Raw genomic sequence first — 230,686 nt, 5'->3', positions numbered from 1 at the left:
GGTTGATCCGAACCGCACGCTGGGCATTACGAAAGTTGCCGACCAGGAAACGGTAATTTCGGGCACAAGCACCACCTTTACGGTGACAGTAGTGAATAATGGTCCATCGCGCATATTGGCGGGTGAAGTCATCAGCCTCGGCGAACGTCCGAGCGCGGGCATCACGATTACCGGCTATGAAGTGACTTCAGGAAATGCCTCGGTGGTTGGAACCGGCAATACAGCGAGCTTGACGACGACAGCAGCGGTTGCGGTAGACGGTACGATTACCGTACGGGTAGCCGCTGACGTAACTGCAGCGGTAGGCGAAACCATTTCGAATGGAATTGCGGTGTGGGGTCCGGATAAAAACCCGGGTACCGACGAAGAAGATGACGAGACTGAGACGCCGGAGATTCCTGTCGTGGCTCCCTATACCTTAAGTATTGAGAAAGTGGGCGATCAGCCGATCGTTGAAGCAGGTAAATCGACCTCGTTTACGGTAACGATTACCAATAACGGTCCGTTGGAAATCCAGGCAGGTAAGGAGATCGCATTGGAGGAACGTCCCGGAATGGGTGTGACTATTACCGGCTATGAAGTTACCGCCGGTGCGGCAACCATAACAGGCAGTGGTAACGCCGCCACGGTTATGACCAATGGCGTAGTCGGTGTAGGCGCGACCATTGTGGTACGCATCACGGCGGATGTCAATGCGACAGCCATGGGCAACATTACCAATGGAATTGCGGTATGGGGGCCAGACAAAGATCCGGATACCGAAGATCCGGACGATGAAGATGATACGGATCCAATTCCGGTAGACGCTACGGTGGAAATTCCGAACCTCTTTACGCCGAATGGCGATGGACTGAACGACCTGTTTGTGATCAAGAACCTGTTGCAATACCAAGGCAGGGAAATGATTGTACTCAACAGGTGGGGCAATCAGGTCTATAAGAGTAACATCTATAACAACGATTGGGATGGAGGTACACTTGCCGAGGGGACGTACTATTATATCCTGCGTATCCGTAACAGCGGCAATGGTGAATGGCAAACCCATAAGGGGGCAATCGCCATCATCCGAGTGACTGGCCGTTAAAATTGAAAATCTGCCGGGGCAATTGTCCCGGCAGGTTAATTGAAAAACGCTGATTTGACCATATCCAATAACTGATAATGACATGAAGAAGTACTTTTTTCTATTACTGATAGCCTTTTCAACCGCTCCGGTGTTGGCCCAGCAGGTCGCACAGTATAGCCAATATATGTTCAACGGCTTGTATATCAATCCGGCATATGCAGGCTATCGCGGTTCGGTGAATTTCCATACCTATTACCGATCCCAATGGACGGGTATGCCCGATGGTCCACAAACATTTGCGCTGGCTGCCGATATGCGTACCGCCAGTGATAACGTAGGGCTTGGCTTGAATTTGATGAGTGATCGTGTGGGATTGGAAAAGCGTATCTACGCGTATGCTAATTACGCGTACCGTTTGCGTGTAGGATGGGATCCCGAAGATCGCCTGTCATTCGGCCTGGGACTTGGGTTTATCCATTCCGGATTCGACAATGCCGCGGCGCGGACATTGGATCCCGAATCTGTGAATATCGAAAATTCTTTTCTGCCAGATGCGCGGTTTGGTGTCTACTATTCCAATAACACATTTTTTGCCGGGGTAGGCGTTGATAACCTGATTTCCAGGTTGGTATTCAATGAAGACAATGGAAGTACACGGATTCCGCCCGTTACACAATATTACGTTACCGGCGGCGGGATTGTGCCGTTGACTACCGATATCCTACTGAAGCCATCAATCATGATAAAAAACGCGGATAATGCAGCAAGCCGTGGCTGGACCACAGATCTGAATGCGGCCGTGATATTTGCTGAGCAATTTACGTTCGGACTTTCTTACCGAACTGCGCTATCAAGCGGTTCGCGGCTTGCGGATGACTTGCGGCGACCCAATTCAATCATCGCGCTTGCTGAATTCGTGGCCGCGAGTCAGTTCCGTATCGGTTATTCATTCGATTATGCATTAAATAAAATCAATAATCAAGTGGGAGGAACCCACGAGATATCGTTGGGCTACTCGTTGAATAAAGGTACACAACGGGTGCGGACCCCTCGTTATTTCTGATCGATTTGAAGGCCATTTATTCAATGCGGATACGTTACAAAACCATATCATCCTATGAAATTTTTTGACAATAAGGGTTACTTAATCTTGGGACTTTGGCTGCTGGCTATATCTCCAGTGCACGCACAATACTCCCTGCTGAAGTCGGCTGATCGCGAGTTTAATGCGTTCAACTTTATTACGGCGATTGAACTATACCAACGGGCCTATGATGTTAAGGCCGATATCAATACTGCCGAACGGCTTGCCGAGTCGTATTACCATATCCGGAATTATCGGGAGGCAGAGGTGTGGTATGCCCGTTTGGCCAACCACGACGAAGCGAAGGTCGATCACATTCTGCAATATGGTCATGTACTTCGCAACAACTCTAAATTCAGGGAGGCGAAGGCGCAATACCAGCGCGTAGCACTGAAAGCCGAAGGCATCATCCCTCCGGAAGAATTGGCCGTGCTGTATGCATCGTGTGACTCTGCTGTGGTGTGGTTGGAAAATCCCATTAAGGCGGTTGAAATCAAAAACCAAAAGAAATGGAACAGCGCCCAAGCGGAATTTGGAGCCACGAAAGGGCCTAATGGGCTCTATTTTGCCTCTGATCGATTCGACGGTGCTTCCAATCCGGATGTAATTTACGGCTGGACCGGTAATCCGTATCTCGCAATGTATGTGGCTGGTGATGACGCGGTGACCAAGGTCGATGCCAAGTGGGGCGACGGTGCTAATCATTTTGGACCTGCAACATTCTCCCAACAGAAGAACGAGGTCTATTTTGCGGTGACCCGAAACCTCACCCGCGAAGAAAAACGTAAGGCAGGAAAGGATGTGACGGTCAACATTGAAATTTTTTCCAATTCGCTGGATGCAGCTAACTGGGGTGAACAGGCCGTTCCATTTCGCTACAATAACATCACGGAATGGTCTGTCGGCGACCCATTCCTAAGCCTATCGGGCGACACGCTTTATTTTACCTCGGATATGCCGGGCGGCCAGGGTGGCACAGACATCTATTATGTAGTCCGCAATGCAGACAGTGGTTGGGGAGATGCCGTCAACCTGGGAGAAGGTATCAATACCTCGGGTGACGAACGATTCCCCGGTATTGATGAGCGAGGTGATTTCTATTTTTCTTCCGATGGGCATTTGGGCATGGGTGGATTGGATGTTTACCGGTTGGATAAAACCCGCGTTACGCCTAGGGTGGCCAACCTTGGCTTCCCGTTCAATTCGCCTTATGACGACTTCTCCGTCCGGTTTGATAAAGAACTCGAAGGCTATGTCGCTTCAAACAGAAGTGGTGGTGCCGGTGCGGATGATATATACTGGTTCAATCTGAATAAGATTATCCAAATAGATTTGGAGGGGGGCGTGTACAATGCGAAGACCAAACTTCCCGTAGCCGGAGCCCAGGTGACGCTCACTCCGGTAGGGGACGAAGCCAACGCGGTGGTGGTAAATGCCGGTACGGACGGTAAATTCAAATTCAATTTGGCGGAAAATAGTGATTATACCCTGACGGCCGAACAGACAGGCTTCCGTCCATTCGTACCGATGACTTTTTCGACATCAGGTATCGATTCCAGTACCACGTTGACCAAAGACATTCATCTTTCGCCGGTAGAAGTAAAAGAAGTGGTGGTATTGAGAAATATTTATTTCGACTATGATAAGGCTGATATCCGGCCGGACGCAGCACTTGAATTGGATAAGATCGCAGCCTTTTTGCAAAGCGACCCCAATGTAAGGATTGAATTGAGCGCTCACGCCGATTCACGCGGATCTCATGACTATAATATGAAATTGACCCAGCGACGGGCGGATTCTTCGGTAGCGTACTTGGTAAGCAAGGGGATTGCTGCCGACCGTTTGGTTGCGAAGGGGTATGGATTTACCAAGCTGGCTAACCACTGCGCCAAAGGTGTTGAATGTACGGAAGAAGAACATCAGTGGAACAGACGAGTGGAGTTTTTCGTGATTGAGAACTGATTTTATTCGTATTTTCTTAACATCCATTTTCCATAATCAAAGAACTTAAGGAGCTGTAGCTCCTTTTTTTCGTTTCGGATACCTTCTAATTTACCAGTCATCTTTCTATGAGCGGTTGCTTTCCATGTGTTCCCCCGGCGTTTGGGGTCGGCTGCAATGGTATTGAAGATCAATTTCTCGGTTTTATAAGCTTTGCCGAATTTGCTGAAGGCCCGTTTGTATGAACGGATTTCGTATTCGAGGTACTCCATGTCATCCTGTTCGTAACAGAGAAGGATCTGGAGCAGCCTTCCAGCACGGTAGACCGGAAGTTGAGCGTTTTGTTTCGCGGCGGCAAAGAGCCGGTTTAGGCATTTATTCGCTTTATTCCATTGCCGCGAGAGAAAATACGTCAGCCCTTCAAAATAGAGATATTCCAACTGTTTCTCATGACTTTCGGTAATTGCCGTATGGTGCGGCTCCCTATTGCGTTTGTCCAGTACTAATAAGGCTTCGCGAAGGTCGCCCATACCAAGGTGCATGCTTAGCCGGTAAGCTAGGGATGTTAGCGTGGCGAGGCTTCCGAAATGATCAGGATAGGCCCGCTCAGACAGGGCGACGGTCTTGTTGATGAAGTGCGCCATCTCCCGGTAGAAGCCGATACTCCGCAGGCTATCCAATATGCCATCCAGTGCCGAGAGGTAGTCGTAAGGCGGGTAGTCCCACATCGGTTCATTGGCTTCAATCAGTTTGTTAAGCTGGTTAAATATCCGCAGTGCCGAACGGTATTCGCCCGTATGGATGAAAAAAAAGGATTGAAATAGCAGGTGAAGTTTTTGTGGCTCGAATTGGTGCTGGCTGCCCCTGGTCGTTAGGCTGAGCTCGCTAAGGATGAGGTCATTGATTTTTTTATCACTGCTCCCGCCGACGGTTAAGGCGCCTTTTGTGAGTCGGTGGCTAAGCAACTCATACAACGAGTAATGTTCGTGGAGCTGGCGAAGCGATTGTAAGGTATGCTTGGCTTTCATCTGCCTGTCTACTAATTGTTGTTCAGTGATGTTCGGAAAGCTGATGTCAGCCAGTGCGGTAAGCTCCATACGGGATGCTTGGTAAGCTACAAGATGGTTTTGGCTTCCCGAAGCAAGCTTGAATGCTTTTTGCAGCTCTTTGTGGGCCCGGTTGGGAATGGATCGTTCGAAACATAGCCTCGCCTTCATCAGGCTTTGGTGCTGCAGGTACCAGGTATCCTGCTCGATGCGTATTTGTACGAGTACATCGGTGAGGACTTTGTATAGGTAACCAGCTGTATTGTCAAAGGATTTGGACGGATGTTCTTCCTTGAACCGTTGTTCCCATGACTTGTCATCTCCGTTGTCTTTGTCGGTGGCGAGGTTGAATAACCGCACGTAATCGCTAGGGCCCTTTAGTTTGGCACAATGGAGCTGGAAATGTTTTTTCTCTGCAGCTGATAATGACTTGATCAGTTTTTCCAATTCGAAAGCGAGCATAATGGACAACGTTTTGAGAATAAGTGTGTAGTATTTGATGATTTGACGGCGAAGTGTATTTTTGAATTTTTTTGTATAACTATTTGTTATATAGTATTTTAGTTTATTTTTTACAATTTTAATGTGTATTATGATTCATAAAATTATTAAAAAATGGTTAATTTCTAAGGAAATTCCGAATTACTTTTGTTTTCGTTATAGGCCGATTGTTTAGTTATTGTGACCAGTTATATGGGTAATAAAATCATTGTAGTAGGTAGTATGAATATGGATATGGTCGTAAAAACCAGCCATATTCCCCAGCCGGGGGAGACCGTACTGGGTGGATCGTTTTTTATGAATCCGGGAGGCAAGGGGGCCAATCAAGCTGTTGCAGTGGCTCGGTTGGGGGGAGATGTAGCGTTCGTTGGCAAGATCGGAGATGATATTTTTGGAAAGCAGTCGTCCCAGTTGTTTGATGAAGAGGGGGTGGATATAAATGGGATATTATCTGATCACGACAGCCCATCCGGGATTGCGCTCATTACCGTGGATGACAACGGTGAAAATAGTATTGTGGTGGCTCCCGGGGCTAACGCACACTTGGAACCGGTGGATGTAGAGAAAGTGCTTGACAAATATCCCGATAGCAAGATATTATTGATGCAATTGGAAATCCCGATGCGCACGGTTGAATTTGCTGCGCGAATTGCAAGGGAGAAAGGGATGCAGGTGATTCTCAACCCAGCGCCAGCCAATGAGCTTGTGCCAAGTGTATTCCATTTAGTCGATGTCATTACACCGAATGTCAACGAGGCAGAAATGCTATCAGGTATTCGGATTGTGGATATTCCGAGTGCACGGCAAGCTGCGGAAAGTATCCATGCCCAAGGGGTGAACCACGTGATTGTTACGCTGGGAAAGCAAGGTGCGGCTTTGCTGGAGAACGGTGTGTTTCATCACATTCCCGCACCGAGCGTGGAAACGGTGGATACCACAGCGGCGGGCGACGTGTTTAATGGAGCACTTGCTGTGGCTATAGGCGAAGGCAAGGGGTTGACCGATGCGGTTTCTTTTGCTTGTCGGGCGGCATCGATCGCGGTAACACGCATGGGCGCGCAATCATCGATCCCGTTCCGCAATGAGGTATTATTGAGTAACATGACACCATAGTTAGTTATAAACCAATTTGTAAAAACCAGTAAATTATGTTTATCGTAGAAAATTATGGACTAGCGGTCCTTTTTTGCATCATCACGATGCTGTGCTGGGGTTCGTGGGCCAATACGCAGAAGCTGGTGCAACGCGAATGGCGTTTCGAGCTGTTCTATTGGGATTACGTTTGGGGGATATTGCTGTTGGCACTTATCGGCGCGTTTACCATGGGTAGCATGGGCGAATCCGGCCGGCCCTTTTTGGCTGACCTTTCGCAGGCCGAAGGTGGAAATATCCGAAGTGCGTTGATAGGAGGCGTCGTATTCAATCTCGCCAATATCCTGCTGACGGCCGCTATTGCCGGGGCTGGGATGGCCGTTGCTTTTCCGGTCGGAATCGGCTTAGCACTGGTGATTGGGGTACTTATCAATTACCTGATGCTGAGTAAGGGTGATCCGGTGTTGTTGTTTCTTGGCGTAGGGTTGGTGACCGTCGCCATCGTTCTCAATGCCGTGGCTTACGGAAAGCATTCCGGCAGCACGGGTAAGAAAAGCGTAGGGAAGTGGATTATCGTATCGGTTATCGCCGGCATATTAATGTCTACGTTCTATCCGTTTGTCGCGGCGGGGATGGACTTGGAGAATTTCGTATCACCAGCAGCTGGTAAGATGACACCCTACACCGCGTTTGTGGTATTTGCGGTAGGCATCGTGGTGAGTAATTTGTTGTTCAACACGATCTTGATGAGACGGCCGCTCGAAGGGAAGCCAATCCACTATGGTGAGTATGTGAAAGGGCGGTTTAGTATCCATTTAGTAGGTATCCTCGGCGGATGTATCTGGGGGCTAGGCAATCTCTTCAACCTGATTGCTGCTGGTAAAGCTGGGCCAGCCATCTCCTATGGGCTGGGTCAGGGTGCTACATTGGTGGCTGCTTTGTGGGGCGTGTTGATCTGGAAGGAATTTAAGGGTGGGTCTAAATCCGTGAATATGCTGGTGGCTGCCATGTTTGTGTTGTTTGTTGTGGGGCTGGGTTTGGTGATTGCCGCGGGAGGGTAATAAACTGATTATCTAAACAAATAAGATTGAAATGACGGTAAAGAACAATTATCTGTCGGTTATGTGTTGTGTTTTAGCCATAGCCGTACTCGGTGGCTTCAAAGCGACTCATCAAGATGATGGCCAATCAGCCGAAAAATTCGTGATGGGGAAAAATGAGCTCAAAGACAAAATCAAGGGCGGTTGGGCTGGCCAAACCATCGGTGTTTCATTTGGCAGTTATACCGAATTCAGGTACAACGGAACAATGATCCAGGATTACCAGACGATTCCCTGGGATGCGAATCACATGAAGAAATTGATGACCGAATGGCCGGACCTATATGACGACATCTATATGGACCTGACGTTTGTAGATGTGATTGAACGATTAGGCATTGACGCTCCCGTTGATTCATTTGCACATGCATTTGCTTATGCCGGCTATAATCTTTGGCATGCCAATCAGGCTGCGCGCTATAATATACTGAATGGCATAGCGGCACCAGCGTCAGGCCATTGGCACAACAACCCGCATGCAGACGACATCGATTATCAAATCGAGGCCGATTTTGCGGGATTGATGAGCCCGGGGATGCCCAATGCGGCATCGACAATCAGCGACAAAGTGGGCCATATCATGAACTACGGAGATGGATGGTATGGCGGGGTATACATGGGGGCGATGTATGCTTTGGCCTTCAAAAATGACGACATTGAACTGATTGTGCGCCAAGCCTTGGACGCAATCCCCCCGCAGAGCGATTTTCACCAATGTATTGCGGACGTCATCAAGTGGCATGACCAGTATCCCGATGACTGGAAACAGACCTGGTTTGAGGTGCAACGTAAATGGACGGATGAGGTGGGGTGTCCGGACGGCGTATTTAGCCCGTTTGATATCGATGCCAAGGTGAATGCAGCCTATGTGGTATTGGGGTTGCTATATGGTGAAGGGGACTTTGGAAAAACACTGGAAATCGCCACGCGCGGTGGTCAGGATTCAGACTGTAATCCATCGTCGGCAGCAGGTATACTCGGCACCATCATGGGATACGAAAATATTCCTGATTATTGGAAGCAAGGATTGGCCGACATCGAGGGTATGAAATTCAAATATACGGACATGTCCCTTAGTGATGTGTATGAGGTGAGCTACGGGCATGCCTTGAAGGCGATAGTGAGTAATGGTGGGAAGATCGAAGGTGATGAAGTGACTATCGCATTGCAGATGCCTGAGCCGGTGCGGTATGAAAAGAGTTTTGAAAACCTTTATCCTGTGGCGCGGCATGATCTAAATCGCAACCTGACCGATGAACTTGTTTTTGAGTTTGAAGGGACGGGGTTTGCGTTGCGTGGCGCTGCGGGTAAGAATGCCGGGCAATCTGCTGATTATGTATTTGAGGCGGATTGTTTCATCGATGGCGAAAAGAAAGAAACGGCGCAACTGCCAACGGCATTCCGTACGCGCCGACATGATCTTTTTTGGGAATATCAATTACCGAAAGGAAAACATACCGTGAAAGTAGTGGTGAAAAACCCAAGCAATGATCACCACGTGCGGGCATATGATGTTGTCGTGTACAGCGATGAGCCCGCGGATGGAATCGAAGCGCATCAAAATCACTGAGAATACTGATTGAGCAAGCGCTTAGAACTGGCAAATTGAAGCCGGCTATGCAAACGTTGGAATAATGCTGGGCGGAAGGGTGCCCGTTAAGGTACACTTTCATTCGTCGGGACTATATTGTTTATAGCTTCGTGGATATTTAAAATTATAAGATGCTTATAATGAGTTTTTTGAAATTTATTTGAATTGTTTTATGTTATTCTATAATTCATAAATATATAAAAATGTGGTTAATTTCTGAGGGAATTCCCGGTTAAATTTGTTTTCGTTATAGACCAATTGATTAGTAATCGGCCAGTTATGTGCGTAATACAATCATTGTTTTGAATGGTATGAACGTGGGTATGGTGGCTCCCAGATAACGGCTCCTAGGTAACAATGTGCACTTGGAGCCCTGGCAGAAGGCACGTGTCCGGATAGCAATATGTTGTTGATGCAGAATGTCGGATTAACACGTAAATGATAATAACCAATATTTAATAAATTATGCAACTACAATCATATAGTGGACAGCAGTATCCATTCGGTTTTGTTTTCGTTTTGCTAGCCATTGCTTGTTGTTTTTTTTACGCTTGTGGCTCGCCTTCAAAGACGGCGGATAGCAGACAGGACTCGGTTTCCGTATTGTTGAAACTTGTAAAGGACGAAGGCAAAGAAACCATCGCTGTCTTTAGAACCGATGGTGATGCACCCATTCTCGTGCAACACAGTAAACCTGATTTCAGGCCATATATTCATCCGATCGTGGCACCGGATGGTGAAGGGGTATTGACCGAATACAGTCCGGGCCACCACAAGCACCAGACGGGATTGTATTGGGGATTTACCCAGGTCAACGGTAGAGATTATTTCCACAATCCCCAAGGCGATTATTGGAAGAGAGTAGCCGCAAACATCGTGGAAGAGGAAGGAAATGTTGTCAAATGGCAGACGATCTATCAATTGTTAGATGATAAGGGTACGCCGGTAATGGAAGAAATCCAAAATTGGTCGATGCAGTTGGTCGGAGGTCAGTATTTATTGGATCTGGAGTGGAAAGGGGAAGCCTTACAGGACGTGCTGATTGGTAAATACGATTATGGCGGTCTTTTCTTACGGATGCCCTGGCAGGCCGGCATTGAAGGGGAAATCGTAAACGCTGCCCGGAGTAAAAATGAGCAGGCCGAAGGCCAAGCGGCCATGTGGGCAGATGTCGGGATGAAAATAGCGGGCCGCGACGATTGGGCACATGTGGCTATTTTCGATCACCCCGAAAACCGGGGGTATCCCAATAAGTGGCGTGTAGATGGCCAATTGGGTCTGGGCCCCTCATATACACGCGATGAGGACTGGAGCTTGAGCAAGGGACAGACTGATGTTGTGAGGCATCGCTTGGTCGTATATACGGGCGAACTGAATGAAATGGCGCTGAATGACGCGTGGAGCAAGTTTGCCGGAAGGGAGGGCGAGTACAGCATGGTTGAACTCTGGTCATTGGCGCAAGTGGAAGGGAGAAATGCTAAGTTTTTAACACCACAGGAGGCGGTTGACGAGATGACTGTGAAAGCGGGCTACGAGGTCAATGTATGGGCCGCAGAGCCAATGATGACGCAGCCGATGGCTTTCTGCTGGGATGACAAAGGGCGTCTTTGGGTAGCCGAAAACAAAGATTATGAGTCGCGCGGGCATGGCTTTTCCAATGCAGGGACTAGTCGTATTCTGATTTTGGAAGATACAGATGGCGACGGCGCAGCTGACAACAAGAAGGTATTTATGGAAGGCTTGGCTTTCCCGGCCGCCATTGCGGTCGGATTCGACGGGCTTTATGTAGGTGCCCCTCCAAATCTTCTGTTTGTGCCGGATAAGGATGGCGATGATAAGGCCGAGATGGAGGACGTGGAGATCCTGCTTACAGGATGGGGGATACGTGATCGGCATGAAACATTAAACAGTCTGCAATGGGGCCCGGACGGATGGCTCTATGGTCTGCAAGGCTTCGCCACGCCATCCAAAATCCGTAAACCCAATGGGGATGCCAAACTCTATTTCCATAACGATGAATTTCCGGAAGATTTGCTCGAAGCAGACGGTGTAGATATCAACGGTGGAGTTTGGCGTTATCACCCGGTTAAGCATCGCTTTGAAGTGGTTGCACATGGATTCAGTAACCCATGGGGTATAGATTACGATGCCAAAGGTCAGTTGTTTATGACCGCCTGCGTGATTCCCCATTTATGGCACGTGGTTCCCGGCGGTATTTACCACCGGCAGGGCGGACAGCATTTCAACCCCTACGTATATGAGGATATCAAAACAATCGCGGATCACAGGCACAGCTCAGCCCACGGCGGAGCAAGGATATATCAGTCGGACGCCTTTCCCAAGGAGGAACAGGGCCGGATTTTCATGGCCAATATTCACGAACACGCGATACTGTCAGATATCCTGGAGCCCAAAGGATCGGGTTTTGTTGGGGTGCACGGAGATGATTTTATGCGAGCCAACAATGCCCAATGGGTAGGATTCAGTATGGAAATCGGTCCCGACGGTGGGTTGTACGTCCTCGACTGGCACGATGCGGATATCTGTGGGCAGGAAGTGTTGAACTCGGAAACCGGTCGGATTTTCCGGGTTATGCCTTCTAAATCGTTGGCAACGGATTTTCCGGGGAGATATGCCGATTTGAATGACCTAACGGATGAGCAACTCGTAGCGCTTCAGACCAATGCCAGCGATTGGCATGCCCGCAGGGCCAGGGGTATCTTGCATAAGCGGGCTACTGCAGGGAAGCTCCAGGCCGCTACCCATTCACAGCTAAAAGCAATTTTTGAAAAAAATAAAAATCCCGATTGGCGATTACGGGCGATGTGGGCGTTGCACATCACTGGCGGCTTGGCACCGGAAGTGCTGGTGGAATCATTGGAAGACAAAGACCAGTACATCCGGGGTTGGGCTATCCAGCTATTGTGCGAAGACCGGTCGCCATCGCCATTAGCGCTGGCTAAATTCCGATCTATGGCCCAGCGTGACCACTCGGCCGTCGTCCGTCTGTATTTAGCCGCAGCGCTGCAGCGGATTGACAATGATGAAAAATGGGCCATAGCGATCAACCTTTTACAGAAAAAAGAAGACGGGAACGACCATAATCTCCCCAAGATGATTTGGTATGGCATCGAGTCCTTGATTGCAGAAAATCCCAGCAGGTTTTTGGCAATAGGCGGAGTCTCCCGTTTACCGATGGTGACGCAATACATCGCCCGCAGGGCTGTGGATGGGGATGAACTGCAAAGGCTGGTCGCATTGATCGGGATGCAGAGAGGCAATACCGAAGACCTGTTGGCGGGCATGCTAAGCGGGATGGAGGGACGGACTGACCTGAAGATACCCACTAACTGGAAAGCGGTGTCGGCGAAGCTGCAACGTGACAACGGGAACGTAAAAGAACTCGCGACGAAGATTTCCGGATTGTTTGGCGACCGGGAAGCCACTCAGCTAGCATTTGAGTTGCTCAAAGATAGGCAAATGGCGATCGACAAGCGGCAGAAAGCCCTCCAGACGTTGGCTGCCCAACAGCAACAGCAGCTCATCACCGAGCTGCCCGAGCTTCTGCAGGAGCCGGCAATAAGAAAGGATGCGATCCGCGCTATCGCTGCTTTTGACAGTGACTTATTGGGTAAACTTTTGATTGATAAGTACCAGAGCTTCTCCTCAGAGGAACGGGTTGAGACGGTGCAAACGCTGTCATCACGTACGCGGTATGGGAATATGCTGATGGCCGAAATCAAAGCGGGGCGGATTCCCAGAAAGGAAGTACCCGCTAATGTCGCCCGCCAACTGCTCCGGGTGGTAGGAAGTGGGTTTATTGAGGTGTGGGGACCGATCGAGACGGTGGCCAGCGATAAGGCCGCCTATGAAAAGTACCGAGGAATGCTTAACTCCGACGCATTGGCCACGGCTGACGTGAAGCGCGGGAAAACCCTGTTTCAACAGGTTTGTGGAAGTTGCCACAAGATGTATGGTGAAGGGGGAGTGATGGGGCCTGATCTCACCGGTTCCAATCGAAGAAACACGGATTATATTCTATTGAATGTACTTGAGCCAAGCGCCGAAATTCAGGACGACTATAAAATGGTGGTTATCAATACCCGTGATGGCCGGACATATTCGGGCAATGTGGTTGGGGAAGACCAACGGCAACTTTCGCTCCGGATCGTTGGGCAAGAGGATCCCGTATTGATTAATAAATCGACCATCCAATCCAAGGAGACGGCATCGGTATCCATGATGCCCCCCGGTCTTTTTGAGCACTTGAATGAGCGGGACGTTGTAGACATCATGGCTTATCTAAAAACTGATGAGCAGGTGAAATAAAGGAGGATCTAAGCGTGAATATTGACTAAAAAGTGATCGTTATGAAAAGAATGAAATTATTCATGATTTCCATTTTGGTGTGTCTTGGCGCGACTGCCAATACCCAGGATGGCAACGGCCGTGCGGCGCCACCTGTAAAGAAAATACCGCTTTCTGTATTGAAGGATAAAATCAAAGGTGGGTGGGCCGGCCAGACAATTGGTGTGGCATTCGGCGGTCCTACGGAGTTCCGGTACAATGGTACGTTTATACAAGATTATCAGACGATACCGTGGTATGACGGATACATCAAGAAATGGATGGATGAATTTCCAGGCTTGTTTGATGACATTTATATGGACCTCACGTTTGTTGAGGTATTCGAACGGGTGGGGTTAGACGCTCCGGTAGACTCCTTTGCGAATGCCTTTGCAAATGCTGGTTATGTGCTTTGGCATGCCAACCAAGCGGCACGATATAATATCCTCAATGGCGTCAATGCACCCGAATCCGGTCATTGGTTAAACAATCCGCATGCAGACGATATTGACTATCAAATCGAATCAGATTTTGCTGGATTGATGAATCCTGGAATGCCGAATGTTGCATCGGCTGTCAGTGATAAAATAGGGCATATCATGAACTATGGGGACGGCTGGTATGGTGGGGTGTATGTTGGAGCCATGTATTCTTTGGCTTTCGTGTCTGACGATATCCAGTATGTGGTCACTGAAGCACTGAAAACCATCCCGAAAGAAAGCGATTTCTTTAAATGCATCAATGATGTAATCGTATGGCATAAACAATATCCCAACGATTGGAAACAGACCTGGTTTGAGCTGCAGAAAAAATGGACAGAAGAAGTAGGATGTCCGGATGGTGTATTTGTACCCTTCGATATCGATGCAAAGATTAATGCCGCATATATCGTATTGGGTTTGCTCTATGGCGAGGGTGATTATACGAAAACCTTGGAAATATCGACACGTGCAGGTCAGGATTCCGACTGCAATCCCTCCAGTGCAGGGGGTATCTTAGGTACGATGGGGGGTTACGATAATATACCGGAATATTGGAAGATGGGTTTAGCCGAAGTGGAGGATATCAATTTCCAGTATACCGGCATGTCATTGAACAAGGTCTATGCGACAAGCTATAGCCAAGCATTGGAGATGATTAAAAGGAACGGAGGGAGGGTGGATGCGCATGAGGCGACCATTATTGTACAGACACCGAAAGCCGTACGTTTTGAGAAAAGCTTTGACGGGTCGTATCCAGTGCAAAGCGTGGCTGTTAATCAAAATCTGGGGTCTGCATATACATTCGAGTTCGAAGGCACGGGAGTGGTGTTGAGGGGCGGGGCGCATAAGGAAAGCGATGCGCTGCCGGATCATACTTTTAATTTGGAGCTGTTGATTGATGGGCAGAAAGTGGAACAGTTCCGGATGCCTACCAACTACACAACCAGAAGGAATGAAATTTTTTGGCGATACCAGTTGCCAAAAGGAAAACATACGGTAAAGGTAATCGTAACCAACCCCAAAGCGGGCTATCAAGTAAGGGCAAATGATTATATCGTTTATTCGGACGCACCAGTAGATGGTTCGGCTGTGCATACCGTTCGTCATTCCAAAAAATAAATAAACAAGACAACAAGGACAAATCAGCAATGTAACTAATGGATTTAACTTAATTCTGGCAAGAAATGATAACTTATTTTATGCGGCGATACGCCCACATCAGGCGGGTAAGCCACAGTTTGTTCAATATCTCCTTGGCAACGAGACACCTGACCGCGATCGTTGCGATAATGATAATCTATAGTGCTGCCACGGCTGCCAATTCCTCGGGTTTGGTATTGACATATGCCGCGGGTGGAGAATCCTTTGCGGACGGGGCCATCAACCAACAACGGGTGAGTGGAAAAGTCGTCGACGAAGAAGGCAATCCGCTCCAAGGGGTGACCGTGACGGTAACGGGAGAAACAACTTCGGTCAAAACAGATGTCGACGGATCATATTCGATAGCTGCCCAGCGGGGGGATGTATTGGTGTTTTCGTTTATCGGTATGAAGCAGCAGGAAATTCCGGTTGAAGACCAGGGAACAATAAATGTGACCCTGGAAGGAGATGCTGTTGGGATAGATGAAGTGGTGGTCATTGGATACGGCGTTCAAAAGAAGGTCAGCATCACGAATGCGGTAAGCAGTATTGGATCCGATGAAATCTCTGCGAGAAATTCGACCAATGTAACCCAGGCCTTACAGGGCAAGCTACCTGGCCTAACCGTTATCGATCGCGGCGGCGCACCCGGCGGTGAAAACCTCACTGCACGGATAAGGGGGGTTACTTCGCTGAATGATAACAATCCCCTGATATTGATAGATGGTGTACCCGGAAGCTTATCCCGTGTTAATCCGGCTGATATCGAGTCTGTTTCGGTTTTAAAAGATGCCGCTTCAACGGCAATTTACGGTTCGCGTGCATCAGCGGGTGTAATCCTGGTGACAACAAAAGCACCCAGCGATGGTAAATTAGCCGTCTCATACGACGGTTATTTTGGACTGGCGCGCTCGAACAACATCCCGAAACATATGGATGCGGTTACGTATATGAAGCAGCAAAATGAAGCGTATAGGAATACGTATGGCTATGAATTTTATACGGACGAGGAAATCCAGAGCTGGCCGCAGAACCATGCCGACGATCCCGAAAGCTATCCAAAGCCGAACGTTTGGTGGAATACCGTGTTCGAAACGGCTCCCCAACAGAGTCACACATTAACCCTGAGTGGGGGGGATCGGGAAAAGATTATGAACCGGATTTCATTCCGGTATCTCGACGAAGACGGTATCCTTCCGAACTACGGGTTCAAGATTTCTGAAATGCGTGCGAAGAATGACATCAAGCTGAGCAACCGTTTGACACTCGGTACGAATATCAATGTTCGGTTGACTGATCGCAACATGCCGTATAATGAATGGGAGTCTTATAATCGCATGTGGCAAAATAGCCAATGGGGTGTGCCATACTATAGCGATGGGTCTTACGGATTATCGGTTGATAGCTATAGTCCGCTTATCAATCTGCATGAAATGGGCACGTCAAACACTAAGGGGACCTATCTGGTAGGTATCTTTAAAGCGACTTACAAGCTCCTCGAGGGGTTGAATATCAGTGGCCAATATTCCACACAGTTCAATATGGAAGATCGCAAAACCTTCAACAACAAGTACGATTTTACGGACAAGTTGCATCCCGAACGAAGAACGTTTAATACCATAAACCGGATGAACGACAACCGGTATAAATCAAAGGAAGATATGTTGGATTTCCAATTGACTTACAACAATACCTTTGATCAGCATACGCTAAGTGGAATTCTCGGGTATTCCGAAATACACTTTATCGATAATTGGGGGCAGGGCTACCGGCAAAATTTCTACAATAACCAATTGCAGGCCATTTCCCAGGGTGCAAACGATGCCACACAATCCGCAACAGGAGGCAATTCCGAGTGGGGATTACGCTCTTACTTTGCCCGAGTTAACTACGATTACGATTCCAAGTACTTGTTTGAAGCTAACGCGAGATACGATGGTTCTTCCCGCTTTGCCGATGGGTATCGTTATGGGTTCTTCCCTTCTTTTTCAATGGGGTGGCGCTTGTCTAGCGAAGACTTTTGGGAGCCAATAAAACCCGTAATCAATGAGTTTAAACTACGAGGATCATGGGGAGAAGTTGGAAGTCAGCAGGTGGGGCTTTATTCGTTTATGCCCACCTACAATCAAATGAATTATGTTTTCAACGAAACACTTGCGCCGGGTTACAGGCAAGTGAATCTGGCTAACCAAAACATTTCATGGGAAACGACCGCCCAGTTGAACTTTGGCGTGGATGGGTATTTGTTTAACAACCTCTTGAACTTCTCTTTTGATTATTACAAAAAGACAACACGGGATATCCTGCTACTCGTTCCGATCCCATCGGTTGTGGGTCTTGAACCAACGAACCAGAATGCGGGGAGTGTTGAGAATAAAGGGGTTGAATTCCTGATCCAGGCGCATAGGACATTCGGTGACTTCGGGGTCGACCTAGGCTTCAATGTAAATTATAATCAGAATAAGGTACTGGACCTGGCTGGTACGGGACCGCACATCTCAGCTTTTGGAAACAGTGACTATCGGACCATAACCGTCGAAGGGCAGCCGATAAACTCCTTCTACGGTTTTACCACGGATGGTTTTTTCAAAAACCAAGCGGACGTTGACAACTACGCAAGGTGGGATGGTTCTGTGGGGCCGGGGGACATTAAGTATGTCGACCAGAACATGGATGGTGAACTCACGCCCGATGATTTCGTGATCTTCGGAAAGGAAATTCCGGATTGGACGTTTTCATCAAATATGGCAGTATCTTGGAAAAACTTCAGGCTGGATCTATTTTGGCAGGGCGTATCCGGCTCTGAAAAAATCATGACAGGTGCTATCATGGAGCATGGTATATGGGGTGGATTTACCCACGAGATCTATTCAGACTACTGGACACCGACTAATATGGGCGCAAGGTATCCCAGGCCCACCAAGTATACCATGAAGAATGCCCAGATTTCGGACTTCTGGATGGTTGATGGTAACTACCTGCGCTTAAAGAACATCAGGCTTTCCTATGATATTCCCCAGGGATTAACTGAACGCATTAACGTTGGCGGGGTTACCGTGTATGCATCGGCGACCAACTTACTGACCTTCTCGGAACTCAACAAATACAGTATTGATCCAGAAATGGAAGGACGGGGACAGGAATCGAGCTTCCCGCAGACATCGGTTACTACGTTTGGAATTAACATAAACTTTTAAATCGAGCAACAATGAAAACATATAAGCCATTTTTTATTTGTTGTCTGCTATTGACGACAATGTCATGTACCAAGGATTTATTAAACACTATTCCTAAAGATAGGCTTGCAAGTGAGCTGTTCTGGAAAACTCAAGAGGACGCCGTATTTGCTGCAAATGGTATATATTCCATATTAGGTAATCAATGGCGGTACGCTTCGATGGACGCATTTACCGATCTTGGCCATTTCATTTTGCAATGGCGGTCCGAATCCGAAGTAGAAAAACATACCTTTGATGCGAGCAATAATGTCATTGCTAGCGAGTGGAGTTATTATTATTCCATCGTCCGGGCAGCGAATAATTTTCTTGAAAATGTCGATTTAGTGACCGAAATGGACGAAGAGCTACGGAACCGTCTAAAAGCGGAGGCGAAAGTCCTGCGTTCGTTTTCGTACATCAACCTGGTCATGTTATATGGTCCCGTACCGCTGGTGACAACAAGTCTGAACGTTGAAGAAGCGAAATCCGTGACCCGTACGCCAGAAAATGAAATCTGGGATTTTGTTGCGTCGGAACTCACTTCAGCTGCCGCGGACCTGCCAGCGATTCAGGAAGAAAGAGGCCGGGTAACCAGCGGAGCGGCGTTGGGCCTGAAAGCCCGAGCGATGTTGTATGCAGGTAGGTACAGCGAAGCCCGTTCTGCGGCCAAAGCGGTCATGGAGCTCGGGGTGCATGCCATTGATGACTCCTACAAGGGTTTATTTGACTATGCTGGCGAAAACTCGTCTGAAGTCATATTTGCCAGACAACAGGCAAAGAATATCCAGCAACACGCTATGTTTGCCTTTTTTACCGCAAACAGTTTGTTTTCACAGCAATGCCAGGTCGTTCCCACAAAATCGTTGGTAGACGCTTACCTCATGAAGTCGACGGGGTTGCCGATTGATGATCCCACTAGTGGTTTCGATCAGGCAAATCCTTACTTAGACAGGGATCCCCGATTATATCACACGGTTTATTTGAACGGAGATATGCTTGCAAACGGAAAAACGTTGAATACGTTGCCGGGGAGCGGTACGGGTGATGACATTACGATATCTGCGGAAAACGTGACATCGACAGGCTGGTATTTCAAAAAGTACGTAAGCGAAGCGGATTTTGGAGACCCTTGGAATTGCGGAGTCAATCTCATTTACCTCCGGTACGCTGAAGTGTTGCTGACTTACGCAGAGGCAAGTATAGAGCTGGGGGAAATCGATCAATCCGTGTTGAATGCATTAAACGAAATCCGTGGAAGGAAGGATGTTGCGATGCCTGAGGTTACCATCACAGATCAAGGTGCACTGCGGCAGTTGGTTAGAAGGGAGCGAATGGTTGAATTGGCTATGGAAGGACATCGGCTTTTCGATATCCGACGATGGGATATCGGTGAAAACGCTATCCGGGGAACCGTGAAAGGGATGACTTATAAAAATTCCAACGGTAATTACACGACCGTTGAACTGACGGGGTATGTTAAAGAGTTTGATACTGAAAAGCACTATTTATGGCCTATCCCCTTTAGGGAATTGAATTTAAACAAGGGGCTGACGCAAAATCCTGGGTTCTAGTCAGGACTCGGGTTGTCTGACTAAATTGACATGAGGGTTACCTTGTCGTTGATTATTTGCTGATGAAGTTTCAAATGAATGTGTAAATTTACAATGATGAATTATTCACTCATTTTGTTTTTAAGTGTTTTGTTGCTTCAGGGGTGTGGCAGCGAAAAATCGGCCACGATAGCCGAGCATACCCCAGAGATTATCTTCGACACCGACATGGGCCCCGACTACGATGACGTGGGTGCTATTGCCGTGCTGCACGCCTTGGCTGACAGTGGCGAATGCGAGATCCTAGCTACGGTGGCCAGTGATGCGCACCCATCGATTGCGCCCACGATCGAAGTGTTCAACCGTTATTTCGGACGGGATAGCCTGCCTGTTGGGGTGGCAACTCCAGGCGCACCGGATTTTACTGCGGCAAATGGCTGGAACGATACGCTCATCAATGACTTCGCTCCCGACCTGCGAATGAAAAGTTATCCCAGTGCGGTCAGTGTATACCGGCGTATACTGGCCGGCCGACCGGATAACAGCTTGACGATCGTAACTGTGGGATTTCTGTCCAACATCAGTGCACTTTTGGATTCCCAACCAGATGAGTATTCAGAACTGAACGGCGTAGACCTTGTTAAGGCCAAGGTGAAACAGCTTGTTGCGATGGCCGGCGGCTTTCCTGAAGGAGGCGAGTTTAATGTAAATCAGCATGCAGCGGCTTCGATAAATACGTTTGACAAGTGGCCAAAACCGATACTGTTTAGTGGTTTCGAAATCGGATCCAAGATATTTACTGGAGGCAAGGTGGGGGCAAGGACGGGCAATGATCCGGTGACTAAGGGCTACGCCTATAACCTGAAGACCTATACAAAAGATGGAGAATCCAATCGGCAATCGTGGGACCAAACAGCCGTGTTGGTTGCGATACGCAATCCGTCCGACTATTTTTATGTAAACGGGCCCGGAAAATTTGAGGTTAGGGAGGATGGCTATAACACGTGGAATCCGGCGGTTGACGCAGGTCATTATTTCATCAGCCATAAATATCCGTATGATCATATCGCTGAAGCCATTGAGATGTTGATGCTGCATCAGCCAAGGTAGTAATTGGCCTTAGCCAATATGGTAATAAGCCAACAACTTGCTGAAGACCCAGCAAGTTGTTGGCTTATTACCTTCATTTCAATAAAGTTAAGGAGCAGAATAGATAAAATTAAACCGTCCGCCGGGGGCTGTATCCCCATTCACATAGAAATCCATAATGTTTCCATTTTCCTGCATGTTGTCGTTCCATTTGAATTCGATATCCGCCACCTTTCCTTCCAGTCCAAGCAATCGCTTATCCACGCCGAACGCGAGTTTATTCCGATCGATCGAAAAGGGCACCTGTGCCACTTGTTCCCATTCCCACCGGTTGCCTACATTTCGTTCCACCACCGCTTGGTTATCCCGCGGATTCACCCGGTTAACAATCACATCGTAACCGTTCCATCCGGTGGCTTTGTTACGGTCGGTATCGATGAACAGCATCATCCAGTTCCGGTCTTGCGGCGAGGTTAGCTTATCGACAGTTTCGACGTAAAAATACAACCGTTCATTATCCCGCGCTACCTTCGCGCCTAGGATATCGTTCCTTCCGGTCGTGTTTGTGTAATATTGATCGTACCGTCCCCGATGGTCGCGGTGCAGGGTATTGCCTTTATAGTGCTTGAAATAGGGGGTTACATTGTCCCAGTCCGTCCACTTATTGATCCGTATGGTTTTGGATTCCGATACTTTTTCCAAAGGCGACATCCCCTTGAATTTACGCACATTGTCTATTAATTGAAGATAGTATACGTCGCCTTTATCGCCCCATCCCTTATTCGGCTCGATATCACGACTGTGCGCCCAATCGAATTGGTCGACAAACGAAAACGGGTCGCCTGTCCAATTATGTTCGGGCAACCACTGTCCGGCAATATATTCGTTCCACCCCGTCACGAATATCAGCTCGGGATCAATTTCCCTAGCCCCATCCCATTGCTCCTGAAAATTCCAACCGTATAGGTAACCGTCAACCCGTGGATCGAACCCATTGCGTTGACTGAAGTTACGTCCGTAGGTACCCGGTAGATTAAAAGCACTGCAATGACCGTCGGTCTCCGGTCCTGCATTTTGTGCAACTCCTACGGTGGCTTGTTCGAATTTGCCATCGCTTCCTTTTACGTAGCCGTGCTGGGGATAATTTTCCAGCCATCCCCATTGATCATTTCGTTTAGGGCCGTCCACGTAATCCGGTTGCCCGGGACGAAAGGTGAAAAAAGATGCGATCTCACGATCCGTTTGCGAATCTTCGAGGTTGTCTGGATATCCCATAATACAAGGCTTTCCTTTCCAGACAAACCAAAGATTTTTATAACGCCCCGGCTTATAGAGATCCTTATAAAGCTGTCGCAAGGAAATCAGGGAGTGCGGTGCCGGACCAAAAGGCAACATGAATGCAATTTTGGGAACATTTACACCGTCTCGCTGCGCCTGGTCCCAGGTCCTCAGCAGCGCTTCATAGGAATCCTGCCAAGTAAGACTTCCGTTTGTACAATCAAAAAAAACCGCGTCTACTCCGGCATCCGCCAGCATCTCTGCATGTTTGCGCAATACCCATGGATCGGTCGTTTTGTAATAGCCAAATAAGGGTTGTTCCCAGTAAAAAAAGCCGGGTCTTTTGGTACCCCAGGCCGGATGGTTATAATCCTTCATGGCCTCAGGGTGTTCCCGGACAATGTCCGTGATGTTCTTAACCTGATAAGTCGTGTCATCGTTGCCTTGGTGCCATGTCCAATAGAACATCGCGACGAACTTTTCATCTTTTTTGTCGCCGGCAGTCTCGTATCCGCTCGCTTTTCGCCCCAGTGCATCGGTCATCGCCCACTGGTCGCTGTTGATGAATTGGGCATGAAGCATCGTGGGGAATGCCAGCCCGCTGAGGATGATTAAATTACGTGTTAATTTATTCATAGTTTTAGTATCTTTCTGTGAGTTATTCTGTTAGGTCTCTTCTTATTTTGCCTTTCCGAAATCAATTGGATGCCATTTGGTTTTCCAGTTTCCCCAATCAGGGCCATAGGCATAGGATAAAAACTGTGGTGTTTCGGGGTTGATGTGGCCTTGCGTATCGCCGCTCCACCCACAATTGTGCAAATAAGGCTCCAAGTGATCCCGTAACTCAGCCTTTTTCGAAAAATGGATTCCATCCACCGATTCCCACAGAATAATATAGCTGTTGGCAGTCAACCTTGAGGCTGTGTGGATTGCCTGATAACATTTTAAGTCTGTGCGATATTTCACATCACAATGGTCAGCGCCATCAATCGCGGTCTTATCTACTGCAGTTCCGAGAAAATTGAGATGCAATGGCCAGTGTTCATCAGTTGCATCTGCCATAGCCACGCGTGTTTCATTCTTATCCTTATCCGTCCATGTATAATAAAAAAACAACGTATCGTTATTTACCACAATAGACGGTTCTCCCGCACCCCAGGCATTGGCATCCCCATCAAATGTGACAATGGGTTGCGGATTGTCTTCCCAGCCGTTGCCATCCCATTTCTCCCACGGGCCGGTTGGCGACGTCGATCTTGCTACGTAGGCGTGATTGAATAAACCTCTGACGTCTTCGGTAGAAGTATACCCGATGTAATAATACGTTCCTACTTTAATCGCTCCGGGGTCACAGATCGATAATTGATCCCGTGAAAACTCGGTTGGCTTCAATACCATCTGTTCTTCTGTCCAGGTTTCGCCTCCGTCGGCAGTCCGCCGGTAAGCCGCCTGATCCCAATAAGCTCCGCCAGAGGATCGATCACGCAACAGATAAGCCTGAAAGCTAGTACCCTTCATTTCTCCTCCATTCAGGTAGTTGATTACCCCTTCAACATCACCCTCTTTTCGCCAAACGCCAGCTGTTCCGGATGGCTGGTCCAATACCCAAAGGTATTCACCTGCGGCGAACATCTCCTCGCGTTTTAGTTGCAAGTCCTGATTATCAACAAAATTTTCATACCGATGACGCGCAATGGCGGGAGCCGCTATGCTGGTAACATAGTCGCCCTTCCACAGAAAAAGTGATAAAGTAAGGCTACTGTTCGTGGTACCCCAGTTCGGACAAATCACACCCAGCCCAAAAAAAGCATGATCGCTTGAGAAACGCTGCGCGGCCACATCTTGACCATGAAGGCTTACGGGGCTTTGCATACCCGTTGGATGATGAGTCTGTCTTCGTTGCCCGAAAACATCCCCGGGTGCAGCAAACCACACATCGATAGTTCCATCGCCGTTTGTAAGCATAGAAGGGCCATAACGGTATCCGCCACCCCCATAAATATCCCAACCGGTCTTGATCGTAAAAACATCAGTATAGTCAGCTTCGTGCTTATCGGATCCTTCTTCCGGATGGCTCATATTGGAATTTGAACAACCGTAAGCCATTGTCAGCGTTAAGATCGTCCCACAAAAAATCTTGCTATTCATCTGCTAAAATAAGGCGATCCCTTTAATTTGATTGACTGCCAGTATTTCTTTTATAGTCAAAATCATGTTTTTTAATGAATTTTGTTTCAATACATACAAATTTCAGCACACATGATCATCCGGTAATTTTCGCGAAAGTTAACACGGAGCAAAGTCATAATCTGTCTATTATTGGTTTATAACTAGCGAATGTAACCAAAAATAATCCGGCGGCAACCCGTACCGTACTGATGCAACCCGCACCGTCCTGAACGTAAACTAACCAACCCCATGCCAATAGTTTTGCAGCTTATTCTGCTCCAGTAACAGCTTACTCCTTAATGTATTTAATACACCAACAGGATAGGGCAGGTCGCTACGGCATAGTACAGGTTGCCGCACAAATAACTCCTGTTTAGTTTTGTGCTAGTTATAAACCAAATTGTATGAATTAAATACGTTTACTAACGCAGCGTGCACATTGCGTACCTGCTCAGAACAATCAACAATTATCTTGCTAACAAGTGGCCGCGCATTGTGCTTTAACCCGCATTGCTTGGGGGCATTATTTCAGCTCCGTAAATTAGGATTAGCGTTCTTATAGAAAAGCATTGATTCAAATTTAAATGGAGATGCATTGCCAATATGAACACATATGGGACTAAATTATTCATCAAACTAACTTTAAATTATGTAACTATGGTTAAACTTAAACGCGTCCGAAATTTTAAAGATTCGTGGCCATTATCCGTTCTGGTTTTTGCCTTTATTTTAGCACCGGTAGCCCTATTGGCGCAGCAGGGGCTGAACATAGGTGGAAAAGTGAGCGATGAGCAAGGGCCGTTGGCTGGCGTAACCATCAGCGTCAAACACGGATCTGCTGCCGTATCTACTGATCAGGCAGGCACATTTTCGTTGACGGGTGTACGCGTTGGGGATACCCTGTTATTTCGCTTAGTTGGCTATATTGACAGGGAGCTGCCCGTGCGTAACACTACAGTCATGAATGTCCAGTTGATGCCAGATAACGTGGGGCTGGATGAAGTCGTGGTCGTTGCCTACGGTGTGCAGAAGAAGGTGACGGTCACCGGCGCCATTTCTTCGGTCAGTCCCGAAGAGTTACGCGTATCATCGTCGGCCAGCCTTGCCAACGCACTCGCCGGTCGTGTTGCCGGTCTTACATCCATGCAACGCGTGGGCGGGCAGCCGGGGGTCGACGATGCGACCATGTATCTTCGAGGGGCTGCCACGATCAACGGCACCAACCCGTTGATCCTGATCGATGGCGTACCAAGGGACAATATCCGTACCATCGATATCAACGAGGTGGAATCAATCTCAGTGTTGAAAGACGCCTCTGCAACTGCGATATTCGGCGTTCGCGGTGCAAACGGTGTACTGATCATCACCACGAAGCGTGGTAAAATTGGGAAACCAGAACTTTCCGTCAATGTTACCCAAAGTTACTCGCGACTCACCCGCGAACCGGAGATGCCGGGATCGGTTGAGTACATGAAACTGCGCAACACCGCTTTGGAAAATGACGGATTTACAGCACCTTTTACCCCCGAGATTATCGCCAAGTTCGAAAATCCGCTTGCCGGATTAGATCCGTCCGCACCCGATTATGAAGAAAAGGCTGCCCTAAGAAAGTGGATGTATCCGAATAATGACTGGTACAGGATGCTTGTAAAAAAATGGTCACCGCAGACAACCCTCAATACCAATATGAGCGGGGGGACCGATAAAGTCACCTATTTCCTGAATGTCGGTTACCTGAATCAGGGAGGCAATATGCATACCCTCCCGGAAGATATCCTGAAATATGACCCCTCGTTTAAGTTGGATCGCTATTCATTCCGGTCAAATGTGGATTATACGGTGAACAAATGGCTCAAAGCATTCCTGAACTTAGGTACCTACATTGAGAAAGTAAATATGCCAAATCCTGGGGTGACGTACGGTGGTGACCGAAACTGGTTGGTACGGGATATGATGTATCAGGCACAAACCATTTTACCAATGACGCCGGGACCTGTAACCATTCCAGGATACGGCGTCCCCCCGAATCGCCCGCTAGATCCAACTTATTTGACCAGCGGACACTATGCCGACCGTTCACCTTTCACGATCATGAACTGGTATGGCTATGATCTTCAAACCCGGTCCAACCTGAACTCCTCTTTCGGACTCGATTTCGATTTGGGAGGAATCACCAAGGGGCTTACCATGAAAGGGATGATTTCGTACGATGCCGTCGGAAACAACATGGTAAGAGGCAATAATAATCAAACCGAATACCAAGCATTTATTAACCCGGAGACAGATGAACTCACATTCGCTGTATTCCAGCTGAAACAAGACAACTTTTCGTTAAGTTATGACCAGGGGGCAAAATACAATGTCAATTTTCAGGGACAACTGCTGTATAACCGGTCTTTTGGAAAACATAACGTAACAGGCATGGTCCGCGCGGATCGCGATTACTGGGATTCGGGGGGAGCCGATATTCCTTTTAATGTGTTCGGCTTTGCGGGACGCGCCACTTACGACTTCGATACGCGCTACCTTGCTGAAATCAACTTCGGTTACAATGGATCAGAACAGTTCTCCCCTGAAGGACGATTCGGCTTCTTCCCCTCGGGATCGATAGGATGGGTAATCAGCCAAGAACCGTTCCTAAAAGACAATCCCTACGTCACACTCCTGAAAATCAGGACTTCTTACGGGAAAGTAGGAAACGATAAAATGGGATCACTTCGCTTTCTCTATTTAGACGATATTACGGTTGGCGGTGGAGGATTCTCCGGTAGCCTCGCTGCCGGGCAACGGGTCAACGAAGGATTGTTGGGCAATCGGATGCTTACCTGGGAAATCGCCAATAAATACAACGTAGGTGTAGACTTTTCTATTATCAAGGACATCACGGGGCAAATTGATATTTTCGGTGAAAAGCGCTCACAGATCCTTCTCCAGCGGAATAGTATCCCAATCTGGCAAGGTGTTCCAATAAACAATATACCGAAAGTAAATATGGGCGAAGTGTTGAATCGGGGATATGAAATTGAATTGGGGTACAACAAGCGAGTCAGCGACGACCTGTTTCTCCACTTTAGGGGACAGCTTTCGTATAACCGGAATAAACGCACAAACGTTGATGAGGTACCGCGCGATGATACCTATGCGTACAAATACCGTGGAACAGGTTATCCGATCGGGCAGGCTTGGGGATATCTCATCGATTGGGACCAAGATGGCGGGTACTGGAACGCCGAATCGGTAGCGGATCCGGAACGCGTTACATACGGATTCGGCACACCACGTCCTGGGGATTTCGTCTATAAAGACTTGAACGGGGACAATCTGATTGATGACAAGGACCAGGCTCCCATCGGGGTAGGAAACATTCCCCGGTACAGCTATGGCTTTTCATTCTCCGCTGAATGGAAAGCATTTGACGCCTATATCTTCTTCCAGGGACTGGGCAAGTTCAATTCCTCTTTTGCCTCGCAGGGGACTTATGAAACAACGCTTGACGGGACTTTTTTCCCTTATCATAAAAATGCATGGACCGAAGAGCGTTGGAAAAATGGTGAAGAGATTACTTACCCGGCACTTCACTCTGAGGAGGGAGTGAACCACCGAGCAAACTCGTTCTTTGTCTTTGATCGTGATTTGTTCCGACTTAAAAACTTTGAAGTCGGCTATACACTCCCGGCCAATTCACTAAGGGTAATAGGAATCTCCAATATGCGGGTTTTTATGAATGGGCAGAATGCTTTTACTTGGTCACCCAAATTCAGGCCGACCCACCTCGATCCTGAAAACGACGATTCGATCGGCTACCCACAGACCGCTATTTTTAGCTTTGGGACCAATATCAAATTCTGACACTGTAATAAAGAAATTGCTATGACTAATCATATATCTAAAATCACAAAAACACTGGCATTGGTTGCGTCTATATTACTTAGTGGATGCTCTGATGTTTTAGACCAGGCTCCCGATGGTAAAATTGCCCTCGAGGACGTTTTTCAAGATGATGAAAAAACCGCCGCCTATATGAATTCCTGTTACGCATACATCCCCGGAGAAGGGAAAGCCTATTTCTTTCATATGCGTGGACCAGTAGACTGGAGCGATGAATCTTGGGATACGGATGCGGAGGCCGAAGCATGGATCACTTCAGGAAAGTTGTATAGCGGGAATGTCTCGGCTGCCTCTCATTTTAATGAAGAATGGGACAATGCCGGCAATGGCAAGTATTGGGTACGCATGTGGGAAGGCATCCGTAAATGCTCGATATTCCTAGGCAATATCGACGGGGCAAAGGTAAAGAGTGAGACCAATCGTGCGCGATGGAAGGCCGAAGCACATTTGCTGCGGGCTTATTATTACATGGTACTGCTTAAGTTTTTCGGATGCCCGCTCCCTATTGTCAGGGAAGCACACAGTTACGAAGATGATTTTTCCCAAACGGTCAGAAGCTCCTATTACGATGTGGTGCAATTTATTATCGAAGATTGTGATGTCGCGCTGTCGACTGCGGAATTACCCTGGCGCATTACTTCCAACGCCGAGGCATTCCGACTCACCAAAGCAGTTGCAGAGGGGATTAAGTCAAGGATGTCGCTCTATGCTGCAAGTCCATTGTACAACGAAGGAAACGACTACTGGGAAGAAGCTTATCAAATTAATAGGCAAGCTCTTGCAAACCTGAAAGCAAATGGGTATGAATTATACAACAACGTTAATTTCGCGTCTTGGAACGACAACCCGGATGTGTTTTTACCAAACGATGCCGCCAAGCTTTTCAACGAATATTTCTGTAACAGCATGGCTTACGAAAGTAACCCGACCGATAAAGAGACGATTTATCAAACCAATGCGGGTCAAGATGGTTTCGGCACAGAAGGAGTGGGGGCTCAAGGAGGATACAAGGCCGGTACCTGTCCATCGCAGGAAATCGTTGATTGTTTTGAAACTATTGACGGCGAACCGATCCTTGACCTGTCCAAACCATACACGGATGAAGTTACCCACCTACAGCCCAACTTCAACCCCAGTAATACGCTATATGATGAGCAAAATCCCTACGAAAACCGCGATCCGCGATTTTACGCCTCTATCTACTACAACGGCTCAAAACGTAAATGCTACTGGCCTTTCGATGAAACTACGGAAAGTGCCGAAAATTATCCTGCAGGCAGGGGCTATCGAACACGCGTAATTGCGACTTGGGAGGGCGAACCCCAGACAGGCAGACACCCGACTACTCGGAAGGCTACGCGCACCGGCTATTTCCTGCGGAAATTTCTTCACCCGAATGCTGGACAGGAAGTCGTGAACGTTGGAATGGCCTATCCGAAAGTAATGAGATTAGCAGAGATTTATCTGAATCTTGCAGAAGCGGCTGCGGAAGCCGGTCACTTGAACGAAGCGTACGAGGCTATCAATGCCATTCGCCGACGCGTAAATATGCTTGAATTGCCGCAGGGGCTTTCTAAGGATCAACTCCTGCTTCGTATTCGTAATGAACGCCGGGTGGAACTTGCGTTTGAGGCACATCGTTACTTTGACGTCCGTCGCTGGCACAAGCCTGAAGAAGACCTTGAGAAAACCGATCGGTGGGTTACCGCAGCACATATTACGCGCAACGATGACGGAACCTACACGTATGCCAGAGGTCCGGTGTCACGCGAGCGGTTGAGCTATTCGCGTAAGTTTTTGTGGTTTCCCATACCGCTGGATGACGCGAATATCATGATCGGTCTGACCGGCGAGAACTGGCAAAATCCGGGGTGGTAATTTGATTGTTAATTCAAACGAAATTCATTTATGAATAATTTAACAAATAAAACCATACATCTATTAGTTTCGTTGCTTTTGTGGGCAGGGTTCCTCCAAGCGCAGGTCAACGGGACGGTCAAAGATGAATATGGCTCAATACTGCAGGGGGTAACCGTCACCTCAGCCAACGGTAAAAATGTTGCCGCGACCGACAAAAACGGTGATTATGAGGTGCGAATCAACGACGATAGCAAACACCTGGTCTTCTCGATGCGCGGGTACCTGTCGCAAACAAATGAGGTTACCGATGGGGCGTTGAATGTGACCATGAAACGTGCCGAAACATATGACCTGGATGAAAAACTATACTTCGGCAATTATACCCAACAAAAAAAGGACGTTACCGCTTCCACTGCCGAAGTGACCAGTGAAGAGTTACGTCGCTCTCCCGTTGGGAACCTCTCGATGTCACTTGCCGGACGTTTACCGGGATTGTTTACCCGAGAGACCTATTCGGAGCCGGCACGAACCAACACGGAACTTTGGCTGAGAGGCAGCTCCTCTCCCAACGGTGGCACGGCTATGATTGTCATCGATGGATTCCCGTATGATTACAATGGCAATGAGCTTTTTGAGTACATCACGGCCAACGAGGTCGAATCCATCAGCGTATTAAAAGATGCATCCGCCCAGGCGTTGTACGGGATCCACGGAGCTAATGGTGTGATTGTCATCACGACCAAGCGGGGCATAAAACAGCCGCTGAGAATAGACGCCGAAATTAATCGAACTTTTGAACAACGGACGACCACCCCGCCCCACATCGGTTCGGCCGATTTTGTGCGGCTGCGTAACCAGGCGGGTTACAACGATGGCAACGGAGCGTACTCCTATTTCAGCCAAGTTGCTGAAGATGGATTCGTCGCGGGCGAAGACAGGGATTATTTCCCCGACAATAACTGGCGGGCAATGAATGCCAAAGACCTTACTCAAATGAGTAGGATGAATCTTAATCTAACAGGTGGCGGGGACCATGCCGTTTTCTACACCAACGTGAATGTACTGCATCAGGATGGCATGTGGAAGGTAGATCCGACAACTACTGATTATAACCCCAACAACAGTTTTGTATGGGCAAACATCCGTTCAAACGTGGATGTCAACTTATCTAAATACTTTTCTATTGGGGTGAATCTCAGTGGGAACGTCAAGCGGGAAAGAACGCCGGGCGGTCATGCGGTGGAATTAACCTATGGGGGCAACTGGGACGGGTTCGCGAAGCGAATCTGGTATCGTTTTTTCACCTTACCACCCTATAATTATGGGCCGACCACTCCGCTGGTACAAGACCCCGAAACCGGTGAGGTCTCGGGCGGTGAAGTAGTCGTTACGGAAACTGAACCAATCACCTCCTGGGCCGTCATCAACCGTCTTGGTTACGACCAGTACACCGTCACCAATATTTACGCACAGTTTGCACCCAAACTCGACCTCAGCTTTCTGACACCGGGGTTGAGCCTGAGCGGCAACTACGGCTACCAAACCAACGCGGTCAAAGGACTGTTCGTAAACCGTACCTATGAAGAATGGGTACGTACCAAAGATTATTCCGAGTTGGAGTTCGAGAAGATACGGACACAGGTCAATACGCCCTTGCAGTACAGAAGCAGCACCCAATTTTATTACAACCTGAACTATAAAGGTGTCTTGAGTTATCATAGGAAGTTCAAAAATATACACGCTGTGAGCGCCATGGCTTACAGCTTTTATCAGCACCTCAATAAGGCCGGTGCCGGATTGCCTTACAAACGGGTAAACTCCGGCGTGAGTGCGACTTATGGATTTGACAGCCGGTACTTAGTTAAATTCGATCTGGGCTATTCCGGTTCGGAACAATACTCCCGCCAGAACCGCTTCACCGTCTTCCCCGCTATTTCTGCGGGCTGGGTGGCCACCAACGAGTCGTTTTTAAAAGCGAATCCCGTGCTAACGTACTTGAAATTCCGTGGTTCGTGGGGTAAAACCGGTAACGACCGAGGAATTGGCAGGTACGTCTACCTCGACAACGTGACGTTGACCGGTGGTGGATTTGGATTTCTGGGCGGCCATAACGTAAACGAAGGCCAGGTTGCCAATCCGCTCCTCGATCCGGAAATCATCACAAAGAAGAATCTGGGAGTCGACCTTTCGTTGTTTAATAATGTGACACTATCTGTCGATGCATATAATGAGCGAACGGAAAACGGTGTTACCAGTGCTATATCAAAAACACCCGACTACCAAGGGGTTCCTCTCGGAAATTACCCAAGGACGAACGTTGGTGTCTTCGAAAACAAAGGATACGAGGTGGCGCTCGATTTCACAAGAGATGTTACCCGTGACCTGACGGTGTCTTTTGGTGGATGGCTAGCTTACAACAAAAATAAAATCATTTTCTGGGACGAAAGCGAACGGGCAGAGGACTATGCCTATCGCCTCCGTCAGGAAGGATATCCGATTGGACAGGATTGGGGTTACATGGTCGATGACCATAACGGCAATGGATATTTCAACAGCCAGGATGAGATTGATAACAGTGGTTTGACCTATGAGATTGGTACACCCAGACCCGGTTATCTTAAATACTATGACCTGAATGCCGACGGTAAAATCAATGACAAGGATAAAGTACCCCTCGGAAATGGCACATTACCGAACTTCTTCTATGCTTTCCATGGTGGATTCAAGTACAAAAACTTTGACCTGAATTTTCTTTTCCAGGGAATTGCTGATTATTGGACAATCGATATGTCCAATAGCCGCGTAGAGTATAATTTTGAAGGCATGTATTCCGAATGGCACAAAACCGCCTGGACAGCCGATCGCTACGCCAATGGAGAGAAAATCACGTATCCTGCATTGTCTGCCAAGAAAAATTCCAATCATGAACCCAGCAATTTCTTTGTCGAAGATAAGTCCTATCTCCGGTTAAAAAACCTGGAAATGGGGTATACGTTCAAAGCCTACAACGGCATAAGGTTCTTTCTGAGTGGGCAAAACCTACTGACATGGGATAAGCTGGATCATGATATTTATGGGCCAGAAGGACACTATGATGGTGGTATCGAAGGCATTCCTGTATATCGTTTATACAACGTGGGGTTAAGTATTAAATTCTAAAAATTTGACGATAATGAAAAAATATATTATCTTCTCAATAATCGCATTGGTGGCCGGTTTTACGCCTTCCTGCAACAAACTGCTGGAGCTTGAGTATGACGGGCGCTCTTCGCTCGATGAACTGTTCCAAACCAAGAACGGAGTAAGGGGGTACCTGAATGCGTGCTACAATTCCCGCATCTTTCCGGATATCAACCGTTCGGCACTTACCGATGAAGCGCACAGTTCGGAACGGGTGTTCCAAGGATCACTCCCTTCCCTATGGTACGCCGATGCTTTTTCGGCGGCCAATTACACCAACGTGGACGGGCAGCCATGGAGCGACATTTATCAATCTATCCGCAAATGCAATATCTTTCTTGAAAGGATCGAAGGTGTTTCAGCCGAAGACCTAGCCTCGCTCGAAGATGAGATCTCCTCTTGGAAAGCACAGGCTCATACGCTCAGGGCGCTTTATTACCTACAGTTAATCAAACGCTACGGCGCAGTTCCATTGGTCACCGCCGCTTACGAGATCGACCACGACTTCAGCCAGGATGGTCGTTCACCGGTATCGGCCGTTGTCACGCAAATACTGGCTGATTGCGATGCCGCGATGCGCGCACCCGAATCATCATTAGGTTTCTCTTGGACTGTACGCGTGGGAGAAAACTGGATTATGAACCGGGCGGTGGTGCAAGCCATCCGTTCTGAAGCGACACTTTACGCTGCCAGTCCTTCATTCGCCGACGGCACCTATTCATGGAGCGGGGCCGCTGAAATTACGGGCAACGCGTTGTCCAATCTTTTGACTAATGGTTACGAACTTTGGACGGACGTTCCTAACGAGGATATTGCTCAGAACTCCTATGAACTCTATTTTATTACACAGCACGACGAGCAGCGTGCCCGCGATAAGGAGACCATTTACGGCGGACCGAAAGTAAATGTATGGGGAAGCCATGGAATGCCCTCCACCCCGGGGCAAAACTCAGCGGGGGCAAGCCCTACACAGGAGCTGGTGGATAGCTATGAGATGCAGGCTACCGGACTGCCTCCGATTACAGGCTATTCGGACCCCCAGCACCTGCAGCCCATCATCAACGCGGCATCGGGGTATGATCCAGAAAACCCCTATGCGGGAAGGGATCCCCGTTTCTACGCAACCGTTTACTTCAATGGTGCAAAACGGGATTTAGGCGCATCGACCGAACCGTCAAGGGATGACCATTATCCGCTTGAAATGACGACCTCCGGAAATAATATTTCAATCACGGAAGAAGATGGCGCATTTCGCATCGAAACCCTCGGTGGCGATCCTAATGCGCCAACCACAACCCTGGGCAGTGACATCAACGCTTCTTCCGGTTCGATATTGCTTAAATTCAAATACAAAAGTAACGTAGAGATTACCAATGCCCAGTTCTTTTTCCAGGCACCCGGTGCTGCCGGAGGACAATCAACCCCCGAAAATGTGGTCCTTCATAAATCGGACGAATGGATCGATTTCGAATTGGATTTGACTCCCTACAGGAGCGAAAGCTGGTGGACATGGGGTGCGGCGAACCACTCCTTGCGGTTCGACGTCGGTTCAGATGGAGGAAATATCGTTTACGTGAAAGATATGGAAATCAACGTGAGGGTCGAAGCGACTTCAGCGGACCCCGTTCAAAGCTATGTCGGTGGAAAAGATGCGATTTCCTCGACCGACCGGCGCGCCACCCATACCGGTTACTACCTGAGAAAGTACAACAACTGGAAGTCGGGACGTGACAATGACGCCGATGGTGAAATCCGCATGTTCCGCCTTGCCGAAATGTATCTTAACTTCGCAGAAGCTGCCTATCAATCGACCGGTAACCCGGATGCCGCCATCAACATTGGCAATGGGATGTCCATGAGCGCACGCGACGCGGTCAATGCCATCCGCCGGAGGGTAAATATGCCCGACCTCCCCGCCGGGTTATCGAAAGATGAATTCGAGAAACGCTACCGCAACGAACGCCGTGTTGAACTCGCCTACGAAGGCCATCGTTATTTTGATGTGCGCCGATGGAAAATTATGGCGGACGTCGAACGGTATGTCACCGGAATGAGAATTACCAATGTGGGTGGCGACTCCTTTACCTACGAACGGATCGGGTTCGAGCGGGAATCTTTCAAGGATAAATTCTATCTCTACCCCATCCCGCAGGGAGAAATCAATAAAATGCAAAGCCATACTGGTACGGACTGGCAAAATCCAGGCTGGAATTAATCACATCAAACGGAAATGAGTGTATGAAATATATTGTAAAATTAGCATTCAGCATACTGTGCGGGATTCTTATTCTTAATTCCTGTAGTGAACCTTACGCAGAATCAATCGAACTGGAACAGTTTATGTTCCTATCCCTGTCGGGAGCAGCTGACGGTCCGATAGAGCAGACCATCAGTCTTGACGATCCGTTTACCTATCCGCTGTCGGTGTCTTACGGCGGCACTACCAATTACAACCAGGGTGAAATCACCGTGAATCTTACAGTAGACAACACGTTGGTAGATCGATATAACACGGAGAACAATACCAGCTATTCGCCATTACCGGACGGATCTTGGTCGCTCGACAAAAGTTCAATCGCCATTCCGGACGGTAACAGGATATCCGATGTCGCAACGGTAATCATTGAACCCTCATTGGTCAATTTTGCACATGATTACCTCCTTCCGGTTACCATTCAATCCGCTACGGGAGATAAAATTCCCGTCAACGAAGTGTTAAAAACCACCTATATCGTAATTAAAGGGGATGTAGAGCTTCTGCCATTCGAAAATTTATGGGCGGTGCATGGTTCCTCATCCGTATGGCAGGAAGGATTCGAGGTTGAAAGCGTGTACGATGGAAACCGGAGCTCCTTCTGGCATAGTGCGTTGTCCGGAATGCCCCAGTGGTTCGCGATCAACATGAACGGATACAAACTCATTGAAGGATTCTCGTGGATCAACCGACAAGATCCCGATCAACACGCCCTTCCGAAGCACGTAAAATTCGAAACCAGTATGGACGGAACTAACTGGACGGAAGTGCTGGATGTGCCGGAATTACCAGCCTCACGCACCATGCAGGTATTGGAATTGCCACAAAAGGTCGTCGCCAAATACTTTAAGGTAAACGTACTGTCGAACTGGGCCGATGCGCCCTATACTTACGTGGCAGACGTATCTACGTGGGCCGGGACGAAACCAACCGGCGAGTATGACTGGGAAAAGAGTACCTGGGAAGTGATTGACTATAAATCGGAATGGAACGCGGATTGGGGGGTAAGTAAAATCTTTGACGGCGACAAAAGCACCACCTGGCACAGTGAACCTTTTGATGGCAGTAAGAACGGAATGCCGCAATGGTTTGTCGTTGATATGAAGAAGGTGAGGCCGGCCATCAAGGGGTTCCTGATATGGAACCGACAGGACGACCACGGGATGGAACCCAAGCAGGTGGTCTTTTCCGTCAGCGAAGACAATGTAAATTGGACGCCGGTCCTCGACCTTACGGAAATGTCGAATGATTACTCGAAAGAACTGGATTACAAGACGACTAATCCGCAAGCGGGCCGATACTTGAAAGTGGAAGTCGTATCTAACTGGGGAAATGGTGCTTGGACGTACTTCGGCGAAATCACAACTTATTAATCGTTGACAAGGAAGGGTTTCATTTCTCGAAACCCTTCCTTGTCAACTTTGTATGATCAATGATCGGAAACCGAAATACTTTGTCTCGGCATCAAGGGATCATGGCTATTCGTCCAAGAATCCTGACCCGGAAGACGATCTGCGAGAGGATCCATGGCACTACATCAAAAATTACATGGACGAGTTCGAGTCCGTACTTGCTTCCGAAACATTTGCTGACCCGCTAAACGGGTACTGGCGTCATCCAACTGTTGATATGATTTTCGGGAGGGCGACTACTATTCAGGGTAATTTTTGTAGTGTATTAGCAATCAATATATAAAACATGAATACCGACCGAAGGAAATTTTTTAAGACAGCTGGTTTTGCGACAGCAGGGTTGGCTACAGGGCTTCACGCCGACCTATGGGGTATGCGCCCGGAAATTGGCCAGGCACAAACGACCGATAAACTTCCGTTCGCTCCTGCAATTGATTCCCGTCCCATAGCGATTCATCGTGTGAAACCGATAGATAACGGGGAGGCATTAATCAATCCCGGGATGGGTTGGGTAACCTATTTCTATTCCAACCTATACCAAAATTATGGATCCAAGCTGGCTGCTTCCGACGCTGTCCGTTATTTTCCGGGAATGAACACGGTATTCCTCCGTCTCCCCTGGGCTTTCATTGAGCCGGAAGAGAACAATTTTGTCTGGGAAATACTCGATACGCCTGCCCAACGGTGGATCGACAATGGAGGGCAGGTAGCGCTTTGTATCACGGCTACCGAGAACTGGATGGAATCGGGGACGCCCCGCTGGGTTTTCGACGCGGGCGCTGAGCATTACGAAGTTGACGGCTTTCTTGAGCCGAATTACGACGACCCGATTTTCCTTGAAAAGGTGGAGAAGTTTGTCCGAATACTTGCGGAAAGGTACGACAACAATCCCCATATCGCGTATGTATTTGTCGGCCATTACGGCATGTGGGGAGAAGGGCATACCGTACTCACCACGCCGAAACACGGCCATTCATGGGGCTTTGAAACGCAGAAGCAGATGATTGATCTCTATCGACGTCACTTTAAAAACACGCTTCTTTGTATTTCTGACGACTACGTGGGGCACAATCTCAGCGGCGAGCGGTTTCCGATTACCGACTACGCTTTTTCTCGCGGCGTCTCTATCCATGATGACAGTATCCTCGTGCAGCCGGAACCCAACAATTGGTACCACAGCGAGATGGCCGAGCTATTCTGGCCTACACTTCCCGTAGTACTGGAACATGAACACTTCGGCGGTTCAGTCGATCGGGGAGCGTGGGACGATGAGCTCCTTCTACGTGCCGTGGAGGAATATCACGCGTCATTCCTTTCCATCCATTGGTGGCCGGATATATTCTACGAGAAAAACAAGGAGCTAATCGCCCGGATAAACCGGCGCATCGGGTACCGACTGCAGGCGCCGGAAATTACCTGGCCATCCGTAATCAGGAAGGGGGCCCCGTTTATCATCCAGAGTAAATGGGCGAACGCAGGGGTTGCCCCCTGCTATGGCGGCGGCTACCCCTGTTTCACGCTCAAGGATGAGCAAGGTGGGATTGTGTCCGTTCTGACCGATACCTCGTTTAACTTGAAAAGCCTTCCAGTCTCCTCGCCCGACAAAAAAGCGGAGCACGCGTTAGCGTCAACTTTCGTGATCGCGCCCGCGCATCACGACCGGAAAGGGGTTTTCTCCCGTGCTTGTTTGCCGGGTACATACGTTCTATACGTTTCTGTGGGGGAGCAGGATGGCACCCCGATCTATGAGCTTCCATACCCCGATAATGACGGGAAAAGACGCTATAAGATAGGCACTATTGTCTTACAGGATTATGAATTAACTTAATAAAAATGTTATCTTTAGTTAGCGGTAAACGGCAAAAACCGAATTATGAAAACATGTTGTCAATTTGCTAAATACCAGTAGTTTCCTAATTTTATAAACATGATAAGATACCTCATTTGTAGTTGTTTATTGCATGTCAGCCTATTTACGCTAGCAGTTGATATCACGCCGGTGAATCTGCGTGCAGAATATAAGAATAACCCTTTTCTCGATGAGAAGTCGCCGCGGTTAAGTTGGGAGCTTGTTTCCAAAAAATACAACCAATATCAATCCGCTTACCAGGTCATTGTTGCTTCGTCGTTGGAAGAACTGAATAGGGATGAAGGCGATATCTGGGATACCGGAAAAGTGATCTCTTCTCAGACGAATCAGATCGCTTATGTCGGTAAGGAACTTAAGTCACGCCAGCAGGTTTGGTGGAAAGTACGGGTGTGGGACGCTGATGACAAAGCAGGCAAGTGGAGTGAGGCCAATTTTTGGGAGATGGGGCTGTTGGCGGATACCGATTGGAAAGCGACTTGGATTGGTTACGATTTGAATGACCATGCGAAGTTGGGAAAATACCATTTGCCGCCATCGCCCTACCTCCGGAACGAGGCCGAAATAACCAAAAAGGTTCGAACAGCCAGACTATACATCAGTTCACTCGGATTACATGAATTTTACATTAACGGGAATAAAATAGGCCGGGATTACTTTGCATCGGGATGGACGGACTACGACAAGCGTGTTTATTATAATGCCTATGACGTGACTTCCTATCTGCAAAATGGTACAAACGTGTTTGGAGCCGTATTGTCTGACGGTTGGTATTCAGGGTATTTGGGATATGCCCTGTTGGTGGGCACTGAGAAGGTAAGGGGATATTATGGAGATATCCCGTTGCTGAAGGCCCAGGTCGAACTCACATTTGAGGACGGAAGTAGGCAAGTGATATCCACCGGCGCTGATTGGAAGGCGTCGACGGGCGCAATCACGGAATCCGATCTCTTGCAGGGCGAGCGCCATGATGCCACAAAAGAAAGGCTGGGCTGGAATAACGTGAATTTCAACGATGACGGTTGGCTTTCGGTACAAGTGTTTGGGGAAAAAGAAGGTCGTAAACTCCAGCTGTACCCCAGTCAGCCTGTACGGGTTGTCAACGAGCTGCCGATAAAAACCATCAAGCGATTGGATAATGGTAAATACATTATTGATTTCGGCCAAAACTTTGCAGGCATCATTCGGCTGAAGATCAAAGGAAAGCCAAACGATTCCTTGGTTTTCAGGTATGGTGAGATGTTGCATCCCAACGGAACGTTGGTTACCGAAAACCTGCGGACCGCACGGGCGACAGATACCTATGTGCTTAAGGGAGATCCCCGTGGTGAAGAATGGAGCCCAAGTTTCACGTTTCATGGATTTCAGTTTGTTGAGGTTTCCGGGTTAACGGAGATGCCAAAAGCGGATTTTTTGGTGGGATTGGCCATGAGCTCGGATCTCGAAACCGCAGGTCACCTCGAGACGGATAACAGCGTATTGAACCAGATATACAGTAATATTGTTTGGACGCAACGGGCTAATTACCTCGATGTTCCAACAGATTGCCCGCAACGCGACGAGCGATTGGGCTGGACTGCGGATGCGCAGGTTTATATCCGCTCGGCAACCTATAATAACGATATTGCCGCTTTCCATACGAAATGGATTCAGGATTTGAATGACTCGCAATGGCCTAATGGTGCTTTTCCCGTTTACGCCCCGATGCCCGTCGATGGCAATGGAAAAGCGGCGATAAGAGCCTCCGATACGTATTCGCCGGGGTGGTCGGAAGCAGGCATCATCTGTACCTATGAAATTTTCCGTGCCTACAATGATACCCGTATCGTGGAAAAGTCATTGCCTTATATGGTAAAATTCATGGATTTCCTTAAATCCAAGGCAGACAGCGACGGCGTGATACGAGAGGGAAGCTTTGAGGAAATAAGCCCGAAGGGGGGATTTGGTGATTGGCTATCCGTTGGAAAGAAAACAAGCCCAGATTTGCTAGCAGCGATGTATTACTTCCACTGTGCGCGATTGATGGAAGAAATGTGTGCCGCCATAGGAGAAGCGGACTTCGCGTTGACCTATAGCGAACTGTCCTCGTCAATCAAAGATGCAATCATGAACCATTACATGCAGGACGGAGCATTTAAGATAGACGCGGCCAGTTATGGCAACGGTGAAGGGTACGTAGAGGGGCAGAATGGATTTGCGGGCCACACCCAGACGTCTTATGCCAATGCCATCTATATGCATCTTCTCGATGAACCAGACTTTCGACTTGCAGGGCGTTTTCTCCGTGAGCTCGTTGAGCAACATGATGATAAGTTAACAACGGGCTTCTTGGGATTCAAACCTTTACTGCCTGCGTTATCCATGACCGGGTCTACCGACAAAGCTTATAAGCTCCTATTGAGTACGGAGTATCCTTCATTGGGTTATGAGGTTGTAAACGGTGCCACTTCAATTTGGGAAAGGTGGGATAGCTATATCAAAGGTGAAGGTTTCGTTCATAATGCTTCGATGAATTCGTTTAGCCACTACGCATTCGGAGCAGTCAATGAATGGATGTTCGAGAATATGGTCGGTATAAAGCCGATCGAAAGTGGCTTCCGTACCTTTTTCATCAGGCCTGAAATCCCATCTCCGGATATCCAGCTAAAGAAGGCGAGTGGCGCCTACCATTCCATCGCCGGGATGATCAAGTCTGCATGGGATTACTCGGGCGCGAGAAAAACCCATTCCCTTGGAATACCGGTCAATACGACGGCCTATTTTTATTTGGAATCGCCGTCGTTAGACCGTGTTTATCTTAATGGAAAGGTAATCACGGAAAGTAAACTGGTTAAAGATATTAAGCATGAGGGGAACGGTTTTAAAATAGCACTTGGATCGGGAACGTATGAAATCGTGATTCATGAGTAATGTTCGAGACAATGCATGGTTTAAACTCCTCATCCAATATAGCGAACAAAGAAACATGAAAATGGCTGAATATCGCATCTAAATAAAGACCCCCTCATTGACAGCAGTCCCTTAAGCCAATATTGTATCAGAATAAGCTAACAATTTGTTGGAAAACCACTAGATTGTTAGCTTATTTTGTTGTAACTTTTGAAAAAACCTATAGGGATACGCTAATGACGGATAAACCTTTGAAGGAGACAGCCCGTACCACAATGGAATGGGGCGAAGTCGAGAAATACATTAAGCAAGCAGCAAATGCGTTCGAGGCCTATCGACTGTGCCCCAAGTCTCGCCGTGCTAATTTCCTGCGACAAATCGCCCGTGAAATTGGTGCAATCCGAGCTGATCTCGTTGAGACCAGCCATCGGGAGACACATCTCCCCGAAGGGCGCCTCAACGGAGAGATTGATCGGACAATCAATCAGATTAACTTATTCGCGGCAGTGCTGGAAGAAGGATCGTGGGTGAATGCCATCATCGATACCGCAAATCCGCAACGCACGCCTGTGCCCAAACCGGATATCCGACAAATGCAATTGCCCATCGGTCCGGTCTGTGTTTTTGGAGCGAGCAATTTCCCGTTTGCGTTTTCAGTAGCCGGAGGTGATACGATATCGGCTTTGGCGGCGGGCTGTCCGGTGCTATATAAGGCACATTCCGCACATCCGGAAACATCTGTATTGGTGAGCGGTTGTATCGAACGGGCAGCTGGCCAAATGAACATGCCGAATGGGGTCTTCGCCGCGCTGGTGGTAACCCGGGAAGTGAGTATACAGGTAATCACCCACCCGTCGGTAACAGCGGTTGCCTTTACCGGTTCCTTTTCTGGTGGCAAAGCGCTATACGACGCGGCGGTGCGGAGGCCTGTTCCCATTCCGGTATACGCGGAAATGGGTAGTATAAATCCTGTTTTTCTGTTGCCCGACCGACTGAAACACCACGCGGATGCAACGGCCGCTGGCCTAGTGGCCTCCAATACGATGGGCGCAGGCCAGTTTTGTACAAACCCGGGGCTGATGGTCATGCTGCAGTCGCCGGAGACGGAGCAGTTCCTGGCAGCTTATGGTAAGCAACTGGCCGAACAAACGTGCCATACCATGTTGACACCGGGGATATACGATGCCTACTCGGCAGGTATAAAGCATTTGAAGTCCATCGGCGAGCTCAGCATATTAGCCGAAGGGAAAACGGATAAGCTATTGTCCGATACTGCCGTGCCGATTGCTTTCCGTGTAAGGGGCACGGATTTTCTTCGTAACAGTGCATTACGGGAAGAGTATTTTGGTCCGGCATCCATCCACGTTATCGCGGAAGATAATGCGGAGTTGCTCGAAATCGCGAACATGTTGGATGGGCAGCTTACTGCAGGAGTTTGGTGTACTGATGACGATATCGAGTCGTTCTCTCCGTTATTCCGGATATTGGAGCGCAAGGCGGGCAGATTAATGATAAACGGAGCTCCTACGGGCGTGGAAGTTTGCCATGCGATGGTCCACGGCGGGCCCTTTCCGGCTACTACGGATGCCCGCAGTACATCTGTGGGCACGCAAGCCATCTATCGCTTTACACGACCTGTGAGCTTCCAGAATTATCCGGAAAAATTACTGCCCGTGGAACTAAGGGGTGATAACGGATCTGATATATGGCGGAAAGTTGATGGGGAATTGACCAAAAAATCGCTTTAAGAAATAAAGATGGCTATAAGATCGTTACGGATACATCCACACGATAACGTGGAGGTCGCGTTGACAGATTTATCAGTTGGTGAATGGATAGGAACAGGGAGCACGCGCATCACCCTGATGGATGACGTACCGGCTAAGCATAAATATGCTATCCAGGATTTTGAAGTGGGTACGGATATCATCATGTATGGTGTACTTGTAGGTATGGCCGTTGTTCCGATCCGTAAAGGCGAATTGATCTCCACTTCAAACATCCGCCATGCTTCCGGGGAGTATCGTGTGAGCCAACGGAAGACCGACTGGACACGGCCAGACGTGTCAAAATGGAAGGATAGGACATTCCTAGGCTATCATCGAGCTGATGGATCGGTAGGGACCAAAAATTATTGGTTAGTCATCCCATTGGTTTTCTGTGAAAATAAGAACGTGAGTATCATCCACGAAACCCTTGTCAAGGAATTGGGTTATCAGCACGAAGTATCTCCGTATAGCGGCTTGGTCCGTGCGTTGAAACGGCAGCATCGCTCCGGTGAGCCGGGAGATGTCGTCTCATCTTCGGTAGATCCATCTGCGCCAACTGGTTTGCCGGACAAATTGTTCGAGCATGTTGACGGTATCAAATTGCTGACCCACACCCTTGGCTGTGGAGGGACAAAAGATGATGCCAAGACCCTCTGCGGCCTGCTCGCGGGCTACGTCACCCATCCGAATGTGGCGGGGGCAACCGTGTTGAGTCTCGGGTGCCAGAATGCGCAGATTCCATTGCTTGAAGCAGAAATCGCATGCCGTGATGCGAAATTCACCAAACCTTTGTATCTGCTGGAGCAGCAGCGTGTCGGCAACGAGGCGGACCTACTGCACGAAGCCATCACCAAGACCTTTGATGGGCTAGTTATGGCTAATCAATGTAAGCGGCAGCCGGCACCGATCGACCAGCTCTGCCTTGGCTTGGAGTGTGGGGGATCGGATGGATTTTCAGGTATTTCGGCCAATCCTGCACTGGGTTATGCTTCTGATATATTGGTAACCCTAGGTGCATCGGTCGTGCTTTCGGAATTCCCCGAGCTCTGCGGCGTGGAGCAGGAGCTTAGTGACCGGTGCGTGGATGAGGAAACGGCGGAAAGATTTGTTAACCTGATGAAGACGTACCAGCACAGGGCAGAGGCGGTGGGCTCGGGATTTGACTCCAACCCGTCTGCGGGTAACATCCGCGATGGCCTGATTACCGATGCCATTAAATCTGCGGGTGCCGCCAAAAAAGGCGGAACATCACCCGTAGCGGACGTATTAGATTATCCCGAAAAGGTAGCCAAACCGGGATTAACGTTGCTCTGTACACCCGGAAGCGATATCGAATCCACTACCGCTGAAGTGGGGTCCGGTGCAACAGTGGTGGTGTTCACCACTGGATTGGGCACGCCAACGGGGAACCCCATAACACCCGTTGTAAAGGTTTCGACGAATACGCTACTTTATGAAAAAATGGAAGATATCATCGATTTGGATGCCGGAACCATAATCCGAGGGGAAGAATCGATCGAAGAAGCTGGCGAACGGATATTGGAATATGTCATCCGAGTGGCCAGTGGCGAGGTGATTGCCAAGGCAGAAGCAGGGGGGCACGATGATTTCATCCCGTGGAAGCGGGGTATCTCGCTTTAACATCATGTATAACCACCTAGTAAATTTATAATCTATGAAATTATATAAAACAACGCAGGGTACCCTGCTCCATGTAGCCGACGGATATTATCGGATCGATCAGGATTGGGATCAACTCGTTAACCGCGATTCGCTATATGGCTATCTGAGCGCATCATTAAAATCGATGCTGGAGGTAGGAATGCAGGAAGCAGAACGCTGGATTGCCAATGAATTATTGCCGCCGATCGGTAACCAGGAGGTATGGGCAGCAGGCGTAACCTATTTTCGAAGCATGGAAGCACGGATGGAAGAAGCGAAGGAATCGGGCGGGGCAGACTTATACGACAAGGTGTATCATGCTGAGAGACCGGAATTATTTTTCAAGGCAACGCCGAACCGGGTCGTCGGGCACGGGGGGGCAGTAAGCATCCGCAAGGACTCGATGTGGGATGTGCCCGAACCCGAACTGACACTTTTTATTAATTCGCACGGGATCATCCAAGGATATACGATAGGAAACGATATGAGTTCGCGCAGCATAGAAGGTGAGAACGCGCTGTATCTCCCGCAGGCAAAGGTGTACGACCGTAGTGCCGCATTAGGCCCCTGCCTGTATGTGCCGGAATCGACTATTGATCCGGAAACAACCATTTCCATGCAGATTTCGAGAGCGGGAAACCTCATGTTTAGCGATTCCGTAAAAATTAGCCGTATTAAACGTTCTTTGGAGGAATTGGCAGGTTACCTGTACCGTGAATGCCGGTTTGTCTATGGAAGTTACCTGATGACAGGTACGTGCTTGGTTCCTGCCAACGATTTTACGTTGGCACCTGATGATGAGGTGAATATTACCATCGAGCCTATTGGTACGCTGAGTAATACCGTTGGCTATAACTGAGGGTTGGTGGTATATGCTTTTACATATTGTATTGGGGTCAATTGCATGACCGCTTTGAACTGTCGGTTGAAATTGGATAGATTACTGAATCCGGATGTAAAGGCGACCTCGGAGATGTTCCATTTATTTTCAATCAATAGTTTGCAGGCGTATCCTATGCGCACTTCCAATAGGAACTGCCAATAGGTTTTCAATGTACGGGTCTTGAAATACCTGCAGAATGAATGTGGACTTAGGTTCACAGCCCCGGCCACTTTTTCAATAGACATCGGTTCTCTAAAGTGAGTGAAGGTATAGTTGAAAATCTGGTCGATGCGATCGGTGTTGTTGGCGTTGTATGTTTGGACGAACCCTGTACTGGAAAGGGGTTCACATTCGCCCGGTAGCGCGATGAGATTCAGCATATGAAGTAGTTGTTCAATCCGCGCCACACCCTGCATATGGATAATCTCTTCCATCTTTGCTGCCACCAAGGCATGCGTACGGCCGGTAATCCGCATACCGCGTTGTGCCCCTTCAAGCAACTTCTTTATCGGTGTCATTTCAGGCAATGCTAAGAAGAAGTCGCCCCAAAAATCAACTTTGAAATGGATGGCAATGGCCTCGATGGTCAACTTCGAGGACTCTTTGAAGTAACTGGAATCACTGCGCCATAAATGGGGAACATTTGCTCCCAGCAGTACAAGGTCACCGTCTTCAAAAGGTTGCATGCTGTCGCCAACCAGGCGGATACCGTTGCCCTTGCGTATAAAAGTAAGTTCTACTTCGGGGTGGTAGTGCCAGCGATTATACAGATAAGGATGGATATCTTGACGTACACTGAAGGAGTAATCAGTACCGGGGTCTATTTTTCGGAGGATGGGTTTCATGGCATAAAGATAAGGGTGAATATTCCTTACCGCAGGCTACTTGATAAGAAAGTTTATACGATTGCTAATCTACTTTAGGCGGTGAATTTGGGAAAAATAATATATTTGTATAAAACTTTATTGTTTTTTGCCAATTGTACCACCTGTAATACGCTTAGTCATTAATGACCATGCCATGAAGCCGTTGTTAAAAATAGTCAACACGCAGAAAGACAAATCCTTCCAGATTATGTCAGTGGACGAACCGTATTTTTTTCCTTCCTGGCATTTCCATCCCGATTACGAAATCATGCTGGTGCAAGAAGGTACGGGTATGCGGTTTGTTGGTGATAGTATGCAGCGATTTCGGTCGGGAGATTTGGTTTTTTACGGTGCTAATATTCCGCATTTATACCGGAGTGATCCCGATTATTACCGCAAAGATTCGATATTGCGCTCGAAAGCGATCGTGGTTTATTTCAAAGAAGACTTCCTTGGTAAAGACTTTTGGAACATTCCCGATATGGCCCTGATCCGGAGACTGCTGCACCAATCCAAGAAAGGGATTAAATTCAAAGGCGCCACCAAGGAAAAATTGAAGCACCATATCCAACGGTTTGATGACCATAAAGACGGGGCTGACAAAATCATTGATTTGCTGACAATCCTGAAAATCATGGCGAGCACGGGTGAATATGAATGTTTGTCGAGTGATTCATTTGCGCGATACGTTGATGAGGATGATTGTGAGCGCATGAACAGGGTGTACCAGTATATTATGGACCATTATGTCGAAAATCCGACATTGGAAGAAGTATCTTCCGTGGCCAATATGAGTGTGACCGCCTTTTGCCGTTATTTCAAATCCCGGACCAATAAAACCTACACGCAATTTCTCAATGAAATAAAAATCGGTAATGCATGCAAACTACTCATCGACGATCAATTGAGTATTTCGCAGGTGTGCTTTGAAACCGGTTTCAACAATTTCCCGCATTTCAACAACCAATTCAAGAAAATCGTCGGGCTCACCCCCAGCCAGTACCAGTCGGTACATTTGAAACCTATGCGACTGCCCAATATTAGCTAAAATAATTTAAGCAGTTGCAAATCCCCTTTAGGGAGCACGCATACCTAGCTTCTACTTTTGTTTTGACAATGTAATTGATATTATAAACCTGATTTATGTCATTATCATTATTCAAGTTGCAGGGTAAGCGTGTATTGGTGACCGGGGGTACGCAAGGAATCGGATTTTCCATAGCGCGTGGTTTGGCGCAGGCGGGTGCAATGGTTGTCATCAATGCCAGAAAACGGGAAAAGCTGGATGAAGCATTGGTGTCCTTTGAACAGGCTGGATTGGCAGCTGTTGGTGTGCTTTTCGACATTACGGATGCCCGTCAGATCAAGGATGCGATTTCTGATATTGAGAAGCAGCATGGGCCTATTGATATTTTGGTAAACAATGCCGGAATCATCCGCCGGGGCCCGGCAGAATCCCTCGAAGAGCAGGATTGGCATGACGTCATCCTTACTGATCTAACTGCCCCATTTTTGATGTCAAAATACGTAGGGCAATATATGATTGGGCGGAGAAGTGGGAAAATTATCAATATCTGCTCGCTGATGAGTGAGTTGGGGCGGGATAGTGTGGTAGCCTACTCCGCTGCAAAGGGCGGGCTGAAAATGCTTACCCGGAATCTGGCTACCGAATGGGCCCCCTATAATATCCAGGTAAATGGTATAGGCCCCGGATATATTGCGACACCTATAAATACCGATTATCGTAAACCGGGCAACCCGCTGAATGACTACATCATTAGCAGAACACCAGCCGGCAGGTGGGGAACCCCCGAGGATTTAGTCGGGACGGCAATTTTCCTTGCCTCCGCTGCGTCGGATTTTATCAACGGACAGCTTATTTACGTGGACGGTGGATTAGTTACGTCCTTTGGAAAGCCTTTTGAAAGATAACCCATTAACATATTAATAGCATTGAAATCATGAAGACTAGCTGCTTGTCCGTTTCTTTATTTCCGAACATAATGAATGGTGAAATGACCATTCGTGAATATGCATATTTCTGTAAAAGCATTGGATTGGATGCTTTTGATATTGGCATTATCTTATTGAAAAACCATACCCCCAACTACATCCGTGAAATCAGGACGGCTATTTCCGAAGTGGGTATTCCGTTGGTGATGGTGACTACCTACCCGGATTTTACCCATCCTGATCCGCAACAGCGTGAACGCGAATTTGACTTTTTGGTGCATGATATTGCGTTGGCTTCAGCGGTTGGGGCTAAATACCTCCGTGTGACAGCTGGTCAAGCACATCCGAAAACCAGTGAGCAGGATGGGATTGCTTGGGCTGTAATGTATTTGAAAAAGGCCGCGCCAGTCAGTGATAAATATGGAATTACTTTGGTTTACGAAGATCATTCCAAACCGGGAGCCTGGGACTATATGGACTTTAGCAACCCGCCAGCAATTTTTTTGGAGATCGCACGGCAGCTACGAGGCACGTCGATTGGAATCAACTTCGATACGGCCAATATTTTGGTGGCAGGGGAAGACACAACACTGGAAGTACTGGATCAAGTGTTCGATCAGGTGAAGACCATACACGTTGCTGAAACGGCCACTAAGGGTAAAATGGATCCCGTAGCCATCGGAACAGGTATCGTGCCATTTGAGACCATATTCAGTTACTTGAAAACCAAGCACTTTGACGGATGGCTGTGTTTAGAGGAGTGGGGTAATCAAGGTACGGAAGGGGTGAAGAGAGCGGTTGAGTTTGTGAAGGAAACTTGGGAAAAAGCATGAAAATTAAGAACCTGCGGTGGTGGATTGTCGGTCTGATTGCACTGGCAACAGCCATTAATTACCTGGATAGGCAAACACTGCCGGTGGCTATTGGCGAACTCCGTAAGTCTTTTTCGGTCAGTGATTCAGAATATGGGATGATCAACAGCCTCTTTCTATTTGCCTACGGTACGATGTATGCCGTAGGTGGTCGATTGCTTGATGTGTTGGGCACCCGTATGGGATATGCAATCATGATTATTTGGTGGTCGATTGCCAATATGTTGCATGGTTTTGTCTCCGGTGTTTTGGGGCTGGGTATCGTCAGATTCCTATTGGGGCTCGGCGAAGGAGGCGGGTTTCCGGGATCGGCTAAGGCCGTATCAGAGTGGTTTCCGGCCAAAGAGCGGGCATTTGCATTCGGCATATTCAATACCGGATCCAGCTTGGGTGCGGTAATCGCGCCGCCGCTACTTGCCTTGGTCATCACGGTATTCGATTGGCGTTGGGCATTTATTTTGACCGGCTTGCTTGGATTGATCTGGGTAATTGCATGGCTTAAGATCTATGAACGCCCTGCTAAAAGCCGGTTCATTACCGAGACGGAAAAGTCAGTGATCATCCAAGCATTGGCAGAAGATACTGCGGAACAAAAAGTGGACCTTCCATGGATTAGCCTATTTAGGTACCGTAAGGTATGGGGATTGCTGGTAGTGAAGTTTCTGACAGATGCGGGATGGTTTTTCTTTATTTTTTGGTTGCCCAAATACCTTAATGACGTTCGGGGATTGGATATCATTGGCATCGGATCATACGCGTGGATTCCCTACGCATTTGCCGGTGCAGGCAGTTTTTTAGGGGGATGGTTTAGCAGCTACCTGCTAAAAAAAACAGGTTCGCTCAACATAGCCCGGAAAATACCCATGGCTATCGCAGCATCGATGTTGCCCCTTTCGTTGTTTATCGTCGGCGCTCCATTGATGGGCGCGATAATTTTCTTTGGATTAGCCATGTTTGGCCATCAATTGTGGTCTACTATTGTGCAAACGTTGGCTGCGGACATGTTTCCGTCCAGGATTATCGGATCGGTATCGGGACTGATGGGTTGTATCGGTACCTATGGTGCTATGCTTTTCAGCTTCTGTATCGGTTTTGTAATCGAAGAGTATGGATATGGGCCTGCATTTGTGATTTCAGGTACGCTTCATCCACTAAGTTTCTTGGTCATCCTAGGCCTAATCAAAAAAATTGAACACGTTAACATAGTAAAAAACATATGAAATTATCCGTTGCGATTGCGGGCGAACATGCCCTGCCAAGTGCTTTCGTCGTTTTCCGTGGATTTGAAAAGAGTATTCAAAAAGCTGCCGAACTTGGTTTTAACGGCGTGGAGCTGGCGTTGCGAAGGGCAGAAGAAATCAATCCATCTTATCTCCGCAGCATGTTGGATGTACATGGTATTGAGGTTTCCTGCATTTCGACGGGCCAGGTTTATGCAGATGGGGGATTGCGCCTGACGCATGAAAATATTGAAAAGAGAAACGATACGGTGCTCATTTTCAAAGAATTGATTGATTTAGCCGCTGAGTTTGGACAGATTGTCAATATCGGCCGGGTGAGAGGATCAATAGGAAACAAGCCGCGTGAAGAAGTCGAAGCATTATTTGTTGATGTAGCACAGGAATTATGTACGTATGCGCTTAAACGTGATGTCACATTGATTCTGGAACCTGTAAACCGATACGAGATTGATTTTATTGTATCCGTAAGGGAGGGAGTGGCGCTAATGAAGAAAATAGGGATGCCCAACATGATGTTGATGCCCGACGTATTTCACATGAATATCGAAGATGTCACCATTGGGCCGGAGCTTGCAAAGCACATCGATCATATCAAATATATTCATATTGCGGATTCCAATCGACTGGCCCCTGGGCAAGGACATCTGGATTTCAAGAATATTTTGGATAATCTCTTGCAAGTGGGCTACGATGGGTGGCTGTCCCTAGAGATTTTACCCAATCCCGATCCGGACACGGCCGCAAGGCAGGCAGCTGATTTTGTACTTCCACTAATCAGGGAATACAATAATGCATTGTTGGAAAGAAAATAGGATCATACTTGTTGAGTAAGGTGTATCTGCTTGAAAAACTGATGGTTGTTCGATCTTGCTAAGATACTTTAGCAGCCTGCAAATCCCATTTAAGCGGGAAGTGATAAAAGCTACTACCTTAGTATGATTATAAACTAGGTTAATTCCAACATTGGTGTTGCTAGTACCGTTATACTGCTGATTTTTTAAGATCGACACGTAAAAATGAAACCAATGAGAAAAAAGAACCGCATCTATTTGAGCGCGTTGACGTATACGACCGAAATACGTATAGTTATGTGCCTATTGGCGGTAATGTTCGGATCCTGTGAAAACCGAGATAAGGACTTCCGTTATAAGGCGGTCATCGATAGCAAATGGCAGGATATCACGAGTATGCCGGATTTGGGAGCTTACAACAAGGATCGGCAGGAGCCCGTCGATTTCGGTGTTTGGAAAGCAAAGGACGGTACGTGGCAACTTTGGTCATGTATCCGGAATACCAAGATCGGTGGCAACACCCGACTTTTTTATCGATGGGAGGGTAAAAGCCTTACCGATACGGCGTGGCAGCCAAAGGGTATCGCAATGGTTGCCGATACCACACTGGGCGAGACAGAAGGAGGATTGCAGGCTCCGTATGTTTTCGAAGAAGAAGGCATATATTACATGTTTTATGGGGATTGGAACAGGATTTGTCTGGCCACGAGCGAGGACGGCAAGGAATTTATCCGCGTGCTGAATGAAAGCGGAACTCCGGCTTTGTTTTCCGGTCCACTGTATAATACACGGGATGCTATGGTGCTGAAAATCTCGGACACCTATTATTGCTATTACAGTGCCCATAATGAACATGACGATAAGACGTTCGGACCACAGGGGGCCATTTACTGCAGAACTTCCAAGGACATGAAGGAATGGAGTGATGCCGTGGTTGTTTCAAGGGGTGGCACGCCGCTTGAACAGACCAATTGGTATGCCGGTGACATCGAATGCCCATTTGTTGTAAAGATAAACGATAGTTACGTGCTATTCAGAAATCAGTTATACGGCCGTTATTCGCTGAATACTCAATACAGCTCGCCGGATCCGCTTGATTTCGGAGACGACGACGACCGTTATTTGGTGGGGCAACTACATGTCGCTGCTCCCGAGATTATCAAGGAAGGCGACCAGTACTATATCGTTTCGCTGAAGCGAGGTTTGGATGGTATGCGGATAGCCAAGCTCCGATTTGATGAGGTGGAAACAGAATGATAGGATGCTTCGTTAAGATAGTTTAGTAACCTGCAAATCCCATTTAAGCTGCACTACTTGGTTGTTGCTACTTTAGCTAGATAGTTTAACAAAGCGGAGTGATCGGTAAAAAATTAGGTGTGTTATAAGTCCATTGAGTTTACTAAAGATATAAAGACAAAATTATGAAAAATAGATTCTTGTATTTGTTTGTTTTTTTGGGGTTGAACTGCCAGATCAGTCGACTAACCGCCCAGCAACCACCTACTATTCCGGTAGGTTTGGATGCTTACCGGATGTGGGATAAGCTACCGCTGCAACGAATCGGTGAACGGGCTTATATGATCAGTACCTATATGCGGGAAGGGGGGAATCGGGCAGCGGATTCGCGTAACTTCCTCTGGATGGGTAAAAGTGAGGATTTTAATGTGACAATGGATGTTGTCGGACCAGGGGTACTTTACTTCAAACGGACAAATCACTGGCACGGTAGCCCTTGGCATTATGTAGTCGACGACCATGACTATGTAATCAAGGAGACCGGCACCGATGATCCGGAAAATGCGAAAAAAGAAATAACCCACGCCACCTTTCTCCCCGAGAAGGCATTTCCGGAACCGCTTACGTTTACCTGGACCAAGACCAAAGGCGCGGATTTGATGTGGGTGCCTATTGGCTTCCAAAAATCTCTCCAGCTGGCCTATTCACGTACGTTTTACGGTACGGGGTACTATATCTATAAGCGATATGCCAATGAGAAACACCTTTCACAGCCGATTAAGGCATGGGATGTTAATGATGTGCCGGACCGCGATGTGGTCGATTTACTGAGCCGTTCGGGAAGTGATATTGCGCCCAAAGACATACCCGCAAAGCAGGGGACCATCGCACTTGACAATTCCCGCAAGGTGTTTGCAGAAATCCGGGATGCCGGCCCATCGGTTGTCAGGGCGCTCAAGTTTACCATTCCGCTCGAAAAGGCAATCGATTTGGAGGATTTGCAATTATTGGTCACATGGGATGACCGCATTAATCCATCCATTAATGCACCGCTGGCATTGTTTTATGGTACCGGAACACTTTACAATCGTGAGCAGCAGGAATTTCTTGTTAAAGGTTTTCCAATCAACATTCGTTTTGATTACGACAGCCAGCAAGTCGAATTGTCGTGTTATTATCCAATGCCGTTTTTCAAGTCCGCTCGTTTTGAAATTGCGGGCATAGACCCTGGCGATACCGAGATTCAGTATGAGATACGCTATGAACCGTATAAGGATGTGGCTCCCAATCAAAGTAGTTATTTCCATGCGACCTACAAGGATTTTGCCGATCCGGAACTGGGGCTGGATATGACTTTATTAGATACCCGTGGCGTGGAGGGAGAAGATGTCTGGTCGGGCAATTTCGTGGGGACGTCGTTTCTATTTACGAAGCGTAACTTCCTGCAAACATTGGAAGCCGATCCACGCTTTTTCTTCGATGGCGCCCGAACCCCCCAGGCCCATGGAACCGGAACCGAGGAATGGGGTGGTGGTGGAGACTATTGGGGCGGAGAAACCATGACTTTACCTTTTGCTGGACATCCAGTAGGTGCCAGACGTGGTGATGAAGCTAAAAATGAAAAGGATAGCTATCACTCCGCCTATCGATTTCTGATTGCCGATGCCATGCCGTTCGGTAACCGGGCGGTGATCAATTTGGAGCACGGAGGATGGAACTTGTCCAAAGAGCATTATCGAACGGTGACTTATTGGTATGGGTTGCCGTCGGCATCGCTAATCCAAACAGATGAGCTGAATGTCGGTAATGAACAAAGCGAAAAATATCATGCTTATCATTCGCCGCATGCTTCTGAAGTAGAAGAGATTACTTCTCGCTATGATGGGTTGTCTATTGACACTTTTCCACAGGAAGCTTGGGAATTGCCTAAGGACGAACGTGACCACTACGATCGGTATATCGGAAGTGAAGTTTTTGCGCCCCATACCGAAACAGGTAGGTATACACGGGGCGAGTCTGAGTTTTCCGTTCACTTGGATTCGAAGAACTATGGAGCGATGTTACGACGAGCCTTCGATTACAGTTTTCCTAACCAGAAGGCAGAAGTATACATCGCCGACGCCAGCGGTTCATTCGATCCAGAAAACCCAAAATGGGAGTATGCCGGGATTTGGTATACGGCTGGATCTAATAGCTACATGTATTCGCCACCCAAGGGAGAGTTGGGCGAGCGGGTATACGAGGTGATGACATCTAACCGGAAGTTCCGTGACGATGAGTTTTTAATCCCAGCACGGTTGACGCAGGGCCGCTCATCGATACGGGTACGTGTAAAGTTCGTGCCGGAAGACAGGGAACTGTATCCTGGTTACCCTTACCCCAAGAAAAGCGCATGGAGTGAACTTCGCTATGAGGTTTATAGCTACGTGATGCCGAATTTTGTCGTAAAATGATTCCAACCTCCTGGTGCGATGGGGCGGCAATGTCCCATCACACTTCAAAAAAGTGTTCAAACACGCTGTAGCGCAGACAATCGCTAACTGACCACAACCAATTAAATGATGAAAAGAATTAGACTATTACTATATGGTATGCTTGCGGCAATGTTGTTTATCCAAGCTGCCTATGCCCAAACCAAAACCATTACTGGCAAGGTTTTGTCGTCTACAGATAGTTTGGGGATTACCGGAGTAACGGTACGGGTCAAGGATAGAAACCAGCAAACCGTAACGGACAACGAGGGCGATTTTTCGATTACTGCCAATGTAGGGGAGACGCTTGTTTTTAGCTCCATCGGATTTGGTGCCAAGGAAATCGTAATCAATAATGAAACCACGCAATTAAACATTTTCCTCGATGCATCCAGCGACAGGCTTGATGAAGTGGTGGTCATTGGATACGGAGAACAGCGAAGGAGAGATTTAACGGGAGCCATCGCATCGGTGAGTGCCGAACAATTTGAAAATGAAAGGCCCCAGAATATAGCAGACATTCTGCGTAATAATACACCGGGTTTGGCGGTTGGGGTCTCTTCCTCGGCGCAAGGGGGCGGAAGCTTTGAGATACGCGGCAACAATAGTTTGAGAACATCCACTGATCCGCTGATCGTACTGGATGGAGTGATTTATGTCGGAAATCTCTCGGACATCAATCCAAACGATGTTGAATCAATAGATGTAATGAAAGATGCATCCTCGGCAGCGATTTATGGAGCACGGAGTGCGAATGGGGTCATCCAGATCACCACGAAGCGGGGGAAAGACAGTGGCAAGCCGATTATTAGCTTTAATTCCAGCATTGGTGTAGCACAGCCCACCCGGTATGGAAAAGTATATGGTGCCGACGAGTTTGTCAATTGGCGTTCTGATTTGATGAAGTCGCTAAACTACTACAATCCAACTACCAAAGACAAATTGTATCTATATGATGATCCCAATGACTTACCATCGGGGGTTACATTGGACGAGTGGCGAGGTGGTCTAGCAGGCGAACCATTGGATATCTGGCTTTCACGGCTAGGGTTGCGACCATTGGAAATCGAAAATTATAAAGCCGGGAAATCGATTGACTGGGCAGACATGATTTATCAGCAGGCACTAAGGCAGGATCACAATGTGTCCCTATCCGGAAGAGCCAATGCGCTAACCTATTTTGTTTCTCTGGGCTATAATAATAATGAAGGCGTAGTAGTAGGCGACCAGTTCAAGACCATCAGGAACCGTATCAACATCGATGCCGATGTGACCAGTTGGCTGAAAGTCGGGATTAATTCTCAGTTTGCGAGAAGAGACGAAAGCAATGTTAATGCTGGGACAAATATCCAAGTGATCTCGCCATGGGGGAGCATGTATGAAGACGATGGCACAACGTTGCGGTTGAGTCCGGTTGACGATTTGGTAGCTGCCCGTAATCCGCTTTACGATCGGGCTTTTACAGACCGTTTATTGGATATCACCACCATCACCAGTACGCTGTTCGCGCAGGTGCAATTGCCTTTCGGGATAAGTTATCAAGCAAATTATACGCCTCACTTCAATATGCGGCGGTATTTTAACCATCAGTCTTCGGAACATCAAGAGTGGGGCCTGTTTGGTGGCCAGGTGGATAGGGAGCATACTGAAAATTTTACATGGCAGTTGGATAACCTGATTAAATGGAGCCACAGATTCAATAACCACCAATTGGATGCGACGGTTCTGATCAATGCAGAAAAAGTACAGGGGTGGGGTGATAACCTCAGCGTTCAGGAATTTGCACCTTCTGACGTGTTGGGTTATCACAACGTCGGTGCGGGCGGAAGCGACACGCGGAATATGGGAAGTGATGACATCTATAGCACACGCGATGCATTGATGGGCCGCCTGAATTACGCTTTTAAAGATCGGTACATGGCTACGGTCGCACTGCGAAGGGATGGGTTTTCCGCCTTTGGCATGAGGAATCCCAGGGCCTATTTCCCTACGGTAGCATTGGGCTGGGTGATCAGCGATGAACGGTTCCTTCAAAGCAATATCCTCACCTATGGTAAACTCCGCTTGTCGTGGGGTGAGAATGGAAATTCCGCCATTGGTATTTATGATGCGTTGTCTCCAATAGGAATTAGCCAATATCCCTATTATTCATTGGAAACGGGAAATCCATACGAGGTGAATCGAATGTTTGTTGAACGAATGGCTAATCATGAATTGAAGTGGGAACGAACGCAGCAATTGAATCTTGGATTCGATTTTTCCATTAAAGAAGGGCTCTTGGATGGGTCTATCGATCTTTATAGGTCAACGACATTGGACTTGCTGGTTGACCGGAGTTTGCCGTTGATTAATAGTTATGCCAGTGTGACAGATAACTTGGGAAAAATCGAAAACCGGGGGATTGAGTTTACCTTAAATGCCGCTATCCTCAAACGGGAGAATTTCAGTTGGAACTCCGGTTTTAATTTCACGGTCAACAGGAATAAAATTGTCAGCCTTTATGGCAATATGGAAGAGGTATTGGATGACGAAGGCAATGTTACCGGCCAGCGCGAGTCCGATGATATTCCCAACCGGTGGTTTATTGGCAAAGCCATCGATGTGATATGGGCTCCAAAGGTATTGGGTGTGTGGCAATTGGGAGAAGAAGAACAGGCGGCTGAATATGGGCAGTATCCGGGAGACTTTAAGCTTAAAGACGTAGATGGAAACGGGGTGATCAACCAGGAGGACTACGAATTCCAGGGCTACAGGGAACCCCAATTCCGGTGGAATCTCCGGCAGGAATTCGTCTTTTTCAAGAACCTTGAGTTTGCCTTCAATATGTACGCACAATTGGGATATAAAGCAACATTTAACCGAGCCAAGAACAGTGATGGTTTCCCGGAGCGGCAAAATGCATTTGCGACAGAATACTGGACCCCGGAGAACCCGACCAATCGGTATAGCAGGCTTTATGCATTAACAGGCGGTGTACCGTTTGATATCTATAGGAATAAATCGTTTGTACGCCTTGATCGGATTAGCTTGGCATACCGTTTCCCACAACGATACCTCGATACCGTCAACCTGAAAAGCCTAAAGCTATTTTTTAATATTCAGAATGTGGGCTTCTGGGCTCCAGACTGGGAACAGACCGACCCGCAGGCCGAAGGATTATATCCGAGAAACTATACGTTCGGAGTCAATCTGTCGCTATAACATGTAAACCACAAAATGATAACGGATATGAAGACGATATATAAAAAAATCAAATTTGTTGTATGGGGTGCGGTGTCATCGCTTGCTTTTTTGATGATTCCCTACGGTTGCAATAAAACGTTCCTGAATCCCAATCCACTGTCCATTTTTACACCGGAAAACGCAATGACTACCGTAGCGAGCCTTTACAACGCACTCGCCGCCTGCGACATTCAAATACGGGAGGAAATCTACGGAGATGCCCCGCCATACCTTACGGAGTTGATGTTTTCGGATCTGTGTGTGGAAGGGATGAATGACAACCCCGGTACAAACCAAAATGCAACGTTGATGGTGACGCCAACTGGTAACCTGAACAATGGCAATGGGAATCAAATCTTATGGCACATCGAAAATGCATATAGGGGGCTGAGGAATGCGCATGTGGTCATTGATGCTGTCAACAGCTTTGAGATGGATGAGACCGAAAGAAATTCCATTTTAGGGATGGCTTATTTCCATCGAGCGATGCGTTATTATCGACTGACCCATCAATTTGGGGATGTTCCATATGTGGGCAAGCATATTGTATCGCCCAGACTCGATTTTCAGACTACCCGAAGGGAAGTTATTTTGCGAAAGATGAAAGAAGATCTGGAGTTTGCAGTACAATGGGTGTCTGATAACGTAGATAAAGGTAGACCTACCAAAGGGGCATGCGGGCACTTATTGACAAAAATCAATCTGGCATTAGGTGAGTTTGACGATGCTATCGCTTCGGCCAGCGCCGTAATCAATGGCGGTGTATATGCACTGATGCGGGAGCCCTTTGGGGTCATTCCCCAAGAAGAGGGAAACTATTTTTCAAGCAGAGGAATCGTACGGGACGATGTGGTTGCCCGGCTGCACTGGTTTGCCAATAAGCATATTCCCGAAAATAAGGAAGTATTGTATATGGTCAATTCTGAAGAAAGTTTACCGAGCTCCCGGGTGAATTTGCAGACGATGCGACAAGCAGTTCCATTTTGGAGCAAGACAGCCGCCAAGCAAATCTATACACCCGATGGCCGGCCGGGGATGTCGGATCAGGCTGGCCGGGAAATCGATTTGGTACGCTCGTTCGGCCGTGGTATCGGCCGTACCCCACCTACGGTATACCACGCCTTCGAAATATGGGATGACCCGAATGACCTGCGTCACAAACAGTATAATTGGATGAGAATGGAAGATCTGGTATATAACCATCCAGACCTTAACGGATCGAACCCTTATTATGGAAAGCCGCTTCAATTGCGGGATGAGGATGGCAGGGTGTTGACTACGGATACCATAGGGAATTGGTACGGGTGGCCTCATTATAAATTGTATACCCCAGACCCCAGAACGGTGCAGCCCCGTGGTGGGGCCGGTGACTGGTATATTTTCCGTCTGGCCGAGACCTACCTATTGCGTGCGGAAGCTTATTGGTGGAAAGGACAGCCAGACCAGGCCATGGTAGACATTAATGAAGTGCGGACCCGTGCGCATTGTGCTCCCTATACCGATGCTAACCAGATCGATATTGGCACGGTCTTGTCTGAGCGTGCACGAGAGCTGTATTGGGAAGAACCGAGAAGGACCGAACTAACCCGCATCGCCTTCATTTTCGCACAAACTGGAAAAGCGTTTAATGGCAAGACTTACTCGTCGTCTACCTTCGGAACCGCCAACTTTTACTATGATTGGCTGATGGAAAAAAACAATTTCTTCCGCGATCATGTTGTTGCGTTCAATGGACAAACCTATGAAATCCAGTCATATCATGTGCTTTGGCCAATACCGCAATCTATGATTGACGCCAATACTTTGGGTGTGATCAATCAGAATTTTGGCTATGATGGATATGCGGACAATGTTCCGCCGTTGGATGCAATACCGGCAGAAGAGTTGTAAAAGGAAAACGTTGTTACTTTGTTCAGATAAAAAACAGTTAGCATAGGATAGCAAAGGCGTGGCTTACCGTACTTTACCTAGTTAATTTTGTTAATACCAATTGGTTTACAAAAAGATGATAGTAAAACCGGAGATGCGATTATTTATATTATTTTCGATTACAGCCGCCCTGTTTGGTGTTTCGGGTGCTTGTGCGCAGCAAACACCAAAAAGTGAACAGCCGGGTAAAACCGTCGTGCTGTTCGACGGAAAGACCCTGAATGGTTGGAAGCCGGTCGATCCGGCTGATAGCCGTTTTTGGACGGTAGCGGACAGCTTTCTGACGGGCGGGGACGGCGTGAGCAATGTGCCCAAAAATACCTATTTGCAAACCACCAAAGAGTATGAGGATTTTGAATTCCGTTGCCTCTTCCGGTTATCGGGTGATCACGCTACGGGATTCATCAACAGTGGTATTCAATATCGTTCATCTGTGGTAGACAACGATATCGTCGGCTATCAGGCCGATATCGGTGACGGCCACTGGGGTGACATTTATGACGAACATCGCCGGGCATTGTTGGTGGCGGGTGATTTGAGTACCTTGCAACATATCATCTATAAAGGCGGCTGGAATAGCTACATTGTTCGAGTTCGCGGAAACCATCATGAGCTCTATATCAATGGTGTGAAGACCTGTGATTACATCGAGGAGGACCCCACGATTTCCAAAAAGGGCGTCATCGCCTTTCAACTCCATGGAGGTGGCGCAGCGAAGATTCAGCTTAGGGATGTTACCATTACAGCCTTCTGACTTTCTTTTGCCTATAACTAATCTTGTTTTCTCTGTTATGTGATATATAACAGTCGGCTTAGGAAAAAATGCGGTTAGGTTTTCGTTAGAATCAACTATACCTTTGGATTAGCCAATTATACGTTCTGGTGACTGAGCAGGACGATGGACGGTAGTGTATACTATCTACGGGTCTTTGAAGCGAATGGAACCTTTAAATACAAAGCAGAACCTAACGGAAAAACAGCTCCTTGAACGACTAGGCGTTCAGGATGCGCGGGCGTTTGACGTACTTTATGATCGATTCCGTCCGAAAGTCTATACGTACGCCCTCAGAATTTCCAGATCTATAGAAGTAGCGGAAGATATGGTGCATGAGGTGTTTTTGAGATTGTGGCAAAGTAAAGAACCAGAAAAAATAGAAAGTGTTGAGGCATACCTTCGGGTGATTACACGGAATCTGACACTGAAGTGGCTGAGAAGAACCATCTTAGAGCGAACAATTAGTGCAGCAATCAAAGATGACCGTACCGCTACTGACCTATCCACGGAGCAGTGGATCAATTTGAGGGATACCCAAGAAGTCATTGATCGCGCAATCGCGCTGCTTCCGCCACAACGGCGTCTGATTTTTCAACTATGTAAGAACGAAGGACTAAAATATAAAGAAGTAGCGGAACGGACCAACCTTTCGCAGCTGACCGTTAAAACCCATATGCAGCTGGCATTGCGATTTTTGCGGGATTATATGGCCAAATACCATGATTTGGTCGTCTTGCTCTTGGTGATCCTTTTACAACAAATGTAATTTTTTTCTCAATTTGATTACTCCTCTTCCGGCTGTTGTGGGTCTCTATTATAGCAAGCAGCCAATTATAGCTTTAGCGCATAAAGATGACTCGAGAACGGTTACAGTTTTTGTATGAACAATACCAACGTCGTTTGATTTCGGATGACGAGCTGGCAGAACTGCGGTTGTTTGTGTCGGACGACCTACGTCATCAACTGGTAGAAGAATGGTTGGATGGGATTTGGGATGATTTGGACGAAGGAACGCTCTCCGATATCCCACGTGACAGGCAACGGTTGTTGCTCGAATCCATAATAAGCGACAAGCCTGTTGTAAAGCGGATACGGTTGACTTGGTGGTATGCCGCCGCGATTGCGTTGCTGCTTACGGGAGGAATTCTCATTTTCCAGTATGTGGAACAAGCGCAGGAGAAATCGTTGTTGGCACTAGGGACAGGAGGTTTGAAAGATATTTCTCCGGGCGCCAATAAAGCGATTTTGACATTGCCAAATGGAAGCAAGATTGTTCTGGACGATATCGATTCTGGTGAGTTGGTGGCAGATAACTCAGTGAGGATGACGAAAAGTGCCGATGGCATATTGGTCTACGAGTCGATTAAGATGGATAGCATAGCTGCCGTAGGAGAGAGGGTCAGTTACCATACGGTGTCCACTCCAGCAGGCGGGCAGTATCAGATTTGGCTTCCCGATGGAACTAAGGTAACATTGAACGCTGGGTCAGAATTGCGGTACCCCGTCGTTTTTCAACGCGATAAGCGAATGGTAACCTTTCAAGGAGAGGGGTATTTTGAAGTAGCGCCAGATGCTAAGCGGCCATTTCTGGTGGAATCTGTAACACCCAACGGACGGCAAACGATTGCGGTGTTAGGTACGGAATTCAACGTCAATACCTACGACCGAGAGCAAGAAATCAGGACGGCGGTGATCAAGGGGAGTGTAGAGGTTAGGTTTTCAACGGCAATACCATCCGTGGTGCTGAAACCTGGTCATCAATCGGTATTGGCTAAAAAAGATGGAAATGTTTCACTTAGCGTTGCCAAGGCAGATCTGAACTCCGTTGCCGCTTGGAAAGATGGGTTGTTTGTGTTTGCTGATGAGCCATTACCGGATTTATTAAAACGTGTTTCGAGGTGGTATAACGTTACGTTTAGCTACGACGACGATATGCATGACGTTCGGATCCAGGGGAATTATTTTCGGAATAAAGGGTTATTGGATTTATTGCAAAACCTGGAGCTGATAGGCAAAATTGATTTTTTAATCGAACAGCCTGCGGTTCGGGGCCATGATGAAAGGAGGATTTATGTAAAAAAACGCTAACCCAGAAAGAAAATCGGGGGTGCGCTCACTACCCCCGAGATGTAGTCAATTGTTTCCAATTAACCATTGTAATCTAGATTCAAATGTATAAAAAATATTTGAAGTGGGGAAGGAATGCCTTTCCAAATACCATATTGAAATATATCGTCATGATGAAACTGACGCTCATATTCCTCACGGCTTTCTTTGTTCAGGTAAGTGCGTCCAGTCTAGCACAGGAAGTTACCTTACGTGTCGATAATATGCCGATTCAGCATGTATTTCATCGCCTTACATTAAAGACAGGCTATAACTTTATCGCCGAGGCTGGCGTGCTGAACGGACTCGATAACGTGAGCTTTGATGTGAAGAATACGTCCCTGAAATCGGTGCTTGAGCGATTTCTCGATCCACAAAAAATCGAGATTCTGTTTGGTAGCAGCGAAACGATTATTATCAAGCCACGATCCCATCGCCCGGTTGGGCAACGATCTGGCAGAGATCCATCGATAAAGGTCATGGAAGCGCAGCAAAGGGATATTAGGGGGACTGTTCGTGATTCGGCGGGAATTGCCTTAGTTGGGGTAACGGTGAAGGCTGTTGGAGTCCAAAATGTAGGGACATATACGGATGCGAATGGCCGTTATGTGCTCGCTATACCCCAAGAAACCACATCGATTGAGTTCAGTATGGTGGGATATACGACGGTTATTACCCCTATCAATGGAAAAGAAGTAATCGATGCCATGCTACTGGTTTCGGATTCCCAGATTGATGAAGTGGTGGTGGTCGGTTTCGGGCGGCAAAAGAAAATGTCGGTGACCGGTGCCATTTCCACGGTAAAACCATCCGAACTTCAACGCATTGCTACGCCCATGCTGTCCAATTCGTTGGGTGGGGTAATGCCTGGAATGATTACACGACAAGCCTCCGGAGAGCCCGGTTATGACAACGCGGCACTTTTTATCCGCGGCATTGCTACAATGGGGACGTCAAGTAGGGCACCATTGGTTTTAGTAGACGGTGTGGAGCGAGATATTAATGTGTTGAATACGGCCGAAATAGAGAGTTTTACGATCCTGAAAGATGCGTCTGCCACAGCCGTATATGGCGTTCGGGGTGCAAACGGTGTGATCTTGATCGAAACAAAACGCGGTCAACGAGGGCGTCCGAAAATTACATTGAGAACGGAGATGGCAAACTTGCGCGGTCTGCGGTTTCCGGATTATATCGCCGGTCATGAGTTTGCTTCTTTGATGAATGAAGCAAGTATGAACAGCAGTTTACCTGAAGAGTCGTGGCCTTGGTCAACAGCGGATATTGCTAAATTTCGGGATGGCACGGATCCTTACCTATATCCCAATGTAAATTGGACCGACGAAGTGCTCAAAAGAGATGCCTTCCAGACGATCAATAACCTCAGTGTATCAGGTGGCAATGACGTTGCGCGCTATTTTGTCAACGTAGGTTATACCAGTCAGTCCGGTTTGTTCAAAGAAGACCCGCAATACGAATACCGTACAAACTCCAAATCGGACCGTTACAACTTCCGCTCAAATGTGGATATTAATTTGTCAAAAGATTTTGTCGTCGATCTTGGCTTAGCGGGTATCATTCAGGACAGGACGTATCCAGGAACGCCTGCCCAGCCAATTTTCGATGCAATGAAACGCATCTCGCCTATAAATTATGCGGTAAAGAATCCCGATGGGACACCGGGAGGGGGTGTTTCCTATTTGATGGACAACCCCTGGGCGCTGGCAACACAAAGTGGATACGCCAAGCAATTCCGTAACACGCTCCAAGGTACGTTTGGCTCCCGGTGGGATATGTCATCTTATATAGAAGGGCTGACGCTATCCGCAAAATTTTCTTTTGATTATTATTACTTCAATGAGGTATTCCGGCGTAAGCCCTATGAGGTCAAACAGTATTTGGGAAAGGATGAGCAAGGGAACGACCAATACAACGTCGTTCGTCGCGAAGGTGCGATGGGGTATGAAATCGCTCAAAGTTCGGACAGGGCCTATTATTATGAGGGTTCGGTAAACTATCAGCGAACGTTCGGTAACCACAGCCTAACCGGCATGCTGCTTTTCAACCGACGGGATTTTAAGAATCTTACGGCAGGAACGTCGATCATCAATCTCCCCAACAGACGACAGGGATGGGCAGGGCGGATTACCTACGATTATTTGGAACGTTATCTGGCGGAATTCAACTTCGGGTACAACGGATCCGAAAATTTCCCCCAAGGCCAACGTTACGGCTTTTTCCCTTCGGGGTCACTTGGCTGGGTGGTCTCCAACGAAAATTTTTGGGGAACAAACACGATCAACCATTTGAAGTTTAGGGGGTCATATGGTTCAGTAGGGAATGACCTGATCGGTGGCGATCGATTCCTGTATTTATCCACGGTCAACACCGGCGCAAATGGCTACCACTTTGGACAAGGGATGGCTTGGATGAATGGCTATGCTGAGGCTAAAATGGGGGCAGCCAATATCACCTGGGAAAAGTCTTATAAAGCGAATATCGGACTTGATCTGGAACTTTTTCGCGGCACGGTCGTATTACAAGGTGATTACTTCCAGGAAAAACGACGGGATATTTTGTTGCAGCGGGGGACCGTACCCAATATTACCGGCATCACGTCTGCGAGTATTCCATGGGCTAATGTCGGACAGGTGGATAACCGCGGATTTGACTTCAATTTGGAAGTCAGGAAACACACGACTTCGGGATTCTACTACTCAATCAGAGCGAACACCACATTTGCACGGAATACGATCATTGACGATGACAAGGCGATTCAGCGATGGGATAACCTGAATACTATTGGCCATCCGGTAGATCAGCCTTTTGGATTGATTGCCTTGGGACTCTTCCAAAATGCCGAGGATGTGGCAAACAGTGTGCCCCAGAACCTGGGTAACGCTGTCCAACCGGGCGATATTAAATATATGGACGTAAACGGGGATGGGGTAGTTGATGTGGATGACTACACCGCCATTGGATACGCCCGCACGCCGGAAGTCATGTTCGGCATCGGTGGTACGATCGCCTATAAAGGGTTTGAGCTTTCGTTGCAGTTTACAGGCGCTACGCGAACGTCTACATTCTTGGATTCGGAAGGCATGTGGCCCTATAGCCTGGAGTATCCCAACTATAACGTGCTTCGGGAGTACTACGACAATCGTTGGATTCCGGGTGCAACGGACAACGGCGGGGCGAGGTACCCTGCGGTCATCAGGGGTCAAAACACCAACAACTACCGGCCCAATACGCTGTATCTGCGGAATGCAGAATACATCAAGCTGAAGAATGCGGAAGTCGCCTATAATTTTTCATCGCCGGGTCTGACGGCCCGTCGAATCAGCGGGCTCCGGCTTTTCGTGAACGGAAATAACTTGTTGTGTTTTGACCACCTGAAGATTGTTGACCCGGAGTCCAACTATGGGACTGGCGGATACCCGCAGCAACGCACGTTAAACTTCGGGGTTCAACTAACTTATTAAAAATGACATTGAAACCCGCTATATCAGTGTCTTGCAAAAAAGGACGGTAGAAATGCAGGTTGAAGAGGCATTTAAAGAATAAAAAATTTTCGAATGAAGACGATTATAAAGATTATGGCAATCGGTACACTCTGCCTACCGTTTGTATCTTGTGAAAAATATTTAGATAAGACACCTGATGAGGACATGACCTTGGATAAGGTTTTTACGAATCAGGAGTGGACCGATCAGTTTCTGGCCCATATCTACAGTTGGTGCCCGACGGAGGCAAATTTTGCCGACGACGGCGGAGCTTGGAGGAGTCCGTTTGTCGGCGGTTCTGATGAAATGGAAATCGCCTTTGGGGGTGCTTATTCCCATCAGATTAATTCGGGTGCTTGGAATACATCAGACATTAATAGATCGCCGATATGGAACGAGACATACATGGCCGTCCGCAAGGTGAATCATTTCCTAGAAAACCTAGATAAGGTGCCCAACGCCAGTCAGGAGCTAAAAACCAGATGGCGAGGAGAGGGGCATTTTATGCGGGCTTACCATCATTTTTTGTCGTTCAGGGCATATGGGCCGATTGTACTATTGGATAAGTCGCTTGAGATGACTGACGACCTGTTGTCATACACCCGACAACCCGTAGATGTCTGTGTAGATTTTATCGTCAATGAATGCGATATAGCCGTGCAACACCTGCCCACAGGCTATTTCAACAACACTAACCTCTTCGGTAGGGCGACAAGTGTCGCTGCAAAAGCGTTGAAATCAAGGGTGTTGTTGTATGCCGCGAGCCCGCTTTATAACGGCAATACGGACTATGCCGGATTTGTGGATGCAGACGGAAGGCCCCTAATCTCACAAACGTCCGATCTTGAGAAATGGAGACGCGCTGCAGAAGCTGCTCTTGATTGCATTACCGAAGCCGAAACCAGCGGCTATGGGTTGTATGATCAAAATCCAGACAAAGTAGAAAACTACCGTGAAATTTTTACGGCAAACTTCAATAAAGAACAACTTTTCGTTAAACCATTAAACCAGTACGATCATTATCTTTGGTGTGACGATCCGATAAGCTTAGGGGGCTATTCCATCATCAATCCTACTCAGGAAATGGTAGATGCGTACGAGATGGCAGATGGTACTGCACCGATATTGGGATACGACAGTGATGGTAAACCAATCATCAACTCTGCTTCGAAGTATCAAGAGGAAGGCTACGTTGCCACGGCCGATGAACAGGGACGTTGGCCATTTGGGGTACGAAATATGTTTGTAAACCGCGAGCCCCGTTTTTATGCAAGCATCAATTTTCCAGGACAGTATTGGAAAACCAACCAAGATGGAACACCACATGAACTGGCTTTTTGGTACGACGGTATCGATGGACGGCGTTTTGCTGGGTCTGACTATTGCAAAACCGGTTATCTGATGGGTAAACTCGTGAATGAACGTTCCACCCGGCTATACCCTTCTTTTTTTGTGAATCAATCGGTGTGGGTTTACTTTCGGCTAGCCGAGCAATACCTGAATTATGCGGAAGCAATCAATGAATACGAGCAATCGCCCGCCAAAGCCTATCCGTATGTCAATGCAATCCGGAAAAGGGCTGGACTGCCTGATCTTCCCGAAGGACTTTCCCACACGGAAATGCGCGACCGGATTAAGCACGAACGCAGGATTGAATTGGCTTTTGAAACGCATCGATTCTTTGACGTCAGAAGATGGAAAGACGCAGAAGCGTCACAAAATCAGCCCATCCACTCGTTGAATATCAATGAAGGGACGCATAAACAAGATGATGCTTTTTACAAACGCATTGTCGTTGAAAACCGGGTTTTTGAAAGTCCAAAGCATTACCTTTTTCCGCTGCATCGGGATGAAATTAATAAAAACCCTGAAAGGCTCATCCAAAACCCCGGTTGGTAGCTTGGGCGTTTAAGAGCGCTTCCGCATCGGAAGCGCTCCTACATAGGTCGCAATTCGTGTTATGGCGATTTTCTCACGGAATGTGAGCCTATATTTTTCAGAAAAAGATGTTTATGATAAAATACAGTCAGAGTCGGATTGGTTAGCATTGGATTCTTGATTTGGCTGTTTACTATATTTGTTGTGTACCAATTAAGTGTGGTTGAAGGATTTTTTTGTGACCTTGACAGGATACTAATACATAAATTTTCATTAAAAAGGTTAAATAGACAATGTGCTTACAGTTTTTACGTAAAGGGTACCTTGGCATTTGCGTTACAGCCATCGTGTTGATTGCGGGATGCGCGTCCGAGGAAAAATCCGAAGATTCACAGCAAATAGATCGAGAATATGTGCTGAACGCCAAGATGATTGGTTATACAGGTGTTGGCGGTGACATCGACGGACAGCGGAATCCCCTGCTCCGCGCCAGGAAAGGTGAGCGAGTAAAGATTTCACTCGTCAATGGTGAATTGATGGCACACGATGTCAAATTGGAGGAGCTTGGTGTGCAAAGTGAAACGATGCTGGAGGAGGGGGATACCACGAGTATTGTATTCGTCGCAGAGGCAGATGATAGTTATTTTTGTACCCTTCCGGGTCACGAAAAAGTGATGCGCGGGCAGTTTAAAATCGTGGAAAACTTTGAAGCGGTTGTAAGCGATAACTGGGGCGTCTCGCCGCGCAAAGACGGCCGGCCGCTGAATTTTGGTTTCGAACGTGGAAACCTCCAAGACTGGAAGGCCTCTGGCAATGCATTTGGCCAGCGGGCGGTTACGTTCGATCCGGCTCCGTGGTATCCGGATAGCGTGGTGCTGAAGCAATCGGGCGACTACTACGTAAGCAGCGGAGGAACCTTGAATTATCAGGCCACCGGCACACTCACGTCTACTGCATTTGGAGTGACGCATCCATGGGCATCGTTCAAAATTTCAGGTGGGGCCCTCGCCGGCGTACGCGTGGAATTGGTGGATGCTAGCACGGATTCCATCTTTTTTAAGATGTCGGGGCATATCAATGAAGACAACGTTAAGGACCCGGCACATGTTGCATTCCGGCCGGTCGTAGTTGATTTAACGCGTTATAAGGGAAAGGAAATCTATATTCGCTTGGTGGATGAAGAGACGGGCACCGTACCGGAAATTGCTTACATCGGCGATAATCATTGGGCGCATATCTCCTTCGACGATTTTCGCTTCCATGATGAAAGGCCAACATATGCCCATGAATTGCGGCCGGATGATGTCGTTATTCTTCCGCCACGTGATATCGTGCCTCATGCCGGTCTTTCGGGTGCTGAAGCGACAAAGGTAATGGATGCTCCCGAAGGATTTTCGGTAACCTTGGCTGCCGCTGAACCGGATATCGTCCGTCCGATAGCGTTTACACAAGACGATCGAGGTAGGCTTTGGGTGGTAGAAGCACACACGTATCCGGTGCGTGCCCCAGAAGGGCAGGGAAAGGACCGAATCCTGATTTTTGAAGATACGGATGGTAATGGTACTCTGGACAGCCGCAAGGTATTTATGGAAGGACTCAATATGGTCAGCGGTATCGAGATTGGATTCGGTGGGGTATGGTTGGGTGCAGCTCCTTACCTCATGTACATCCCAATCGATGCAGCTAAGGATGCACCGGCTGGCGAACCCCAGATCCTGTTGGATGGCTGGGGGTATGAGGACACACATGAAACGCTCAATACGTTCAAATGGGGCCCTGATGGGTGGTTGTATGGTAATCATGGTGTGTTTACCCACTCCAATGTAGGAAAACCTGGCGCTTCAGACGACGAACGTACGCCTATCAATGCGGGTGTATGGCGTTACCACCCCACACGACATGAATTTGAAGTGTTTGCACATGGCACGAGTAACCCTTGGGGTGTTGATTTCAATGATTATGGACATGCCTTTTCCACGGTATGCGTCATTCCCCACCTGTTCCACATGATTCAGGGGGGACGTTACCACCGACAGGGCGGCCAACATTTCAATCCCTATACGTACGACGATATTAAGACTATCGCTGACCACGTACATTGGCTAGGCGATCAGGGACCGCACGCGGGCAATTTCCGATCGGCCGCCGCGGGTGGTGGGCATGCTCATGCCGGCGCTATGTTTTACCTGGGCAACAAACACTGGGGTATCGACCGGAATGCGATTTTCATGAATAACATCAACGGTTTCCGCGTCAACATGGATATCACCAAGCGTTCTGGATCGGGGTATACCGCGAGCCATGGTAAGGACTTTATCAATACCAACGATTTTTGGTCGCAGTGGATTAATTTCAGGATTACACCCAGTGGATCGGTATTTGTACACGACTGGTATGATAAGAACCAATGCCATAGCCCGAATCCGGATGTGCACGACAAGACCTTGGGCCGGATCTTTAAGATTAGTCATAAGCTGGACAAGTGGGTGACCGTGGATTTGGCGAAAAAGACGGATATGGAATTGGTGGAATACCAACTCAATGAAAATGAGTTCTATGTGGTACATAGCCGGAGGTTATTGCAGGAGCGGGGTGGCAATAGTGAAGTGCATGCAGGCCTGTGGAAGATTTTTAATGACAATCCTGATGTTACGCGTAAACTACGCGCTTTGTGGGCGCTGCACGTAACCAAGGGAATCAGTGCGCAGCAAGCCTTGGAGCTCTTGGATCATAAAGATGAATATGTGCGTGGGTGGGCCATTCAGTTGATTGCCGAAGGCAAGAATGTAGCTGACGATGCGCGCGGCCGTTTTGAGTCACTAGCAAAGAAAGACACATCTGCGCTTGTGCGTCTTTATCTTGCGTCTGCGCTGCAACGGATGGCACCTGAACAGCGGTGGGATATAGTGAAAAACCTGAGTATGTGGGAAGAAGACGCTGCCGACCAGAATATTCCGTTGATGGTTTGGTATGCGCTGGAACCTTTGGTCGCGCTAGATGCCACCCGTGCGACGGAACTCGCCAAGAACGCTAAGTTGCCTGGCTTGGCAGATTTTGTCTCCAGGCGTATTGCCGACGGAAAAAAATAGATTTATGAAGATGAGTAGCTTTAAGTATTCCCATTTGATTATTGGCCTCTTGCCCATTTTACTCGTGGCCTGCGCTGGCGTCGGTGAGGCGCAAGAGAACGGCAGGAGTAAGGCAATAGCTTTCAAAAAACACACGCTCACCACCGAATTCATTTCGGAAGGCGTTGCTGCGGCCGATGTTAACAACGATGGAAACGTTGATATCATTTCGGGGGCGCATTGGTTTGAAGGACCAGACTGGAAAAACGTCCACGACATTTATCCCGAAGATCAGGTGTTTGATGGTACGACGGGCTATAGTAATTCGATGTTGAATTTTGCGATAGATGTCGATCAGGACGGTTGGGTAGATTATATCCGTGTTGATTTTCCAGGCAAGGAGGTGTGGTGGTACCAAAATCCCGGCACTGCAGGAGGGTATTGGAAGCAGCATATCATTGCGAAAAACGCCAGTAACGAATCACCTGCTTTCGTGGATGTAGATGGCGATGGGCGTGAGGATATCCTATGTGGCGATCCCATTACCAAAGAAATGGTTTGGTTCCGTTGCCCTTCAGGTAAGGGCGACACCACTTGGGTCCGTTATGTAATCAGTGAAAAAGGAATGCCGGGAACGGAAAATTTTTCCCACGGACTTGGTTTCGGTGATATCAACGGTGATGGACATAACGACGTCATCATTAAAGAAGGCTGGTGGGAAGCACCTGCTGATCCAACGCAACCGGGATGGACCTTCCACGGGGCGGAATTTGGGCTGCCCGCTGCGCAGATGTACGTCATGGACGTGAATGCCGATGGTTATGCGGACGTCATCAGCTCGTCAGCCCATCGGTACGGCATGTGGTGGTATGAACAGGGGCGCGACCCTGCAGGTAGGACGACCTGGAAACTCCGCGAAATCAATAGCGATTATTCACAGACCCATGCATTGTCGTTGGTCGATTTTGATAGCGACGGCGACATGGATTTGGTGAGCGGAATGCGTTATTTTGCTCATCAGGGGCATGATGCAGGCGAATCATTTCCGCCTACACTTTTCTGGCTGGAGTTTGTTCCCGGCGATAAGCCGACTTGGGTCATGCACATCATCGATGAGGATTCGGGGGTTGGATTGAACAATGTGGTGGTGGATATCAACGGTGATGGCGATTTGGATATCGTGATAGCAAACAAAAAGGGCGTGTTCTACTTCGAGCGAATACCGTAAATCGATCGATGCGAGCGGGCGGATTTGGGTTAATTGGTTGTTTTGTCTGTTTGTGCGTTGTCTGGAACGATTGTTACGGCAATAGCCGCAACCGGCAATTTCGGGTTGAGCAAGATTCCATAGCCATCATTCAAGCTCCATTGTCACCTGAAGCGTCAATGGAACTCATTGAACTGCCTGAAGGGTTTTCAGTGGAGCTATTTGCAAGCGAACCGGATATCGGCAAACCTATTGCCATGGAATGGGATGAACGGGGTAGGCTTTGGATTATCGAAACAGTAGATTACCCCAATACCGTAAGCGGCCAGCCGGCCGAAGGCGATGATCGGATTTTAATCTGCGAAGATACCGATGGCGATGGAAAGGCGGATAAATTCAAGGTCTTTGCAGCGGGATTGGATATCCCCACATCGTTTGCATTTGTACAAGGTGGCATCATCGTGGCTCAGGCTCCTCACTTCTTGCTCTTGAGGGATTTGGATGGGGATGATGTAGCCGATACGAGGGAGATTGTCATGACTGGATGGGGAATATTCGATACGCATGCCGGCCCATCCAATCTGCAGTATGGCTTGGATAACAAGCTTTGGGGAACAGTTGGTTATTCGGGATTTGACGGTCATATAGGAGGGGAACCGGTCACATTCAGGCAAGGAGCCTTTCGCTTCGGCCGCGATGTACGCGGTGGCGTGAAGGATTTCGAATACCTTGCGACTACCTCAAACAACACATGGGGGTTGGGGTTTTCAGAGGAATTTGATGTTTTTTTATCTTGCACCAACAATGAGCACAGCGTTTTTTTAGGTATTCCCAGACAGTATTATGTAAACACAGGCCTAGACGGCCCGGGGATAGAAAAGATCGATTCACATTATCAAATCCACCCGTTGGTCGGGGAACTCCACCAGTTGGACGTGCAAGGTGGTTTTACAGCCGCCACTGGCCATAGTTTCTACACGGCGCGGTCATTTCCTCGTGAATATTGGAATCGCACTGCGTTTATCTGCGAGCCTACCGGAAGATTGGTTCACAAACATGTAGTTGCGCCGAGCGGATCGGGTTTCGTGGAGTTGGGTGACGGTAAGAATATCCTGGCCAGCAGCGATAGCTGGTTTAGTCCCGTTGGCGCGAAGGTGGGGCCTGATGGTGCGCTTTGGGTACTGGATTGGTATAATTTTATGATTCAGCATACGCCCCAAGAGCAAAAGGAGGAAGTTATTCCAGGGCGCGATTTATTCCGGGGTAGGATTTACCGTGTGGTTTATAAGCAAAGTAAGCCTACGGCGACGCCGGAGGTTTCCGTTGATCGTCCGGCATCCCTGCTTGAGGCCTTGCAGAGCGATAATATGTTTTGGCGCATTACCGCGCAACGTCTCATCGTTCAGTCCAATCTCGTCGGTATGGCAGAGCAGCTATTTGGTCTGATTGAGGAAAATACTGTTGATGAAGTGCATACAAATGGCCCAGCTTTGCATGCGATTTGGACGTTATCGGGTTTGGGATTGTTGGATGGAAGCGACCAACGGTGCCTGGATGTCATATTGACGGCGCTGAAGCATCAGGCCCCTGGTGTGCGAAAAGCAGCAGTTCAGGTACTACCCGTCCATATTCCTTTCGTGGCAGACCGTCTACTGGTTTCTGGTATTTTGGAAGATCCGGATAACCGTGTGAGGCTGGCTGGATATTTGGCTCTGACAGCAGCAGAAAGCACGCCTGGTGTCGGAAGGGCAATTTTTTCCGCAACAAATGATGTGCGGAACACGGAAGATAAGTGGATTTCTCAAGCGCTGAAGATTTTGGCTCAGGTCCACAATCAGGTTTTTCAGGATGAGTATATAGCCCATTTCGATCCGTTGGCGTGGGGCGCTTCAGACAGTATGCTTATTCATCAACTGGCAGCCACACCGACCACCCATTCAGATGATTTTGAAAAGGAGGATTCGCTTCTGATAGATCAAGTTGTTTCCATAAGTGCACGATTGGGCGAGTTGCTATATGATAAACAGTCATTTACCGTAAAAGCGGGTTCCAACGTGAAGATCGAATTCAGCAACCCGAATTACACGCAGCATAATTTGGTCATCATAAAACCCGGTGCATTGGAGCCGGTCCGCAAAGCGGCAGCGAAATTAGCGCGGGGATCAAGGGGGGTTGAACTTCAGTACGTACCCAATACCGAGGACATCTTGTTTGCATCGTCCTTGGTCAATCCTAATGAACGGTGTGAACTGATCTTTACTGCGCCGTCTGTTGCCGGTCGGTATCCCTTTTTGTGTACATTTCCCGGGCATTCAGAAACCATGCACGGCATCATGAATGTAACCGACTAGGCCGTTTACGCAAGGTCAATGCCAATTTTTTATAATCGATGATCCCGCCAAAGCGCATAAGGATATCGCCACCGATGACGCCGATAACTGGTTCGATATCCAATTGTTCATAGGCGTAGTTGATGGTGGATAGATCCAAAACCGCAACTTCATGGTTTTTGAGGTGCAGGTCGCCTATTTGCAAATCAGGAACGTTGAGGATAAAGCTTTGCATGGAGGTGGTGCCCAACCCGGTCGAAACCATATCGGTATGTTGTAATATCATATTCTCGTGTAGGTGAGTCTCCACGGTAGCCTTGTCGAATACCGTTTTAGAAGCACCCGTGTCAAGTACCGCTTTGAACGGCTTATCAAAAACAATGACTTCCAACAAAAGGTGGAAGCCATCGTCCTGCAGATTCAATAACGTTAATGGGACGTTCACCATTGATCAGAGCGTCCCGATTTCTTTCAGTACATTATTCATGTTGCGTACGGCATCAGCACTTTTGGCAAAGGCAGCTTTTTCCGTTTCATCGAGTGGAAGTTCGAGGATACGCTCCCAGCCATTTTTTCCAAGGACCACAGGCACCCCAAGATTAATGTCGTGTTGGCCGTATTCGCCTTCCAAGTACACAGAGGCGGTGAAAAGCTTCTTTTGGTCGCGTACGATGCTTTCAACGACGGCAGCACTGGATGCGCCGGGAGCATACCACGCCGAAGTACCGATAAGCTTGGTGAGTGTTGCACCGCCCACCATAGTGTCGGAAACGATTTGTTGTTGTTCTTCCTCCGATAAAAATTGGGTAACCGGTATGCTATTCCATGTTGCATGATTGATCAGTGGGATCATGGTCGTATCGCCGTGACCACCGATAACGATAGCGTTGAGGTCAGCAGGAGACGCCCCGAGTCGAAGGCTAAGCTGGTACCTGAAACGCGAAGAGTCCAACGTGCCGCCCATGCCGATGATGCGATGTTTGGGTAGTCCGGTGGCTTTGAGCGCTAAATAAGTCATCGTATCCATCGGATTGGATACCACGACGAGAATAATGTCCGGCGAATATTTCAATAGGTTCTCTGCGACATCGCGCACGATATTGGCATTGGTGCCAATGAGTTCTTCGCGAGTCATACCAGGTTTACGCGGGATGCCCGAAGTGATAACGGCCACTGCGGAGCCAGCCGTTTGGCTATAGTCGTTGGTTACACCTGTAATCTTGGTGTCGAATCCCAACAACGCAGCAGTTTGTGACATGTCTTGCGTTTTGCCTTCCGCCAATCCTTCCTTGATATCTAATAATACAACTTCTTCGGCAAGTTCCCTGCGGACAATGTTGTCTGCGGTGGTGGCGCCCACCGCTCCGGCACCTACAACGGTAATCTTCATAAGGTTATTGTTATTTTGGTTTTTACTATTATCATCGAATGGTAGCGAATATAGGGATTATTTTGTAATTACAATCATCGTCAGTTTGCCAGAACATCCAGGTACTTGAGGAGGTAGTCCTGCTTTTCTCGCGATTTATATTGCTGGATGAAGCGTGGATGCTCCAATACCACCAATTCGCCAAATAATCGTTCCTCGGCATTGATTTTGGCTAGATAAGCTGCATTCTTTTTGCCTAAGACAAACACTTTGGTGTTGTCGAGCGGTAGGCTGAGGTGATTTCGTAAGGTAGAAACCATAAACGGCTTCAACGAATCGAATAGTCGCTTATCGTCATAGTAATTTGCATTTACCCACTTATTGTTCTCGTTTCGACGAACGATGGCCAATGGAAACGGGGAGTTGATATAGCAATCGTTGTAGAAACTGTGGACGCCCCCGTATTGTGCAATGAGGTCATAGACGAATACCGAAGAGGGTTCATGCGAATAGGCTGTCTTCATCTCGATTCCGCAGACGTCTTTCAGTCGTTTGGTGTCTGTAAATGGTACGCCGGTGACGCCCGCGCCATGCCGGCTGGGGTTGATTCCGATGATAAATTTTCTCGTTCTATTATCGCCATAGAACTTATGGTAAAACCGTTCCATGGTAGGGAGTGTTTCCGGATTATCCACAAACGGATTGATGACCGCAAAACCCTCAGGCAGTAGTCCGGTATATTCAAGCTGCTTATTGAAAGCAACGACTTGTCTTCCAAAGGAATGATTGTTACTCATTTTCTTGTTTATCGGCAGTCATGTTGCCGGATTCGAACAATATAATCAGCATTGGTTGGATTTACAAATGGCAATCGAAATATCAAAACGGATAACCGATAGCGAGGTTAAAGACCAGGTTATTCCGCCGCCAATCCCGGTCGCGGAAATTGATCTCATCCATCACCCAGCGCTCGCCTTTGGGACGGTAGGGGATACGCAACGGCATTGCGAGGTCTGTGCGAATAAGTAAAAACGTAAGGTCGAAACGAAGACCCAGACCGGCACCTACGGCCATTTCGTTGACAAAATTACGACTGAACGCCGCACCGGGCTTTTCCGAATCCGTGTGCTGTAGCCAGATATTTCCCGCATCGACAAATGCTGCCCAGTGGATGATGCTAGCCAATTTCGCCCGATACTCGGTATTGAGTTCAATTTTAATGTCGCCGGTCTGATCCGCAAAGAAGTTGTCTTCTCCATAAAATTCGGGTGTATAGGATCCCGGACCTATCGCCCTTGCCCGAAAAGCGCGCAACCCGTTGGGTCCGCCTGCGAAGAATTGTTTGACGTACGGCAACATCCTGGAATTGCCATAGGAATAACCAAAACCTGCCATCGCACGCGACGCCAGTTTGGCGTTTGGTCCCAATCGTAAATAGTGCCTTATATCGGCCTCGATTTTTACGTATTGCGAAAAGTTAGCATTAAAAATCTGGTATTGCCGCCCCTTATTGACATTGGCGCCGCGTATGATGCCGTATAGATTGGCAGAAAGATCCACGCCGCCCCTAAAATATATCCCGTGTTTGGGGTCGGCTTTCATAGAGTTTGTATATGTAAAGTTGTAAATAGGTCCGAAGGTAAACTGTGGCTCGATGGCATGGCGTAGCGGAGGGACGGTATCCAACATGGCCTGATAAGATTCGGTGATGTTTCGGGGTTGTACGTATCCCACTTCAATGACCTTCAGATCGTGTTCTTTTTCGATATTTTCTTTCCATAGGTATCCAAAAGAAAACCGCATGGAATTGAGGCTGTAGGCTGTCCGCCTATTAAGATACTCGTACCCAGCGCGGAAAACAGTATGCGGTACGAAGCGACGTGTAGGCTGCCAGTTAAATGGGGCAATCATTCGGGGAAACGAAAGACTGGCTTCGATGCCATAGCGGTAGAAGCTCGAATTGAGGTTGACATTGCCACCTGTTTGGGTTTCGAAACCACCGAACACAGTAAAGGTAAGTAATTCGGCACTCCTGAACGCATTGCGGTGCTGCCAATTGACGTTTACTTCTGAACCATTGTATACCGATGCTGTCTTGCCGAGGAGCTCTACCCGAAGCCCTCTTTTGGGCATCGGTGTGAGGTAGTAATACACATCCAATTTGTCCGGTTCATCTTCGACATCTACAAACTCATTGCGAACGAAACGGAAGGCGCCCATTCCGACAAGTTGGCTGATGGTGCTGTTGTGATTGCGGCGCGTATAAAGGTCTCCAGGCTCGAAAAACATCGGTGTAGCCAACGAGAATTTGCGGAACGTTTGCTCGGGATCAATGAAATAGTATTTATCCTTGTATAAGGTTGCATTCCGAAGATTCGCCCGTCGATACCCACTTTCCGTGAGTGTATAATTCGGATAAATATAGATGTTATTGATGTAATAGGGCCGCTTAGCCTTGGCTGGTGTTTCTTCTTTGACCATTACATAGAGCGCAACTTGGTGGTCTCCTCCCATGCTGTCCACTTCAATGATCAGGTGGTCGGGATTGAAGTAATAGTACCCCTTGTTTTTCAATTCATTATCTATCCGTTCGCGTTCGGCAATGATATTATCCAGGCTATAAGGCCTTCCTACTTGCAGTAATGATCCCGGTTCGGTCGATTTAATGGCTTTCCCCAATTCACTGCTGTCAACGTCAAAGGATAGGGATTTGATCCGATAGATAATATGTGGACTGGCAGTATAGGTAACGGTTGCCTTTCTATTGTCTATCGTCGTATCAGATGTTACCTGTGCTTGGAAGAACCCGAGGTTTTCCAGGCGATTACGGAGCAGGTTTTCATTATATTCCCGGTTCACATCGCTCAGTAATACGGGTGGCTGGCCGACTTTGTTTTTTAGCCAATTGCGAAATCCGCGATCGCTTTTTGGTTCGCCAGCAATGTTATACAGGTATAGTTGCGGGCGCATTCCCAAAACCGTCGTGTTCGGTTTTGGGCGAAGTAGTTCTTCAAGGCTTTCGCTCAATGGTTCGATATAGCGTTCAGGGATGGTGTCGGTGTCGATTTCTACATTACCCTTTACATACAGCTGTTCGCCCTCGGGTAGGTATTTGAGATTGCTACAGCTGGCTAAGCATGCCATGACGGCAATGGCACCGATTATGCGTTCGAGTTTATTCTCCATCCATCCCCCTTTCTTCGACTAACGGGTTTTCATCCTGTTCGTTCGTGCGCATGGCGGTATTTTTAAGCGGTGTATCGGACTCCTTGGGCGGCGTGTTCTCGCGTTGTCGCCGTCGCTGCTCCATGCGCTCCCTGAATTCCGGGTCATGGCGTTGCAGGCTATCGATGATCACCTTACGCACACTGTCGCGGTATGCCGTATCTGTCTCCATACGGTCTACATCCCATCGCCGTTGGAATTGGCGGCTTTCGGTATTGAATTCGTTGGCCTGCCGATTCCGGCGCTGGAAGATTTCCTTGAACTCGTCGTAGTCGATATTGACGATGAAGCCAATTCCCGTTTCCACGAATTGACCTTGGAGGGTTATCTGATATTGATTTTTGCGATAAGCCCTAACGAGGTAGCGGCCATCTTCGGTAAGTTGGTAATCTACGGCAATATCCCCAGCGATGTTGGTGGTTTGTTCGCCCGGCCTGGCATTACCTTCCAATTCGAAATTAGAACCCACGGTCACTTTCATACGGTCGTCGAAAAGCATTTTGGATACGCCGACGTTCAGGTCGGTACGGTTCTGCCCGGATCCCATGCTATAATCCTCTTGCGATTGCAGATCAAAATCAAATTCGATGCCTTGAATCAGGTTACCTGCTAGACGGTTGAGCTGCCCGCTCAGGAAAGAACTTACGGTACTGCGGGCTATGGCTTCCGCGCCGCCGCCGCCGGATAGGCTTTCGAAAGGATTGGCGGCCATGAATCGACCCAAGACAATCAGTGAGAAGACCTGTTTGTTCATTTCCGACTCATTTTCCCGCAACTGGGTGAGTCCGGTGTTGACTTTTCCGGCCACATCCTGCGACACCATGGCATTGTCTTCATCCAAATCGATATCAAAGGCAAGTTGAGGTTGGAAAAGCTGTTCCGTAATATGGAGATTGACATTGAAAGGCACACGTTGCTTATATAGATTGGGTTGTTCGGCACCGATCTGGTTTTGCACCAATTCCAGCGTGGGGGCCTGTATGCTGTAAAAGGCGGTAATGTTCATGCGGGCATCCAGCGGATCGCCGGCCCAGGTAATTGTGCTTCCTTGCCTGAATTGGAATAGGCGTTTTACGGGGCCGAATGAGAAGGAATAATTGCCAGATTCCACGGTATACGTACCGTTTAAGGTAATGTCTCCGGCGGGATTGATGCCGGCATTCAATTCGGCCTCTCCCTGCACGGTCAGTGCATCTTGGCTTCCCGGATCGATAACAATGGTGAAAATGGCATTCTTATCCGTAACGATGTTGACGGATAAGTTCAATCCGCTCAATTCCGTATGTGTGAGCGAGTCTACTTTCGCGAATACATTGGCGCGGGTGGTATCGCTGCGATCTACGAAGCGGACGATACCCTGCCGGTCCACCATCCCCGGGTCGTCATTTGGAAGGACGAACGTGACATTGGTGTTGTCATTGACCTGGAGCGTGCCCGTTACTGCCGGATTATGCATATCACCCTGTATACGTAAGTTGCTGGATACAAAAAGTTGCCCATAATACATGTCGTTGTCTTGCTGGGATGAATTCAATACTTGGAATTCATCGGCTGTGAGCGTGAGTCCGAATGCATAGTCCGTATACGTTTTGGTATTAACGGTACCATTCAATACGGCCGTATTTCCTTTGCTGTCTTTGAGTTGAAATCGGTTGAAGCGCAAGCCGTTATCGTTGAAATTAATACTTTGCCCGTCGATGTTGAACGTGGCATTGAGCATAGCTACATTGAGGCTGGCCTGATTGAATTTGAGGCCGCCATTGATTCGTGGTTGATCCGGTGTTCCCGTGATCCGGAGTTTTCCGTTGATATCGCCGGACGTATTCCGGAGATATCCCAAGCTGAATGCCTCTAGGGTATGCATGGATAGGGGGGCTACGTCCAGCGTGAAATCCAATTGGGCGGTTTCTCCCGGCGGACTGATAAAATCACCCATGAGCTTTACATTGTTGCCATTGCCGGTAATGCTGATATCGGCGGCGAAGATATTCTCACGCTCGTTGTTGACCTTTAGGTTAATATCGCCCACGGTATCCTTGCCGAAATAAAATCGATCGATGGTAATGTCCGAAACAAATGCCGGCGAGGTGTCAAGCCGTGACACGGTAGCCGTACCGTTGATGCCGCCGCCCATGTCGAGTAACTCGCTTTCGAGCATTTTACTAAAAGTTTCAATCCGGAAGTTTTTGAAAACCAAGTCGATTGGTGCATTTAGTGTGGAGTCTTGCGATCGAATGGACATTTCCTGCCCTTCGTTGCTTAGAACGAATTGGTGCGTGCGAAGTCCATCCTTACCAAAGGAGATCGCATTTTCGGGATGAACTTCCCATTGCTCATAATTAAGCATCAGGCCATCTTCAAGCAAACTGAATAGGAAATTGCCGGCATTTACCTGTAGGCCCATACCGAGGTGATAGCGCTGTTTATCGGCTCCATCTTTAATCCATAGGCCAAAATCGAGCTGATTGTGTTGCACGGTACCACTGAGGAGTGTATTGGTCAATTCTATATTACCTACGCCAATACGATTGATCAGAGCGGAATAATACATCGTACTATCAAACGTATTGAGATCGATACCTACATTGTCTACGGTGGTTCCGGCATATACCATCCGGGGGGCGGTGGCTTTCACGAGCAGGGTCTTGTCTTCACTATTGAACGAGCCATCGAGCGTGATATCTTTCATTTCGGTGAGATCGGGTACCAATCCCTGGATAAATCGCGATCGGGAGAACTGCGCACTGAAATCAAACCGCTGCGGCGAGTACTCGAAAACCGGCGGTATGGAGTCCGGCTGGTAATAAGTGGCGACGATATCCTGCACGGATGCGCCCAGTTCGCTGAGTTTGAAGTTGCCCACCATATGCGCATTCAGAAATTCCGATTGCAATTGGAGCATGTTTGAACTATCCTGCGCCACTGCCCGAAGTCTAACCGTATCTAATGAGTAACGTTCATCGTTATAGGCGATGGATGAATTGACGATATCGACTGTCCCATTCAAATGATCGATATCTGCGGTTTCCAAGTCGGCAACGAGTCGACCATGGTAACGGAATTCTTCTGCAAGTAGCCCCAGATTTTTTAAATTCACGCTGTCTACCATGAGATTAAGCTTCAGCTTCGGGTATTGGCCCCGCATATCGGCGTGTGCATCGAGGTCAAAGTCGATGTTGGGGTCGGCACTTGTTGCCGATGCGGTAATATCACCGCTTTTGGCGTCAATATTGATTCCGATATCAGTATATGCGTAGCCCATAGCCTCCAAACTGATCAATTTTCCCTCGATATCCGTAATGGCGGTAGCGGGGTCTAGCCCGCTTCCCTTGGCGTGTGCGGCAAATGAAATCTTGCCCAATACGGAATCCATTTTTAATAGTTGTCCTACATCGATATTGCTGATGCTCAGTTGAGCGTCGTAGACTGTATCGCGGCCATTGGTTCGATAGTCTGCCGCTACGCTGGCGTCACCCATAGTCGTTTGGAGCTTCATGTCGGTCTGGAAGCCATTCAGCCCCCCGTCAAAGGTGCCGGCGAGCCGGATGTCGGCAGGGAAATTAATGCTATCGGGCAATAGGCTCGCCGCAATCAGACGGTCTAAATCTGCTTTTCCGGTCACTAATTCCTGTAAGTTGAGATCGATGTCCAATTGATCGACATCCGGCAGTCCTTTGATATGCGCATCAGCTATCACATGTGTTTTATCGAGCGTGCGTAGCTCGAGGCTAGGAATCTGCAGGTCGTCCAGGCGGCCATTAATTTCCGTATTAATAAAGAAGGTGTGTGCCCAGAGCGGTTCCATCACCTCCATGGTGTCTAAATCGGGCACAAAATACAATACATCGGCCATCCCCAGGTGGCTTTCCTTGATATCGGCCGATAGCCGGATACTGCCGAGCTGTTCGGTAATCGTCTCCAATGAAGGATACGCCACTTTGATATAATCACGGATTAATGTATGCGGTGTTTCGGCATATAAATCACTTAATTCGGCACCCTGGTTGGTGTAGGTAAAATTTGCCTGTAAGCGATTTAATGCAAAGCCACTGTGGTCATTAGCCTTTAACCCCGCTACACGGCCACTGATCGTATCTGCAGAATAAGACAGATCCGTTACCTCGCCCTCAAGATCGGTAACGCCGATGTTGCCATAGTCAAAACCTTTGGCCATGCGTGGTTGGTTGGCGTCTTCAAATGCAAAAGCGGTGTTGGCTATGCGAACGGTGGCTGCGCGTACCCGCCAATTTACCGGTTCGCCAGCAGTAGCAGCGGAAGTATCCACCGGGATGTCGGGCGCATCTTCGATCTGTCCAAAGAACACGCGGGAGTCGGATCCATCCAGGTCGATTTCGCGGATATCTACCAGCTCCTTGTTCAGGTCGAGCATATTGAGTCGCGCGAGTAATTTGTCTATTTTAAACCGGGTATCCATCGCACTGGCTTCATCCGTATAGGCAAAGTCGATATTAGCGAGGTTTAATGTCTTGAATTCCAGGTCAGGTAACAACGTGGCTTCTGTGGTATCCACCAGGCCGAAATCTTCGGCGTCGGGGGTTTCCCCGTCTTGGGCTACGGCCCATTGCCGCACGGAGCCCTGTAGTCCATCGATGTTTATCTGCGGTATGCCAAAGCGCATATTGCTTTCGAGATCAAATGTTTCGATTCGCGTATCGAGGTGGTTGAGGTTGATTTCCGAAGCCATGCCGATAACCTCATCGTGATAGCGGAAGCGGATCCGATCCAGGTTTACCTTGTCGATATCGAATTTCATCGGAGCACTGCTATCCGGTGAGGCTGGTTCCTGTTGTTCGCTAACGAAGGCCTTGATAATATAATCGAAATTAAATGCGCTGTCGGGGAGTGTTCGGTTTATTTTGGCTGTGATGCCCTGTAAATCTATTTGACTGATTTCGACGGTGTTTTTCAGTAATTTCAACATGCTGATGTCTACCCGTATTTTTTCACCGGCAAGGAGCGTATCCCGTGATTGATCTTCAAAATATACGCCTTCGAGCACCAGCATTTTGGGTAAGTCCAAGCTTACATGGGCAATACGTACCGGGGTCTTGATTTTATTTTCAAGATAAGAAGTAACCTGCCGCACTACGTAATTTTGAATGGTGGGGATACGGATAAGGATGAACGCAAGTAAAACCAAACCAATAATGCTCCCGATAATCCAAAGGAGTGTCTTAACTGCTATTCTACCGAATCTATTCAATGTCTATATGTGATTTTAGCTATCCGTTGTATGATAAACATGTGCGCCTTTCAAAAGGTTTAGCGAAGATGCCGAAAACTTTTTAGATTGCGAAAAAAGCAAAAATCAAACCACAATGATTGTATGTTTTTTTCATGCGTTTTCCATATGTTTATCCATATCTTTGGGCATGATTCATTCATTGGTAATACCGGTTGGCCGATTATTCCTTAGCCTGTTTGTCCTGTTTTCGACTCATCTCGCCATGGGTCAGGATCTGAATGCACGCGTACAGGTTCTTTCGCCGCAAGTGCAAAACACTAATAAGCGGGCCTTGGAAGTGTTGGAAAAAGCAATTTCCGATTTTCTCAACAACCGTACCTGGAGCGCTAATGAGATGCAGCCTCAAGAGCGTATTGACTGCAGCTTTGTCATCACGATCAACTCGTGGGATGGTTCTTCTAGTTTTACGGCGCAGGCACAGATTATTTCTACACGGCCTGTTTTCAATACATCCTATAATAGCCCGGTGTTGAGCATTTCGGACAATAATTTTAATTTCAGCTATACGGAGGGGCAGCTGATGGATTACTCCGATCAGCAGTACATGAATAACTTGACGTCGTTGCTAGCTTACTACGCCTATGTTATCGTGGGGTTGGACGCGGATACCTTCGAGCAGAATGGAGGTACGCCGTTTTACACCGCCGCGCAGAACATTGTGAATAATGCGCAGAACACGGGATTTAGTGGCTGGCGATCAATGGAAGGGATGAACAACCGGTTTTGGCTGGCGAATAACCTGCTTGACCGCAGGTACCAACCGCTGCGCGACTTCTTGTACAGCTTTTACCTCAAGGGGCTGGATATGATGTCGGACCATGCACAGCAATCCCGTAAAGCGATTTTGGACCTGCTTCCGCTATTACAGAAAGTCGATCGACTGGCTCAGGGAGCGGTATTTAATCAAGTGTTTTTCACCGCGAAATCGGATGAGCTGATTGGTCTATTCGGGGGATTGGGGCCGCAGGAACGGGTACAGGCTTACAACATCTTGGCCGAAGTAGACCCCGCAAATGCAAATAAATATGAAAGCTTACGTAATAGCCGATAGAAACGTGTAACTATGCTTAATCGCCTATCCATCCACAACTACGCCCTGATTGATTCGCTCGATATCCATTTTGATAAAGGACTGAATATACTGACCGGGGAAACCGGAGCCGGCAAATCCATCATTATGGGCGGGCTTTCGCTCATACTTGGCCAGCGAGTGGAAAGCCGCTACTTTTTTAACCAACATAAAAAGTGCATCATAGAAGGATATTTTGATATATCCAATTATCAATTGAAGACATTTTTTGCTGAGCAGGACCTGGATTATGAGCGGGAAACCATCATTCGCAGGGAGGTGAGCGTAGATGGCAAATCGCGCGCTTTTGTCAATGATACGCCGGTAACGCTCCAGGTGCTGAAGGTTTTAGCCGAAAGATTGATCGATATCCACTCCCAGCATGCAACACTCCAGCTCAATACGGAAGCTTTTCAACTACTCACACTGGATAGCGTAGCCCAAAACCAACCGTTGCGCGAGCGGTATGCAGCGGCCTATCAATCGCATAAGGCCACCTCGGCACGACTCAGCGCATTGAAAACAGCGGCCAGCCGGGCGCAGGCAGAAGCAGATTATCATCAGTTTCTGTATGACGAGCTAGCTGCTGCTAATCTCGATGCCGATGAACAGGAGCAAATGGAGGCTGAGCAGCAACGGCTCGAGCATGCGGAAGAAATCAAGCGCAACCTGCTTGGCGTGATATTCGCTTTGCAGGACAACGAAGTGAGCGCCATCACCTTACTCAAAGAAGCCCTGCAACAGCTCCAGCAAGCAGAACGTTACATGCCGTCAATAGCAGCCTTGGTACAGCGGTTACAAAGCAGCTTTATTGAGGTGAAGGATCTGAATAACGAAGTGGGCCGTGTTGAACAGGGGATTGGCTTGGATGAAGAGCGCTTGGTGGCGGTCAACGAGCGATTGAGCCAGCTCTACGCCCTGCAACAGAAGCATCGTGTGGATAATGTAGCTGCGCTGATTGCGTTCCGTGAGGAACTGCGGGAGAAATTGGAAGACCTGTCTGCTGATGAAGCCACGATCAATCAGTTGGAAGCCGACGTGAAGCAGTTGAAAGCCGAACTGTTGGAATTGGCGGAAGCCCTCACGGAGAGCCGGAAGGCTGTCATTCCTGCCATACAAGAAGAAATCGACCAAGTACTACGTGAAATGGAGATGCCGCATAGCCGATTGGACATCGCACTACGTCAGGTCGACCCAAACGAGCTAAGGCATACAGGGCGCGATACCGTGGATTTCCGGTTTACTGCAAACAAGGGGCAGGAGCCGCAGCCGGTTGGCAAGGTTGCGTCGGGGGGGGAATTGTCGCGATTGATGTTGGCCATCAAGTCATTGATTGCCAAGACATCGGCATTGCCTACGATCATCTTCGACGAAATCGATACGGGTATATCGGGTGAGGTAGCCTTAAAAGTGGCCGATATTATGGATCGTTTGGCAGATCATATGCAGGTTATGGCCATTACGCACCTGCCGCAGATTGCTGCCAAGGGGAAAGCCCATTTCAAGGTTTACAAAGAAGAGTCGGCAGAAAAAACGGCTACTAACATTATTCAGCTGACACCAAAAGAGCGTGTGCTGGAACTTGCGCAGATGCTCAGTGGGGTGAATCCCGGAGCGGCGGCTATGCAACACGCGGCGGAGCTACTGGGAAGGCAAGCAAGGTAATTAAAATTAAAAAAAAGCATTACTTTTACCCGCGTTAACATTAATTGACTAAAAAAGCGAACTATGTCTCATAACCTACTGAAAGGAAAGAAAGGAATTATTTTTGGTGCGCTGGATGACAAATCCATTGCTTGGAAAACCGCTCAGCGTTGTGTGCAGGAAGGAGCCGAAATCGTGCTCACGAATGCACCTGTGGCTTTGCGTATGGGTACCATCAAGCAACTGGCGGCGGAGTGCAACAATGCGCCTGTTATCCCCGCGGATGTGACCAGCAGCGAAGATATCGACGCCTTATTTGACCAGACACTGGAGCACTTCGGCGGAGGTGTCGACTTTATCCTGCATTCGGTTGGTATGAGCATCAATGTGCGTAAGGGGATCCATTACACCGAGAATAATTACGACTTCATGCACAAAGCATTTGATATCTCGGCAATCAGTTTACACCGGGTGCTGGCCACAGCCATGAAGAAAAATGCAATCAACGATTGGGGTTCAGTGGTGGCGCTCACGTACATCGCGGCACAGCGGGTGTTCCCCGATTATAACGATATGGCTGATGCCAAGGCATTACTGGAGAGCATCACACGCAATTTCGGCTACCAGTACGGGGTGAAGAAGCATGTGCGGGTAAATACGATCAGCCAGTCGCCTACGCAAACTACAGCGGGATCGGGAGTAAAAGGCTTCGGCGATTTCATTTCGTATGCCGACAAGATGTCGCCATTGGGCAATGCTACAGCCGATCAATGTGCGGACTATACGGTAACGTTGTTTTCTGATCTGACGAAGATGGTCACCATGCAAAACCTTTTCCACGACGGCGGTTTCTCCTTTACGGGTGTGAGCCAAGCGGTGCTTGAATGGACAGGCGAAGGGAAATAACGGATTCAGTCTGTTGGTAAAAGAAAAAGCGGCTCAAGGCCGCTTTTTTTATGGAATGAAATCCGAGTCTGATAATGTAACCTTGACGGTAATTGTTCTATCTGGGATAGGAACTTCAAAATCGGGGTCAAATATGGGATCTTCCGCATAGATGGTTACGAAGCCCGTAGTATAATTCACAGAATAGGAAGTTCCAGCTATTGTGGCTGGCAGAATGTTATAAGATACTTCACTATCCACACTTATCGAGACACTAACTATTCCTTGGTCCACATAGTAGTCGGTTAGCTCCGGTAAATTTATGTCGTAATATATCTGATTACTGACGCCATCATCCCAATCCCACTGATTGGGTTGAATGGTATATACGAAAGTTTGATTAGGAACGATGTCGTAATATTCTTTCGTACAAGACGATAAGCCGAAAACTACTAGGAATCCGACGACTAGGGTAAGGTGCTTTCTCATATGGTTTTGCTTTGAGTGAATAATCCTATTTTCTATTCCAATCTATTGATAAGACAATTTTTTTTGAAGAAAGTTTAACACAATAATTGCACCAAGAATATTTGCAGGGTACATTCAAGTTACCGTATGTCGGATGCTATTTCGACCCGCTGTAGCGAGTCAAGGCATAGATACCTCATCCGGCCCGATGATTTCCTCGTGAAGCTGTTTTTTCCGAATCGGCATTACCATGAAATAGACGCACGCCAATACCCAACTACCCCAAACAAGATAGCCGCCCGCATGGAAGTTCGTTTTCAATACCCGATGGGAGGTGGTGGTGAAATCCAAGTAGGTGAAATAAGCTCCGATCAACCCGAAAAGCAGAAACAGCAGAAGAATGGCGAATGACAATCGACGGCTTAATAGTTTCCGGATCAGCCAAAGCACAAACAGCAACGCCAGCTGGACGGTAAACAAGAGGATGGCGGTTTTCCACCAAATTTTGAAAATACCGTAGTCACGATACATAACGGTAATACCCACCTTGCCGATAAATGACATTTGCGACATCAATACACCGGATATCGTGGAGAGTAATGCCTGCACGGCAACGAGTGTACCCAAACCTTTCATTGCTGCACGCACTTATTTGGTGACTTCCCAGCCCAGCTCGCCATTGAAACGGAGCGAGTAGGTTTTTTTGGTAAACGAAGCGTTGTTGTCTGCGCCCTTTTTGGCAAAATCGGCAAAGTCTGTTTCCTTCTTTGTGAGCGTAACGGTAGCTTTTGCCCGGTTTTTACCGGTTTGTTCAATATGCGCACCGCCGGCATCGTCCAACGTGTATTCAAAGGTCTTCACGGTCGCCTTCTTGTCTGTCTTTTCCAGCACAAAAGGAATGGATTTATCCGTCAGCTTGATGAGGTATACAAACGTGCTGTCCTTGGAGAGGAATCGTTTCCGTTCCTTGAGGAGTTCCAGTGTCACATAGCCACCTTTTTCCAGGTTTTCGTAAGAAGCCAGTGCCTCGGCATCGGATTTCTGGGCGAATTTTACTTCTCCGTATTCGATGTCGGCTGTTTCATACACCGGGTTGGACTCAAGGTAGTGGGCCACTTCAGCCAACGCAATGCGTTCACTGATGGATTTTTCACTGCCACAGGCGAGCAGCGCTGCCATAGAGCAGCAAATTATTGATAGGCGTACATATGCTTCCATAAACTTCTTTTGTTTATCAAAGATACGGTTTGCAAAAGTTATTCCAAGATCATGCTTGTTGGTAGCCAAGTAACCGGAGTACCTGCTTGCTGTTCTGTTCCTCGCCGAATACTTCAAAGTTAAAAGTCTCGTCGCGGTTACGCCGCACCAATACATGCTTGGGGGAGGGAAGCAAACAATGGTGGATACCCCCGTAGCCACTTAATACCTCCTGATATGCGCCGGTATGGAAAAAGCCCAGGTACTGTAGCTTCCGGGTCTTCGGCATAAATACGCTATTGATATGCGATTCCTGACTGTAATAATCCTGACCATCGCAGGTAATGCCCCCTAGATTTACCCGCTCGTACTCGGAATCCCAGTTGTTGATAGGCAGTAGCACGTATTTTTGGTTGAGTGCCCATACGTCGGGTAGATTGGTGATGAACGACCCATCGAGCATCAACCATTTTTCCCGGTCGTTCTGCTGTTTGCGACCAATAACCTTGTACAGGATGCCCGACGCCTCGGCCACGGTGTATTTGCCGAACTCGGTGATGATGTCGGGTTCCATCACTTCATTCACCGCACAGATCTGTTTAATGCGGTTCACGATCTCATTGACCATGTATTCGTAGTCGAAATCGTGCACAAGAGAGTCCTTGAATGGCATACCGCCACCGATATCCAGCGTGTCGAGGTCTGGATTGATTTTCTTGAATTTGCAGTAAAGCGTAACATATTTTTCCAACTCATTCCAATAATACGGCGTGTCGGAAATGCCCGAATTGATGAAAAAATGCAGTAACTTGACTTTGAAATTCGGATTGGGAGCAACCTTATTGTTGTAGAAGTCGAGGATATCCTCCAAACGGATACCCAATCTCGAGGTGTAAAACGGCGAATCGGGCTGCTCCTCCGCAGCGATGCGGATGCCTAGGTTGCAGGGCTCCTCCAGTTCCACTTCGTCATCGTAGATGTTGAACTCTTCCTTATTGTCCAATACCGGAATGATATTTCTATAACCGTCATGCAGCATATCAATGATATACTGCTTATACTGGTAGGTTTTGAAACCGTTGCAGATCACCGTGATGCTTTTGTTTACGATGCCTTTCTTTTCCAGGGCGTCGATCATCGGCATGTCAAATGCCGACGAGGTTTCCAGGTGGATATCATTCTTCAGCGCTTCCTCAACAACATGCCTGAAATGGGAGCTTTTCGTACAATAGCAATATTTATATGATCCCCTGTAATTGTGCTTTAGGATAGCGGTCTGGAACAATATCTTGGCTTGCTGGATTTTCTTGCTGATGATGGGCAGGTAGGTGAATCGTAAGGGCGTTCCATACGTCTCGATCATTTCCATCAGATTGAGGTCGTGGAAATATAATTCATCATCTATGATTTCAAATCCATCTTGTGGGAACCCTACGCTTAGGTCAAGAAATTCCTGATAGCTCTGCATTTTTTCATATTTTTGGCAAAGATATGTTTTCGGTACGAATCGAGCGCTATTAAAATATATATCTATTGTCAATTTTCGATTTAGTTATCGATGCTAAGGAATTAATGCTTAAATACTTACATGACCAACACGATCCAACAACAACTCATTCACTATACCCAGCAGGCAGTCAAGGAATTATATCAATCAGACCTGCCTGATAATCAGGTCACCATACAGGAAACAAGAAAAGAATTCGAGGGACAGCTAACTATCGTCGTATTTCCCATCACACGGTTTTCAAAGAAACCACCGGAAGTTACGGGGACCGAGATCGGCACTTATTTGCGCGGACGGATGCCGGAGCTGGTCGCTTTTAATACGATTAAGGGTTTTCTTAATCTCAGCCTGTCCGATGGCTATTGGGCTAATTTGTTTAATAGCCAGATCATGCAAGGTGATTTTGGTGTATTTCCGCCAAACGGACGGAAGTTGATGGTTGAATACTCTTCTCCCAATACCAATAAACCGCTCCATCTTGGTCATATCCGCAACAACCTTTTGGGTTACTCGGTGGCCTCCATCCTTAAAGCGTATGGTTATGCCGTTATCAAGGCGAATTTGGTAAATGACCGAGGTATCCACATCTGTAAGTCGATGCTGGCGTGGCAACGGTGGGGTAACGGGGAAACCCCGGAAAGCAGCGGACTGAAGGGCGACCACCTGGTGGGTAAATACTATGTGCTTTTTGACAAGGCCTACAAGCGCGAAATCGATGAGTTGAAAGCAAACGGGTATAGCGAGGAAGACGCCAAAAGGCAAGCGCCAATTATCCGGGAAGCCCAGCAGATGCTCCAGCAGTGGGAGGCCGGCGATGCAGTGGTGATCGCGCTTTGGAAGACGATGAATAGCTGGGTGTATGCAGGTTTTGAACGCACATACGGGCGCTTGGGCGTAGATTTTGATAAATATTACTACGAATCGGACACCTACTTGCTGGGCAAGGATATTATCCAGGAGGGCTTGGATAAGGGTGTGTTTTTCAGGAAAGAGGACAATTCCGTATGGATAGATCTGACGGCGGATGGCCTGGATGAGAAGTTGGTACTGCGGGGCGATGGAACATCGGTCTACATCACGCAGGATTTGGGTACCGCGCAGTTAAAATACGATGATTTCGGGATGGACGAATCGATTTATGTGGTAGGCAACGAGCAAGACTACCACTTCAAGGTACTCTTCCTCATCCTGAAAAAGCTGGGTAAACCGTGGGCTTCGGGGCTGTTCCACCTGTCGTACGGCATGGTAGACCTACCGTCTGGAAAAATGAAATCACGTGAGGGCACTGTGGTGGATGCGGATGACCTGATGGATGAGATGGTGGCTACGGCCAAAATACGCACCGAGGAATTGGGGAAGACCGAAGGATTATCTGTGTCTGAGAAGAACCACCTCTACCAGCTCATCGGTATGGGTGCACTGAAATACTTTCTGCTTAAAGTGGAACCAAAAAAGCGTTTACTTTTCGATCCCAATGAATCCATCGATTTTCAGGGCCATACGGGTCCATTTATCCAGTATACCCACGCGCGCATTAAATCGGTGCTGGCCAAAGGAAATTATTCATTGGATCTGCTCGCTGTGGTTCCGGATACCTTGTCGGCCAGTGAGCGCGACCTCATCCAGTTGTTGGGTAATTATCCAGCCGTCATTGAGGCGGCAGCCAAAGAGTTCAGTCCGGCGCAATTGGCCAACTATTGTTATGAGGCTGCTAAGCAATACAACAAATTCTATCATGAAGAAACCATACTCAAAGCAGAAAAGGATGCGGTGCGGAATTTCAGGCTGCATCTCTCCGCAGCTACGGCGCGGACTATCGCTGCCGGTATGGAATTGTTGGGTATCAAAGTCCCCGAGCGGATGTAAAACGTATTAAATTTATGGAAAAGACAATCAATGTTGGGCTCATCGGCTTTGGTGCCGCGGGCCAGGTGTTCCACGCGCCGATCATCCTATCGGTAGATGGGCTGCGGTTGCATAAGGTGAGCGCGCGGAAGCCCGAACAACAGCAGCTGCTGCGCGAGCGGTACCCGGATGCGATCGGGGTGGGCAGCGCAGAGGAAATCATCAATGCCGACGATATCGACCTGGTGGTGGTGGCGACCTCAAACGATATGCACTATCCGTTTGCGAAGGCGGCCCTGCTGGCGGGCAAGCATGTAGTCGTCGAAAAGCCGTTTACCAATACCTGTAGCGAAGCGGATGAATTGATCGAACTGGCAGCTTCGCAGGGCCGTCTACTGAGCGTACACCACAATTCGCGCTGGCACAGCGATTTCATGACGGTGAAAAAGATCAACCAAAGCGGCCGACTGGGCAGGGTAGTTGCCTTTGAAGCACGGTTCGACCGGTTTCGCAACACGCTCCGCGAAAATGCCTGGCGCGAGGCCGACCTGCCCGGGTCGGGTATCCTGTTTGACTTGGGGGCGCATCTGATTGATCAGGCCGTGCAGCTTTTCGGGCTGCCTACGGCCGTCAATGCCGACCTGCGCAAGCAGCGCCCCGGTGCTCAGGCGGTGGATGACTTTGAATTGATATTGCATTACCCTCGGCACCTTAAGGTATCGCTGAAAGGCGCGATGCTCGTGAAAGAGCCGACCCCACGCTATGCGCTGTACGGCATGGAAGGTGCGTTTGTGAAGCCTGGCCTAGACCCGCAAGAAGCGATGCTGAAAGCCGGTGCCATACCCAGGGATTACCCGGATTGGGGCGAGGAGGCTGAGGAAATACGTGGCAAGCTGAATGTATTGGAAAACGGTAGCGACCACATCGAATATGTGGTGAGCGAGCGGGGTGATTACCCTGCTTTTTACCGGAATATCCGGGATGCTATAGGGGGTAAAGCGGAATTGATTGTGAAGCCGGAGGAGGCTCGCAATGTGATTTACATCATCGAGATGGCAGAAAAGAGCTGGGATGAAGGGCGTACTGTGGAGTTGTCGTTTTGACGTACGAAACCCATAATCCGTACGATGCGGTCATCATTGGCGGCGGGGCTTGTGGCCTGATGTGTGCCGTGCAGGCGGGCATACGTGGCAAGCGTACGTTGGTTTTGGAGCGGAATGACCGCCCCGGTGCCAAGATATTGATTTCCGGCGGCGGCCGCTGCAATTACACCAATCTTCACACCACTATTGAAAACTTCGTAGCCGCCGAACCGGCGTTTGCCCATTCGGCTTTTTCGCGGTGGACAGTTGACGATACCATTCGTTTTTTTGAGCAACACGGAATTGTGGGGCAGGAGAAAACGTTAGGGCAATTGTTTCCGGTGAGTAACAGCGCGAAAGATATCGTTCAGGTATTTGTAACCCTGATGAAACGATATGGGCAGGAATTGAAGGTAAATAGTCAGGCGCTATCCGTTGACCGACTAACGGCCGGCCGCTTCGAGGTGTCCTATGAAACCAAGGGGGTGACGCACCGCGTCACGACCAATGCCCTGGTGATGGCCAGCGGAGGGCTGCCCGTGGAGAAATTGGGTGCCAGTGATTTTGCCTTGCGCGTTGCCCGCCAGTTCGGCTTAAGTGTGGAACCTACGGCACCAGCGTTGGTGCCGCTGACCATTACGGGCAAAGATGCGGACTGGTTCGCTGCGCTATCGGGCAATAGCGTGTTATGCCGGGTGTCCAACGAGCGTGCTTCCTTTGAAGAAAACATACTCTTTACGCATTGGGGATTAAGTGGTCCGGCAATACTACAAATATCCTCCTATTGGCGGCCTGGTGAGCTGATTGTGCTTGACCTGCTTCCGAACCACTCGATCGAGCAGTTGATAAACACAGAAAGGCGGGCAGGGGGTAAGCGCCTTGTGGGCCAATTACTTGGTGATTTTTATTCTCGTCGGCTGGTGGAATCCATGCGTAAATTCCTGCCCATCGATACAAAAATTGCTTCGCTGAGTAAGGCTGATGCGAAACGGATTACAGCTGTCATCCACCAGTTTGCCGTGAAGCCGGCGGGGGATAAGGGTTATGACAAGGCGGAGGTAATGCGGGGTGGCGTAGCTACCCATCACCTGTTACCGCAAACATTGGCAGCCCGGGATGTGCCGGGGCTGTACTTCGGCGGTGAATGTGTGGATATGACGGGATGGCTAGGCGGTTATAATTTCCAGTGGGCATGGGCCAGTGGCTATGTGATCGCTCAAGCGGTTTGATTTGATTTTTTTTGGTTAGCTAAAACGGTTTATTATATTTGCGCGGCGTCATATATGGTGGCGTTTATCCTAATTGTTATAACCTTAAATGATGGAAAATACAATAACACAAGCTGTAGATCAAGGACCTGCCAACAACCGATCAGCAAAACTCACTCAGCGAAAATACTGGCTAGTATTTGGCTTTGTCACCTCGCTGTTTATGTTGTGGGGGATTGCAATCACCATGGGCGATGTGCTTAATAAGCACTTCCAGAACGTGCTTGGGGTGACCAAGGCCGAGTCTGGCCTTGTGCAGTTTTCGATTTTCGGTGCATATGCAGTAATGGGGATCCCCGCGGGGCTTTTCATGAAGCGATTTGGTTATAAAAGTGGCGTATTGCTGGGTCTTTCGCTTTATGCAATCGGCGCATTTCTGTTTGTACCTGCTGCCAATGCGGAATCGTTTGCCTTTTTCCGGCTCGCCTTATTCGTGCTGGCTTGTGGCTTGGCTACGCTGGAAACCGTGGCCCATCCCTTTATCGCGGCATTGGGTGTGCAGGCATCGAGTGATAGGCGAATCAATTTTGCCCAGTCGTTCAACGGCCTAGGCACCATCATCGGCCCATTGTTGGGGAGTTACTTTATCCTTAGCGGTAATATCGGCGAAACGGGAAGCTTAACATCTGTCAAGATGCTATATATCGTGATTGGCATAACCATATCGCTTGTTGCAGTTATTTTCAGCTTCTTGCGTGTGCCGTCACTTGAAGGGGTCGATACGCACGAGGAACAGCAAATCGCAACGAAAACGTTGCCGAGAAAGCGGCTTTTCCAGCATCGCCACTTTATCTGGGCATTCGTAGCCCAATTTTTCAATGCAGCCGCGCAGGGTGGTACCTGGGCATTCTTTATCAATTATGGGCATGAAAAGATGGGGCTTACCGATGAAATTGCCGGTTACTATTTTGCTGTCAGTATGGTGATGATGACTGTGGGGCGTTTTGCCGGTACGTTTTTGATGAAGTATATTGCACCCAATAAATTGCTGGCCATATTCGCGGCATGCAATATCGTCATGTGTCTGATCATTGGCCAAGGCCTGGGATGGTCATCATTCATCGCTTTATTGATGCTCAACTTCTTCTTTAGCATTATGTTTCCTACAATTTTCAGTTTAGGTCTCAAAGATTTAGGTCCATATACACAGCAAGCATCCTCATTCATTGTAATGGGTGTAGTCGGCGCGGCTATCTTCCCGTTCTTTATGGGTAAAGTAGCTGATCATGATATCAGCATGGCGTATTACTTGCCGATCGTCTGCTATGTAGTCATCTTTCTGTTTGGAGCAAAGTTTTATAAAACTGCGCCCCGCTTCTAACTTCCTAACATATTGTGTACCTTTGGCGCCGAAGCAAGCCTGTTCTATCGCTCTCCTGCCTTGGCGGGGGGGAGGAAAGTCCGGACAACGCAGAGCACCTCGCTTCCTAACGGGAAGGATCTTGATGGAATCGGGATACGGAAAGTGCCACAGAAAATAAACCGCTTCGACTTGTCGGAGTAAGGGTGAAAACGTGGGGTAAGAGCCCACGGCTTTGCATGGCAACATGCATCGCGGTAAACCCCGGGGGTTGAAAGGTCAAATAGGTTGCGGATATCAGGGAGCTGCTCGCTTCCATTCCGCCGATTGCGGAAACCGCAACGGGTAGACCGCTGGAGCCTGGCAGCGATGACAGGCCAAGATAAATGATAGAAATCCCGATTTATCGGGGGCACAGAATCCGGCTTATAGGGTTTGCTTCGTTTTTTGCGTTTTAAATGATAGGCGTTGATAGGACGATACATGGTGTCTGTTATTTCAAGTCCGCTATTTCAAATCTAATTAAATGACCAAAGTTCTAATCATAGACGACGAACGGGCCATCCGGAGTACGCTGCGGGAAATCCTCGAATACGAAGATTATAAAGTCATCGATACCGACAATGGTATCGATGGATTGGCTATCATTAAGAAGGAAGATGTCGATCTTGTTCTTTGCGATATCAAGATGAGCAAGATGGATGGTATGGAAGTGCTTACCGAGGCTCTGGCCATCAAGCCAGATCTGCCCTTTATCATGATATCGGGCCATGGGACGATAGAGACGGCTGTAGAAGCCAGTAAAAAAGGTGCCTATGATTTTATCTCCAAGCCACCTGATCTCAATCGATTGCTGATCACGGTACGTAATGCGTTGGAGCGCGGTACGCTGGTTACTGAAACCAAAGTGCTTAAGCGGAAGGTAAGCAAGACACGGGACATATTGGGCGATTCGGAAGCTATCCAACGCATTAAAGATACCATTGAACGGGTAGCACCTACCGATGCTAGGGTATTGGTGACCGGCGCTAACGGTAGTGGAAAGGAATTGGTTGCCCGGTGGTTGCATGAAAAGTCGCCACGGGCGGGGGCACCACTTGTCGAGGTGAATTGTGCTGCAATTCCATCCGAATTGATTGAAAGCGAGCTTTTTGGTCACGAAAAGGGCTCCTTCACCTCTGCCGTGAAGCAACGTATCGGAAAATTCGAGCAGGCGCATAATGGCACATTGTTCCTTGATGAAATTGGCGATATGAGCCTTTCTGCACAAGCCAAAGTGCTCCGTGCACTGCAGGAAAGCAAAATCACCCGGGTTGGTGGCGAAAAAGAGATTACCGTGAATGTACGGGTGATTGCTGCGACCAATAAAGATCTACTTAAGGAAATCGATGCGGGTAATTTCCGAATGGACCTGTACCATCGGTTGAGTGTGATCATCATCCATGTCCCGCCACTGACAGAACGGAAAGCTGATATTCCGGTATTGGCAAGGCACTTTTGCGATGAGGTGTGCGGTGAGTACAATATGCCGGTCAAGAAAATTACCGATGAGGCCATGGATGCGTTGAAGGCATTGCCCTGGACGGGCAATATCCGGGAGCTCCGTAATATGGTAGAACGGCTGATCATTCTGAGCGATAAGGCCGTTACGGATAAAGACGTGCGAGCTTTTGCCAATCCAAGCGCTTTTCTTGTTGCGGCCAGTGAAGAAATCCCCCCGGTCGAAACGATAGCAACATCCGATTCGGCATTGACGGGAGGAAATGTTGCTAACTACGATGAGTTTTTATCTTTTCAGGATTTCAAGGATCATACGGAAAAAGAATACATTAAATACAAGCTAGAAAAGAATGGGTGGAACGTTTCCAAGACTGCGGATGAAATAGATATTCAACGCAGTCACCTGTACAGCAAAATCGAGAAGTTTGGATTGAAAAGAGAATCGTAGCCCGCGGTTTAAACCGCGGGTGAATAATGCCAATCGTCACTCATTGAATTTCCGGTGTTGTTTCCGGATAAGGACTAAGACAATAACAATCAATATAATCGCGCCTAAAGCGATATAACCGTAAGTCCGCCAACCGTTCTCCGAGACTGTGTCATGCTGCTGGACGACGGCCGGGGAGCTGAGAAATGTAAAGAGTAACGCAGCTATGCCGGGCATAATTTTGTCAATATTTGTTTTGAACAATATATAAAAATAAATGAACAATTGAGCGTTATGTTTTCATTATTTTTTTATTCCTAACAAATAGGCCTTATTAGCCGATTTCGGCAATAAATACGCCATTACGGTTTATCGCATCCCTGTTTTCAAAGATCTTGGCTAAGCTGATTTTGCCGATTACATATTTAAAGTCCTGGGCATAATAACGTTCGCTGATTGACGTAAATTCCAGTTTTTCAATTATTTTTTCATCGTCATAGCGGAGGTAAACCGTGATTTCCCAATCAGTGCTGTACCCGAGCGACCCGGCGTCGATGTGTTTTTTGTATTCATACCGATAACCATAGCGCAACGCAGCAATATCCGACAATACGGCCGATCCGGTAGGATGCCCGCCCGCACCCTTGCCATAGAAGAATTGTTCATCGGCGAAGGCCGCTTTAACCAGCACCCCATTGTATTCGTTTTCGACGTTATACAGGATGTTTTCAGCAGAAACCAACTTTGGTAGGACATATAGGATGACATCTTTGTCATTTATTTCCCTAGCTGTGGGTACCAACTTGATTTTGAGGTTTTTCTCGTTGGCGAATTGGATGTCGGACGTGCTCAATTTGTCGATGCCGATATTCAGGATATTTTCTGGAGCGATGTATAGCCCATAGGCATGCGACGCTACGATCGCCAATTTGAACTTTGCATCAAATCCCCCTACATCAAGCGTGGGGTCTGTTTCCGCAAATCCAAGGTCCTGTGCCTGCCTCAATGCCGTATCGTATGCAAGGTTATCGTTGAATATCTTGGAGAGGATATAGTTGGATGAGCCATTGAAAATGCCCGATATGGAGTGTAGCAATTCATTGTCGTAATACTCTTCGAGATTCCTGATGATGGGGATGCTCCCGCAAACCGCGCCTTCGTAAAGCAGGCTGGTGCCATGCTGGTGTTGAATGTCTACCAATTCTTTTAAGTGGGTAGCTATCATCTTTTTATTCGCGGATACCACATTCTTGCCGGCTTTAAGAGCCGCTGCAACAATGTCGAAGGCGGCCGCGGCATCGTCTATCAGTTCGACTACCGTATTGATTTCGGGGTCGTTTAGCACCGCCTTAGCATCTGTGGTAAACAATTCGGCCGGCAAACTCCGCTTTTTTTCGGGGTGTTTGATGACAAACTTTTTAATGGCCAGGTTGAGATTTTTGGTCTTGATGATGTCGTACAGTCCTTGCCCCACTACGCCGAATCCGAAAATTCCCAGGGTAAGTTTGTTGTTCATGTTTGCTGTCAATGTTCTATGGATAAATGTGTCTTAATTAACCCACTTGTTGATAAATAGGTTCGTGTCGGTGTTTTTTGTCCGTATTGAAGAAATGGGAGATTTCTTCGGTTATCCGTTTGGTTTCGATGAGGAATCCATCATGTCCGTATAAGGAGCTTATCTCAGTGTACTTCGCATCCGTGATGTGGTTAGCTAGGAATTTCTGTTCTTCCACGGGAAACAGCAGGTCTGTGCTGATACCGATGACCAACGTCTTTGCCTTAACGCCACGCAGTGCGTCCGGAACACTTTGGTAGCCACGCCCCACATTATGGCCATCCATCGCTTTGCTGAGAAACCAATAGCTGTACGCATTGAAACGTTTGACCAGCTTCTCACCTTGGTAATTCTGGTAAGACGATGCTCGGAAGTCATCTTGCTTTTCATTTGACATTTCCTGCTGGGTAGTTCCATAGGCGTGGTATCCGCGGTAGGAAAGCAGCGCAATGCTACGAGCTGCTTTCAGTCCTTTTGCCCCGCCATTCGGTATGTTGGAATAAAAAGTGCGGTCGGTACTGATGGCCAACCGCTGGCTTTCGTTGAATGCAATACCCCAGGGCGAGTGCACCGCGTTTGTAGCCACCAAGATTAGGTTGTCCATGCGGTCCGGATCGGCAATCGCCCACTCTAAGGCCTGTTGGCCGCCCAACGATCCCCCAATTGTTACCGCTATTTTGCGGATGCCAAGATGGTCTGCCAGCAGTTTATGGGCGGCGACCAGATCCCGGACCGAAAACTGCGGAAACGAGAGGTAATAGGGTTGGCCGGTTGCGGAATCGATGCTTAATGGGTTTGTGCTTCCGTATGGTGAGCCGATGACGTTTGCACAAACGATGAAATAGTCATTCGGATTGAACAGATCGTTCTCGCCAAATAATCCGGGCCACCATTCAAAGACATCGGAATTGGCCGTAAGGGCATGGCATACCCATACGACGTTGTCCTTCCTTGCATTCAATGTGCCATAGCTATGATAGGCAATCTCGAGATTCTTGATGCGTTTTCCGCTTTCGAGCCTGAATGTTCTTGGATAGTTGAATGTTGTTGACGTGCTCATCGTTTGTACATTGAATAGTTCGCAGCGATGCGACTCCTATTTCACTTGGTCAAATGCTTGTTGGAGGTCGCCCTTGATGTCATCGATATGTTCGATACCAACAGATAGCCTCAATTCGCCGGGGTAAACACCGGCTTCCCGTTGCTCTTGTGTCGACAGCTGTTGGTGGGTCGTGGCAGCAGGGTGGATAATCAGTGTTTTGGTATCTCCGACATTTGCCAAGTGACTGATTAGTTTCAGGCTGTCAATAAATGCATTTGCTTTTTCGGCTCCGCCTTTTATCGTAAAGGACAATACTGCGCCGAATCCATTTTTGAGGTATTTCTGTGCATTGGTGTGATTGGGATCACTCTTCAATCCAGGGTATTTTACTTTTTCGACCTGGGGATGCTGTTCCAACCACTTAGCAACCTCCAAGGTGTTATCTACGTGGCGCTGCACACGTAATGAAAGGGTTTCCAACCCCTGGAGTATAAGGAATGAGTTGAATGGAGATAGTGCCGGGCCAAAATCGCGAAGCCCTTCCACCCGCGCCCTGATAGCAAATTGAATATTTCCGAAGGGACCACCTACACCAAATACATCGCTGAACACAAGCCCATGATAACCTTCTGAAGGTTCGCTAAACTGTTTGAATTTGCCGTTCCCCCAGTTGTAGTTGCCGCCATCCACGATGATTCCGGCAATGCTATTGCCGTGCCCGCCAATCCATTTAGTGGCCGCTGCAACCACAACATGAGCACCATGTTCCAGGGGCTTGAACAGGTAGCCGCCCGCACCAAATGTATTGTCGACAATCAAGGGCAAGTCGTACTTTTTGGCAACGGCCGCAATCCGGTCAAAATCTGGGATGCTGTAGCTCGGGTTTCCTATCGTCTCTACGTAGATGGCTTTCGTCTTCTCATCGATGGCGGCTTCTATATTTTCAGGCGAATCGTTTTTTGCAAAACGGGCTTCAATGCCGAGACGTTTGAACGAGACTTTAAATTGATTGTATGTGCCGCCGTATAAACTGGAAGCGGTCACAAAGTTTTCACCGCTTTCCAAGATATTGGTAAGTGCGATGAACTGTGCGGATTGACCGGAAGCTACTGCAAGACCTGCTACACCGCCTTCGAGGGCCGCCATCCTTTTTTCGAGCACGTCGGTGGTCGGATTCATGATGCGCGTATAGATGTTTCCAAATTCCTTGAGCGCAAAGAGGTTTGCACCATGTTCGGCATTGTTGAAAACGTAGGATGTGGTTTGATAGATTGGCACTGCGCGTGCGCCTGTAGTAGGATCCACTACTTGCCCGGCGTGTACTTGCAAGGTTTCAAATTTTAGATTTTCGTTAGCCATGATTGAATTGTTTGTTATTTGTTTATGATAGATTAATCGTACGTATTAAACGGAGATGTGGCGATATGGTATAGCTACCGTATGGAACAGCAGGTTGCACCGGGACAGCACGTTTTCGGGATTAACAGCAATAACATAGATGCGTCATCCCGCAACGCATTCGCTCGTATTGAGTGGCGGCGATAGTAGCGATGGTACGGCCACGGGGGAACCTTCGGGTAGCCAAATAATGATTGTTGTTTGCTGAATAAGTAGTCATAGTCTTATTTTTATATGCTCCCAACGAATATCAATTGGGACAGGAATTGGCACCTTTTCCCCCTTTTGCGGATGGTTGCCAGTGGGTCATTGAGCCAGTCTCTCGCCACTTCTTTATAAACCAAGACCTGTGTGATGAGGAATTGATTTGTGTGTGTATATCCACACAACGGTTGCAAATATAAACGGTGTGATTTGGTTGTGCAAAGTTTTTTTGATTTTTTTGCAAGGATGAACATAACATTCAATACCGCAGCCTTGCTTTTTCCTGCCATAAGCTTGATTATGTTGGCTTATACCAACCGATTTTTGGCACTTGCGGCACTGGTTCGGAGCTTACATGCCAAATACCTTGAACATAATAAAAGTGGGGTGCTGCATGGGCAGATCAAAAACCTTCGCTATCGCCTCAAACTCATCAAGCAGATGCAGGCCATGGGAGTGGTGAGTTTCGTCACGTGCATTGCATGCATGTATTGCATCTACGTAGAACATCAATTTCTCATCGAATTGACGTTTGCCCTTAGCTTGCTTTTCTTTGTGATTTCATTGTTTATTTCTTTGCTTGAAATCCAAGTAAGTAACAAGGCTCTGGAGTTGGAACTGAGCGATATGGAAGAAGGGGATGATTCCTCATTGACAGGGTATATCAAAAGAAAATTTGATAAGAAAAAAGGCGGCCCCCAATAAGGAAGCCGCCGGAATTTAAGTTTAACGGGGTGAGTTATCTTACGAACAGGAGCTCACGCAATTTGGGCAACGGCCATTGGCGGTCATCCACAATCTGCTCCAGCTTATTAAGGTGATACCTGATCTGGTCGAAATAAGGTTTCACGTTTTCATCATAAGCGATGGCTTTTTCACGCACATCTTCCAACACGTTGGCCTTCTTGCGTTCTTGGCGCATTGCTTCTGCGTCTATAAGAATGGTATTGATGTGATTGGAGATACGTTCGATCAGGTTGGATTGCGAACCATATGCATCCGGTTTAAGCCCCAGCTCTTTCAGCCCTTTGACATTCACGATCAAATCATTCTGATAGCGGAAGGCAGCAGGGGCAATTAAGTTGCTGACAATCTCGCCGATGACACGGGCCTCGATCTGTATTTTTTTGTAGTAGCTCTCCAAGAGAATTTCGTGGCGAGCTTCGCTCTCCCGTTTGCTAAGTACGGATAGTCTTTCAAATAATTCCAGCGATTTTTCATTTACATAAACATCCAGCGCTTTGGGAGTGGTTTTTATGTTGGAAAGACCTCGCTTGAGTGCTTCTTCCTCCCACTCCTGGCTATATCCGTTTCCTTCGAAGCGGATGGCCTTGGATTCCTTGATGTATTTGCGAACCACATTCAGCAAGGCAAGGTCCTTTTTCGTGCCTTTCTTGATCTGTTTGTCTACCTCGGTCTTGAACTCGATCAATTGATCCGCTACGATAGCGCTGAGCACTGTCATCGGGCTGGCGCTATTTGACGAGGAGCCTACAGCCCGGAATTCAAATTTATTGCCCGTAAAGGCAAAGGGAGAAGTCCGGTTACGATCAGTATTGTCAAGCGTCAATTCCGGTATTTTAGGGATTCCATGCCACAACAATGCCTCATTTTTTACTTTTTTGGCTACCCTTGCAGTCTCCACTTCATCGAGTACCGCATTCAGCTGGCTGCCTAAGAAAATAGAAATGATAGCAGGGGGCGCTTCGTTGGCACCCAAACGATGGTCATTGGCTGCACTCGCTATAGATGCACGCAGCAAGTCGGCGTTTTCGTGCACCGCTTTGATGACGTTCACGAAGAACGACAGGAACATCAGGTTGTTCTTAGGTGTCTTACCGGGAGAAAGCAAATTGACCCCCGTATTCGTAATCATCGACCAGTTGTTGTGCTTGCCGGATCCGTTGATGTCTGCATACGGTTTTTCGTGGATCAACACTTTGAATTTATGCCGTAGTGCTACTTGTTCCATCAAGTTGAGCAACAACTGATTGTGGTCTATGGCTAAGTTGATTTCCTCAAACATCGGCGCACATTCAAACTGGGAGGGGGCTACTTCATTGTGGCGGGTCTTCAAAGGGATGCCCAACTTAAGTGCTTCTTCCTCCAGATCAACCATAAAAGCCAATACCCGCTCGGGTATCGCACCAAAATAATGGTCTTCCAACTGCTGGCCCTTTGCCGACATGTGGCCGAATAAGGTGCGGCCCGTCAGTTGCAAATCAGGGCGGGCGTTGAATAGCGCCAAATCGACCAAGAAATATTCCTGCTCAATACCAAGTGACGCGTTTACCTTGGTAATAGACTTATCAAAGAAATTAGCCACGTCTACCGCAGCTTTATCCAGCGCATTGATAGCTTTCAATAAAGGCGCTTTGTAATCCAATGCCTCGCCAGTGTACGATACAAAAATGGTAGGGATACACAGCGTTTTTCCGCCGCCGGTCTCGAAGATAAATGCAGGTGAAGATGGATCCCATCCGGTATAACCCCGGGCCTCAAATGTATTGCGGATGCCGCCGCTCGGAAAACTGGATGCATCCGGCTCCTGTTGTACCAGGGCACTGGCTGTAAACTTGTCGATGGCCGAACCATCGGGCATGGGCTCAAAGAATGCATCGTGTTTTTCAGCAGTGGCACCTGTAAGTGGTTGGAACCAGTGTGTGTAGTGCGTCACACCGTTGCTGATAGCCCAACTTTTCATCGCTTGGGAGATGTGTTCGGCAAGATCCAGGCTAATTGCTTTTCCTTCGTCTATTGTTTCCATCAATTCGGCGTACGCATTTTTGGGAAGGTATTCCTTCATCTTTGCCGTGGTGAATACATTTTTACAGTAGTAGGATGAAGGCTTGATCGTTTCGTTGGTTTTACTGTTGCTTAGTCGAGAAATAGCAGCCTCGACCGCCTTAAATCTTAGTCCTGACATTTAGTTTTTATTATTTGTTGGTGTATTGTGTTGTTTTTTTTAATTCGGTTCAATATTCGAAAAAAAAAATGATATTTCCTTATTTTTTTTATTAAAAATGTAAGATTTTTTAATGTTTGATGAGAAATTATATGATTTTGTGTGATGTTGTTGTGTTTTTTTAAATAGTCGACCGATTGAAACAGGTAATCCGAAGCTTCTGTGGCCGTAGTGCATCGGGTATTCATGAGGCAATATCGGAAATAGAAGATAGGATTGCGGTTAGCTGTAATATCATTTTTACAATAAGGTGCCGACTACTTAACCTTCAACGGATTTATGTGTAACAAGGTGGTTAGACAGCAGTCAAAACCATGCGTTCATCGGTTTATTTAGTGTGCAGCTTCTTGTTATGGAGTTGAATAGCTTATTTTTACGGATATATTGACTAATTGGAGAACAAGTGGCAGTTATTTTAAGTGTACAGGGAGTTGACAAGACCTATCGAAGCGCAGGCAGATCCCTTGCTGTTTTGCAGCAAATTAACTTTGAGGTCGAAACGGCGTCCACAATAGCAATTGTTGGACCTTCGGGAAGCGGTAAGACTACATTATTGGGGCTGTGTGCCGGCTTGGATCGCGTGAGCGCGGGCGACATCGTGTTGAATGGCATATCCTTGGACGCCCTTGGAGAAGATGAGCGGGCTAGGGTACGCAACCAGCATGTGGGGTTTGTATTCCAGAATTTCCAATTACTTCCCACCCTGACGGCCTTGGAAAATGTGATGGTGCCACTAGAGTTGCGCGGCGAGCGCAATTGCAAAGCGACGGCGCAGGAATTATTGGATAAAGTTGGTCTCGCTGACCGTGGCCACCATTATCCGTTGCAATTATCGGGCGGTGAGCAGCAACGGGTTTCCATTGCGCGTGCGTTTTCCAATTCACCCAAAATTCTGTTTGCCGATGAGCCGACAGGTAACCTTGATGCCGATACCAGTGAAACGGTTGAAAACTTATTGTTTAGCCTGAACAGGGATATGGGAACGACATTGGTATTGGTAACCCATGACTTGGAGCTGGCGTCTAAAACCCAGCGTATCATCCGCATGAAGGGTGGCACGGTAGTTTCGGATACGATGGAAAATAACGTGTTATAGCCATGCCTCAACATAACCGGATTACATTCAGTTGGATAGCTCGGATGGCGTGGCGCGATAGCCGGAGGAACCGCTCGCGGCTGTTTCTCTTCATCTCATCGATCATCATCGGTATCGCAGCGCTTGTGGCTATCTATTCCTTCGGTGATAATCTAGCGAAAGATATCGATAATCAGGCAGCCACCCTGATCGGCGCTGATCTGGTGCTCGAGAGTAACCGGGAATTGGCTGACGAAGGCCAACATATCGTCGATTCCATCCATGGATTGAGTCAAAGCTATGCTGAAGAACAGAGCTTTGCGTCGATGGTGCTATTTGCCAATAATGGCGGTACCCGTCTCGTGCAGATACGGGCGCTGAGCGGCGATTTTCCCTACTACGGCGAGTTAGAGACCGTGCCCGCAACGGCTGGGACAACCTTCAGGGGGCGCCGGCAGGCCTTGGTTGACAAGACATTGATGCTGCAATTCAATGCAGAAGTCGGAGACTCGGTAAAGGTGGGAGAGGTCATGTTTGAAATTGCGGGACGGCTGGAGCAGGCTCCAGGGCAAAGTGGCATTTCCAGTACCATGGCCCCCGCCGTATTCATACCATTGGAGTATTTGCCTGCTACCGGCCTTAACCAAAAGGGGAGCCGGATCAATTATAGCTATTATTTCCATTTACCGCCCACAACCGATGCCGATGCACTTACTGATGGCCTGGATTCTTTATTGGAAGTGCACCGCATGGGCTACGATACCATTGCTTCACGAAAGCGGGATACGGGAAGGTCTTTTTCTGATCTGAATAAATTCTTGTCATTGGTAGGATTTGTAGCGCTCTTGTTGGGATGCATTGGCGTATCGAGTGCGATTCACATCTACATTAAGGAAAAACTAACTAGCATCGCGATACTGCGCTGCTTGGGTGCGACGTCGCGACAGGCGTTTTTGATTTACCTGGTACAGGTGATGGGGGTAGGATTCATTGGTTCGGTGGTGGGCGCATCGCTTGGTACATTAATTCAACAATTGCTGCCGTTGGTGTTCAGGGATTTTGTTCCTGTGACTATTAGCAGCGATATCTCTTGGAGTGCCATTGCCCAAGGTATCGGCCTTGGCGTATGGATATCACTTCTGTTTGCCTTATTGCCGCTCATCGGCATCCGCAATATCGCCCCCCTTAATACATTGCGGTTGTCGCTGGATACACCGAGTCCTATCAAAGACCGGTGGAGTTGGGCGGTGTATGGCATCATTGCATTATTTATCTTTGCTTATGCCTTCCTCCAATTGGAGGGCGTCTTGCAGACATTGGCGTTTATAGGTGGTGTTGCCGTTTCTTTTATGTTGTTGTATGCGGCGGCAAGCGCACTTGTTTGGCTTATTAGACGTTTCTTCCCGACCTCATGGAGTTATTTATGGCGACAGGGGCTTTCCAACCTGTTCCGGCCCAATAACCAGACCGTCATCTTAATCATAGCAATCGGACTGGGTACCGCTTTCATCGCCACGTTAATTTCTGTACAAGGGATGCTCATCGCCCGGGTATCCCTGTCCGCCAGCGAGAACCAGCCGAATATGGTGCTGTTTGATATCCAGTCCTCACAGAAGGCAGCCGTTGCCAGCTTGGTGAAAGCACAGGGACTGCCTGTATTGGATGAGGTGCCTATCGTAACGGTACAATTGGAAGCTATCAATGGGGTGACCGCCGAAGATGCCCGGCAGGATAGCACCCTCCAGGTGTCCCGTCGCGCATTGGGGGGTGAATTACGGTCTACCTATCGGTCAAAACTCAGTGACTCGGAAAAGGTTACTTCTGGAGAATGGATCGGTGAGACCGCAGATGGCGATACCGCTCGCGTTTCACTTGAAGAGGGCTACGCGCGCCGCATACGGGTGGATATCGGGGATGAGCTGCTGTTTAATGTGCAGGGCGTGCGCGTACCGGCCATCGTGGGTAGCTTAAGGGAGGTCGATTGGAACCGTGTGCAGACTAATTTCAGGCTCATCTTCCCAATGGGTGTTATCGACGATGCTCCACAGTTCCACGTATTAATGACGCGTGTCCCGGACGAGGCGGTTTCAGCACGGATGCAGCAGGCGATGGTGAGGGAGTTTCCCAATGTATCGATTATTGATTTGGGCCTGATCCTCGCCGTGCTCGATGAAATCCTTGAAAAGATTGGCTTCGTTATCCGTTTCATGGGCGGGTTTAGTATCCTTACTGGTTTCGTGGTGTTGATTGCTTCTGTCATGATTAGTAAATACCAGCGGATCAAGGAAAGCGTACTGCTGCGCACCATGGGGGCCTCCAGGCGGCAGATTTTGATTATCACCGCGTTAGAATACTTTTTTTTGGGGATGATCGCAGCCTTCACCGGTGTACTCTTGGCATTGGGCGGTAGTTGGGCGTTGGCCGTATATAGTTTTGAAATCCCTTTCACGCCGAATATCACGTTGATGCTCCTGTTGATGCTGGGTATAGCGCTGTTGACCGTATTGATCGGATTGGCCAATAGTCGGGGGATTACCCGTCGTCCGCCATTAGCGATTTTACGCAAAGAGGTGTAGCCGCTATAATTTTACGGTCTACAGCGTCGTTAGGACGTGATTTAGAATCGCAAGTCCAACAGCATCGATGGATTCAGCCGTGTTGGAGAGTACCACGATTGCGATTTTTTTATCGGGTGTAAAGGCGATATAGCCGCTGCTTCCAAAGGTGCCGCCAGTGTGCCAATAGATCAGTTCGTCGCCAACAAGGTTCATATGCCAAGCCAGGCCAATGTCGGTGTCGGGTGGATTGAAATAGGTGAACTGGCGGGTACGGGCCAACGCATGTTCCAAATCGCTTTCCGGCATTTTGAAATGGGCCTTTGCATAGGCCAACAGATCTCGTACGGTGGATTTCAGTGCCCCATGTGCAGCAAACGCATCAAACGTCCATAGTGGGGTTTCGACGCCTTTTTCATTGTACACCTTTGCTACATATTGCGAGTCAGGATTCGGATGCTCGGTGGTGTTGTGAAGCCCCAAGGGCTGGCAGATTAGCTCCTGTACCATCTCATTGTAGGTTTTTCCACTGATGTTGGAAAGGAGGTCGCCCAAAAGACCATATCCTAAGTTGCTGTATTGGTAAATGGAATCAGGTGGCGTAGTTGCTTTGTAGGATTTTAAGAAATCGTACAACTTTTCTTTCGTATAATCCTTGTAGGGATCAAGGGGATGGGCAGCAGCAGAGGCATCGATATTAGCTGGCATGCGCGGCAACCCCGACGTATGGTTAGCCAATTGCTTTAGTGTAATGCGCTGGAGATCGGGATTTGCCGCTACGGAATCGGGCAGGTATTTGGTGATGCTATCGTCGATACTCAACTGTTGTGTTTGTGCGAAGTAAGCAAGCAATGTAGCAGTAAACGTTTTACTGATCGATCCGATTTCAAACAAGGTGTTCTCATCGGGAAGCCGTTTGTTTCCTTTTTCGGTTTCACCGTAATAATAACTACTGGTTTTTCCAGCGTTGACAATCCCAATGGCTAATGCGTGTGTATGGCCTTTACGGCTATATGCCAAAGCGACCGAATCGACGTATCGATCAAGTTTGGACGCTGCGGTATTGGTAGATTGGATGGGCTCGGTCTTTTCCGGTGCCGGATCGCCGGCATAGGGCTGGAAGAGGAACGTTTCGATCCGGTGTAGGCTATCAAGCGCCAAGACAACCTGCAGGGGTGTGCTGAGAAAGTTCAATTTGTAGATACCGGTGCCTTTCTCATAGCTTTTCAATTCGGCAGACTGGATTTGTCCCAGCGGATACAGTTGCTGTGTCATGACCGTCTGGAACGCCTGCAAGGAAAGGGCCTGCTTAAACTTGGGGCCCGCCAGCGCATAAATGGAGTCTGTTTCTTGCAGGTTGAAGTGATATTCTATTTTGTTGAATACTGCTTGGTTGATTTGCCGATCACTTTCTTCCTCTTGGGCGATGACCGAGCAGATAGGTAGCAGTAAAAAGACGCAGATTATTCTGTTCATGGTTTCAAACATGGAGCAAAATTACGTGAAACCCATCTACATTCCTAATATTTGTTTTAAGCGTGTATAACCGTTTTTACTCACATTTACCCGTTTTCCGTCAGACAGAATAGCGACATAGCCATCTTTTTCGAGGGGTTCCAGGCGGACGATATGGTCGATTTTGACGATGAACGACCGGTGAACCCGGACGAAGTGGGTGGAATCCAACTGTTCTTCAAATGAAGCCATCGTTTTATTTTTCAGAAACGTTCCATCGTCAGTGTGTATTTTCACGTAGTCGTCATCTGCCTCTAGGTAAATAATGCTGCCCGTGGGGACGATTTTGATTTTCGTGCCTGTTTTGACAACTACCCGTTCCAATTTGCCCGGCGTTTGATGAACATTGTCAAGGAACTTACGGGTGTTCTCCTTGCCGGCCTCCATTTGCTGGGCATCCAAAAACTTGGCCATAGCCCGATCAAACCGGGCTTTGGTAATGGGTTTTAGCAAATAGTCGACCGCATGCTGTTCAAATGCACGGATGGCATATTCGTCAAACGCTGTGGTGAAAACGACAGCAGGCTGTCTGTCAATGATTTCCAGCATTTCGAAACCATTGATTTTGGGCATCTGGATGTCTAGAAAGACGATGTCTGGCTGATACTGCATAATCGCCTTAGCCCCTTCAAACCCATCGTTGCATTCGGCAACAACCTCTACTTGGGGATAACTTTCCAGGTACTCGGCAACCATGCTCCGTGCCAGGGGTTCGTCATCTACCAATACAGCCTTGATCATAGTTGAGGAATCTTGATTATGCTGGTAAAGATATGGGTTGTTGGCCTAGTTTCCAATAAATCCGTTCGTCCGAATAATAAAAATAGCCGGCGCTGGATTCCCCTTAACCCAAAGCCGGTACCCCGCTGGGGTTTATTGCTTTGGCTATCATAGGGGTTTTCTATCTGTATTTCCAACAGATGGTCACGGCATGTACAGGCGACACTGATGGCTACCTTTTCTGTAGTGTCATACAATCCGTATTTAATGGCATTTTCAACCAGCGGCTGCATAATCATGGCTGGCAACGTCATGGATAGGCACTCCTCGTCGTAGCGGACTTGGGTTTCCAGCCGATGGCCGAAGCGGACTTTTTCGATTTCCAAGTATAACTGGAGATGTTCCAGCTCGTCCTTCAGTGCGATGAACTGCTGATCGTCCTTGCGCAGGGTACCCCTTAGGAAATCAGACAGTTGAAATGTCATGTTCCTAGCCTCATCGGGCTTACGGCCAATAAGCGCAATGATGGAATTGAGGCTGTTGAAAAGAAAGTGGGGTTGCAGTTGCTGCCGAAGGTTGTAAAGTTCGGCTTCACGGGCAAGCCGTTCGGCGTCGGCCTTACGCTGTTCGTTTTCCTTATATTCCTGTTGGATGTTCCACAGAATGTTGATGATGGCTATCCAAGCAATGAGCAGTGCATTAACGAAAAAGCGCAGCGGTAGGGATACGTCGATGTGATCGAGATAGGTTTTATTCTGGATGACATATTGAAGGATCCACCTGTCGGCAGAAACGCTGATTGCTGCTAATACAAGTCCCCAGATGACAATATAGAAATAACCCTTCCTCCGGGGTAGATAATGGTTTAATGCGCTTGCTATGACATAGCAGCACAACGTGATTACCGTGGCACTGACCAGACTATCGTTCAGCGCCAGGTTAAAATCAACATCAAACCACCAGAGTAAAGCGGTTTGGATCAGCGCATAGGCCATCCAGATAATAAAGCAACTAATGTTGATGAGCCGCTGCTTAGATGATGTATAAGTGGTGGCGCTCACTGGGTTGGTGTTTGTTTGACTTCGTAGTTTGTGGTTCTGCTATCAACTATATGTTTTTGATGGTAATCCCTCCAAATAAAGAGGTCCCTTTAATATATACGACTTTCTGGTCGTCGTAGGGCATTCCCTGCGTAAAACGCTTATCATCTACCTCGCCAAACACCGATACAACCTCCGACTGAACTTTCCAATGGGCGGGAACGATGATCTTCATGCCGGCGAAAATCTGGAACACATCGATGACGATGGGGTGATGAATCTCCGCTTGGACGAGATTAACGTCCGTACCGCCAAAGATGTTCACGATCTCGCCCCCCTGGAAACGTTTGGATATCACAATTTTTTTTACGTCACTGAATACCGCGGTTGATTTGATGAAATCTTCACTGGTGAAGCCGTTCGAATAGTCATTTGGTGAGCCATAATCATCCGTTGTACCGGTTTCACCAAATGCGGTAGCCCCGCTAGCTGCGGGGCTGTCTGTTTCATCCGTTACACGTTTATCCCATTCATAGTTTCCGGCTCGTTTATGGTAACCACTATTCCCGTCCGGTCTTGGTCTAAGAGGTCGACACCTCCCTTTGCCAAGCAATAGCCATAATCCTATGCCAATGATGATAGCGGGCCATATAAAGGCCCCGATATCGAAATGGACGATATTTCTGAGCAGGAAAAAGGAGCCTAGACCCAATAAGATGTACGAAGCCGGGCTTTTAAAGTTGGAATTTCCGCCAATGATCAGTCCAACGGCCACGAGTATCATTGGCCACATGTTGTGCCAATTGAATATCCAACGGGGAAAAAGCCAGTCGAGGCCTAGTTTCCCAGCAAGCAATATCGCTCCGATACCGATGATGATGATGCCAGCCCACATTCTGCCTGAATTCGTCGTGCTACGTGCCGGTTGCTGCTGCTTATTCATATCTTGTTATTGTTAAAATTCGTTACTGGAAAATGCGTAAATATATCCATTAAGTAATAGTTCAAAGATAGATTGAATATATGCCTTCTGCAACAAGGATTAGGTAATAACAGGCTTTTTTTCGGTGAATAGCCGTTTTATTCCGGTAAAATTATTTTTTTACAATTTAGGGTAAATAGTTGCATTAATTGACTAAATTCTTTTATATTTATCCCGATTCTGAGAATAGAGAAAAATAAAAAGCTTAACAATGGGAGATTTTGACAACAAAGAGCGTGAAGAGGTTTTTTCAAAAAAGGTAAGGGCTGGTAAGCGCACTTATTTTTTCGACGTAAAGGCAACCCGTTCCAATGATTATTACGTTACCATCACGGAAAGTAAGAAGCGATTTGAAGACGGTGTGTTTATTAAGCATAAGATATTCCTATATAAAGAGGACTTCGAAAAATTTGCGGAAGGCTTGAGTGAGGTGGTCGATTACATCAAAGGGCATCAGGAAGTGGTGGAGAAACGGTATGAACCGGGATTTGAAAATAATGGTGTTGAGGTTGGTGAAAATACAGAGTCAAAAGACGACTATTCGTTTTAATTAGCGGAAAAGAAAGTTATTGATACTTGAGCCTTGCATTTTGTGAGGCTTTTTTAATAACCAGATAATTGTATCCTTATGCGTTGGAAAGGTAGTAGGCAAAGCGGCAATTTTGAAGATCGCCGCGGGATGTCTTCCGGCGGGAAGCTGGCATTGGGCGGCGTAGGTGGTGTCATTGTGTTGATTGTTGGCCTTTTACTAGGTGGCGATCCGCAGCAGCTGCTGCAGCAAATGCAATCCACAGGCGTGCAGCAAACAGATGGGCCGGTTGAAATCAGTGCGGAAGAAGCCGAACTGACCGAATTTGTGCGTGTGGTGCTTGCCAGTACGGAAGATGTGTGGGGCGCCCTATATGCTTCTGCAGGACAGTCCTATAGGCAGCCAACGCTGCTATTGTATCGCGATGGCGTGCAGACGGATGGTTGCGGCATGGGTGCATCTGCATACGGCCCATTTTATTGTCCGGCAGATGAAAAGGTATACATCGATCTCAGTTTCAATGAAGAATTGACAGAACGGTTTGGAGCAACGGGTGAATTTGCAATGGCCTACGTGCTTGCCCATGAGGTGGGGCACCACATTCAGAAACTTACCGGGGCTATGGACAGGGTAAATGCCGCTAGGCAGCAACTTAGCGAGGTAGCATACAACAAGGTGCAGGTGATGTTGGAATTGCAGGCGGATTTTTATGCCGGCGTGTGGGCGCATCACGCTAACAGGCGATCGGAAGTTCAGTTGGACTATAACGACATATTGGAAGGCATGAAGGCCGCAGCTGCTGTGGGCGACGATCGCATACAGATGCAAACCCAGGGCCGCGTGGTGCCGGAGGCCTTCACTCATGGTTCGTCCGAGCAACGTACATACTGGTTTAAAAAGGGATATGACACGGGCGATATCCAGCAAGGGGATACGTTCAGCGATCCCAGCTTGAGGTGATCAATCACTGCACGAGTAGATTGCATCCACGGATATCACTTTGATCGAAACGGCCCAATACTTCAAAGCGTCCGTCGGGGTGTTTTTTTCCGAGGTCTTGCGTAGCGATGAATGCGCAGGAATGAATATTTGCCAAGTCGATGATGTTGATGCCTCCTGTACGCCCTGTAGCGAGTATTGCAAAGGGGTCATTGGTGTCCCTGATGTGGATTTGCATCCATGGCGGACAGTGAAACAGGCCATCTCCCTTGGAATATGCTTGGGAAAGCAATTCGGTCATGCCGTATTCGGAATGGATGTGTGACACGTTGAATCCCTTGCATAATTGCTCATGCAGTTCTTCCCGGATCATTTCGCGCCTCCGGCCTTTCATCCCGCCTGTTTCCATCACGATCAACTCAGGAAAGTCAATCGGACGATTCTCCACAAAATCCAACAGCGCGTACGTGACGCCGATGAGTAACGTTTTTGCATGTTGGTCTTTCAATTCCAATAATACCTGATGCAGCTCGTCGTGATTATGCAGGAAATAGCCGCTATGGGGGTGGTTGCTTTGTCGGATCAGGTCGTCTACCATATAAATGAGCGAAGAGCCCGTTCGCTCCGAATAGGAGGGGAGAAGTGCGATAATGGCGGTATCGGCGGCTGCCCCGTAAAATTGTTCAAATGCGGTACGGAAACTCTGCTCATACAGCGCAATATCAGCCACGTAATGCTTACTTTGTACACTGCCTGTGGTGCCCGAGCTGCTGAAAACAATTTGTGGTTCTTTGCTTGTTGCGGTAATTCGGTGGCTTTTGAAACATTCAATAGGCAGGAAAGGAATATTTCCGGGTTGTTGTACTGCTTTGGGATTCACGTGAATTAACGACAGGTATTCGCTATACACGGCGCAGTGTTTCGCCTGAAAATAAAATGTTTCCATACAAGCATCTTCAAATGCCTGCGGTGTCTGCATCGAAAAGATTTCAACCATCCTTAAAGCATTCCACCGCAGACCGACAGTACCTGCCCATTGATATAGGAAGCAAGGTCGGAGGCTAGGAATAGGCATGCATTGGCCACATCTTCCGTTTCACCGGCACGTTTCAACGGGATGTCTTTTTCCCAGCCTTCCACGACTTTGGGGTCCAGCACATCGGTCATCTCCGTACGGATGAAGCCGGGTGCAATAACGTTGGTGCGGATATTGCGCGATCCCAATTCCTTGGCGACCGATTTGGAAAATCCAATGATACCTGCCTTGGATGCCGCATAATTCGCCTGTCCGGCATTACCTTGTACGCCCACCACCGAACTCATGTTGATGAATGCACCTTTGCGGTTTTTCATCATGATTTTGGAAGCTGCCTTGGTCACATTGAATACCGACTTGAGGTTCACTTCGAGCACATCATCCCATTGCTCCTCGGTCATCCGCAGCAATAACCCATCTTTGGTGATGCCTGCGTTGTTGACCACGATGTCAAGGGTTCCGAACTCCGATACGATTTCATTAACGAGTTTTTCGGCTTCTTCGAATTTGGAGGCATCCGAGCGGTAGCCTTTTACCGTGGTGCCATAAGCCTGTAGCTCTTTCTCCAAAGCTTGCCCTTTTTCGACGGAAGATAGGTAAGTGAATGCCACATTGGCTCCTTGCTCGGCAAATTTCTCCGCTATCGTGCGGCCAATCCCTTTGGAGGCACCGGTGATAAGTGCTGTTTTTCCTTCAAGTAACTTCATAGTTCGCTGTTTCTATGCCTTTAGATTTTCGTTGCAAACTTAGCTAAAATGGATTATATTCGCTAATGCCTATCGCACAAACGCATTGCAGTCAGATGCATCTTGGACTGCAACGAACGAATTGCGGAAGCGTATTTCAAAGTCGCTGAAATGCAATGGCTAAATACTTTTAGCATTTTCATTTTCCGATATTTTTGCCATATTAGCAGCCATTAGGAAATTGGATACGATAACTCTTATAAACAAACGCTGACGAAATGAAATTATCATTGACTTTACTTTTTTCGCTGTTTGTGCTGTTTATACCGGCGCAAGAGGTGAGCCATGTGGATTATCCATTGGATTATGTCAATACGCTGATGGGAACCCAGTCGGTTCATTTGCTTTCCAATGGCAATACTTATCCGGCTATTGCGCGACCGTGGGGCATGAATTTTTGGTCGCCACAGACAGGAAAGATGGGGGATGGCTGGATGTACACGTACACCGCTGATAAGATCCGCGGATTCAAGCAAACGCATCAGCCATCGCCTTGGATGAACGACTACGGGCAGTTTTCAGTGATGCCCATCACGGGGAAACCGACATTTGATGAAAACGAACGTGCCAGTTGGTTTTCGCACAAGGCTGAGGTCGCTCAACCGCATTATTACAGCGTTTACCTGGCCGATCATGACATTACTACTGAAATTACACCTACGGAACGTGCTGCGCGCTTCCGCTTTACCTTCCCCAAAACCGACAGTGCCTTCGTCGTAATTGACGCATTCGACAAAGGGTCGTACGTAAAGGTCATTCCCGAAGAAAATAAGATTATTGGTTACACCACCCGTAACAGTGGGGGTGTTCCCGATAATTTCAAAAACTACTTTGTGATGATATTTGACAGGCCGTTTGCCGACGTAAGTACCTTTGCCGATTCGGCCTTGGTGGATAACCGACTGGAGATACAGGCCGATCATGTAGGTGCTATCGTCGGTTTTCGAATTGCCGATCGGGGAGAGCAGGTCCACGCCAAAGTAGCATCGTCATTCATCAGCCACGAACAAGCGGAGTTGAACCTGCGCGAAATCGGAAACAAAGATTTTGAGACCATCAAGCAAGAAGGTGCCGAGCAATGGAATACGGAGCTCGGCAAGGTGCGTGTAGGGGGTGGCACGATTGATCAGGTACGCACGTTTTATTCCTGTCTGTACCGCACCATCCTGTTCCCGCGTATGTTTTACGAATACGATGCCGATGGGAATGTCATTCACTATAGTCCCTATAACGGACAGGTCCTACCCGGCTACATGTTTACCGATACCGGTTTTTGGGATACGTTTAGGGCGTTATTTCCGTTCTTGAACTTGGTTTATCCCGAGATCAACCAAAAGATGCAAGAGGGGCTGGCAAACACCTATAAAGAAGGCGGCTGGTTGCCCGAATGGGCGAGCCCGGGCTACCGAAATATTATGGTAGGCAACAATTCGGCTTCCGTGGTGGCAGATGCTTACATCAAAGGCCTGCGAGGATATGATATCGAAAAGCTCTATGAAGGATTGTTGAAAGGGGCCAACAACGCAGGGCCTATTACTGCCGTAGGTCGCGCAGGCGCGGAATATTACACGACGCTCGGCTATGTGCCCTACGATGTAAAGATCAACGAAAATGCCGCCCGTTCGTTGGAGTATGCCTATGATGATTTTGCGATTTACCAATTGGCAAAGGCATTGAACCGTCCCGCTGATGAAATAGCATTGTACCGTCAGCGGAGCTTTAATTACAAGAAGCTCTTTGATAAGGAAACCGGATTGATGCGCGGAAAAAATAAAGATGGTCAGTTCCAACGTCCTTTCAATCCGTTCAAATGGGGAGATGCATTCACGGAGGGCAATAGCTGGCACTATTCATGGTCGGTATTCCAGGATGTGGAGGGTTTGGCGCAATTAATGGGCGGACATGATGCATTCGTCACTAAATTGGATTCTGTATTTTCCTTGCCGCCGGTATTTGATCACAGTTACTACGGCTTTACCATTCATGAAATCCGTGAGATGCAAATTGCCAACATGGGCCAGTATGCCCACGGTAACCAGCCTATACAGCACATGATTTACTTATACAACTACGCTGGTGCACCGTGGAAAACGCAGTATTGGGCTAGGGAAACCATGAATCGGATGTACTTACCCACGCCTGATGGCTATTGTGGCGACGAGGACAACGGACAGACCTCTGCGTGGTATGTGTTCTCCGCGCTGGGTTTTTATCCGGTTACCCCTGCCACAGACGAATATGTGCTGGGTACGCCGTTGTTCAAAAAGGCAACCATCCAGCTGGCCAACGGGAAGACTATTGAGATTCAGGCACCGAATAGTAGCGATGAAAATCGCTATATCGAATCTGCAACCTTAAATGGCAAGCCTTACGGCAAGAACTACCTCCGTCACAGCGAGCTGGTAAAAGGAGCCGAACTGCATTTCGATATGGCCGACCAACCCAACACCAATAGAGGGACGAAACAGGCAGATTTTCCATTCTCATTGAGTTTGGAAGACTAGATCGCCTGTTAACATACGATCACTTTAGATAAGCCCTTTGGTAATTCAAAGGGCTTTTTCCTGTGATCTGCTTGAAGTACTTATGAAATCCAGCAAAGTTGTGGAATCCGCTTTCATAGCAAATTTGCTTGACGTTCATGTTGTTTTCGATCAGCAGTTTGCAGGCATGGCCTACCCGGATTTCAATGAGGAACTGCGAAAAGGTCTTCCCGGTACGTGATTTGAAATAGCGGCAAAATGCATTGCTGCTCATCCCGGCTACTTCTGCTACTTCATCCAATGAAATCCGTTGCCTGAAATGTTGAAGTGCAAAATCATAAATGTTGTTTATGCGGTCTTTTTCTCCCCGCTGGAAATGGGGGTTGAAGCCGACAGACGAAAGCAATTGAATGTCTTTGGTATTATGGGCAATGGCGGTGAGCGCCTCAATGAGCAAAATGATCCGTTTGGTGCCTTCGGTGACCAATAGTTCTTCCAGCAATTTTTGCACCCGGATACGGGCTACGCCGTTTACGGAGATGCCCTGCTTAGCCTGTTGGAGCAGCTGTTTGATATTGGTGTTTTCTGGCAAATCGAGGAAACCCGCGCCCCAGAAATCGTCATTGAAGTGGGTAACACGTACGTCGGCCTCTTGTTGGTTGCGTTTGTCGAAGTAGCTGCTGTCAAAACTCCAGTAGTGCGGAAGGTTGGAACCGATTAATACCACATCGCCCGATCCAAAATTACGGATGCTATCGCCAATGAACTGTGTACCCCGACCCTTTTCAAAGTGGATGAGCTCAATTTCTTGATGGTAATGCCAACGGTTGTTGGCGTAAGGCACCGTGTCACGTCGCGCACTGAACGAATGGGCAGGTCCGGTGCTTACCTTTAATAATTGAGGTTTCATGCGATTTCCCTATTGGTCAGTCAAAAAAACATAATAGTTAACAATTATACGAAAAATGCGCTAATATAACTTAATATATCGCTAATATCTGGGCAGCTTTTGTAGGCATTGTTTGCTTATTTTGCGTGGTCTTAAAACACTAACCGATCAATAGACACGATATGGCAACGCGATATACACTGATTCCTGTGATTTTGGTCACCTCGCTATTTTTCTTGTGGGGGTTTGCCCATAACCTGAATCCGATTCTGATTCCTCACCTCAAAAAAGCCTGCCAGTTATCGGACTTTCAGTCGGCCTTTGTAGATTCCGCATTTTTCATCGCTTATTTCGCGGTGGCCTTGCCGGCAGGATATTTCATGAAGCGGTTTGGCTATAAGCCGGGCATCGTCTTTGGTTTAGTGCTGTTTGCTATTGGAGCCTTCCTGTTTTTTCCGGCAGCCGATACCCGTGAGTACGGGTTGTTCTTGGTCGCTTTATTTGTGATTGCCAGTGGACTTACTTTTTTGGAGACCGCCGCAAATCCTTACATTAGCGTGCTTGGTAATCCGAAAACGGCCACGCAGCGACTTAATTTCGCGCAATCGTTCAATGGGCTGGCCGCTACACTGGCGCCATTCATTGGTGGGCAGTATATCCTTTCTGGCAAAACTTTGGGGGTGGATGAGCAGGCAGCGATGTCTGCGGCCGATCTCCATGCGTATTTGCAAGCGGAGGCCGATGCGGTAAAACTGCCGTATATTGTAATAGGCGCTACGGTATTGCTTGTAGCTCTGTTGGTTATGCGTACGCCATTGCCCGAAATCAACGAAGAGGCGCACGGGAAAGATGGCAACGCAACCGGTAAATCGCTTTGGCACAACGGCAACTTTGTATTTGGGGTGGTGGCATTGTTTTTTTATGTGGGCGCCCAGGTGGGGGTTGTTAGCTTTTTCATCCGTTTTTCCGACCAGGTAGCGGATGTGCAAGAAAAAGCTGCAGCCAATCTGCTTTCCATCGCCTTACTGGGCTTTATGCTGGGCCGGTTTGTCGGCACGTTCCTGATGCGCTTTGTGACACCGGCTAAACTACTCGCAGTTTTTGCATTGCTCAGTGTGCTATTTACCGCGCTATCGGTTTGGGTGGATGGGCTGTTTGCCGTATATGCCATGGTTGGAGTCACCTTTTTGATGTCCATCATGTTTCCTACGATTTTCTCATTGGCAATCAGCGGATTGGGTAAAGATACCAAACAAGGTTCTTCCATCCTGATTATGTCCATCGTGGGTGGTGCAATTGTTCCATTAGTCATGGGAGTGATGTCTGATTGGTTTACCATGCAGCGTGCGTATTTGGTGCCGGCTGCATGTTTCCTGATTGTCCTGCTGTTTGCACTGCGAAATATGAACAATCGGATGGCACAGGTCACTGCGGTACATTAATTAAATTAGTGCATAGGTAGACAAATCAACAAATAAACGGATAAGCAACTAAGCGAATACCATGAAAAGATATGCATTAGCGCTAGACTTGCAGGACGATATGCAACTGATTGCCGAGTATGAACGGTTGCATCGAAATGTCGCTGCTGAAATAAAAAAATCCATCACGGATTCTGGGATACTGTGTATGGAAATCTTTAGGTTTGCCGATCGGATGTTTATGATCATCGAGGCAACGGATGATTTCTCATTTGACGAGAAAGCAATAGCAGACGCGGCCAATCCGATCGTTCAGGAGTGGGAGCGGTCTACATGGCGGTACCAAAAACCGATTCCGGGCGCTAAACCTGGAGAAAAATGGGTGTTAATGGATAAAATTTTCGAACTTAGAACCGGTGAAGAAACACATGGACAATAAACAATTTTTCTTGCAGATACATCCGCATGATAATGTGCTGGTGGCCTTGCAAGACCTGCCACCTGGTACGGAGATCACATTTGGTGACAAGCAGTTACGGATAATCAGCGGCGTGAAGGCAAAGCATAAATTCACGATGGAAGCATTAGCAGCTGGTGCGGATGTACGCATGTATGGTGTACTTGTCGGTAAGACAAACGAAGCATTGCAGCAAGGGGAAACCATTACCACACAAAACATCCACCACGCTGCAGCCACGTTTACGCTGGGCGAGCGGAAGTTGGCATGGCGGAAACCGGATGTTTCAGCGTTTGACGGCCAGACTTTCATGGGCTATCACCGGTCCAATGGTACCGTAGGTACCGCTAACTACTGGTTGGTCATTCCGCTCGTATTCTGTGAAAATCGGAATGTATTGGTCATGAAACGCGCATTGGAGGACAGACTGGGGTATGGCAAGCGATCGCGTGACTATGGGCCGGAAGTGGACCAGCTTATCCAGTTATACCGGTCGGGCGCCACGGTGGAAGGCATTTTGAATGCTGATATCGCAGCTAGCGATGCGAAAGGTGCTAGACAGCGGCTATTTGAACACGTGGATGGGGTCAAATTCCTCAATCACGAGATGGGCTGTGGTGGTACGCGGATAGATTCGGATGCCTTATGCGGTCTATTGGCGGGGTACATCACCCATCCAAATGTGGCGGGGGCGACCATACTTAGCTTGGGATGCCAACATGCACAGGCATCCATACTACGGGAAGAGATCGCCAAGCGCGACCCACAGTTCGATAAACCCTTGCATATTTTTGAACAGCAACTGTTGGGCACCGAAAGCAATCTGATTCAGCAAGCATTGAAACATACATTTACCGGTCTGATCCAGATCAACCAGCTACGGCGGGAGCCTGCCCCGCTTAGCAAGCTCTGCATCGGTCTGGAGTGCGGAGGTTCCGATGGTTTCTCGGGCATATCTGCCAATCCCGCACTGGGATATGTGTCGGATATGGTTGTAGCCTTGGGTGGCTCGGTCATTTTATCGGAATTTCCGGAGCTATGCGGCGTGGAGCAGGAACTGAGTGATCGCTGCGTAGATGAGCCGACCGCGTTGTACTTTATGGAATTGATGAAAACCTATAATGCCAAAGCGGAGGCAGATGGTTCTGGGTTTTACGCTAATCCGTCTCCCGGTAATATACGGGATGGCTTGATTACAGATGCAATTAAGTCAGCAGGTGCGGCGAAGAAAGGGGGGACTTCGCCGATAACAGCGGTGGTCGATTATCCCGGTATCGCCAATAAGCCGGGATTGAACTTGCTTTGCACGCCGGGCAATGACGTGGAAAGTACGACGGCCGAAGTGGCCGCGGGTGCAAATGTCGTGTTATTCACCACAGGATTGGGAACGCCCACTGGCAATCCCATTGCTCCGGTAGTGAAATTAGCCACCAATACGAAGCTGTACGAGCGGATGCCGGATATCATCGATATCAACTGCGGAACCGTCATCGAAGGGGAAGAAACAATCGGACAGGTTGCCCATCGGATACTTCGCTATGTGATCGATGTAGCCAGTGGGCTTGAGCAACCCAAGGCCGTACAATTAGGCCAGGATGATTTCATTCCGTGGCGCAGAGGCGTATCTTTGTGAGATTTTAAATTTAGATAATTTAGCAATGCCAAACAGGAAATTAACTGGAAAAACAGCAATTATTACAGGAGGGGGTAGCGGTATCGGCCGCGCAATCAGTTTATTATTTGCAGAGGAGGGAGCTTCCGTCCATATTCTGGAGCTCAATACCGAGGTCGCCGACACGTTGGTAGCCGAAATCCGGGCGTTTGGTGGCGACGCTACGGCGCATGCCTGTGACGTGAGCCAACAGCAGGCGGTGTTATCCGTGATCAGTGGTATCGGCACCGTCGATATCTTGGTAAACAACGCGGGGATTGCCCACGTAGGCGATTTGGAACATACGACCGAAGCGGACTTCGACCGGATTTATACGGTCAATGTAAAGGGCGCTTACAATGTGCTGTATGCCGTCGTGCCATTGATGAAAAAGCAGGGGGGTGGGGCCATCCTTAACATGGCCTCTATTGCAGCACTGGTGGGTATTACCGATCGGTTTGCCTATTCCACCAGTAAAGGGGCTATCCATGCGATGACGCTATCCGTGGCACGCGATTATCTGCACCAAGGCATCCGGTGCAATAGCATCTCGCCTGCACGCGTACATACGCCTTTTGTGGATGGTTTTATCGCCAAGAATTACCCCGGTAAGGAAGCAGAAATGTTTGAGACGCTTTCCAAAAGTCAACCCATTGGCCGGATGGCCCAACCGAGGGAGATCGCCGCAATGGCATTATACCTGTGTTCGGACGAAGCCGGATTCATCACCGGAAACGACTACCCGGTAGATGGTGGATTTGTAACGTTGAATAATTGATCCCGTACTGAAATGAAATTAATCCGATACGGCGACCTCGGCCGGGAAAAAATAGGGGTACAGTTAGATGGTGTGAACTATGACGTTTCCGCTTTAGGAGGCGACTACGACGAGAATTTTTTTGGGAACAGTGGTCTTGCCCGATTGGAAGAATTTGTGAAAGCGAATGCGGGTAGGCTCATTGTTGTACCCGAGGGGACACGTCTGGGAAGCCCGATTGCTCGCCCCTCGAAAATCCTTTGCATTGGACTCAATTACCGCGACCATGCGGCGGAAACCGGTGCTGCGATACCAGCAGAGCCTATCCTTTTTATGAAATCGACCACTTCATTAAGTGGTCCGTATGACGACATTATCGTTCCGAAAAACTCCACAAAGACCGACTGGGAAGTGGAGTTTGGAATCGTCATCAGCAAAAGAGCGTCCTATGTGACGGAAGCAGACGCATTGGACCATGTGGCGGGGTATGTCTTGCACAACGATGTGTCCGAACGTGCGTTTCAGTTGGAACGCGGCGGTACATGGGATAAAGGCAAGGGGTGTGATACTTTTGCACCAATTGGCCCTTTTCTAGCAACAAAAGAGGAAATAGCCGACATCAATAATGTCCGGTTATGGCTATCCGTAAACGGCAAGATGTATCAAGATGGCAGTACCCGTGACTTGATTTTCAGTGTTCCTTTTATCATCAGCTATGTCAGTCAATTTATGACGTTGCTGCCCGGCGACGTGATATCTACGGGAACGCCGGCAGGGGTGGGACTGGGCTTCAATCCACCCATCTACCTTAAACCGGGGGATGTGGTCGAATTGGGCGCCGATGGACTGGGTTCTTCGCGGCAAATTGTAAAAGCCTACCCGGCCTGATCTAGCTAACGGAATGCGATGAAGCGAATCGATGCGCACCAACATTTTTGGACGTACCAGCCGGTAAAAGATGCTTGGATTACCGATGATATGGCTTTCATCCAGCGCGACTTTCTGCCGAATGACTTGAAACCTGTGCTCGAGGCCGCCGGCGTGTCGGGTTGCGTAGCGGTACAAGCCGATCAGTCAGAAGCCGAGTCGGTGTTTTTATTGGAGTTGGCGGCACAGCATTCGTTCATCGAAGGGGTCGTTGGTTGGGTAGATTTACAAGCAGCTGATGTGGCAGACCGGTTGGCGCATTTCAGCGGCTATCCCAAACTGAAGGGCGTCCGCCATATTGTACAGGGAGAGGAAGACCCTCGCTTTTTGTTGCGCCCTGCCTTTCTAAGGGGGATTGAAGCGCTGGCAAAGCACGGATATACCTACGATATCCTTGTGAAACCGCATCAATTGGATGCAACACTGGAGTTGATACGGGCTTTCCCCGACCAACCGTTTGTCATTGATCACTTGGCAAAACCTTACATCAAAGCAGGGGTGCGACAGCCGTGGGCCGAGCAGCTAGCGGCCATTGCAAATCATGGCCATGTGTATTGCAAGCTATCGGGTATGGTAACTGAGGCCGATTGGAACGGTTGGGAAGTCGGCGATTTCCAGTATTACATACAGCACATGCTCGACGTGTTTGGCCCCCGGCGGGTTATGTTCGGTTCGGATTGGCCCGTCTGTCTCGTAGCTGCGGATTACACGCAGGTGATTGGGGTGGCCAACCGGGCAATCGCGCACCTGGCGCGGGATGAACAGGAATTGATTTGGCATAAAAATGCCGCTGACTTTTATAAATTGTAGCCATCGACATCAGTCATTGCGTGATGGCGGTGAGGCAAAGATTGCGTATTCAAATCGTAGATTATGGATTTAGAACTGAAGGATAAGGTTGTCGTGGTAACAGGTGCTGCAAAGGGAATCGGCAAGGGTATCGCATTGGCATTGGCCAATGAAGGGGCCATCCCGGTAATCGTGGGACGCAGCCAGGCTGATAATGACGTTGTGCGGCAGGAGATCGAATCGGCTGGCGGACAGGCGTTTTGCGTGGAGGCCGAGTTAACCCGACCCGAAGACTGCGAACGGGCCATAGCGGATACCTTGGCTCGATTTGGCCACATAGACGGCCTGGTAAACAATGCCGGAGTAAACGATGGTGTTGGGTTGGAAAGTGGAAGCTACCAGAAATTCGTGGATAGTCTCCATAAATCGCTTATCCATTACTACCTGATGGCTCACCATGCCTTACCGGCGTTGAAGGCGAGCAAGGGAAGTATTGTGAATATTAGCTCAAAAACAGCAGAAACCGGCCAGGGAAATACATCCGCCTATGCAGCGGCCAACGGCGGACGTAACGCACTGACGCGCGAATGGGCGGTTGAACTGCTGCCATACAGCATCCGCGTGAATGCAATTATCGTTGCGGAATGTTTTACCCCGTTATATGATAAATGGATTAAAACGTTGCCCAATCCGGAGGAAACATTAGCAAAAATCACCCGACGTATTCCGTTGGAGCAACGGATGACAACAGCGGCTGAAATAGCCGACACGGTTTTGTTCCTATTATCCCAGCGGTCTAGCCATACCACCGGGCAGCTCATCCATGTGGATGGCGGATATGTACACTTGGATCGGGCGATCGATTAGGATTCGACCACCACACCCATTTTGCTGAATTTGTCTATGCGCTCAGTAACCAGCTGGCTCGATGGCTTCTTCTGTAGGATAGCCAGATCAGTGAGTATTTGCTGTTTTACTGATTCGGCGATTTCATTGGGATTGTGATGGGCGCCGCCCAAGGGTTCTTTTATGATACCGTCAATAAGCCCGTTTTTCGACATGTCACCGGCCGTCAGTTTCAACGCTTCTGCGGCTCTTTCCTTGTAATCCCAGCTCCGCCAGAGGATAGAGGAACAGGATTCGGGCGATATTACTGAATACCACGTGTGTTCAAGCATGTATACCCGGTCGCCTACACCGATGCCCAATGCCCCGCCAGAGGCCCCTTCACCGATAATAATGCAAATAATAGGAACCTTTAAAACAGCCATTTCCATCAGGTTGCGGGCGATCGCTTCCCCTTGCCCACGTTCCTCGGCTTCGATACCCGGATAGGCACCCATGGTGTCTATTAAGGTAACAACAGGCTTATTGAATTTCTCAGCCAATTTCATCAAACGCAGTGCTTTCCGGTAACCCTCGGGGTTGGCCATCCCGAAATTTCGGAATTGGCGTTCTTTTGTGTTCTTGCCTTTTTGGTGACCGATAACCATTACCGACTGGCCTGCAATCGTGGCAAAACCACCTACAATAGCCTTATCGTCCTTCACATTCCGGTCGCCATGGAGTTCGATGAATTCGTCACACATCAGGTTAACATAGTCGAGCGTTTGCGGCCTATCAGCATGACGTGACATCTGTACTTTTTGCCAACCCGTCAAATTGCTATAGATCTGAAGCTTGGTTTTTTCCAATCTTTCCTCTAATTCCCCTAATGTAGCGCTCATGTCCACTTTTGTCTTTTCCGCTACTTGGTTTACCTTTTCGATCTGCATTTGCAGATCTGCGATTGGCTTTTCAAAATCAAACGTTGTCTCCATATATGCTGCGTTGCAAAAGTCAGGGCGCTAAGTTAGGGAATTGTAACGCTATTTTAAAATGTGATAACTATTCGCCGATTACCAGCAATGGCTTGGTTTTTGCGTAGTCTTGTTCTGTTCAATTAGGTCAACATAATTCGATTTCGCGTATGGTCAAAGTAATTACCTTATCTAGTTTGTGTTATTTCATGCTGGTGTTTTCGGCCGCTGCGGATACCTATCCCGGAGTATTGTTCGAAAACAGCGTGCTGAAAGGAAACTACGTCTATAGTGACGTGCATCATGATGGATTGAGTTGGGTGGAGAATGTGGGGGGCAGGCTGCCGGTATCGGACTCTATTTTCTTTACACCGGGCAACTCCTTGTCGTTGAAATACACCACCGCCGAAAGCGGCAATTGGTCTGTACGGATCGCATATCCACATACTACAGGTGGGTACCGGCCTGCAGCAGATGATGTATTGACATTTAAATTGTTTGTGGCATCAAATACGGAGAGCAACGCGTTACCCAGATTGGGCGTAAGTCAAAACGATTCCTTAAGCGATATCGTTGATTTGGCCGATTTTATCGATGACTTTCAACCAAACATGTGGCTGAATGTCCAATTACCAGTAAGTGCGATTGGGGTGCGTGTGGGGGAGCCCGTTGATGGCGTCCAATTGTTGCAAGGCACGGTTGCCAAGGGCAGCAATTTACTGTATATTGATCAAATCGAGTTCTTACCCGCCAACCCACCGCGGGCAAAATTATCTTCGCCGGCGGTGCTCTCGGCCGCAACGGCCTATGACCAGCATATCGATCTTACCTGGCAATTGCCGCTTACACCGAGCATCCGCTACATTAAGATTTATCGTTCTGAAGACAACGAGCATTTCAGTCCCATAGCAATCCGGCCTATCTTTATACAGAAAGGTACCGATTTTGTTCCCTACCCGAATAAGACCTATTATTATAAAATCGCGTGGGTAGATTATAATTATCTCGAATCGCCATTTTCGAACGTGGTGGAAGCAACGACCCATACGGCCAGCGACAGTGCGCTACTCGATTTTATGCAAGCTGCTCATTTTAATTACTTTGTGGAGAGAGCCGAAGTAAACAGTGGTATGCACGGCATCCATTTCGGTGTAGATAACGCTACGGTGTCGGTGAAGGGAACCGGTCTGAGCATCCTGTCACATGTCGTTGGCGCTGAACACGGCTTTATATCTCGGGTGGCGGCAATCGGTAGATTGGAGCGGATACTGGACTTCTTAGGCAAGGTAGAGCGCTACAAAGGCGCATTTCCTGCTGAGATAGACGGGCGCACGGGAAAAGGGATTTTTGCCACCGACACCGTTCCGGAAGCAGACTTGCGGGCTACCGCATTTTTGATGCAGGGACTGCTTGTGGCTAGACAGTATTTTCTGTCCGATACCGTAGCGGCAAAAGGACTGGCCGAAAAAATAGATGCCTTGTGGAACGATATTGAATGGAATCAATTTGTTATAGAAGGGCAGGAAACGATCCTGTTAGACCGATGGTCGCCGGTTTCCGGATTCAAAAATGCACTTCCGCTTGGTGGATTCGGTACAGATTTCAGCTGTTATATACTCGCGTTGGCTTCACCACAACACGCGTTGCCTCCCGAAGCCTATATAAAAGGGCTGGGTACTCCCCGGAAGTTGGTCGATTCGACCCATGTCATGGAACTCGCCAATAATGCCTCCTTTTCCGTTAATCTCCAGGGCGAACATCAACAGGCGATTCCAAGTTATCGTGAATTTTCCTATACGAGCGATACCACGTTGTATGGCTTACCCATAACTGTCGGGTCAATGGATACTTCATTGCTAGCGGCCTATATGCCTTTTCTTGCATTTGACCCACGGAATAAGCGGGATACCTTTGCAGATTATTTTGCGAACAACATTAACCTTACTCAAATCTATCAACGGCGAGATAATGAGCAGGGTTTTGGTGGGGTTTCACGGAATATATGGGGGCTGACCGCCACCCGCGTCGATTCATTAGGTACAGATACGATATATGCCATTAGCCCCGCTATCTCCAGTTCGAGTTACGCATTCTTACCCCATGAAGCGTTGCAGTCCATGCGGGCTCTTTATAATGACTATGGCCATGTGTTATTTACCGAGTATGGATTCCGGAAGTGGATCGCAATCAATGGCAACGCCATCGCCGACGAATACGACGCTTTGAATCAGGCCGCCGTCGTTGTGATGATTGAGAACGGACGCAGCGGATTAATCTGGGATCTGTTTTCGAATCATCCGGATATAAAAAGGGTGATCGAAAGTCATTTTAATGTGGAGTAGTTTTTATATCTTTACCCTATCCATTTCATAACATGAAGACGTATACTATTTTTTCCCTTGTATTCATTTTTTCTGCGATATTTTTTTCTTGTAAAAGCAAAAAAATAGCAGTTAACCCCGGTGCGCAGGTAACGATAGACGGCACAACAGATGGGCTGCAGCACGTCCAACGCGATTTTGAGGATGCATCGATGACCGACCGCGGCATCATGGTTACTTTTGATTCGGATGTATTGTTTCCGCTTAATTCGTCCTATTTGACCGATCCGGCTAAAAGTGAACTTGATAAGTTGGTGGTCTTATTGGATGACTACCCGGGTGCGTCATTGATTGTTGACGGGCATACCGACGCTACCGGGACAGAAACCTATAACCAATGGTTGTCGGAAAAAAGGGCGGAATCTGTCAAGAAATATACGGTAGAGAAGGGATTGGAAGAGAACCGGGTTACCACTAATGGTTACGGGCAGACTAAACCAATCGCGTCGAACTCCACCAAAGAAGGTAGGGAGCAAAACCGTAGGGTGGAGGTGACTATCGTTACGAAAAAGCAATAGGTTAAATCAGCAGCGTTTTCAATTCCGTTGCTTTTACGGGCTTACCATAAAATATACCTGCCTTTTCTTCAAAATCAGCAGCATTATCCGTGGTGAAAAAACGGATAGTGCCACCCGTTGTACACAAGTTTTCGACGTCGGGGTGCCGATGTAAATAATCTGTCAGGCTGTTGGCCACCAATCCCCCCTGTGAAAGCAGGTGGATATGCGCAGGCAGAAAACGCTCGATCAGTGGAAGCAGTAGCGGGTAGTGGGTACACGCTAGGACAATCGTGTCAATCTGGTCGGACTGCTTAAGGAGCCGATTGATTTCCCTTTCTACGAAATAGGCTGCACCGGGTGAATCCAACTCATTGTTTTCTACCAAGGGTACCCACAGGGGGCAAGCTTGTTGATATACGTTGATGTCTGGAAAGAACTTCTCGATTTCAAGCGGATACGAGCCCGATTTGACCGTCCCGGGTGTGGCCAGGATACCGACATGCCTCGTGTGCGAATATTGGCCGATCACTTCAGTGGTTGGCCGGATAACACCGAGTACTCTGCGTAAATCGGCGTACAGCGGAAGGTCGCATTGCTGAATGGTGCGGAGTGCTTTTGCCGACGCCGTATTGCACGCAAGGACTACCAGGCGACAATCCATGGCGAAAAGCTTTTCCACACATTCTTTGGTATAGGCATATACCGTCTCGAATGAGCGCGTGCCGTAGGGCACACGCGCATTGTCGCCCAAATACACATAATCGTATTGGGGTAGCTTACTTACAATTTCTCGGAATACGGTCAATCCCCCATAGCCCGAATCGAATATACCTATTGGACCCATTACCAAATTTACTTCAGCAAATATGGCTTTTCTTTATAAGTTTTCCATAAAAATTCACCAAATAGGGTGTTGGACCAAGCGAACCATTTGCGGGTGAATTTCTTGGGATCATCTTTGTGGAAAGACTCGTGCATAAAGCCCGTATCACCATGTGTGCGTCGCAACGATTCAATGCATGATTTTATTTCATCATCATCGGTAGCAGTCAGTCCACGCATGGTAATGGCCATGGGCCAGATCATATCTCGGCCAATGTGCGGTCCGCCGATGCCTTCAGCTGCCGACCCCTTGAAGAAAAACGGATTGCTTTCAGATAAGATGTACGCGCGCGTACGCTGGTATATCGGATCACTGGCGTCAACTGCGCCGAGATAGGGGAGTGATAACAGGCTGGGGATATTGGCATCGTCCATCATCATGTAGCTGCCAAAGCCGTCTACCTCATACGCATATACGCGGCCGTGCATGGGGTGATCAACAATGCCATACGCCCTCACAGCCTTTTCGACTTCATCGGCGAGGTCGAGCATTTCCTTGGCCAATGACTGCTCATTGGCGATATTGGCCAGCATTTCGGCCGACTGGCGCAAGCTGACGATAGCGAATAGGTTGGACGGGATAAGGAATGAAAAGATCGTCGAGTCATCGCTCGGCCTAAAGCCCGAGCAGATCAGCCCCACCGGATTGACGGGGTAGCCATAGCCATCTACCTGTAGGGTATCCGAGCCGCGGGCCGTGGTACGTTCAAAACGGTATGGGCCTAGATTTTCTTTCCGTTGCTGTTCCTTAAACGTCTTCAGGATGTTGCGTTGGGCGGTTACCCATTCGCTGTCAAAGGGCGTGTTATCTTCTGTCGCTTTCCAGTAAGCGTATGCAAGGCGGATGGGATAACAGAGTGAGTCGATTTCCCATTTCCGTTCGTGGATGCCCGGCTTCATATCGGTATGATCGGTTCCCCACTCGCCTACGCGGGTGGGATCGTTGTAGAATGCGTTGGCATAGGGATCGATGTTGATGCATTGGCTTTGCTTGTTGACTAACCCCGATATAAGGCGCTGCAAGTTTTGGTCGGCAGCCATAAACGGGAGGTATGGCCATACCTGCGCACAACTGTCGCGAAGCCACATTGCATCGATATCGCCTGTAATCACATATGTGTAAGGTTTTCCGTTCTTTTCTTCTGGAAAAACAGTGGTATCCAGTGTGTTGGGAAAACAATTGCCAAATAACCAACCCAATTCTTTATTGCCGGTATGGCGTTGGAATTCCTGGATAGCCCGTTCGATAGCCTCACTGGAAAAATGACGCTGGCCCTCGGAGATCCGTACCGTCGGGAAATCCTGCGTGGTCGAAGCAAGCGAGAATTTACTGGCCCATAGTCCGGCGCCAAGCAAGCTGGTGTTTTGGATGAAGGTTCTTCGTTTCATGACGTAATATTATTCGGTTCGTTATCGCGTATAGGACGCACCATTGTTTGTTTTCTGCGCTGCAATATGCGAAAAAATCGGTTAATATCATCGAAGCAAATTCGTTTTAGCTAATCGTGTTTTAGCTGATTTTTGCCGTGATGTAGGTGGGTCGGTGGATTACAGCCGAATAATGGCTTAATTCTTGGTATGCAATGTTATCTTTGCTGACTGATTTTTTTTACATGATGACAAGACGTTTAGACTATCGCAGCTTCCGGCTGTTGTTGCTTATTGTCCTTTTGAGTGGCTCTTTGTACGATGGCAATGCCCAGTCAACCTATCAACCGTATTCATATCACTTTTATCAAAAGCTGAATAATACCTTATATGATACGGGCACCCGCCTTCATACGGCACTGAAGCCGATGATTATAGACAGCGCTTTACGCGCTCGGTATGATACGCTGATGCAATTGGGGGTGCGCCAGCGGAACTCCTGGGGTGGGCGAAAATTATACAACGAACACCTCGTGGATATTAAAAAGGATGAATATACATTTTACGCAGACTTCCTGCCGGACTTCCAAATTGGCCGAGACTTCGCCGGTGGCGGGCGTACCACGTGGTTAAACACCAGAGGTGCACAAGCCGGGGTGACCGTCGAAGATAAATTTTCACTGTACGTGAATTTTTTCGAAAACCAAGGGGTTTTTCCGGATTATGTGGGTGATTATATTTTTACGCATACCATCACTCCGGGACAGGGGTATGGTAAGACCATGGAAAGCAATCCACGGATAAAGGACTGGATGTATGGTTCTGCGGTTTTGTCGTATACCGCTGCCAAATACCTGAACGTGACACTAGCCTATGATAAGAATTTCATCGGTGACGGCTACCGTTCGCTGCTGCTTTCCGATGTTTCTTCCAACTATACATCCCTTAAACTAACAGGCGAATTGGGCAACGTGCAGTATATGAGCATGTGGGCCTATATGCTGGATCCGATGCACCCGCGTTCGCTCGACTCCGTAAGGCGTGCTGGCGACAACTGGAAGTGGGGTGCATTTCAATACCTAGACTGGAATGTAGACAATCGGTTTTCCATTGGGCTTTTCCAGTCGGTGGTGTGGGGCTCCCGGAATGCGGCCGGTCGACGTGGGTTTGATTTCAATTACCTCAATCCGATTATTTTCATGCGACCTGTGGAGTTGACGAATACTTCTTCGCCCGATAAGATGCACTTGGGCCTAAATACGAAATACAAGGCGTTGAAGAACCTCACGGTTTACGGGCAATTTCTGTTGGGTGAATTTACTGCTAAGGAATTTTTCGCCGGGAATGGGCATGTCAATAATAAATGGGCGGCACAACTCGGTTTCCGGGGCTTCGATGCATTCGGAATCAAGGACTTGAATTTCCTAGCTGAGTACAATACAGCCCGCCCTTATACGTATTCGCATTTTGACCCGGTAAGCAACTACAGTAACTACGGCCAACCATTGGCCCATCCTTGGGGCGCTAATTTCAGGGAGTTGGTCGGCATACTGAATTATTCGTACCAACGGTTTGATTTCTCGTTTCACGGCACGTGGGGGAAGTTTGGTACAGACCCGGATTCTACGACCAATTATGGGAACGATATTTTCAAATCGTATAGTACGCATCTGCGTGTGTATGGCAACCGTATCGGTCAGGGGGTTAGCAACAACCTGTTATACGCCAATGGACGGGTTTCCTATCTGTTCAACCCGAAATATAACCTGCGGATAGAAGCCGGTGCCGTGTACCGGCGCCATGGGGTGCCCTCATTGGGCAAGCATCACCAAACCGGTATGTTCACCCTCGGGCTGCGCGCATCGTTCCGCAATTTTTATTATGATTTTTAGGATATCCGTTTTTTTTTTGATATTGCAAACCTATGAGCAGGATCATCATCATCAATGGCCCCAACTTGAACCTGTTGGGGGTACGCGAAAAGGGTATCTACGGGGACCAGCGGTTCGAGACTTATTTCGAGAGGTTGCGTGCACAGGTAGCCGGGGTGGAGTTATCCTACTTCCAGAGTAATCACGAAGGGGCCATTATCGATAAAATCCATGAAGTTGGTTTTTCCGACGACGGCATCGTTCTCAATGCAGGAGCTTATACACATACTTCACTAGCTATCGCTGACGCCATTGCGGCAGTGACAACGCCGGTTGTTGAAGTGCATATCTCCAATGTCTACGCCCGGGAGCCGTATCGCCATCATTCTTACCTTGCGAAAAACTGTAAGGGGGTTATCTGCGGGTTTGGTCTGGACGGCTACCGGCTGGCCGTCGAAAGCTTGCTGACAAAATAAGCATGCTGAGGGAGGCGCAACCGGCCATGACCGCAGCCATGGGAATCGTTGTTCCATTGTGAAAATAGCTCACTAACCCCGAAGACAGCGCTCCACAGGCCATTTGCAGACTGCCTAACAGTGCTGAGGCACTCCCCGCCAGCTTGTCGAAGGGACTGAGGGCCAGCGCGGAAGTATTGGGAAAGACGAATCCCTGTGAGCCAAGGAATAGGAAAATTAATGCGACCATCCAAAAAAGGTTGATGTATCCAACGATGCAAAATCCGACCAATGCCAAGCCGATAACGGATTGAACGATCAGTGCTGTTCTGGCTATTTTTTCGCTGCTGTACTTATTCAACAAATACCTGTTCAACTGGCTTGCTGTAATCAACGCGGATGCAATCAACGCAAATACCAGTCCGTATTGTTTTTCGTTCAAGCCATATAGCGTAATCATGATGTAAGGCGATCCAGCTAGGTATGCATATAAGCCAGAAGACGCGAAGCCCCCTGCAAATGCATAGGTGAAGAACTGCCGGTTTTTGAAGACCTGCCAATACGATTGGGTGATCGGCCGGGGCATGAGCGACATTTTGGGGTTGGGTCCTTTGCTCTCCGGTAGAAAAAAAATGACAGCCAGTAGAATGCATGTGGTCATCACCGCCAACACCAGGAATATCCCATGCCAATCCCAGTGCGCCATCACGAAACTCCCCACGGTGGGTGCGAGTATGGGCGAAATGCCGATGACCAACATCAATAGGGAAAAGATCTTAGCGCTTTCCGTCGGCCCGAAAAAATCACGCACCATCGCGCGCGACGCAACCATGCCTCCACAACTGCCCAGGGCTTGTATGAATCGGTAAGCGACGAGGTAATCGGCGGAATTGGTCAATGCACAGCTGATAGACGCCACGATGTAAATAATCAGTCCGACGACGAGGGGGACTTTCCGGCCAAAGCGGTCCAGTAATGGACCATAGATGATTTGTCCAGAAGCGATCCCGATAAAGAAGGACGTAAGCGAAAGCTGAACGTGTGCCACCGTGGTATCCAGGCTCGCCGCTATGGCGTCAAAGCCAGGAAGATACATGTCTATGGAAAACGGCCCTATGGCCGAAAGCAACCCAAGGGTGATAAAGATAAAAAGCCGATGTCTTTGCGTGGATGCCATGAAAGTGACAAAATTAACGCTTTGTTTCCGGTAAAATTCGGATTCGACGTAATTATGTTGTCACCCGCGAAACAGGGAACACCTTAGTGGATTATTTCTTCTTGTTAGGCAGTGCCTGATATGGCCGAAATACGAGATATATCCCCGCGGCAACAAATGGCAAACTCAATAGTTGGCCCATGTTATACGCCATTCCCGCCTCAAACGCTTCCTGGTTTTCCTTTAAAAATTCCATGACGAAACGTGCACCGAATAAGAGGATCAAAAACAGGCCGAATAGAAAGCCTGGCTTCAATAATGATTTTCGGTGATAGATATTCCACAACAGGATAAATATCAATAGGTAACAAATCGCTTCATAAAGCTGTGCCGGATGCCGCGCAATGGCATCCACGCGCTCAAAAACCACCGCCCAGGGCAAATCCGAGGGCAAACCGATGATCTCCGAATTGAAAAAATTGCCGATGCGCACAAAAGCCCCTGCCAGCGGAACAACCAAAACCAGCCGGTCGGCAATCCATAAAAAATCCGTCTTGGTCTTGCGGCAGAAAAGGAAAATCCCAACCAGTATACCGATAGCACCGCCGTGGCTGGCCAATCCATGGAAGCCCGTGAGGGTAAACTTGCCGTCCACGTAGGTATATGGCAGTATCATTTCCAGTGGGTGATCCTTATAATAATCGAATTCATAGAATAGGCAATGACCGAGCCTTGCACCCAGTAATGTGCCGACAAAAATATAAATGCTCAACTGATCCAACAGCTCCTGTGGCTTGTTTTCACGCTTGAAAATGCGAAGCATCAATACGTAGCTACCGATGAAGGCTAGTAAGAAACATAAGGTATAATACCGAACTTCAAAGCTGCCGATACTGAAGATTTCTGGCCTCGTATTCCAATGGATTGCGCCCAATATGCTGTCTATCATGGTTATGATCCGTTTAGGTCGGTAAATATAAGGTTTATTTGCTTATTCGCGAATCAGATTTGTCCCCCCTTTATCAGCCATATCAGAGCTTCTGCCCAGCCTTTACTTTCCGCTCTTTCCTGGTCTGTTGTTTCAGGACATACTGCTTTTCAAGAAAGGAAATGACCTCACCGGCAATATCTTTATTGGTGGCTTTTTCAATACCCTCTAGGCCTGGCGAGGAGTTAACTTCGAGCACAAGTGGTCCACGGTCGGAAGGCAGCATATCCACGCCGCATACGGTAAGACCCAATTCCTTTGCCGCGCGTACGGCAGTTTCTCGCTCCGTTTTATTGAGTTTGATGATTTCTGCCGTGCCTCCACGGTGGAGATTGGACCGGAATTCGCCTTCCTTTGCGGTACGTTTCATGGCGCCAACAACCCGACCATCGACTACGAACGCCCGGATGTCACTGCCGCGCGATTCCTTGATGTATTCCTGGATGAGAATGTTATTGCCTAAGCCGTAAAATGCTTCGATGACAGACGAGGCCGCTTTTTTGGTTTCGGCCAATACCACGCCAATGCCTTGGGTGCCCTCGAGCAACTTGATGACCAACGGTGGACCGCCCACCATCTTGATGAGGTCGTCCACATCGTGCGTCCTACGGGCAAATCCCGTGATGGGCATGCCGATACCCGCCCCTGATAGGATCTGCATGCAGCGCAGCTTATCGCGCGAGCGCGTAATAGCTTGGCTGGGATTGGCGGATATCACCCCCATCACTTCGAATTGCCGTACGATGGCCGATCCATAGAAGGTCACCGATGCCCCTATCCGAGGAATAATCGCATCGATATCCGAGAGATGCTGCCCCTTGTAGTGGATGCTGGGTTGGCCCTGTCGGATTCCCACATAGCATTGGCTATGATCTATCACGATGCATTCATGACCCCGCAAATGGGCAGCCTCTACCAGTCGACGGGTAGAATATAGGTTTTTGATTGTTGATAATACGGCTATCTTCACGTGTGCTCTAATGACTTACTGATGGGTAGAAACAATAACAATGCCCGAATGTTTGCGACTACTTGTTATCCTTGCTCGCTTTTCGGGCGAGGTTTGACCGCGATACGTCGACCACGAATTTTTTACGGATGAAGGTGCGGCCCAATAACATGGGAAATTCCATTCCGGATCGGTCACGTAGTGAAATCTCGATGGGATGTAATTCGTCAAACAGGGTGACCGATGTACGGATGATGTAACGGTTTTCTTCCTGTCCAAATGAATTTTTTATTTTCCGTTCGCTATGGAATGGGAACACATAGGTCTCCGACTGTGGACGGCAACGGTCATCCAGGGGCCGAAATTCGACAAACTGCTTCCGACCTTTTTTGATGAGTTGGATATGGCTGCAATGCAGCACGGATGTACGGGCGCCAGTATCCACTTTGGCAGGAATATCGCGAAGGCCCAAATCCGGCAGATCTAGGGTTTCCTTCCAACCGATCACCTTTAGTTTGGGAGACATTTGAGGGTAAATAACGATCAATAATAAACATATTCACCAAATGGGGATTTGACGGTCACCTGCTTCACAGCCGCGGTCTCCACATGCCCCACGATCTGCGCGGCAATGCCGTACCGATCGGCAATGTCAATGATATCGTCTGCAATAGCGGCTGGTACATAGCATTCCATGCGATGCCCCATATTGAACACTTTGTACATTTCTTGCCAAGCGGTATTAGACTCTGCTTGAATAAGCTTGAACAAGGGCGGGATATCAAACAGGTTATCCTTGATGACATGTAGGTTGTCAATAAAATGCAAAACTTTAGTCTGTGCGCCACCACTGCAATGAACCATCCCGTGGATTTGCGTGCGATACTTGTCGAGTACCTGCTTCACCACCGGTGCATAGGTACGGGTAGGGGAAAGGACTAGTTTTCCGACGGTTGTAACACCATAGCCCGGGATTTCAATGGCTTCTGTGAGTGCTTTGCTGCCGGCAAATACCAATTCGAACGGTACAGCCGGGTCAAAGCTCTCCGGAAACTGCTTGGCAACAGCCTTGTGGAATACATCATGCCGCGCCGACGTCAATCCGTTGGATCCCATGCCACCGTTATAGTCGGTTTCGTAACTGGCACGGCCGTATGACGCTAATCCTACGATTACATCACCGGCCTGTATCCGATGGTTTGAAATGACGTCTTCGCGTTTCATCCGGCAGGTAACGGTGCTATCCACGATGATGGTGCGCACCAAGTCGCCCACATCGGCAGTTTCTCCCCCCGTAGAATAGATGCCGATGCCAAGGTCGCGGAGTTCGGCGAGAATTTCTTCGGTACCATTGATGATTTCGGCAATAACTTCCCCGGGGATCACGTTTTTATTACGGCCGATGGTGGATGACAATAGGATATTATCCGTTGCTCCTACGCAAAGCAAATCATCGAGGTTCATCACGATGGCATCTTGGGCGATACCCCGCCAGACAGACCGGTCGCCCGTCTCCTTCCAATAAACATATGCTAGGGACGATTTCGTGCCAGCCCCATCGGCATGCATGATGTTACACCAGCCATCGTCTCCGCCCAATATATCGGGAATGATCTTGCAGAAAGCTTGGGGAAACAAGCCTTTATCAAGGTTTTTGATGGCATTATGCACGTCTTCCTTTCCCGCGGATACCCCTCGCTGGTTGTACTTCAAATCAGCCATTTCCTATCTTAGTCTACGTGACGGATTTCCACGCGACGATTTCGTGCACGCCCGCTTTCGGTATCATTGGAAGCATCAGGCCGGGTAGCACCATAACCCTTTACCGTCAGATTATTTCCATAGATACCTGAATTGACCAGGTACAGCTTTACGGCATTGGCCCGATCAATGGATAATTCCATGTTGTATTCGGGAGTTCCTTCGATTGAGGCGTGTCCGTCAATGATAAATTTAGCATCAGCATCTTTCTGCATCTCCCTGGCTATATGGTCGAGGATCGCATAGGATTCAGTTTTCAATACGTGTGAGTCGTATTCAAATTGGATATTCTTGAACGTGTAATTTGGCGGAGCCACGGGAGTCGGGTCTGATTTGGTAGGCGCAGCCTTTGGTTCCTCTTTCTTCGGCTCCATAACCATGCGTTCTTCTGGAATATCCCGCTCAACGACCTCGGCCGCGGGTTGAAGTACGACCTGTTTTGGCTTGCAGCTTTGATAAGAGATGGCTAACATGCCTAAGCAGGCCATTAATATACAATTACTTACGGTTTTCATGTACGTTGAATTTATTGCTTGTAAACATAGGAAATATCTGTTGAATTATAAGGAAACATGCCGAGCAACTCTGAACTTTTTTGCATATACTTGGCAATTAATATGTTTCTTGTTTTTAATCAATTCCTAGTTGTCTGAAGATGAATGCAATGATGATGCCAACCTGTCATTTTATGAAGGCCTTTTCGATTTTTCTGTTGTTATGTTTTAATCACGCGTTTGCGCAAGACCGGCTGAAAGTTGCTGTGGCGGGACTAAGCCATGACCACGTACATACCCTATTGAATGCATATCAGCATAATGAGGTGGATATTTTGGGTATTGCTGAGCGCGACCAAAAATTGATAGTACGCTATCGAGACCAGTATAAACTGCCGGAAACCTTGTTTTTCGAAACTGTTGCAGACATGTTGCGCGTGATCAAACCGGATGTTGTTTTGGCCTATAATGCGATTTCCGAACACGTGGAAGTGGCCGAGGTTTGCCTTCCGCTGGGGGTTCCTTTGATGGTAGAGAAGCCGCTGGCGGCAACGAATGAAGATGCTAGGCGGATTGCCCAATTAGCGACTGAATACGAGACGCAGGTATTGACCAACTACGAAACGACATGGTATGATAGCAACCAGACCTTAAAGCAGCTGGTAGCGGAGGGGGATATCGGAAAACTGAAGAAGATCATGGTGAAAGACGGGCATCAAGGGCCGAAAGAGATCGGTTGCAGCGAAGCTTTCTTGAGCTGGCTTACCCATCCGGAAAAAAATGGAGGCGGAGCATTGATTGATTTCGGATGTTATGGCGCGAATCTGATGACCTGGCTGATGGATGGCACACGTCCGATTGCGGTAACGGCGGTGACAAGGCAGTTGAAACCAACGGTGTATCCCTTGGTGGATGACGATGCCACGATCATCGTTGAGTATGAAGGTGGTACAACGGGCATTATCCAAGCTTCGTGGGATTGGCCATATAGCATCAAGGATTTACAGGTGTATGGCGAAAAGACCTCCCTGCATGCGGTGGATCCCAATACCTTGGTGCGTTATTCCGGTCCGACGCGGCAAACCCGCATTCCGCTAACAGACAACACCTACTTCGCCGACCACCTCTCGTATTTGAAGGCGGTATTGAAGGATGGTGCAGAAAGCAAGAACGATTTATCCTCACTGGCAAACAATTTAATTGTCGTGGAGATTTTGCATGCCGCTAGGGAATCCGCAAAACGCGGCGAGCGTGTGTTACTCGATACGGCTCAGTAACAGTGCATCACACCACTGCTTGTACCGTTCGGGGGTGAGATACGGCGTTGGAATCGCAAGTTCAACGGTATGCAGCGCTGTTGGGCCCTCAGCTACGTAGGTCATCAAGGTGACTGATCCGCATTCGCCACCCGGTAATTTCGTGGATTTGATGCTGTATAGGATCGCCATGCGGCCGTCCACCACTTTGCTATCCACAATTTCCAGCTCAGCGTCAGGGCATCCAGCCTTCTCATAAAGCCATTTTTCCTCAGGCGTTCCCTCGGCCTTCATCGGATAATACCGCCTGTCTATGGTGGTGACCGTCACGGTTTGAACGGGTGTGCTTTCTGGATTCTTGCCCCTTGTCGTGTAGGCTACGCCGCGTATGCCTTTGGTATCTTTAGGTATTTTATCGCTTTTCCAGCGGTATTCCGTGGGCAGCGTAACAATGAGCGTCTCTTTACCCGGTGTTGGCTGGGCCTCGGCTAGAGAGGCCACAAAAAACAGGTAGATGGTCATTCCCAATATCCGTGTCATCCGTGTTCGATATTAAATGATCGGTTCAAACCGCATAGCGAATTTATTCCGGTAAGCCTTTGGTGTCATCCCGGTGTTTTGCTTGAACAGTTGCCTGAAGTTTTTCATGTCATTATAACCGGCAGAGAGCATGATTTCAAACAACCCCTTCTCGGTATTTTCCAGTAGTTTTTTTGCCGCTTCTATTTTTGTTTTTTGGAGGTACCGGATAGGGGTTATCCCGGTAGCCTGTTTGAATCGCCGTACCAAATTCCGCCTGCTGGCCGGGATATCCGCGATAGCCTCCTCGATGCTTTTGATTTCGGGAAATTCGTTTTTGATTTTGTGTTGGACACGCATCACCAATTCATCATCATGGGCTTCAATGGGCGAAAAGTGACCGAAATATGCTTGGTTTTCGCGGTCCATGTCTATGGAAAAGACCTTCGCGATGCGGACAGCCAATTCCCGGCCACAGTATTTCTGGATCAGGGCCAGCTTGAGGTGAAATCCACTCGTAGCTCCACCACTGGTGTAAATGTTGGCATCCTGCGTTACAACAGCCTCTTGCTGGAGCTTGATCTGGGGGAAAGAAGCGGCCAATTTATCCGCGGCATCTACATGGGTAGTGGCGCGCCTATTATTGAGCAACCCCGAGGCCGCAAGCAGGAAAGCACCGGTACAGTAGCTGGCCAATGTGGCGCCGTTTTTATATTGCTCATGAAGCCACGGAATGAAGCAGCTGTTTTCAGCCACGGTTTGAGCCAGATCTACCGGTCCGAAGGCAGGAATAAAGATCAAGTCATACAACTCCCCTTCAGTGAATGGTCTGTAGGGGATATGGCTGATGTTGTCCGGAAGCGACTGCATTTCCTTGGCGCCAACCAATGTGATCTGGAATAGCGCTGGCTTTCCGTCATCTTTGAGAAACCGGTTGGCAGTTTCGAAGACATCAACGATGGCAGCCAAGCTCAGCAGCCGGTATTTACTCGTCAGAATGATGGACAGTTGCATATTACTTGCATTGTTGTAAGCCAAAGATACGAACCTTTTGGTGTACTTTATCCAAAATGTCACTGTGGTCCAAAAATATCCTGTCAAAAACCTATCTTTGCCGTTTGAAGATGATTGTATGAACCATATCCGTAATTTTTGCATCATTGCGCACATAGACCACGGAAAAAGCACCTTGGCAGACAGGCTGTTGGAGTTTACGAAGACGATTACCCAACGCGAAGCCCAAGCGCAGCTGCTGGATAATATGGATCTGGAGCGTGAGCGGGGCATCACCATTAAAAGTCACGCCATCCAGATGAACTACGAGCGGGATGGGCAGGAATATGTACTGAATCTGATCGATACGCCGGGACACGTGGATTTTTCTTATGAGGTATCGCGCTCCATTGCGGCCTGTGAGGGTGCATTGCTTATCGTCGATGCCTCCCAGGGAATTCAGGCGCAAACGATTTCGAACCTTTACCTTGCCGTTGAGCACGACCTGGAAATCATCCCAATACTGAACAAAATGGATTTGCCCGGAGCGATGCCGGAAGAGGTGAAAGACCAGATCGTTGATTTGATCGGCGGTAAGCGCGAAGACATCATCCCTGCATCCGGAAAGACGGGTCTGGGCGTGCCGGATATCCTGAATGCTATTGTAGACCGTGTTCCTGCACCGGTAGGCGATGCGGAGGCACCTTTGCAAGCGCTGATTTTCGATTCGGTGTTTAATTCGTTCCGCGGTATCATGGCCTATTTCAAAGTGGAGAACGGCGAAATAAGAAAAGGTGACAAAGTGAAGTTCATCGCCACAGGCAAAGAATATATTGCGGATGAGATCGGCACATTGAAGCTTAATCAAGTACCCAAAGCGGTCATCAAGACTGGTGATGTCGGGTACATCATATCCGGCATCAAGGAAGCCCGTGAGGTAAAGGTAGGTGATACCATCACCCATGTGGCCCGCCCAAGCATAGGAGCTATCAAAGGGTTTGAGGAGGTGAAGCCAATGGTATTCGCCGGTATCTATCCGGTAGATACGGAAGATTACGAAGAACTGCGCGAGAGTATGCACCGATTGCAACTCAATGATGCATCATTGGTGTTCGAGCCTGAGTCTTCTGCTGCACTGGGATTTGGTTTCCGTTGTGGTTTTCTGGGCATGTTGCATATGGAAATCATCCAGGAGCGGCTGGAGCGGGAATTTGACATGACGGTCATTACCACCGTGCCAAACGTGTCTTACAAAGCTTACCTCACGAAAAATACCGAGGAAATTATCGTGCATAATCCGTCAGACTTGCCCGACCCCAGCAAGTTGGAATTTGTGGAGGAGCCTTACATCAAAGCGAATATCATCACGAAGGCTGAGTTCACCGGGCCGGTTATGTCATTATGCATCCAAAAAAGGGGGACGATTGTCAATCAATCTTACCTGACCGCCGATCGGGTGGAGCTTGTGTTCGAAATGCCGATGGGTGAGATTGTCTTTGATTTCTATGATAAGTTAAAAACCATATCCAAAGGGTATGCGTCGTTTGACTACCATCAAATAGGGTACCGGCAATCAGACTTAGTAAAGCTGGATATCCGGTTGAACGGTGAGCCGGTGGATGCATTATCGTCACTCATCCATAGGAGCAACTCCTATGACTTTGGTAAGAAGATTTGCGAAAAACTGAAGGAGCTGTTGCCCAGGCAGCAATTTGAAATCGCCATACAGGCCTCTATTGGGGCTAAAATCATCGCCCGCGAGAATATCCGGGCATTGCGTAAGGACGTAACGGCGAAATGTTACGGTGGCGATATTTCCCGTAAGCGCAAATTGTTGGAGAAGCAGAAGAAGGGGAAAAAGCGCATGCGCCAAGTGGGTAATGTTGAAATCCCCCAATCGGCATTTATGGCGGTGTTGAAGTTGGATTAAATCTCGAATAATATGCAATTACTTGACGGAAAACTGGTATCCGCAAAAATCAAGGAAGACATCAAGCAAGAAGCCGCAGCATTTTTGGCTTCGACCGGAAGGCGGCCGCATTTGGTAGCGATTCTCGTTGGCAACGACGGTGCGAGCGAGACGTATGTGGCCAGCAAGATGCGTAACTGCGAATTGGTTGGCTTTGAGTCTACCAATATCCACTACGAAACGCACATCACCGAGGCCGAACTGATTGCAAAGATCAAGGAACTCAACGCGGACGCAGGGGTAGATGGACTCATTGTGCAGCTGCCATTGCCAGCACACATCGATCCGGATCGTATTACCGAGGCGATTGATTATCGAAAGGATGTGGACGGTTTCCATCCTGTGAATCTTGGCAGGATGCAACGCAACCTACCTTGTTTTATCCCTGCCACGCCGTATGGTATTTTGTTGATGCTCGACCACTACGGTATCGATACCACGGGCATGCATGCCGTGGTGGTAGGGAGGAGCAACATTGTGGGAAGCCCAATGAGTATCCTCCTGGCGAGAAATGAAAAACCCGGCAACTGTACGGTAACGCTAACCCACAGCCGCACAAAAAACATCAAGGAAGAGGTACAGCGCGCAGATATTGTAGTAGCGGCAATCGGAAAAAAGCATTTTATTACTGCAGATATGGTAAAGGAAGGTGCAGTGGTAATCGATGTTGGTATCAACCGTGAGGTCAGTAGCGAAACCAAATCGGGATATAAGCTTTATGGAGATGTCGATTTTGAACACGTTGCGCCGAAATCATCCTGGATTACGCCTGTACCCGGTGGGGTAGGATTGATGACCATTATCGGACTGCTGAAGAATACGTTGGAAGCAGCAAAGGGAAGTGTATATTTAAAATAATCTCACCATTATCAAACGGAAGAAATGAAGAAACTGGCATTGGTAGCCTTGTTTGCAGGAGCGTTGACGTTTGCAGCGTGCAATAATAGCAGTGAATCGATCGACGATGCCCATGAGCACAATCATGCCGATCACGATCATGATGGACACGACCATACCATCGGCGAGCAAGTAGATGCTGCTATGGATACCGTTCAGAAGAAAAGTGACGAAATAAAGGCAAAAGCAGAAGAATTGGGTGACGAATCGAAATCGAAATTCGAGGAAGCCAAGGAAGGGGTTAAGGCAGGTGTTCAAAGCGCCAAGGAGGAAGTCGTGGATGCGTCAAAGGCAGTAGCTAAGGATGTAAAGAATGCGGCAAAGAAGGTGGGAGATGAGGTTGGCGACGCGGCAAAAAAAGTAAAAGAAGATCTGAAGAAGTAAAACCGGTGCAGGAAGTCCTCCAGCCTTTTTACAGATTTTCACGGTATCTTTGTGCTTTTAAAAAGCCGGCGTATGAAATTGCTTATCGTTGAAGACGAAAAAGGATTACGGGAGAATATCATCCAGTTCTTGCATAAAGAACAGTACATTGTCGAGGCGGCCCCCGATTTCCGGTCGGCCATTGAGAAGATTTCTCTTTACGACTACGACTGCATCTTGCTTGATGTGGGGTTGCCGGATGGCAATGGGCTGAATGTGCTAAGGGCACTCAAATCGAAGCAAAAGAGCGATAACGTGATTATTATTTCAGCTAAGGATTCGCTGGATGATAAATTGGAAGGGCTCGAGTTGGGCGCTGATGACTACCTGACTAAACCATTTCACCTAGCAGAGCTGAACGCCCGCATCAAAGCCGTAATACGGAGGAAAGCACTTGGCGGTGGCCATATCGTAAGGCTCAATAATATGGAACTGAACTTCGATAGTAGGACGGTCAATGTAGCGGGTGCCGAAATCCACCTTAACCGGAAAGAGTTCGATATATTGGCTTTTTTTGTAGTCAATAAAAACCGCCTGATCTACAAGTCCGCATTGGCCGAGCACGTGTGGGGCGATCACATGGACAACGCGGATAATTTCGACTTCATTTATTCTCAGATCAAAAACCTGCGCAAGAAGCTGAAAGACCATGGTGCCAACCTGGAAATCCAAGCGATATACGGGGTAGGGTACAAGCTCTCTGTATAGATGAAGCTGCTTAATCACACGCTGCTGTATCTCTCTGCCTCATTGATTTTCATCTTGAGTATATGGGCCGTTGTCTTCTACTTCAGTATGATGGATGAAGTGTACGACAGTATCGACGATGGGCTGGAAAACTACAAGATGCTCATTATCAAAAAGGCCAGCCGGGATTCAACGTTACTCAGTAAGGACAGCTTTGACGAAAGCAACTATGCCATACGGCCCATCGACCGCGAATGGGCCCTCCGGGCAACGGAACAGTTCAGGGACACTTCCATGTATATGGAGTATGAGGAAGACTATGAGGTGGTGCGCATGCTTACCACGTATTTCTCTACCCCAGCAGAACAGTATTATGAATTGAGGATCATCACCTCCATGGTAGAAGGGGAGGATTTGGTAGGTGACTTGCTCCATGCCTTGCTGTGGTTGTATGTTGCGGTGATTGCCAGTGCATTTATCATCAATAATTGGGTGTTGCGAAAAATCTGGCGACCGTTTTATGAGTTGCAGCACGAATTGAGGGGGTTTAAGCTGGGCGAGGATAAATCGTTTAAACCACCGCAGACCAAGGTAACGGAATTCCGGGACATGAATGATACCGTGGCTGCGTTGCTTAAAGCCAATATCGCCGTTTTCCAGCAGCAAAAGCAGTTTATCGAAAATGCGTCACACGAACTGCAGACCCCTTTGGCGATTGCCATCAATAAGCTTGAGTTACTGCTTGAACAATTCCAGGGAGCGGACGGGCAGATGCAGTTGCTAGCGAATGCTATCCAGTACCTCGAACGGATGACCCGGCTCAACAAGTCCTTATTACTGCTTTCCAAGATTGAAAATAAGCAGTTTTCGAAAGAAGAAAAAGTCGATTTCAATCAGCGGCTGCGGCAACAGATAGCTGACTTTGATGAACTTCTCCAATACAAAGCCATCACTGTTGAAATCGTTGAAAAAGCCAGGTTTACGCGGGTTTTCAATGCGGATCTGGCAGATGTATTGATCACGAATTTATTGAAAAACGCCATTGTTCATAACCATAGTGGGGGGGCTGTCCACATCGTCATCAAGGATAACGGCTTCGAAATTGCTAATACCGGCTTAAAGCAACCGTTAGACCCAGGGAAAATGTTTGCCCGTTTTTATCGGGCAGCAGACAACGCGTCATCTACCGGTCTTGGTCTAGCCGTTGTCAAGGCGATTGCGCAACTTTACCAAGCCGAGCTGGACTATCATTATGAAGCCGGTATACATTACTTCAACTTTCAACTACCTACCTGATGTAATCCTCATCGGCTTGATCCAGCGGTTTGTCCGTGCCGAAGGTCGTGTCGGGCGCCGGATATTCTTCCTTGATGCGTTTCTTTTTCGGTCGGCCAAGCAGGAAACCGACTACAGCACCGATGAAGAACATGGTGCCCAAGACCGCCAGTTTGGGAACGGTTCGTGTACCGAATATCCAAAAATTGACCTCATCCATATTTTTCATGAGGATAACTGTAACCAACACGGTTAGCACGATGATCGAAATGGTTTTAGCGCTCATGGTTACTTTATCGATTTTATGGCCAAAGTAACAAAAATCTTATGGTATATATGTACGGCACGTTAACATTTTTTAACTTTTTTTTAGGGAAAAATTTGATTATATGGCTGAACATCGTACTTTTGGGGCAGCGATAGAATTAAGTCACACATTGAGGCACATTTTTTAGACACACATTATTGGTATTCTTTACACTCCTTTCTCTTAGTAAACATCTATTTTTGATAAATCGCAATTGATTTAGGGGCGTTACTAATCTCTTTTCATACCAGCGTTGTCGTTTAAAATTGTTGCATTGCATTTAAGGTAAAGTGAAGGCAATGTTTGGAAAAATAACATCAACCGATACACTGTTAGTAACAGCTGTTAAGGTGTCCTTTCAATTAGGTTTTTATTCTCTTATTATCAAGCCTGGCGAGTAGGCTATCCATATATCTTTCAAATCCTATCCACTTCCATTGGAATAGGTCATATAACTAATCTTTAACTTTTTTATTTTTTAACCAAATTCACAAACACATGAAACAAAAATTACTATGTTTCTTTATGCTGGGGATACTGCTGATTGGATCGGCATACGCCCAAGACAGGAGAATCAGCGGTAGGGTTACGGCAGCGGCCGACGGCAGTCCGATCTCAGGGGTGTCCGTGTTCGCTGTTGGTACAAATGTTGCCGCCCAAACGGATGAGCAGGGCGCATTTACAATCAACGCCCCACAAGCCGTTATGGCGCTGGAGTTTCGTTTCCTTGGCTATACGACTCAGCGTGTAGATATCGGAAATCAGTCGGTGATCAATGTACAGTTGACCGAAGATGCCGCTTCACTGGATGAGGTCGTGGTAACGGCCCTGGGGATTTCGCGAGACGCGAAAAGCTTGGGTTATTCGGCCACGAAGGTTGATTCAGAAGATATTACCAGGACTTCGCCCGTAAGTATGTTTGATGGCTTGCAAGGCAAAATTGCTGGTGCAAACATTACGTCGCAATCCGGAGCACCCGGTGCCTCGACAAAAGTGGTTTTGCGCGGTTATTCTTCCATTAGCGGAAATAACCAGCCACTATATGTGATTGACGGGGTTCCCGTTAACAATAGTACTTTTGGAGAAGCTGAACCAGTCAATCGCTCAACCGACTTCGGAAACAATGCCAATGACATTAATCCAGCAGATATTGAATCCATTAACGTGCTCAAGGGTGCAGGTGCGACCAGTTTGTATGGTTCACGTGCGGCTAACGGAGTGATCGTCATTACCACTAAGAAAGGGAAGGCCGGCAAGATTTCTGTCGATTTGAATCACTCGACAACCCTGTCTTCAATATTGATGCTGCCAAGGCTTCAAAACACCTTTGGGCAAGGCTGGAGTGGTATATTTGATCCGATTGAGCAAGGAAGCTGGGGGCCACGTTTTGACGGTGCAAACCGGCTTTGGGGAAATACGGTAGACAACGCGCGTCTTGTGAAGCCTTTTGTAGCCCTTGAGAATAATATTCGGGATTTTTATGACACAGGAGCGGAATTGAATACTAACATCGCAGTTAGCGGTGGTAACGAGCAGTCTACGTTTTATTTATCGTATGGAAACATTTCAAGCGACGGTATTGTTCCGACAGACGCGGACTCTTACAATCGCAATACATTAAGTCTCCGCGGTTCTACCAAATATGAGAAATTTAATGCTTCCGGTTCCATTAACTATGTGGGCCGGAAAGCGAAATTCATAGCAACAGGGCAGGGTACTAATACCGGTGCTACCATGTTTCAAGAACTCATTCAGTTTCCACGGGATATCAGTATTGTGGATGGCAAGGACTATGAGGCTAAATTCTATGACATCAACACCTTTTACACGCCCTATGCACAGAATCCATATTTTGTGTTAAATGAAAATGGTAACGATTTTAATAGTGACCGGGTTTACGGGAATGCTGAAGTCGGATACGAATTTGCTAATTGGCTTTCTTCGACTGTCCGGGTGGGCGGCGATTTTACGAATTCACGTCTGAAAGACTGGCAGGCTATCAATAGACCTGACGGTAATAGCCCGAATGCATCCCGTCAGCCAGATGTCGGTGGTGTCATGGAAGAGGCACGGTATTTCGGGGAATTCAATACAGACGTGTTGTTAAATTTCAATGCGCCCATTAATGAAGACTTTACATTCGATGGTTTGTTGGGTTGGAATTATAACCAACGTGAAACCCGCGTACAGACATCGGCTATTACGAACCTGACTGTTCCCGAATTTTATAACCTTTCCAATTCATCAGCGCCCCCTACTTCATCAGCGGATTATACCAAAAGACGGTTGTTTGGTGCGTATGCACAGGCAAACTTTGGCTTCCGCGATTATTTATTTCTCTCGCTAAATGCTAGGAATGACTGGTCTTCAACCTTACCTATGGGGAAGAACTCCTTTTTCTATCCCGCTGCAAACCTGAGTTTGGTCTTGACCGATTTAGCACCTTCGTTGAAGGATAACGGCATCAGCTTTGCCAAATTACGTGCTAGTTTAGGACAAACCGGTAACGATGCAGGAGTTTATCTATTAAGCTCTTTACTAACTGGTGGCGATGTATTGCTTGGTTTCGGTAACATCACATTTCCATTAGGTGGTGTCGGTTCATTCGAAGTAGCGAATCAGATTGGAAATAGCGCTTTAGAGCCGGAAATCACCACCGAATATGAATTGGGTGCGGACGTAAGGTTCCTAAATAATCGTGTTGGTTTCGACTTTAGCTATTACAATAAACGTACAGATGGCCAAATCCTTCCGGTGCCAATTGCGCACACATCAGGATATGGGTTTTTGGTAATGAACTTTGGATTGGTAGAAAACAAGGGGATCGAGTTGGCAGTCAATGTGACGCCTGTGAAATCTGATGTCTTTTCTTGGGACTTGAACTATGTATTTGCACGTAACCGCAATAAAGTACTGGAACTCCCAGAAGGTCTTAATGAAGTGGTAATTGCCAGTGGGTATGATATTGACTTCGTAGCCATTAAGGGGCAGCCCTTAGGTGTATACAAAGGCCCTGTCGAGGAACGCGATCCGAATGGCAATGTCGTTGTCAATCCGTCAAATGGTATCCCGACCCAAGCAGACGATAAGGAGGTCTTCGGAAATAGCCAGCGTGATTTCACTATGGGATTGACCAATACCTTACGATTAAATAACTGGAGCTTAGGCTTTGCCTTTGACTACAGAAAGGGTGGGAAGTTTTGGAGCTATACCTCACAACTTACGGATTTTATCGGAAATTCAGTGAGGACAACGTATAACGATAGAAATCCGTACATTTTCCCGAATTCTGTTAATAAAATAACGGATTCAGAGGGGAATGTTTCCTATGTGGAGAACACAACACCTATTGACGTGGAAAATTATTATTCGTTATTTAACAATGGTTCTACCACACAAACTGAATCCCGCCGCACGGTGTTGGACAAGACATCATTACGTTTACGAGACGTGACGCTTTCCTATGCGTTCTCGCAAACAGTTGCATCTCGTATAGGCCTGCAGGGATTGTCTTTAACAGCATTTGGTCGTAACCTACTGCTTTGGGTACCTGCCGAAAATGGCTTTATCGATCCGGATGTCAGTACGTATAATAACGACCTTCGCGGCGATTTAGGTGAGTTTGCTGGTGGACCTACTACGAGGTCTTATGGTTTATCATTACGGGCAACGTTTTAATTAAACTGAACGATGAGAATAAATATAAATAGTATAAAGGGAAAAGCCGTCGCTTTCGGCTTGGCTTCCCTGCTGACATTGGGTGCTTGTGAGCGAGCATTGGATATTAATCAAGATCCTAATAATCCTGAGGTGGGTAAAGGTACACCGGAATTGGTATTTCCTGCGGCTGTTGTTTCGTCTGCAGGAGCATTGGGAGGCGAGTATGCGATATTGGGAGGAATTTGGGCGCAATATTGGACCCAAAGTTCGGTTTCTAACCAGTATCGGGAATTTGACTCCTACAACGTAACCCAGACTGCTTTGAATGGCCGGTTCAACGAAGTGTTTTCAGGTGCGCTGAACGATTACCATTTTGTGATTAAAAAGGCGCAAGAAACTGAAGATTGGCATTATCTTTTGATGGGTACGGTGATGAAAGCCTATACATATCAATTGATGGTTGATTTGTATGATACGCTTCCTTACGACGAGGCCTTTCAAGGTGTAGAAAATCTGACGCCAGCCTACGAAGAAGGATACGAAATCTACAAGAAGTTGATTGCGGAGTTAGACAATGCACTTGCGATGGAGGCCGGAGCTGATCCGGTAGATCCTACTAAGGATAAGGCTTTGGATGTTGTTTTTCGGTTTAACATGGACAATTGGGTGAAGTTTGCCAATACCTTGAAGTTGAAATTCTACCTGAGAATGGTCTATGCGCAGTCGGCGGAGGCTGAGGCAGGAATACGGGCGATGTATGACAGCGGAGCTCAGTTCTTGGATACAGATGCTCAGCTGGCGATCTTTGAAGGTACTCAAGATAAAAGTAATCCGTTTTTCGAATTCAACTTTCGTAGGCTGAATACGACAACAAATCTCCGCGCGAGTGTTACTTTCCTTTCATTTTTGCAGACCAATGCTGATCCCAGATTGAGTTCTTACTTTTCGCCGACTAGCGGAACGACAACGTATTCCGGTAATCACCAAGGGGATTATAACAACCCTGATCCAGCGTTAGCTAATATCTCAGTTGCCAGAGCGACAGCGGTAGACCCTGTTTACTTTATTTCAGAAGCAGAATCTTATTTCCTGCAAGCTGAGGCATTAGAGCGGTACTATGGGGGTGTCGGAGCCAACGAGCTTTACAACAGTGGTGTCGAGGCCGCATTTGCACAATACGGAGTAGAGGATCGAGCAGCTGATTTTACAGCTTCAGACGGTGTATATGTCTATCCGGCTTCGGGTGACTTCGAGTCAAAGTTGGAGGCGATTATTGTACAAAAGTGGGCTTCGTTTCCTGGTGCTCATGCCTTAGAGGGTTATATTGAGAAAAACAGGACGGGATACCCAAAAACCAGCCCCGTTTACTCAACAGACATATCTTATGTGCCCGGCCAATTTGTTTATCCGAAAAATGGTGTTACAGGAGGGCAATACCCCAAAAGGTTGATTATCCCACAGGACGAGCGGAATCGTAATCCAAACGTTCCTGCTATAGTGCCTATCACAACCAACGTTTGGTGGGACAAGAAATAGTTTGTGTGATATTAAACAGAAATGAATATGAAAAAATATATATGGGGTCTGATAGCAACAATTGTGGCGCTACAGGGCTGTGAAAAATTAGAGAGCGAAGGCGTCTCCTTCGAAACTCAGTTTGTAGACATCGAGTTAAACGGCAACGCATACATGTCAGTAGTGCTTGGTGAAGAGTTTGTAGATGAAGGAGCGATAGCTAAAGAAGGTGAAGAAGAGAAAGAGGTAACCATCAGCGGGAATGTGGATGTGAATAAAGTCGGCGTGTATGAACTGAAATACTCCGCGGTTAATAACGATGGTTATCCTGGGTCGGCGACTAGGACCGTCGCCGTAATTCCGGCGGCTGAGGGTGATGGCGTTAATATAGCTGGCAATTACAAATACAATGGTGGTAGCCAAATTGCTGAAATTACAAAATACGCCCCCGGCTTCTATTACATGAATAATATATGGGGGCCTAGCGACGTCCCTTGCTATATATTAACGAGTGATGGCAAGGACTTGGTACTTCCGTTGACGAATACGCCATTCGGTCGGGTATTGGGCTCTGGTGAATTGACTGGCAATAGCCTGGCGTTGATCGTTTCTTTATTGGATCAAAACGGACTAATAGATATACCCAGAAATTGGACTAAACAATAACCGTTATTAGAGATATTCATATGAAAAAGATAATAAGTATTTTTATTTTATCGGCGCTAATCTTCACTTCTTGCCAAAAGGAAGAAGTACCGGGAGGAACGGCTATTGAAGCAATGGCCGGTGAATGGTATGTAACGGCTTCGAGGGGGAGCGATTCGTACGATGCACATTTTTCAACATACAACACTGCGGCGAACAACGCTACGGAAATGTGGCTGGACGATTTGGAATCTTTCTGGCAAACAAAAGGCAAAGTGAGTGTGGATCTTGCCAGTATGACTTTTTCGACATCGGCACCTGCTCAAAACGAGTACTACGATATGACATTTGGAGTTGCAAATGGTAAGATTCTCAAGGGAGCAGCGAAAGGACCGGGATCAAACACGCCTACAGATTCCATCTATTTTGAATTAACTTTCAGTGATGACGTAGACGAAGACGGCGAACAAATTACGACGCCTTGGATCATTTCCGGCTTTAAGCGGACAGGCTTTTTGGAAGACGAGCAATAAGACTTGTTGACAAGTAAGGCTATAGAATTGGCAAAGTGGCTCAGGCCGCTTTGCCAATTTTTTTTGACGATTGAGAAGGTGTTGCTATTTATCTGTGGTTTTTGTCATTACAATGAATCATAGTAACTGATAATGTTTGCAAGTACCCGATCGTCTTTCAGGTTGGCGTCATGTTCATCGACATAACTTTTTAAAGCCGGTTTTTTGTCCGCTAACGCGCCTAATACTCCTTTTTCAGTGGGCGACACTTTTTGTAGCCGGTTGTCCTTAACTAAATAATAATCCGTCCGGGGTACAAAATTGATTTCGGTATTGCCCGTAAAATGGTCTTCTCGCTGAATTTTCGGTTTTTTGGTATGTTTCAACAATGTTGTGTTCCCTTCGTATAAGACTTGGAACAATGTCTGACCCTCTGGTAAATATCCATTTTTAAAGATCACGGTATCTGTGCCATCCATGTAGGTGAATTTTTTTACCTGCCGATTCGGAACGTACGTATTTCCATTTACCTCAATGACCAATGATTCGGAAGACTGGTCGTAGTTGAACTTTACGTTCTGATATGTTTTTCCGTCGTCGAGTACTACTTCTCCAACTAGCCAATCTGGACTTAGAAATGGAGACGCTCGCAGATCCGTTTTTTTATTTATCAGCATCGGCGCATAGGTAGGTGAGAGGTAATCTCCAATGGATATCTCTCTTTGCGCAAACGTGGTTGCAGCGCAAGTTAGCAATAATATGCTAAGCAATGATTTTACGAAGATTCTTTTCATGGGTGCGTATTTTTGTTTCATCAGAAATAAAGATACGACTACGTTAGTTATAAAACAAAAAGAATACCCTTAATTCATTGGGGGAAATGTAAATGCAGTCCGGGCGGTTTTTGGGGATCTTATTGGGGCTGTAACAAGGCAAAACCGGTGAAACTGAAGTGGACTAGCAGCCCGTCCGTGGACCGAATCGTATGCGGGCTGTTATCTTCTATGCTATTGGTTACAAATTATGAGGGTTTGTTATTCTCAAACCAATGATTTCTAAAAATGTATAATAGTGAGTTGAAAAATTAAGCTATATCTAATTTTTGTATTAAAAGATAAGATAGAAATTAGCCAAGGCTTTTTGCTAAAGCATTCGACAGGTAATATCTATTCTTATTCCTCATTATCTATAAAAACAAAAAAGCCTCCCAAATGAGAGGCGTTAAATATTCTGTTGATTTAGATTTCTGTCGTTGCTAGGGTGCAAATCCAGTATAGAACCAATAGTCTTTTGAAAAAGAACCACAGGAAGTAGTCGCCGTACATCTCAATCTTAGATATCTATTAACACCTTTTGAGTAAACTGTAACTGTACGTCCTTGTGCTGACCAACCTATGATAGGAGCTCCGGTTGATCCGGATATTTTAGACCATGAATAAGTGGTGGGAACATCGCTAAGATTCTCTATCGTTAGTACTCCTGTATATTTATAGTTGCCTATTCCGGCTAACACTGTAAACCTATCCCCTGAAGGTGAATCTTGAAGATCAATCATATTTTCAATTCCTAATACTATTGAAGAACCAACTTCAATATTGTCTTTTACAACAGAGGATGTACCGCATGACGTTGTTATTTGCGCACTAACGGAACCTGCCCCATCTGCAACTTTGACTACGTTTACAGTAGTTCCAGTGGCCGAACCAGATATGTTTAGATATCCATTTGTGCTCCAGGTAACCGTGGCGCCAGAAGGAAGATTACTGATATTATAGGTCCCGTTTGTACAAACCACGTCGGGACCGGTAATTCGACTCATCGCGTTTTGTAGGATCGAACTATTATCGATTGCAGTATGCATCCTTGCAGTTTGCAATGGTGTAAAATTCAGCAAACAAACTGGAGGCACGTATGACATTACATTATCCGTTAGCGGCGAGTAAGCTTGTCCATTCGCATCCGTCCCCGTACCAACGTAAGCACAAGTAAATGACCATTGTTCGGGATCGGCTGGAGTATCAGTTACGTAATCACCGCATGTAGAGGAATTGCTACCGTTAACAAGCTCAGGGCATTGGGCAGGCCCTCCACCCGGCTCGATGCGCGCTGTCCCCCTATGAGTATGAAAAAGCCCCACGCAATGGCCGAACTCATGTGCCACTACTGGTGTGAGCACGTATGATCCAGCAAGAACCAAGGCATTTGACGGTATCCCGTCTGCCTTGCCAAATGCAGTCGCTCCAGTAGGTAGCAAATATATATTAATCGCATTCGTTTGTCTGCTTGTAGATACTATGCTGCCGAAGTTTGTATCAGGATTGCCTGAAAAAAAGGTGCTATTATTAATAAAAGACCTCCCTTTTTCAACTATGCATATGCTTGCTTGCTCCATTCCTATTTGGAGGTTGGATAAAACCTGATCCACTTGTGAAGTGGTTAATCCACCCGTTCCGTCACTCTTACGGATAATATGGAAATGGACCAGAAAAATTTTATCTGTTATCGCACTAAGTTTGTAAGTTTCAATCCCTAATCGTTGGGTTAGAAAGTCCTCGGAGGCAATTGTTCCACAATTCAGCCCAGCAGAATCCTGCAATATAAGTTTGTCATATTGCTGTAATCCATTAATAGCTGATGACATATTTTCAATAATTTCTGTTTTATGGCACGCGATAAGGAGTAGTAAAGCAAAGGTATATGTCAAGTAAGTATTTATACGTCGGAATTTAAAGAAAGAGTTCATATTTAAATTATAGTAAGGTAGACATTAGTTATTGTTAGAATATCCTTGGTATTTTGTTTTAATATTCAAATATTGATTAGTTGATTAACCATATCTTATATTCTTAGAATACAATAATATTTTTAAATGAGATGACATACGTACATCCAATGTTTAGTATATAGCGCAGGCAAATGTTTTACACCACGTAAAAAAAACGTCGTTGAAATAGAAATCTATAAATTGGCTAATATACTAGTATTTGTTAGTTGCTAATTTATTCAAAAAGGTAGCTTAATTTGGTCTGTCATGACTGTTCATCTAGTCAACTTTAGCTTAACTTGAAGAAGTCTGATGCAATTGGCTAGGTAAAGCTAAAGAATGGGATGGTAATATCCAAATGTTTTTTGAGGAAATCTTTTAATTAATTGACGGAGTATAACAAAATAGAATGCTTTGTGTTTGAAATCAACCATTTGCCGTTATGTGCTGTTGCTAGGTGTTTACTTTGCCTTGATCCATATCATTCAATCCCTGCTTCACCTTCTCAATGAATACAGCAAGATCTACCAATTTGTCAATTGAAAGTGTTCAGGCAATTTACTGTAACGCCGAAGTAGGTTTCCTTGTAGCGAAATCAGCTTTCCCGCCGTTCTATCAAATAAGTAAACTAGTCAAAAACAATACAATTATGAAAATCTTAACCTTTTTACTTGCGCTGGCATTGGCAAGCGCATTGTGGGTATACAACAAAAATTCCAAGGGTGACGGGAACCAATCGGTAAATGCCATTCTTGGCGACATTAGCTTCGAGGATAAGTACACAAAGGAACCAACTGCCGAAACCGACGAGGATTTACGCATCGGCACGCATCTAGCGTATGTCGAAAACGTACTCTGGAATACGGATGTTTCTACATTGCCTATGGAGCTCCGGAGAAAAAGGCAGCTGATGCTGGACTTGCTGCACACTTATCGTATAACGGGCGTGTTTCCTAGAAATTATGATGATGTGAATGAACGGAAACCATGCTTTATAGACAAGGATGGGCGGATATGTGCCGTGGGGTATCTAATTGAACAAACCGCTGGGCGAGAAGTCGCTGAAACGATAAACAAGAAGTATCAATACGAGAATATACTCGATATGAACGATCCGACAGTCGACAATTGGATTGCATCAAGCGGGCTCACCAAGATGGAATGCGCAATGATTCAACCTGCATATGGAGGCGTGACCGTCGTGTATGACGATAAAAACCATGTTTCAAAAGGTTACGGTATTAGTTCAGCATTGCTCAGTGGGGCAAATATTTCTTTTGCCGCAATCAATGCCGTTCAAATCGGTCGAGGGGCAGGTAATCGGATAGTTCCATGGATTGGTTTGGCAAGTGGAGCCGCCCAGATTACATTGGGTATCGCCAAATATCCGGAAGAGGAGAGGAATATATATGATGAACCCTATATGAATGTAGGACAGCGTAATGTCTCTTTTCTTAATATTGGTTTGGGTACCGCTAGCATGATATTAAGTTCGTGGAACCTGATTGCCAATAGACCGGGAAAGGAAAAGACGGTACGATGGGGGTTTCAGCGTATAGCCATTCCTAACAGCCATGATGGGTTAGGCTTTAATGTGGTTAAGCGGTTTTAACTTCCGATTAGTGATTTTACAACTCGGGAATATTCAATCCGTCCGCACCTGCTGCCAAACCGCTGCCGGACTGCTGCGGGTGGCTTGGCGGTATGAGTGCTGTGAGCTGCCTGTGTGACAGCTGTTTTTTGCACCCTTACAGCAACGTGACCGCAGCGTGACAGCCAGCTGACTCCCCCATGATGCGGCGTCTTCTGGCTACGGATGGCCGTTTTCTTCTGCCTTTCTTTTGAACTTCTCCCGCCATTCTCCTGCCGTAATGTAAACCCCAGCTATGCGGTGGCCGTGCGGTGGCTATTAATTTCATAGCGACAGGTTAGCTGAGCCTTAGCTGGCGCATAGCAAATGGCAGGAAATAGGCAGGAGAAAGTAGGGAGTTGGTGGTCTAATCGGGGAATGAACGCATGGAGTTGAAGGCATCATGTTGTGTCAAATAAAAAACGGTTGCCTTTTTTCAAAAGACAACCGTTTCTATACATGAAGTGAATGGCTTACTCAGCTACCACCTCAAAAGGTATCTGTACCTTTACTTCCTTATGGAGGTTGAGGTTAGCGACGTACTCACCCAATACTTTGGGATCCTCTTCAAAGGTAATACGGCGACGATCTACCTCAAAGCCTTGCTTTTTCAAGGCGTCTGCTACCTGGATGCTGTTAACCGATCCGAAAATCTTTCCGGTTTCGCCGGCTTTTGCACCGATGGTCAGTTTTACCGCCTCAAGCTTGGCTGCCAATTCAGTGGCGTCTTTCTTAACCTTGTCTTGCTTGAATTGCGCTTGGCGGATGTTTTCTGCCAACACTTTTTTAGCTGATTCGGTAGCTAGCGTTGCAAATCCCTGTGGAATGAGGTAATTGCGCCCATAACCGGGTTTTACAGACACAACGTCGTCTTTCTCGCCCAGTTTCTTGATATCTTGCTTTAAAATTACTTCCATGACGTTTACCTCCCTATTTTAATGAATCAGCAACATATGGCAATAAGCCGATGTGGCGTGCACGTTTCACTGCCTGGGCCACCTTGCGTTGGAATTTCAACGACGTGCCCGTAAGCCGGCGTGGTAATACCTTGCCCTGGTCATTGACAAACTTCAACAAGAAGTTCGCGTCTTTGTAATCAATGTATTTGATGCCATTCTTTTTGAAACGGCAATACTTTTTACGATTGTCCTCCACCTTGGGAGCAGTCACGTATTGGATTTGTTCATTGGCCATTAGTTTGCTACCTCCTCTGCTTTGGGCGTTTCAGCCTTTTTGTTGAAAGCACCACTGCGTTTTTTCTCGTTGTAAGCAAGGGCATGTTTGTCCAATCGGATCGTTAGGAAACGCATTACCCGCTCATCCCGTTTGTACTCAATTTCCAGTTTACTGATAATCTCACCTGGAGCCTTGAATTCGATGAGGTGATAGAATCCGGTTGTTTTTTTCTCAATCGGATACGCTAATTTTTTCAAACCCCAATTGTCTTCATGGACAATTTCGGCTCCGCCTTCGGTAAGGATGTTTTTGAATTTGGCAATCGCCTCTTTCGAAACTTCCTCTGAAAGCAACGGGGTAAGAACGATAACGGTTTCGTACTGTTGCATACTTTCGTTTAAAAATAAAATTATATAATCATTATTCCGCTTTAAAACGGGTTGCAAATTTATGCATAAAGTTTTTGATATCAAAGCGGTGCTCCGATAATTTTTCTGATTGAAATTTGAATAATAAAAATAAAGCGCTATCTTTGCGCTTCGAATTTTAAGAGACAATTTATTTATTAATTCATTAACAATGTACGCAATAGTAAATATAGCCGGACAGCAATTTAAAGTTGCAAAAGACCAGCAACTCTTTGTGCACCGTTTGCAGGGAGATGAGGGCGCTAGTATTGAATTTGACAATGTATTGTTAGCAGAAGATGGTGGTAAGTTCACCATAGGCGCGCCCACAGTAAAGGGAGCGAAGGTTTCGGCTAAGATTTTGTCACATTTAAAGGGTGATAAGGTGATCGTTTTCAAAAAGAAACGCCGCAAAGGTTACAAAAAGAAAAACGGGCACCGGCAGCAATTCACTAAGATTGAAATTACAGGGATTGCTTTATAAATCAGCTAGTTTAAATTGGGCATCTGCCTATAATCAATAAGATAATAAGACATGGCACATAAAAAAGGTGCGGGTAGTTCTAAGAACGGCCGTGAGTCACACAGTAAGCGTTTAGGGGTGAAAATATTCGGTGGTCAGCACGCGGTTGCTGGAAATATCATCGTACGCCAACGCGGTACGAAACACCACCCCGACGTGAATGTTGGAATGGGCAAGGACCATACGTTGTTTGCACTGATTGAGGGTAAAGTGGTATTTCGCAAAAAAGCCAATAACAAGTCCTTTGTTTCGGTGTTGCCTTTTGAGGAAGAAGTGGTTGCAACACAACCCAAAGCGGAAGTAGCTGAGAAGAAGCCAGCCGCCAAGAAGGTAGCGGCTAAAGCCGAGGTTGTTACTGAAGCGCCGAAGCAAGCGGAAAAGAAAGAGAAGGTTGAAGCGAAAGAAAAGGCTGAAGCCCCCAAAAAGGAGAAAGCCAAGGCTGATGATTTAACCGTTATCGAAGGGGTTGGTCCGAAGATCGCTGAGGTATTGGCAGATGCCGGTATCGCTGGCTTTGCCGACGTAGCAGCGAAATCTGCTGAAGAGTTGAAAGCAATTCTTGCAGAAGCGGGCGACCAATACAACACGGCCGTTACAGATACCTGGCCAGAACAAGCTAAGCTTGCTGCGGATGGAAAGTTTGATGAGCTGAAAAAATGGCAAGACGAGCTAGACGGCGGTAAAGAAGTAGAATAATTGACCGCCCGAACAGCGGGCGGAAAATAGAGAAACCACCAGTCAGATTTGGCTGGTGGTTTTTTTGTGATCTACGCTAAGAGAGGGAAAGGATTACAGAAATCACCGGTGGTACTGTCATTAGTTTCCTACTTGATCTTCTTCCTCCAGTAGCTGTTTCTCATTCAACTCGAAATAGTTTCCCTGCATAGCCAATAATTCTTCGTGACTGCCCTGCTCGATGATCATCCCTTGATCTAAGACGATGATATGGTCTGCGTTCTTAATGGTGGAAATGCGGTGCGCAATAAAAATGGTGCTCTTGCCTTGCATGGCGATACTGAGGTTTTGCAGGATTTCCTCCTCGGTTTTTGTGTCCACCGCAGAGAGGCAGTCATCGAAAATCAAGATTTGCGGTTTTTTAATGAGTGCCCGAGCAATGGATACACGTTGTTTCTGTCCGCCTGAAAGCGTGATGCCCCGTTCGCCGATAGTGGTCTCAAATCCTTTTTCAAATGCCGCGATATTTCCGTATACGGCCGCTCCTTTTGCGGCTTCTTCGACTTCATCGCTAGTGGCGTTATCCAATCCAAACGCGATATTATTGGCAATCGAATCGGAAAACAAGAATACATCCTGCGGAACAAAGCCGATCTGGCTGCGGTAGGCTCGCAGCGGGAATTGCCTGATGTCTCGGCCATCTACCCGGATGGCTCCCGATTGTACGTCATACATCCGCATGAGCAGGTTGGCCAATGTCGATTTGCCCGACCCCGTCCTACCTACTATGGCAAGCACTTTGCCTGGCTTTATTTCAAACGAAACGTTTTTGAGCGCCTGGATCCCGGTATCCGGATAGGTGAAGCTTACCTGCTCAAACTGGATATTACCCGTTACTTCGATATGTCCTTCGGCTGCAGATTGGATTTCTGGCTCGGTACGAAGGAATTCATTGATGCGCTTTTGCGAGGCCGCCGCCCGTTGGATGAGCGATGTCACCCAGGCCAGGGCCATGGCCGGGAATGTCAGCTGGTTTACGTAGATAATGAATTCGGCGATGTTGCCGGAGGTGATGGTGCCCTTGGCTACTTCCAATCCGCCGACGTACACGGTGATGACGGTGCTTAGGCCGATGAGTAACAGGATAAGCGGGAAGAAAATGGCTTCGGTTTTTACCAGCGCCAATGCAGCTTGTCTGTACGTATTGCTCTCCTCCGTAAAGCGGTCCATTTTATCGGCTTCCCGGTTGTAGGTCTTTATGACCCGTATGCCAGAGAACGTTTCCTGCACAAAAGACGAAAGCGTGGATAACTGTTCCTGTATACGCTCACTGCGACGGTTGATGATTTTATTGACGACTAACAGGATGGCCGACAATACCGGTATGGGCAACAATGCATACAGGGCCAAAGTCGGGTTTACACTGATCATGGCTGCAATTACCATGATGGAAAGTACCACCGTATTGATAGAATACATGACTGCGGGCCCAAGGTAAGACCGTACCCGGTTCACATCTTCTGTCACCCGGTTCATCAGGTCCCCGGTATTATTCCGGCGATAGAACGCCATGTCCAATTGTTGGTAATGGCCATAAATCTCATTCTTCAGATCAAATTCGATATGCCGCGATGTGAGGATGATGGTTTGCCGCATTAAGAACAGGAAAACGCCGCGGATAAGCGAGAGCAGTAATACAAGTGCGCCGAAGAGCAATAGACTATAGCCGAAAATCTCATAGACCAGCTGCTGACGTTCAAACCCATCGAATAGTCGATACATGCTGATGTTCTCCTTGACCAGGTCGAAGGCGATGCGGATAACCTGGGCGGGCAAGACACCGAAATAATTGGAGACGATTACGAAGATAACACCGGGAATCATCCGCCAGCGGTATTTGTAAAAGTATTTATTGAGGTGTGCGAGGTGTTTCATATGAATAGTGAGCAAAAATACGAAATGTTTGGCGGTGTTGGTTATATGCATAATTTTTTTGCTAAGTTTGCCCCAATATTGCAGATTACGTATTGAGCTATCGTTTTTTATGTCCGTACCTACTAAAGACAATTCAACCTTTGAGTTGATGGCCCAATTTGGCCATCAGAAACTTGTTTTCTGTAATGACGGTGCTGTTGGCTTGCAGGCGGTGATCGCTATCCACGATACGACGCTTGGCCCAGCAATTGGCGGTGTAAGGATGTTGCCCTACCAAAATACGGATGAAGCCATAGACGACGTGCTCCGCCTTTCGAGAGGAATGACCTACAAAGCAGCTGTGGCGGGTGTAAACCTAGGCGGGGGCAATGCGGCAATTATCGGTGACCATCGCTTACTGAAAAGTGAGGCGTTGCTTCGCAGGTTCGGACAGTTTGTTGAGCAACTCAGCGGTACCTTTATAGCCTCATTGGATATCGGTACCACCCCCAGGGATATGGAATACCTACGGATGGAGACCGGCCACGTTGCTGGATTGCCGAAATCCTTGGGTGGGAGTGGCGACTCGGCCCCGTTTACTGCAAAAGGGGTATATTACGGTATAAAAGCTTCCTTAAAGGAGCTGTATGGCAACGATAGCCTAGCCGGACGTACCGTGGCTGTACAGGGAGCGGGGAATGTTGGTGAACAATTGATTGCCTTATTGCGAGAGGAAAACGCCAAAGTATACGTAAGCGACATTGTCGAAGAGCGAATGGTGGAGGTAGCGAATAAATACAAGGCGGTACCTGTTTCCAATAACAACATCTATGAATTGGATGTAGATGTGTATGCACCTTGTGCATTGGGGGGTACGGTCAATAAAGATACCATCGCTAAAATGAGGTGCCGGATTATTGCCGGGTCGGCGAATAACCAACTGCGCAATGAGCGGGAAGACGGACAGTTGCTGATGGATAAGAAAATTCTCTATGCGCCTGATTACCTGATTAATGCAGGAGGACTGATCAGTTGCTACTCCGAAATTGCCGGATATGGCGTATCGCGTACGGCAGCGCTTACCGAGAACATATATGAGACTACTCGCTCCGTATTGCGTAAATCGATCTCCGAGCGTGTCGCTTCTTATCAAGCGGCAAATCAGATCGCAGAGGCGCGGATGGCTGATATGCGTAAAATCAAGCAATAAAATCGATATTGGTACTTTAATCCAATCGTTCTTACAGAATTATGTTAAACAGAAGGCACCTACGGGTCAAAGTATTACAGACGCTATATGCGTACCAACTATCGGAAGATAAACAGGTTAGTATCTTTGAAAAAGCACTGCTCAAGAGTGTCGACCAAGTGTATGAGATGTACATCTGGGCATTAAACCTATTGGATGAAGTGTCTGATTACGTGCGTATCGATGCCGAAGAACGTGCAAATAAATTTTTGCCTTCAGCAGATGATTTATCACCTAACACCCGGTTGCATAACAATACCTTTATTGAGCTATTACGGCATAATGAGAAGTATAAAGCCGATGTGAAGCGTTATAAGGTAGCTTGGAGTTTCGATCCCGAGATTGTTCGTTTGGTTTTTCTCCAGCTGAAGGATACGGAGGCATATGCGGCTTACCTAAATCAGGACGATCGGTCAATTGGCGCAGAAAAGGAAATAGCCAAGTACGTTTTCAAAAAAATTATCCTGAAGGCGCCCGCTATCGAGCAGGTGTTTGAGGAGAAGTTTATCAATTGGCAGGTCGATAAAGAAGTCTTACAGGCGATGGTCGCTAAAACATTCAAGAATTTCACCAGTGAAGACCCGAGTCAGAACCATTTGGCCGAACTGACCCCCAATTGGCAGGAAGACCGGCAGTTCATCATAGACTTGTTGACACATTCGATCCGCTTTGCAGACGAGTACCAACAGCTGGTTGCTACGAAAACCAAGAACTGGGAGGCAGATCGCATCGCGTTGTTAGATAATTTACTGATGCGGATGGCCATTTGTGAATTGCTTAATTTTCCCACGATACCGGTGAAGGTGACGATCAATGAATACATTGAAATCTCGAAGGTGTTTAGTACGGCGAAGAGCAACACATTTATCAATGGTGTCTTGGATAAGATTTTGAACGAATTGCAGACGGAAGGACGTATACGCAAGCACGGAAGAGGCTTGGTACAGTGATAAACAAACTGGGGAGATCCCATGTTAATCAATAATAGGAACACACATCAATTACACGTAATATCGAACGTTATGAAATGGATATCCTTATTTTTCGCAGGACTGCTGTTAGTGACAGCGTGCAACACAGGTAAAAATCAAGAACAGGAAGCGGCAGATCTACCCTTGGATCAAATCGGTAAGCAACCCGTTGGTCAGGCAGTGATACCGGGCGCGGATTCTGCTGCCGCCGTATTGGAGGTCGAAAATGATTCGTATGATTTCGGTGAGGTCAAGGAAGGCGAAAAAGTTGAGCACGAGTTCATGTTTACCAATACCGGTAGTTCACCGTTGATTATTTCAAACGTGCAGGCTTCTTGTGGATGTACCACGCCGGAATATTCTAAAAATCCCATTGCACCTGGCGATAAAGGAATGGTGAAGGTGGTGTTCAATAGTGCTGGCCAGGTAGGCAAGCAACACAAAGTGGTGACTGTATCATCAAATGCGGCTAGCCCGAATACACTTTTGCACCTTCGGGGTGAAGTGAAAAAGTAAAAGGAGATCCGCTACCTGCGGATGCGCAAACGGAGTAATGTCAAATACCGATGTACAAAGCGATATCGGAGAAATGAATCAACAAGTAAACAAATAAACAAACAATGATTACATCAACAATTTTATTGCAAGCAGGAGGTTCAGAAGGAATGGGGGGAATCATGGGGTTCTTGCCGATGATTCTGATTATCGTGGTTTTCTATTTCTTTATGATTAGGCCGCAGATGAAAAAAGCCAAGGATCACAAGAAATACATCGAGGAGTTGAAAGTAAACGACCGGGTGGTAACAACCGCCGGTATTCACGGCCGTCTTGTCGAAGTATCGGAAACTACATTCCTTGTGGATGTCGGTGGCGGTGTCAAAATTCGTTTTGATAAATCGGCCATAGCACTGGATGCATCCAAGGCACAGAACGCTGCCCCGAAGGCGTAATCATATCGACGCTACATTGCTGCAAAAGCTGCCGATAAGGCAGCTTTTGTAAATAAACCCAAGTTTTGCTAAGTTTGTTTAATGCCGGCACTGAATTTAAATAAAACACAGCGGCGCAAGCTTAGCATTTTTGCGAAATGTGTCATTTTTTCCTTTCTAGCATGGGCGCTCTTCGCCGTGTCGAGTGACTATGTCTATACGATCAAGGCGGGCATGCAATATGTTAATGCGCCTGATAATAGGGCATTTCATCCGTTGCAGTCAGATACCGTAAGTATACAATTGGAAGCAAACGGATGGCAACTGTTGTTTTCAACGCTTCAATCAACGACGCAATCCATACAGGTTGATCTCAGCGGGCTGCAACGTAGAAACTGGGTGGTTTTCACGAATCAATTGGGTTTTGTTAATCGTCAGTTTCCCGCAAACAAGCGCGTTATCGCCGTTTCGCCGGATACACTGTATTTCGATTTTTCAAAACAGACCGAGCGCAAGGTGCCGGTGACCGCACTGCATAATCTGCAATTCAGGAAGCAATATGACATCATCGATGAGGTGCGGATTTCTCCGGAATATGTCACGATTACCGGTCCACTTGAGGACGTTGTGCAAATCGAACGTTGGGATACGGATACCGTCCGTGCTTCGAATGTCAATGGCAGCATCCATACCGTGGTTCAATTGAAGCAAAACCAGCGGGCCAACATCAACGTTTATCCGACTTCCGTGGAAGTGGATATCCCTGTCGGTGAGGTCACTGAGAAAATACTGGAGGTGCCCTTAAAAGTAGAAAACGCTAAACAGTTCAGTTCAGTGAAATTGCTGCCGAGCAAGGTTCGGCTTACCGTTATGGTATCGTTACGTGATTTCATGAAGGTGACGGGTAGCTCATTTGAAGCGGTTGTAAATATGGATGATTGGGTGGCCGACGGTGTTACTAACTTGCCGGTCATCATTACGCAGATACCCGATTTTTGCAAACTGGTAAAGGTAGAGCCGCAGAATGTCGATTTTTTCATTCGAAAGTAGTAATGGGTTTCATCACGTGGAAAAGGATATGCATTTGAAAGTAGGGATAACGGGTGGAATCGGGAGCGGCAAATCAATTATTTGTAGGATATTCGGTACGTTAGGGATTCCCGTTTTCGATGCCGACATTGCAGCCCGGCAGCTGATGACCGGTAATGTCCGCTTGGTTGCCGCAATCAAATCGGAGTTTGGGCGTGAAGCGTATCATGAAGATGGGACATTGAACCGTGCTTTCCTCGCTGCACAAGTATTCGGACATGAACAGCGGCTGAAAAAGCTGAATAGCCTGGTGCATCCGGTTGTTATACAAGCCGGGGAGGAGTGGGCCAGTAGTCAGGATGCGCCCTATACGATCAAGGAGGCCGCGCTGCTTTTCGAAAGCGGTTCTTTCAAATTGAACCACTATAATGTGTTGGTCACCGCCCCTAAATCGGTACGGATTGATCGCGTGATGGCACGTGATGGGGTTACGGCTGAGCAGGTAGAAGCCCGGATGAAACAGCAGTGGCCGGATGAGAGAAAGAAGGAACTGGCGGATTTCATGCTCGTCAACGACGGTGTCCGGGCCATCATTCCTCAGGTGTTGGAGCTTGATCGTTTTTTCCGCTCAAAGCAATCATAATGGGCGTAATCTTGGCAGATTTCCTGGTGAGACGGGCAGAGGGGTACTACTGTAAATACGGTGATTTTTTTATAGACCCACCATTGCCGGTAGGCCGTGCATTGATTACACATGCGCATGCTGATCATGCCAGCCCTGGCCATGGCATGATATTTTGCACACCGCCAACGGCTAGCTTTATGCGGTATCGGTATCGTCATCTGGCTGCTCATGCCTTTTCGGAGTTTTCTTATCACCATCCATTTTCGGTCGGCGGTGTTGCGATTCGTTTTATACCTGCCGGACATATTTTGGGCTCCGCCCAAATCGTCATGGATTACAACGGGGCTACTTACCTGTTTACGGGCGACTATAAAGTGCAGGCAGACGACACCTGTGAGCCTTTGGAAGCGATGCAAGCCGATGTGCTGATCACAGAGAGTACCTTTGCCGACCCGCAAGTGCGTCATCCCGATCCGGTGGCGGAGATATCGAAACTCAATGATAAACCAAGCAATGTGTTGCTGGGTGCTTACACGCTCGGTAAAGCACAGCGGCTTACTTCCTTGATCAATGCGCACTGCCCCAGCAGGAAGGTGCTTATACATCATACCATATTGCCTATCCATCAACTCTACAGATCGCTGGGTGTGGACCACCTTTGCTATGCACCTTATGAACGTAGATTGATGAAAGTGGATGGATCCGATTATATTTATATCGTACCTCCGCTAACGTTTAATAGTTATTTCCGGGCGACGAACGTATTGCGTGTATTTGCCTCCGGATGGAAGCGCCTACAACACAACAACGATATGGAGCTATTCATATCGGACCATGTGGATTGGAACGATATCATGGGCTACGTGAACCTGGTGAAGCCTTTGGAGATTTGGACCGTACATGGCGAGGGTAAACACCTAGCCGAACATTTCGCGGGATCTATAGCGGTTAAAGCCATTGGCTAGTATAAGAACGAAGGCGGGCAGCATCCCAATAGGGGAAACTGCCCGCGCCGCTTGATTTAATTGGTTGTCTTTCCTGCTATTTTTCCCACCATACTTTGGTCATCACATCATCGCCGCCGATTCGGTCAGCTGCAATCTGATAGTTTTGGGGATTGAAGCGCCTTACGTCGTTATGATACATAAAGCGGGTTGGCATCACGCCGTCGTGCAGCATATATTCAGTTTTTGGCAGTACGGGATATCCGGTCCTCCGGTATTCAAACCATTGTTGATAGTCATTGAAGAATAAGCCGAGATACTTTTGCGTCATGATGCGCTCAAGCGTGCCGTCAAAAGCCGCAGTTTCGTTCTCGAAGTAGTCCGCGGGTATTTCTCCACCATTCCATTGGGTGATCGCCGCTTCCACACCTTTTTTATAGGCTGCCTCGGAAGCTTCCAAGTCTCCATGGTGCAGGGCAACTTCGGCTTTGATGAATTCCACCTCGGCATAGCCCATGATGACCTCCTTGATCGGGGTGCCGATGGCGTCATAAATCATCAGGTTGCCATTGGGCGTACTTGGACTATAGTTAAACTGGGATGCATCGCCCGAGTGTGCACTGGGTATGCCTTTGTATCCGATACGCTGTGGCTCGCCATCTACCATTTCGCTGGCCTCTGTCATAAACAACGGGCGGCGTGGATCTTCCAGGTTATTCAACAAGTCGACAAAGAACGAGGACATGGCCTCAAAGTTGACGTAGTCCTGCCGACGTGCCCACGCATAGTTGTAAGGTGGATTTCCGGTGATTGTCACTAATGCCGCATCGGCATTGCCCTCGAAGATCGGGTAGGTCTCCGGATTGTTTATCATGTTCTGAATGCGGTTGTAACTATCAAATTCGGACCGCTTCGAGACTCTTAAAAGCAAACGCATGAGTAGGGAGTTGTTAAACTTCTGCCATTTTGTTTGGTCATTGTCATACAAGAGGTCGTTGCCATCCATAATCCCTTCACCCGCATAGATGGTGTTGGCCTCTTCCAGGTTGGCGATCAATTGCGTGTAAATTTCCGCTTGCGTGTCAAATTTGGGCTGGCTGACGCCTTCTTCAGCCTGTAGTGCCTCGCTGAAGGGTACATCGCCGAAGCTGTCCGTGAGTATTCCCGTGATATAAGCTTGCAAGGTAAACGCTACTGCCCGGTACATGGGTTGGCCATATACGTCAGCGGCATTCTGCATTTCGCGGATATTTCTCAGCCACCGGTAGCACGTGTTCCAGGTTCCATTGCCAGCCGTTTCGGTGACATCGTATCGATGCAGCCCCAGCTGAACACTGGGGTTAGGCAATCCGACCTGCATGAGCTGCCACGTGAAATCATAGCTCCGTACCGTAAAGTACGTACTCATGCCGTAAATGGTAGGCGTGAGTAAACTGCCGGGGGTCACTTTTTCGATCAGGTTGGGGTCGATATTAAGCGCTTCGAAGTTTTTGGTGCAAGAAGGTGTCAAAGCCAGCAAGGCGGCGGCTCCAAACACACTGTATATCGTCTTTTTCATTGTTATTCGCATTTTTAGTTGTTCAACCGATTGATTAAAGGGTTAGCCGGAGATTAAATCCCCAGGTTCTGGGCGTGGGCATCTGTCCCATTTCCACCCCGGGCATAATATCGGAACCGTTAAGGGCTGCGGTTTCGGGATCAAACATCGGGAATTTGGAAATCATGGCTAAATCCCGTCCGTATACGGCTACGCTGGCACTTGATATACCGATCCGGGCGGTAAACGTACGTGGCAGCCCGTACTCAAGACGCACTTCGCGCAATTTCAGGTACGAGGCATCGAAACTGTTTGTTTCGACATTCGCCCGGCGGTAATAATCGCTATACCACGTATTGATAGCCACCTCTTTGGTATTGGGCGAGTAGCTGCCATCTTCGTTCTGTACGACGCCGTCGCCGACAACGGTCATGGTTTCGCGGCCATGCAGGGTATGTGCTAATTTTCCCTGTTCGGTCATTTTGTGGTGAGTCTGCGAGTATACGATGCCTCCATACTGCCCATCCACCAGTATGCTCGCCCGCCAGTTTTTATACTGGAATTCATTGTGGAAACCGCCGCGCCAATCGGCATAGGCGTTTCCGATTTTTTGGATGTCTGATGGGCGTACGGCCAAACCGGTCTCGGAATTAAAGACCACCTGGCCCTGTTCATTGCGCACCAAGCCATATCCGTAGATATCGCCCGTGCTACCGCCTTTACGGGCGATAATTGAAACGACCCCGGCACCGCTTTGCGCGATTACCTGTTCTTCGTTTTCGATGTCAGCACTGAGCTCGAGGATACGGTTGTCGTTTTTGGCCCATGTAACCGTTGACGTCCAGCTGAAATTATCCGAAACTACCGGTTTTCCGCTGAGCATCAGTTCGATGCCCTTGTTGCGGATTGTTCCGCCATTGATAAAGGCATAGCTATAACCGGTGGTAATGTCAAGCGGCACACGTAATACTTGATTGACCGTTGTATTGTGGTACAGGTTGACGTCTGCGTTGATGCGGTTGTTAAGCAGCGAGAAGTTTAACCCGCCTTCCCACGAATTGGAAATCTCTGGCTTCAGTTCTGCATTGTGTAGTGTAGTCGGGGCGTTGGCAGAACCGGGGAACTCTGATGTCGCGTAATATTTGTGCAACCGGTACGATTCGGTGTCATTGCCGACCATAGCCCAAGAGAGGCGAGCCTTGGCAAAAGAGATGGCACGTGGCAACGAGAAGATGTCGCTGAGTACGTAACTGCTGCTTACGGAAGGATAGAAGTATGACCAGTTGTCGGTAGGTAGGGTGGAAGACCAATCGTTCCGTCCGGTTATGTCGACATAGATTTTGTCTTGCCATGAAAGATTCACCAAACCATATATGCTGTGTATTTTTTTCTGATACAAGTTGTTGCTGGCCACAGCGATATCAAGGGCGTTGGTGAGTTTGTATACGCCGGGCAGCGTGAGCCCGCGGGCTACGGCGTTGTTGTTTTTTTCTTCGCGGCTCATGGCATTGCCGCCCAGTGCGGCGGTGATGTTAAATTGCTCGCTCAACCGGTCCTTGTAAGTAAGCAATGCATCGGTGTTGGATTCGAAGAAGTAAACGTCTTGTTGCTTGTAATACCCACGCGGGAAATTGGCCGTATCAAACGGGCGACGGCTTTCCCGTCTATCCTGACGTAGATTGAGGCCAGAGCGGACCATGAGCTCCCACTTCGGGCTGAAGGTATAGATACCTTGGAGATTCCCGTCGATGTTGGTGCTATTGAGGCTGTTGGTCATCTCGTAGAGAATGAGGAAAGGGTTTTCAATGTAGGAGCTGTATGGGTGGATCTGCGTGATTTGCTCCTGTCCCGTCCGCCAGCGTGGTTCATATACAGCCAAATCGACGTTCGGGTTTTGGAAGATCATAAAGTAGGAAATCGACTGGTTGTTATAGCCCGTGCCGGGCAGGTTGTCACTGGTTTTGTTGGTATAGGCAAATTTCGCGTTTACCTTCAATTTGTCTGACAATTGGGCGCTGGTATTTAATGAGGCAACAAGCCGTTCGTAACCTGTATTGCGCAGGATCCATTCGTTCTTCGTGTGTGTAAAGGAGGCCCGTGCCGAAAACCGGTCAGTAGCACCGTCAAAAGCGACACTGTTCATCAGGGTCATACCGGTCTGGTAGAGTCCCTTGATGTTGTCCTTATACGGGCGCCATGGAAGGCGCTCGGTCGACTGGCCTTCTATGGCCGGATCGTATTGATAATACTGCTGACCGTCGAACTTAGGGCCCCAGGCGCTTGAAGTCGATCCCGTATTCGGTCCATCTTCGGAAAGCTGGTACGAATAATACAATTCGCCGTCCGCATTCCGGTTGTTATTGCCCTGTCCGTATTCGTATTGGATATCTGGCCAGCGAAGGATGTCATTCATGCTGGTATTGGAGTTGATCGTAATGCCGATACCGCCACGGCTGGAGCCTTTTTTGGTGGTAATGATCAAAGCGCCATTGCCGGCCCGGCTACCATATAACGCTGTCGCTGCCGCCCCTTTCAAAACGCTTACCGACTCGATATCATCTGGATTGATATCGCCCAGGCCGTTGCCGAAATCAATGGGGATGTCTTTATCTCCCGTTGATACGCCCGCGCCGTAAGCATCGTTAACACCGGAGCTGGCTCTGCCCGAACTGTTGATCATTGGAATACCGTCGATCACGATCAGGGCTTCGTTGCCGGACGCGCTTAGTGAACGATCGCCACGGAGGTTGATCCGAGTGGAGTTCAATGGTCCGGATCCGGGTTGTGTTAAGTTCAGGCCAGCGACTTTGCCCTTTAGGGCGTCTGACCAACTGGCTGGCATGGCGTCTGTAAGATCTTCACCTTTGACTGTGCTAACGGCATATCCGAGGCCCTTGGCCTCGCGCTCGATACCTAGCGCGGTGACCACGACCTCTTCGATTTCGGTCGATGAGCTTTGGAGTGCAATCCTCAGGTTAGCATTGACATTGGTAACCGTTATCGTTTCGGTGTCGTATCCGATAAGGGAAAAAGTTAATTGACTGCCCGAAGCTACGGACACTTCAAATCGCCCTTGTGCATCCGTGGCACTGAGTGATTTCCCTTCGGATAGTATGGTGACTCCGTTGATCGGTTGATCTGTCGCGGCGTCTTGAACCGTTCCGCGCACGGTAATGACCGGCTGGGCCGTCAGATCCGTGAAATGAAACAGGGAAAACAGAAACAGGCAACGTGTCAAAAGTCGACGTCCTGCGGAAGTTTTTAGTAGTTTTTTCATTGCATAGGGGGTGTTTTGCAGCTTTATTTTAAGCTGCAAGTATGAGGTTATTATGTTTAGTTAATATTAATGCGGGGTTACAATAACGTCAAGTTTAATGAACATGAGTATGCTACTTGCCCATCCAAAGGAAAGCGATCGCGGCTAGTGCAGCCCCGATAAGCGGACCGATTACCGGTACCCATGCGTACCCGATATCGAAATCGGCTTTTCCCCTAATGGGAAGTAGTGCATGCACGATACGCGGGCCCAGGTCCCGCGCGGGGTTGATGGCGTAGCCCGTGGTACCCCCCAGCGCCAAGCCGATTACCCACACGACGAAAGCTACCGGAATGGCGCCCAAAGAACCCAAGCCAATAGGGACGGTTGCATCCGCGTCATGGTTGAGTGTAGCATCCGTGAAATAGAAGATGGTGAAAAGAAGAACAAAGGTACCCACCACTTCACTGATGAGGTTTACCGGTAGGTTTCGGATCGCCGGCGCCGTACAGAACACGGCTTGTTTGGCTCCTGCATCGGTTGTGGCCTTGAAATGATCCTGGTATATGAGCCATACAACGAACGCACCGCCCATAGCACCGATGAATTGGGCCAGCACATAAACTAATGCGTCGGATGCATCAATGTTTCCGGCAATAAGCATGGCCAACGTGACCGCCGGATTGAGGTGCGCCCCGCTATAAGGACCGGCAATGACTACACCCACAAATACCCCCAGTGCCCAGGCCGTCGTGATGACGATCCAGCCGCTGTTGTTCCCTTTTGTGCCGTTGAGTACGACGTTGGCAACTACACCACCTCCCAATAGAATGAGGAAGCCCGTGCCGATGATTTCTGCAATAAATGGTGTCATAATTGGTTTTCTATTTTTGCGCTATGCTTGTTATTCGCTGATTTCTATGAAAGGCGAACAGGCAAATAATTGGCTATTTGAAATGTTTTGCAGTCTCCACGGCTCGGTGCCAGTTCTTTAAAGCAGACTCGGCATCGTACGCTTGGTTTGGTTCAAATGTTTTGTCAATTTGCCATTGGTTTTGGATGTCGTCCGTATGCTCCCAAAGCCCTACAGCGAGGCCGGCCAAATATGCGGCTCCGATAGCCGTCGTTTCTGTAATTTTGGGTCTGACCACATTGGCCTGCAAAATGTCGGATTGAAACTGAAGCAAAAGGTTGTTGGCCGTAGCACCACCGTCTACCCGCAATTCTTTGATTTCCGTGTTTGCATCCGCTTCCATCGCCTGTAGGATATCCACGGTTTGAAAGGCGATGCCTTCTAATGCGGCGCGTGCAATATGGGCTGCATTGCTACCTCTTGTGAGGCCTACGATCGTGCCACGGGCGTAAGGATCCCAATGGGGGGCACCCAATCCGGCAAACGCAGGGACGAGGTATACGCCATCGGTGTCTTTTACTTTCAAGGCTAGCTCTTCAACGTCGGATGATTGACGGATAATGCCCAATCCATCGCGCAGCCATTGTACGATGGCACCACCGATGAATATACTACCTTCAAGGGCATAGCTTACCTTGTCGCCTATTTTCCATGCAATGGTCGTTACCAAATTATTTTTTGATAAGACGGGCTTATCCCCAATGTTCATCAACATGAAGCAACCGGTGCCATAGGTATTCTTGACCATACCCGGCTTGGTGCATAATTGCCCGAAAAGTGCAGCGTGCTGATCGCCCGCAATACCGGCAATCGGGATTTTAGCCGCAAGGATATTTGCGGCGGTTTCGCCATAAACTTCCGATGAACTCCTCACTTCGGGCAACATACTTTTCGGAACCTCGAACAATTCCAGCAGTTCGTTATCCCATTCCAGCGTATTGATGTTATACAGCATGGTCCTTGAAGCGTTGGTCGCATCCGTAAGGTGCTTCCCGCCGCCGGTGAGGTTCCACACCAGCCAGGTGTCTACGGTGCCAAACGCCAACTGACCTTTTTCGGCCTTTTCACGTGCACCGTCTACATTTTGGAGCAACCAATTGATTTTACTGGCTGAAAAATAGGCATCGATCAGTAAGCCGGTTTTTTGACGTATGGTGTCACCATGACCCTGTTCTTTCAATTCGTCGCAATACTTCGCCGTACGCCTATCTTGCCAAACAATAGCAGGATGGATGGGACGACCGGTAGACCTGTCCCATACGATCGTGGTTTCCCGCTGGTTGGTAATGCCGATAGCGGCAATGGACGAGGCCTTTAATCCGGCCTTTGCCACCGCTTCGGTGGCCACCGATAGCTGGCTCGACCAAATTTCCTGTGCGTCATGTTCCACCCATCCCGATTGTGGATAGTACTGCTTGAATTCCTTTTGCGCAAGCGTAACAATCCGACCTTCCTTGTCAAAGATGATTGCGCGTGAACTGGTAGTCCCTTGGTCTAATGATAAGATATATTGGTTCATCATACGTTGTTTACTTGGTTTGCTGATTCGGTTATTTTTTCCCCTATTCATTCGCTAATTGGTTTCCGCTATTTCCATGCTCGGCAGGTAGCCTTTGGCAAGTGACTGGTAACGACTTACCTGATCGGCAATCCATTTATCATCTTTGGCCAACTGCACAGCCATGATGGCGGCCACCTTTGGTGCCATATCCATCGACCTAGCGGCATCGAGGAATAATATCCTGAGCCGACGGGCCAGGACATCTTCTACTGTCCGCGCCATTTCGTGGCTCACCGCCCATACGACTTCTGCAGCAATATGTTCGAAATCCGCGTGTAATTTTTCCTTTAGTTTGGGGTCGGTATCAGTCAGCGCCAGGATATGCGGTGCATCACTGCCGTAACCAGCCCAATGGCCGGTCGGCTTTTGCGTACTGAAACCATGTATTTGGGTGTTTTTTGTGCGGCATGGCCGTAGTTCCAGGGCAGTGGTCGCTATCGCCTTGTCTACGGTCTCTTCTGCCATTTTACGGTAAGTTGTCCATTTTCCGCCGGTAATGGTGATCAGCCCCGAGTTGCTGATAATTAATTTATGGTCGCGTGAGATCTCTTTTGTCGATCCATTTGTCTTAGCGGGCGCCGCAAGCGGTCTTAATCCGGCAAATGTGCTGAGAATATCTGTTTTTTGCGGTGGGTTGGTGAGGTACGCAGCTGCGGTTTTTAGAATGAAGTCAATTTCCATATCCAACGGCCGGGGTTCCAAGCTATGTGTATCAATGGGGGTATCCGTAGTGCCGAGGAGCACATGGTTGTGCCACGGCACACCGAAAAGTACCCGCCCGTCGCTCGTTTCCGGAATCATCAGCGCATCGCGATCACCGAGAAAGGCCCGGTTTATGACAACGTGCGTGCCTTGGCTGGGCTTTACCAGTGGCTGATGCTTGTCTAGATCTAACTGGAGGATGTCATCTACAAAAACACCGGTAGCATTGATGGTGACCTTGGCGTCGATTTCAAATTGCTCCCCCGTTTCCCCATCCGTAAAACGAAGTCCCTTTATTTTGCCCGCATTGTCTTTTTGCAGTGCAGTTACTTTACAATAATTAATCACTGCGGCGCCGTGGGCGGCCGCAGTTTGTGCAAGATTGATGGCCATCCGGGCATCGTCAAATTGCCCGTCTAAGTAACGCACGCCGCCTTTTAATCGATTGGTTTTGATTCCGGGTAGGCATGCGCTGGTTTCCTTTTTTGATACGAATGATGACTTTCCGATGCGGTAGCTGCCGGCCAGCCAATCATAGACCTTTAGCCCGACAAGATATTTCCATTTACTGAACAGCGAGTAACACGGGATAATGAAAGATTGTGCGCGTGCCAGGTGGGGGGCGTTCTTGAAAATTAACCCCCGTTCGCGTAATGCGCTGTATACCAATTTGACATCACCCATTGCCAGATAGCGCACACCGCCGTGTATCAGCTTGGTGCTTCTACTTGATGTGCCCTTGGCAAAATCGTGCTGTTCAAGCAAAATCGTATTATATCCCCTGGTAGCGGCGTCTACGGCGATGCCGAGTCCGGTCGCTCCGCCACCAATAATGGCAACGTCCCATTGGGAATGCGTGGCGGCCCGATCAAGCGCGGTTTTCCGGTCTAACAGTGAGGTATACATAGCAGTCAATTAGAAAAAACAACAATGTGTAAATAGTTGAAGTGTTTTGTTTGTGATTACAAACCTAAATAATCCTTTATATAAAACAAAACGAAATAATAAAAATATTAAATGAAACTAAATGAAATTAAACATACGCATTTGTAGTGTCGGTTTTATGACCGAAATACGTATCTTAGCCCCGCAAGAATGCTGGTTATGAATAATGTAGAGCGCCATCAATTTATTATGAATCGGTTGCAGCAAAAGGGCTCGGTCAACGTCCTAGACCTGTGCAAGCTGCTGGATGTGTCATCTGTTACCATTCGAAAGGACTTGAAACTGCTGGAAGATCGTCAGTTGCTTTTCCGTACGCATGGGGGCGCTACCTTGATTAATCCGTATACTGCCGACCGGACGGTTTTTGAGAAGGAACGGATACAGGCATCGGAGAAAACGGCGATTGCCCGGGAAGCGGCTTCGATGATAACCGACAATGATTCGATCATCATCGCGTCCGGGACGACGGTACAGGCGATGGCCAGGGAAATTCAGCCGATTGGTAACCTAACGGTGGTGACATCCGCATTGAATGTGGCCGTGCAGTTGATCAAGCATCCCAACGTCGAGATTTTGCAATTGGGCGGTATCCTGCGGAAAAGTTCGACGTCGGTTGCCGGCCTGTATGCCGAGCGAATATTGAGCGACTTCTTCTGCAGTAAGCTTTTTCTGGGGGTGGATGGAATCGATCTGGAGTTTGGGTTGACCACCACGAATGCGCAGGAAGCCCATCTCAACCGGAAGATGATGGAAGTGTCGCAGAAGGTGATCGTGTTGGCTGACTCGACCAAATTCGGTAAGCGGGGCTTCGGAAGGATATGCGGTATCGAGGAGGTTGATCGCATTATTACCGATAAGGGCATTTCACCCCACACCGTGAAAGCGCTGGAGGGGATGGGGGTAATGGTTACCGTCGTCTAGGATACAGTCGCCCGATATTATATTGCAACGTAAATTGCTGCTGATTGTCTATCGCACCGCGGGTAAAGTGAAAGCTCAGCGTAAACTTGCTTTCCAATCCTTTGTATTGCAGTGGTTTCCAGCCTAATTCAAGTCTGTCATAAAGCTCGGCCGTATAAAATTGATCGCCATAGACAATGGCTAAGGGCTCACCGCTGTAAAATGTATTGGCGATGAATACTTTTTTATATTCTGCGTACAGGTCGGTAATAAAGCCTTTTGGTATACGCCAGTCATAGACGCCACGTAGCCGGTCATACGCCACCAGCCCACCTGCATTGATATCCAAGGAGTCCAGGAAAGACCGGCCGGAAAAGTCGATACCCATTTTGGCGATTGCCGCTCCATTGTCTCGTAATGGCAGGTTATTTTCTGGGTTTTCGTTCTTTTTCCCGGCGTTATGCCATAACGTGACGTTGTGCGAAAAGTAAACGATGCCCAAATTCACGCGACCGGAAATGCCTGCCATAAATTGTTCGCGGTCTTTTTCGGTTTGTCTACTGGTCCAGTCTATCCACACTTGTTGATGGAATGTGTTGCTCCCGTACCGCCATAATAAGCCCTCGATGTTTGGGTGGTAATAGTCGAGAGTGTCATTCAGGAGCGCACGGTGATATCCACTGAAGAGGTCCTTGCGGGGAAACATACCGATATAAAAATCATGACCCCGCCGCTTGTAGTTGTAGTAGATAGTAGGTGAAATCTGCCGGGATTCGGTTTTTTTAGAACCAAATTCGTGTAACAGATTGACGCCGCCATGCAAAAAGTGGGTGCTATCTAAGGATAGATTGGCCTCGGGGGCAACCCGTACGCCGAGAATGGATTGTGAATATCGACCGGACTTCGCGTATTCCCGGTTGTCGGCAAAGCCATGGAAATAAACGTTCCACCCAATGTCCTGTGCTTGCGTTTGCCCAAGGGCCAAAAGCACGGTTACCAGGGCAGACAGACGGCGTAAAGCAGACATCTCCAATTCAAGCACCTCAACTAAACTCCCAATAGCAGGCGTGCAGGATCTTCCAGTAATTGTTTCACGCGGACGACGAAGCTAACGGACTCGCGACCGTCGATCACACGGTGATCGTATGACATCGCGATATACATCATTGGGCGGATAACCACTTGCCCGTTTTCGGCAACTGGGCGCTCGATGATATTGTGCATACCGAGTATTGCCGACTGCGGTGCATTGATAATCGGCGTAGACATCATCGATCCGAATACGCCACCGTTGGTGATCGTAAATGTACCACCAGTCATCTCTTCGATGGTCAACTTGTTATCACGGGCCTTGGTGGCCAGCTCAACGACAGCTTTTTCTATTTCATGGAGCGATAACGAATCGGCATTCCGGATGACGGGTACGACCAGCCCTTTTGGGGCGGACACAGCGATCGATACATCCGCAAAGTCACTGTATACGATTTCATCACCTTCTATACGGGCACCCACTGCTGGCCATTCCTTCAATGCGGTACACACCGCTTTGGTAAAGAATGACATGAATCCCAGTCCAACTCCATGTTTTTCCTTGAATAGTTCTTTATATTTTGCCCGGAGGTCCATGATTGGCTTCATGTTCACCTCATTGAATGTGGTGAGCATCGCGGTTTCATTTTTTACGGTTACCAACCGTTTAGCGATGGTTTTGCGGAGTGAGGAGAGCTTCTCGCGACGCTCGTTCCGCGCGCCGCTTGGTGCGTTTGCGACCTCGGGCGCCCGGGTTGCTGCAGGCTTGCCAGCTGCTGCAGCCTTAGCTGTTTCCGCTTTTTCGGCGTCTTCCTTCGTAATGCGACCGTCTTTTCCGGTACCTTTAATCGCGGCTGGATCCATGCCTTTCTCCCTGAGGATTTTGGCAGCCGCTGGTGAGGCTGTGCCAGATGCATAGCTGTCGGACTGGGTAGGGGCAGGGGCATCAGCAGACGTTTCTGCCGTTTTCGGGGCTTCCGCTTGATGGGATTTTCCGTCGTCTGTGCTTGCGGGTGCGCCACCTTCTTCAATCGTGGCCACCACTGCGCCTATCTCCAGGGTGTCTCCTTCCTGGGCTACAATTCTGAGGATTCCGGCTTTTTCAGCAGGTAACTCAAAGGTTGCTTTATCCGATTCAAGTTCGGCGATATTTTCATCCATCTCCACATAATCCCCGTCTTGTTTCAACCACTGGGATAAAATTACTTCCGTGATGGATTCGCCTACGGTCGGTACTTTTATTTCTAAGCTCATATACGACTGTGTTATTACGTTGGTCAATCTATTTTTGCGGCAATTTTCACATTGCTTTTCACCTTTTCCTTTACCTCTGGGCCGGCTTTGTCTTCAAATGCGCGGCCCACTACAGCAAGTTGCTGGGCGATGTGCTGCTTGGCGTATCCGGTAGCGGTGCTGCTACTTTCCTTGCGTGATACGACTTCCAATGTGATGTTCCGGTTCCTGAACTTCCGACAAATATAGGGCCATGCCCCCATGTTCTCGGGTTCTTCTTGTACCCATAGAAATTCCGTGGCATTTTTGTATTTATTGCGCACGGCGCGGAGTTTATCCATTGGCGTGGGATAAAGCTGCTCCACACGAACAACAGCTACATCCTTGCGTTTATCGGCTTGCTGCTTTTCGAGCAGGTCGTAATAAATTTTGCCCGAGCAGAAAAGCACCCGCTTCACGTCGGCTGATTTCACGAAGCTATCATCGATGATCTCCTGAAATTGCGACTTGCCGGTAAATTCGGAAAGGTTGCTCACCACTTTCGGGTGGCGCAGCAGACTCTTGGGTGTGAAAGCCACCAATGGCTTGCGGAAATCGCGTTTGATTTGCCTGCGCAGTACATGGAAGAGGTTTGCCGGCGTCGTGCAATTGACGATTTGCATGTTGTTTTCTGCACAAAGCTCCAGAAAACGTTCGATGCGCGCGGAAGAGTGCTCAGGCCCCTGACCTTCAAGACCATGTGGAAGCAGCATGACAAGCGCATTGGAACGCCGCCACTTGGTCTCGGCGCTCGAAATATACTGGTCAACAATAATCTGTGCACCGTTGTAGAAATCCCCGAATTGGGCTTCCCAAATCGTCAATGATTGCGGATTCGCGAGGGCATACCCATATTCGAATCCCAGTACGCCATATTCCGAAAGATGTGAATTGTAAATGTTGAAGCGTTCGCCACCGGTGATTTGCTGTAACGGGATATATTCTTCTTCGGAATCTTCCAAAGTGAGCACCGCATGGCGGTGCGAAAAAGTACCCCGCTCTACATCCTGCCCGCTTACCCGTACACGTGCGCCTTCGTTCAACAAGGTCGCATAAGCCATCAACTCGCCCATTGCCCAATCGAATGTTTTGGTATCCACCATATTGAGCCGCTCGTCAAACAGACGGGAAATCTTCCGGAAAAATTTCTTGTCTGTCGGAAGGGTATTGATTTCTTTGGCGAGGGATAAAAAGACTTTTTCAGTGACGGCCGTTTTGGCGGGCACGAAAATGTCTTCATATTTTGCCTTACGGAGGCCTTTCCATGCGCCCGAATACATCGGGGTATCCTGCGTAAGGTTTTCATCCTCCTTCGAATCCTCCAACCGCTCTTGAAGGAGCTTTCGGAAATCTTTTTCCATTTCCTTGGCCAAATTGGCGTCTACACTCCCTTGCTCCTGGAGTTTCTTGGCGTAAATCTCCCGGGGGTTTGCATGCTTCTCGATGGCTTTATACAGCAAGGGCTGGGTAAATTTGGGCTCATCCGCTTCATTATGCCCGTATCTTCTGTAACACAGCAGGTCGATAAATACGTCTGTATGGTACTTCTGGCGATATTCCACGGCAAGGTTGATTGCATAGACCAGCGCTTCCGCATCATCCCCATTCACATGGAATACGGGCGACAACGTCACTTTTGCAATATCCGTGCAATAGGTAGACGATCGTCCGTCTTTGAAATTGGTTGTAAACCCTACTTGGTTATTCACCACGATGTGGATGGTGCCCCCCGTACGGAATCCTTCCAGTTTAGACATCTGGAGGACCTCGTACACGATGCCCTGGCCAGCTACCGCGGCATCGCCATGGATCAATAGTGGCGCAATTTTGGTTGCATCACCATCATATTTCATGTCGATTTTCGAACGTACGATACCTTCTACTACAGGATCCACCGTTTCGAGGTGAGAGGGATTGGGTACCAGGCTAAGGTGTACGCTAGCATCATTGTCGGTGGTGATATCCGTGGAATATCCCAAATGGTATTTAACATCACCACCAAAGTCTTGTTCGGCTTCTTCGGTATAGGTTTTACCCTCGAATTCGGAGAAGATGCTTTCGTAAGATTTCCCGAGGATATTGGTCAGTACATTGAGTCGGCCACGATGGGCCATGCCAATAACGAATTCTTGGATACCCAAATCTGCCCCTTTCTGAATGACGGAGTCCAGGGCGGGGATCAAACTCTCTGCCCCTTCGAGTGAAAACCGCTTCTGACCCAGGAATTTGGTGCCGAGAAAATTCTCGAATACCACGGCTTCATTAAGCTTCTGCAAGATTCTTTTTTTCCGTTCCAACGGGAAATTGGGCGTATTGCGTTCGCCTTCCATACGCTCCTGCAACCACTTGATTTTATCTGGGCTCCGGATGTATTTGAATTCGGCCCCGATGGAACGGCAATAGGTGTCTTCGATCAGTTGCCGGATATCACGCAACGTGGCAGGCCCCAATCCAATTTCCACACCGGCATTAAACACCGTATCCATATCGGATTCGCTTAAGCCGAAAGTTTCCAATTCCTTCCCGGGATAATATTTCCTGCGTTGGCGTACCGGGTTAGTTTCGGTAAATAGGTGGCCCCGATCACGGTAGCCATTGATCATATTCAGTACATTGATTTCTTTTAGTACATGGTCGGGCGTAGCCTGTGCAGCATTGCTGGTACCATTTTGGCCGAAATCAAAGCCTTCGAAGAATTTTTGCCAGCCGAAATCAACCGCATCAGGATCTTGTTTATATGCTTCGTATAATGAGTCGATATAGGCCGAATCTGCGTTACTTAGGTAAGAAAGCTTGTCCATTTAGTTGTTTATGCAATAACGGGTCAAAGTTATAATTATTAAATCGTTTGCCATAGCAATATACTACAATTTTACAGCCAAATTTTAGTCGTAATGCGATTTTGACGATTTTGATACGCCCAGCTCAACTCACTCTCCGAATGCCAGCGCTTCCTTGGGGTAGAGCCGTGTGCTTAGTTTTTTGATGTCCACCGGCTTATTGTCCTTGATGCTACTACCCACGCCTGCCAAGTGGGCCCAACTGCCATAGTTACTGGCAGGGCCATAATCCAGTAGTCTTTCTTCAAACCAGGCCGCACCTTTGAGCCAATTGACTTTCAGTTCGTGCACGAGGTATGCGGCAACGATTACCCGTTGGTCATGGGGAATGTATCCGGTTTCATTGAGCTGATACATGGTTTTATCGATAATCGCGTTTCCGGTATTTCCGGTTTTCCACCGGCCAAAATGCTGTTCATCATCGTCCACGCTGTCCGGCGGAGTGCCCGTTAAACCGCCTACTTGGAAAAAGCGATTGCCATGTTTTTTGAACATAAAGCGATAGTAGTCGCGCCAAAGCAATTTCAGTATGATTTGTTCTACCCGTTTCTTGTCCAACGCCGTGTTCTCCGCATCTTTTGCTGCGTGATAGAGGGTGTTGGGGGATAAGGCTCCGATCGCGATATAAGGGGAGAGGCAAGAATAATCGGTAACATCTGGATCTCCGTATAAAAATGCGTTCATCTGTTGCAATGCTACCGATTCACCACCTGGGAAACGCAACTTGCGGGCGTGTTGGATGGCTGTTGAGCTGAACCCCAGTGCTGATAAATCGGGAAGACAACCGGCGTCCAGACCTTCCGGTACCCGGATGGTATCCGGGCGGCCCAATTCGGGGCGGATGGTGCTTTCCCGTTCGGTCTTTTTCTTGAAGATGGTAAACGCATCGGGAATATCTTTAATCGGGAATGGAAGGTCTTCTTTGTGGTACAGGGTATGACCGATGAAGTGCCGCAGATTGATTTGCATCTTCCACAACGCTTCTTCAACGAGCGCAGAGATGGCCGTTTCTTCGTGGGCTACCTCCCGGTGGTGATATACTTCATCTACCTGATGTTTTTCGGCAATTTGCGGAATCAGGATTTCGGGATAACCGTGAGCAATGATTAGTTCGCCACCCAATTGCCGTAGCATGTGCTGCAGTGCCGAGACATTTTCGCGAATAAATGCAGCACGGAGCACTCCTGTTTTTTTTGTGCCGTATTCCGTGTCGGCAAAGTACCTGGGGTCAAAACAAAATACAGGGACAATCTGATGGCTACGTTCGACGGCACGAAGCAATATCTCATTATCATGGATACGCAGATCATTCCTGAACCAAACCAAAATTGTCCTTTTATGCATGCCTTACGAAGAGATTAAATGCTACAAATATAGGTTTTATTTATTGATGAAATCGGGTCTGTTTGGCCGGAATGCGAATATTGACAATAAAACCACAATTCAGTTTCCTTTTAATTTTTGTGTATAAGTGCATTTTACCTAAGTTTGCGCAAAAAAATCCATTGGGACGGAAACATATTCTGTTCTTAGTTGTACTAGTTAATAATAACCAAACCGTCTTCTTTAAAATGGGAGCATAGCGTATGAAAGTCCTGATAGCTGGCCTTAATAACTATTTAGCAAGAAATATAGCGGTGTGCCTCTCCGAAGAGAATCATCAGGTAACTTGCTTGATCAGAAATAGCAAGTTCTTCTATAAACATGTACCCGAGAAATATGGGATAACTATCTTGGAAGGCGATTTGTTTAAGGGTGCGCTTCCTTCTGGTTTGGATAAGGACACCCGCGTGGCGTTTTACTTCAACCAATCGCCCGTCAACGAAATCGATATCCGACTGGAAATGGAACTGATTGCACTCCAAAAATACATCCGGGCATTGAAAGCTACGGACTGTAGGCATCTGATCTATGTCACCAAGTTGGCCGATGACAACGTGAATACGATCAAGGACTACCTCCACCGAAGCGGGTTGGACTATACGGTTGTGCGGATCAGTAATATCGTCGGAAAAGGATCAGCGCTGATGAATATCCTGTCGGGTTTGGCCAAACGAAAATTGGTTATCCTTCCGAAAGAATTTGCGACGAGCCGTTGCCAGCCTATCCACTTGCTGGACGTATGTGCATACCTAAACAATATTGTGCTCGATGCCAATACCTATGGAAAGGTCTTCGATGTTGGGGGACCGGAGGTGATGACTTACAAAGAGGTTTTCGAGCGTTACATGGATGTTGCCAAATTAAAGAAAAAGGTGTTGGCATTGCCGGGGCTGAATAGGCCCCTTTCATTGTTTTTGAGCCGCTACATCTATAAGTTTGAGCAAGATGTTTCGGCTGCATTTATCGTTTATATGCGCAAGGATCTGGTGGCGGTAAATAACGGGTTGAGTAAACTTTATCCCGTGATTAAATTGGCACCCTTTAATACTGCTATTCGATATGCGTTGGGCATGCAGCAAACGATGTCTTCGAATGGATAACTGGCCTCATGATGAAGGAACGTGTTTTGGTTACGGGAGCAAGCGGTATGGTTGGGCAGGCGTTAATCGCTGCGTTGATTGACGGTGGTTATTCCGTCAATGCGTTGAGCAGGCAAGAGCGACAGACGGATTTGCCGAATGTACGGTTTTATGAGTGGGACATTGCGGCCGGTGAAATCGACGCAGCGTGCATCGACGGTGTGGGAAGCATTGTCCATCTTGCTGGTGAAAACATCGCCGCCCTGCCGTGGAGCAATAAGCGGAAACGTGCAATCTTGACAAGCCGCACCCAACCCATCGGGTTGATCTATGACGTGTTGAGAAAGCAGCACGGACACACGGTCAAAACCGTCGTATCGGCTTCTGCTACCGGTTATTATAACCATAGGGGCGATGAATGGATGAGTGAGGATAAAGCTCCGGCAGCAGATTTTCTGGGGCAAACTTGTGTGGCATGGGAGCAGGCCGTCAACAAGGGCAAGGAACTTGGACTGCGCACGGTTTCCTTGAGAAGCGGTGCTATATTGTCCGATAAAGGTGGGATATATGATCGATTTGCCTCGATGATCAGGAAAGGGTTGGGCGTTGTGCCGGGAAAAGGCACGCAGTGGATGCCTTGGATACATATCGACGATGCCGTGGCTATGTATCTATTTGCTTTGGAACATCAAGGTATACGAGGTGTTTACAACATGGCTGCCCCCGGTCAAGTTACCATGTCCACGTTCGTACATACAATCGCAAACCAGCAAGACAAGCCATTGTGGTTACCCCGTGTCCCCAGCTTTTTGTTGAAAGCAATTTTGGGGCAAATGAGTGAAATGCTCCTCAGCAGTACACGCGTCTCGGTCGAAAAAATCCAAAACGCTGGATTCACATTCGCATACCCTGAGATCAAGGGGGCTATTAACGCGTTAAACCCTAGGCCACAGGCATAAGCCTGCCGCCAACCTACCTACCTTTCACCGTGCTTTTCCCATCTTTACCCGGTGAGCCGGAATATACGGTCCCTTGAGCTAAATTACCTAACGGTCTGCCCGGCGAACCCATATTGATCAGGCTGTAGATATTGCGGAGGTCATTCTGCGGGTTTACGCGATATCCACCGGCGCGGGTGTCTATCTGTAAGTAATGCGGCGATTTTTTGTCGTTGGTCTGCGGTACAACACCGGCGGTGTCATAGGTGAAAGCTACGTTGCCGCCATCTCCGTTTGGAAAAGTACGCGATCCGTTATTGTTTGCATCTTGGCCGCCGGCCAATACATATAGCATCCCTAGCTTCTCAAACCGCATATCAATTTGAAAGTCAGTGCCGTTGTTCTTGCCATCTGTGCCAAAAATGTAGGCACGCTTGCCGATTTCGGCATGAGCAACGCGCAGATCTACATCCTTTTTGCCGAAAAACACCAATTGACTCTTGTCTTTCATGATCAACGTGTCAATATATACCGTCAATGAAGAATCCCTCCCGGTAAAAACTTCCTTCTTATTTTTATTGATTTCCAGTTTAGGTATACGTATCGTATTGGTTTCCTGTGCAAATGCAGCACCGGATACAACAAGCAGGATAACTGCAACGAACATTTTCATGGTTTCATTCTCCTTTCTGAACTAGCTTTTGTTAGACTTTTTTTTGCCTGTAAAGTTTAATTCGTGTTACAATTAGGCTGGACAAGTACAGCCTATATACATAATCGTTAATTTCGTCCCCAAGCTTAACGATTCATGGTACGTATTATTTTTTGTGTTTTAGCAGTCCTTCCGCTACAATCCATTGCCGGTTCACTCCGGGATACCGTCAACTATTTAGAAGAAGCAACGGTAAAGGCCTATTTTGCCGAACAGCCTTTGTTGCGACTCCCTGCCTCTGCAGGAGTCATCGGTCGTACTACGTTGGCACACCAAAGTGGCGCTACCCTATTGCCAGCGATCAATACGGTGCCGGGTGTCCGGATGGAAGAGCGTTCGCCGGGGAGTTATCGGCTGTCTCTCCGTGGCAGTTTGCTGCGGTCGCCATTCGGTGTCCGGAATGTGAAGGTATATCTTGATGAGATACCACTTACGGACGCAGGTGGCAATACCTATTTCAATTTGTTGGATGCAGGCAGTGTAGACGGCATTGAAATATTAAAAGGACCGGATGGGAGTCTTTTCGGTGCCAATTCGGGCGGTGTGGTACTCCTTCGGCCGCATGGAATGGGCAATGAGGATAATAATACCGCCGCCTTGCAATTGAATGGCGGGTCGTACGGGTTATTCCATCAGCAATTGGCTGCGGTATTGCATCCTGCTGAAGATTACCAATTCAGTGTCAACCAAGCGTATCAACGGGCCGACGGCTATCGGCAAAATTCGGCGATGAAACGAATGGCCTTCCAAACCACGCAACGGTGGCGGTATAAGGCAAATAGTGAGCTGCGTCTACTGGCGCTGTATTCCGATTTGCAATACCGTACGCCAGGCGGACTCACGGCAACTCAATTCGCTGATGACCCGCGGTTGGCACGCCCGGCCACGGCTACGATCCCCGGCGCAGTCGACCAACAGGCGGGTATCATCAACAAGACATTGGTAGGCGGCGTGATACACGATACCCGGTTAAACTCCAAACTTCGGCATGTGGCCAGTGTTTTTGGTTCGCATACCGATTTCCGTAACCCATTTATCACCAACTACGAGATCAGGGATGAGTACAATATGGGATTCCGTACCTATTTCGATTATGTCGGTGGGAGCCCCGGTGTCGTGTCATGGCGGGCGAACGCGGGTATGGAATTGCAATACGGCCAAAACGACATTTCCAATTACGATAATAATGGAGGAACCCGTGGTGATAAACAGGCAATAGACGGGCTACGGAGCCTACAGCATTTTTATTTTGGGCGATTCAGTGCTGATCTCTTCAGTCGACTGTTTTTGGAAGCGTCGATGAGCCTCAACTATTACGGCTACGCATTCAAATCCAACTACCCGGGCAATGAGTCCGACTATACAACTAAACATTTTGATGCCGAGTGGATGCCACGGGTGGCGTTGTCCTACCTGATCGATACACAATGGGCTTGGCGGGCCTCGGTGTCTCGAGGGTACTCGCCACCTACCATCGCCGAGGTGCGACCATCAGACCAAATTGTCAATACAGCCTTGGCTGCCGAGACGGGTTGGAACTATGAGACCGGCTTTCGGTGGCAAACCCAAGACCGGCGGTTCTCGGTAGATGGATCGGTATTTTTTTACTACATGAAGGATGCCATTATTCGTCAATTACGCGAGGATGGGAGCGAGTTTTTCGGTAATGCAGGCTCCGTAAAACAACGTGGGGTGGAACTTTCATTCGGTGCCTGGATCGTGGAACCCCGCCAAACCGGCTGGCTGCGTGGCCTTCAAGTGGGATCGAACTTTACCTGGAGCAAATTCCGTTTTGGGGATTATCGTATAGGTACGAGCGATTTCACCGGTAATAAGCTGACCGGCGTACCGGCAACCACGACCGTGAATAACGTGCTGCTTCGATTCCCGCTGAATATCGCTGCATATGTCATGCATAATTACACGGCCTCCATTCCATTGGATGATGCGAATACCGTTTTTGCCGATGCTTATCAATTATTGCAATCGAAAGTAAGTTGGGACAAGCCGATGGGAAATAATCTTCGTGTCCAGGTGTTCGTGGGTGGAGACAACCTGCTGAATCAACAATATAGCCTCGGCAACGATATCAATGCATTTGGCGGTCGTTTCTTCAACGCTGCACCACCGAGGAATTTTTATGGTGGTATAGCGGTGCGGTATTGAGATCGGTCGATCCGAATGGGTTCCTGATTCGCAGATTTTCAAAAATTTTCACTACTTTCGAAGCCGTTAAACAACGATAACAAAGAGAATACCATGAGTTTGAAAAATTTTAAAGGGGTCGTTACCGGAGACGCTGTTCAGGAATTGTTTGAGGCGGCTAAGGCTCATAAATTTGCGTTGCCGGCAGTCAACGTAATCGGTACGAATTCCATCAATGCCGTTATGGAAACTGCAAAGGCAGTCAATTCACCGGTGATTGTCCAACTGTCTAACGGTGGCGCGCAGTTTTATGCGGGCAAGTCGATGAACAACGACGGGTTGAAAGCCTGCATTCTCGGTGCGGTATCTGCCGCCCGGCATGTACATTTATTAGCCGAGCACTATGGTGTAGCGGTGATTCTCCATACCGACCATGCTGCGAAGAAGCTGCTGCCATGGATTGATGGGATGCTCGACCATGGCGAGCAATTTTTCAAGCAGCATGGAAAGCCGCTGTTTTCCTCACATATGCTCGATTTATCCGAAGAGCCCCTTGAAGAAAATATCGAAGTTTCAAAGAAATATTTGGAGCGAATGAAACCACTTGGCATGACGGTCGAAATCGAACTTGGCGTGACCGGCGGCGAGGAAGACGGTGTGGACAATTCGGACGTAGATAGCTCCAAATTGTATACCCAACCGGAGGAAGTGGCCTATGCCTACGAAGAACTGAAAAGTATCAGTGACAAGTTTACCGTGGCAGCTGCGTTCGGTAATGTGCATGGGGTATACAAGCCAGGTAATGTGAAGCTGCAACCGGTCATCCTCCACAATTCACAGGAGTACATCCGCCAGAAATTTGGCCTATCGGCCGAGAAGCCGGTAAATTTTGTGTTCCACGGAGGCTCGGGGTCGGCTCCGGAAGAGATTGCTGAGGCGATCTCATATGGTGCCATCAAAATGAATATCGATACGGATATGCAATGGGCATTTTGGGACGGCATACGCGGCTATTACCAAGCTAAGGAAGGTTATTTACAAGGGCAAATCGGTAACTCCGAAGGGCCGGATTCTCCGAATAAGAAGTATTATGACCCGCGCGTGTGGCTGCGCAAGGGCGAAGAGACTTTCGTTACGCGGCTTACACAGGCGTTTGAAGAGCTGAATGCTGTGGATGTGAACGGCAAGCTCTAACACGTTAACTATAGCGAACTGACCAACCCTTGTTTCTTAATGAAACAAGGGTTTTTTGTTGATGAACGCTTCAAAAAATACTCAAAAGTGAGTATTGCATGGGAATTGTTAAGGTATGATATTCGTGCTGTCAATTAACGTTAGCTATGAAAAAGTCGATATTAAGCGCCGTCAAAGCCTCGTGTGTTTTGGGGCTTTTTTTTATGATGTCATGTGCCAAAACAGGCTCTGGACCCGATGATCCGGACGGTCCTGACCGGGATAGCGGTGGCGCCATACCCAACAGCCTGCATATTGCGTTTGAAACCCCGGATTGGAAGCGGCAGATCGATTGCTCGCATCTGGACCTTAACCCTACAGACGCACCTGATCCCCAGGTTGTGTTCGTATTTGCTTCTTCGGAATCAACCCGCAATACGTTCATGCTGTCATACCCGAAATACGCGGGCGATTTGGAAAAGGCCGGAAATATCCGACGATATCCTGTTGCTAAATATAGCGCGGTTGCGGGCCCATTCCAGTACGCCATGAAACTACCTTTGGATGACGATAAATTAGATGTTTCGTATGGGCGATTGGAGAGCGACGCCGGTGATTCCGAAACAGAATTTACCGAAATTACCGAAATCAAGCGGGTAGGTACGGACGGTAATTATGGTGTATTCCAGCTAAAGGGCCGGTACGGGTTCCATTCAACCTTGGTTAGATCGTCAGGTAACGAACCGGGAAAGTACGTGAAAGGCACGTTTCACCTGAAGGTAAGGGCTCAGTTGGACTAGCTGTTTCGATAAAGTCAAATATTTTCTATCTTGCGGCCCTAGACAAAACCAACTATGGAGCAGGCTATCAATGCAATCAATAATATCATCTGGAGCAATGCACTCGTTGTGCTGTGTATCGGCGTAGGTGTCTATTTTTCATTTGCAACTGGATTTTTACAGGTCAGGTATTTCAGGGATATGGTGAAGCTCCTATTTGGAGGAAGCTCTTCCACCAAGGGCGTATCGTCGTTCCAAGCATTTGCTATTGCGCTGTCCGGCAGGATCGGAACGGGCAATATCGCCGGCGTAGCCACGGCTATCGCCATGGGTGGGCCGGGTGCAGTATTTTGGATGTGGCTCATTGCTTTTTTAGGTGCCGCATCAGCGTACGTAGAGGCAACATTGGGGCAAATCTACAAAGAAGTGAAAGACGGGCAGTACCGGGGCGGTCCGGCATTCTATATCGAAAAAGGATTGGGTGTAAAGTGGTATGCAGTGGCTTTCGCTGTTGCCACTATTTTGAGCACTGCACTTTTTCTACCCGGTGTACAAAGTAATAGTATCGCGCTCAGTGTGCAGAACGCCTTCGCCGTTCCGGTCGAATACACCGGTATCGGTTTGGTTCTGTTGGTTGGTTTGATCATTGTCGGCGGCGTTAAGCGCATAGCTAAAGTAGCCGAGGTGGTAGTGCCATTCATGGCGGGCGCCTACATTCTGATGGCATTGATTATCCTTATTTTGAATTTCAGGGGGATACCGTCGGTTTTTGGGCTTATTTTTCGGTCCGCTTTTAATTTGGAGCCTGCTTTCGGCGGAATTCTCGGTATGGCCGTATCTTGGGGCGTCAAACGCGGGATATATTCCAATGAAGCAGGACAGGGTACAGCACCGCACGCAGCTGCGGCGGCTGAAGTAAGCCATCCCGCTAAGCAAGGGTTGGTGCAGGCTTTTTCAGTATATGTAGATACCTTGTTCGTGTGTACGGCAACCGCGCTTGTGATCCTTTTTACCGGAAAATACAATGTGCAAAATCCCTCGGGTGGCTATCTTGTTGAGCATATACCAGGAGCCGAAATCGGGTCGGAATATACGCAGCATGCCATTGCGCACCACTTCCCGACCATAGGTGCAGGCTTCGTCGCATTGGCACTGTTGTTTTTTGCCTTTACCACCATCATGGCCTATTACTACATGGCTGAGACCAACCTTAGCTATCTGGACCAGCGAGGTAAACAGAAATGGGCGGTTTGGGGATTGCGCATTCTCATCCTTTTTGCGACCTATTACGGTACAATCAAAACCGCCGGCGTAGCTTGGACCATGGGTGATATCGGTGTGGGAGTGATGGCGTGGCTCAACCTGATTGCTATATTTCTGCTACGGAAACCGGCATTAAAAGCATTGAAGGATTACCGAAGGCAGCGAGATGCAGGTAAAGACCCGGTGTTTGATGCAGACGAGTGGGATATCAAGCACGCCGAGGAGTGGACGAAGCGGAAAAGCAGGTAGCCGATTTTCGTTTTTCCTGTCCCGATTTCGTATCTTATATGTACCTTTGGCCCATGCCAGAAAAAATCGTTATCCTTGATTTCGGCTCTCAATATACCCAATTAATTGCGCGGCGGGTGCGGGAGTTGAATGTTTATTGCGAAATCCATCCATATAACCATCTTCCGGAGTTTGATGCGACCGTAAAGGGCGTAATCTTTTCTGGAAGTCCATATTCCGTACGCCAGGAGAATGCACCGCAAATTGATTTCCGTTCGCTGCAAGCGAGATTTCCACTATTGGGCGTGTGTTATGGGGCGCAATATATTGCCCAGCATTCGGCAGGGGAGGTGGTAGCCTCGACGATCCGTGAATATGGCCGGGCCAATTTGCACTTTGTCGACCATGGTAATCCATTGTTGGCTGATATTCCAGTCGACTCCCAAGTGTGGATGTCTCATGGCGATACCATCTCGGCAATTCCATCGGAATTTGAGATTATCGCCAGTACCGACAAAGTGAAGGTAGCGGCTTATCACATCAAGGATACCCGCACCTATGGTATCCAGTTCCATCCCGAAGTGACCCACAGCACGGATGGTATGACGTTGTTAAAAAATTTCGTTATCGATATTTGTGGCTGTGCGTCTTCGTGGACGGCCGACGCTTTCGTCGATACGACCGTAGCCTCGCTAAAAGAAAAGCTGGGTAACAGTCACGTTATCATGGCCTTATCCGGGGGCGTTGATTCTACAGTGGCAGCGGTGTTGTTGCATCAAGCCATTGGTAAAAACCTGCATTGCATTTTTGTAGATCATGGGCTATTGCGTAAAAACGAATACGAACAAGTGCTGGAATCGTACCAGCATATGGGGCTAAACATCAAAGGTGTAAATGCTAAAGAACGGTTTTATCGCAAATTGGCAGGGGTGAGCGAACCTGAGCAGAAGCGTAAAATCATCGGCGCTGCATTTATCGACGAGTTTGACGAGGCAGCCCATGCGGTTCAGGCGGAGTTGCCGGAAGGTGTGGAGGTAAAATGGCTTGGACAAGGTACAATCTATCCCGATGTCATCGAATCGGTATCCGTAAATGGACCGTCGGCTACCATTAAGTCGCATCACAATGTAGGCGGATTGCCGGACTTCATGAAATTGAAGGTCGTGGAACCGCTCAATACCCTGTTCAAGGACGAAGTGCGACGGGTGGGTAAAGCATTGGGCGTTGCTCCAAGTATCCTTGGAAGGCACCCGTTTCCGGGTCCGGGGCTTGCCATCCGTATATTGGGTGAAATCACGCCCGAAAAGGTACGGATCTTGCAGGAAGCTGACGATATTTATATGCGTAACCTACGCGAATCGGGATGGTATGATAAAGTATGGCAGGCGGGTACGATTTTCCTGCCCGTCCAGTCGGTAGGCGTGATGGGAGACGAGCGTACTTATGAACATGTGGTGGCACTACGTGCCGTTGGCTCGCTTGATGGGATGACCGCAGATTGGGTGCATCTTCCTTACGAATTGCTGGCAAAGATATCAAATGAGATAATCAATCACGTAAAAGGGATAAACAGGGTTGTATATGATATTAGTTCAAAACCTCCGGCTACCATCGAATGGGAGTAAATACCTAACGGTTTTAGCCATATTGCTGTTTTTAGCAGGGTGTACACCCAAGGTGCGGGTATTGCGCGGATCAGGAAACAAGGTGCCGCCAAAGGTAGCCGTCCCTGCGGAAAAGGAAAAGGCGGAAGAAGAGGTTGTCGAAAAAGAAAAAGTAGCTGTAAAAAACATCGCCCTCTTGCTGCCGTTTGAGCTAGACAAGGCTAATCCGCACGCACCGAGCACGGCGGATATCAAACGATCGGCGCTGGCCTTGGATTTCTATCAAGGGTTCAAGCTGGGCTTGGATGCCCTTGCTGCAGCAGGAACCAATTTCAAGCTGGATGTGTTGGATACACGGGATGATGTGGGCGAAAGCGCCCGCATAGCGAAGGCGGAAGCGGTGCAGAATGCGGCACTGGTGGTTGGACCGGTGTACCCCAAGGAAATACAGGTGTTTGGCTTTAATGCCTCGCTGGATAATGCCCTGCAGATCTCACCACTGGCGGCAAGCATGCCGTCCGAATTCAATTTGCCTAATTTGGTGACCATCACGGCACCGCTCGCTGTCCATGTGCGGGCGTTGGCGGCACACATCGTAAAACAATATCAAAGCGGCGATGTCGTTTTGCTGTACGAGACACGTGATGCAACGAGTGAACAGCTTCTAGCGCCACTGCGGGCAGAAATTCAACGGTTGAAAAGAGATATCAAGATGGTGGCTGTGCAAGACGCCGAAACCCTCGAAAGCAGTGTGCACCTTTCGGGTAAAAATTTCGTGGTATTGGCTACGACCAATAAGTACCAGATTTCACCGATCCTGGCTCAATTGCGCGCACTGCAGGAAGAACATGCTTACCAGATCCAGTTATTCGGGCACCCAAGCTGGTCGAAATTGGGCTTTGCTGAAGATGATGGCTTAGCCGCACTTAAAGCCCGCATTACCACGTCATACCATATTGATAAGCAAGCGCAGCCGGTACGCAGGTTCGACCAGCAATACCGGAGTGAATTCGGGGTGACGCCTACGGAGTTTGCTTACAAAGGCTATGACGCGGCTTATTACTTCGGTGGCTTATTGGCCAAATACGGCGCAGACTATAAGGAACATATTACCGATAGCGAATATGAGGGGTTGCATAATCACTTTAAATTTGAATACAATCCCGCTTGGGGTTACGTGAACAATGCCATTTCCATTCTGCAATATGGCAGCGGCGATTTCCGGCCGCTAAACTAATCCGGTTTTCACATGTCTACGGAGAAAAGAGTAGGTCAGCAAATCCAACTGATTGAGCGTTTACTCGTTGAATACAACCGGGAGCCCGGGATGCCCCTGGCTCGTTTCCTGACTGGATTTTACAAACGGAACCGGCAGATGGGCGCCAAAGACAGGCGGGCAATCTCCCGATTGGTATATCATTACTTTCGGATAGGTAAAGCCGCAAAACTGGAAGGAACGGCAATGCGACTCGCTATCGCCGAGTTTCTATGCAGCGACGAAAGCCCGGTGGCACAGCTCATGCTTCCCGCCTTGTACCCGCATATCCGCGAGGGGATTGCGGAGAAGATAGCGGTGTTGGAAGCAAATACGACCTTTCGCGCGGAAGAACTATTCCCGTTCCACCGGCATTTGTCGGCTGGTATCGATCACGGGGCATTTACGGCGGCCTTGCTTGCGCAACCCGATCTGTTCATCCGTTTGCGGCCGGGTCATGTAGCTGCAGTGATCACTGCGTTGACCGATGCAGGGATCAGTTACCGGCTTCTTGATGCGTATACCATTGCCCTGCCCAATCGTACCGCGTTGGATCAGATCAGTAGCATCGCCGGCAAATATGAGATACAAGATTATTCGTCGCAACAAACCGGCGGATATTTCGACGCATCCCCTGGTGAAAGCTGGTGGGATGCCTGTGCGGGCGCAGGGGGGAAATCACTCTTATTGCTGGACACAGCACCCGAAGTGAACCTGTTGGTATCCGATATCCGGCGCAGTATCCTGCGCAACTTGGATGAACGGTTTGAAGCGGCCGGTGTTAGAAAATATCGGCAGAAAGTACTAGACCTAACCAAAGATACGACGGTCATTCTTGGCAGCGAACAGTTTGACGGCATCATCCTGGATGCGCCCTGCACCGGGTCGGGCACCTGGGGGCGGACACCTGAAATGATTGCCACGTTCGACGAGGATTCGATCCAGCACTTTGCTGCCATTCAGCGGCAAATCGCTACGCAGGCAACGATACATCTGAAACGCGGTCAACCCTTGATTTATATTACGTGTTCTGTTTTTTCCGAAGAAAATGAACAGGTGGTGGCATCCCTTCAAGATTTGGGTGTAGTTGAATTAGAACAGATGGAGCTTTTGCAGGGCTATCGGCATCGTGCCGATAGTATGTTTGTAGCTCGGTTGATTAAATGTTGAGCAATGAATAAAGATCTGATTTTACGCGAACGTTTGGCGATCCAGCGGACCATCATGGCCAATCAATCTACGTTTTTGGCATTTCTACGTACTGCGATGTATTTTGCTGTTGCTGGTATATCGATAGACCAACTCCTGAAATTGCCGGGCGGACACGTGATCGAACACCTATTTCTTGCTATTTCCGCGGTGGTATTGGTGGTCGGCATAGTTAACTATGTGGTGCAAAATAAGAAAATCAAGGCAAGCGAAAAGCATATCGGTGATTACCAATTCGATTACGAAAAGGAGGTATAAAAAAGTGCGACTCTCATAGAGAATCGCACTTTCGTGTGCCCGGAGAGAGACTCGAACTCTCAAGGGACTGCTCCCAACGGCTTCTGAGACCGCAACGTTTACCAATTTCGCCATCCGGGCGGGGCACTCCCAAAACCCGAGATCGGGTTTGGGAGTGCAAATATATTAATAATGACCAATTGTCAACTATTAATTTTCAATTTTCAATACCGGTCAATCCGCAACTATTCCTCCTCGTCATCCGTGTGAAGCATATCCTCATGCTCTTCGGGCCTGTAGGTACCCTGGAGTGCGGCCAGTTTCTTTTTCCCATAGGCCAATTTCGTTATCAGTACGAATAAGACCGGTACGATGAATATCGCCAGCAGGGTCGCAATGAGCATACCGCCGAAGACCGTCCAGCCGATGGTCTGCCGAGCGATAGCTCCGGCACCGGCCGAATACATCAGGGGTACAATTCCCAATATGAACGCAAAGGAAGTCATAATAATGGGGCGCAATCGCAGTTTTACGGCTTCCAATGTGGCCTTTAATAGCCCCATACCGATATCTACCCGCTCTTTCGCAAATTCAACGATCAAAATGGCATTTTTCGCTGCCAAGCCGATGATGGCCACCAGTCCGATCTGCGCGTAAATGTTATTGTCCAAGCGTGGAAGGAAGGTGAGTACGAGTATGGCTCCGAATATCCCAAGCGGTACAGACATCAGAATGGAGAACGGTACAGACCAACTCTCGTATAGCGCGGCCAGCAGCAAGAAAACAAATATGATACATAGGCCAAAAATCATGATGGTCATGTTGCCCGCTTCCTTTTCCTGCAAGCTTAACCCCGAAAATTCGTAAGAAAAACCGGCGCCCAGCGTCTCCGCTGCCACCTCTTCGAGCGCCTTCAGGGCATCGCCGCTACTGTATCCGGGTGCTGCTCCACCCATGATTTCGATGGATCGGAAAATGTTGAAGTGGTTGATGATCGACGGGCTTTCGATGATGTCATACGAAACCAAGGCGCTCAACGGCACAGGATTTCCCTGTTGGTTTTTGGTGTAAAGCTTCTTGATATCGGCGATGTCCATACGGAATGCGGTATCGGCCTGGGTGACTACGCGGAAGCTTCTGCCATAACGCGTGAAATCATTGACATAGCTGCTTCCAAGGAACGATGAAATGGTACTGTATACATTCGATATCGGTACCCCCATTCGCTTTGCCTGTTCCCGGTCGACTTTAACTTCGTAGTTGGGGGTATTCGAGTTGAAAAGCGTATAGGCCATGCCGATTTCAGGGCGTTGGTTAGCTGCCATCAGGAACTTACCCACCTGCGCTTCAAAGTCTTTCACGTCACCGCTGCGTTGGTCGATGAGTTGGATGGAGAAACCACCGCTCATACCCAATCCAGGGATTGCCGGCGGGGAAACGGGTAGGAGTGAGGCTTGTTGGAAGCCTGCATATTTTTGTTGCAGGCCGGCGATGATCTCCGGAGCAGCACGGGTGCGCTCGTCCCAAGGATGCAATTGAACAAAGAAGGTACCTCCGTTCGGTTTGAACGATCGGTTAAGCAGGTTGATGCCTGCGATACGCATCACGTTTTTGACTTCAGGATTCTCCCGGCGAATGGAATCAGACAACGCGTCCAAGAGGGTAGCTGTCCGTTCTGATGATGCACCCTCGGGCAGGGTAACCCCCATCATAAATACACCTGCGTCCTCGGTAGGAATAAAACCGGTCGGCTTGGTGTTGAATAGGCCGATGGTACCCACATAGATGCAGACCAATAGGATGATGACCAGTGGCGCGCGCTTGATAGCCACCCTGACGACACTGGAGTACCGCCTGGTGACCCGCTCAAACCAGACGTTGAACTTGTAAAACAATCGGTTGACTCCTGTCGATTTCTCGTTGAATTGTGATGGTTTAAGCAAGAGCGAACACAGCGCGGGGGTAAGCGTTAGGGCGACAAATGCCGAGAGCAAAACGGAAACGGCGATCGTGATGGCAAATTGCTGGTAAAGCTGTCCCACCATGCCCGGAATGAAACCCACGGGCACAAATACCGCCGCGAGGATGAGTGCAATGGCGATTACTGGAGCCGTGATTTCCTTCATCGCCCGGCGTGTGGCTTCCGGTGCCGACAGCTTATCGTGGTCGATGTAATGCTGTACCGCTTCCACCACCACGATGGCGTCATCCACCACGATACCGATGGCCAGCACGAATGCCAGCATGGTGAGGTTGTTGATGGAAAAGCCGAATAGGTTGAAGAAAATAAAGGTGCCGATAATGGAAACCGGTATGGCCAGCACGGGAATCAGTGTAGCCCGCCAGCTTTGCAGAAAGACAAACACGACAAGCGTTACCAATATCAGGGCCTCGACCAACGTATGGAGCACATTGCTGATCGATTCTTGGACTACGGTGACCGTTTCATAGTTGACCACGTAATCCATGTCGTTTGGAAAATTCGCTTTTAGCTGCTCCAATGCAGCATAGATACCGTCTGCGGTTTCGACCGCATTCCCGCCCGGCATCTGATTGATCATCATACCCGATGCGACTAAGCCATTGACTTTGTTGGTGATGGCATATCCAAATTCACCAAGTTCCACGCGAGCCACGTCCTTGAGGTAAACCAGTGATCCATCGGCATTTGTTTTGACGATGATATGCTCAAACTGTTCCTCTTGGTCGAGGTCGCCATCAAGGATAACGGGGTATTCAAACACCTGGGTTTCGACCTGTGGCCGTGCACCGACGCTACCGCCGGGCATCCGGATATTCTGTTCTTGGATCGCGGCGTTGACATCCGCAGGGGTGAGTCCGAGGTTAGAGAGCTTGGTCGCATCCAGCCATACCCGCATGGCGAAAGGTTGGCCAAACGCCATGACGTCTCCTACTCCTTTTACGCGCATTAATGCATCGCGTACATAGAGGTTGGCATAGTTGGCCAGAAATTTCTGGTCGCGCGTACCATTGGGCGATATCAACGATACCATCATCAATACATCCGTATTGGCCTTGCGGGTTACCACACCAAGTCGCCGTACCGTTTCGGGAAGTGCGGGTTCGGCGATGCCTACCCGGTTCTGTACATCCAGTGTTGCGATATCGATATCAGTGCCCACTTCAAACGTGACCGTAATCGAAGCACGGCCATCCGATGTGCTATTCGACTGCATGTACTGCATCCCTGGCGTACCGTTTATCTGACTTTCAATCAGCGTGGTTACCGTTTGTTCTACAGTTTGCGCATCAGCACCGGTATAGGTTGCCTGCACCTGCACCGTGGGCGGCGAGATGTTCGGGTACTGACTGATAGGCAAGGTCGTGATCGAAATGACCCCAATCAACGTAATCAGGATGGAGATAACGATGGAGGTAACGGGTCTTCTTATGAATACTTCTGAAATCATGTTTGTTCTGTCCTAAATACTTGATAGTCGTTATTGGCCCCTACTTTGTCGCGGAGGGCTGGCTCACTTGTACCTTCGCTCCGGGGCGCAGGTTGATCAGGCCATCGGTCACCACGGTTTCCCCCAGCGCAAGCCCCTCGTTGATGACGACCCGATCGGTTACTTTCAGTCCGAGGCGTACCGGGCGTTGTTCAACCGTACTGCTGTCGGTAAGCACATATACCGATGTTTGCCCAAGTTGCTCGGATATTGCACGATAGGGAATCACCAATTGTTTGGTCTCCGATTGGCTGCGTATGTGTACGTTGGCATTCATGCCTGCCCGTAGGATGCCGTCGGGGTTAGTAAAACTTGCACGTACCGTAATGGTACCGGTGTTGGCATCCACGGCCCGGTCAATTGCACTGATGCTTCCCGAATGGGTATAAGCCGTGCCGCCCGGTAAGCTTAATGTAATGATGGAGTCCTTTTCGATTGCTCCCCGGCGCTGCAATTCTGCAAACCGTTGGATATCGGCTTGGCTCACCGGAAAATCAATCGCAATCGGGCTTACCGAAGAGATGCTGTTGATGAGTGTGGTGCCAGCGGAAACCAATGCTCCCATGCGTACTTGGGCAATGCCGATGGTACCGCCGAACGGAGCGGTGATTACGGACCGGTTGAGGTTGGTCGTTGCGGTCACCAATGCAGCCTGAGCGGACACTACCTGCGCCTCTGCGTTGTTGAGGTCAGTCTCCGCATAATCCAGTGTTTGTTTGGCAATCGCGTCTTGCTCGGCAAGCTTGCGGTAGCGTTCTACATCGCGCTTAACCCGATTAAGGTTGGCTTCAGCAATAGCCAGCGCCGCCTTGGCTTGTTGTTCCGCGGCTTCATAACGGGTACGGTCTATCTCGTACAGTTTTTGGCCCTTGCTCACTGCAGCGCCGTCCGCCACAAAAATGCCGGTGATGTAGCCACTCACCTCGGCCCTTAATTCGGTTTCGTTAAGCGGTACAACGGTGCCCGGATAATTTTCGGTACCTACCACAATTTCTTCGGTTACGGGCGCCGTCGAAACCGGTATGGCTTGCGGACCTGCGGCCCGGTTTTGTTGTTGCTGCTTGTTGCCGCAAGCGGCCATCAAACTTGCACCTATCAAGAGGATGGCAGCGATATTCGTAGTGTTTGTCTTGATCATGGTCACGGTATTCGTAGTTGTATGAGATCTTTTCATGTGGATTAATTCTCGGATGGGATAATACCCAACGCACGCTGAACGTCCAGCTTGCCGGCCAGTACGGAAAAAAGCGCATTGAGGTAAGTGATTTGTGTCGTACGTAGATCGGTCTCCGCCGTCATCAAGTCCAGGTAAGTTTTGATACCCTCGTCATATTGCAATTTGATCGTGTTGTACACCTCTTCGGAGAGTACGACATTTTCCCGAGCAACTTGCCAGTCGTTAAGGTTAGCTTGGTATGTGGCCATGGCCATTTCATATTGCGTATTGATCTGGTTTTTCAATTGGGTGATATCCCAGTCTATGCGCGTCTCCTGCAACTTGGATTTGCGGATTTCATGCGTGCGCTTGCCGCCCTGAAAAATCGGAATATTGAGTGTTAGCCCCAATACCGAACGGGGAAATGCTTCGCCGAATGCATCGGAAAACTGTGGGCCCCGGAAATCCCATGCATAATTGTAAAATGCAGACAAGCTAGGCAAGAAGGTCCATTTATTATACTGGGTATTGAGTTGTTGCAATTGTTTTACCGTTTGTAGTTGTTGGTATTCTACCCGTTGGTTGAAATCCAATACCGATGTCGTATCCAAAAGCATTTCGCTTTCCATCGATGCACCATCAAATGAAAGATCCAGCGTCTGTTCGGCAGGCAGCCCGATCAATTCCTTTAAAAACGCATATTTATAGGTAAGCAACTCGCTCACCCGCTTTTGATCAGCCAACGTGTTACTCAGCGTAATTTGGGCCCGCTTGAAATCGGTCTTATCCACAATCCCCGTTTCATAGCGGACTTTAGCGTCATTGAGTTGCTTTTGGATGCGCTGGATGTTTTCGCGGGTGATGTTCAATTGCTCCTCGCTGGTCAGGATATCATAGTAGGCCTTACTCACCTCCACCACGGTATTGATGCGGCTGTTTTCGGTATTCAGCGCATTTTGTTGCCGGATAAACTTCGCAGCCTTCGAAGCCTGTAGCAACGCCGGGTTGAGGATTTGTTGATCGGCCTGCAAGACAGCCGCGCTGGCATGTTTTTGGCCGAGCTGAATCACATTCCCACCGATGACATTGGTTGGGATTTTAACATTGTAATTGTAAGTGCCCGTAGCGTTGATCTGTGGAAACCAAGCCGACAACGCTGAAGCGATTTCGCGTTCACCGATTTCTTCATCGATGGTCGCTTGCTGCACCGAAGGACGGTTTTCTAGGGCATAATTAACCACATCAGCCAATGTGGCTTTTGCAGGTAGAGCAGGTTGCGTTTCCTGGCCAACAGCAAATGGGATAGTCCATAGGAGCGTAACCATCGTGGCCAAAAGATTTCTCGAGTTTTTATTGTACATAACTTGTTTGCGTCTGAAATAATTATTTTTTAATGCCATCCCAAATGATAGCCACCATTTCATGCATGGCATGCTCGTCAAACGAATAGTGGCCACTGATGTGTCGCTTCGCCGCTGCTGTTACGGTGCCGATGAAAGCCGCGCTCAGGATATTGATATCTAGCGGTTTCACATAGCCCTTGTCGATACCTTGCTTCAAGAACCTGGACATTTCGTCTTGCATTTGCACGCCACTCCCTTTTCCAAAGATGGACGTTGCATACGGCGACGAAAAGAATTGTTCCATAAAGCTCAGTACTGCTGGATGATCGATGTAAAAACGCACCAAGTTCGTCCATATCGTAACAAAACGTTGGGGATAGGGCAATTGGGCTTCCTCGTCCTTAAACATCGATTTGACAATCTTATGTTTACAATGCCAGAACAGTTCCAGGATCAATTCATCTTTAGACGAAAAGTAATGATAGATGGTACCCGTTGCCACACCGGCTTCCTGGGCGATCTGGCTGATTGGGCTGCCATGGAAACCATGCGCACGAACCAAACGTAAGGTGCTTCCGAAGATGGCACATTTTTTTTCAGCGGTATTATCAAATTGAACGTTCATTCGGTCGGCAAAGGAAAACATTATTTGTGGAAAATAAGTGCCTAAACCGTTTATTAACGAAAATTTGACATTTATACTAAATGGGTCAGCCGGATGGATAATGTAAAATGTTCTCCTGCTTGTGCATCCGAATCAAGGTAAAAAATAATAAGCGAGAATTGTGTACTTTTGCATCGACATTTGCATTGAATTAATTCACATACTTTGACATTTAGCGATTTTAACTTCGACATCAACCTTTTTGAAGGCCTAGCGAGCATGGGCTTCAAGACGCCCACACCAATACAGGCCGAAACCATTCCGATTATCCAAAGCAACCATGATTTGATTGCCTGTGCGCAAACGGGTACAGGCAAGACGGCTTCCTATTTGTTGCCGGTGATGGATGCCATATGCCGTATGGAGCAGCGACCAACCATCAGTGCCTTGGTATTGGCTCCCACGCGCGAGCTGGCCATGCAAATCGATCAACAGGTGGAGGGCTTGGCTTATTTCGCGGGAATTACGTCCATGGCCATTTATGGTGGAGGTGATGGTATCGGTTATGAGCAACAGCGAAAGGCATTGCGGGAAGGTGTGGATATTGTCATTGCAACGCCCGGGCGGCTTATTGCCCACATGAGTTCAGGCATTGTCCGCTTGAATGAAATCAAATTTCTGGTACTTGATGAAGCGGATCGCATGTTGGATATGGGGTTCAAGGATGACATCAACCGGATTGTCCGCGAAGTTTCCTCCGAAAGGCAAACGATGCTCTTTTCAGCGACGATGCCGCCGAAGATCCGGGCATTTGCAAAAACGCTCTTGAAAGATCCCAAGCAAGTTAATATCGCCATATCCCAGCCGGCACAAGGCATCGTGCAGCAGCAATACCGGGTAGGGGATAATCAGAAGACGCCGCTGTTGAAGCAAATCCTCCAAAGTGGTGATTTCCGAAGTGTAATTGTATTTTCATCCACCAAGGAGAAAGTAAAAAGCCTGGGTAGGGAATTGAGCAAATTAGAACTGGCGGTACAACCCTTCCATTCCGATTTGGCGCAGGAGGAACGCGAACAGATTCTCTTGCGTTTCAGAAATAAGCAATTACCCATATTGATTGGTACAGATGTGCTTTCAAGGGGAATTGATGTGGTGGGCATCGATTTGGTGGTCAACTATGATGTACCGCCCGATCCCGAAGACTACATCCACCGGATTGGCCGGACAGCTCGTGCCGAGCGTACCGGTACAGCCATTACCTTTGTAAATAGCCGCGACAGCCGGCGGTTTTTGGCCATTGAACGGTTGATGGAACGGAAAGTGGAGGAGGCACCGCTGCCGGAAGGAATCGAGGCTGCTGCCGAAGTTCCGGATCACCATGAGCGGAGGCGGGGAAACCAACCCAATAGAAAACGTCATGGGGGGAAGTCGAAGCATCATCAAGCGCCGAAAGCAGCACACCCAGAAGGTGGAACTACAGTTGCTGCAACCGATGAGAAGCCCGATAGCCAGAAGAAAAAGAAAAAGCGACCGTTCAAGAGACGGAATAAAGGGCCGAAGCCCGATGCTCCCCAGCATGTAGATACACCGTCTAGCGAAGCGTCGTAAAACGGGTCGGATGGATTAATATGTTGAGGTTTACCAATTTTCAATGACTAGACCTTCTATCTGCCTGAAATGGGCATCGGATGTTACTAGCGTTAAATTGTATTGCTTTGCTATCGCGGCGATCCAAATGTCGTTTTCAGGTATTGGTTTACCCTTGTTTAGCAAGTCAGTTTTTACCAAAGCATAAGCGTCCGCGGTATTCGCGTTCGTGCCAATGAGCTCGCATTTCTTTAAAAAGCCATTAATTTGCGATAAGTGTTTGTTTGGATTGGATGACCGATAGGCTCCAAGCAATAATTCTCCTAAAACAATACTAGGCACCTTAACTAAAGGTAAATCTCCGAGTTGTTTGATAATATCGGGATTACCTTTAAATAGTTCGATGACGATATTGGTGTCGAGAATGATGTTACTTCCAGTCATCTGGATGTATGGTTTCGCATCCTTCTTTAATTGCCCGCTCTATCTCTTCGGCTTCTTCTTTTGACCATATCCCCGAGAATTCGGCGAAAGCAGATCTTTTAGGCTTCGATTTACTTTTAATCTTTGCCTTACGTAAAAAATCTTCAAGGGCCGACAATGTATCATCACTTTTGATTTTTAGCACTTCTTCGATTACATGTAGTTTCCTCGCTTCCGATACCATAATGCCTCCTTATTTTATTTCCCCTTGATCTTCCTCACATTTCGTCCACTGTCGCGGTTCAACTATGGAAAAAACCAAAGGTACACACAAAAATACGAAAAGTATTGCTAATGAGGGTTAGGTAATTCGTTATTCCGGCTTTTCTTCGTGCTTTCTCCCGACATCTGCTATGAATTGGCTAACGCCTAGCTACATCAGTTGTTTTCAGTCTTTATCCTGTCTTTCGTTATGTCTTCTATGGATTGAGGTTTAAAGGGTTTGTAACGGTCTCGCTTTATCGCAATCGGAATATCGTCCAACCGCTCAGGTAACATCGTGTCATCTCGTTCTAATAGGCTGTACTTGATAACTCTCAGCAGATCGTGCCTTGAGATAATGTATGCATTCGGGTCAAAGGGCAATGTAGTATTTACATGAATGTAAGGTAAAGTTTTTTCCACTAGTTCAGGGTCGTTTGCCGCCGTATCAATGTATTTTAAGAATTGCTCCGCATTGCGTTTAATCTTATCGATCTGGCCAAGGTATTCTTGATAAGAAGAGTCTCGCTTTTCTTCGTATCGGTCTGGATCAGATTCAGCAAAACTTCTGTATTTTTCGTAGTCAACTTTACACATAACTAGGTTGCCAATTTCTTTTTGAAACCAAGAAGCTGATCTGCTTTGCGAAAATGCAAACTGAGCAACTAGCAACAACAATGATGTTATAATCGTCTTCATGTCATGTTAATTTCCCCAAAATACTGTTTAGACGGAAAAGTAAGGTCGTCAATGCAGGTGCCGGATCTTGGCGACCTCAGTAGGGTTGAGGGAACTTTTCATAATCTGGTGTTTTATTAGGTATCCCCAAACCTACAAAAATAAATTGGAGAACGAAATTAGATTCGTTAACCTGTTGAAGCATATTCGTACCATGAGAAAAATCCTGCCCTGTCCCTGTGATGCCCGTGAATATGTCGGTGAAGACGCCAAAAGACGACACTTTACCGAAGGGTGCACGGCAAACCTGGGGCAGGGATTGGAACCGGATGCTATTGAAGGTCGCCTGGTGTCCGCTTCGGAGTTTAATGCTATCTCCATGTACTCATTCTGCGCTCCTACTGGCGGCGCCACACGGAGGTCAGTCGGAGCCACATGGAGTGCAGATGGAGTCCAGGAGGAGTTCCGAAGCCATACCGGAGTAATCTTAAGGCCGGGGCGTGGGCTAGGCTTAACTACTGCGGCAACTGCAATATTCTAAACTCGGCCAACTGAAATAGCCCGCCTGCCACTACAGATGTCACCGATACGCGGTAGTACCGGTACGCTGTACTGTTTTCGAACGTGTACGTCTTCGTCAGGAAACGTGCCTCAAACGCCTCGTCAGTCCGCTCATCGAGCAATGTCCAGTTTTCATTATCCATAGAGCCTTCCAGTTTCCAATTTTTCGGGTCGCGATCCGGTACGTCGTTGGCCGAGGTAAATGTGTAAGCCCCAAGGATAAGGGGTTCGTAGAAGTCTAGTGTCCACGTGAGATCACCGGCGAAGTTGAATTGCAAAAACTTGGTCTGCGTATCGTTGTCGGTGAGCTTCAACGAACCTTCACCGGCAAACTTACCGCCGTCGTTATCGCGGGATACGGTTAAAATGCCATTGCCGGTCACGTCGCGCACAACGCCCAAGTCGGTAAGCAGCCGGGAAATCTCCGCAATGGAGCCGTTTGGTGTCTTCACCCGGAGCGTATAGTCGGCAAACTGACCGCGGTCTACCGCGATATTCAGCTGATTATCATTGGTGAGAAATTCGCCGCCGATACCCACGCCCTTATACCAGAAAACACTGTCGATGGCGATGTCCGAGCTTACCGAAAGATCGAGGCTCCCATCGGGTTGCGGGGCGGTAGCCACCTCGATGAGGCTATCCGGATGGATTGAAATCATCGTTTCGCTTTCCGCCCAGAAGCCTTGTTCGTTTTCGGTACGTAACGTTACGCGGAAGTCTCCCGTCCGCAGAAACGTATGGGCGTCCGAATCATTGAGTGACACGCTGTCGTCTCCGAATTCCCAGCGTACCAGCGAATAGTTTGCACCACCATTGGTAAACGAATAGGTAAATGGATCACCTTCATCCGGCTGTTCGAAGGTAAACATCGCCGACGGCTTGGGAAGCTCCGGCTCGGGTGTCGGTGCGGGCTCTTCCTTACAGGCAAAAAAGACCAGGGGAGTAGCTAGTAGAAGGCCTAAAGCATTCTTGATCCGTGTTATCGTGGCAAATCGAGTTATCATTGTTAAGTGCTTTTTATGAGTTTATGTCATCATCTTCCGGGGTGCGTCGCATTAAGGCACGCGTATCACGCGCCACTCTTCCAACTGCCAGAGGTTGCTGCCATTGTTGACGCCAAACTCGATGCGATAATGTGTGTACAGCGTTTCCGTATTAAATTCATAGCGTTTAAGCTGATGACGCGAGGTGAATATTTCGCCCGTGCGGGTATCCAAAACCTCCCAGTTTTCCCCATCGTTCGATCCCAGCAGCTGCCAGTCTTTCGGATCCCGGTCTGGTGCATCATTGGCCGAGGTGAGCGTATAGGCGCCCAACTTAGTCGGTGTAGCGTATACGAGCTGCGCCCACAGGTCGGCCCGATAGTCACTCACTAAGAATTTCTGGTCGGTATTGTCGACCAGTTTCAGCGACCCTTCGCCCGCTTCGGCGCCATCGTTATTGTCGCGGCTTACGCTGAAGGTTGCATCATTGGTCACGTCCACCTCCAATACATGCTGTGGATGGATGAGTACAATGACTGATTTCTTCTGCTCGTCGAGCACGTGCGTAGATGGGTTGGTAAGGGTTACCGCCGCGGCAAGCAGGTTATCCATATGTTGCTCGATAACCGACCATTGCACGAAGAGATCCAACGGCGCCGAGCTGATGTTGGAGCCGATGCGGTGGACGGTATCCATGGTGACATGTGTGATATCGAGCGGGATGGTGTTTTCGGGTAGCAACCCGGCAGCAACCAGCGATGCGATGGTATCCGGGTTGATTTTGGCTTCGACGGTAAATGCCCTGCCGGGCACACCGGCAAGCGAGATGCCCAGAGGTACGTTGAGACCGCCCGACTGTACCACGTAGTGCTGCCGATTGCGTGCTTCCAGCACCTGTCCACCACCATTGGTGATGGATAGGTAGCGGATTTCGCTGGGTTGGAGTACATCTTCCGTATTGACGATGATAACGGCGCCGCCACTACCGCTTTCGATGGTGTTGCCTTTGCCCGGATTGATGAGCCGGTAGGCGAATGCTACTTCTTTGCCGTAATTCCGTTCGAGAAAACCTATGTTGATGGCTACTTCAAAAACGCCACTGTCGGCACCGAAGGGCATCGACACGGTGGTGGGTACCGTCAACTGATTAACCGGTACCGGTACCACATCCTGCAGTTGTCCGTCCGCCACCAACTGGGTGATGGTATCGGGGTTGAGCTGTATCTCTACCTGGAATGCCTTGCTCGCGGCCTCCGATAGCTGCACGGTAAGGGGGATTACCAGCCGCTCGCCGTCTTTACGCGGTGCGCCGGCGCTTTGGGGAGACGATACGGTCCCCGGGTCGTTTGATTCCAGGGCAAATGTCTCTAAGGGTTCATCCTGGCATGCCTGGAAAACGAGTAAGGCTACCAGCGCAATCCCCAAGGGGTATGTTATCAATCGCTTCATATACGTCATGCTTCTTATTTATTCAGTTATCGATCCAACCATACACGGCCATCCAACTGCCAGCTTTCCTGCCGCGGGATTTTCAGCCAGCTGACGATCTGCGCCGGGATATCCACATTGCGGGGCACAAGTGCACCGAGGTCGGACGAGCTGGGGGCGCATACATAGTCGGATTGGTACTGCCGGGTAATACCGGCGCCACCCAACGTCATGTGGCTGCCCAATGGTCCTTCATCCGTAATCGTGTTGTCTGCAGAACCTACAACAGGCCAGAGTCCAACGAGGAAGTCGTAGTAGGGGTGGTCTTCGGCAATGCCGGTTTCGCACGAATACTGGCGCACTACATCATCGGGCAGCGCCACTTTCCAAAAACGCACATCGGCGATGTAGCAATCGGCCTGGCCGTTGTCCGACTGGCCGCCAATCATCAGCGGGATGTTGTTGGTAATGCTCCCGTAGTTGGTGATCTCTGTCTCGTTGTTGAACTGGCCATTGGTAAACGTGCGTACAAAGCGCCTGTTGTCGCGGATTACGCCCACTACGGCAATGCTGTTCCAGGTGGCGTTGGCCAGTGTACCACCGCGGGTTTGCCCTACATTATTGCCCAGTCCACGCGCGTTGAACATCCAGAAGTCGTTCTCCAGGAAAATCGTCCAACCCACATAGTCCCACGTCCACCGTTCGCGTTTATTGATCAATGCCGGATACGTGTATTGGTAGTTATTGTTGGGCCCGGGGTTTTTCTTCACTTTCAGCTCGATGGTAAACGCTTCATCTTCCAGGTTGTAGAGATCGTTGTCGCCGGCGGTCACTTCACCGCGGAGTTGTTGCTGAAAGCGCACAAAATCACCTTGGAAACGGATGCCGAGAAAGGGCTTGCTGACCACGCGTGTACGGTATCGGGGCGAATGGAAGATGGTAAACGTGTTAACCTCCGGGTTGCTGAAAATGGTATTGTCGTTTTCATCATCGGGCACGGTATATTGTCCGCCCCGGCTGGATGTGATCACCACCAACCAGTTTTCCTGGCTGTAATTTGGCCGGGCCCGGAGTGTTTCCATCAGTTCACCAACGTATTGGTCGAAACCGAAAATGGCTTCGCGGTACTGGGGCACGGACAGGTCATACCCGTATTGGCTGCCCGCTTGGTCTATGCCGGTAAAATGGGCGGTCACGATCGTGATGTCTTCGGCGGCCAGGGCCGCAGCCGCCGCATCCTTCACCGCTCCGTCGTTATCCAGCAGCGCACGGTCGTCTGCACCGGTGGTTAGCTGTTCGTAAAAAAGCGGCGCGGAAGTGTATGCCTGTACGTTGCTGTTGGGCATGGCCGCCTGGATGCGTTCAAACAGTAGCGGGAAATCGTCAAGCCGTTCATTGGAGAAATCGTTGCCAACCACGCCATGCTTATCCTGCTGCACACCGGTGAGCATGTCGGCCCAGTTGGCGCCGTTGAGGGCGGCCGATTCTTCATCAGAGAGCGACTCCCAGGAGTAAATAGCGTTGGGCAGTAGCGCCGTAATGGCGGGCGTTTCGGCTTCATGCACGGATTTACCGCGGGCACCATCTGCGATGATGTACAGCACGCGTGGCGAACCGAAAGCTACGTTTACCGAGTCTACGGGGTCTCCTTCGGGAATTACCTTTGAAAACTCCTGGTTGCAGGCTGCTATGCAAATAGCCAAACCGGCCATCAGCGGTAATTTTCTGGTCATTGCTTTCCTATAAGATGTTGTTGCAGTCATAATACAATGTTGCTTACTTGTTAAACTAAGCGGATTACTCAATAAGTACGCGAAGGAGATTGTTGGCGGGTTGGCTGTTAAATTGGTTAAACAGGCCATGGATCAACAACGCCGGCCGTCCGTCTGCAGAGGTCGTTTCGACAATGTCTTCGATGTAGCCACTGAATAGCCCGGTGGCGTTGTAGCCCACCAACAACGCGCCGCTTTGGTCCAATACCATGAATCCATTCCGTGCGATGCCGCCATAGGTGCGGAAACTACCTGCTACAATGATTTTTCCGTCGGTCAACTGTTTGATGAACGTCACTTCACCTCCTTCAAACGATTGCGGCACAAAAGTCTCGTCGAGCGTACCGTCTTCATTGAGTACGGCCATCTGGCTAACGGGCGTGCCATTATAGCTGCGAAACGAGCCGACAATCAGGTACTTGCCTGTAGCGGGGTTGTAGTCGGCTCGGTAAACGGCCTCGTCTGCGCCCGACCCGCCGGGGTTGAACGTTTCGTCGATAGTGCCATCAGCTTTCAACCGCAGGATGCGGCCAGCCTGTTGGCCATCGAAGCGGTTGAAATTACCATACACCAATAGCTTACCTGCCTGGTTGCCGGCTGCATGATACAACGTGCCTGCGTTGCCGTTGCCGCCTTCCCAGCTGCGGTTGGTGCCTTCGTCAAACCGGTAGGTCTTATCTAAGCTGCCATCGGAATTCAGGCGCGCAAGCTGCCTTACTTCCACACTGTCAACGATCACCGAGTCGCGTGTTTCCAACCGGTTGGGTTGGTCGTAGCGCCTGCTGATGTAGTAGCGGAAATTACCGCCTACCACCACTTTCCCACCACCCTGTGGATACAACCGGCCAATGAAGCCGTCGAAGCCGCCATTGAAGCGCGGATAGTACTTCGTGGTGTCTAGCTGGTCGGGACGGCGAAACGGTTTGACGCCGACGGTATCGATGGTGCCGTTGGTATGAATCTTGGTGAGGTTGCTGATATCGCTACCCCGTTGGGAATAGCCCGTAAATGCTCCGGCAATCAGGTACCCGTCATCAAACGGAATGATCTCCCCGATTTGGCCATTGGCACCGGTACCCGACCGCAAACTGGCGTCGTAGGTGCCGTCCGCGAAGGTACGGGCAATGCGGTTGATGGGGCGTACGATGCCCTTGTTGTCGTAATTGGTAAAGGCGCCAACTATCATCATTCGTTCATCGTTGGTAAAGATGACCTTACTGACACCATTGTTGGTGCCCTGGGCAGCGTTGAAGGTCGGGTCGGGATTGATTTTGCCCGTCACAGAAAACTGCGGGCCGAATACCACGACATCGCCCACGGTCATGGAGGTAATGCCCGTACTCGCAAAATCGGGAACAACAACCTTCACGTGGTCTTCGGTAACTTCGATGATGTCGGCCCCTTCGCCGTTGAACCGGAAAATTAATTCGTCTTCGTAGGGGAGCAATCCCGAAGCGTTGATGGTCACCTCAGTACCGGGCAGGCCGGTGGCTGGAGAAGGCATTTGGGCGCGGTCTACCACAATGCCCAAAGGCTGCGCACCGGGGCCATAGGGTTCTTTCGGTACTTCGAGTTTTTCGGAACATGCCCAAAGGCAACACCCCCAAATACTCAGTATGAAAAGTGATTTAAACGTATATCTCATGTCAATCATATCGTTTCTAAAGAATTATCGCTTGCTTTGGATGATATCCTGGATGACTTCGAATTGGTTGAAGCCGAAGCCACTGCTAATATTGAAATTGAGGACGTGTACCGCACCGTTATTGGGCTGGATATCCGACGATGCGACCGGCTGGGCGATCGAACTGGCGGGGTCGGGATCCGATATATTCTGGATAAAAGAAATGTGCAGCTGCCGATAACCCATGTACTTCAGCCTGGTTTCGGTGGGTTTCCCCTCGTCAGTGACGGCGTCATGGAATACCACGCCGATATTGCTTACGGTATTGTTATAGGCAAAATAATTCTGGCCCCCGAATGTGTTAAATACGTCATAATCGACCTGGGGATAATCTTTCAATAGTTTCTTGCCATGGAACATGTACCGTTCGAGGTATTTCCGCCAGATGGTGGAGTCGACATCGGCCAAGGTTTGGATGGTGTCCAATCCGAGGTTGTACAGCTGCTTATTCGCACCTGAAATTTGAAGGATAGGGTCGTCGCCCTGATAATCAGCCTCGCCGATTAGCCGCTTGATCTCCTCGTCTTGTGGAGCGAAGAAGGTAAACTCCTCCGTGTTGAAGAACTCTTCCAGGCCGGCCAGCCGTACGATTTCGGCAATCGTATCCAACTGGCGGGGGTGTGCATCGAGGTAGGCCATGATGCTTCCATCGAAGTACGGGTTGGCCAGGCCACCGTCGGTATAATAATCATCTTGTTTACAGGCAGAAAGCCATGCCATGCATATTCCTGCTATCGCAACTGCCCATACCCAGCGTATTGGAAACCGTTGCTTATTCCTGTTCATCATGGGTGTTTACTTTATTATTCGTTATCATTGTTATTACCTGCTCAGCCAATATTCGTTTAATGTAATCTGCGGATTGTTGTTCCGTGCAGACTGGTCGATGGGCCACGTCCATGCCCGTCGGTTATACTGATCCGAGTTGAGTGGGTTTCGGGCAAACGCGGGGTTCATAATCCGTTGTGTACGCACGAGGTCGAAATACCGGTGGCCTTCACCAAACAGTTCGCGGCAGCGCTCCCAGAAGATGAAATCCCGTAGTTCCTGTCCACCCCCACCGGTATACGGCGTGGCCTCCGCGCGGGCCCGGATCAGATTTAGCGAAGCGATGGCTTCATTATCGCGCGATAGCCCTGCAAGCGCTTCGGCATGCAAGAGGATGGCATCGGCATACCGGAAAATCATAAATGTATTGTCGGGGTTACGGTCTTCGTTGCCCGAGGCAAACACATTGAACCCAAATTTGACGGCCGTAAACTGGCCGCTATTGGACAACATGTCGTCAAACCAGAACTCCGCCCGTTTATCCGCCACCCCTGCCGGATAGAGCTTGGCCATATAGGTATCGATGTAATAGCAGTGTGCAATCTGGTTGTTGTACCGTGGGAACTTGTACGGCCAGCGCAGGAAGTGGTCGCCAAATGGCGACAACGCTGCATTCTCATCCTGGTAGTTGATACTCCGGTAAAATTCGAACAAACTTTCGTCGGAGCGGCCTTTCATCACCGTGGCCCAGCCGTCTTCGGTGAGGGGGTACAGCCGGAAAGCACCGCTTTGGATCAGCTCCGTACCTAGGGCCGCGGCCTCTTGATAATAGCGTTCGCGGTTATTCCGGTCGAATCCGGCATTCCACATGTTCATGTGCATGAGCAGCGCAATGATGCTGCCGCGTGAAGCCCGTGCACCTTTTAAGGCCGGATCGTCGTATGTCCAGGGCATCCCGTCTTTATGCGGACGAAGGTCTTCCAGGCATTTGTTCAGCACGTCAACCATGGGGTGGCGGGGCAGGGCCTCGGCTTGGTAAGGCTCGGTATAATACACCACATCGCCGTAGAGCCGTACCATCCAGAAATAGCTGAAACAACGCAGAAAGGTTGCCTCCGCCAGGTAACGGCGTTTGTCGGTATCGCTAACACCGGGTATCCCTTCATTGAGTTTATCAATGAGGATATTCGCTGTCTGGATGATCTGGTAGTAGCGGGTCCAATTGGTCACGCGCTCGTAGTGGTACCATTCCCACGGTTGGCTGGGGTCCATTGCGCTGAGCAGGTCGTTGCGACCCAGCACTTCGACCACCCGGCGTGACGCATAACTATTGGCACCGGGCGATGCGAATACCTCGCCCGAACGGACTTCACCGATACCGCCGATAATCCATCCTTCGTTGAGTTTATCGAAGAACATGCTGTACATGTTGGCTACATTGTTTTCGACGTCAGCTACCGACTGGTAGAAGTTATTGCCTGTCAACCGATCGACAGGTTCTACTGTCAGGAATTTCTTGCAGGACCACGTGGTCGATGCAAGCGCTATCATGCCGATCCAGCCCAAACTTCTCCAGTTTCCGATTAATCGTGTTGTCTTCATATCCTTATCACACTTAAAAGCTAAGATTTACACCTACATTATAGGTACGGGGTACGGGGTACCCTTCCGAGATATCGCGGCCCATATTCGTTACGTTTTCCGGGTTTGGCCCCGAATACCGCGAAAACGTACGCAGGTTTTCTGCAGAAATATATACCCTAAGGTCGTCCAGCCCCCAGCTACGAACCATATCACGGTTGAGCCGGTAATTGAGAACCACGTTGTTGATCTTGAAATAGCTGCCGTCTTCGGCCCACAAGGTCTGATCGTATCGGAAGGGTTGTACGGTGCCATACCGGCGGTAGTCATACGCGTAGGGATAGGTGGCTACATCGCCGGGTTGACGCCACATGTCTACGTCATTAAGCGGCACCACGGCGCGGTTGCCGAAGGGGTTGGACATCATACCTAATCGCTGGGCGAGCGCATTATTCAAAATGGTACGCTTGCCGGTGTAGGATCCGTTGATCATGAGACTAAGATCCTTGTATGAAAGTAAGATGGAAACGCCTCCTGTAAAAATCGGCTGCGAGTTGCCGGTACGGGCATAGTCAAACCCATCGAGCACGTAATCCCCGTTGAGGTCGCGGATCATGGGATCTCCACCCTGGAAAAACTGGCCATTGGTTTGGTAGAGCAAGCCCGTAACCGGGTCTACCGGCACGTCCTGATCCGTAGCAAAGACCCCATCGTTGATCCGCAGGTAATTGGCCAATGACGCCCCGCCAACACGGAGGATGACGTGCTGGAGGTGGTTAACGTTGTTTTCCCACCGGATGAACTGCCCATCGAAATTATCCGGCAGGCTCAGCAGGACATCGTGGTTGATGGCACCGGTAAGTGACACGGACAGGTTGAAGTCGCTGGTGATCGGCAAGGGACGCATCATCAGGAAGAGCTCATGGCCGTAGTTGACGATACCGGCACCATTGCTGAATAATTTATTGAAGCCGGTGATGTTCGACAGCGGCTGTTCGAACATTTCGTTTTCGACTTTTTTATAATAGGTGTCATAGATTACCTCAAGGCGGCCATCGAACAGGGAAAAATCCAGTCCCAGGTTGTATTGGGTATTCGTCTTCGGCATGAGGTTCGGGTTGGGAATTTGATCGAAATCCAAACCGATACCCTGTTGTCCATTGTAGTTCCCGGTGATGTTGAACTTACCGTAAATCCGTTCCAACGTGCCGGTAGGGATAATATTGACACCCCAGCTTAGGCGCAATGCCGCATAATCCAGCCAATCCCGATCGGCGAGGAAATTCTCCTTCTCGAGGTTCCAACGGAGTCCGATAGCGGGGTTGCGGGCATACAGGTTTTCAAAACCGTTGACCGACGAACCGTCTAGCCGGTAGGAGAGGTCCAGTACGTATTTTTTCTTGAAATCATAGGACGCCGCCAGCGCAAAGGAGGCCGCGCGCTCGTCGGCATAGTCATTCAACAAGCCGCCACCGCGCGAAAAATAGCCGTCAAAGCCAATCGGCCCTTGCAGTTGGTCATTGGGGCTGCGTTCTTGGCGTGAGATGGCGCTCTGCCGCCCAGCGATGCGGAACTCGTTGAAGAAGTTTAAAAACAGGTTGTGGGTGTCGTTAAATCCTTTGGAATAACTCAAGCTGTTGCGGTTATACAATTGCGTGGTGCGGCCGTTGTAAGAGTAAACGCGGGCAAACTGGTTGTTTGCCGCAGCCGGTGTGAAGGTATCTTCGGTTTTGGATTCAAACTCATAGCTAAGACTGGTACTGGCGCGTAGCCCCTCAATAAATAGGTAACTGGCCTCCAGGTTAGAGCGGATGAGCCGGGTGGCATTGTCGTTATCGGTGCTTATCGCCGATGCATGGCTTCCGCCAGCCTGATAGAACGATGGCGGAGGTAGGAGGGTAGACGATAGGCCATTTTCGGCAATGCCGGTTTGCAGCATACCGATACCATCGCCTACACTCTGCTGGCCAAGTTGTCCGGTTACCGAGCCGATAACCTGGAAACGCCGGTCGGCGGGCTGGTATTCCATGCGCAGATTGGTGTTGTACCGCGTAAACCCGGTGTTGCGGATAATGCCCTGGTCGGAGAAATACCCCAAATTGGCCTTGTAATTGAACAATTGGTCGCCCCCATCGATAGCCAGGTTGTGGCTTTGGTTATAGATGGTGCGGTAGTAATAGTCCTGCCAGTCCGTCGAGTTGTTCCAGTAGGCATTGAGGCTATCCGATAGCGCCGGTGTCTGAGCAATCAACCAGAGATCGAGGTAGTCTTTCGCGTTTCCATAGATCTGTTGCAATTTGAGTTGCCGCTCCAGGTTGCCGCCCAGCGTTTCGCGCAGCTTGGGTGGGGTCCGCACAAATGAATTGTGCGTATACCGTACGCGCGGTATCGGGGAATTGCCCCGCTTGGTGGTGATGATAATGACCCCGTAGGCCGCCATGGAGCCGTACAGCGAGGTGGCCTGGGCATCTTTGAGGATTTCGATGCTGGCAATATCTTCCTGTGGAATAAGCGACAGCGGACTGATACCGGGGCCTTGTTGCTGGAATCCGAATTCCGTAGCCCGATCAGCGTCCATCGGGATGCCGTCTATCACATACAGGGGCGAGGTGGGCTGCAGGAACGACTGGTTGCCCGATCCGGTCATCGATATCGTGGAGAGACCGCGGATCTGGGTGGAACCCCGGAAACCGGGAGCTCCGGTATTGAGCTGGATGTTCATGCCCGGTACACGGCCCTGAAGCAACTGCTCGATGTTGGCGGTAGGCACATCGGGCAGGTCCTTGTCCGTAAGACCGAACGAAGACCCCGTGCTCAACTCCTTCGAACGCGCCTGGTAGCCCCGGATAACCACCTCCTCGAGTGCATTGGCATCGGGAGCCAGTTGGATGCGCAGGCTTTCGCGGCCCGCCCCGACACTTTGCGACCGCTCCTGATAACCAATGAGGCGGAAGACAATGGTGGAGTTGGCCGGTACAGAAAACCGGAAATTACCATTATCGTCGGTCGTTCCCAATGCACGTAACGGCCGGCCAGCAAATACCGTAACACCGCCGAGGGGCTGCCGGTTTTCGTCGATCACATTGCCCGCTATCGTGACATTGTCTTGTGCATGTGCCTGCCCGAGGACCAGCAAGCCAACCAGCAGGGCGATAAATCGTGCTGTCTTCATCGTGAAAGTATTGCGTATGCTATTATTCATCTTCAAACTTTGGCAATTGGTTTCTAAAATGGAATACGATCTCCCAGTCGCCGGGCCGGTAGATATTAAAATCCAAGCCAAATGCGGCATAGGTCAATCCACCTCCAAAACCTCTTCTGGAGTAATCGATATCCAAGCTCGCGCTGCCACCATTGCTATTGGTATACTGCGTTTTCAGGTTAACCAGCGGTATGGGGTAAGCCACATCGTATTGTACATATTCTTCGGTTTTGACCACATTGAAGCCATGTATGAGCTCACTCCACTTGGTTTCGTTGAACACGTCGGGATTCATGAACGAGCCATCCGGTGCCATAAACTTCAACCGCAGGTTGTGGCCGTTGCCGCCTTCAAACGGCCGGATGTAAACGACAACGTCTTTAATGTTGTCGTTGCTTTCCAACGGCCGGTTGGACTGGCCGCCGATGACATTGGTGAGCCGCGGTCGGATATAGTTTTGCTTATCTGGATTGTTCGGATCCGCGGGATCGGGCGCGGGTTCGCCGGTATAGGGGTTGGTATCTGTAAAGGGGAAATAAGGTTGCTCCCGCCAGGGAATGAGCTGAAAGTCGCGGATGAACACATCCCCGCCGGAATTGGATACTTTGAGGTCAAAAAACCGGATGTCCTGTACGAGGTTGCTGCTATCGGTTGGACGGGGGGCAATGAGTTCGTTGTTGGTCGAAGCCCAAAGGATAAATTGCCCGGATTCCCTAACCTCAAACAGCGGCCGTTCCTCGATCTTCCGCTTGGCCTCAATTGCTTCCAGCGATTCCTCTTTTCCATCGTACGGTGCAATCCATACATAGGTGGGACGGGTTTGGAACACGTCGGTAACCGGCCTGCCGTCGCCGTAGCGCGCATTGACGATTTCGAAGGTGAGCGGTAGCGACGAATTGTCGGAGTTGAACTGCCCCATGAGGCTTGTACGGCCCAAGATGGGCTCTAGTACTTTAGAACCGTAATTGATGTTTTCACTGATGTATTCTTTTTCTTCCGGCAAATCAAGCACCTTCTTGCAGCTACCCACCAGCAAGAGTATGCCAAGCCCTCCCAACAGTATCGTGTATGTTATTGCGTGTCGTCTCATATCCGTATTCGTCATTGTTCTTGTGTATTATCGGGGGCATTCATCGTCCAATCCGCAACCTGGAAGGCACCGCCGCTCCGATTGCGCAGCACATTTAAGCGGTAAAATTTGTAGGCCACTTCGTTGTTGATGCGGTACACTTTGAGTTGAAAACGCTCTTCAAAGATTTCGCCGGACCGTGAATCAATGGTGACCCAATTTTCGCCATCGTGCGATCCCTGCACATTCCAATCAATCGGGTCGCGTTCTGGCAAGTCGTTGGCCGAGGTGATGGTGTAGGCCCCCGCCACGGTCGGTTCGTTGAGCTCAAACTGCAACCACACCCCGTTGAAGTCGTTCAGGAAAAATTTGGTTTCCCGGTTGCTGTCAAACGCAAACTGCGCAGCCTCAATGGCATTCGGGCCACCCGAATTTTCGCGCTCGGTAGACCATGTGCCACCAACAGTGAAGAACAGATTCGGTGGTGGCGGCATGTAGGTAAGCCTGCTGATGAAATCGTCAAATCCGAATACATGATCGCTGTTGACCACATGAACAAATGCATTGTCGGTCTCCACATTGATGGAGCCCGTGGTGGTGGTGATCCAATTCCGCCGGAACTGACTCCGTTTGGTATCGCTGAAATCAATGGTTGCCGGCCCACCCTCACGGAATCCGGATGAGGTGGTGTGGGCCAGTTTGGCATGCATCGGATAACCGTACCGAACCGCCGTTAGGCCGACACCGTCTTGCAGGAGCATCGAATCCGTTGGGTATTTGCCACGGATGATGTACTGCGTCAGCATGGTATCTAAGTGTTCGTAATTGATTGTCGATAGGTATTCCGACGGCTTATCGGCCAAGAAGCGGATGTTATTCAGGTTGTTGATGGCCAGTTGGAAGCTTTCATTGGTGAGTGCGAACAGCGTGATATTGCTATCACGCAGGGTCGACGCCAATTCCAAGCGGTCAATCACCTGAATCAGTGAATCGTAGACTCCGGGCTGGCTTTTGAGATAGGCATACGTATCGCCGTTGAAGTGCTTGTTTATCGACGTGGGATCATAGTAGCCGCCGTCTTTGGCACACGCGCCGGCGAGAAGCAGCGCCAGGAAGACCCAGAAAAATGCGTATTGGGTTCGCTTATTCATATTATTCGGTGTGATCATTGCCAATAGTCATTTTGCGTTAATTGATCGTTTTGAACCAGTAGCGTTGGGGAGACCGGCCAATAGATGCCATTGTCTGCAATCAAGCGGCTAACAATGGGATGACTGGGTCGGATTCGATTGTAGCGCACCAGGTCATACCAACGGTGCCCTTCGCCCATGAGCTCGCGCTGGCGTTCGCGGAATATGGTGTTGAGCAGGTCGCCATTGATCGCTTCATTGTATTCGTCGAGTCCGCGGCGCGTTCGGATGGCATTGAGGCTTTCAATAGCGCCCGAACGTTCGCCCAGCACCGCCAGGGCCTCTGCACGCAACAGGGTGACATCTTCCAGACGGGTGAACACGATGGCACTGGTAAAGATCCGGAAGGATGGATCGGTTACGCCGCCCATGATGCATTTGATTTTGCTGAAAATAGGGTATCGGCCGTTGTAGTTCGAAAAATAGCGTTCGGATACCGGCGTGCCCAGGGTATCCAGGCTGAAGCGTTCGTCGCCCCCCTCATTGAAAATATTGATGATGGAATCTTTCGGCAGGTAAATGTCGGGAATGCGTTTGTTGACAACCGGTTCTGCAAGCGTAAGCTCTTCAATATGGCCCGTAAACGAGGCGTCAACATGCCCCCAATCGTAAGCGAAGCCGAATAGCTGATTGGTCTTTTTGTTAAAGAAGAAGCCGTTGGCATCTGTAAGATGTGCGGTGGAGATGTAGTCGTTGGTGGCCCGCTGGTAATTATCGAGCACGAATTTGCTGTAGTTGGCTACATCGGGGTAGTTGCCCTGCCAAGCCGCAAGGTGTGCGAGTACGGCATAGGCTGTCAGTTTCCGCGCAAGCGCGCCATCCCAACGGCCGCTGGTCTCGTTATAGTAATCCCCCTGTTGCTGCTCATCACCGGCACTGTAGCGGTAGGGAAGGTCGGCCGCAGCCGCCAGCATCTCCTGCTCAGCCCAAGCCAGCACCTTAGCCTGATTTTCACGCCGCTTATTTTCAAAACTACCATCGTATGAGGAGATAATGAGTGGCACGTCGCCCCAGATGCGCACCATGTAGAAATAGGAAAATGCGCGCAGGAAACGTGCCTGTGCAATATCCACCTTCATATTGTTTTCGGTGTAGCGAAGGTCTTGCTCATGGACCTCGTGCACACGCTCCAAGAAGATGTTTGCCGAATTGATCACGGCATACCAGCGCCGCCAGTTACCTAGCGCCTCAACGGCAGGGTAGGAGGCTGTAAGGTCGTTGTTGATGATGGCACGCAGATCCTGCCGCGTTGGACTGGTGAAGTCGCCAGCGCGTACATCGCCGTATAGCCAATGGGCGTTGTGGTCGGCCAATGCTGCACGCACCAGCCCATAGGTGCCCATGATGGCCGCGCGCGTATCTTCCAGCGAGTTCCACATGTTTTTTTCGCCAACAACACGGGACGAGTCGACGTCCAGCATTTTCTGGCAACCGGCCAGCAGCAACAGCACAGCCGCCAGCAGTGCCAAGGGTGGATGATAATAGGTTCTATTTGCTCGTTTATTCATGATTTATCGCTCGTACGTTGATCTATGATTTACAAATTCATCCGGATACCCAAAGTAAACGTGCGCGGTATGGGCAATCCATAGCCCGTGTCGCGCCCCGCGAAATTCACCAGTTCCGGGTCACGCCCCGTATAGTTCGATAGCGTGAAGAGGTTGTGGCCCGTACAATAGACGTAAAGCCGATCGATGGTCGATGAGCGCTCGCGCATGAAATCGCTCAAGTCGTAGCCTATTGAAAGTGTGCGCAGCTTCAGAAAGGAGCCGTCTTCAAGAAACAGGTCTTGCTCCGCCCGGTAGGGGATCACGTTGCTCCACGGGTTATATATCGGGTACTGGCTATAGTCGCCACGTTTCTCCCAGAATGTGATTTCCTTCACCGAGCCCATCTCAACGGTGCCCTCGCGGTTGATGAAGTCAAAGCGGTTGGCCATCTCATTGTTGAGGATATTGCGGCCGAGGTTGAAGTAAAAATTGGCGTCCAACGTCCAGTTGCCGTAGCTGAACTGGTTGGCGAATCCGCCCGAAACTTTGGGGAAGATATTGCCCATGAACGTCCGGTCGTCATCATCGATCACGTTATCGCCATTGGCATCCGCCCAGCGTGGGTCGCCCGCGCGTAAGGGAATACCATTGTAGCTCAGCGGTTGCCCCGCTATAACCGGCACCTCGGCATCCGAAAGATAAATGCCCTCATTTTCCAGCAGCCAGAAGCGATCAATGCGTTCGCCTACGCGAAATAACCGGTTGTCGATAACGATTTCATCAAGCCCGCCCGGCAGTGCCGTGAGCTTGTTCTGGTTGTAATTCAGGTTTATCGAAGGTGTCCAGCTAAATCCACCGTTAGTGCTACGGACAGCATCGACGGCTAGCGAAAGATCCACGCCCGTATTGTTTACTTCCATACCCGATTCGTAGGAATGCCGGTAACCGAACTCCGCATGGGATGGAATGCCCAGTAATTGATTACGATCGTACTTGGTGTACCAATCCAGGTTTAACCGGACGCGCTCGTTGGCAAATCCCAAGTCTACACCGATATTCAGTTGATCGGTATACGCCCAGGGAATGCCATAGCCCGACCAGCCAAACTCATAAGGCCGGGTGAGCACACCGAAGCCGTTGTAGCCCGGCGTGACCACGTTGCCGGTATAGCCCACAAACGTTGAGTAGGAGGGGCCTTGCGAAAAGTTGTCGAATACGTTGAGGCGCCCCAACCGCCCGGCACTGGCGCGTACGTTGAAGGTTGAAAATACACGGTCGTCGGCCAGCAGGTCGTTTTTGACATTCCACCCCAGGGATAAGGTGGGGGTGAACAGCCACCGGTTGGTGGGCTGGGCGTTGGATGAACCATCCGAACGGAGCACCAGCGAAACCGTATACTTATCGTCAAAGTTATAAGATCCCCGGCCGTAAAAAGAAATCAGGTTTTGCTTGGTGTAGTCCAAGAACTTGTAAACGAGTTCGCGGGGGAACGCAAGCGGATTGAGGTAATTGCCATCGTCTGGATTCGACTCCAGCAAGTTGATTTTGATGAAGTCGTTGATGCCTTTGTAAGCGTAAGCGTAGTTATATTTGAACGCGTCCCACTGGAGCACGCCACCGCCCTCGATAAGCAGGCTATGCCGGTCGCCCACATTGACATCATACGACACGTGGTTATCAAACACCAACCGTTGGTTGTATCCATAGTAATTGGAGGCGAAGCTATTCTCCTCCATCAGCGTACGCGGATAGAAAAGGTCTCGGTACCCCTCATTGTAATCTACGGCCAGCCTCGAGGATACCTTGAGCCGATTAAAATCAAATACCAATTTGGCATGGCCTTCTACGATGTTCGTGGCATTGTCGTCGAAGCTGTTGTCGAACTGGCCAACGTACTGGGTGTAAAGCTCGTTGTTGGGCGAAAGAGGCGAAGAAAGGTCTGGAATGTAGGACATGGTTGCAAACCGGTCGCGCAATGACCGATTACGGTTGCGCTGTACGCGATTCCCGTTAACCATGGCTGAAAACAGTAGCCATTTGAGTGGCTTCATGTTGATGTTGAACAAGGCATTGTAGCGCTTGAGCCCAGTTTCGTCGGCCACGCCCTGATTCTGCAGGTGCCCGACCGCAAACCGGAAATTAGCGCGTTCGCCGCCGCCCGCTATATCGGCATCGGCTGAATACACCAACCCGGTTCGGTAGTAGTTGTCGGTCCAATTAGATGGACCATAATAGGCCGTATTCAGCGAATCACTCAGGTACAGGGGATAGCTATCATCCGCCGAGTACCGCCCCGTAGCCGTGTAGCGATCGTAGAACTGGCGCCGGAATGCATTTTCATATGCACCATTGATGGTGGTGACCACCGGCCGTTGAGCCATGCCCACGTAGGAGTTGAAACTGATCTTCCGTTCGGCAGAAGGCTGCTTGGTGGTAATCACGATCACCCCATTGGCCGCCAACGGACCGTATACCGCCGTACCGGCCAAGTCTTTTAATACCTTTACCGACTCGATGTTATTCATGTCGATGTTACTCAACAAGTTCGTGGCCGGGCCAATCCGGTTAAACTGGTACTGTTGGATGTCGTAAGCGAAGGGATGTTCGCCGATGAGCGGAATGCCATCCAAAACAACCAGTGGCTGGGACTGATAGACTTCCTTTTGCGACAGGATGGGCATGGGTATGCCACGCAGGTACATCGATTGTACGCTGCCCGGTTCACCGGAATCTTCCTGAACGTAAAGGCCGGGAGCCTGGTCCTTTAGGTACTGTTGGAGGGAGGTTGCCGGGAAACGGGCGATTTTTTCAACATCGAAGGCAATAATCTGCACGGTCTGGTCACTGAAAACCGAATCCCTTCCTGCAGGCGCAAGCAGTGCAATCCGTGTTGAATCCGTTGCGAGGCTGTCTTGTTGTGTAGGCGTTGCTAACGTGTCCTGCCCCTCCTGGTGAAGGTGGGTAATCCGCGAAACGGAAACTGCAAATACCGGATGTATGAATAGTACCATCAGCATGCAGCCGAACAATATTCTCGTATTACGCATATATATATTGGTTGTTTGGATAATAAATATCGCTATGGTTAATTGTTGCTCACTGAGAATCGCGCTGGTAGATACAGTCGAATCAAAAGGACACGCTAATCGACAGGACCATCAGAATCCCTTAGGCTCCTTACACAAGCAAGAAAGTCAATATAAAACTAAATGATGTGCGCCAAGTACTATTGCGGCGTAAACTTAGGTAATGAAAGTAAAGCAGTTTCTCATAATCTTTGGTTCGTTTAACAGGTAACTAAATTGTTCTAAATTCTCCGTCCCATCCGCCGATGGGGTCAAGTTCATTGTTGGTTTGTGGGAGCTAATGTACAAACAAAAAACGTTTTAGCAATTTTTTTTTGTATTTTTATTTGCTTAAGGCTAAAAATGTATTGTTAATGAGGTTGTTGCGATTTATCGCTAAGATCCCCGATAATTGTTGGCGTGTGCAGATTGTTATGCTTCTGTAATTAATGAGGAAAATATGGTAGAAATCTGATTTCTGTCATTAATTTTGCACCAATTGTAGCAAAATGAGCAAAAGAAGAAAGAAAACCGCCGAGGAGGTGGATGTTGTTCTTATCGGCGCAGGAATCATGAGCGCCACGTTGGGTACCCTGATCAACGAATTGCACCCCCGCGCGAGCATCGAGATTTTTGAAAGGCTGGATGAAGTGGCCGCCGAAAGCTCCGATGCCTGGAATAATGCCGGTACAGGGCACTCAGCGCTTTGTGAGCTGAACTATACCCCGCAGCGGCCCGATGGTTCGGTAGACATCGGTAAGGCGATAAACATTGCTGAGGCCTTTGAACAGTCCAAGGAATTCTGGTCTTACCTGGTTTCCAGCGGCATGATAGACCATCCCGAGAGCTTTATCCGGAGTGTTCCCCATATGAGCTTCGTATTTGGCGAGGAAAATGTTTCCTTCCTCCGTAAGCGTTACGAAACGATGCAGGAGCACCATTTGTTTCAGGGTATGGCGTATACAGAAGACCATGATGTGCTGCGCAATTGGATACCGTTGATCATGGAGGGCCGTGATGCCCGCGAAAAGTTAGCGGCTACCCGGATCGACATCGGTACGGACGTTAATTTCGGAGCGCTGACACGTGCATTGTTCCTCCACCTGATACAACGTGACGGGGTGAAGCTTAGGCTTGCGCACGAGGTGCGCGATATTGAGCGGGCAGACGATGGCCGTTGGGAGGTGACCGTCAAAAACCTAACCACCGATAAGAAGCGGACGGTGTCTGCTAAATTCGTCTTCATCGGTGCCGGCGGCGGCTCGCTTTTGCTGCTTGAAAAATCGGGGATACCGGAAGCTGATGGCTTCGGTGGATTTCCGGTCAGCGGACAATGGTTGAAATGTACCAATCCGGAAATCATTGCTAAACACCATGCGAAGGTATATGGTAAAGCGGCTGTCGGATCGCCACCGATGTCTGTGCCTCATCTCGATACCCGTGTCATTGATGGAAAAACAGCATTGCTGTTTGGTCCGTATGCTGGTTTTTCTACCAAGTTCCTCAAAAATGGCTCCTGGCTTGATCTGCCGGCGTCGATTAAGCTCAATAATATCCGGCCGATGTTGGCAGCGGGTATGGACAATATTCCATTGACCAAATACCTGATTAATCAGGTAAGGCAAAGCCCGGACGACCGGTTGGCCGCCTTGAAGGAATATGTGCCTACTGCACGCATGAAAGATTGGAAGCTCGAAATTGCCGGGCAACGCGTGCAGGTCATTAAGAAGGATGAGAAGCACGGCGGGATACTTGAATTCGGTACAGAAGTGGTCAGCAGCGC

Annotated in this window: 168 protein-coding genes, 1 tRNA gene, 1 other RNA gene and 1 riboswitch (2 of these 171 cut by a window edge); of the genes, 98 read left to right on the top strand and 72 right to left on the bottom strand. The window is 48.4% G+C overall.

Annotation, left to right across the window (positions count from 1 at the left end):
* The 3 genes from IEV98_RS14690 to IEV98_RS14680 all read left to right on the top strand — a co-directional run.
* The coding region annotated (locus tag IEV98_RS14690) for a T9SS type B sorting domain-containing protein (RefSeq protein ID WP_188506735.1) crosses the window boundary (this coding region is incomplete at its 5' end): on the top strand, positions 1 to 1,084 show 1,084 of its 2,395 nt. 1,311 nt of the annotated region lie to the left of the window's left edge.
* 82 nt (positions 1,085 to 1,166) lie between these two features.
* Positions 1,167 to 2,129 carry a PorP/SprF family type IX secretion system membrane protein gene (locus IEV98_RS14685; protein ID WP_188506734.1) on the top strand — a complete coding sequence of 321 codons (963 nt, stop codon included), beginning with the start codon at positions 1,167 to 1,169 and terminating at the stop codon, positions 2,127 to 2,129.
* A 54-nt stretch (positions 2,130 to 2,183) separates the two neighbouring features.
* Positions 2,184 to 4,112 (top strand): OmpA family protein, encoded by a 1,929-nt coding sequence (locus IEV98_RS14680; RefSeq protein ID WP_188506733.1) that lies wholly within the window; start codon positions 2,184 to 2,186, stop codon positions 4,110 to 4,112.
* 2 nt (positions 4,113 to 4,114) lie between these two features.
* Here the strand turns inward: IEV98_RS14680 and IEV98_RS14675 are convergent, their stop codons facing one another.
* The gene (locus tag IEV98_RS14675; protein WP_188506732.1) at positions 4,115 to 5,599 is read right to left on the bottom strand and encodes a hypothetical protein; all 1,485 of its coding nucleotides are present in this window, start codon (positions 5,597 to 5,599) and stop codon (positions 4,115 to 4,117) included.
* Between the two features lie 231 nt (positions 5,600 to 5,830).
* Between IEV98_RS14675 and rbsK the strand changes: the two genes are divergently transcribed.
* The 8 genes from rbsK (at position 5,831) to IEV98_RS14635 (ending at position 21,268) form a co-directional block, all read left to right on the top strand.
* Positions 5,831 to 6,751, top strand: coding sequence for a ribokinase (rbsK, locus tag IEV98_RS14670; RefSeq protein ID WP_188506731.1), 921 nt, complete (start codon positions 5,831 to 5,833; stop codon positions 6,749 to 6,751).
* A 35-nt stretch (positions 6,752 to 6,786) separates the two neighbouring features.
* Positions 6,787 to 7,791 carry a GRP family sugar transporter gene (locus IEV98_RS14665; protein ID WP_188506730.1) on the top strand — a complete coding sequence of 335 codons (1,005 nt, stop codon included), beginning with the start codon at positions 6,787 to 6,789 and terminating at the stop codon, positions 7,789 to 7,791.
* Positions 7,792 to 7,852: 61 nt separating this feature from the next.
* Positions 7,853 to 9,400: an ADP-ribosylglycohydrolase family protein gene (locus IEV98_RS14660; RefSeq protein WP_188506729.1), complete on the top strand. Its 1,548-nt coding sequence runs from the start codon at positions 7,853 to 7,855 to the stop codon at positions 9,398 to 9,400.
* Positions 9,401 to 9,886: 486 nt separating this feature from the next.
* The gene (locus IEV98_RS14655) at positions 9,887 to 13,750 is read left to right on the top strand and encodes a PVC-type heme-binding CxxCH protein (protein WP_188506728.1); all 3,864 of its coding nucleotides are present in this window, start codon (positions 9,887 to 9,889) and stop codon (positions 13,748 to 13,750) included.
* A gap of 41 nt (positions 13,751 to 13,791) precedes the next feature.
* Entirely contained in the window at positions 13,792 to 15,369 is a 1,578-nt protein-coding gene (locus IEV98_RS14650) for an ADP-ribosylglycohydrolase family protein (RefSeq protein ID WP_188506727.1), read from the top strand.
* A 65-nt stretch (positions 15,370 to 15,434) separates the two neighbouring features.
* The gene (locus IEV98_RS14645) at positions 15,435 to 18,587 is read left to right on the top strand and encodes a SusC/RagA family TonB-linked outer membrane protein (RefSeq protein ID WP_188506726.1); all 3,153 of its coding nucleotides are present in this window, start codon (positions 15,435 to 15,437) and stop codon (positions 18,585 to 18,587) included.
* Positions 18,588 to 18,598: 11 nt separating this feature from the next.
* A complete protein-coding gene (locus IEV98_RS14640; RefSeq protein ID WP_188506725.1) occupies positions 18,599 to 20,179 on the top strand; it encodes a RagB/SusD family nutrient uptake outer membrane protein in 1,581 nt (526 codons plus the stop codon).
* Between the two features lie 93 nt (positions 20,180 to 20,272).
* Entirely contained in the window at positions 20,273 to 21,268 is a 996-nt protein-coding gene (locus tag IEV98_RS14635) for a nucleoside hydrolase (RefSeq protein ID WP_188506724.1), read from the top strand.
* 87 nt (positions 21,269 to 21,355) lie between these two features.
* Here IEV98_RS14635 and IEV98_RS14630 read toward each other — a convergent pair whose 3' ends face one another.
* Positions 21,356 to 23,161, bottom strand: coding sequence for a hypothetical protein (locus IEV98_RS14630; RefSeq protein ID WP_229738776.1), 1,806 nt, complete (start codon positions 23,159 to 23,161; stop codon positions 21,356 to 21,358).
* Positions 23,162 to 23,203: 42 nt separating this feature from the next.
* Positions 23,204 to 24,604 (bottom strand): glycoside hydrolase family protein, encoded by a 1,401-nt coding sequence (locus IEV98_RS14625; RefSeq protein WP_188506723.1) that lies wholly within the window; start codon positions 24,602 to 24,604, stop codon positions 23,204 to 23,206.
* A 747-nt stretch (positions 24,605 to 25,351) separates the two neighbouring features.
* Between IEV98_RS14625 and IEV98_RS14620 the strand changes: the two genes are divergently transcribed.
* The 10 genes from IEV98_RS14620 to IEV98_RS14575 all read left to right on the top strand — a co-directional run bounded on the left by IEV98_RS14620 (position 25,352) and on the right by IEV98_RS14575 (position 46,334).
* Positions 25,352 to 28,543, top strand: a complete 3,192-nt coding sequence (locus IEV98_RS14620; protein WP_188506722.1) for a SusC/RagA family TonB-linked outer membrane protein — start codon at positions 25,352 to 25,354, stop codon at positions 28,541 to 28,543.
* Positions 28,544 to 28,564: 21 nt separating this feature from the next.
* Positions 28,565 to 30,460, top strand: coding sequence for a RagB/SusD family nutrient uptake outer membrane protein (locus IEV98_RS14615; protein WP_188506721.1), 1,896 nt, complete (start codon positions 28,565 to 28,567; stop codon positions 30,458 to 30,460).
* A 30-nt stretch (positions 30,461 to 30,490) separates the two neighbouring features.
* Positions 30,491 to 33,601 (top strand): SusC/RagA family TonB-linked outer membrane protein, encoded by a 3,111-nt coding sequence (locus IEV98_RS14610; protein WP_188506720.1) that lies wholly within the window; start codon positions 30,491 to 30,493, stop codon positions 33,599 to 33,601.
* Between the two features lie 13 nt (positions 33,602 to 33,614).
* Positions 33,615 to 35,837 (top strand): RagB/SusD family nutrient uptake outer membrane protein, encoded by a 2,223-nt coding sequence (locus IEV98_RS14605; protein WP_188506719.1) that lies wholly within the window; start codon positions 33,615 to 33,617, stop codon positions 35,835 to 35,837.
* Positions 35,838 to 35,860: 23 nt separating this feature from the next.
* Positions 35,861 to 37,249, top strand: a complete 1,389-nt coding sequence (locus IEV98_RS14600; protein WP_188506718.1) for a discoidin domain-containing protein — start codon at positions 35,861 to 35,863, stop codon at positions 37,247 to 37,249.
* A gap of 325 nt (positions 37,250 to 37,574) precedes the next feature.
* The gene (locus IEV98_RS14595; protein ID WP_188506717.1) at positions 37,575 to 39,116 is read left to right on the top strand and encodes a DUF4832 domain-containing protein; all 1,542 of its coding nucleotides are present in this window, start codon (positions 37,575 to 37,577) and stop codon (positions 39,114 to 39,116) included.
* A 99-nt stretch (positions 39,117 to 39,215) separates the two neighbouring features.
* On the top strand, positions 39,216 to 42,065 hold the full coding sequence (locus tag IEV98_RS14590; RefSeq protein ID WP_188506716.1) for an alpha-L-rhamnosidase: 2,850 nt from the start codon (positions 39,216 to 39,218) through the stop codon (positions 42,063 to 42,065).
* 215 nt (positions 42,066 to 42,280) lie between these two features.
* Positions 42,281 to 43,792, top strand: coding sequence for an aldehyde dehydrogenase (NADP(+)) (locus IEV98_RS14585; protein ID WP_188506715.1), 1,512 nt, complete (start codon positions 42,281 to 42,283; stop codon positions 43,790 to 43,792).
* A 9-nt stretch (positions 43,793 to 43,801) separates the two neighbouring features.
* Positions 43,802 to 45,454, top strand: a complete 1,653-nt coding sequence (locus IEV98_RS14580) for a UxaA family hydrolase (RefSeq protein WP_188506714.1) — start codon at positions 43,802 to 43,804, stop codon at positions 45,452 to 45,454.
* Positions 45,455 to 45,488: 34 nt separating this feature from the next.
* On the top strand, positions 45,489 to 46,334 hold the full coding sequence (locus IEV98_RS14575; RefSeq protein WP_188506713.1) for a fumarylacetoacetate hydrolase family protein: 846 nt from the start codon (positions 45,489 to 45,491) through the stop codon (positions 46,332 to 46,334).
* On the opposite strand, the gene IEV98_RS14570 is transcribed toward IEV98_RS14575, so the two are convergent.
* Positions 46,325 to 47,203 carry an AraC family transcriptional regulator gene (locus tag IEV98_RS14570; RefSeq protein WP_188506712.1) on the bottom strand — a complete coding sequence of 293 codons (879 nt, stop codon included), beginning with the start codon at positions 47,201 to 47,203 and terminating at the stop codon, positions 46,325 to 46,327. The two genes, IEV98_RS14575 and IEV98_RS14570, sit on opposite strands and share 10 nt — an antisense overlap.
* A 175-nt stretch (positions 47,204 to 47,378) precedes the next feature.
* Here IEV98_RS14570 and IEV98_RS14565 point away from each other — a divergent pair, with 175 nt between their 5' ends.
* The 17 genes from IEV98_RS14565 (at position 47,379) to IEV98_RS14485 (ending at position 75,824) form a co-directional block, all read left to right on the top strand.
* Entirely contained in the window at positions 47,379 to 48,272 is an 894-nt protein-coding gene (locus tag IEV98_RS14565) for an AraC family transcriptional regulator (RefSeq protein WP_188506711.1), read from the top strand.
* Between the two features lie 95 nt (positions 48,273 to 48,367).
* A complete protein-coding gene (locus IEV98_RS14560; protein ID WP_188506710.1) occupies positions 48,368 to 49,156 on the top strand; it encodes an SDR family NAD(P)-dependent oxidoreductase in 789 nt (262 codons plus the stop codon).
* Positions 49,157 to 49,185: 29 nt separating this feature from the next.
* Positions 49,186 to 50,010, top strand: a complete 825-nt coding sequence (locus tag IEV98_RS14555) for a sugar phosphate isomerase/epimerase family protein (RefSeq protein WP_188506709.1) — start codon at positions 49,186 to 49,188, stop codon at positions 50,008 to 50,010.
* Positions 50,007 to 51,269: an MFS transporter gene (locus tag IEV98_RS14550; RefSeq protein WP_188506708.1), complete on the top strand. Its 1,263-nt coding sequence runs from the start codon at positions 50,007 to 50,009 to the stop codon at positions 51,267 to 51,269. The genes IEV98_RS14555 and IEV98_RS14550 overlap by 4 nt, the downstream gene beginning before the upstream one ends.
* A complete protein-coding gene (locus IEV98_RS14545; RefSeq protein ID WP_188506707.1) occupies positions 51,266 to 52,102 on the top strand; it encodes a sugar phosphate isomerase/epimerase family protein in 837 nt (278 codons plus the stop codon). The genes IEV98_RS14550 and IEV98_RS14545 overlap by 4 nt, the downstream gene beginning before the upstream one ends.
* 213 nt (positions 52,103 to 52,315) lie before the next feature.
* Positions 52,316 to 53,338, top strand: a complete 1,023-nt coding sequence (locus IEV98_RS14540; RefSeq protein ID WP_188506706.1) for a glycoside hydrolase family 32 protein — start codon at positions 52,316 to 52,318, stop codon at positions 53,336 to 53,338.
* Between the two features lie 164 nt (positions 53,339 to 53,502).
* Positions 53,503 to 55,770, top strand: a complete 2,268-nt coding sequence (locus IEV98_RS14535; protein WP_188506705.1) for a DUF2961 domain-containing protein — start codon at positions 53,503 to 53,505, stop codon at positions 55,768 to 55,770.
* 105 nt (positions 55,771 to 55,875) lie between these two features.
* A complete protein-coding gene (locus IEV98_RS14530) occupies positions 55,876 to 58,989 on the top strand; it encodes a SusC/RagA family TonB-linked outer membrane protein (protein ID WP_188506704.1) in 3,114 nt (1,037 codons plus the stop codon).
* A 27-nt stretch (positions 58,990 to 59,016) separates the two neighbouring features.
* A complete protein-coding gene (locus IEV98_RS14525; RefSeq protein ID WP_188506703.1) occupies positions 59,017 to 60,900 on the top strand; it encodes a RagB/SusD family nutrient uptake outer membrane protein in 1,884 nt (627 codons plus the stop codon).
* A gap of 115 nt (positions 60,901 to 61,015) precedes the next feature.
* Positions 61,016 to 61,693, top strand: a complete 678-nt coding sequence (locus IEV98_RS14520; RefSeq protein WP_229738775.1) for a 3-keto-disaccharide hydrolase — start codon at positions 61,016 to 61,018, stop codon at positions 61,691 to 61,693.
* A gap of 184 nt (positions 61,694 to 61,877) precedes the next feature.
* Complete coding sequence (locus IEV98_RS14515) at positions 61,878 to 62,480, top strand: RNA polymerase sigma factor (protein ID WP_188506702.1); 603 nt, start codon at positions 61,878 to 61,880, stop codon at positions 62,478 to 62,480.
* 86 nt (positions 62,481 to 62,566) lie between these two features.
* Positions 62,567 to 63,802, top strand: coding sequence for a FecR family protein (locus IEV98_RS14510; RefSeq protein WP_188506701.1), 1,236 nt, complete (start codon positions 62,567 to 62,569; stop codon positions 63,800 to 63,802).
* An 83-nt stretch (positions 63,803 to 63,885) separates the two neighbouring features.
* A complete protein-coding gene (locus IEV98_RS14505) occupies positions 63,886 to 67,299 on the top strand; it encodes a SusC/RagA family TonB-linked outer membrane protein (RefSeq protein WP_229738774.1) in 3,414 nt (1,137 codons plus the stop codon).
* 93 nt (positions 67,300 to 67,392) lie between these two features.
* Complete coding sequence (locus tag IEV98_RS14500; protein WP_188506700.1) at positions 67,393 to 69,219, top strand: RagB/SusD family nutrient uptake outer membrane protein; 1,827 nt, start codon at positions 67,393 to 67,395, stop codon at positions 69,217 to 69,219.
* A 272-nt stretch (positions 69,220 to 69,491) separates the two neighbouring features.
* Positions 69,492 to 72,287: a PVC-type heme-binding CxxCH protein gene (locus tag IEV98_RS14495; RefSeq protein ID WP_188506699.1), complete on the top strand. Its 2,796-nt coding sequence runs from the start codon at positions 69,492 to 69,494 to the stop codon at positions 72,285 to 72,287.
* A 4-nt stretch (positions 72,288 to 72,291) separates the two neighbouring features.
* Entirely contained in the window at positions 72,292 to 73,494 is a 1,203-nt protein-coding gene (locus tag IEV98_RS14490) for an FG-GAP repeat domain-containing protein (protein ID WP_229738773.1), read from the top strand.
* Positions 73,495 to 73,502: 8 nt separating this feature from the next.
* Positions 73,503 to 75,824, top strand: a complete 2,322-nt coding sequence (locus IEV98_RS14485) for a PVC-type heme-binding CxxCH protein (protein ID WP_443094355.1) — start codon at positions 73,503 to 73,505, stop codon at positions 75,822 to 75,824.
* Here the strand turns inward: IEV98_RS14485 and IEV98_RS14480 are convergent.
* From IEV98_RS14480 to IEV98_RS14460, 5 genes are all read right to left on the bottom strand, one after another.
* On the bottom strand, positions 75,805 to 76,251 hold the full coding sequence (locus IEV98_RS14480; RefSeq protein ID WP_188506696.1) for a retropepsin-like aspartic protease: 447 nt from the start codon (positions 76,249 to 76,251) through the stop codon (positions 75,805 to 75,807). The two genes, IEV98_RS14485 and IEV98_RS14480, sit on opposite strands and share 20 nt — an antisense overlap.
* 3 nt (positions 76,252 to 76,254) lie before the next feature.
* Complete coding sequence (gene mdh / locus IEV98_RS14475; protein ID WP_188506695.1) at positions 76,255 to 77,193, bottom strand: malate dehydrogenase; 939 nt, start codon at positions 77,191 to 77,193, stop codon at positions 76,255 to 76,257.
* An 80-nt stretch (positions 77,194 to 77,273) separates the two neighbouring features.
* Positions 77,274 to 77,969 (bottom strand): SMUG2 DNA glycosylase family protein, encoded by a 696-nt coding sequence (locus tag IEV98_RS14470; protein WP_188506694.1) that lies wholly within the window; start codon positions 77,967 to 77,969, stop codon positions 77,274 to 77,276.
* An 82-nt stretch (positions 77,970 to 78,051) separates the two neighbouring features.
* Complete coding sequence (gene tamL / locus IEV98_RS14465; RefSeq protein ID WP_229738772.1) at positions 78,052 to 80,358, bottom strand: translocation and assembly module lipoprotein TamL; 2,307 nt, start codon at positions 80,356 to 80,358, stop codon at positions 78,052 to 78,054.
* Positions 80,348 to 85,621: a translocation/assembly module TamB domain-containing protein gene (locus IEV98_RS14460; protein WP_229738771.1), complete on the bottom strand. Its 5,274-nt coding sequence runs from the start codon at positions 85,619 to 85,621 to the stop codon at positions 80,348 to 80,350. The genes tamL and IEV98_RS14460 overlap by 11 nt, the downstream gene beginning before the upstream one ends.
* Before the next feature lie 169 nt (positions 85,622 to 85,790).
* On the opposite strand from IEV98_RS14460, the gene porD reads away from it, so the two are divergent.
* The 3 genes from porD (at position 85,791) to IEV98_RS14445 (ending at position 89,282) form a co-directional block, all read left to right on the top strand.
* A complete protein-coding gene (gene porD, locus IEV98_RS14455; protein ID WP_229738770.1) occupies positions 85,791 to 86,714 on the top strand; it encodes a type IX secretion system protein PorD in 924 nt (307 codons plus the stop codon).
* 12 nt (positions 86,715 to 86,726) lie between these two features.
* Positions 86,727 to 88,397, top strand: coding sequence for a DNA repair protein RecN (gene recN / locus IEV98_RS14450; RefSeq protein ID WP_188506693.1), 1,671 nt, complete (start codon positions 86,727 to 86,729; stop codon positions 88,395 to 88,397).
* Between the two features lie 63 nt (positions 88,398 to 88,460).
* Complete coding sequence (locus IEV98_RS14445) at positions 88,461 to 89,282, top strand: enoyl-ACP reductase FabI (protein WP_188506692.1); 822 nt, start codon at positions 88,461 to 88,463, stop codon at positions 89,280 to 89,282.
* Between the two features lie 48 nt (positions 89,283 to 89,330).
* Here IEV98_RS14445 and IEV98_RS14440 read toward each other — a convergent pair whose 3' ends face one another.
* The 4 genes from IEV98_RS14440 to IEV98_RS14425 all read right to left on the bottom strand — a co-directional run bounded on the left by IEV98_RS14440 (position 89,331) and on the right by IEV98_RS14425 (position 92,394).
* Positions 89,331 to 89,750 (bottom strand): hypothetical protein, encoded by a 420-nt coding sequence (locus IEV98_RS14440; protein ID WP_188506691.1) that lies wholly within the window; start codon positions 89,748 to 89,750, stop codon positions 89,331 to 89,333.
* A 159-nt stretch (positions 89,751 to 89,909) separates the two neighbouring features.
* Complete coding sequence (locus IEV98_RS14435) at positions 89,910 to 90,365, bottom strand: hypothetical protein (protein WP_188506690.1); 456 nt, start codon at positions 90,363 to 90,365, stop codon at positions 89,910 to 89,912.
* Positions 90,366 to 90,377: 12 nt separating this feature from the next.
* Positions 90,378 to 90,908 (bottom strand): hypothetical protein, encoded by a 531-nt coding sequence (locus IEV98_RS14430; RefSeq protein WP_188506689.1) that lies wholly within the window; start codon positions 90,906 to 90,908, stop codon positions 90,378 to 90,380.
* Between the two features lie 88 nt (positions 90,909 to 90,996).
* The gene (locus tag IEV98_RS14425) at positions 90,997 to 92,394 is read right to left on the bottom strand and encodes a type III PLP-dependent enzyme domain-containing protein (RefSeq protein WP_188506688.1); all 1,398 of its coding nucleotides are present in this window, start codon (positions 92,392 to 92,394) and stop codon (positions 90,997 to 90,999) included.
* Between the two features lie 120 nt (positions 92,395 to 92,514).
* Here IEV98_RS14425 and argS point away from each other — a divergent pair, with 120 nt between their 5' ends.
* From argS to IEV98_RS14395, 6 genes are all read left to right on the top strand, one after another.
* On the top strand, positions 92,515 to 94,299 hold the full coding sequence (gene argS / locus IEV98_RS14420; RefSeq protein ID WP_188506687.1) for an arginine--tRNA ligase: 1,785 nt from the start codon (positions 92,515 to 92,517) through the stop codon (positions 94,297 to 94,299).
* Positions 94,300 to 94,313: 14 nt separating this feature from the next.
* Positions 94,314 to 95,381, top strand: a complete 1,068-nt coding sequence (locus IEV98_RS14415) for an oxidoreductase (RefSeq protein ID WP_188506686.1) — start codon at positions 94,314 to 94,316, stop codon at positions 95,379 to 95,381.
* Entirely contained in the window at positions 95,378 to 96,589 is a 1,212-nt protein-coding gene (locus tag IEV98_RS14410; RefSeq protein WP_262892485.1) for a BaiN/RdsA family NAD(P)/FAD-dependent oxidoreductase, read from the top strand. The genes IEV98_RS14415 and IEV98_RS14410 overlap by 4 nt, the downstream gene beginning before the upstream one ends.
* A gap of 88 nt (positions 96,590 to 96,677) precedes the next feature.
* Positions 96,678 to 97,949 (top strand): sugar MFS transporter, encoded by a 1,272-nt coding sequence (locus IEV98_RS14405; RefSeq protein ID WP_307726858.1) that lies wholly within the window; start codon positions 96,678 to 96,680, stop codon positions 97,947 to 97,949.
* 31 nt (positions 97,950 to 97,980) lie between these two features.
* An RNA gene (rnpB, locus tag IEV98_RS14400) (RNase P RNA component class A) lies at positions 97,981 to 98,373 on the top strand.
* 81 nt (positions 98,374 to 98,454) lie between these two features.
* Complete coding sequence (locus IEV98_RS14395) at positions 98,455 to 99,876, top strand: sigma-54-dependent transcriptional regulator (RefSeq protein WP_188506685.1); 1,422 nt, start codon at positions 98,455 to 98,457, stop codon at positions 99,874 to 99,876.
* 313 nt (positions 99,877 to 100,189) lie between these two features.
* Here the strand turns inward: IEV98_RS14395 and IEV98_RS14390 are convergent, their stop codons facing one another.
* From IEV98_RS14390 to IEV98_RS14380, 3 genes are read right to left on the bottom strand one after another with little or no spacing between them, the layout of a single operon-like run.
* Positions 100,190 to 101,371, bottom strand: coding sequence for a homoserine dehydrogenase (locus IEV98_RS14390; protein ID WP_188506684.1), 1,182 nt, complete (start codon positions 101,369 to 101,371; stop codon positions 100,190 to 100,192).
* A gap of 37 nt (positions 101,372 to 101,408) precedes the next feature.
* The gene (locus IEV98_RS14385; protein WP_188506683.1) at positions 101,409 to 102,470 is read right to left on the bottom strand and encodes a homoserine O-acetyltransferase family protein; all 1,062 of its coding nucleotides are present in this window, start codon (positions 102,468 to 102,470) and stop codon (positions 101,409 to 101,411) included.
* A 36-nt stretch (positions 102,471 to 102,506) separates the two neighbouring features.
* A complete protein-coding gene (locus IEV98_RS14380; RefSeq protein WP_188506682.1) occupies positions 102,507 to 103,811 on the bottom strand; it encodes an O-acetylhomoserine aminocarboxypropyltransferase/cysteine synthase family protein in 1,305 nt (434 codons plus the stop codon).
* A gap of 266 nt (positions 103,812 to 104,077) precedes the next feature.
* Positions 104,078 to 104,192, bottom strand: a riboswitch (SAM riboswitch).
* A gap of 108 nt (positions 104,193 to 104,300) precedes the next feature.
* Between IEV98_RS14380 and IEV98_RS14375 the strand changes: the two genes are divergently transcribed.
* Entirely contained in the window at positions 104,301 to 104,759 is a 459-nt protein-coding gene (locus IEV98_RS14375; protein WP_188506681.1) for a DUF2721 domain-containing protein, read from the top strand.
* A 34-nt stretch (positions 104,760 to 104,793) separates the two neighbouring features.
* Here IEV98_RS14375 and IEV98_RS14370 read toward each other — a convergent pair whose 3' ends face one another.
* Positions 104,794 to 106,980, bottom strand: coding sequence for a glutamine synthetase III family protein (locus IEV98_RS14370; RefSeq protein ID WP_188506680.1), 2,187 nt, complete (start codon positions 106,978 to 106,980; stop codon positions 104,794 to 104,796).
* A gap of 442 nt (positions 106,981 to 107,422) precedes the next feature.
* Between IEV98_RS14370 and IEV98_RS14365 the strand changes: the two genes are divergently transcribed.
* Both IEV98_RS14365 and IEV98_RS14360 read left to right on the top strand, forming a co-directional pair.
* Complete coding sequence (locus IEV98_RS14365) at positions 107,423 to 108,115, top strand: ABC transporter ATP-binding protein (protein WP_188506679.1); 693 nt, start codon at positions 107,423 to 107,425, stop codon at positions 108,113 to 108,115.
* 2 nt (positions 108,116 to 108,117) lie between these two features.
* Positions 108,118 to 110,670, top strand: coding sequence for an ABC transporter permease (locus IEV98_RS14360; RefSeq protein WP_188506678.1), 2,553 nt, complete (start codon positions 108,118 to 108,120; stop codon positions 110,668 to 110,670).
* An 18-nt stretch (positions 110,671 to 110,688) separates the two neighbouring features.
* Here the strand turns inward: IEV98_RS14360 and IEV98_RS14355 are convergent, their stop codons facing one another.
* From IEV98_RS14355 to IEV98_RS14340, 4 genes are read right to left on the bottom strand one after another with little or no spacing between them, the layout of a single operon-like run.
* Positions 110,689 to 112,125: a serine hydrolase domain-containing protein gene (locus IEV98_RS14355; protein ID WP_188506677.1), complete on the bottom strand. Its 1,437-nt coding sequence runs from the start codon at positions 112,123 to 112,125 to the stop codon at positions 110,689 to 110,691.
* 36 nt (positions 112,126 to 112,161) lie between these two features.
* Positions 112,162 to 112,905: a LytR/AlgR family response regulator transcription factor gene (locus IEV98_RS14350; protein WP_188506676.1), complete on the bottom strand. Its 744-nt coding sequence runs from the start codon at positions 112,903 to 112,905 to the stop codon at positions 112,162 to 112,164.
* Positions 112,902 to 113,945, bottom strand: coding sequence for a sensor histidine kinase (locus tag IEV98_RS14345; protein WP_229738769.1), 1,044 nt, complete (start codon positions 113,943 to 113,945; stop codon positions 112,902 to 112,904). Before IEV98_RS14345 ends, IEV98_RS14350 begins: the two co-directional genes overlap by 4 nt.
* Before the next feature lie 46 nt (positions 113,946 to 113,991).
* Complete coding sequence (locus tag IEV98_RS14340) at positions 113,992 to 114,867, bottom strand: LiaF transmembrane domain-containing protein (RefSeq protein ID WP_188506675.1); 876 nt, start codon at positions 114,865 to 114,867, stop codon at positions 113,992 to 113,994.
* Between the two features lie 250 nt (positions 114,868 to 115,117).
* Between IEV98_RS14340 and IEV98_RS14335 the strand changes: the two genes are divergently transcribed.
* Positions 115,118 to 115,456 carry a DUF3276 family protein gene (locus tag IEV98_RS14335; protein WP_188506674.1) on the top strand — a complete coding sequence of 113 codons (339 nt, stop codon included), beginning with the start codon at positions 115,118 to 115,120 and terminating at the stop codon, positions 115,454 to 115,456.
* A gap of 78 nt (positions 115,457 to 115,534) precedes the next feature.
* Positions 115,535 to 116,395, top strand: coding sequence for a KPN_02809 family neutral zinc metallopeptidase (gene ypfJ, locus IEV98_RS14330; RefSeq protein WP_188506673.1), 861 nt, complete (start codon positions 115,535 to 115,537; stop codon positions 116,393 to 116,395).
* 4 nt (positions 116,396 to 116,399) lie between these two features.
* On the opposite strand, the gene IEV98_RS14325 is transcribed toward ypfJ, so the two are convergent.
* Together IEV98_RS14325 and fabG are read right to left on the bottom strand one after the other, a co-directional pair.
* Positions 116,400 to 117,371: an acyl-CoA synthetase family protein gene (locus IEV98_RS14325; RefSeq protein WP_188506672.1), complete on the bottom strand. Its 972-nt coding sequence runs from the start codon at positions 117,369 to 117,371 to the stop codon at positions 116,400 to 116,402.
* 2 nt (positions 117,372 to 117,373) lie between these two features.
* The gene (fabG, locus tag IEV98_RS14320) at positions 117,374 to 118,117 is read right to left on the bottom strand and encodes a 3-oxoacyl-[acyl-carrier-protein] reductase (RefSeq protein WP_188506671.1); all 744 of its coding nucleotides are present in this window, start codon (positions 118,115 to 118,117) and stop codon (positions 117,374 to 117,376) included.
* Positions 118,118 to 118,374: 257 nt separating this feature from the next.
* Between fabG and IEV98_RS14315 the strand changes: the two genes are divergently transcribed.
* Positions 118,375 to 120,660, top strand: a complete 2,286-nt coding sequence (locus IEV98_RS14315; protein ID WP_188506670.1) for a GH92 family glycosyl hydrolase — start codon at positions 118,375 to 118,377, stop codon at positions 120,658 to 120,660.
* A gap of 19 nt (positions 120,661 to 120,679) precedes the next feature.
* On the opposite strand, the gene IEV98_RS14310 is transcribed toward IEV98_RS14315, so the two are convergent.
* Complete coding sequence (locus IEV98_RS14310; RefSeq protein ID WP_188506669.1) at positions 120,680 to 121,549, bottom strand: AraC family transcriptional regulator; 870 nt, start codon at positions 121,547 to 121,549, stop codon at positions 120,680 to 120,682.
* Positions 121,550 to 121,710: 161 nt separating this feature from the next.
* Here IEV98_RS14310 and fucP point away from each other — a divergent pair, with 161 nt between their 5' ends.
* The 7 genes from fucP to IEV98_RS14275 all read left to right on the top strand — a co-directional run bounded on the left by fucP (position 121,711) and on the right by IEV98_RS14275 (position 128,397).
* Entirely contained in the window at positions 121,711 to 122,970 is a 1,260-nt protein-coding gene (fucP, locus tag IEV98_RS14305; RefSeq protein ID WP_188506668.1) for an L-fucose:H+ symporter permease, read from the top strand.
* Positions 122,971 to 123,031: 61 nt separating this feature from the next.
* Positions 123,032 to 123,388: an L-rhamnose mutarotase gene (locus tag IEV98_RS14300; protein ID WP_188506667.1), complete on the top strand. Its 357-nt coding sequence runs from the start codon at positions 123,032 to 123,034 to the stop codon at positions 123,386 to 123,388.
* On the top strand, positions 123,378 to 125,039 hold the full coding sequence (locus IEV98_RS14295; protein WP_188506666.1) for a UxaA family hydrolase: 1,662 nt from the start codon (positions 123,378 to 123,380) through the stop codon (positions 125,037 to 125,039). The genes IEV98_RS14300 and IEV98_RS14295 overlap by 11 nt, the downstream gene beginning before the upstream one ends.
* A gap of 25 nt (positions 125,040 to 125,064) precedes the next feature.
* Positions 125,065 to 125,835, top strand: coding sequence for an SDR family NAD(P)-dependent oxidoreductase (locus IEV98_RS14290; protein WP_188506665.1), 771 nt, complete (start codon positions 125,065 to 125,067; stop codon positions 125,833 to 125,835).
* 12 nt (positions 125,836 to 125,847) lie between these two features.
* The gene (locus IEV98_RS14285) at positions 125,848 to 126,702 is read left to right on the top strand and encodes a fumarylacetoacetate hydrolase family protein (protein WP_188506664.1); all 855 of its coding nucleotides are present in this window, start codon (positions 125,848 to 125,850) and stop codon (positions 126,700 to 126,702) included.
* A gap of 18 nt (positions 126,703 to 126,720) precedes the next feature.
* On the top strand, positions 126,721 to 127,551 hold the full coding sequence (locus tag IEV98_RS14280; protein ID WP_188506663.1) for an amidohydrolase family protein: 831 nt from the start codon (positions 126,721 to 126,723) through the stop codon (positions 127,549 to 127,551).
* Positions 127,552 to 127,614: 63 nt separating this feature from the next.
* The gene (locus IEV98_RS14275) at positions 127,615 to 128,397 is read left to right on the top strand and encodes an L-fucose dehydrogenase (protein WP_188506662.1); all 783 of its coding nucleotides are present in this window, start codon (positions 127,615 to 127,617) and stop codon (positions 128,395 to 128,397) included.
* On the opposite strand, the gene IEV98_RS14270 is transcribed toward IEV98_RS14275, so the two are convergent.
* Positions 128,394 to 129,350 carry an acetyl-CoA carboxylase carboxyltransferase subunit alpha gene (locus IEV98_RS14270; RefSeq protein ID WP_188506661.1) on the bottom strand — a complete coding sequence of 319 codons (957 nt, stop codon included), beginning with the start codon at positions 129,348 to 129,350 and terminating at the stop codon, positions 128,394 to 128,396. The genes IEV98_RS14275 and IEV98_RS14270 overlap by 4 nt on opposite strands.
* Before the next feature lie 149 nt (positions 129,351 to 129,499).
* On the opposite strand from IEV98_RS14270, the gene IEV98_RS14265 reads away from it, so the two are divergent.
* Positions 129,500 to 131,671: a glucoamylase family protein gene (locus IEV98_RS14265; protein ID WP_188506660.1), complete on the top strand. Its 2,172-nt coding sequence runs from the start codon at positions 129,500 to 129,502 to the stop codon at positions 131,669 to 131,671.
* A 32-nt stretch (positions 131,672 to 131,703) separates the two neighbouring features.
* Positions 131,704 to 132,228: an OmpA family protein gene (locus IEV98_RS14260; RefSeq protein ID WP_188506659.1), complete on the top strand. Its 525-nt coding sequence runs from the start codon at positions 131,704 to 131,706 to the stop codon at positions 132,226 to 132,228.
* Position 132,229: 1 nt separating this feature from the next.
* Here the strand turns inward: IEV98_RS14260 and murI are convergent, their stop codons facing one another.
* Positions 132,230 to 133,054 (bottom strand): glutamate racemase, encoded by an 825-nt coding sequence (gene murI / locus IEV98_RS14255; protein WP_188506658.1) that lies wholly within the window; start codon positions 133,052 to 133,054, stop codon positions 132,230 to 132,232.
* Positions 133,055 to 133,062: 8 nt separating this feature from the next.
* A complete protein-coding gene (locus tag IEV98_RS14250) occupies positions 133,063 to 134,481 on the bottom strand; it encodes a glycoside hydrolase family 125 protein (RefSeq protein WP_188506657.1) in 1,419 nt (472 codons plus the stop codon).
* Between the two features lie 224 nt (positions 134,482 to 134,705).
* Here IEV98_RS14250 and IEV98_RS14245 point away from each other — a divergent pair, with 224 nt between their 5' ends.
* A complete protein-coding gene (locus tag IEV98_RS14245) occupies positions 134,706 to 136,352 on the top strand; it encodes a gliding motility protein RemB (protein WP_188506656.1) in 1,647 nt (548 codons plus the stop codon).
* A 32-nt stretch (positions 136,353 to 136,384) separates the two neighbouring features.
* Positions 136,385 to 136,807, top strand: coding sequence for a type II 3-dehydroquinate dehydratase (gene aroQ / locus IEV98_RS14240; protein WP_188506655.1), 423 nt, complete (start codon positions 136,385 to 136,387; stop codon positions 136,805 to 136,807).
* Here aroQ and IEV98_RS14235 read toward each other — a convergent pair.
* The 6 genes from IEV98_RS14235 to IEV98_RS14210 form a co-directional block, all read right to left on the bottom strand.
* Positions 136,746 to 137,963 (bottom strand): multidrug effflux MFS transporter, encoded by a 1,218-nt coding sequence (locus IEV98_RS14235; protein ID WP_188506654.1) that lies wholly within the window; start codon positions 137,961 to 137,963, stop codon positions 136,746 to 136,748. The two genes, aroQ and IEV98_RS14235, sit on opposite strands and share 62 nt — an antisense overlap.
* A gap of 91 nt (positions 137,964 to 138,054) precedes the next feature.
* Complete coding sequence (lgt, locus tag IEV98_RS14230; protein WP_229738768.1) at positions 138,055 to 138,891, bottom strand: prolipoprotein diacylglyceryl transferase; 837 nt, start codon at positions 138,889 to 138,891, stop codon at positions 138,055 to 138,057.
* Between the two features lie 82 nt (positions 138,892 to 138,973).
* A complete protein-coding gene (gene rimK, locus IEV98_RS14225; RefSeq protein ID WP_188506653.1) occupies positions 138,974 to 139,900 on the bottom strand; it encodes a 30S ribosomal protein S6--L-glutamate ligase in 927 nt (308 codons plus the stop codon).
* A gap of 58 nt (positions 139,901 to 139,958) precedes the next feature.
* Entirely contained in the window at positions 139,959 to 140,405 is a 447-nt protein-coding gene (locus IEV98_RS14220) for an ATP-dependent zinc protease family protein (RefSeq protein ID WP_188506652.1), read from the bottom strand.
* 17 nt (positions 140,406 to 140,422) lie between these two features.
* A complete protein-coding gene (locus IEV98_RS14215; RefSeq protein ID WP_188506651.1) occupies positions 140,423 to 141,601 on the bottom strand; it encodes an AIR synthase related protein in 1,179 nt (392 codons plus the stop codon).
* Positions 141,602 to 141,609: 8 nt separating this feature from the next.
* Positions 141,610 to 142,155, bottom strand: coding sequence for an OmpA family protein (locus IEV98_RS14210; RefSeq protein WP_188506650.1), 546 nt, complete (start codon positions 142,153 to 142,155; stop codon positions 141,610 to 141,612).
* Positions 142,156 to 142,328: 173 nt separating this feature from the next.
* Here IEV98_RS14210 and IEV98_RS14205 point away from each other — a divergent pair, with 173 nt between their 5' ends.
* Positions 142,329 to 143,411, top strand: a complete 1,083-nt coding sequence (locus IEV98_RS14205; protein ID WP_188506649.1) for a Gfo/Idh/MocA family protein — start codon at positions 142,329 to 142,331, stop codon at positions 143,409 to 143,411.
* Here IEV98_RS14205 and IEV98_RS14200 read toward each other — a convergent pair.
* Entirely contained in the window at positions 143,391 to 143,930 is a 540-nt protein-coding gene (locus IEV98_RS14200) for a hypothetical protein (RefSeq protein WP_188506648.1), read from the bottom strand. The two genes, IEV98_RS14205 and IEV98_RS14200, sit on opposite strands and share 21 nt — an antisense overlap.
* Positions 143,931 to 143,942: 12 nt before the next feature.
* Positions 143,943 to 144,923, bottom strand: a complete 981-nt coding sequence (locus IEV98_RS14195; RefSeq protein WP_188506647.1) for a GlxA family transcriptional regulator — start codon at positions 144,921 to 144,923, stop codon at positions 143,943 to 143,945.
* A gap of 118 nt (positions 144,924 to 145,041) precedes the next feature.
* On the opposite strand from IEV98_RS14195, the gene lepA reads away from it, so the two are divergent.
* From lepA to IEV98_RS14170, 5 genes are all read left to right on the top strand, one after another.
* Positions 145,042 to 146,832, top strand: a complete 1,791-nt coding sequence (gene lepA, locus IEV98_RS14190; protein WP_188506646.1) for a translation elongation factor 4 — start codon at positions 145,042 to 145,044, stop codon at positions 146,830 to 146,832.
* A 12-nt stretch (positions 146,833 to 146,844) separates the two neighbouring features.
* Positions 146,845 to 147,729 (top strand): bifunctional 5,10-methylenetetrahydrofolate dehydrogenase/5,10-methenyltetrahydrofolate cyclohydrolase, encoded by an 885-nt coding sequence (locus IEV98_RS14185; RefSeq protein ID WP_188506645.1) that lies wholly within the window; start codon positions 146,845 to 146,847, stop codon positions 147,727 to 147,729.
* Positions 147,730 to 147,753: 24 nt separating this feature from the next.
* A complete protein-coding gene (locus IEV98_RS14180) occupies positions 147,754 to 148,152 on the top strand; it encodes a hypothetical protein (protein ID WP_188506644.1) in 399 nt (132 codons plus the stop codon).
* Between the two features lie 72 nt (positions 148,153 to 148,224).
* Positions 148,225 to 148,899, top strand: coding sequence for a response regulator transcription factor (locus IEV98_RS14175; protein WP_188506643.1), 675 nt, complete (start codon positions 148,225 to 148,227; stop codon positions 148,897 to 148,899).
* Positions 148,900 to 150,174, top strand: a complete 1,275-nt coding sequence (locus IEV98_RS14170) for a sensor histidine kinase (RefSeq protein WP_188506642.1) — start codon at positions 148,900 to 148,902, stop codon at positions 150,172 to 150,174.
* Here the strand turns inward: IEV98_RS14170 and IEV98_RS14165 are convergent.
* Positions 150,167 to 150,439: a hypothetical protein gene (locus IEV98_RS14165; protein ID WP_188506641.1), complete on the bottom strand. Its 273-nt coding sequence runs from the start codon at positions 150,437 to 150,439 to the stop codon at positions 150,167 to 150,169. The genes IEV98_RS14170 and IEV98_RS14165 overlap by 8 nt on opposite strands.
* Positions 150,440 to 150,958: 519 nt before the next feature.
* Between IEV98_RS14165 and IEV98_RS14160 the strand changes: the two genes are divergently transcribed.
* The 4 genes from IEV98_RS14160 to IEV98_RS14145 are packed head-to-tail and all read left to right on the top strand — an operon-like array spanning position 150,959 to position 156,813.
* Positions 150,959 to 154,138, top strand: coding sequence for a SusC/RagA family TonB-linked outer membrane protein (locus tag IEV98_RS14160; RefSeq protein WP_188506640.1), 3,180 nt, complete (start codon positions 150,959 to 150,961; stop codon positions 154,136 to 154,138).
* 12 nt (positions 154,139 to 154,150) lie between these two features.
* Entirely contained in the window at positions 154,151 to 155,656 is a 1,506-nt protein-coding gene (locus IEV98_RS14155) for a SusD/RagB family nutrient-binding outer membrane lipoprotein (protein ID WP_188506639.1), read from the top strand.
* Between the two features lie 27 nt (positions 155,657 to 155,683).
* Positions 155,684 to 156,301, top strand: a complete 618-nt coding sequence (locus tag IEV98_RS14150; protein ID WP_188506638.1) for a DUF5011 domain-containing protein — start codon at positions 155,684 to 155,686, stop codon at positions 156,299 to 156,301.
* Positions 156,302 to 156,321: 20 nt separating this feature from the next.
* Positions 156,322 to 156,813 (top strand): lipid-binding protein, encoded by a 492-nt coding sequence (locus IEV98_RS14145; RefSeq protein ID WP_188506637.1) that lies wholly within the window; start codon positions 156,322 to 156,324, stop codon positions 156,811 to 156,813.
* 107 nt (positions 156,814 to 156,920) lie between these two features.
* On the opposite strand, the gene IEV98_RS14140 is transcribed toward IEV98_RS14145, so the two are convergent.
* Both IEV98_RS14140 and IEV98_RS14135 read right to left on the bottom strand, forming a co-directional pair.
* Positions 156,921 to 157,586, bottom strand: coding sequence for a hypothetical protein (locus IEV98_RS14140; RefSeq protein ID WP_188506636.1), 666 nt, complete (start codon positions 157,584 to 157,586; stop codon positions 156,921 to 156,923).
* A 461-nt stretch (positions 157,587 to 158,047) separates the two neighbouring features.
* Positions 158,048 to 159,535 carry a M43 family zinc metalloprotease gene (locus tag IEV98_RS14135; RefSeq protein ID WP_188506635.1) on the bottom strand — a complete coding sequence of 496 codons (1,488 nt, stop codon included), beginning with the start codon at positions 159,533 to 159,535 and terminating at the stop codon, positions 158,048 to 158,050.
* Positions 159,536 to 160,205: 670 nt separating this feature from the next.
* On the opposite strand from IEV98_RS14135, the gene IEV98_RS14130 reads away from it, so the two are divergent.
* Positions 160,206 to 161,168, top strand: a complete 963-nt coding sequence (locus IEV98_RS14130; protein ID WP_188506634.1) for a hypothetical protein — start codon at positions 160,206 to 160,208, stop codon at positions 161,166 to 161,168.
* A 136-nt stretch (positions 161,169 to 161,304) separates the two neighbouring features.
* Here the strand turns inward: IEV98_RS14130 and IEV98_RS14125 are convergent, their stop codons facing one another.
* The 4 genes from IEV98_RS14125 to rpsF all read right to left on the bottom strand — a co-directional run bounded on the left by IEV98_RS14125 (position 161,305) and on the right by rpsF (position 162,751).
* Positions 161,305 to 161,475: a hypothetical protein gene (locus IEV98_RS14125; RefSeq protein ID WP_188506633.1), complete on the bottom strand. Its 171-nt coding sequence runs from the start codon at positions 161,473 to 161,475 to the stop codon at positions 161,305 to 161,307.
* Positions 161,476 to 161,659: 184 nt separating this feature from the next.
* Positions 161,660 to 162,103 carry a 50S ribosomal protein L9 gene (rplI, locus tag IEV98_RS14120; protein ID WP_188506632.1) on the bottom strand — a complete coding sequence of 148 codons (444 nt, stop codon included), beginning with the start codon at positions 162,101 to 162,103 and terminating at the stop codon, positions 161,660 to 161,662.
* A gap of 13 nt (positions 162,104 to 162,116) precedes the next feature.
* Complete coding sequence (rpsR, locus tag IEV98_RS14115; RefSeq protein WP_188506631.1) at positions 162,117 to 162,380, bottom strand: 30S ribosomal protein S18; 264 nt, start codon at positions 162,378 to 162,380, stop codon at positions 162,117 to 162,119.
* A complete protein-coding gene (gene rpsF / locus IEV98_RS14110) occupies positions 162,380 to 162,751 on the bottom strand; it encodes a 30S ribosomal protein S6 (RefSeq protein WP_188506630.1) in 372 nt (123 codons plus the stop codon). The genes rpsR and rpsF overlap by 1 nt, the downstream gene beginning before the upstream one ends.
* 190 nt (positions 162,752 to 162,941) lie before the next feature.
* Between rpsF and rplU the strand changes: the two genes are divergently transcribed.
* Both rplU and rpmA read left to right on the top strand, forming a co-directional pair.
* Positions 162,942 to 163,253: a 50S ribosomal protein L21 gene (gene rplU / locus IEV98_RS14105; protein ID WP_188506629.1), complete on the top strand. Its 312-nt coding sequence runs from the start codon at positions 162,942 to 162,944 to the stop codon at positions 163,251 to 163,253.
* A 51-nt stretch (positions 163,254 to 163,304) separates the two neighbouring features.
* Entirely contained in the window at positions 163,305 to 163,988 is a 684-nt protein-coding gene (rpmA, locus tag IEV98_RS14100; RefSeq protein WP_188506628.1) for a 50S ribosomal protein L27, read from the top strand.
* 120 nt (positions 163,989 to 164,108) lie between these two features.
* On the opposite strand, the gene IEV98_RS14095 is transcribed toward rpmA, so the two are convergent.
* The gene (locus tag IEV98_RS14095; RefSeq protein WP_188506627.1) at positions 164,109 to 165,902 is read right to left on the bottom strand and encodes an ABC transporter ATP-binding protein; all 1,794 of its coding nucleotides are present in this window, start codon (positions 165,900 to 165,902) and stop codon (positions 164,109 to 164,111) included.
* A gap of 109 nt (positions 165,903 to 166,011) precedes the next feature.
* Between IEV98_RS14095 and IEV98_RS14090 the strand changes: the two genes are divergently transcribed.
* The 7 genes from IEV98_RS14090 to IEV98_RS14060 all read left to right on the top strand — a co-directional run bounded on the left by IEV98_RS14090 (position 166,012) and on the right by IEV98_RS14060 (position 171,649).
* Positions 166,012 to 167,091: a Glu/Leu/Phe/Val family dehydrogenase gene (locus IEV98_RS14090; protein WP_188506626.1), complete on the top strand. Its 1,080-nt coding sequence runs from the start codon at positions 166,012 to 166,014 to the stop codon at positions 167,089 to 167,091.
* 41 nt (positions 167,092 to 167,132) lie between these two features.
* A complete protein-coding gene (nusB, locus tag IEV98_RS14085; RefSeq protein WP_188506625.1) occupies positions 167,133 to 168,080 on the top strand; it encodes a transcription antitermination factor NusB in 948 nt (315 codons plus the stop codon).
* 72 nt (positions 168,081 to 168,152) lie between these two features.
* On the top strand, positions 168,153 to 168,617 hold the full coding sequence (locus tag IEV98_RS14080) for a DUF1573 domain-containing protein (protein ID WP_188506624.1): 465 nt from the start codon (positions 168,153 to 168,155) through the stop codon (positions 168,615 to 168,617).
* Positions 168,618 to 168,724: 107 nt separating this feature from the next.
* Complete coding sequence (gene yajC / locus IEV98_RS14075) at positions 168,725 to 169,051, top strand: preprotein translocase subunit YajC (protein ID WP_188506776.1); 327 nt, start codon at positions 168,725 to 168,727, stop codon at positions 169,049 to 169,051.
* Between the two features lie 81 nt (positions 169,052 to 169,132).
* On the top strand, positions 169,133 to 170,080 hold the full coding sequence (locus IEV98_RS14070; RefSeq protein ID WP_188506623.1) for a hypothetical protein: 948 nt from the start codon (positions 169,133 to 169,135) through the stop codon (positions 170,078 to 170,080).
* Entirely contained in the window at positions 170,055 to 170,702 is a 648-nt protein-coding gene (gene coaE, locus IEV98_RS14065) for a dephospho-CoA kinase (protein WP_229738767.1), read from the top strand. Before IEV98_RS14070 ends, coaE begins: the two co-directional genes overlap by 26 nt.
* Complete coding sequence (locus IEV98_RS14060; protein ID WP_188506622.1) at positions 170,702 to 171,649, top strand: MBL fold metallo-hydrolase RNA specificity domain-containing protein; 948 nt, start codon at positions 170,702 to 170,704, stop codon at positions 171,647 to 171,649. The genes coaE and IEV98_RS14060 overlap by 1 nt, the downstream gene beginning before the upstream one ends.
* Positions 171,650 to 171,725: 76 nt before the next feature.
* Here IEV98_RS14060 and IEV98_RS14055 read toward each other — a convergent pair whose 3' ends face one another.
* The 5 genes from IEV98_RS14055 to IEV98_RS14035 all read right to left on the bottom strand — a co-directional run bounded on the left by IEV98_RS14055 (position 171,726) and on the right by IEV98_RS14035 (position 180,503).
* A complete protein-coding gene (locus IEV98_RS14055; protein WP_188506621.1) occupies positions 171,726 to 173,186 on the bottom strand; it encodes a SusD/RagB family nutrient-binding outer membrane lipoprotein in 1,461 nt (486 codons plus the stop codon).
* Between the two features lie 34 nt (positions 173,187 to 173,220).
* The gene (locus tag IEV98_RS14050) at positions 173,221 to 176,442 is read right to left on the bottom strand and encodes a SusC/RagA family TonB-linked outer membrane protein (protein ID WP_188506620.1); all 3,222 of its coding nucleotides are present in this window, start codon (positions 176,440 to 176,442) and stop codon (positions 173,221 to 173,223) included.
* Positions 176,443 to 176,554: 112 nt separating this feature from the next.
* On the bottom strand, positions 176,555 to 177,295 hold the full coding sequence (locus IEV98_RS14045) for an MIP/aquaporin family protein (RefSeq protein WP_188506619.1): 741 nt from the start codon (positions 177,293 to 177,295) through the stop codon (positions 176,555 to 176,557).
* A gap of 73 nt (positions 177,296 to 177,368) precedes the next feature.
* A complete protein-coding gene (gene glpK, locus IEV98_RS14040; RefSeq protein ID WP_229738779.1) occupies positions 177,369 to 178,853 on the bottom strand; it encodes a glycerol kinase GlpK in 1,485 nt (494 codons plus the stop codon).
* Between the two features lie 54 nt (positions 178,854 to 178,907).
* Positions 178,908 to 180,503, bottom strand: coding sequence for a glycerol-3-phosphate dehydrogenase/oxidase (locus tag IEV98_RS14035; protein ID WP_188506617.1), 1,596 nt, complete (start codon positions 180,501 to 180,503; stop codon positions 178,908 to 178,910).
* A 198-nt stretch (positions 180,504 to 180,701) separates the two neighbouring features.
* Here IEV98_RS14035 and IEV98_RS14030 point away from each other — a divergent pair, with 198 nt between their 5' ends.
* On the top strand, positions 180,702 to 181,463 hold the full coding sequence (locus IEV98_RS14030; protein ID WP_371870670.1) for a DeoR/GlpR family DNA-binding transcription regulator: 762 nt from the start codon (positions 180,702 to 180,704) through the stop codon (positions 181,461 to 181,463).
* On the opposite strand, the gene IEV98_RS14025 is transcribed toward IEV98_RS14030, so the two are convergent.
* From IEV98_RS14025 to IEV98_RS14010, 4 genes are all read right to left on the bottom strand, one after another.
* Complete coding sequence (locus IEV98_RS14025) at positions 181,450 to 182,469, bottom strand: lipid A deacylase (protein ID WP_188506615.1); 1,020 nt, start codon at positions 182,467 to 182,469, stop codon at positions 181,450 to 181,452. The two genes, IEV98_RS14030 and IEV98_RS14025, sit on opposite strands and share 14 nt — an antisense overlap.
* Before the next feature lie 20 nt (positions 182,470 to 182,489).
* Positions 182,490 to 183,725 (bottom strand): 2-oxoglutarate dehydrogenase complex dihydrolipoyllysine-residue succinyltransferase, encoded by a 1,236-nt coding sequence (gene odhB / locus IEV98_RS14020; protein ID WP_188506614.1) that lies wholly within the window; start codon positions 183,723 to 183,725, stop codon positions 182,490 to 182,492.
* A 23-nt stretch (positions 183,726 to 183,748) separates the two neighbouring features.
* Entirely contained in the window at positions 183,749 to 186,544 is a 2,796-nt protein-coding gene (locus tag IEV98_RS14015) for a 2-oxoglutarate dehydrogenase E1 component (RefSeq protein WP_188506613.1), read from the bottom strand.
* A 129-nt stretch (positions 186,545 to 186,673) separates the two neighbouring features.
* A complete protein-coding gene (locus IEV98_RS14010) occupies positions 186,674 to 187,927 on the bottom strand; it encodes a DASH family cryptochrome (RefSeq protein WP_188506612.1) in 1,254 nt (417 codons plus the stop codon).
* A 242-nt stretch (positions 187,928 to 188,169) separates the two neighbouring features.
* Between IEV98_RS14010 and IEV98_RS14005 the strand changes: the two genes are divergently transcribed.
* Positions 188,170 to 189,066: a Rossmann-fold NAD(P)-binding domain-containing protein gene (locus IEV98_RS14005; RefSeq protein WP_188506611.1), complete on the top strand. Its 897-nt coding sequence runs from the start codon at positions 188,170 to 188,172 to the stop codon at positions 189,064 to 189,066.
* Positions 189,067 to 189,074: 8 nt separating this feature from the next.
* Positions 189,075 to 190,004, top strand: a complete 930-nt coding sequence (locus IEV98_RS14000; RefSeq protein ID WP_229738766.1) for a TIGR01777 family oxidoreductase — start codon at positions 189,075 to 189,077, stop codon at positions 190,002 to 190,004.
* A 13-nt stretch (positions 190,005 to 190,017) separates the two neighbouring features.
* On the opposite strand, the gene IEV98_RS13995 is transcribed toward IEV98_RS14000, so the two are convergent.
* A complete protein-coding gene (locus IEV98_RS13995; RefSeq protein ID WP_188506610.1) occupies positions 190,018 to 190,656 on the bottom strand; it encodes a hypothetical protein in 639 nt (212 codons plus the stop codon).
* A gap of 135 nt (positions 190,657 to 190,791) precedes the next feature.
* Between IEV98_RS13995 and IEV98_RS13990 the strand changes: the two genes are divergently transcribed.
* The 8 genes from IEV98_RS13990 to IEV98_RS13955 all read left to right on the top strand — a co-directional run bounded on the left by IEV98_RS13990 (position 190,792) and on the right by IEV98_RS13955 (position 200,609).
* Positions 190,792 to 192,861, top strand: coding sequence for a TonB-dependent receptor (locus tag IEV98_RS13990; protein WP_188506609.1), 2,070 nt, complete (start codon positions 190,792 to 190,794; stop codon positions 192,859 to 192,861).
* A gap of 93 nt (positions 192,862 to 192,954) precedes the next feature.
* The gene (gene fbaA / locus IEV98_RS13985; protein WP_188506608.1) at positions 192,955 to 194,034 is read left to right on the top strand and encodes a class II fructose-bisphosphate aldolase; all 1,080 of its coding nucleotides are present in this window, start codon (positions 192,955 to 192,957) and stop codon (positions 194,032 to 194,034) included.
* A 146-nt stretch (positions 194,035 to 194,180) separates the two neighbouring features.
* Positions 194,181 to 194,813, top strand: coding sequence for a hypothetical protein (locus tag IEV98_RS13980; protein WP_188506607.1), 633 nt, complete (start codon positions 194,181 to 194,183; stop codon positions 194,811 to 194,813).
* A 54-nt stretch (positions 194,814 to 194,867) separates the two neighbouring features.
* A complete protein-coding gene (locus IEV98_RS13975) occupies positions 194,868 to 196,304 on the top strand; it encodes an alanine/glycine:cation symporter family protein (RefSeq protein ID WP_188506606.1) in 1,437 nt (478 codons plus the stop codon).
* A 53-nt stretch (positions 196,305 to 196,357) separates the two neighbouring features.
* The gene (guaA, locus tag IEV98_RS13970; RefSeq protein WP_188506773.1) at positions 196,358 to 197,908 is read left to right on the top strand and encodes a glutamine-hydrolyzing GMP synthase; all 1,551 of its coding nucleotides are present in this window, start codon (positions 196,358 to 196,360) and stop codon (positions 197,906 to 197,908) included.
* A complete protein-coding gene (locus IEV98_RS13965) occupies positions 197,865 to 199,124 on the top strand; it encodes an ABC transporter substrate-binding protein (RefSeq protein ID WP_188506605.1) in 1,260 nt (419 codons plus the stop codon). Before guaA ends, IEV98_RS13965 begins: the two co-directional genes overlap by 44 nt.
* 12 nt (positions 199,125 to 199,136) lie before the next feature.
* Positions 199,137 to 200,312: an RsmB/NOP family class I SAM-dependent RNA methyltransferase gene (locus IEV98_RS13960; RefSeq protein WP_188506604.1), complete on the top strand. Its 1,176-nt coding sequence runs from the start codon at positions 199,137 to 199,139 to the stop codon at positions 200,310 to 200,312.
* 3 nt (positions 200,313 to 200,315) lie between these two features.
* Entirely contained in the window at positions 200,316 to 200,609 is a 294-nt protein-coding gene (locus IEV98_RS13955) for a DUF202 domain-containing protein (RefSeq protein ID WP_188506603.1), read from the top strand.
* Between the two features lie 36 nt (positions 200,610 to 200,645).
* Here the strand turns inward: IEV98_RS13955 and IEV98_RS13950 are convergent.
* From IEV98_RS13950 to IEV98_RS13930, 5 genes are all read right to left on the bottom strand, one after another.
* Positions 200,646 to 200,729: transfer RNA gene (locus IEV98_RS13950), tRNA-Leu, on the bottom strand.
* Between the two features lie 104 nt (positions 200,730 to 200,833).
* A complete protein-coding gene (locus IEV98_RS13945) occupies positions 200,834 to 204,019 on the bottom strand; it encodes an efflux RND transporter permease subunit (RefSeq protein ID WP_188506602.1) in 3,186 nt (1,061 codons plus the stop codon).
* Positions 204,020 to 204,059: 40 nt separating this feature from the next.
* Positions 204,060 to 205,232: an efflux RND transporter periplasmic adaptor subunit gene (locus IEV98_RS13940; RefSeq protein ID WP_229738765.1), complete on the bottom strand. Its 1,173-nt coding sequence runs from the start codon at positions 205,230 to 205,232 to the stop codon at positions 204,060 to 204,062.
* A 5-nt stretch (positions 205,233 to 205,237) separates the two neighbouring features.
* The gene (locus IEV98_RS13935; RefSeq protein WP_229738764.1) at positions 205,238 to 206,575 is read right to left on the bottom strand and encodes a TolC family protein; all 1,338 of its coding nucleotides are present in this window, start codon (positions 206,573 to 206,575) and stop codon (positions 205,238 to 205,240) included.
* Between the two features lie 22 nt (positions 206,576 to 206,597).
* Positions 206,598 to 207,182: a TetR/AcrR family transcriptional regulator gene (locus IEV98_RS13930; protein ID WP_188506600.1), complete on the bottom strand. Its 585-nt coding sequence runs from the start codon at positions 207,180 to 207,182 to the stop codon at positions 206,598 to 206,600.
* A 204-nt stretch (positions 207,183 to 207,386) separates the two neighbouring features.
* On the opposite strand from IEV98_RS13930, the gene IEV98_RS13925 reads away from it, so the two are divergent.
* Entirely contained in the window at positions 207,387 to 208,769 is a 1,383-nt protein-coding gene (locus tag IEV98_RS13925; protein ID WP_188506599.1) for a DEAD/DEAH box helicase, read from the top strand.
* Between the two features lie 30 nt (positions 208,770 to 208,799).
* Here the strand turns inward: IEV98_RS13925 and IEV98_RS13920 are convergent, their stop codons facing one another.
* From IEV98_RS13920 to IEV98_RS13910, 3 genes are all read right to left on the bottom strand, one after another.
* The gene (locus tag IEV98_RS13920) at positions 208,800 to 209,192 is read right to left on the bottom strand and encodes a type II toxin-antitoxin system VapC family toxin (RefSeq protein WP_188506598.1); all 393 of its coding nucleotides are present in this window, start codon (positions 209,190 to 209,192) and stop codon (positions 208,800 to 208,802) included.
* A complete protein-coding gene (locus tag IEV98_RS13915) occupies positions 209,179 to 209,415 on the bottom strand; it encodes a hypothetical protein (protein ID WP_188506597.1) in 237 nt (78 codons plus the stop codon). The genes IEV98_RS13920 and IEV98_RS13915 overlap by 14 nt, the downstream gene beginning before the upstream one ends.
* A gap of 194 nt (positions 209,416 to 209,609) precedes the next feature.
* Positions 209,610 to 210,131, bottom strand: coding sequence for a hypothetical protein (locus IEV98_RS13910; RefSeq protein ID WP_188506596.1), 522 nt, complete (start codon positions 210,129 to 210,131; stop codon positions 209,610 to 209,612).
* A gap of 193 nt (positions 210,132 to 210,324) precedes the next feature.
* Between IEV98_RS13910 and IEV98_RS13905 the strand changes: the two genes are divergently transcribed.
* Positions 210,325 to 210,651, top strand: a complete 327-nt coding sequence (locus IEV98_RS13905; protein ID WP_188506595.1) for a hypothetical protein — start codon at positions 210,325 to 210,327, stop codon at positions 210,649 to 210,651.
* Here the strand turns inward: IEV98_RS13905 and IEV98_RS13900 are convergent.
* The 11 genes from IEV98_RS13900 to IEV98_RS13850 form a co-directional block, all read right to left on the bottom strand.
* Positions 210,626 to 211,675, bottom strand: a complete 1,050-nt coding sequence (locus IEV98_RS13900) for a discoidin domain-containing protein (RefSeq protein WP_188506594.1) — start codon at positions 211,673 to 211,675, stop codon at positions 210,626 to 210,628. The genes IEV98_RS13905 and IEV98_RS13900 overlap by 26 nt on opposite strands.
* Before the next feature lie 51 nt (positions 211,676 to 211,726).
* A complete protein-coding gene (locus IEV98_RS13895; RefSeq protein WP_188506593.1) occupies positions 211,727 to 213,103 on the bottom strand; it encodes a discoidin/SUN/FTP domain-containing protein in 1,377 nt (458 codons plus the stop codon).
* Positions 213,104 to 213,129: 26 nt separating this feature from the next.
* Entirely contained in the window at positions 213,130 to 214,815 is a 1,686-nt protein-coding gene (locus IEV98_RS13890; protein WP_188506592.1) for an alkaline phosphatase family protein, read from the bottom strand.
* 64 nt (positions 214,816 to 214,879) lie between these two features.
* Complete coding sequence (locus IEV98_RS13885; RefSeq protein WP_188506591.1) at positions 214,880 to 216,508, bottom strand: DUF5008 domain-containing protein; 1,629 nt, start codon at positions 216,506 to 216,508, stop codon at positions 214,880 to 214,882.
* A 15-nt stretch (positions 216,509 to 216,523) separates the two neighbouring features.
* Positions 216,524 to 217,327, bottom strand: a complete 804-nt coding sequence (locus tag IEV98_RS13880) for a hypothetical protein (RefSeq protein ID WP_188506590.1) — start codon at positions 217,325 to 217,327, stop codon at positions 216,524 to 216,526.
* A 33-nt stretch (positions 217,328 to 217,360) separates the two neighbouring features.
* Positions 217,361 to 218,908: a RagB/SusD family nutrient uptake outer membrane protein gene (locus IEV98_RS13875; protein ID WP_188506589.1), complete on the bottom strand. Its 1,548-nt coding sequence runs from the start codon at positions 218,906 to 218,908 to the stop codon at positions 217,361 to 217,363.
* Between the two features lie 13 nt (positions 218,909 to 218,921).
* Positions 218,922 to 222,059, bottom strand: coding sequence for a SusC/RagA family TonB-linked outer membrane protein (locus tag IEV98_RS13870; RefSeq protein WP_229738763.1), 3,138 nt, complete (start codon positions 222,057 to 222,059; stop codon positions 218,922 to 218,924).
* A 22-nt stretch (positions 222,060 to 222,081) separates the two neighbouring features.
* Positions 222,082 to 223,179 (bottom strand): DUF5007 domain-containing protein, encoded by a 1,098-nt coding sequence (locus tag IEV98_RS13865; RefSeq protein ID WP_229738762.1) that lies wholly within the window; start codon positions 223,177 to 223,179, stop codon positions 222,082 to 222,084.
* Between the two features lie 11 nt (positions 223,180 to 223,190).
* Positions 223,191 to 224,309, bottom strand: coding sequence for a discoidin domain-containing protein (locus IEV98_RS13860; RefSeq protein WP_188506586.1), 1,119 nt, complete (start codon positions 224,307 to 224,309; stop codon positions 223,191 to 223,193).
* A 14-nt stretch (positions 224,310 to 224,323) separates the two neighbouring features.
* Positions 224,324 to 225,856, bottom strand: a complete 1,533-nt coding sequence (locus tag IEV98_RS13855) for a RagB/SusD family nutrient uptake outer membrane protein (RefSeq protein WP_229738761.1) — start codon at positions 225,854 to 225,856, stop codon at positions 224,324 to 224,326.
* 29 nt (positions 225,857 to 225,885) lie between these two features.
* Positions 225,886 to 228,885 (bottom strand): SusC/RagA family TonB-linked outer membrane protein, encoded by a 3,000-nt coding sequence (locus IEV98_RS13850; protein WP_229738760.1) that lies wholly within the window; start codon positions 228,883 to 228,885, stop codon positions 225,886 to 225,888.
* 527 nt (positions 228,886 to 229,412) lie between these two features.
* On the opposite strand from IEV98_RS13850, the gene IEV98_RS13845 reads away from it, so the two are divergent.
* A protein-coding gene (locus IEV98_RS13845) for a malate:quinone oxidoreductase (RefSeq protein ID WP_188506585.1) crosses the window boundary here: on the top strand, positions 229,413 to 230,686 show its 5' portion. It continues 244 nt past the right edge of the window; only the first 1,274 of its 1,518 coding nucleotides appear in the window; its start codon is at positions 229,413 to 229,415; the stop codon falls past the right edge of the window.

It is taken from the genome of Parapedobacter pyrenivorans (assembly GCF_014636865.1).
Classification (GTDB): Bacteria; Bacteroidota; Bacteroidia; order Sphingobacteriales; family Sphingobacteriaceae; genus Parapedobacter; species Parapedobacter pyrenivorans.
This window is presented reverse-complemented; position numbering and strand designations above follow the sequence as displayed.

What these genes read in the sequence shown, in the direction of transcription:
- IEV98_RS14270 (WP_188506661.1), bottom strand. Translation starts at nt 129,350, where the DNA reads ATGGAGACAACGTTTGATTTTGAAAAGCCAATCGCAGATCTGCAAATG.
- IEV98_RS13880 (WP_188506590.1), bottom strand. Translation starts at nt 217,327, where the DNA reads ATGATGAACAGGAATAAGCAACGGTTTCCAATACGCTGGGTATGGGCA.
- IEV98_RS14605 (WP_188506719.1), top strand. Translation starts at nt 33,615, where the DNA reads ATGAAAAAATATATTATCTTCTCAATAATCGCATTGGTGGCCGGTTTT.
- IEV98_RS14495 (WP_188506699.1), top strand. Translation starts at nt 69,492, where the DNA reads ATGTGCTTACAGTTTTTACGTAAAGGGTACCTTGGCATTTGCGTTACA.
- IEV98_RS14310 (WP_188506669.1), bottom strand. Translation starts at nt 121,549, where the DNA reads ATGAAACCTCAATTATTAAAGGTAAGCACCGGACCTGCCCATTCGTTC.
- IEV98_RS14125 (WP_188506633.1), bottom strand. Translation starts at nt 161,475, where the DNA reads ATGAAATTAATAGCCACCGCACGGCCACCGCATAGCTGGGGTTTACAT.
- IEV98_RS13965 (WP_188506605.1), top strand. Translation starts at nt 197,865, where the DNA reads ATGATATTAGTTCAAAACCTCCGGCTACCATCGAATGGGAGTAAATAC.
- IEV98_RS14005 (WP_188506611.1), top strand. Translation starts at nt 188,170, where the DNA reads ATGAAAGTCCTGATAGCTGGCCTTAATAACTATTTAGCAAGAAATATA.
- IEV98_RS14265 (WP_188506660.1), top strand. Translation starts at nt 129,500, where the DNA reads ATGGTCAAAGTAATTACCTTATCTAGTTTGTGTTATTTCATGCTGGTG.
- IEV98_RS14360 (WP_188506678.1), top strand. Translation starts at nt 108,118, where the DNA reads ATGCCTCAACATAACCGGATTACATTCAGTTGGATAGCTCGGATGGCG.
- IEV98_RS14650 (WP_188506727.1), top strand. Translation starts at nt 13,792, where the DNA reads ATGAAAAGAATGAAATTATTCATGATTTCCATTTTGGTGTGTCTTGGC.
- IEV98_RS14485 (WP_443094355.1), top strand. Translation starts at nt 73,503, where the DNA reads ATGCGAGCGGGCGGATTTGGGTTAATTGGTTGTTTTGTCTGTTTGTGC.
- IEV98_RS14645 (WP_188506726.1), top strand. Translation starts at nt 15,435, where the DNA reads ATGATAACTTATTTTATGCGGCGATACGCCCACATCAGGCGGGTAAGC.
- rbsK (WP_188506731.1), top strand. Translation starts at nt 5,831, where the DNA reads ATGGGTAATAAAATCATTGTAGTAGGTAGTATGAATATGGATATGGTC.
- IEV98_RS14140 (WP_188506636.1), bottom strand. Translation starts at nt 157,586, where the DNA reads ATGAAAAGAATCTTCGTAAAATCATTGCTTAGCATATTATTGCTAACT.
- IEV98_RS14440 (WP_188506691.1), bottom strand. Translation starts at nt 89,750, where the DNA reads ATGAGAAAGCACCTTACCCTAGTCGTCGGATTCCTAGTAGTTTTCGGC.
- IEV98_RS14390 (WP_188506684.1), bottom strand. Translation starts at nt 101,371, where the DNA reads ATGAACAACAAACTTACCCTGGGAATTTTCGGATTCGGCGTAGTGGGG.
- IEV98_RS14150 (WP_188506638.1), top strand. Translation starts at nt 155,684, where the DNA reads ATGAAAAAATATATATGGGGTCTGATAGCAACAATTGTGGCGCTACAG.
- IEV98_RS13990 (WP_188506609.1), top strand. Translation starts at nt 190,792, where the DNA reads ATGGTACGTATTATTTTTTGTGTTTTAGCAGTCCTTCCGCTACAATCC.
- IEV98_RS14250 (WP_188506657.1), bottom strand. Translation starts at nt 134,481, where the DNA reads ATGAAACGAAGAACCTTCATCCAAAACACCAGCTTGCTTGGCGCCGGA.
- IEV98_RS14285 (WP_188506664.1), top strand. Translation starts at nt 125,848, where the DNA reads ATGAAATTAATCCGATACGGCGACCTCGGCCGGGAAAAAATAGGGGTA.
- IEV98_RS14145 (WP_188506637.1), top strand. Translation starts at nt 156,322, where the DNA reads ATGAAAAAGATAATAAGTATTTTTATTTTATCGGCGCTAATCTTCACT.
- IEV98_RS13930 (WP_188506600.1), bottom strand. Translation starts at nt 207,182, where the DNA reads ATGAACGTTCAATTTGATAATACCGCTGAAAAAAAATGTGCCATCTTC.
- IEV98_RS14055 (WP_188506621.1), bottom strand. Translation starts at nt 173,186, where the DNA reads ATGAAAAAGACGATATACAGTGTGTTTGGAGCCGCCGCCTTGCTGGCT.
- IEV98_RS14530 (WP_188506704.1), top strand. Translation starts at nt 55,876, where the DNA reads ATGATGAAAAGAATTAGACTATTACTATATGGTATGCTTGCGGCAATG.
- IEV98_RS14155 (WP_188506639.1), top strand. Translation starts at nt 154,151, where the DNA reads ATGAGAATAAATATAAATAGTATAAAGGGAAAAGCCGTCGCTTTCGGC.
- IEV98_RS14610 (WP_188506720.1), top strand. Translation starts at nt 30,491, where the DNA reads ATGAATAATTTAACAAATAAAACCATACATCTATTAGTTTCGTTGCTT.
- coaE (WP_229738767.1), top strand. Translation starts at nt 170,055, where the DNA reads ATGTCGATTTTTTCATTCGAAAGTAGTAATGGGTTTCATCACGTGGAA.
- lepA (WP_188506646.1), top strand. Translation starts at nt 145,042, where the DNA reads ATGAACCATATCCGTAATTTTTGCATCATTGCGCACATAGACCACGGA.
- IEV98_RS14010 (WP_188506612.1), bottom strand. Translation starts at nt 187,927, where the DNA reads ATGCATAAAAGGACAATTTTGGTTTGGTTCAGGAATGATCTGCGTATC.
- rplU (WP_188506629.1), top strand. Translation starts at nt 162,942, where the DNA reads ATGTACGCAATAGTAAATATAGCCGGACAGCAATTTAAAGTTGCAAAA.
- IEV98_RS14210 (WP_188506650.1), bottom strand. Translation starts at nt 142,155, where the DNA reads ATGAAAACCGTAAGTAATTGTATATTAATGGCCTGCTTAGGCATGTTA.
- IEV98_RS14245 (WP_188506656.1), top strand. Translation starts at nt 134,706, where the DNA reads ATGATGACAAGACGTTTAGACTATCGCAGCTTCCGGCTGTTGTTGCTT.
- IEV98_RS14540 (WP_188506706.1), top strand. Translation starts at nt 52,316, where the DNA reads ATGAGAAAAAAGAACCGCATCTATTTGAGCGCGTTGACGTATACGACC.
- IEV98_RS14300 (WP_188506667.1), top strand. Translation starts at nt 123,032, where the DNA reads ATGAAAAGATATGCATTAGCGCTAGACTTGCAGGACGATATGCAACTG.
- fabG (WP_188506671.1), bottom strand. Translation starts at nt 118,117, where the DNA reads ATGAAGTTACTTGAAGGAAAAACAGCACTTATCACCGGTGCCTCCAAA.
- IEV98_RS13850 (WP_229738760.1), bottom strand. Translation starts at nt 228,885, where the DNA reads ATGCGTAATACGAGAATATTGTTCGGCTGCATGCTGATGGTACTATTC.
- IEV98_RS14170 (WP_188506642.1), top strand. Translation starts at nt 148,900, where the DNA reads ATGAAGCTGCTTAATCACACGCTGCTGTATCTCTCTGCCTCATTGATT.
- IEV98_RS14260 (WP_188506659.1), top strand. Translation starts at nt 131,704, where the DNA reads ATGAAGACGTATACTATTTTTTCCCTTGTATTCATTTTTTCTGCGATA.
- IEV98_RS14635 (WP_188506724.1), top strand. Translation starts at nt 20,273, where the DNA reads ATGATGAATTATTCACTCATTTTGTTTTTAAGTGTTTTGTTGCTTCAG.
- IEV98_RS13920 (WP_188506598.1), bottom strand. Translation starts at nt 209,192, where the DNA reads ATGACTGGAAGTAACATCATTCTCGACACCAATATCGTCATCGAACTA.
- IEV98_RS14385 (WP_188506683.1), bottom strand. Translation starts at nt 102,470, where the DNA reads ATGAGCACGTCAACAACATTCAACTATCCAAGAACATTCAGGCTCGAA.
- IEV98_RS14480 (WP_188506696.1), bottom strand. Translation starts at nt 76,251, where the DNA reads ATGGTGAACGTCCCATTAACGTTATTGAATCTGCAGGACGATGGCTTC.
- argS (WP_188506687.1), top strand. Translation starts at nt 92,515, where the DNA reads ATGACCAACACGATCCAACAACAACTCATTCACTATACCCAGCAGGCA.
- IEV98_RS13995 (WP_188506610.1), bottom strand. Translation starts at nt 190,656, where the DNA reads ATGAAAATGTTCGTTGCAGTTATCCTGCTTGTTGTATCCGGTGCTGCA.
- recN (WP_188506693.1), top strand. Translation starts at nt 86,727, where the DNA reads ATGCTTAATCGCCTATCCATCCACAACTACGCCCTGATTGATTCGCTC.
- IEV98_RS14280 (WP_188506663.1), top strand. Translation starts at nt 126,721, where the DNA reads ATGAAGCGAATCGATGCGCACCAACATTTTTGGACGTACCAGCCGGTA.
- IEV98_RS13875 (WP_188506589.1), bottom strand. Translation starts at nt 218,908, where the DNA reads ATGAAGACAACACGATTAATCGGAAACTGGAGAAGTTTGGGCTGGATC.
- IEV98_RS14275 (WP_188506662.1), top strand. Translation starts at nt 127,615, where the DNA reads ATGGATTTAGAACTGAAGGATAAGGTTGTCGTGGTAACAGGTGCTGCA.
- IEV98_RS14640 (WP_188506725.1), top strand. Translation starts at nt 18,599, where the DNA reads ATGAAAACATATAAGCCATTTTTTATTTGTTGTCTGCTATTGACGACA.
- IEV98_RS14315 (WP_188506670.1), top strand. Translation starts at nt 118,375, where the DNA reads ATGAAATTATCATTGACTTTACTTTTTTCGCTGTTTGTGCTGTTTATA.
- IEV98_RS13910 (WP_188506596.1), bottom strand. Translation starts at nt 210,131, where the DNA reads ATGAAGACGATTATAACATCATTGTTGTTGCTAGTTGCTCAGTTTGCA.
- IEV98_RS14515 (WP_188506702.1), top strand. Translation starts at nt 61,878, where the DNA reads ATGGAACCTTTAAATACAAAGCAGAACCTAACGGAAAAACAGCTCCTT.
- IEV98_RS13935 (WP_229738764.1), bottom strand. Translation starts at nt 206,575, where the DNA reads ATGTACAATAAAAACTCGAGAAATCTTTTGGCCACGATGGTTACGCTC.
- IEV98_RS14500 (WP_188506700.1), top strand. Translation starts at nt 67,393, where the DNA reads ATGAAGACGATTATAAAGATTATGGCAATCGGTACACTCTGCCTACCG.
- IEV98_RS13870 (WP_229738763.1), bottom strand. Translation starts at nt 222,059, where the DNA reads ATGAAGACAGCACGATTTATCGCCCTGCTGGTTGGCTTGCTGGTCCTC.
- IEV98_RS14415 (WP_188506686.1), top strand. Translation starts at nt 94,314, where the DNA reads ATGGAAAAGACAATCAATGTTGGGCTCATCGGCTTTGGTGCCGCGGGC.
- IEV98_RS14665 (WP_188506730.1), top strand. Translation starts at nt 6,787, where the DNA reads ATGTTTATCGTAGAAAATTATGGACTAGCGGTCCTTTTTTGCATCATC.
- IEV98_RS14555 (WP_188506709.1), top strand. Translation starts at nt 49,186, where the DNA reads ATGAAGACTAGCTGCTTGTCCGTTTCTTTATTTCCGAACATAATGAAT.
- IEV98_RS14025 (WP_188506615.1), bottom strand. Translation starts at nt 182,469, where the DNA reads ATGTCTGCTTTACGCCGTCTGTCTGCCCTGGTAACCGTGCTTTTGGCC.
- ypfJ (WP_188506673.1), top strand. Translation starts at nt 115,535, where the DNA reads ATGCGTTGGAAAGGTAGTAGGCAAAGCGGCAATTTTGAAGATCGCCGC.
- IEV98_RS14620 (WP_188506722.1), top strand. Translation starts at nt 25,352, where the DNA reads ATGGTTAAACTTAAACGCGTCCGAAATTTTAAAGATTCGTGGCCATTA.
- IEV98_RS14290 (WP_188506665.1), top strand. Translation starts at nt 125,065, where the DNA reads ATGCCAAACAGGAAATTAACTGGAAAAACAGCAATTATTACAGGAGGG.
- IEV98_RS14520 (WP_229738775.1), top strand. Translation starts at nt 61,016, where the DNA reads ATGATAGTAAAACCGGAGATGCGATTATTTATATTATTTTCGATTACA.
- IEV98_RS14325 (WP_188506672.1), bottom strand. Translation starts at nt 117,371, where the DNA reads ATGGTTGAAATCTTTTCGATGCAGACACCGCAGGCATTTGAAGATGCT.
- fucP (WP_188506668.1), top strand. Translation starts at nt 121,711, where the DNA reads ATGGCAACGCGATATACACTGATTCCTGTGATTTTGGTCACCTCGCTA.
- IEV98_RS13955 (WP_188506603.1), top strand. Translation starts at nt 200,316, where the DNA reads ATGAATAAAGATCTGATTTTACGCGAACGTTTGGCGATCCAGCGGACC.
- IEV98_RS14035 (WP_188506617.1), bottom strand. Translation starts at nt 180,503, where the DNA reads ATGTATACCTCACTGTTAGACCGGAAAACCGCGCTTGATCGGGCCGCC.
- IEV98_RS14015 (WP_188506613.1), bottom strand. Translation starts at nt 186,544, where the DNA reads ATGGACAAGCTTTCTTACCTAAGTAACGCAGATTCGGCCTATATCGAC.
- IEV98_RS13975 (WP_188506606.1), top strand. Translation starts at nt 194,868, where the DNA reads ATGGAGCAGGCTATCAATGCAATCAATAATATCATCTGGAGCAATGCA.
- IEV98_RS14355 (WP_188506677.1), bottom strand. Translation starts at nt 112,125, where the DNA reads ATGAACAGAATAATCTGCGTCTTTTTACTGCTACCTATCTGCTCGGTC.
- IEV98_RS14060 (WP_188506622.1), top strand. Translation starts at nt 170,702, where the DNA reads ATGGGCGTAATCTTGGCAGATTTCCTGGTGAGACGGGCAGAGGGGTAC.
- IEV98_RS13885 (WP_188506591.1), bottom strand. Translation starts at nt 216,508, where the DNA reads ATGATTGACATGAGATATACGTTTAAATCACTTTTCATACTGAGTATT.
- IEV98_RS14135 (WP_188506635.1), bottom strand. Translation starts at nt 159,535, where the DNA reads ATGAACTCTTTCTTTAAATTCCGACGTATAAATACTTACTTGACATAT.
- porD (WP_229738770.1), top strand. Translation starts at nt 85,791, where the DNA reads ATGATTCATTCATTGGTAATACCGGTTGGCCGATTATTCCTTAGCCTG.
- IEV98_RS14130 (WP_188506634.1), top strand. Translation starts at nt 160,206, where the DNA reads ATGAAAATCTTAACCTTTTTACTTGCGCTGGCATTGGCAAGCGCATTG.
- IEV98_RS14565 (WP_188506711.1), top strand. Translation starts at nt 47,379, where the DNA reads ATGAAGCCGTTGTTAAAAATAGTCAACACGCAGAAAGACAAATCCTTC.
- IEV98_RS13865 (WP_229738762.1), bottom strand. Translation starts at nt 223,179, where the DNA reads ATGAGACGACACGCAATAACATACACGATACTGTTGGGAGGGCTTGGC.
- tamL (WP_229738772.1), bottom strand. Translation starts at nt 80,358, where the DNA reads ATGGAGAATAAACTCGAACGCATAATCGGTGCCATTGCCGTCATGGCA.
- IEV98_RS14335 (WP_188506674.1), top strand. Translation starts at nt 115,118, where the DNA reads ATGGGAGATTTTGACAACAAAGAGCGTGAAGAGGTTTTTTCAAAAAAG.
- IEV98_RS14160 (WP_188506640.1), top strand. Translation starts at nt 150,959, where the DNA reads ATGAAACAAAAATTACTATGTTTCTTTATGCTGGGGATACTGCTGATT.
- IEV98_RS14200 (WP_188506648.1), bottom strand. Translation starts at nt 143,930, where the DNA reads ATGACACGGATATTGGGAATGACCATCTACCTGTTTTTTGTGGCCTCT.
- IEV98_RS14295 (WP_188506666.1), top strand. Translation starts at nt 123,378, where the DNA reads ATGGACAATAAACAATTTTTCTTGCAGATACATCCGCATGATAATGTG.
- IEV98_RS14090 (WP_188506626.1), top strand. Translation starts at nt 166,012, where the DNA reads ATGTCCGTACCTACTAAAGACAATTCAACCTTTGAGTTGATGGCCCAA.
- IEV98_RS14095 (WP_188506627.1), bottom strand. Translation starts at nt 165,902, where the DNA reads ATGAAACACCTCGCACACCTCAATAAATACTTTTACAAATACCGCTGG.
- IEV98_RS14510 (WP_188506701.1), top strand. Translation starts at nt 62,567, where the DNA reads ATGACTCGAGAACGGTTACAGTTTTTGTATGAACAATACCAACGTCGT.
- rpsF (WP_188506630.1), bottom strand. Translation starts at nt 162,751, where the DNA reads ATGCAACAGTACGAAACCGTTATCGTTCTTACCCCGTTGCTTTCAGAG.
- rpmA (WP_188506628.1), top strand. Translation starts at nt 163,305, where the DNA reads ATGGCACATAAAAAAGGTGCGGGTAGTTCTAAGAACGGCCGTGAGTCA.
- IEV98_RS14685 (WP_188506734.1), top strand. Translation starts at nt 1,167, where the DNA reads ATGAAGAAGTACTTTTTTCTATTACTGATAGCCTTTTCAACCGCTCCG.
- IEV98_RS14445 (WP_188506692.1), top strand. Translation starts at nt 88,461, where the DNA reads ATGTCTCATAACCTACTGAAAGGAAAGAAAGGAATTATTTTTGGTGCG.
- IEV98_RS13915 (WP_188506597.1), bottom strand. Translation starts at nt 209,415, where the DNA reads ATGGTATCGGAAGCGAGGAAACTACATGTAATCGAAGAAGTGCTAAAA.
- IEV98_RS14045 (WP_188506619.1), bottom strand. Translation starts at nt 177,295, where the DNA reads ATGACACCATTTATTGCAGAAATCATCGGCACGGGCTTCCTCATTCTA.
- IEV98_RS14205 (WP_188506649.1), top strand. Translation starts at nt 142,329, where the DNA reads ATGAAGGCCTTTTCGATTTTTCTGTTGTTATGTTTTAATCACGCGTTT.
- IEV98_RS13855 (WP_229738761.1), bottom strand. Translation starts at nt 225,856, where the DNA reads ATGAATAAACGAGCAAATAGAACCTATTATCATCCACCCTTGGCACTG.
- IEV98_RS14655 (WP_188506728.1), top strand. Translation starts at nt 9,887, where the DNA reads ATGCAACTACAATCATATAGTGGACAGCAGTATCCATTCGGTTTTGTT.
- IEV98_RS14175 (WP_188506643.1), top strand. Translation starts at nt 148,225, where the DNA reads ATGAAATTGCTTATCGTTGAAGACGAAAAAGGATTACGGGAGAATATC.
- IEV98_RS14680 (WP_188506733.1), top strand. Translation starts at nt 2,184, where the DNA reads ATGAAATTTTTTGACAATAAGGGTTACTTAATCTTGGGACTTTGGCTG.
- IEV98_RS14660 (WP_188506729.1), top strand. Translation starts at nt 7,853, where the DNA reads ATGTGTTGTGTTTTAGCCATAGCCGTACTCGGTGGCTTCAAAGCGACT.
- IEV98_RS14580 (WP_188506714.1), top strand. Translation starts at nt 43,802, where the DNA reads ATGGCTATAAGATCGTTACGGATACATCCACACGATAACGTGGAGGTC.
- IEV98_RS14080 (WP_188506624.1), top strand. Translation starts at nt 168,153, where the DNA reads ATGAAATGGATATCCTTATTTTTCGCAGGACTGCTGTTAGTGACAGCG.
- IEV98_RS14030 (WP_371870670.1), top strand. Translation starts at nt 180,702, where the DNA reads ATGAATAATGTAGAGCGCCATCAATTTATTATGAATCGGTTGCAGCAA.
- IEV98_RS14195 (WP_188506647.1), bottom strand. Translation starts at nt 144,923, where the DNA reads ATGCAACTGTCCATCATTCTGACGAGTAAATACCGGCTGCTGAGCTTG.
- IEV98_RS14435 (WP_188506690.1), bottom strand. Translation starts at nt 90,365, where the DNA reads ATGAAAGGTTTGGGTACACTCGTTGCCGTGCAGGCATTACTCTCCACG.
- IEV98_RS14180 (WP_188506644.1), top strand. Translation starts at nt 147,754, where the DNA reads ATGAAGAAACTGGCATTGGTAGCCTTGTTTGCAGGAGCGTTGACGTTT.
- IEV98_RS13960 (WP_188506604.1), top strand. Translation starts at nt 199,137, where the DNA reads ATGTCTACGGAGAAAAGAGTAGGTCAGCAAATCCAACTGATTGAGCGT.
- lgt (WP_229738768.1), bottom strand. Translation starts at nt 138,891, where the DNA reads ATGATAGACAGCATATTGGGCGCAATCCATTGGAATACGAGGCCAGAA.
- IEV98_RS14430 (WP_188506689.1), bottom strand. Translation starts at nt 90,908, where the DNA reads ATGGCAGCGCTGCTCGCCTGTGGCAGTGAAAAATCCATCAGTGAACGC.
- IEV98_RS14625 (WP_188506723.1), bottom strand. Translation starts at nt 24,604, where the DNA reads ATGAGCCATCCGGAAGAAGGATCCGATAAGCACGAAGCTGACTATACT.
- IEV98_RS14630 (WP_229738776.1), bottom strand. Translation starts at nt 23,161, where the DNA reads ATGAATAAATTAACACGTAATTTAATCATCCTCAGCGGGCTGGCATTC.
- mdh (WP_188506695.1), bottom strand. Translation starts at nt 77,193, where the DNA reads ATGAAGATTACCGTTGTAGGTGCCGGAGCGGTGGGCGCCACCACCGCA.
- IEV98_RS14050 (WP_188506620.1), bottom strand. Translation starts at nt 176,442, where the DNA reads ATGAAAAAACTACTAAAAACTTCCGCAGGACGTCGACTTTTGACACGT.
- nusB (WP_188506625.1), top strand. Translation starts at nt 167,133, where the DNA reads ATGTTAAACAGAAGGCACCTACGGGTCAAAGTATTACAGACGCTATAT.
- IEV98_RS14375 (WP_188506681.1), top strand. Translation starts at nt 104,301, where the DNA reads ATGAACATAACATTCAATACCGCAGCCTTGCTTTTTCCTGCCATAAGC.
- IEV98_RS14070 (WP_188506623.1), top strand. Translation starts at nt 169,133, where the DNA reads ATGCCGGCACTGAATTTAAATAAAACACAGCGGCGCAAGCTTAGCATT.
- odhB (WP_188506614.1), bottom strand. Translation starts at nt 183,725, where the DNA reads ATGAGCTTAGAAATAAAAGTACCGACCGTAGGCGAATCCATCACGGAA.
- IEV98_RS14585 (WP_188506715.1), top strand. Translation starts at nt 42,281, where the DNA reads ATGACGGATAAACCTTTGAAGGAGACAGCCCGTACCACAATGGAATGG.
- IEV98_RS14220 (WP_188506652.1), bottom strand. Translation starts at nt 140,405, where the DNA reads ATGTCTCCCAAACTAAAGGTGATCGGTTGGAAGGAAACCCTAGATCTG.
- IEV98_RS13940 (WP_229738765.1), bottom strand. Translation starts at nt 205,232, where the DNA reads ATGAAAAGATCTCATACAACTACGAATACCGTGACCATGATCAAGACA.
- IEV98_RS14380 (WP_188506682.1), bottom strand. Translation starts at nt 103,811, where the DNA reads ATGGCTAACGAAAATCTAAAATTTGAAACCTTGCAAGTACACGCCGGG.
- IEV98_RS13945 (WP_188506602.1), bottom strand. Translation starts at nt 204,019, where the DNA reads ATGATTTCAGAAGTATTCATAAGAAGACCCGTTACCTCCATCGTTATC.
- IEV98_RS14535 (WP_188506705.1), top strand. Translation starts at nt 53,503, where the DNA reads ATGAAAAATAGATTCTTGTATTTGTTTGTTTTTTTGGGGTTGAACTGC.
- murI (WP_188506658.1), bottom strand. Translation starts at nt 133,054, where the DNA reads ATGGGTCCAATAGGTATATTCGATTCGGGCTATGGGGGATTGACCGTA.
- IEV98_RS14490 (WP_229738773.1), top strand. Translation starts at nt 72,292, where the DNA reads ATGAAGATGAGTAGCTTTAAGTATTCCCATTTGATTATTGGCCTCTTG.
- IEV98_RS14590 (WP_188506716.1), top strand. Translation starts at nt 39,216, where the DNA reads ATGATAAGATACCTCATTTGTAGTTGTTTATTGCATGTCAGCCTATTT.
- IEV98_RS14370 (WP_188506680.1), bottom strand. Translation starts at nt 106,980, where the DNA reads ATGTCAGGACTAAGATTTAAGGCGGTCGAGGCTGCTATTTCTCGACTA.
- IEV98_RS14340 (WP_188506675.1), bottom strand. Translation starts at nt 114,867, where the DNA reads ATGAATAAGCAGCAGCAACCGGCACGTAGCACGACGAATTCAGGCAGA.
- IEV98_RS14675 (WP_188506732.1), bottom strand. Translation starts at nt 5,599, where the DNA reads ATGCTCGCTTTCGAATTGGAAAAACTGATCAAGTCATTATCAGCTGCA.
- IEV98_RS13890 (WP_188506592.1), bottom strand. Translation starts at nt 214,815, where the DNA reads ATGACCAGAAAATTACCGCTGATGGCCGGTTTGGCTATTTGCATAGCA.
- IEV98_RS14600 (WP_188506718.1), top strand. Translation starts at nt 35,861, where the DNA reads ATGAAATATATTGTAAAATTAGCATTCAGCATACTGTGCGGGATTCTT.
- IEV98_RS14595 (WP_188506717.1), top strand. Translation starts at nt 37,575, where the DNA reads ATGAATACCGACCGAAGGAAATTTTTTAAGACAGCTGGTTTTGCGACA.
- IEV98_RS14545 (WP_188506707.1), top strand. Translation starts at nt 51,266, where the DNA reads ATGAAATTATCCGTTGCGATTGCGGGCGAACATGCCCTGCCAAGTGCT.
- aroQ (WP_188506655.1), top strand. Translation starts at nt 136,385, where the DNA reads ATGAGCAGGATCATCATCATCAATGGCCCCAACTTGAACCTGTTGGGG.
- IEV98_RS14185 (WP_188506645.1), top strand. Translation starts at nt 146,845, where the DNA reads ATGCAATTACTTGACGGAAAACTGGTATCCGCAAAAATCAAGGAAGAC.
- IEV98_RS14405 (WP_307726858.1), top strand. Translation starts at nt 96,678, where the DNA reads ATGATGGAAAATACAATAACACAAGCTGTAGATCAAGGACCTGCCAAC.
- IEV98_RS14525 (WP_188506703.1), top strand. Translation starts at nt 59,017, where the DNA reads ATGAAGACGATATATAAAAAAATCAAATTTGTTGTATGGGGTGCGGTG.
- IEV98_RS13895 (WP_188506593.1), bottom strand. Translation starts at nt 213,103, where the DNA reads ATGAAGCGATTGATAACATACCCCTTGGGGATTGCGCTGGTAGCCTTA.
- IEV98_RS14165 (WP_188506641.1), bottom strand. Translation starts at nt 150,439, where the DNA reads ATGAGCGCTAAAACCATTTCGATCATCGTGCTAACCGTGTTGGTTACA.
- IEV98_RS14215 (WP_188506651.1), bottom strand. Translation starts at nt 141,601, where the DNA reads ATGGCTGATTTGAAGTACAACCAGCGAGGGGTATCCGCGGGAAAGGAA.
- IEV98_RS14505 (WP_229738774.1), top strand. Translation starts at nt 63,886, where the DNA reads ATGTATAAAAAATATTTGAAGTGGGGAAGGAATGCCTTTCCAAATACC.
- fbaA (WP_188506608.1), top strand. Translation starts at nt 192,955, where the DNA reads ATGAGTTTGAAAAATTTTAAAGGGGTCGTTACCGGAGACGCTGTTCAG.
- IEV98_RS14350 (WP_188506676.1), bottom strand. Translation starts at nt 112,905, where the DNA reads ATGATCAAGGCTGTATTGGTAGATGACGAACCCCTGGCACGGAGCATG.
- IEV98_RS14575 (WP_188506713.1), top strand. Translation starts at nt 45,489, where the DNA reads ATGAAATTATATAAAACAACGCAGGGTACCCTGCTCCATGTAGCCGAC.
- IEV98_RS14470 (WP_188506694.1), bottom strand. Translation starts at nt 77,969, where the DNA reads ATGAGTAACAATCATTCCTTTGGAAGACAAGTCGTTGCTTTCAATAAG.
- IEV98_RS14570 (WP_188506712.1), bottom strand. Translation starts at nt 47,203, where the DNA reads ATGAAACCCATCCTCCGAAAAATAGACCCCGGTACTGATTACTCCTTC.
- IEV98_RS14560 (WP_188506710.1), top strand. Translation starts at nt 48,368, where the DNA reads ATGTCATTATCATTATTCAAGTTGCAGGGTAAGCGTGTATTGGTGACC.
- IEV98_RS14235 (WP_188506654.1), bottom strand. Translation starts at nt 137,963, where the DNA reads ATGGCATCCACGCAAAGACATCGGCTTTTTATCTTTATCACCCTTGGG.
- IEV98_RS13980 (WP_188506607.1), top strand. Translation starts at nt 194,181, where the DNA reads ATGAAAAAGTCGATATTAAGCGCCGTCAAAGCCTCGTGTGTTTTGGGG.
- IEV98_RS14395 (WP_188506685.1), top strand. Translation starts at nt 98,455, where the DNA reads ATGACCAAAGTTCTAATCATAGACGACGAACGGGCCATCCGGAGTACG.
- glpK (WP_229738779.1), bottom strand. Translation starts at nt 178,853, where the DNA reads ATGAACCAATATATCTTATCATTAGACCAAGGGACTACCAGTTCACGC.
- IEV98_RS14550 (WP_188506708.1), top strand. Translation starts at nt 50,007, where the DNA reads ATGAAAATTAAGAACCTGCGGTGGTGGATTGTCGGTCTGATTGCACTG.
- IEV98_RS13905 (WP_188506595.1), top strand. Translation starts at nt 210,325, where the DNA reads ATGAGAAAAATCCTGCCCTGTCCCTGTGATGCCCGTGAATATGTCGGT.
- rplI (WP_188506632.1), bottom strand. Translation starts at nt 162,103, where the DNA reads ATGGAAGTAATTTTAAAGCAAGATATCAAGAAACTGGGCGAGAAAGAC.
- IEV98_RS14615 (WP_188506721.1), top strand. Translation starts at nt 28,565, where the DNA reads ATGACTAATCATATATCTAAAATCACAAAAACACTGGCATTGGTTGCG.
- rpsR (WP_188506631.1), bottom strand. Translation starts at nt 162,380, where the DNA reads ATGGCCAATGAACAAATCCAATACGTGACTGCTCCCAAGGTGGAGGAC.
- IEV98_RS13860 (WP_188506586.1), bottom strand. Translation starts at nt 224,309, where the DNA reads ATGAATAAGCGAACCCAATACGCATTTTTCTGGGTCTTCCTGGCGCTG.
- IEV98_RS14425 (WP_188506688.1), bottom strand. Translation starts at nt 92,394, where the DNA reads ATGCAGAGCTATCAGGAATTTCTTGACCTAAGCGTAGGGTTCCCACAA.
- guaA (WP_188506773.1), top strand. Translation starts at nt 196,358, where the DNA reads ATGCCAGAAAAAATCGTTATCCTTGATTTCGGCTCTCAATATACCCAA.
- IEV98_RS13900 (WP_188506594.1), bottom strand. Translation starts at nt 211,675, where the DNA reads ATGATAACTCGATTTGCCACGATAACACGGATCAAGAATGCTTTAGGC.
- IEV98_RS14000 (WP_229738766.1), top strand. Translation starts at nt 189,075, where the DNA reads ATGATGAAGGAACGTGTTTTGGTTACGGGAGCAAGCGGTATGGTTGGG.